183 protein-coding genes and 4 tRNA genes (2 of these 187 cut by a window edge) are annotated in these 230,686 nt (G+C 35.1%); 104 read left to right on the top strand and 83 right to left on the bottom strand.

The window, feature by feature from the left end; translation table 11 throughout:
- Together ACFO5O_RS09760 and ACFO5O_RS09755 are read right to left on the bottom strand one after the other, a co-directional pair.
- A protein-coding gene (locus ACFO5O_RS09760) for a formylglycine-generating enzyme family protein (protein WP_387963262.1) crosses the window boundary here: on the bottom strand, nucleotides 1-641 show its 5' portion. 442 nt of this gene lie to the left of the window's left edge; the window shows 641 of its 1,083 coding nt (coding positions 1-641); its start codon is at nucleotides 639-641; its stop codon lies beyond the left edge, outside the window.
- A 147-nt stretch (nucleotides 642-788) separates the two neighbouring features.
- Nucleotides 789-1,559, bottom strand: coding sequence for an XRE family transcriptional regulator (locus ACFO5O_RS09755; RefSeq protein WP_387963261.1), 771 nt, complete (start codon nucleotides 1,557-1,559; stop codon nucleotides 789-791).
- Between the two features lie 70 nt (nucleotides 1,560-1,629).
- Here ACFO5O_RS09755 and ACFO5O_RS09750 point away from each other — a divergent pair, with 70 nt between their 5' ends.
- The 5 genes from ACFO5O_RS09750 to ACFO5O_RS09730 all read left to right on the top strand — a co-directional run bounded on the left by ACFO5O_RS09750 (nucleotide 1,630) and on the right by ACFO5O_RS09730 (nucleotide 8,607).
- Nucleotides 1,630-4,602, top strand: a complete 2,973-nt coding sequence (locus ACFO5O_RS09750) for a DNA polymerase III subunit alpha (RefSeq protein WP_387963260.1) — start codon at nucleotides 1,630-1,632, stop codon at nucleotides 4,600-4,602.
- The gene (dinB, locus tag ACFO5O_RS09745; RefSeq protein WP_387963258.1) at nucleotides 4,599-5,819 is read left to right on the top strand and encodes a DNA polymerase IV; all 1,221 of its coding nucleotides are present in this window, start codon (nucleotides 4,599-4,601) and stop codon (nucleotides 5,817-5,819) included. Before ACFO5O_RS09750 ends, dinB begins: the two co-directional genes overlap by 4 nt.
- A 61-nt stretch (nucleotides 5,820-5,880) precedes the next feature.
- Nucleotides 5,881-6,471 (top strand): HupE/UreJ family protein, encoded by a 591-nt coding sequence (locus ACFO5O_RS09740; protein WP_387963257.1) that lies wholly within the window; start codon nucleotides 5,881-5,883, stop codon nucleotides 6,469-6,471.
- 103 nt (nucleotides 6,472-6,574) lie between these two features.
- Nucleotides 6,575-7,006, top strand: a complete 432-nt coding sequence (locus ACFO5O_RS09735; protein ID WP_387963255.1) for a deoxycytidylate deaminase — start codon at nucleotides 6,575-6,577, stop codon at nucleotides 7,004-7,006.
- The gene (locus ACFO5O_RS09730) at nucleotides 7,006-8,607 is read left to right on the top strand and encodes a S41 family peptidase (RefSeq protein WP_387963253.1); all 1,602 of its coding nucleotides are present in this window, start codon (nucleotides 7,006-7,008) and stop codon (nucleotides 8,605-8,607) included. Before ACFO5O_RS09735 ends, ACFO5O_RS09730 begins: the two co-directional genes overlap by 1 nt.
- 1 nt (nucleotide 8,608) lies before the next feature.
- On the opposite strand, the gene ACFO5O_RS09725 is transcribed toward ACFO5O_RS09730, so the two are convergent.
- The 3 genes from ACFO5O_RS09725 to ACFO5O_RS09715 are packed head-to-tail and all read right to left on the bottom strand — an operon-like array spanning nucleotide 8,609 to nucleotide 10,004.
- Nucleotides 8,609-9,211: an FAD-dependent oxidoreductase gene (locus ACFO5O_RS09725; protein ID WP_387963251.1), complete on the bottom strand. Its 603-nt coding sequence runs from the start codon at nucleotides 9,209-9,211 to the stop codon at nucleotides 8,609-8,611.
- Nucleotides 9,211-9,414, bottom strand: a complete 204-nt coding sequence (locus ACFO5O_RS09720; RefSeq protein ID WP_387963249.1) for a hypothetical protein — start codon at nucleotides 9,412-9,414, stop codon at nucleotides 9,211-9,213. The genes ACFO5O_RS09725 and ACFO5O_RS09720 overlap by 1 nt, the downstream gene beginning before the upstream one ends.
- Nucleotides 9,415-9,416: 2 nt before the next feature.
- On the bottom strand, nucleotides 9,417-10,004 hold the full coding sequence (locus tag ACFO5O_RS09715; RefSeq protein WP_387963247.1) for a MarC family protein: 588 nt from the start codon (nucleotides 10,002-10,004) through the stop codon (nucleotides 9,417-9,419).
- Nucleotides 10,005-10,128: 124 nt separating this feature from the next.
- On the opposite strand from ACFO5O_RS09715, the gene ACFO5O_RS09710 reads away from it, so the two are divergent.
- Entirely contained in the window at nucleotides 10,129-10,698 is a 570-nt protein-coding gene (locus ACFO5O_RS09710; protein WP_387963245.1) for a DUF3109 family protein, read from the top strand.
- On the opposite strand, the gene ACFO5O_RS09705 is transcribed toward ACFO5O_RS09710, so the two are convergent.
- The gene (locus ACFO5O_RS09705) at nucleotides 10,695-12,674 is read right to left on the bottom strand and encodes a tetratricopeptide repeat-containing sensor histidine kinase (RefSeq protein WP_387963244.1); all 1,980 of its coding nucleotides are present in this window, start codon (nucleotides 12,672-12,674) and stop codon (nucleotides 10,695-10,697) included. The genes ACFO5O_RS09710 and ACFO5O_RS09705 overlap by 4 nt on opposite strands.
- Nucleotide 12,675: 1 nt before the next feature.
- Complete coding sequence (locus ACFO5O_RS09700) at nucleotides 12,676-13,410, bottom strand: LytR/AlgR family response regulator transcription factor (RefSeq protein ID WP_387963242.1); 735 nt, start codon at nucleotides 13,408-13,410, stop codon at nucleotides 12,676-12,678.
- 658 nt (nucleotides 13,411-14,068) lie between these two features.
- Here ACFO5O_RS09700 and ACFO5O_RS09695 point away from each other — a divergent pair.
- On the top strand, nucleotides 14,069-15,049 hold the full coding sequence (locus ACFO5O_RS09695; RefSeq protein WP_387963240.1) for a ribonucleotide-diphosphate reductase subunit beta: 981 nt from the start codon (nucleotides 14,069-14,071) through the stop codon (nucleotides 15,047-15,049).
- Nucleotides 15,050-15,291: 242 nt separating this feature from the next.
- Entirely contained in the window at nucleotides 15,292-17,760 is a 2,469-nt protein-coding gene (locus tag ACFO5O_RS09690; RefSeq protein WP_387963238.1) for a ribonucleoside-diphosphate reductase subunit alpha, read from the top strand.
- Nucleotides 17,761-17,808: 48 nt separating this feature from the next.
- Here the strand turns inward: ACFO5O_RS09690 and ACFO5O_RS09685 are convergent, their stop codons facing one another.
- From ACFO5O_RS09685 to ACFO5O_RS09675, 3 genes are all read right to left on the bottom strand, one after another.
- Nucleotides 17,809-18,528 carry a DUF6503 family protein gene (locus tag ACFO5O_RS09685; protein ID WP_387963236.1) on the bottom strand — a complete coding sequence of 240 codons (720 nt, stop codon included), beginning with the start codon at nucleotides 18,526-18,528 and terminating at the stop codon, nucleotides 17,809-17,811.
- 80 nt (nucleotides 18,529-18,608) lie between these two features.
- The gene (locus tag ACFO5O_RS09680) at nucleotides 18,609-20,906 is read right to left on the bottom strand and encodes an inorganic phosphate transporter (protein WP_387963234.1); all 2,298 of its coding nucleotides are present in this window, start codon (nucleotides 20,904-20,906) and stop codon (nucleotides 18,609-18,611) included.
- A 70-nt stretch (nucleotides 20,907-20,976) separates the two neighbouring features.
- The gene (locus ACFO5O_RS09675) at nucleotides 20,977-22,167 is read right to left on the bottom strand and encodes a porin (protein WP_387963232.1); all 1,191 of its coding nucleotides are present in this window, start codon (nucleotides 22,165-22,167) and stop codon (nucleotides 20,977-20,979) included.
- A 383-nt stretch (nucleotides 22,168-22,550) separates the two neighbouring features.
- Between ACFO5O_RS09675 and ACFO5O_RS09670 the strand changes: the two genes are divergently transcribed.
- Complete coding sequence (locus ACFO5O_RS09670) at nucleotides 22,551-22,883, top strand: toxin-antitoxin system YwqK family antitoxin (protein ID WP_387963230.1); 333 nt, start codon at nucleotides 22,551-22,553, stop codon at nucleotides 22,881-22,883.
- A gap of 78 nt (nucleotides 22,884-22,961) precedes the next feature.
- On the opposite strand, the gene ACFO5O_RS09665 is transcribed toward ACFO5O_RS09670, so the two are convergent.
- The 3 genes from ACFO5O_RS09665 to ACFO5O_RS09655 form a co-directional block, all read right to left on the bottom strand.
- Complete coding sequence (locus tag ACFO5O_RS09665; RefSeq protein WP_387963228.1) at nucleotides 22,962-25,790, bottom strand: TonB-dependent receptor; 2,829 nt, start codon at nucleotides 25,788-25,790, stop codon at nucleotides 22,962-22,964.
- A gap of 82 nt (nucleotides 25,791-25,872) precedes the next feature.
- Nucleotides 25,873-27,144: an autotransporter outer membrane beta-barrel domain-containing protein gene (locus ACFO5O_RS09660; RefSeq protein ID WP_387963226.1), complete on the bottom strand. Its 1,272-nt coding sequence runs from the start codon at nucleotides 27,142-27,144 to the stop codon at nucleotides 25,873-25,875.
- 286 nt (nucleotides 27,145-27,430) lie between these two features.
- Nucleotides 27,431-27,796 carry a carboxypeptidase-like regulatory domain-containing protein gene (locus ACFO5O_RS09655; protein ID WP_387963225.1) on the bottom strand — a complete coding sequence of 122 codons (366 nt, stop codon included), beginning with the start codon at nucleotides 27,794-27,796 and terminating at the stop codon, nucleotides 27,431-27,433.
- Between the two features lie 160 nt (nucleotides 27,797-27,956).
- Here ACFO5O_RS09655 and ACFO5O_RS09650 point away from each other — a divergent pair, with 160 nt between their 5' ends.
- Both ACFO5O_RS09650 and ACFO5O_RS09645 read left to right on the top strand, forming a co-directional pair.
- Nucleotides 27,957-29,300, top strand: coding sequence for a deoxyguanosinetriphosphate triphosphohydrolase (locus ACFO5O_RS09650; RefSeq protein ID WP_387963223.1), 1,344 nt, complete (start codon nucleotides 27,957-27,959; stop codon nucleotides 29,298-29,300).
- 176 nt (nucleotides 29,301-29,476) lie between these two features.
- Complete coding sequence (locus ACFO5O_RS09645; protein ID WP_387963221.1) at nucleotides 29,477-29,644, top strand: hypothetical protein; 168 nt, start codon at nucleotides 29,477-29,479, stop codon at nucleotides 29,642-29,644.
- Here the strand turns inward: ACFO5O_RS09645 and ACFO5O_RS09640 are convergent.
- On the bottom strand, nucleotides 29,625-31,403 hold the full coding sequence (locus ACFO5O_RS09640; protein ID WP_387963219.1) for a 1-deoxy-D-xylulose-5-phosphate synthase: 1,779 nt from the start codon (nucleotides 31,401-31,403) through the stop codon (nucleotides 29,625-29,627). The two genes, ACFO5O_RS09645 and ACFO5O_RS09640, sit on opposite strands and share 20 nt — an antisense overlap.
- A 67-nt stretch (nucleotides 31,404-31,470) precedes the next feature.
- On the opposite strand from ACFO5O_RS09640, the gene ACFO5O_RS09635 reads away from it, so the two are divergent.
- On the top strand, nucleotides 31,471-31,920 hold the full coding sequence (locus ACFO5O_RS09635) for a nucleoside deaminase (protein WP_387963217.1): 450 nt from the start codon (nucleotides 31,471-31,473) through the stop codon (nucleotides 31,918-31,920).
- Nucleotides 31,921-31,974: 54 nt separating this feature from the next.
- Here the strand turns inward: ACFO5O_RS09635 and ACFO5O_RS09630 are convergent, their stop codons facing one another.
- The 4 genes from ACFO5O_RS09630 to aspS form a co-directional block, all read right to left on the bottom strand.
- Nucleotides 31,975-32,166, bottom strand: a complete 192-nt coding sequence (locus ACFO5O_RS09630) for a cold-shock protein (RefSeq protein ID WP_387963215.1) — start codon at nucleotides 32,164-32,166, stop codon at nucleotides 31,975-31,977.
- 87 nt (nucleotides 32,167-32,253) lie between these two features.
- On the bottom strand, nucleotides 32,254-32,484 hold the full coding sequence (locus tag ACFO5O_RS09625) for a hypothetical protein (protein WP_387963213.1): 231 nt from the start codon (nucleotides 32,482-32,484) through the stop codon (nucleotides 32,254-32,256).
- A gap of 10 nt (nucleotides 32,485-32,494) precedes the next feature.
- A complete protein-coding gene (locus ACFO5O_RS09620; RefSeq protein WP_387963211.1) occupies nucleotides 32,495-34,273 on the bottom strand; it encodes a chloride channel protein in 1,779 nt (592 codons plus the stop codon).
- 44 nt (nucleotides 34,274-34,317) lie between these two features.
- Nucleotides 34,318-36,072, bottom strand: a complete 1,755-nt coding sequence (gene aspS, locus ACFO5O_RS09615) for an aspartate--tRNA ligase (protein ID WP_387963209.1) — start codon at nucleotides 36,070-36,072, stop codon at nucleotides 34,318-34,320.
- Nucleotides 36,073-36,293: 221 nt separating this feature from the next.
- Between aspS and ACFO5O_RS09610 the strand changes: the two genes are divergently transcribed.
- Nucleotides 36,294-39,215 (top strand): SusC/RagA family TonB-linked outer membrane protein, encoded by a 2,922-nt coding sequence (locus tag ACFO5O_RS09610; RefSeq protein ID WP_387963207.1) that lies wholly within the window; start codon nucleotides 36,294-36,296, stop codon nucleotides 39,213-39,215.
- Nucleotides 39,216-39,251: 36 nt separating this feature from the next.
- A complete protein-coding gene (locus ACFO5O_RS09605; RefSeq protein WP_387963205.1) occupies nucleotides 39,252-40,559 on the top strand; it encodes a RagB/SusD family nutrient uptake outer membrane protein in 1,308 nt (435 codons plus the stop codon).
- A gap of 118 nt (nucleotides 40,560-40,677) precedes the next feature.
- Here the strand turns inward: ACFO5O_RS09605 and ACFO5O_RS09600 are convergent, their stop codons facing one another.
- From ACFO5O_RS09600 to ACFO5O_RS09575, 6 genes are all read right to left on the bottom strand, one after another.
- Nucleotides 40,678-41,979 carry an aspartate aminotransferase family protein gene (locus tag ACFO5O_RS09600; RefSeq protein ID WP_387963203.1) on the bottom strand — a complete coding sequence of 434 codons (1,302 nt, stop codon included), beginning with the start codon at nucleotides 41,977-41,979 and terminating at the stop codon, nucleotides 40,678-40,680.
- A gap of 56 nt (nucleotides 41,980-42,035) precedes the next feature.
- Complete coding sequence (locus tag ACFO5O_RS09595; RefSeq protein ID WP_387963201.1) at nucleotides 42,036-42,788, bottom strand: helix-turn-helix domain-containing protein; 753 nt, start codon at nucleotides 42,786-42,788, stop codon at nucleotides 42,036-42,038.
- 84 nt (nucleotides 42,789-42,872) lie between these two features.
- Entirely contained in the window at nucleotides 42,873-46,337 is a 3,465-nt protein-coding gene (locus ACFO5O_RS09590; protein WP_387963199.1) for an efflux RND transporter permease subunit, read from the bottom strand.
- 11 nt (nucleotides 46,338-46,348) lie between these two features.
- Nucleotides 46,349-47,518: an efflux RND transporter periplasmic adaptor subunit gene (locus ACFO5O_RS09585; protein WP_387963197.1), complete on the bottom strand. Its 1,170-nt coding sequence runs from the start codon at nucleotides 47,516-47,518 to the stop codon at nucleotides 46,349-46,351.
- A 22-nt stretch (nucleotides 47,519-47,540) separates the two neighbouring features.
- On the bottom strand, nucleotides 47,541-48,887 hold the full coding sequence (locus tag ACFO5O_RS09580) for a TolC family protein (RefSeq protein ID WP_387963195.1): 1,347 nt from the start codon (nucleotides 48,885-48,887) through the stop codon (nucleotides 47,541-47,543).
- Nucleotides 48,884-49,486, bottom strand: a complete 603-nt coding sequence (locus ACFO5O_RS09575) for a TetR/AcrR family transcriptional regulator (RefSeq protein WP_387963193.1) — start codon at nucleotides 49,484-49,486, stop codon at nucleotides 48,884-48,886. The genes ACFO5O_RS09580 and ACFO5O_RS09575 overlap by 4 nt, the downstream gene beginning before the upstream one ends.
- A 120-nt stretch (nucleotides 49,487-49,606) precedes the next feature.
- On the opposite strand from ACFO5O_RS09575, the gene ACFO5O_RS09570 reads away from it, so the two are divergent.
- The gene (locus tag ACFO5O_RS09570; RefSeq protein ID WP_387963191.1) at nucleotides 49,607-50,581 is read left to right on the top strand and encodes a polyprenyl synthetase family protein; all 975 of its coding nucleotides are present in this window, start codon (nucleotides 49,607-49,609) and stop codon (nucleotides 50,579-50,581) included.
- Nucleotides 50,582-50,609: 28 nt separating this feature from the next.
- Complete coding sequence (locus ACFO5O_RS09565; protein WP_387963189.1) at nucleotides 50,610-50,960, top strand: hypothetical protein; 351 nt, start codon at nucleotides 50,610-50,612, stop codon at nucleotides 50,958-50,960.
- On the opposite strand, the gene ACFO5O_RS09560 is transcribed toward ACFO5O_RS09565, so the two are convergent.
- Complete coding sequence (locus ACFO5O_RS09560; RefSeq protein ID WP_387963188.1) at nucleotides 50,957-51,487, bottom strand: alpha-ketoglutarate decarboxylase; 531 nt, start codon at nucleotides 51,485-51,487, stop codon at nucleotides 50,957-50,959. The two genes, ACFO5O_RS09565 and ACFO5O_RS09560, sit on opposite strands and share 4 nt — an antisense overlap.
- A 114-nt stretch (nucleotides 51,488-51,601) precedes the next feature.
- Here ACFO5O_RS09560 and ACFO5O_RS09555 point away from each other — a divergent pair, with 114 nt between their 5' ends.
- Both ACFO5O_RS09555 and odhB read left to right on the top strand, forming a co-directional pair.
- Complete coding sequence (locus ACFO5O_RS09555; protein WP_387963186.1) at nucleotides 51,602-54,340, top strand: 2-oxoglutarate dehydrogenase E1 component; 2,739 nt, start codon at nucleotides 51,602-51,604, stop codon at nucleotides 54,338-54,340.
- A 32-nt stretch (nucleotides 54,341-54,372) separates the two neighbouring features.
- Nucleotides 54,373-55,590: a 2-oxoglutarate dehydrogenase complex dihydrolipoyllysine-residue succinyltransferase gene (gene odhB / locus ACFO5O_RS09550; RefSeq protein ID WP_387963184.1), complete on the top strand. Its 1,218-nt coding sequence runs from the start codon at nucleotides 54,373-54,375 to the stop codon at nucleotides 55,588-55,590.
- Nucleotides 55,591-56,104: 514 nt separating this feature from the next.
- Here odhB and ACFO5O_RS09545 read toward each other — a convergent pair.
- Both ACFO5O_RS09545 and ACFO5O_RS09540 read right to left on the bottom strand, forming a co-directional pair.
- A complete protein-coding gene (locus ACFO5O_RS09545) occupies nucleotides 56,105-56,740 on the bottom strand; it encodes a response regulator (RefSeq protein WP_387963182.1) in 636 nt (211 codons plus the stop codon).
- Between the two features lie 67 nt (nucleotides 56,741-56,807).
- Entirely contained in the window at nucleotides 56,808-57,248 is a 441-nt protein-coding gene (locus ACFO5O_RS09540) for a retropepsin-like aspartic protease (protein ID WP_387963181.1), read from the bottom strand.
- Between the two features lie 128 nt (nucleotides 57,249-57,376).
- Here ACFO5O_RS09540 and ACFO5O_RS09535 point away from each other — a divergent pair, with 128 nt between their 5' ends.
- The 8 genes from ACFO5O_RS09535 to ACFO5O_RS09500 all read left to right on the top strand — a co-directional run bounded on the left by ACFO5O_RS09535 (nucleotide 57,377) and on the right by ACFO5O_RS09500 (nucleotide 62,687).
- Entirely contained in the window at nucleotides 57,377-58,144 is a 768-nt protein-coding gene (locus ACFO5O_RS09535; RefSeq protein ID WP_387963179.1) for a TatD family hydrolase, read from the top strand.
- Between the two features lie 63 nt (nucleotides 58,145-58,207).
- Nucleotides 58,208-59,239, top strand: a complete 1,032-nt coding sequence (locus ACFO5O_RS09530; protein WP_387963177.1) for an asparaginase — start codon at nucleotides 58,208-58,210, stop codon at nucleotides 59,237-59,239.
- A gap of 73 nt (nucleotides 59,240-59,312) precedes the next feature.
- Nucleotides 59,313-59,400, top strand: a tRNA-Ser gene (locus ACFO5O_RS09525).
- Between the two features lie 75 nt (nucleotides 59,401-59,475).
- Nucleotides 59,476-60,246 (top strand): MotA/TolQ/ExbB proton channel family protein, encoded by a 771-nt coding sequence (locus ACFO5O_RS09520; protein WP_387963175.1) that lies wholly within the window; start codon nucleotides 59,476-59,478, stop codon nucleotides 60,244-60,246.
- 21 nt (nucleotides 60,247-60,267) lie between these two features.
- Nucleotides 60,268-60,702 (top strand): hypothetical protein, encoded by a 435-nt coding sequence (locus ACFO5O_RS09515; RefSeq protein ID WP_387963173.1) that lies wholly within the window; start codon nucleotides 60,268-60,270, stop codon nucleotides 60,700-60,702.
- 7 nt (nucleotides 60,703-60,709) lie between these two features.
- Nucleotides 60,710-61,312: an ExbD/TolR family protein gene (locus tag ACFO5O_RS09510; protein ID WP_387963171.1), complete on the top strand. Its 603-nt coding sequence runs from the start codon at nucleotides 60,710-60,712 to the stop codon at nucleotides 61,310-61,312.
- Between the two features lie 18 nt (nucleotides 61,313-61,330).
- Nucleotides 61,331-61,813 (top strand): ExbD/TolR family protein, encoded by a 483-nt coding sequence (locus ACFO5O_RS09505; protein ID WP_387963169.1) that lies wholly within the window; start codon nucleotides 61,331-61,333, stop codon nucleotides 61,811-61,813.
- Nucleotides 61,814-61,940: 127 nt separating this feature from the next.
- Entirely contained in the window at nucleotides 61,941-62,687 is a 747-nt protein-coding gene (locus ACFO5O_RS09500; RefSeq protein WP_387963167.1) for a porin family protein, read from the top strand.
- Here the strand turns inward: ACFO5O_RS09500 and ACFO5O_RS09495 are convergent.
- The 16 genes from ACFO5O_RS09495 to ACFO5O_RS09420 form a co-directional block, all read right to left on the bottom strand.
- Entirely contained in the window at nucleotides 62,682-63,290 is a 609-nt protein-coding gene (locus ACFO5O_RS09495; protein ID WP_387963165.1) for a hypothetical protein, read from the bottom strand. The genes ACFO5O_RS09500 and ACFO5O_RS09495 overlap by 6 nt on opposite strands.
- A complete protein-coding gene (rpoN, locus tag ACFO5O_RS09490) occupies nucleotides 63,287-64,750 on the bottom strand; it encodes an RNA polymerase factor sigma-54 (protein ID WP_387963163.1) in 1,464 nt (487 codons plus the stop codon). The genes ACFO5O_RS09495 and rpoN overlap by 4 nt, the downstream gene beginning before the upstream one ends.
- A 93-nt stretch (nucleotides 64,751-64,843) precedes the next feature.
- Entirely contained in the window at nucleotides 64,844-66,277 is a 1,434-nt protein-coding gene (gene asnS / locus ACFO5O_RS09485) for an asparagine--tRNA ligase (RefSeq protein ID WP_387963161.1), read from the bottom strand.
- Nucleotides 66,278-66,379: 102 nt separating this feature from the next.
- Nucleotides 66,380-68,779 carry an efflux RND transporter permease subunit gene (locus ACFO5O_RS09480; RefSeq protein ID WP_387963159.1) on the bottom strand — a complete coding sequence of 800 codons (2,400 nt, stop codon included), beginning with the start codon at nucleotides 68,777-68,779 and terminating at the stop codon, nucleotides 66,380-66,382.
- Nucleotides 68,780-68,854: 75 nt separating this feature from the next.
- Nucleotides 68,855-70,132, bottom strand: a complete 1,278-nt coding sequence (locus ACFO5O_RS09475; RefSeq protein WP_387963158.1) for a hypothetical protein — start codon at nucleotides 70,130-70,132, stop codon at nucleotides 68,855-68,857.
- Nucleotides 70,133-70,192: 60 nt separating this feature from the next.
- A complete protein-coding gene (gene frr, locus ACFO5O_RS09470; protein ID WP_387963156.1) occupies nucleotides 70,193-70,750 on the bottom strand; it encodes a ribosome recycling factor in 558 nt (185 codons plus the stop codon).
- Nucleotides 70,751-70,805: 55 nt separating this feature from the next.
- Nucleotides 70,806-71,513 carry a UMP kinase gene (gene pyrH, locus ACFO5O_RS09465; RefSeq protein ID WP_387963154.1) on the bottom strand — a complete coding sequence of 236 codons (708 nt, stop codon included), beginning with the start codon at nucleotides 71,511-71,513 and terminating at the stop codon, nucleotides 70,806-70,808.
- Nucleotides 71,514-71,648: 135 nt separating this feature from the next.
- Nucleotides 71,649-72,623 (bottom strand): translation elongation factor Ts, encoded by a 975-nt coding sequence (tsf, locus tag ACFO5O_RS09460; protein WP_387963152.1) that lies wholly within the window; start codon nucleotides 72,621-72,623, stop codon nucleotides 71,649-71,651.
- Between the two features lie 86 nt (nucleotides 72,624-72,709).
- Nucleotides 72,710-73,480 carry a 30S ribosomal protein S2 gene (rpsB, locus tag ACFO5O_RS09455; protein WP_387963150.1) on the bottom strand — a complete coding sequence of 257 codons (771 nt, stop codon included), beginning with the start codon at nucleotides 73,478-73,480 and terminating at the stop codon, nucleotides 72,710-72,712.
- A 190-nt stretch (nucleotides 73,481-73,670) separates the two neighbouring features.
- Nucleotides 73,671-74,057, bottom strand: a complete 387-nt coding sequence (gene rpsI / locus ACFO5O_RS09450) for a 30S ribosomal protein S9 (protein WP_387963148.1) — start codon at nucleotides 74,055-74,057, stop codon at nucleotides 73,671-73,673.
- Nucleotides 74,057-74,512 carry a 50S ribosomal protein L13 gene (gene rplM, locus ACFO5O_RS09445; RefSeq protein ID WP_387963146.1) on the bottom strand — a complete coding sequence of 152 codons (456 nt, stop codon included), beginning with the start codon at nucleotides 74,510-74,512 and terminating at the stop codon, nucleotides 74,057-74,059. Before rplM ends, rpsI begins: the two co-directional genes overlap by 1 nt.
- A gap of 241 nt (nucleotides 74,513-74,753) precedes the next feature.
- Entirely contained in the window at nucleotides 74,754-75,458 is a 705-nt protein-coding gene (locus ACFO5O_RS09440) for a gluconate 2-dehydrogenase subunit 3 family protein (RefSeq protein WP_387963144.1), read from the bottom strand.
- Nucleotides 75,459-77,177, bottom strand: coding sequence for a GMC family oxidoreductase (locus tag ACFO5O_RS09435; RefSeq protein WP_387963142.1), 1,719 nt, complete (start codon nucleotides 77,175-77,177; stop codon nucleotides 75,459-75,461).
- A 276-nt stretch (nucleotides 77,178-77,453) separates the two neighbouring features.
- Nucleotides 77,454-78,677 (bottom strand): sensor histidine kinase, encoded by a 1,224-nt coding sequence (locus ACFO5O_RS09430; RefSeq protein WP_387963140.1) that lies wholly within the window; start codon nucleotides 78,675-78,677, stop codon nucleotides 77,454-77,456.
- A 248-nt stretch (nucleotides 78,678-78,925) separates the two neighbouring features.
- Nucleotides 78,926-81,781, bottom strand: a complete 2,856-nt coding sequence (gene polA, locus ACFO5O_RS09425) for a DNA polymerase I (RefSeq protein ID WP_387963138.1) — start codon at nucleotides 81,779-81,781, stop codon at nucleotides 78,926-78,928.
- Between the two features lie 131 nt (nucleotides 81,782-81,912).
- A complete protein-coding gene (locus ACFO5O_RS09420; RefSeq protein ID WP_387963136.1) occupies nucleotides 81,913-82,176 on the bottom strand; it encodes a hypothetical protein in 264 nt (87 codons plus the stop codon).
- A gap of 173 nt (nucleotides 82,177-82,349) precedes the next feature.
- Here ACFO5O_RS09420 and ACFO5O_RS09415 point away from each other — a divergent pair, with 173 nt between their 5' ends.
- The gene (locus tag ACFO5O_RS09415) at nucleotides 82,350-83,762 is read left to right on the top strand and encodes an aldehyde dehydrogenase family protein (protein WP_387963134.1); all 1,413 of its coding nucleotides are present in this window, start codon (nucleotides 82,350-82,352) and stop codon (nucleotides 83,760-83,762) included.
- Here ACFO5O_RS09415 and ACFO5O_RS09410 read toward each other — a convergent pair.
- Complete coding sequence (locus tag ACFO5O_RS09410) at nucleotides 83,759-84,769, bottom strand: N(4)-(beta-N-acetylglucosaminyl)-L-asparaginase (protein WP_387963132.1); 1,011 nt, start codon at nucleotides 84,767-84,769, stop codon at nucleotides 83,759-83,761. The genes ACFO5O_RS09415 and ACFO5O_RS09410 overlap by 4 nt on opposite strands.
- 138 nt (nucleotides 84,770-84,907) lie before the next feature.
- Here ACFO5O_RS09410 and ACFO5O_RS09405 point away from each other — a divergent pair, with 138 nt between their 5' ends.
- Both ACFO5O_RS09405 and ACFO5O_RS09400 read left to right on the top strand, forming a co-directional pair.
- Entirely contained in the window at nucleotides 84,908-86,137 is a 1,230-nt protein-coding gene (locus ACFO5O_RS09405) for a metallophosphoesterase (protein WP_387963130.1), read from the top strand.
- Between the two features lie 143 nt (nucleotides 86,138-86,280).
- Entirely contained in the window at nucleotides 86,281-86,577 is a 297-nt protein-coding gene (locus ACFO5O_RS09400) for a thioredoxin family protein (protein WP_119030019.1), read from the top strand.
- Here ACFO5O_RS09400 and ACFO5O_RS09395 read toward each other — a convergent pair.
- A complete protein-coding gene (locus tag ACFO5O_RS09395) occupies nucleotides 86,574-87,236 on the bottom strand; it encodes a polysaccharide deacetylase family protein (protein WP_387963128.1) in 663 nt (220 codons plus the stop codon). The genes ACFO5O_RS09400 and ACFO5O_RS09395 overlap by 4 nt on opposite strands.
- A gap of 6 nt (nucleotides 87,237-87,242) precedes the next feature.
- A complete protein-coding gene (locus ACFO5O_RS09390; RefSeq protein ID WP_387963126.1) occupies nucleotides 87,243-90,557 on the bottom strand; it encodes a glycosyltransferase family 117 protein in 3,315 nt (1,104 codons plus the stop codon).
- 152 nt (nucleotides 90,558-90,709) lie between these two features.
- Here ACFO5O_RS09390 and ACFO5O_RS09385 point away from each other — a divergent pair.
- Nucleotides 90,710-90,782: transfer RNA gene (locus ACFO5O_RS09385), tRNA-Gln, on the top strand.
- Nucleotides 90,783-90,879: 97 nt separating this feature from the next.
- Here ACFO5O_RS09385 and ACFO5O_RS09380 read toward each other — a convergent pair.
- On the bottom strand, nucleotides 90,880-91,704 hold the full coding sequence (locus ACFO5O_RS09380; RefSeq protein WP_387963124.1) for a universal stress protein: 825 nt from the start codon (nucleotides 91,702-91,704) through the stop codon (nucleotides 90,880-90,882).
- Nucleotides 91,705-91,857: 153 nt separating this feature from the next.
- Between ACFO5O_RS09380 and rimP the strand changes: the two genes are divergently transcribed.
- Genes rimP through infB form a run of 3 tightly spaced genes read left to right on the top strand, consistent with a single transcriptional unit; the run spans nucleotide 91,858 to nucleotide 96,336 of the window.
- Nucleotides 91,858-92,322, top strand: a complete 465-nt coding sequence (gene rimP, locus ACFO5O_RS09375) for a ribosome assembly cofactor RimP (protein ID WP_387963122.1) — start codon at nucleotides 91,858-91,860, stop codon at nucleotides 92,320-92,322.
- Between the two features lie 12 nt (nucleotides 92,323-92,334).
- The gene (gene nusA, locus ACFO5O_RS09370) at nucleotides 92,335-93,567 is read left to right on the top strand and encodes a transcription termination factor NusA (RefSeq protein WP_387963121.1); all 1,233 of its coding nucleotides are present in this window, start codon (nucleotides 92,335-92,337) and stop codon (nucleotides 93,565-93,567) included.
- Nucleotides 93,568-93,597: 30 nt separating this feature from the next.
- Complete coding sequence (infB, locus tag ACFO5O_RS09365; protein ID WP_387963119.1) at nucleotides 93,598-96,336, top strand: translation initiation factor IF-2; 2,739 nt, start codon at nucleotides 93,598-93,600, stop codon at nucleotides 96,334-96,336.
- An 89-nt stretch (nucleotides 96,337-96,425) separates the two neighbouring features.
- On the opposite strand, the gene ACFO5O_RS09360 is transcribed toward infB, so the two are convergent.
- Nucleotides 96,426-96,815: an SPOR domain-containing protein gene (locus tag ACFO5O_RS09360; RefSeq protein WP_387963117.1), complete on the bottom strand. Its 390-nt coding sequence runs from the start codon at nucleotides 96,813-96,815 to the stop codon at nucleotides 96,426-96,428.
- A gap of 211 nt (nucleotides 96,816-97,026) precedes the next feature.
- Between ACFO5O_RS09360 and ACFO5O_RS09355 the strand changes: the two genes are divergently transcribed.
- From ACFO5O_RS09355 to ACFO5O_RS09255, 21 genes are all read left to right on the top strand, one after another.
- Entirely contained in the window at nucleotides 97,027-98,316 is a 1,290-nt protein-coding gene (locus tag ACFO5O_RS09355) for a cytochrome c3 family protein (RefSeq protein WP_387965105.1), read from the top strand.
- A gap of 29 nt (nucleotides 98,317-98,345) precedes the next feature.
- The gene (locus ACFO5O_RS09350; protein ID WP_387963115.1) at nucleotides 98,346-101,459 is read left to right on the top strand and encodes a TAT-variant-translocated molybdopterin oxidoreductase; all 3,114 of its coding nucleotides are present in this window, start codon (nucleotides 98,346-98,348) and stop codon (nucleotides 101,457-101,459) included.
- A 29-nt stretch (nucleotides 101,460-101,488) separates the two neighbouring features.
- The gene (gene nrfD / locus ACFO5O_RS09345; RefSeq protein WP_387963113.1) at nucleotides 101,489-102,946 is read left to right on the top strand and encodes an NrfD/PsrC family molybdoenzyme membrane anchor subunit; all 1,458 of its coding nucleotides are present in this window, start codon (nucleotides 101,489-101,491) and stop codon (nucleotides 102,944-102,946) included.
- 3 nt (nucleotides 102,947-102,949) lie between these two features.
- Nucleotides 102,950-103,480: a DUF3341 domain-containing protein gene (locus tag ACFO5O_RS09340; protein ID WP_387963111.1), complete on the top strand. Its 531-nt coding sequence runs from the start codon at nucleotides 102,950-102,952 to the stop codon at nucleotides 103,478-103,480.
- A gap of 9 nt (nucleotides 103,481-103,489) precedes the next feature.
- The gene (locus ACFO5O_RS09335) at nucleotides 103,490-104,047 is read left to right on the top strand and encodes a c-type cytochrome (protein ID WP_387963109.1); all 558 of its coding nucleotides are present in this window, start codon (nucleotides 103,490-103,492) and stop codon (nucleotides 104,045-104,047) included.
- A 24-nt stretch (nucleotides 104,048-104,071) separates the two neighbouring features.
- Entirely contained in the window at nucleotides 104,072-105,457 is a 1,386-nt protein-coding gene (locus ACFO5O_RS09330; protein ID WP_387963107.1) for a quinol:cytochrome C oxidoreductase, read from the top strand.
- Nucleotides 105,458-105,485: 28 nt separating this feature from the next.
- Nucleotides 105,486-106,550, top strand: coding sequence for a cytochrome c oxidase subunit II (locus tag ACFO5O_RS09325; RefSeq protein WP_387963105.1), 1,065 nt, complete (start codon nucleotides 105,486-105,488; stop codon nucleotides 106,548-106,550).
- Nucleotides 106,551-106,575: 25 nt separating this feature from the next.
- Complete coding sequence (locus ACFO5O_RS09320) at nucleotides 106,576-108,369, top strand: cytochrome c oxidase subunit I (protein ID WP_387963103.1); 1,794 nt, start codon at nucleotides 106,576-106,578, stop codon at nucleotides 108,367-108,369.
- A 143-nt stretch (nucleotides 108,370-108,512) separates the two neighbouring features.
- Nucleotides 108,513-109,535, top strand: coding sequence for a Holliday junction branch migration DNA helicase RuvB (ruvB, locus tag ACFO5O_RS09315; protein ID WP_387963100.1), 1,023 nt, complete (start codon nucleotides 108,513-108,515; stop codon nucleotides 109,533-109,535).
- Nucleotides 109,536-109,755: 220 nt separating this feature from the next.
- The gene (locus tag ACFO5O_RS09310) at nucleotides 109,756-110,847 is read left to right on the top strand and encodes a nickel-binding protein (protein ID WP_387963098.1); all 1,092 of its coding nucleotides are present in this window, start codon (nucleotides 109,756-109,758) and stop codon (nucleotides 110,845-110,847) included.
- A gap of 98 nt (nucleotides 110,848-110,945) precedes the next feature.
- The gene (gene mddA / locus ACFO5O_RS09305) at nucleotides 110,946-111,707 is read left to right on the top strand and encodes a methanethiol S-methyltransferase (protein ID WP_387963096.1); all 762 of its coding nucleotides are present in this window, start codon (nucleotides 110,946-110,948) and stop codon (nucleotides 111,705-111,707) included.
- A 2-nt stretch (nucleotides 111,708-111,709) separates the two neighbouring features.
- Nucleotides 111,710-112,906 carry an acyl-CoA dehydrogenase family protein gene (locus ACFO5O_RS09300; RefSeq protein ID WP_387963094.1) on the top strand — a complete coding sequence of 399 codons (1,197 nt, stop codon included), beginning with the start codon at nucleotides 111,710-111,712 and terminating at the stop codon, nucleotides 112,904-112,906.
- A gap of 182 nt (nucleotides 112,907-113,088) precedes the next feature.
- Nucleotides 113,089-114,012 (top strand): tRNA epoxyqueuosine(34) reductase QueG, encoded by a 924-nt coding sequence (gene queG / locus ACFO5O_RS09295; RefSeq protein WP_387963092.1) that lies wholly within the window; start codon nucleotides 113,089-113,091, stop codon nucleotides 114,010-114,012.
- A 129-nt stretch (nucleotides 114,013-114,141) separates the two neighbouring features.
- Nucleotides 114,142-116,445, top strand: coding sequence for an NADP-dependent malic enzyme (locus ACFO5O_RS09290; protein WP_387963090.1), 2,304 nt, complete (start codon nucleotides 114,142-114,144; stop codon nucleotides 116,443-116,445).
- 57 nt (nucleotides 116,446-116,502) lie between these two features.
- Nucleotides 116,503-117,084 carry a Holliday junction branch migration protein RuvA gene (ruvA, locus tag ACFO5O_RS09285; protein WP_387963088.1) on the top strand — a complete coding sequence of 194 codons (582 nt, stop codon included), beginning with the start codon at nucleotides 116,503-116,505 and terminating at the stop codon, nucleotides 117,082-117,084.
- Nucleotides 117,085-117,089: 5 nt separating this feature from the next.
- Nucleotides 117,090-124,301, top strand: a complete 7,212-nt coding sequence (gene sov, locus ACFO5O_RS09280; protein ID WP_387963086.1) for a T9SS outer membrane translocon Sov/SprA — start codon at nucleotides 117,090-117,092, stop codon at nucleotides 124,299-124,301.
- A gap of 59 nt (nucleotides 124,302-124,360) precedes the next feature.
- Nucleotides 124,361-124,741, top strand: coding sequence for a glycine cleavage system protein GcvH (gene gcvH, locus ACFO5O_RS09275; protein ID WP_387963084.1), 381 nt, complete (start codon nucleotides 124,361-124,363; stop codon nucleotides 124,739-124,741).
- A complete protein-coding gene (locus tag ACFO5O_RS09270) occupies nucleotides 124,734-125,096 on the top strand; it encodes a VanZ family protein (RefSeq protein WP_387963082.1) in 363 nt (120 codons plus the stop codon). The genes gcvH and ACFO5O_RS09270 overlap by 8 nt, the downstream gene beginning before the upstream one ends.
- A 63-nt stretch (nucleotides 125,097-125,159) precedes the next feature.
- Nucleotides 125,160-125,882: an energy transducer TonB gene (locus tag ACFO5O_RS09265; protein WP_387963080.1), complete on the top strand. Its 723-nt coding sequence runs from the start codon at nucleotides 125,160-125,162 to the stop codon at nucleotides 125,880-125,882.
- 113 nt (nucleotides 125,883-125,995) lie between these two features.
- The gene (locus ACFO5O_RS09260; protein ID WP_387963078.1) at nucleotides 125,996-126,784 is read left to right on the top strand and encodes an energy transducer TonB; all 789 of its coding nucleotides are present in this window, start codon (nucleotides 125,996-125,998) and stop codon (nucleotides 126,782-126,784) included.
- Nucleotides 126,785-126,899: 115 nt separating this feature from the next.
- Nucleotides 126,900-129,005: a gliding motility protein RemB gene (locus ACFO5O_RS09255; protein WP_387963076.1), complete on the top strand. Its 2,106-nt coding sequence runs from the start codon at nucleotides 126,900-126,902 to the stop codon at nucleotides 129,003-129,005.
- Nucleotides 129,006-129,010: 5 nt separating this feature from the next.
- Here ACFO5O_RS09255 and ACFO5O_RS09250 read toward each other — a convergent pair whose 3' ends face one another.
- The gene (locus tag ACFO5O_RS09250) at nucleotides 129,011-129,892 is read right to left on the bottom strand and encodes an MBL fold metallo-hydrolase (protein ID WP_387963074.1); all 882 of its coding nucleotides are present in this window, start codon (nucleotides 129,890-129,892) and stop codon (nucleotides 129,011-129,013) included.
- A 147-nt stretch (nucleotides 129,893-130,039) separates the two neighbouring features.
- Here ACFO5O_RS09250 and cyoE point away from each other — a divergent pair, with 147 nt between their 5' ends.
- From cyoE to tsaB, 11 genes are all read left to right on the top strand, one after another.
- Nucleotides 130,040-130,930, top strand: coding sequence for a heme o synthase (cyoE, locus tag ACFO5O_RS09245; RefSeq protein WP_387963072.1), 891 nt, complete (start codon nucleotides 130,040-130,042; stop codon nucleotides 130,928-130,930).
- 3 nt (nucleotides 130,931-130,933) lie between these two features.
- Nucleotides 130,934-131,515, top strand: coding sequence for a cytochrome c oxidase subunit 3 (locus ACFO5O_RS09240; protein ID WP_387963070.1), 582 nt, complete (start codon nucleotides 130,934-130,936; stop codon nucleotides 131,513-131,515).
- A 46-nt stretch (nucleotides 131,516-131,561) separates the two neighbouring features.
- A complete protein-coding gene (locus tag ACFO5O_RS09235; protein ID WP_387963068.1) occupies nucleotides 131,562-132,539 on the top strand; it encodes a cytochrome c oxidase subunit 3 in 978 nt (325 codons plus the stop codon).
- A 20-nt stretch (nucleotides 132,540-132,559) separates the two neighbouring features.
- A complete protein-coding gene (locus tag ACFO5O_RS09230; protein WP_387963066.1) occupies nucleotides 132,560-132,940 on the top strand; it encodes a cytochrome C oxidase subunit IV family protein in 381 nt (126 codons plus the stop codon).
- Between the two features lie 68 nt (nucleotides 132,941-133,008).
- On the top strand, nucleotides 133,009-133,728 hold the full coding sequence (locus ACFO5O_RS09225; protein ID WP_387963064.1) for a hypothetical protein: 720 nt from the start codon (nucleotides 133,009-133,011) through the stop codon (nucleotides 133,726-133,728).
- Nucleotides 133,718-134,461, top strand: a complete 744-nt coding sequence (locus ACFO5O_RS09220; protein WP_387963063.1) for an SCO family protein — start codon at nucleotides 133,718-133,720, stop codon at nucleotides 134,459-134,461. Before ACFO5O_RS09225 ends, ACFO5O_RS09220 begins: the two co-directional genes overlap by 11 nt.
- Before the next feature lie 8 nt (nucleotides 134,462-134,469).
- Nucleotides 134,470-135,000: a DUF420 domain-containing protein gene (locus ACFO5O_RS09215; protein WP_387963061.1), complete on the top strand. Its 531-nt coding sequence runs from the start codon at nucleotides 134,470-134,472 to the stop codon at nucleotides 134,998-135,000.
- A 2-nt stretch (nucleotides 135,001-135,002) separates the two neighbouring features.
- Nucleotides 135,003-135,227, top strand: a complete 225-nt coding sequence (locus tag ACFO5O_RS09210; protein ID WP_387963059.1) for a hypothetical protein — start codon at nucleotides 135,003-135,005, stop codon at nucleotides 135,225-135,227.
- Between the two features lie 127 nt (nucleotides 135,228-135,354).
- Nucleotides 135,355-136,683: a TolC family protein gene (locus tag ACFO5O_RS09205; RefSeq protein ID WP_387963057.1), complete on the top strand. Its 1,329-nt coding sequence runs from the start codon at nucleotides 135,355-135,357 to the stop codon at nucleotides 136,681-136,683.
- A 4-nt stretch (nucleotides 136,684-136,687) separates the two neighbouring features.
- Nucleotides 136,688-137,995, top strand: a complete 1,308-nt coding sequence (locus tag ACFO5O_RS09200; RefSeq protein WP_387963055.1) for an efflux RND transporter periplasmic adaptor subunit — start codon at nucleotides 136,688-136,690, stop codon at nucleotides 137,993-137,995.
- Between the two features lie 5 nt (nucleotides 137,996-138,000).
- On the top strand, nucleotides 138,001-138,669 hold the full coding sequence (tsaB, locus tag ACFO5O_RS09195; protein WP_387963053.1) for a tRNA (adenosine(37)-N6)-threonylcarbamoyltransferase complex dimerization subunit type 1 TsaB: 669 nt from the start codon (nucleotides 138,001-138,003) through the stop codon (nucleotides 138,667-138,669).
- 28 nt (nucleotides 138,670-138,697) lie between these two features.
- Here tsaB and ACFO5O_RS09190 read toward each other — a convergent pair whose 3' ends face one another.
- Together ACFO5O_RS09190 and ACFO5O_RS09185 are read right to left on the bottom strand one after the other, a co-directional pair.
- Nucleotides 138,698-139,510, bottom strand: a complete 813-nt coding sequence (locus ACFO5O_RS09190) for a mechanosensitive ion channel family protein (RefSeq protein WP_387963051.1) — start codon at nucleotides 139,508-139,510, stop codon at nucleotides 138,698-138,700.
- A gap of 16 nt (nucleotides 139,511-139,526) precedes the next feature.
- Nucleotides 139,527-140,429 (bottom strand): NifU family protein, encoded by a 903-nt coding sequence (locus tag ACFO5O_RS09185; RefSeq protein WP_387963049.1) that lies wholly within the window; start codon nucleotides 140,427-140,429, stop codon nucleotides 139,527-139,529.
- A 445-nt stretch (nucleotides 140,430-140,874) separates the two neighbouring features.
- On the opposite strand from ACFO5O_RS09185, the gene ACFO5O_RS09180 reads away from it, so the two are divergent.
- The gene (locus tag ACFO5O_RS09180) at nucleotides 140,875-141,882 is read left to right on the top strand and encodes a PorP/SprF family type IX secretion system membrane protein (RefSeq protein WP_387963047.1); all 1,008 of its coding nucleotides are present in this window, start codon (nucleotides 140,875-140,877) and stop codon (nucleotides 141,880-141,882) included.
- Nucleotides 141,883-141,915: 33 nt separating this feature from the next.
- Nucleotides 141,916-142,434: a gamma carbonic anhydrase family protein gene (locus ACFO5O_RS09175; protein ID WP_387963045.1), complete on the top strand. Its 519-nt coding sequence runs from the start codon at nucleotides 141,916-141,918 to the stop codon at nucleotides 142,432-142,434.
- Here ACFO5O_RS09175 and murI read toward each other — a convergent pair.
- The 8 genes from murI to ACFO5O_RS09135 all read right to left on the bottom strand — a co-directional run bounded on the left by murI (nucleotide 142,431) and on the right by ACFO5O_RS09135 (nucleotide 150,677).
- On the bottom strand, nucleotides 142,431-143,210 hold the full coding sequence (gene murI, locus ACFO5O_RS09170; protein ID WP_387963043.1) for a glutamate racemase: 780 nt from the start codon (nucleotides 143,208-143,210) through the stop codon (nucleotides 142,431-142,433). The genes ACFO5O_RS09175 and murI overlap by 4 nt on opposite strands.
- A gap of 64 nt (nucleotides 143,211-143,274) precedes the next feature.
- Nucleotides 143,275-143,784: an OmpH/Skp family outer membrane protein gene (locus ACFO5O_RS09165; protein WP_387963041.1), complete on the bottom strand. Its 510-nt coding sequence runs from the start codon at nucleotides 143,782-143,784 to the stop codon at nucleotides 143,275-143,277.
- 39 nt (nucleotides 143,785-143,823) lie between these two features.
- Nucleotides 143,824-144,819: an OmpH/Skp family outer membrane protein gene (locus ACFO5O_RS09160; protein WP_387963039.1), complete on the bottom strand. Its 996-nt coding sequence runs from the start codon at nucleotides 144,817-144,819 to the stop codon at nucleotides 143,824-143,826.
- Nucleotides 144,820-144,996: 177 nt separating this feature from the next.
- The gene (gene bamA / locus ACFO5O_RS09155; RefSeq protein WP_387965103.1) at nucleotides 144,997-147,546 is read right to left on the bottom strand and encodes an outer membrane protein assembly factor BamA; all 2,550 of its coding nucleotides are present in this window, start codon (nucleotides 147,544-147,546) and stop codon (nucleotides 144,997-144,999) included.
- 4 nt (nucleotides 147,547-147,550) lie between these two features.
- Complete coding sequence (locus ACFO5O_RS09150) at nucleotides 147,551-148,291, bottom strand: isoprenyl transferase (RefSeq protein ID WP_387963037.1); 741 nt, start codon at nucleotides 148,289-148,291, stop codon at nucleotides 147,551-147,553.
- Complete coding sequence (gene porG, locus ACFO5O_RS09145) at nucleotides 148,292-148,981, bottom strand: type IX secretion system protein PorG (protein WP_387963035.1); 690 nt, start codon at nucleotides 148,979-148,981, stop codon at nucleotides 148,292-148,294.
- A gap of 99 nt (nucleotides 148,982-149,080) precedes the next feature.
- Nucleotides 149,081-149,965, bottom strand: a complete 885-nt coding sequence (locus ACFO5O_RS09140) for an NAD kinase (protein WP_387963033.1) — start codon at nucleotides 149,963-149,965, stop codon at nucleotides 149,081-149,083.
- 55 nt (nucleotides 149,966-150,020) lie between these two features.
- Nucleotides 150,021-150,677, bottom strand: a complete 657-nt coding sequence (locus tag ACFO5O_RS09135) for a CBS domain-containing protein (protein WP_387963031.1) — start codon at nucleotides 150,675-150,677, stop codon at nucleotides 150,021-150,023.
- An 88-nt stretch (nucleotides 150,678-150,765) separates the two neighbouring features.
- Between ACFO5O_RS09135 and ACFO5O_RS09130 the strand changes: the two genes are divergently transcribed.
- The 6 genes from ACFO5O_RS09130 to clpX all read left to right on the top strand — a co-directional run bounded on the left by ACFO5O_RS09130 (nucleotide 150,766) and on the right by clpX (nucleotide 156,120).
- Nucleotides 150,766-151,479, top strand: coding sequence for a pyridoxine 5'-phosphate synthase (locus ACFO5O_RS09130; RefSeq protein ID WP_387963029.1), 714 nt, complete (start codon nucleotides 150,766-150,768; stop codon nucleotides 151,477-151,479).
- Complete coding sequence (locus tag ACFO5O_RS09125; RefSeq protein ID WP_387963027.1) at nucleotides 151,479-152,243, top strand: alpha/beta fold hydrolase; 765 nt, start codon at nucleotides 151,479-151,481, stop codon at nucleotides 152,241-152,243. Before ACFO5O_RS09130 ends, ACFO5O_RS09125 begins: the two co-directional genes overlap by 1 nt.
- A 33-nt stretch (nucleotides 152,244-152,276) precedes the next feature.
- Entirely contained in the window at nucleotides 152,277-152,624 is a 348-nt protein-coding gene (locus ACFO5O_RS09120; protein WP_387963025.1) for a phage holin family protein, read from the top strand.
- 81 nt (nucleotides 152,625-152,705) lie between these two features.
- Entirely contained in the window at nucleotides 152,706-154,028 is a 1,323-nt protein-coding gene (gene tig, locus ACFO5O_RS09115) for a trigger factor (protein WP_387963023.1), read from the top strand.
- Nucleotides 154,029-154,172: 144 nt separating this feature from the next.
- A complete protein-coding gene (clpP, locus tag ACFO5O_RS09110; RefSeq protein ID WP_387963021.1) occupies nucleotides 154,173-154,847 on the top strand; it encodes an ATP-dependent Clp endopeptidase proteolytic subunit ClpP in 675 nt (224 codons plus the stop codon).
- A 40-nt stretch (nucleotides 154,848-154,887) separates the two neighbouring features.
- On the top strand, nucleotides 154,888-156,120 hold the full coding sequence (clpX, locus tag ACFO5O_RS09105; RefSeq protein ID WP_387963019.1) for an ATP-dependent Clp protease ATP-binding subunit ClpX: 1,233 nt from the start codon (nucleotides 154,888-154,890) through the stop codon (nucleotides 156,118-156,120).
- A 252-nt stretch (nucleotides 156,121-156,372) separates the two neighbouring features.
- On the opposite strand, the gene ACFO5O_RS09100 is transcribed toward clpX, so the two are convergent.
- Nucleotides 156,373-157,887 (bottom strand): GH3 auxin-responsive promoter family protein, encoded by a 1,515-nt coding sequence (locus ACFO5O_RS09100; RefSeq protein WP_387963017.1) that lies wholly within the window; start codon nucleotides 157,885-157,887, stop codon nucleotides 156,373-156,375.
- 42 nt (nucleotides 157,888-157,929) lie between these two features.
- Between ACFO5O_RS09100 and ACFO5O_RS09095 the strand changes: the two genes are divergently transcribed.
- Nucleotides 157,930-158,724 (top strand): DUF2797 domain-containing protein, encoded by a 795-nt coding sequence (locus tag ACFO5O_RS09095; RefSeq protein ID WP_387963016.1) that lies wholly within the window; start codon nucleotides 157,930-157,932, stop codon nucleotides 158,722-158,724.
- Between the two features lie 49 nt (nucleotides 158,725-158,773).
- Here the strand turns inward: ACFO5O_RS09095 and rpsU are convergent, their stop codons facing one another.
- The 4 genes from rpsU to ACFO5O_RS09075 form a co-directional block, all read right to left on the bottom strand.
- Entirely contained in the window at nucleotides 158,774-158,968 is a 195-nt protein-coding gene (gene rpsU, locus ACFO5O_RS09090) for a 30S ribosomal protein S21 (RefSeq protein ID WP_387963015.1), read from the bottom strand.
- Between the two features lie 36 nt (nucleotides 158,969-159,004).
- Nucleotides 159,005-159,868 (bottom strand): sigma-70 family RNA polymerase sigma factor, encoded by an 864-nt coding sequence (locus tag ACFO5O_RS09085; RefSeq protein ID WP_387963013.1) that lies wholly within the window; start codon nucleotides 159,866-159,868, stop codon nucleotides 159,005-159,007.
- A gap of 147 nt (nucleotides 159,869-160,015) precedes the next feature.
- A complete protein-coding gene (locus tag ACFO5O_RS09080) occupies nucleotides 160,016-162,655 on the bottom strand; it encodes an AsmA-like C-terminal region-containing protein (RefSeq protein ID WP_387963011.1) in 2,640 nt (879 codons plus the stop codon).
- Between the two features lie 84 nt (nucleotides 162,656-162,739).
- Nucleotides 162,740-163,444 carry a queuosine precursor transporter gene (locus ACFO5O_RS09075; RefSeq protein WP_387963009.1) on the bottom strand — a complete coding sequence of 235 codons (705 nt, stop codon included), beginning with the start codon at nucleotides 163,442-163,444 and terminating at the stop codon, nucleotides 162,740-162,742.
- Nucleotides 163,445-163,590: 146 nt separating this feature from the next.
- Here ACFO5O_RS09075 and folK point away from each other — a divergent pair, with 146 nt between their 5' ends.
- Nucleotides 163,591-164,721: a 2-amino-4-hydroxy-6-hydroxymethyldihydropteridine diphosphokinase gene (gene folK, locus ACFO5O_RS09070; protein WP_387963008.1), complete on the top strand. Its 1,131-nt coding sequence runs from the start codon at nucleotides 163,591-163,593 to the stop codon at nucleotides 164,719-164,721.
- A 15-nt stretch (nucleotides 164,722-164,736) separates the two neighbouring features.
- Here the strand turns inward: folK and ACFO5O_RS09065 are convergent, their stop codons facing one another.
- Nucleotides 164,737-165,264, bottom strand: coding sequence for an RNA methyltransferase (locus tag ACFO5O_RS09065; protein ID WP_387963006.1), 528 nt, complete (start codon nucleotides 165,262-165,264; stop codon nucleotides 164,737-164,739).
- A 122-nt stretch (nucleotides 165,265-165,386) separates the two neighbouring features.
- Here ACFO5O_RS09065 and mutS point away from each other — a divergent pair, with 122 nt between their 5' ends.
- From mutS to ACFO5O_RS09050, 3 genes are all read left to right on the top strand, one after another.
- Entirely contained in the window at nucleotides 165,387-167,999 is a 2,613-nt protein-coding gene (gene mutS, locus ACFO5O_RS09060; RefSeq protein WP_387963004.1) for a DNA mismatch repair protein MutS, read from the top strand.
- A 103-nt stretch (nucleotides 168,000-168,102) separates the two neighbouring features.
- A tRNA-Gly gene (locus ACFO5O_RS09055) sits at nucleotides 168,103-168,174 on the top strand.
- A gap of 43 nt (nucleotides 168,175-168,217) precedes the next feature.
- Nucleotides 168,218-168,301: transfer RNA gene (locus ACFO5O_RS09050), tRNA-Leu, on the top strand.
- Between the two features lie 116 nt (nucleotides 168,302-168,417).
- On the opposite strand, the gene ACFO5O_RS09045 is transcribed toward ACFO5O_RS09050, so the two are convergent.
- Nucleotides 168,418-170,256, bottom strand: a complete 1,839-nt coding sequence (locus tag ACFO5O_RS09045) for a sodium:solute symporter family protein (RefSeq protein ID WP_387963002.1) — start codon at nucleotides 170,254-170,256, stop codon at nucleotides 168,418-168,420.
- A gap of 49 nt (nucleotides 170,257-170,305) precedes the next feature.
- On the opposite strand from ACFO5O_RS09045, the gene ACFO5O_RS09040 reads away from it, so the two are divergent.
- The 4 genes from ACFO5O_RS09040 to ACFO5O_RS09025 all read left to right on the top strand — a co-directional run bounded on the left by ACFO5O_RS09040 (nucleotide 170,306) and on the right by ACFO5O_RS09025 (nucleotide 174,531).
- Nucleotides 170,306-170,575 (top strand): alpha/beta hydrolase family protein, encoded by a 270-nt coding sequence (locus tag ACFO5O_RS09040; protein ID WP_387965101.1) that lies wholly within the window; start codon nucleotides 170,306-170,308, stop codon nucleotides 170,573-170,575.
- A gap of 123 nt (nucleotides 170,576-170,698) precedes the next feature.
- Nucleotides 170,699-172,048: a sugar porter family MFS transporter gene (locus ACFO5O_RS09035; protein WP_387963000.1), complete on the top strand. Its 1,350-nt coding sequence runs from the start codon at nucleotides 170,699-170,701 to the stop codon at nucleotides 172,046-172,048.
- A complete protein-coding gene (locus tag ACFO5O_RS09030; protein ID WP_387962999.1) occupies nucleotides 172,035-173,645 on the top strand; it encodes a glycoside hydrolase family 32 protein in 1,611 nt (536 codons plus the stop codon). The genes ACFO5O_RS09035 and ACFO5O_RS09030 overlap by 14 nt, the downstream gene beginning before the upstream one ends.
- 10 nt (nucleotides 173,646-173,655) lie before the next feature.
- Nucleotides 173,656-174,531: a carbohydrate kinase family protein gene (locus ACFO5O_RS09025; RefSeq protein ID WP_387962997.1), complete on the top strand. Its 876-nt coding sequence runs from the start codon at nucleotides 173,656-173,658 to the stop codon at nucleotides 174,529-174,531.
- 5 nt (nucleotides 174,532-174,536) lie between these two features.
- On the opposite strand, the gene ACFO5O_RS09020 is transcribed toward ACFO5O_RS09025, so the two are convergent.
- Nucleotides 174,537-175,559, bottom strand: a complete 1,023-nt coding sequence (locus ACFO5O_RS09020; RefSeq protein WP_387962995.1) for a LacI family DNA-binding transcriptional regulator — start codon at nucleotides 175,557-175,559, stop codon at nucleotides 174,537-174,539.
- Nucleotides 175,560-175,796: 237 nt separating this feature from the next.
- Between ACFO5O_RS09020 and ACFO5O_RS09015 the strand changes: the two genes are divergently transcribed.
- The 11 genes from ACFO5O_RS09015 to ACFO5O_RS08965 all read left to right on the top strand — a co-directional run bounded on the left by ACFO5O_RS09015 (nucleotide 175,797) and on the right by ACFO5O_RS08965 (nucleotide 197,119).
- Nucleotides 175,797-178,802, top strand: coding sequence for a SusC/RagA family TonB-linked outer membrane protein (locus ACFO5O_RS09015; RefSeq protein WP_387962992.1), 3,006 nt, complete (start codon nucleotides 175,797-175,799; stop codon nucleotides 178,800-178,802).
- A 10-nt stretch (nucleotides 178,803-178,812) separates the two neighbouring features.
- Entirely contained in the window at nucleotides 178,813-180,420 is a 1,608-nt protein-coding gene (locus ACFO5O_RS09010; protein ID WP_387962990.1) for a RagB/SusD family nutrient uptake outer membrane protein, read from the top strand.
- Between the two features lie 152 nt (nucleotides 180,421-180,572).
- Entirely contained in the window at nucleotides 180,573-183,800 is a 3,228-nt protein-coding gene (locus ACFO5O_RS09005; protein ID WP_387962988.1) for a VCBS repeat-containing protein, read from the top strand.
- A complete protein-coding gene (locus ACFO5O_RS09000; RefSeq protein WP_387962986.1) occupies nucleotides 183,787-184,359 on the top strand; it encodes a hypothetical protein in 573 nt (190 codons plus the stop codon). Before ACFO5O_RS09005 ends, ACFO5O_RS09000 begins: the two co-directional genes overlap by 14 nt.
- Before the next feature lie 2 nt (nucleotides 184,360-184,361).
- Nucleotides 184,362-187,649, top strand: coding sequence for a VCBS repeat-containing protein (locus ACFO5O_RS08995; RefSeq protein ID WP_387962984.1), 3,288 nt, complete (start codon nucleotides 184,362-184,364; stop codon nucleotides 187,647-187,649).
- A 1-nt stretch (nucleotide 187,650) separates the two neighbouring features.
- Nucleotides 187,651-190,890, top strand: a complete 3,240-nt coding sequence (locus ACFO5O_RS08990; protein WP_387962982.1) for a VCBS repeat-containing protein — start codon at nucleotides 187,651-187,653, stop codon at nucleotides 190,888-190,890.
- A gap of 7 nt (nucleotides 190,891-190,897) precedes the next feature.
- Complete coding sequence (locus tag ACFO5O_RS08985) at nucleotides 190,898-192,256, top strand: vanadium-dependent haloperoxidase (RefSeq protein WP_387962981.1); 1,359 nt, start codon at nucleotides 190,898-190,900, stop codon at nucleotides 192,254-192,256.
- Between the two features lie 251 nt (nucleotides 192,257-192,507).
- Nucleotides 192,508-192,714: a hypothetical protein gene (locus ACFO5O_RS08980; RefSeq protein ID WP_387962979.1), complete on the top strand. Its 207-nt coding sequence runs from the start codon at nucleotides 192,508-192,510 to the stop codon at nucleotides 192,712-192,714.
- Between the two features lie 12 nt (nucleotides 192,715-192,726).
- Nucleotides 192,727-194,037, top strand: coding sequence for an MFS transporter (locus ACFO5O_RS08975; RefSeq protein ID WP_387962977.1), 1,311 nt, complete (start codon nucleotides 192,727-192,729; stop codon nucleotides 194,035-194,037).
- Nucleotides 194,034-195,269 (top strand): MFS transporter, encoded by a 1,236-nt coding sequence (locus tag ACFO5O_RS08970; RefSeq protein WP_387962975.1) that lies wholly within the window; start codon nucleotides 194,034-194,036, stop codon nucleotides 195,267-195,269. Before ACFO5O_RS08975 ends, ACFO5O_RS08970 begins: the two co-directional genes overlap by 4 nt.
- Nucleotides 195,266-197,119, top strand: a complete 1,854-nt coding sequence (locus tag ACFO5O_RS08965; RefSeq protein ID WP_387962973.1) for a trehalase family glycosidase — start codon at nucleotides 195,266-195,268, stop codon at nucleotides 197,117-197,119. The genes ACFO5O_RS08970 and ACFO5O_RS08965 overlap by 4 nt, the downstream gene beginning before the upstream one ends.
- A gap of 60 nt (nucleotides 197,120-197,179) precedes the next feature.
- Here the strand turns inward: ACFO5O_RS08965 and ACFO5O_RS08960 are convergent, their stop codons facing one another.
- Nucleotides 197,180-197,395, bottom strand: a complete 216-nt coding sequence (locus tag ACFO5O_RS08960) for a hypothetical protein (RefSeq protein ID WP_387962971.1) — start codon at nucleotides 197,393-197,395, stop codon at nucleotides 197,180-197,182.
- A 31-nt stretch (nucleotides 197,396-197,426) separates the two neighbouring features.
- On the bottom strand, nucleotides 197,427-198,662 hold the full coding sequence (locus ACFO5O_RS08955) for a 3-deoxy-D-manno-octulosonic acid transferase (RefSeq protein WP_387962969.1): 1,236 nt from the start codon (nucleotides 198,660-198,662) through the stop codon (nucleotides 197,427-197,429).
- 125 nt (nucleotides 198,663-198,787) lie between these two features.
- Here ACFO5O_RS08955 and ACFO5O_RS08950 point away from each other — a divergent pair, with 125 nt between their 5' ends.
- The 6 genes from ACFO5O_RS08950 (at nucleotide 198,788) to ACFO5O_RS08925 (ending at nucleotide 208,288) form a co-directional block, all read left to right on the top strand.
- The gene (locus ACFO5O_RS08950) at nucleotides 198,788-199,942 is read left to right on the top strand and encodes a DegT/DnrJ/EryC1/StrS family aminotransferase (protein ID WP_387962967.1); all 1,155 of its coding nucleotides are present in this window, start codon (nucleotides 198,788-198,790) and stop codon (nucleotides 199,940-199,942) included.
- The gene (gene galE, locus ACFO5O_RS08945; RefSeq protein WP_387962965.1) at nucleotides 199,942-200,955 is read left to right on the top strand and encodes a UDP-glucose 4-epimerase GalE; all 1,014 of its coding nucleotides are present in this window, start codon (nucleotides 199,942-199,944) and stop codon (nucleotides 200,953-200,955) included. Before ACFO5O_RS08950 ends, galE begins: the two co-directional genes overlap by 1 nt.
- Nucleotides 200,956-201,192: 237 nt before the next feature.
- The gene (locus ACFO5O_RS08940) at nucleotides 201,193-202,728 is read left to right on the top strand and encodes a helix-turn-helix domain-containing protein (protein ID WP_387962963.1); all 1,536 of its coding nucleotides are present in this window, start codon (nucleotides 201,193-201,195) and stop codon (nucleotides 202,726-202,728) included.
- Nucleotides 202,729-202,965: 237 nt separating this feature from the next.
- Nucleotides 202,966-206,091 carry a SusC/RagA family TonB-linked outer membrane protein gene (locus ACFO5O_RS08935; RefSeq protein ID WP_387962961.1) on the top strand — a complete coding sequence of 1,042 codons (3,126 nt, stop codon included), beginning with the start codon at nucleotides 202,966-202,968 and terminating at the stop codon, nucleotides 206,089-206,091.
- An 11-nt stretch (nucleotides 206,092-206,102) separates the two neighbouring features.
- Nucleotides 206,103-207,743, top strand: coding sequence for a RagB/SusD family nutrient uptake outer membrane protein (locus ACFO5O_RS08930; protein ID WP_387962959.1), 1,641 nt, complete (start codon nucleotides 206,103-206,105; stop codon nucleotides 207,741-207,743).
- Nucleotides 207,744-208,096: 353 nt separating this feature from the next.
- Nucleotides 208,097-208,288 carry a hypothetical protein gene (locus tag ACFO5O_RS08925; RefSeq protein ID WP_387962957.1) on the top strand — a complete coding sequence of 64 codons (192 nt, stop codon included), beginning with the start codon at nucleotides 208,097-208,099 and terminating at the stop codon, nucleotides 208,286-208,288.
- 4 nt (nucleotides 208,289-208,292) lie between these two features.
- Here ACFO5O_RS08925 and lspA read toward each other — a convergent pair whose 3' ends face one another.
- The 5 genes from lspA to ACFO5O_RS08900 all read right to left on the bottom strand — a co-directional run bounded on the left by lspA (nucleotide 208,293) and on the right by ACFO5O_RS08900 (nucleotide 213,374).
- Entirely contained in the window at nucleotides 208,293-208,787 is a 495-nt protein-coding gene (gene lspA, locus ACFO5O_RS08920) for a signal peptidase II (protein WP_387962956.1), read from the bottom strand.
- A 3-nt stretch (nucleotides 208,788-208,790) separates the two neighbouring features.
- Complete coding sequence (gene fabD, locus ACFO5O_RS08915; protein WP_387962954.1) at nucleotides 208,791-209,687, bottom strand: ACP S-malonyltransferase; 897 nt, start codon at nucleotides 209,685-209,687, stop codon at nucleotides 208,791-208,793.
- A 41-nt stretch (nucleotides 209,688-209,728) separates the two neighbouring features.
- On the bottom strand, nucleotides 209,729-211,285 hold the full coding sequence (locus ACFO5O_RS08910; RefSeq protein WP_387962952.1) for an NAD(P)/FAD-dependent oxidoreductase: 1,557 nt from the start codon (nucleotides 211,283-211,285) through the stop codon (nucleotides 209,729-209,731).
- A 73-nt stretch (nucleotides 211,286-211,358) separates the two neighbouring features.
- Nucleotides 211,359-212,336, bottom strand: a complete 978-nt coding sequence (locus ACFO5O_RS08905; protein ID WP_387962950.1) for a DUF6340 family protein — start codon at nucleotides 212,334-212,336, stop codon at nucleotides 211,359-211,361.
- Between the two features lie 129 nt (nucleotides 212,337-212,465).
- Entirely contained in the window at nucleotides 212,466-213,374 is a 909-nt protein-coding gene (locus tag ACFO5O_RS08900; protein ID WP_387962948.1) for a dihydrofolate reductase, read from the bottom strand.
- A 303-nt stretch (nucleotides 213,375-213,677) separates the two neighbouring features.
- On the opposite strand from ACFO5O_RS08900, the gene ACFO5O_RS08895 reads away from it, so the two are divergent.
- Nucleotides 213,678-213,974: an isoamylase early set domain-containing protein gene (locus tag ACFO5O_RS08895; RefSeq protein ID WP_387962946.1), complete on the top strand. Its 297-nt coding sequence runs from the start codon at nucleotides 213,678-213,680 to the stop codon at nucleotides 213,972-213,974.
- Between the two features lie 71 nt (nucleotides 213,975-214,045).
- Here the strand turns inward: ACFO5O_RS08895 and ACFO5O_RS08890 are convergent, their stop codons facing one another.
- The 6 genes from ACFO5O_RS08890 to ACFO5O_RS08865 form a co-directional block, all read right to left on the bottom strand.
- Nucleotides 214,046-216,787 (bottom strand): T9SS type A sorting domain-containing protein, encoded by a 2,742-nt coding sequence (locus ACFO5O_RS08890; protein ID WP_387962944.1) that lies wholly within the window; start codon nucleotides 216,785-216,787, stop codon nucleotides 214,046-214,048.
- Between the two features lie 11 nt (nucleotides 216,788-216,798).
- Nucleotides 216,799-217,623 carry a thymidylate synthase gene (locus tag ACFO5O_RS08885; protein ID WP_387962942.1) on the bottom strand — a complete coding sequence of 275 codons (825 nt, stop codon included), beginning with the start codon at nucleotides 217,621-217,623 and terminating at the stop codon, nucleotides 216,799-216,801.
- 173 nt (nucleotides 217,624-217,796) lie between these two features.
- Nucleotides 217,797-219,551 carry a nucleoside transporter C-terminal domain-containing protein gene (locus tag ACFO5O_RS08880; protein WP_387962940.1) on the bottom strand — a complete coding sequence of 585 codons (1,755 nt, stop codon included), beginning with the start codon at nucleotides 219,549-219,551 and terminating at the stop codon, nucleotides 217,797-217,799.
- Nucleotides 219,552-219,562: 11 nt separating this feature from the next.
- Nucleotides 219,563-220,171, bottom strand: a complete 609-nt coding sequence (locus ACFO5O_RS08875) for a bifunctional nuclease family protein (protein WP_387962938.1) — start codon at nucleotides 220,169-220,171, stop codon at nucleotides 219,563-219,565.
- Between the two features lie 115 nt (nucleotides 220,172-220,286).
- The gene (locus tag ACFO5O_RS08870) at nucleotides 220,287-221,246 is read right to left on the bottom strand and encodes an electron transfer flavoprotein subunit alpha/FixB family protein (protein ID WP_387962936.1); all 960 of its coding nucleotides are present in this window, start codon (nucleotides 221,244-221,246) and stop codon (nucleotides 220,287-220,289) included.
- 76 nt (nucleotides 221,247-221,322) lie between these two features.
- On the bottom strand, nucleotides 221,323-222,069 hold the full coding sequence (locus ACFO5O_RS08865) for an electron transfer flavoprotein subunit beta/FixA family protein (RefSeq protein ID WP_387962934.1): 747 nt from the start codon (nucleotides 222,067-222,069) through the stop codon (nucleotides 221,323-221,325).
- Nucleotides 222,070-222,301: 232 nt separating this feature from the next.
- Between ACFO5O_RS08865 and ACFO5O_RS08860 the strand changes: the two genes are divergently transcribed.
- Together ACFO5O_RS08860 and ACFO5O_RS08855 are read left to right on the top strand one after the other, a co-directional pair.
- Entirely contained in the window at nucleotides 222,302-223,279 is a 978-nt protein-coding gene (locus ACFO5O_RS08860; RefSeq protein WP_387962933.1) for a pyruvate dehydrogenase complex E1 component subunit beta, read from the top strand.
- Between the two features lie 62 nt (nucleotides 223,280-223,341).
- Nucleotides 223,342-225,852 (top strand): DUF5686 and carboxypeptidase-like regulatory domain-containing protein, encoded by a 2,511-nt coding sequence (locus ACFO5O_RS08855; protein ID WP_387962931.1) that lies wholly within the window; start codon nucleotides 223,342-223,344, stop codon nucleotides 225,850-225,852.
- A 117-nt stretch (nucleotides 225,853-225,969) separates the two neighbouring features.
- On the opposite strand, the gene ACFO5O_RS08850 is transcribed toward ACFO5O_RS08855, so the two are convergent.
- The 3 genes from ACFO5O_RS08850 to ACFO5O_RS08840 form a co-directional block, all read right to left on the bottom strand.
- Entirely contained in the window at nucleotides 225,970-226,425 is a 456-nt protein-coding gene (locus ACFO5O_RS08850; protein WP_387962930.1) for a hypothetical protein, read from the bottom strand.
- Nucleotides 226,385-226,819 carry a hypothetical protein gene (locus ACFO5O_RS08845; protein ID WP_387962929.1) on the bottom strand — a complete coding sequence of 145 codons (435 nt, stop codon included), beginning with the start codon at nucleotides 226,817-226,819 and terminating at the stop codon, nucleotides 226,385-226,387. The genes ACFO5O_RS08850 and ACFO5O_RS08845 overlap by 41 nt, the downstream gene beginning before the upstream one ends.
- A gap of 87 nt (nucleotides 226,820-226,906) precedes the next feature.
- Nucleotides 226,907-228,070: a glycoside hydrolase family 130 protein gene (locus ACFO5O_RS08840; protein ID WP_387962927.1), complete on the bottom strand. Its 1,164-nt coding sequence runs from the start codon at nucleotides 228,068-228,070 to the stop codon at nucleotides 226,907-226,909.
- 122 nt (nucleotides 228,071-228,192) lie between these two features.
- On the opposite strand from ACFO5O_RS08840, the gene ACFO5O_RS08835 reads away from it, so the two are divergent.
- Both ACFO5O_RS08835 and ACFO5O_RS08830 read left to right on the top strand, forming a co-directional pair.
- Nucleotides 228,193-228,720, top strand: coding sequence for an inorganic diphosphatase (locus ACFO5O_RS08835; protein WP_387962925.1), 528 nt, complete (start codon nucleotides 228,193-228,195; stop codon nucleotides 228,718-228,720).
- Between the two features lie 111 nt (nucleotides 228,721-228,831).
- Nucleotides 228,832-230,686: the 5' portion of a sodium-translocating pyrophosphatase gene (locus tag ACFO5O_RS08830; protein WP_387962923.1), read on the top strand. The gene runs 650 nt beyond the window's last position; the window shows 1,855 of its 2,505 coding nt (coding positions 1-1,855); its start codon is at nucleotides 228,832-228,834; the stop codon falls past the right edge of the window.

Below are 230,686 nucleotides of genomic sequence, written 5' to 3'. Positions count from 1 at the left end.
TCTGACGAACCTTGAGCAGCAGCCTCCCATTCGGCTTCTGTTGGTAGTCTTCTGTTTGCCCACTTGCAATAAGCTAAAGCATCCTCATAAGCAATATGTACAACGGGATAGTTGTCTTTATTGTCAATTGTGCTATTAGGGCCTTCTGGATGCTTCCAGTTGGCGCCTATTTTCCAAGTCCACCATTGACTGTAATTGCTCATACTGGCAACGGCATTTACATTTTTATTGAAAATTAAGCTACCAGGCTGTAAGACCGAATCGGCTGGTTTTGGAGTGCCTTCAGGCAAGTCCTTTTTCATAATTTCCCAATCAATAGGGCGTTCGGCCACAGTAACGTAGCCTGTTGCATCCGCAAAGGCTTTGAACTGTTTGTTGGTAACCTCAGTGATATCCATAAAAAAACCATCAACTGTCACTTCATGAGCAGGTTTTTCTCTAGGCATGGCATAAGAATCTCCAGATTTAGCACCTTGGATAAAGGTTTTGCCTTCAACCCAAACCATTCCGTTTGGAGTTTCAATAGGGTTTAGTGCTTCTAATTCATCTGTTTTTGAAGTGTTATTGTTTTGCTTACATCCAATTAATGAAATGCCTAAAAAGAAGGTGATTATGGACTTTTGAAAAAAAGGTGCTGTCATCAGTACAGTGTAATTTTTTGGTCTTAAATTCATTTGCTTTATGTAACTATAAGTGAAATGATTTTTAGTTTAACTCTATTTTTATTTTATAAAATTATTTCTTTCGATTTCAAAGATCAATTATATTTTTTAAGTTGAGCGTTATTGTTACGCCATTTTTTTAACAGCTTCAAGTTCTACTTTTAAATCTTGAAACATGCTCATAATACTGCTCAATTTTAATTCTTTTTCATCATATTCTTGAGTATTGATACAGCAGGTAAATTCCCATAGTTCCAAAACATTTTCTGCTTTAACCTCATAGGGTTTATAGGTTTTGTTGTCGCTACTCAACAATAAGGTCCCTTTGTCTTTAATTTGGTTCGTTACCCGCTTATAAACTAACCCATCATCTTTAGTTAAGACAACATAGGTTCGGCCATTTTTTATATCGGCCATGTCTTCTACAAATTTGGCTACCACAAAGGCGCCGTCTTTTACGGGCAACATCGAATCGCCCTTAATGGGGAAGGCGCGGTGTGTTCCTGTTGGTAAAAAGGGAAGCTTGATTTTTTGGAGCTGCTCAATATATTCAGGATCAGCATAGCCTTCTAAATATCCTGCTGATGCTTTTGCGGGAATTATTTCTATAAGGTCTTCATTGCTTTCGTTGACCGTTACCGGAAACAAAACACGTTTATTGCCCACCTCAATAAATGAAGTGTCCTTGGCTAATCGTAAATCGTTTCTAACCAAAATATCGATAGGAATGTTGAAGTAATTAGACAGGTCAATTAAACGGTCTATGGGAGGCTCTGACCGACCTTCTTCATAGGATCCAATCATGGAGCGCGACCAGCCTAATTCGTCCGCAAAACGTTCTTGGGAGAATTTTTTAAGGGTTCGTAAATGCCTAATATTTGCTTGAATGTACTTCATGGTTTTAACATTAATTACTACAAATATAAGCAACAATTACTATAAAATGTAGTTTAATTTTGTAAAAATAATGTATCTCAATTGTCACACATACTACAGTTTGCGTTATGGCACTATAAAGCCAGAGCGATTACTTGCTATTGCTTCAAAAAATGGCTTGCAAACGTTGGCATTGACCGATATCAATACAACTTCGGCCTGTTTGGACGTTGTACGCCTTTCATCTAAATACAAAGTCAAACCAGTGTTGGGGGTCGATTTTAGAAACGGAGCCCAACAGCAATTTATTCTCATTGCAAAAAACAACAATGGCTTTCAAAACATCAATGCCTATTTGTCTCAATTTTTACATGATTCTGAGTTAAAAATTCCAGAACAGGCTCCAGAACTTAACAACACTTTTGTAGTGTACCCCTATGTCCATAATAAACCTTATAGCCTAAAATCAAATGAATTTTTAGGTATCAAGCCTCAAGACCTTAATAAGCTAAAGTTTTCAAAATGGAATGCCTTTAGAGGCAAATTGGTGGTTTTGCAAACGGTTTCTTTTGAAAACAAAAAGGGCTTTAACACCCATCGTTTGTTAAGGGCCATTGACAATAACACTTTATTGAGTAAGCTTTCAAAAAGTGAACAAGGCCAAGAGACTGATATGATGTTACCTTATGATGAGTTATGTAAAACGTATAAAGAATTCCCCGAGCTTTTAAAAAACACAGCATCCCTTTTGGAGCATTGCCATATTGAATTCGATTTTTCACAGGAAACACCAAACAACCAAAAAACATTCACCTTAAGTGAAGATTCCGATTTCCAATTATTGGAAAAACTGACTTACGAAGGCATCCCCTATCGTTATCAAAACCCCGATGACATCATTTATAGTCGAATTGAAAAAGAATTGGACATTATTAAGCAAAAGGGCTTTGTGTCTTATTTTCTTATTAATTGGCGTATTCTGGAATATGCCCGTAGCAAAGGTTATTTTTATGTGGGTCGTGGTAGTGGCGCTAACAGTATTGTTGCTTATTTATTGCGTATTACTGATGTTGATCCCATAGAGTTGGACCTCTATTTTGAACGCTTTATAAACCTGTTTCGAAAAAATCCTCCCGATTTCGACATTGATTTTTCATGGACCGATCGTGACGACATTACGCAATTCATCTTTAAAAATTTCAAAAACACGGCACTGCTTACCGTTTACAATACCTTTAAATTTAGAGCTTCTGTTAGGGAGTTGGGAAAAGTATTTGGCCTGCCAAAATCTGAAATGGACGTACTTGTCAAGGGCAAATACCGTATCAAGGATTTGGACAAATTATCGCAGTTGGTCATCAAATACAGCAGCTATATCCAAGGTTTTCCAAACTATCTAGGCATTCATGCCAGTGGGATTATCATTTCAGAACGGCCCATTCATTATTACACCGCAACATTTATGCCTCCCAAGGGCTTCCCCACCACACAGTTTGACATGGTTGTTGCCGAAGACATTGGCCTTTACAAATTCGATATTTTAAGCCAGCGCGGACTGGGAAAAATAAAGGACACTTTAGAGGTGGTAAAATACAACCACCCCGAAAAGACGCCCATAGACATTCACGATATCAAACGGTTTAAACAGGATGAACGCATCAAATATTTATTGCGAAATGCCAAGGCCATTGGCTGCTTTTATGTGGAGTCCCCTGCCATGCGTATGCTTTTAAAAAAGTTACAGGTCGATAATTACCTGGGTTTGGTGGCGGCCAGTTCCGTTATTCGTCCAGGGGTTGCAAGATCGGGAATGATGCGCGAGTACATCTTGCGGTATCGTTATCCCGAACGCCGAAAGGACGCCCATCCCGTGCTGCTCAATATCATGCCAGAGACTTATGGCGTCATGGTCTATCAAGAAGACGTGATTAAAGTGGCCCATCTTTTTGGGGGCTTAAGTTTGGGTGAGGCCGATAGGCTGCGACGTGGCATGTCGGGAAAATTTCGCTCTAGGGAAGAATTTTTAGCCGTGAAACAGCAATTTTTTGACAACTGTAAACACGCAGGAAAACCCGAAAGTCTCACTGCAGAAATCTGGAGGCAAATTGAAAGTTTTGCGGGTTATGCATTTGCCAAGGGGCATTCGGCTTCTTATGCTGTGGAGAGCTATCAGAGTTTGTTTTTGAAAGCCTATTTCCCTTTAGAATATATGGTAGCCACCATCAATAATTTTGGAGGATTTTACCGCACCGAATTGTATGTACACGAAGCCAGAATGCATGGCGGCACTATTGAGCCTCCTTGCATAAATCACAGTTTTAATGAAGCCATCATACAACACAACACCATTTATTTGGGGTTCATGTTTTTACAGTCGTTGGAAACAAGAACCATAAAGAAACTCGTTGCGGAACGCCAAAAAAAAGGCCTCTATAAAAGTCTGGACGATTTTATTGACCGGGTCCCCATTTCGATGGAACAGATTGCCATACTGATAAAAATAAATGCTTTCCGATTTACGGGAGTCAACAAACGTGAATTGCTTTGGGAAGCTCATCTCAAGATCAGTAAAGTGGTTCTCGAAGAATCCACAATTACATTGTTCAAAATGGATCGCATTAACTACAAAACCCCCCAACTGCCAAGTACGCTTTTGGAAAACGCATTTGATCAAATTGAACTCTTGGGGTTTCCGCTTTGCAATCCTTTTAAATTAGTTTCAAATCCACAAAAAAGTGAATTGAGAGCAAAAAATCTTATCATCTATAAAAACAAAGTTATCACCATTGATGGGTACTTAATCACTACAAAGCACACCGTAACATCAAGTAACAAGCACATGTATTTTGGAACCTTTTTAGATCGCGATGGTGATTTTATTGACACGGTTCATTTTCCACCTGTTGCTGCCAAATTCCCGTTTAGGGGGCCAGGGATCTATAAAATTATGGGCAAGGTTTTGGAAGAATTTGATTGTGTCAATATAGAAGTTATTTCGTTGTTTAAATTGGCGGTTATTGAAGATCCAAGGTACAGTGAGGTCACTAAACCTGTTGAAGCATGATCTTAGAAAATAGAGCTATAGTGCACATGGATTTGGATACGTTTTTTGTGTCCTGCGAACGCCTACTCGACAGCCGGCTTATTGGGAAACCCGTACTTATTGGGGGCACCAGCGATCGGGGTGTGGTCGCGTCATGTAGTTATGAAGCCCGTAAATTTGGCGTGCATTCCGCCATGCCCATGCGCATGGCAAAACTGCTTTGCCCCGAGGCCATTGTGTTGCGGGGAAATTCTGGGATTTACTCCAATTTCTCAAAAAATGTTACTGAAGTAATCAAGGAAAATGTACCCCTTTATGAGAAAACCTCTATTGATGAGTTTTATATCGATCTTACAGGAATGGACAAGTTTTTTGGTTGCCATAAACTCGCTTCCGAACTGCGACAACGCATTATCAAGGAGACGGGTCTGCCTATTTCATTTGGGTTGTCTGTTAATAAAACCGTGTCGAAAATCGCAACAGGCGAAGCTAAACCCAATAATCAAATTCAAATTTTAAAAGGCACTGAAAAACCATTTTTAGCTCCCTTGTCTGTTCGAAAAATTCCCATGGTTGGTGAAGTGACTTATAAATCGCTTTGCGATTTAGGGGTAAAGCGTATTCAAACCGTGCAGGAGATGCCTATGGATTTAATGTATAGGGTGCTTGGAAAAAACGGACTGGTGATTTGGAAAAAAGCCAACGGTATTGACAATAGCCCCGTAATCCAATATCACGAACGTAAATCTATTTCTACGGAGCGCACTTTTAATAAAGATACTACTGATGTGGTTAAGCTAAAAGGCATCATTATTGCCATGGCCGAAAATTTGGCCTATCAATTGCGTCGCGGAAACAAATTAACGGCCTGCGTCACCTTTAAAATCAGGTATTCCGACTTTCAAACCTACACGCAACAACAGCATATTCCTTACAGTGCCATGGACCACAATATCATTCCTGTGGTTATGGAATTGTTTCAAAGGCTTTATAACCGTAGGCTCTTGGTGCGGTTAATAGGCGTGAAGTTTAGTCATTTGGTTGAAGGTGGCCATCAAATCAATTTGTTTGAGGACAATGAGAAACAACTTCATTTAAGTCAGGCCATTGACAAAATGCGTGAACGCTATGGCGATAGGGCCGTTATAGCGGCGGCGGGTATGGAAGCGAAAAGTATTAGTAGGTGGAATCCATTTACAGGGGAGCCACCTCCATTATTGGCAAATAGAAGAGTGTAAAAGGTTTATTTTGTGACTAAATAATCGTAACTTTAGCACGCCCAAATAAACAGATAAACTTATGCTCGACGATTTTTTAGCACATATACAGCATGGTATATATCATGTTGTCAACGTAAATGCTTACGACCATATTCTTTTTTTAATAGTTCTAACACTGCCGTATCTATTTAAAGATTGGAAGCGAGTACTGTATCTTGTAACCATATTTACACTTGGGCATACGGTATCACTGGCTTTGGCTGCTTATAATGTGATTAGTATTAATCTGAAACTAATTGAGTTTCTCATTCCATTAACCATTTTAATCATAGCGCTGTATAATGTATTTACAGCAGGTAAAAAGGCACAAAACGAAAAAATAGGCATCTTGTTTTTTGCAACCTTATTTTTTGGATTGATACATGGACTAGGGTTTGTTAGTGCATTTAAATCTTTAATTCGAGCATCAGAAAATAAGCTTATTGCCATCTTGGAAATTTCATTAGGGATTGAGATAGGTCAACTCATCATTGCATTTATTGTCATCTTTTTAGGGTTTTTATGCCAGACCTTATTTCGGTTTTCAAAACGGGATTGGGTTATGGTTATTTCGGCGGTAGTAGTAGGACTAATTATTCCAATGCTTATTTCAAACCATATCTTTTCATAAATGCCTGTAATTTTTGAAGAAATTTTAACGCTAAATTATACAATTTAAAATACGAACCCCTTATATTCGTTATACTATTCAATCTCATATTATTAAACAGTTAATGCCAAAGGAAAAACAATTACGATACGATAAAGCCTATTTAAGAATAGCAAAAGAATGGGGAAAATTATCTCATTGTAAACGAAAGCAGGTAGGAGCCCTAATAGTAAAAGATCGAATGATTATTTCTGACGGCTATAATGGCACACCAACAGGATTTGAAAATTATTGTGAAGACGAAGAAGGGTACACCAAATGGTATGTTTTACATGCCGAAGCAAATGCAATTTTAAAAGTAGCTTCGTCAACCCAATCCTGTAAAGGCGCCACATTGTATATAACCTTATCGCCTTGTAAAGAGTGTAGTAAGTTAATACACCAGGCGGGTATTGTTAGGGTGGTATATGAAAAAGCTTATAGAGATGATTCGGGATTACAGTTCCTTAAAAAGGCAGGAATTGAATTAAAAATAATTGAAGATTTAAGTGCATAATGGCTTTTAAAAAGAAATATGTTCCGTTAGTTATTGGGCTAGGCGTAGCGGCAGGTGTGTTTATCGGTGGAAAATTAAATTTTTCTGATAATTCAGACCGTTTGTTTTCTTCTAACAGCAAAAAAGATAAACTTAACAGACTTATAGATTATATTGATTATGAGTATGTTGATGATGTGAATACTGATAGCATTGTAGATGTTACAGTAAATGGCATTTTAGATAATCTCGATCCTCATTCAGTGTATATTCCTAAAAGTGAATTGCAGCGTGTTACCGAAAATATGAAAGGTGATTTCATTGGTATTGGGATTAATTTTTATTCGTACAAAGATTCGGTGGCCGTTATTCGTCCGGTCCCTGGTGGACCAAGTGAAAAAGCTGGGATTAAAAGCGGTGATCGTATCATCATGGCTGATGGCGACTCTATTTTTGGAAAGTCATGGAGTAATGAAGCTATCGTTAACAAACTAAAAGGAGAGAAGAATACCAAAGTCAGTTTAAAAGTTTATCGCAGAGGTGAACCAAAACTGCTAGATTTTCAGGTAAGACGTACTGAAATTCCAATAAGTAGTGTTGACGCTTCATACATGTTAACCAAAAATTTAGGCTATATTAAAATTAATCGTTTTGCTGAATCCACTTATAAAGAATTCAAAGTAGCATTAGATGAATTACAATCACAAGGTGCGACACAACTTGCCTTGGATTTAAGAGATAACCCCGGTGGATTTTTGGGGGTAGCAGAACAGATTGTAGATGAATTTTTAGAAGCCAATAAACTTATACTCTTTACCAAGAACAAATCAGGGCGTATTGAGAAAAGTTTTGCTACCAAACGCGGTGATTTTGAAGAAGGCGAAGTTTTTATTCTTATAAATGAAAATTCAGCATCTGCGAGTGAAATTGTAGCAGGGGCTTTACAAGACAATGATAAAGGTATTATTGTTGGCCGTAGGAGTTATGGTAAAGGTCTTGTACAACGCGAAATGGCTTTGGGTGATGGTAGTGCAGTTCGTCTTACCGTCTCTAGATATTACACACCTACGGGGCGCTCCATTCAGCGACCTTACCACAATGGCGATAACGAAACCTATTACAACGATTATTATAAACGATTAAGTAATGGCGAGTTCAGTGACCAAACCAGTATTGAAGTAGCCGATTCCCTAAAATTTAGAACCCCAAAAGGAAAAATAGTTTATGGTGGTGGTGGAATTATTCCAGATATTTTTGTACCTCTAGATACCAGTGTACAGAATGAAACCTTGAATTATATTAACCGAAGAGGATACATTAGTTACTTTGTGTTTGAAGAATTGGACAAAAACAGACATGTTTATGACGGGGTTACTTTTGAGGACTTTAAAACTAATTTTAGAGTCAGTGACGATATCATTGTAAGGTTTCAGGAGTACTTTAATTTAAGAGAACGCTCAAACATTACCTTCGTTGCTTATCATGATGCCATGAAACAATTAATTAAGGCAGCTTTGGCAGAACAGTTATATGGCAATGGGGCTTCTGAACAAATCATCAACGAAAAAGACGTTATGATTGATGAAGTTATTTTATTGAGCCAAGAAATTAATAGAGAATAAGTTAAACCTTATCATGCACTTTGGTGTGCTGTCCTCCGTTCCACAACGTTAAAATATCGGTTGCTACATGAGCACCACTTCCTGACGCAATAGCAAACTGACTACGCCAACCGGCTAAGGTTCCTGCAACATAAAGGCCGTCATCTACCAGATGATTCTTGTTTTTTAACCAAATACGTTCCTTTTCGATAGCAGCTTTTGGATGAGGTTCAACATACGATTTTAAACCTTTAATGGTCAGTAAATTCGTGTATCCAACGGCAATAACTACTAGTTTGGAAATGTAATCCCCTTTATTTGTTAAAACCTTATAGCCACTTTCTGTTTTTTCAATCGCCTTTACTTTTTCATTACTAATTTGCTCAACATGGGGATAAAGCGAACTCAACTGTTGCTTGCCGGAGTCTAAAATGGATTGTCCTAATGTACCATGAGCGATTCCTAATACATTATTGAATAATGCATCTTGAAGGTGGGACGTTTTTTGGTGCATAATAATACCAATTCGTTTACCTTTTGCATAGGCTTTATCTTTGGCAGAGCCCAAAACCAATGCACAAGACATCCCTGCAGCACCGCCACCAACAATTAGTGCATCAAACATTAGTTTTTGTTTTTTAGTTCTTGCTGAACACGTTTAGATAATCTTAATATTTGCAATAAAACAACAGCACATAGTAAAGCAAAAATGGTAATTAGTGCAACGACACTTTGGTCTTCAAAAGGAGCGTTAAAATCAATTTTTGTGGCGTTAAAAATAATTAGTGCGATTGCTACTAGTGTAAAAACAAGTGTAAATATTTTCATAATTATGCCAATTCAAACAAAGCTTTAATATTGTGTGCAAATAACTTCACGGCAATAGCTAACAGGACAACACCAAAAATTTTGCGGATGATGTTAATTCCATTTTGACCTATAGCACGTTCAATTTTTGCAGAGGTTTTAAGGACAATAAATATAATGATAACATTTAAAATTACTGCGATTATAATATTTTCGATACGGTACTCGGCACGAAGTGACAGTAAAGTTGTTAAACTACCGGGTCCGGCAATAAGGGGGAATGCCAAAGGAAAAATAGAGGCAGTCATGGCTGTATGCTCGTCTTGTTTGTAAAGGGTGATACCTAAGATCATTTCTAAAGCAATAAAAAATAGGATAAATGCCCCTGCAACCGCAAATGAATTAACCCCAATACCAATCAAAGATAAAATGGTTTTACCCAAAAATAAAAACAAGATCATAATGACACCTGCAATAATAGAAGCTTTTTCGCTCTGTATATGACCTACTTTCTTTCTTAAATCTATAATAATTGGGATGTTGCCAATAATATCTATTACGGCAAATAAAACCATAAATGCGGTAACAATTTCTTTTAAATTTAACTCCACAAGCTTGTCTTTTAATTTTTTGCAAATTTCGTGAATTGTAAATGATTTATCTCATTAAATTATGGTAAAGTTTATTAGTAGTTTTGGTTAGCAATTCTTTTTGAATTAAGCGTATCTTTGCCGCATGTTTCAGTTAGGAAAAACCATAGTTTCAGAAGATATTATTGAAAAAGACTTTGTATGCAACCTATCAGCATGCAAGGGGGCTTGTTGTATAGACGGTGAAGCCGGAGCGCCATTAGAGCAATCTGAAACCCAAATTCTTAAAGAAATTTACCCTAAAATAAAACCGTTTTTACGTAAAGAAGGTATTGCGGCAATTGAAAAACAGGGTGCTTTTATTACTACTGAATTTGGAGAATTTGAAACACCTTTAATTGATGGCGTAGATTGTGCCTATGTTTTTTTTGATCGAAAAGGGACTGCACTTTGTGCCATTGAAGAAGCTCATAATCAAGGCGAAGTGACTTGGAAAAAGCCTGTGTCATGCCATTTGTATCCAGTTAGGGTTAAGGATTATAGTGAATTTTCTGCGGTGAATTACCACAAATGGGAAATTTGCGATGATGCTTGTACGCTAGGCAAAGAACTTCAGGTTCCTGTCTATAAATTTGTTAAACAAGCATTGATACGAAAGTTTGGTGAAGATTGGTACGCCGAATTAGAAAAAGTTGCAGAAAAGCATAAATCTTAAGCTGTTCTTAAAACTGTTGAACGAATTGGGATATGCACAATAACCTTTGTGCCAATGGGCTCTTTTTGGTCGTTATATAAGTCTTCAATCTTTATTTTGTAATCTTTAGTATAACCTTTTGAGAAATTTGTCAATCGAGCTTTGGTGATAGAAATTCCTACTGATTTTCGCTTTAATATTTTATTCTTATTGATAATTTCAGCACTTTTTCGGCCAATTCCATTGTCGGTAATTTCTATAGTGATAAATTCCTCTGAAGGTTTTGAAACTTGAAGCTGTACCTTTTTATCTTCCTTTTTTGATGATAAGCCATGCCATAGTGCGTTCTCTAAAAAAGGTTGTAAAATAAGCGATGGGACTTTTATACTTGAGGTATTGATTTGATCATCAACGGTAATTTTAAAATCAATTTCATTCGAGAACCTAATGTTTTCAATATTCATGTAAAGTTGCATTGTTTCAAGCTCGTCTTCTAAAGAAATTTCTTTTTCGGTTGAAGAGATTAGAATTTTTCTAATGAGTTTAGAGAATTTATTCAGATAGTAAACAGCGTTTTCCTTTTCATTATTGATGATGTAAAGCTTAATTGAGTTGAGTGAATTGAATATGAAATGAGGGTTCATTTGACTTCTCAAAACATCTTTTTCAAGGGTTAAGATTTGTTTTTCTTGGTGTAAACGTTTGGTTCTGTTGTAAAAAAGAGCAACAATTGTAGCAATTATAAGGCTTAAAAGTGTTATCCAAAAGATTTTTTGGTTGCGTTCTAATTTAGATCTAACAAGTTCATTTTCACTTGATAGTGCTTTTATCTGGTTGTTTTTAGCTTCATTCTCATATTGAATGATAAGGTCACTTACGTACTGTAAATTACGCTCATTATTAATAGTTTTGTCTAGCTCAATATAGTTTTTATAATGGTTAAAGGCTTTTTTAAAATCATCTTGTTTGTTATAAAGTTCTGAAAGATGCATATGTGCATCTATAACCGAAGTTTTAAGATTATATTCTGTAGCAATAAGTAGTGCTTTTTTTAAATTAACTTCAGCTTCGGCATTCAATCCCATTTCATTTTGTACCCAGCCCAAATTAATGTAGGATAAGGTGATATAGAACTGATCATTCATACTTAAGGCTTTTTCTAAACCTTTTTCAATAATTGTTTTTGCATCATCGTACTTTTTTTGCTTAATATAAACTTGTCCAATACTATTATAACATATGGCTTTACCTACATTAGAATTAATTTGCTCATTAAAACTTAAGGAAAGTTTATAATTTATAAGAGCATTGTCTAAATCACCCAAAGCTTCATTGGCATATCCAATGTTTTGATAATTAATTGCAAGGCCAAGTCGGTTTCCAACTTCTTTTTCAAGTTGCAGTGATTTTTGAAATTGTTCAAGTGCTAATTCGTATTGCTTAAGTGTGAGATATAAATTACCCATTCCATTTTCGGAAACGGCGATGCTAAGCTTTATTTGACTACTTGGATTTTCAACACTGCTTGCTATATCATAAGCTTTTTTATGAAAATCAATGGCAGGTTTTATGAGATCCATGCGTCGGTAGACCACGCCTAACATGTTGAGGCTAATAACAGATTGTTCTATGTTTTTGGATGCTTCGGCAAGGGTTAATGCGCTCTGGTGCGTCAGTATTGCTTTATTATATAAACTTAAATTTCTGAAGATGATTCCTAGGGCATTACGTGCATAAATTTCGCCTTCAGGATAATTGAATTCATTAGCTTTTTCAATTAGCACCTTCATTTTCAAACTATCGTTTTTGAATTTACGAAATAGGGAATCGATAGTAGAATAGTATTTAGGTTTTGAAGTTTGGGCTATAATTAATTTTTCCTCAAAAGTTTGTTCAGGAGATTGAGAAAAACTTAGGCTTATTGTAAAAAAGAAAATGAATAAAAAAATGGTTTTCACAGGTCTAAATAAAGTTCTATAACTAATTTTATTGATCATGCTATAGTTTTTCTAAAAAATCTGATTTACGTTGACGGGCAACTGGTATTTTTTTATTGGTTTCCATAATAACGTAACCTTCATTTTTAATAAACTCCTTTATTTTATTGAGGTTAACTATAAAAGAATTATGGATTCTAAAAAAATAATGTTCAGGAAGCATCACATCTACTTCTTTTAGCTTTTTAGTTATGACCATTTTTTGACCATCTGCAAGAACGATAGTACTATAATTGCCGTCAGACTCTACGAATACGATGTCATCTACATTTAAAAAAATGAGCTTACCGTCAGAATTAATGGTTATTTTTTTTCTGTCAAACTTTTCATTGAAGTCGAGGAGAATAGTTTCTATTTTGGAAGAGTTGATAATTCGCGAATTATATTTTTTAATTTTTTTTATTGTCTCTAGCAAATCGTCAGAATCTATAGGTTTTAATAGGTAATCAATCGCCTCATGTTTTAAGGCTTTTATAGCGTATTCATTATAGGCAGTAGTTATAATAACTGCAAAATCTCTATTTGATAACTTTTCTAAAAACTGAAATCCGTCCATTGTTGGCATTTGAATATCCAGAAACAAACAATCTAATAGCTCTGTGTCTAAAAAAGCAATGGCCTCTTCAGGATTTGAAAATGTGGCAACGATTTCAATTTCATCACTAAAGGTTGTTAGCTCCCAAGACAGACTTTGAATCGCTTTTGGTTCATCATCAACAATTACAGCTTTAATCATAATCTCAAAGATACTAAAATACCGATGCAACTCAATTTGGTTGTGTATAAATAGCTTTATTTATTGTGTATTAAGATTAAATATGGGTGTAGTTAAAATTTAAGGTGGAAGGCTAAAGTAGAATTACTAACTATACACTTTTTATAACCAACAATACAAACACACCTGAATAACTAATTAAAATTTAGCAAATTTGATAATAGGGATTATTTTTTTATTGGCTTAAAACATATACATATTGTAATAATTTTTAGGCTATTTAATTCTTAATAGTTTTAGTTAGTTTAGTTAATTATTGGGGAAAAAGAGAGCTGTAACCAGCTCTCTTTTTATTTGGAATTCAATAAACTTCTCCTATTACAAATAATCAAAAAAACAATAAATAAAAATTAAGTAAACATCACTCATAGGAGCTGTTTTTATACGATATTTCCTACTTAAAAAAATGTTAAACATATTTCTTAAATCACTGATAATCAAACAATTAAATAAATAATAAAGAATCAAGCACATTTGTGCTTGATTAAAGACGTTGTTAAAAACTTGTTGACAATGTTTATAAGTTTGCCTTTCATTTTCGATTACATTTTTGAATATTTGTTAGTCCCAAATCACGCCAAATTTTACAACCACATAATCATTAAAAAAACAACAACTAATGTCTCAATTTACAGAACCAATACTGCAAGAAAACAAAGATAGATTTGTCATTTTCCCTATTCAACACCATGATATATGGGAATGGTACAAGAAATCTGAAGCAAGTTTTTGGACTGCCGAAGAAATAGACTTACATCAGGATCTTTCAGATTGGAAAAACAAGTTAAATGATGACGAACGTTATTTTATAAAACACATTTTAGCCTTTTTTGCCGCAAGTGATGGGATTGTGAATGAGAACTTAGCCGAAAATTTTGTTAATGAAGTGCAATACAGTGAAGCGAAATTTTTCTATGGATTTCAAATCATGATGGAAAATATCCATAGTGAAACGTATTCGCTATTAATTGACACCTATGTAAAAGACGAAGTTGAAAAAGACAAGCTTTTCAATGCTCTTGAAAATTTTCCAGCCATCAAGAAAAAAGCCGATTGGGCATTAAAGTGGATTGAATCTCCAAGTTTTGCTGAACGTTTAATTGCATTTGCAGCGGTTGAAGGCATCTTTTTCTCTGGAGCATTTTGTTCTATTTTTTGGCTTAAAAAACGTGGCTTAATGCCTGGATTAACATTCTCTAATGAGTTGATATCAAGAGATGAAGGTGTGCATTGTGACTTTGCCGTGCATTTACACAATAAGCATTTAGTTAACAAGGTGCCAAAAGAGCGCATTAGAGAAATTCTTGTGGATGCTTTAGACATTGAGAGAGAATTTATTACCGAATCTTTGCCTGCAAGTTTAATTGGTATGAATGCTAATTTGATGTCACAATATTTAGAGTTTGTGACCGATAGATTGTTAACCGAATTAGACTGTGAAAAAGAATACAACACAGCAAATCCATTTGATTTTATGGACATGATTTCCTTACAAGGGAAAACTAATTTCTTTGAAAAGCGTGTGTCAGAATATCAAAAAGCAGGTGTTCTTAATAAAGAAGAAGAAAAAGACAAGTTCAGCTTTGATGCTGATTTTTAATAGCAAACATTCTTAAAAAGTTGTTTTAAACAATTATTTTGAATGCAATTTCCATTGTTACTGCTTAATTTTTAAAGTTTCAGTGGAAAATCAAATTAATTAATTCTAAATAGATTTTATAGGTAATCTTGAGCAATTCCGAACTATCGGAAGCAGACAGTTTAATTTTAAAATCAGGATAACTAACTAAATTAACACATTTTCTGAAGGTGGATCAGAAAAACTAAAAACCTAAAATAATTATGTATGTAGTAAAAAGAGACGGTAGAAAAGAACCAATGATGTTCGACAAAATTACCGCAAGAGTAAGAAAACTTTGCTATGGTTTGAATGAACTTGTAGACCCCGTAAAAGTTGCTATGAGGGTTATCGAAGGGTTATATGATGGAGTGACTACTAGTGAATTGGATAATCTTGCAGCTGAAATTGCAGCAACCTTAACTACTGCACATCCTGATTATGCACGCTTGGCGGCTAGAATCTCTGTATCAAATCTACATAAAAACACTAAAAAGACCTTTAGCGAGGTGATGCACGACCTGTATACCTATGTCAACCCTAGAACAGGTAAAAAGGCTCCGCTTATTGCCGATGATGTGTATAAAGTTATTGAAGAACATAAAGAAAAGCTTGACTCTACCATAATTTATAACCGTGATTTTGGCTACGATTATTTCGGTTTTAAAACTTTAGAACGTTCGTATTTACTAAAGATTAACGGCGAAATAGCCGAGCGTCCTCAACATATGCTTATGAGAGTTGCAGTTGGGATACACCTAGATGATTTAGATGCAGCGATTGAAACCTATGAGTTGATGTCTAAAAAATATTTTACGCATGCAACGCCAACACTTTTTAATGCAGGTACACCAAAACCCCAAATGTCTTCTTGCTTTTTGTTAACCATGAAAGACGATAGTATTGACGGGATTTATGACACGCTCAAACAAACAGCCAAAATATCACAGTCTGCAGGTGGAATTGGCTTGTCTATACATAATATTAGAGCAACAGGGAGTTATATTGCTGGTACTAACGGTACTAGTAATGGTATTGTACCCATGCTAAAAGTATTTAATGATACGGCCCGTTATGTAGATCAAGGTGGTGGAAAGCGAAAAGGGAGTTTTGCCATTTATATGGAAACATGGCATGCTGATATTTTTGATTTTCTAGATTTAAAAAAGAATCATGGAAAAGAAGAAATGCGTGCCCGCGACCTGTTCTATGCCATGTGGATTTCAGACCTGTTCATGAAACGTGTTCAAGAAAATGGCGATTGGACCCTGATGTGTCCAAATGAGTGCCCTGATCTTTGTGATGTGCATAGTGAAGAGTTTGAAGCACTTTATACCAAGTATGAAAAAGCCGGAAAAGGTCGTAAAACCATTAAGGCGCGTGAACTTTGGGAGAAAATATTAGAGTCGCAAATTGAAACGGGTACGCCTTATATGCTTTATAAAGATGCTGCAAACCGCAAATCTAATCAGAAGAATTTAGGAACCATTCGCTCTTCAAATCTTTGTACTGAAATATTAGAATATACATCTCCAGATGAAGTTGCTGTGTGTAATCTAGCATCAATTGCGCTTCCAATGTTTATAAAAAATGGAGAGTTTGATCATAAAGAACTATTTAGAATCACAAAACGAGTTACCAAAAACTTAAATAGGGTTATTGATAGAAATTACTATCCAGTAAAAGAAGCTGAAAACTCTAATTTTAGACACAGACCAATTGGTTTAGGAGTTCAAGGTTTGGCAGATACCTTTATTAAATTGCGTATGCCATTTACAAGTGATGAAGCGAAAAAACTAAATCAAGATATTTTTGAAACCCTTTATTTTGCCGCTGTAACCGCAAGTATGGAAGAAGCCCAAAAAGATGGACCTTACCAAAGTTACAAAGGATCACCAATAAGCGAAGGTGAATTTCAGCACAACCTTTGGGGCATAAAAGATGAAGAATTAAGTGGCAATTGGGATTGGGCTAAATTGCGAAAAGATGTCAAAAAACATGGCGTTAGAAACTCATTACTTGTAGCGCCAATGCCAACTGCTAGTACATCTCAAATTTTAGGAAACAACGAATGTTTTGAGCCGTATACCTCTAACATTTATACACGTCGTGTATTATCTGGTGAGTTTATTGTGGTGAACAAACATCTACTTGAAGATTTAGTTGAACTTGGATTATGGAATGAAGGCCTAAAGCAAGATATCATGAGAGCCAATGGCTCAATACAAGGGATTGACAATATTCCAGAAGATATTAAAGAGCTTTACAAAACAGTTTGGGAATTGAGCATGAAAGATATCATTGATATGTCTCGTCATCGTGGTTATTTCATTGATCAATCACAGTCTCTTAATCTGTTTATGGAAGGTGCCACTATGGCTAAACTAACCTCAATGCATTTTTACGCTTGGAAAAGCGGTCTAAAAACAGGAATGTATTATTTAAGAACGAAAAGTGCTGTTGATGCTATTAAGTTCACTTTAGATAATAGCAAGAAAGAAGAGCCTGTAGCTGAAATTGTAGAGGTTGATGAAACTGTAATTGAAAAACAAAAACAGAAAGCGGCTAAAACAGCAGCAAAGTTTGCCCAACAAACTACCGAAGTTGAACCTATGACTGCCGAAGAAATGAAGGCATTAATCGCCCAAGCCAAAGAAGCTGAAGGGGACGATTGTTTAATGTGTGGTTCGTAATTAATTTAAGTGTTACTAAAAAGGCCGTTTCGTTAGAAATGGCCTTTTTTATTTTGTAAGTGTATCTGTTCCTAAATACACATTATCTTTATTATAATACCAAGCTCTAACTTTTGGGATTTTAATATCCTTAATAATTTCAATTTCAGAAAGTAAAATGTATTCACCACTATCAGCTTTTATAAGACCATTTTCGTCAGTTTTATAAAACTGGTACACTTCTAATGCATAGGTTTTAGGATTAAAATAAAAGTACCATACATCAGTCCCAACAGCTTTATCGTAGGTTACTTGTAGTCTTAAGTAAGATGTTCCTTTGAATTTTTTTAGTTCAACTAGTGGATCAACAATTGTTCCCTGGTCTTTAAGTTTCATCGGAAGACCGTATAAGTATGTGTAATAGTTTTTGTACAAATTGGCTCTATCGCAACTTAAATTATGAGTTTTTAAATCTTCGTCGGTTAAATCTGTTTTTCCGTTGAGGCGAATTGTGCACTGTCCTTTGTTGATAATGTATTCTGTAGAAACATCATCTTTCACTGCATTAACTCGAAAATAAGATCGAGGTAAGTTTATAGAAATGGAGCTAACTCTTTTAGAAGTTTTAGGGCTCGTCATAGTTACCGTAAAACTGTCATTGAACTTGGTCCAATTGCCATTTGGGTCGTGATAAGCAATGGCCTTTTTGAGTAGTTCGGGTCCTGTTATTGATTGACCAAACGAAAACAATGTGAATGCTAAACAAAAAAATATTGAGGTAGTTTTCATGGGTTTTAATTTAGTCAAATATACAAAACTAAAAGCCACCTTATTAAGGTGGCTTTTTGCTATATAACAGTTACTTTAAATTATTTAGAATCCGGTATAGCCGCTGGCTTTACAGATGCATCATGCGCATTATGATACTCTTCTAAAAGGTTCATAGTTGCATTTAATAAATCTTTAGTTTCTAAAAGAATTGTAAAGTACAAGGTTGTGTTTTTCGGACTTGATTCTTCAGTACGTGTACGTTCAACTTGTTTTTGAATTTTGTCTGTAACCAAAGAAACGATTTCCTTTTTACGACTTAAAATATTTCCAATTTCTTCAAATGATCTTGAATCAAAAGCTTTTTTCGTGTTCGTAAAGAAAATTTCAAAACGATCATCAACTTCTTTTAATTCTTTTATTTGACTGAATTTAAGTTTTTTATGATTGTTGTTGACATGTTTGTGACTTACTTTAGTAATGTATTCTAAAGACTGTGTCATATCTTGTAAATACCCTAAAATATGGATATAGAAATTACTAGCACCAACACTTGATTCGTCTAAATTCTTAATAAAGTAAAACACATTATCACGTAACTCATCTACCTCTTCAGAAAGCTTTACAATTTGTTTTTTGTTCTTTTTGAGTAGTGGTAAATCTTGTTTTGCCAATCCGTTAATAGCATTGGTGTAAATTTTATTTCCACGCTTAACAACATTAGCAATATTAGCAGCACTTTCATGAATAACGCCTTGAATTGAACTGCTTTCAGCTTTTGTTAAACTATCTTCAGCTTTAATTGCAGAACTTTTCTTTTTATGAGAAATATAATTTCTAACTAACAATAAAATTGCAACTAATAATAAAACGGGTACCATAGCAGTGACATTCCAGTTAATTAGATAAGCAATAGTTGCAGCAGCTAAGAATGCTATAATAGCTGTAAAGAACCAGCCACCAATAACATTAAGTACCCCAGCAACGCGATACACAGCACTTTCACTTCCCCAAGCACGATCTGCTAACGAAGTACCCATGGCCACCATAAAGGTTACATAAGTGGTAGATAAAGGTAGTTTCATTGAAGTTGCTAATGAAATTAATACCGCTGCTACCATTAAGTTTACGGCTGCTCTAACCATATCAAAAGCAGGTAACTCATGAACTTTGTCTTTAGTTAATGCGATTACAGGTTTTTCAAACTGCTTTTCAATTTTTGCCTGCCATGATTCAGGTAAAATGTAAGAGGACATTTGAGACATACCCATTGCTAATCGCACAAACCCTCTTGATAGAAAGTTTGGTTGAAAACGCTCTTTAGCATCTCCTTCTCTAGACAAATTAATTTCGGTTTCAGTTACCGTTTTAGCCTTTTTAGATAACCATAGAGTGGCCACCATAACTAAACCGGCAATGACTAACAAAATAGTTGGTGTAGGTACCTTATCAGCTAAAAAGCCCATACTAAATTCGGTTGCGGCAACACCAGAACCAACCCAAGCTTCATAGGATTGCCATGCTGCAATAGGGACTCCAATAAAGTTGACCAGGTCGTTCCCGGCAAAAGCTAGAGCTAATGCAAATGTTCCTACAATAATAATTAACTTGTAAATATTTGTTTTGAAAAATGATACTAGTAAATAGGATAATAAGGTCCAAAAAACAACACTTATAGACATAATGATTAGAACCTTTTGCTCTAAAAAGTCTTTAATTTTAAGACCGCCAAGCATTCCTAATTTTTCATCGGCAAAGGCGGTTCCTTTAATTCCTTTTAAGAAAATAAAGTAGGTAATTGAAGCCAATGCAAGCCCACCAAATACAGCACCTACCCATTTGGCTTTTTTCTCGAAATTATAGGATAATAATAATCGCGAAACCCATTGTACTAATGCCCCAACAGAAAAGGCCACTACAACCGAGAGCAATATACCCAGTATAATTTCGGTTGCTTTGGAGGTATTAATGTAATTAATCACATCTGAAAAAGTCCCTCCATCATGACCAATTTTAATTAAGGCCATAGCCACAGATGCTCCAAGTAATTCAAATACAATAGAAACCGTGGTTGAGGTTGGCATCCCAACAGTATTGAAGAAATCCAATAATAAAATATCAGTAATCATTACGGCCATAAAAACGACCATGATTTCACTGAACATAAACTCATGAGGATTGAAAATACCTTTTCGGGCAACCTCCATTAAACCACTTGAAAAAATGGCACCGATAGCAACACCTAAACTGGCGACTATCATAATTGTTTTAAATGAAACCGCTTTAGATCCTATAGCAGAATTTAAGAAGTTTACCGCATCATTACTAACCCCAACTACCAAATCGGCAATGGCCAAACCAGCTAGGGCAATAATCATAAATAAATAAATGTTTTCCATAATTTAGTTAAAAATAGTTTGCAAATATCTTAAGTGTTTTTGTTTATTAGGTTATGTAATTGTTATTTTTTTAAAAGTGGATATCAAATTGTAATCTATACATATAGCTAGAATTTCCAAGACCATACTCTAAATAGCTTATATCAGATTGTACTTTTAAGCTATGTCCGACTATATATTTAGAAACACCTAAAGTGTATTGGTTTTCTGGGTTTTTGCCTGTTATGTTTTTATTTAATTCTATATTGGTATACCGTCCAGAAATTTCCCAATTATTTAAAAATAAATAGCCTGCTTGTAAATTTAATCCTTTTCCAACTTGAACAACATCCCCAGTTAAACTATTATCCGAATTTTTAGCGAATGGATCATCAGCATCTCTATCGGCATATTCAGCCATTAAAGAAAACCCATCATACTTAAACATCGCATCAATGAATAAGGTTGTAATATTAGTTTCATAAAATCCAGTATCATTTACCATATAACTACCTTGGTTACTACGGTTTTTTACGGCATTATTATTAAAATCGTAAGAAGCACCTATGGCAAGTTTTGGTGAACTTTCTCGTTTTAAATCGCTTCCTTTATAGTCACCATCGCTTGCAAATTCACCAAAAGGTAAAGCTTCTAATCGTGCAGTATATTGATGACCGCCAAGATTACCTGTGGTAATATTTCTGCCTTCACCTTGTGATATTGATAAAATTTCTTTTACTACAAATTGGTCTGAAAGATTGAAATGATGTCTCAACTGCAAGCCCATATCACGATCAATATTAAATCTACTGTTTAAAAGCGATCGATCAACCATTTGCATGTTTGCCGATGAAATTACACGTTCTCTATTTCCAGGAAGTTTTGTCTGGCCAAACCACAATTCGAAATTTTCGTAAAAATTCCATTTAATAACGGCGTCGAGAATATAGCGTGGTGTGTTGCTGGTAAATTCTGATACCCCGGAGATATCGCGATTCGACAATCCCAGCTCAATTTTATATTGTAATTTGGGACTAAATGCAAAACCATCAAATTTTAAACGAGAACGTCTAATAAGCATATTAGTTTCAGGACTTTTACCGTCTTCAAAAGTTGATGTTCCAAGAAATTGAGCACGCAAGCCAATTTTCATTGTCCAAGAACTGTCTTTACCTACTAGATTAAAAAGCCCTTTCCCAAAAGCTGGAGAAGCAATTTCTTGTGCATGAAGTGATGTAAACGCCATTAAAACTACAGCGCATAGGGATAATTTTAGTTTCATTTTAAATTTTAGTTTTTGTCGCTGCAAAGAACTAAAACCAATGTTAACTAAATGTTTCCTAAACATTATATTTAAATGTTTAAAAAAACAGAAAAACTGCCTTGGCCAAAGGCAGTTATCAGAATTCATAATAATGTAGTTGACAAAAACTAAAAAATTATAATGAAATACTAATGTGTGTGACTTAAATCACGAGCAAATATCAATTATTTAAGTAACCTTATTGTAACCTAAATATTAATTTATCATTAAAATGATATTTAGTTAGGTAACTGTAAAACAGGTTATTATGATTTTAATGTTAATTTAATGTTATGTAAATATTGCTTTAATGTTAACTATTATTTATATTTGAGCGTAGAACCATTAAAACCCCATATGTTATGAAGAAGTTAATCTTAATACTCTTAATGTTTTCAGGGACTTTAGTCTTTGCTCAAAATAAAGTTGAACCACAATTTGAAAAGGATGGGGATTTAACCATGGCCACATATTTTTATGAAAATGGAAATATAGAACAGCAAGGTACATTCAACAGTGAAGGTAAATTACATGGTGAGTGGGTGAGTTATGATGTAAAAGGCAACAAATTATCTGTGGGTCAATATGAGAACGGTTTAAAAATAGGGAAATGGTTGTTCTGGCAAGCAGGAGTAAAAAAGGAAGTTGAATACAAAAATTCAAAAATTACTGGTGTTAAGGATTCTAATCAGTGATGATTTAAAATTATAAATGAAATAAAAAAAGCTCCTTGAACAGGAGCTTTTTTTGTGACTAACTCAAAAATTAAATTATTAGAATTTGTAAGTATATCCTAATGAGATTTCTGTTCCTGGTTCTCTTAAGGAATAGATTTGATCCTGCGCTTTAAACGATTGATAATTGCTTTCTTTTTTACTTCCTAACAAGTTGGAAATTTTGAAATCAATAGCCGATTGCTCTTTTTCTCCAAACGACTTATTCAACGTGAAATTTAAGCTGTGAAAAGGCTGCGTGTAAACATCTGGCACAATACCAGTCCCCACAACTTCTAGCGTTTTCCCTTGTACGTTGTAAAATATACCTGTTTGTAATCCTAAATCGTCATTCGAATAATCCAAACCAGCATTAATTAAATAAGGTGATTGCCCTTGTAAATCTCTTTCTCTATCAATACTTTCTCCAGTTCTAGCTGCAAGAAGCCTACTGTTATATTCAGGGTCAGACATTGTTAGTGCCGATTTAATTACTGAAACGTTAGTGTTAAATTTAAGATTATTCAAACCTTCAGAAATGAACCCTAATTTCTGTCTAAATTCAAATTCTACTCCATAAACTTTCGCGTTTCCTAAATTTGCAGGTGTAACTTGGGTAGGCGCTTGAAGGAAGAACGTTAACTCTATAGGGTCTTTAAAATCTTTATAGAAACCGCTTAATGCTAACATTTGACCTTCGTCACCGAAGTGTTCATATCTTAAGTCGAAGTTATTGATATAAGTAGGCACTAGATTTAGGTTTCCTATAAACAAACGATTTGTAATTGGATCAAAAATTTGAGACGTTGACTGCTCTTTAAACGAAGGTCTTGCTGTCGTTCTAGAGTAAGAGCTTCTTAAATTAGTTTGATCAGAAATAGAATAAATCATATTGGTAGATGGGAACCAATCAAATACGTCAAGAACTTGTAACCCTTTATAGGCTATGTTTCCGTCTTGTCCAGTGTAATAAGACTTGACCAGTTCTGTTCTCAATCCTAAAACGGTTTTAAGATTTGAGCTTAAGTTAAACTCATTTGAAATATAATTGGAGTAAATGAATTGTTCACCTTCATAAGCGTTATCTGGATTAAAAGTATCACCAAAAGTGATGATCGTTCCGTTTTTTGATTCGCGTGTCCAGATGTTCTCTGTCAATAATAAATTATCAACATTTCCGTCAGCGATAAAAGAATCATCACCACTAATTTGAAAGGTAAAAGCGTCAATACTGAAATCTCTAAACTTATAAACGTAACTCGTTCCGAATTTTAATTGAGCCGATGTGTTGAACAACTTGTATTTCTTTTTAAAATCAAATTTTGAAGCCCAGTTTTCTTCTTGGAGCCATCTCCAAATTCTAATTGGGAAAGTAGAAGCACTAGGACTAATAAAAAAGTCTCCATTATCAGCTTGTTGTAAAGGAGTTACTCTATGGTCTTTATCGTATACTTTAGAAAATGTTGGAGATAGTTTCCATTCAAAGTCCCAAGCATTTTCATCTTCGCTTAACCTGTGATCTCCTGTTAACAACAAATTGGTAACGGAGCGTTCTGTATAAGATAAAGAGTTTTTTGACAGAGGTTCTTGAGCACCACCAGTACCGTCTTGGGAAATAATTTGATCAAAAACACCAGCTGATGATTCACCATTTTGAATGTGTAAGAAATTAACCTTGTATTTAGAAAGATCTGTTTTGAAAACTACTCCTGCTAATCCATTAAGGATAATATTGTTAATACCTTCCGAACCTCTCGAATCGAGTACAGTATTCAATTCATTTTCATCAGGGTTACCATTTTCTCGAATCCAACCACCATCAACTCTGTTTTCGTAGAATGAGGTTTGGTTTTTATATGAAAACGATGCTTGATACCCTATTTTATTATCTCCTAAATTATATTGATTGCCTAATGTAAAACCAAAATCAAAGTTCATTGCACTTTGCTCTTCTTTAGCGGCTAATTCTTTAGCAAAGCGATCTGTTAAAGTAGTTAGTAGTGCACGGTTTTCGAAGGTTCCTGGAATTGGCTGATATCTGTTAATTGGAAGGTTTCGGGAGCCATTGTCATAACCCAAAAAATCACTATCACTTCCAGAATAACTCAAGTAGTTATCTTTAAAATGCATATTTGGATTAAAACCAGTTCCTACAGAAATAGAGGCTTCTGCTTTTGATGGAAAATCTTTTGTGACTATATCTACAACACCACCTGTGAAATCTGCAGGATATTCGGCTGCAGCAGATTTAATAACAATTACATTGTCTAAAATACTCGTTGGAAATAAATCCATTTGAATTGTATTTCGGTCAGGATCTAAACCTGGAATATCAACCCCATTTAAAATGGATTTGGTGTAACGGTCACCAAGACCTCTAACATAAACATACTTACCTCCTTGAATAGAAACTCCAGGGACGCTTTTCACAGCACTGGCTAAATCACCCGCCCCAGTTTTTTTAATATTTTGAGCAGAAAGACCATCTAATAAGGTAACAGACCTTTTTTGAAGGTTTAATATTGAGCTTTCGGTATTTCGTTTAACGTTAGTGGTGATAACAACGGTTTCTAACGAGTTCGTGGCCAGTGTTACGTCTATGGTTTGAACCTCATTTGCTGTTATTGTTACGTCACTAATTTCTTGGGTGTTGTAACCAACAAACGAAAATACTAAAGTGTAAACCCCTTCTGCAAGTTCTAGTTCATATTTACCGTCAAAATCAGAAGTTGTTCCTGTTGTTGTTCCTTTTACTAATATGTTAGCAAAGGCCATAGGCTCTACAAATTCGCCATCCATCACTAAACCCGCAACTTTACCTGTTTGTGAAAATGCTGTTATTGACGCAAGAATCAGGAAAAAAAGCAGAGAATAAAATTGTTTTTTCATGTTTTAATATGTGTGAAACTACTGTTTACTTGAATTAATAAACAGTAGTTTTTAAATAGTTAGTTTTAGTATTATTTATGGCTTAAAAACCTAAATTGCCTTTAGTGTTAGCATAGGTCCAGCTTAATCCAGATGTAGAGGCTCCTACAGTTTGAGCTCCTTGTGTAACAGCTGTAGCTGTTGAGCCAAACCCGGAAACGGTAACTGTTTCGGCTTTATTAGCAAAAAGACTTGTGACATTGGTCACTCCTTCTGGTAAAACAATTTCCCAAGCCCCAAAAATTAATAATCCATTATTATAATTTGTTGCAACTCCATCATTATCTAGTTCAATATCTGAAGAGGGTTTAAATCCGTACGCATAAATATTTTTAGTAGTTCCCATAGCCTTACTTCTATAATCAGCATATTCTCCATTTGAAGTAACCATATTTCCAATAATGGTTGTATTCTGTATAGTGAATGATCCTGTTGCGCTTCCTTCAGGGCCATCAACTTCAAACGCATGATCAGAGAAGTCGCCTAAAATCACAACCGAATTATCTATAGTTCCAGAATAGGCTTGATCAATATCTAAAGCATCATCTCCTTGTGCCCAAACTAAAATATTAGACACATTTACAGTACCACCAAAAAACTCAACCCCGTCATCTACATTTGCTACAACTTCTATGTTGTTAATTACCGTTCCTGTGCCTACTCCTCCAAGTGTTAACCCATTAATTTCGTTACCTTCACCAATTAAAGCACCTCCATGTCGAATTGAAACATATTGTAGCACACCTGAATTATCTGCAGGATCTGTACCGCCGTATAATCCAAAGGAATCATCTGCAGGAATACCTTCAATTTGTGTTTCAACAACATCATTTGAAAGCGAACATGGGGCTTTGCCTAAAATGATTAACCCGCCCCATAATCCTCTATCATTTTGATCTAAATTGGTTCCGGCTGTTTGACCGATTTCTATGTTATCACTAGTAGACGTAAATATGATGGGCCTAGAAGCAGTTCCCACTGCATTGATTTTTGCTCCACGAGCTATAATTAGTGCTGAAGCAAGAGATCCTGTACCTGGAGAACCTTTTATAATTGTTCCTTCTTGGATTGTTAGAATAGCCCCATTATCTACTACCACTTTTTGATTAAGGACATAAATTTTATCATTGGTCCATGTGGTGTTTTGAGTAATGGCTCCTGTTACAGCCACAGTATTATTAGTAGAACCCGTATTACCATTGCCATTGTTAATTATGGTTACTTCTTCAATTATTATTGGAGTGTCATCATCTTTAAAGCATCCTGTCAATAAAAGTGATAAAGCAATTAGTACGGATAAAAATACAGTCTTCATAGTATTAATTTTTAGAATAGTTTTTGTGTTTTATTTACTGCTGCAAAGAAACTAGGGCAGTGTAAAGTCAAGGTTAATTAGGAATTAAACCTCTGTAATAAAAAAGTTAAGTAAAGGTTATGAGATACTACTTAATTTAAGGAATAGAAAACCTTAAATTAACATTGACAAATTATAATGTCAATGAAGCAAAGTGGTTTATGAATACAAAAGGATGGTTTATACCGCGAACAAATGCCGTAAATCCTGTGGGTTATTAAAAACGAGATTGATTAATAAAATTAAATTAGTCTTTCCCCTTATTGGTTTTATGAACCGAGGCACTACTTGAGAAGGAAATGGTTCTAGCCGATAAAGAAACACTTACAGATGTTTTTTGGCTTGACGCTACTGTTACCTTAAGTTTTTTAGTTTCATAGCCTGCAAAACTGTAAACCAAGGTGTAGTTACCGTCAGATAAATTTTGAAAATGGAATATGCCATTTTCATCAGATGCTGATTCAAGAGTAGTCCCTTCAATTGAAACATTGGCATACATTAACGGCTCATCATTAATTTCTCCATCCAATATTATGCCTTGGATTGAACCAGAGTTTTGTGCAAAACAAAAGCCTGAAAAAAGAATGAATACTAAAATGGTTAATTGCCTCATGGGACCTAAATTAAATTATACTGCAAATAACTTATTTTAACTTCTCCTTTACGTTAATTAAACATTAAACAACCGTAATTAAAATGTTAGATTAATGTTACCAAATTTCAATTTTATTTTTATCTAATTTAGCTATCTTGCCAACTCTAAAAACAATACTATGAATTGGGAACAATTATTGTCCTTAAAACGCTTTGGAGATACACATAAACGCTTAAGAAAAGAACAAGATGAAACCCGTTTAGGATTTGAAGTAGATTATGACCGAATTATATTTTCATCAGAGTTTAGAAGTCTTCAAGATAAAACTCAAGTTGTTCCATTGTCTCAAACCGATTTTGTTCATACACGTTTGACCCATAGTTTAGAAGTTAGTGTTGTAGGTCGTTCTATTGGGAGAAATGTTGGTCAAAAAGTTCTAGAAAAGCATCCACATTTAAAAAAAGTACATGGTTTTCGAGCTAATGATTTTGGAGCCATTGTGGCCGCCGCTTCTTTAGCGCATGATATTGGTAATCCACCGTTCGGGCATTCAGGTGAAAAAGCAATTGGTGAATTTTTTAAAACAGGATTTGGAAACCAATTTAAGGAACAACTTACAGCAAAACAATACCAAGATTTATGTGATTTTGAAGGGAATGCGAATGGTTTTAAGATATTAACAGAAAGTAGAGCGGGGCGAGAAGGCGGTTTGCGTTTGAGTTATGCAACTCTAGGAGCATTTACCAAATATCCAAAAGAATCTTTACCTAAAAAACCAACCAAACATATTGCCGATAAAAAGTACGGTTTTTTTCAAAGTGAAAAAGAAGCTTTTAAAGATGTAGCCAATGAACTCGGATTGATACCTACTGGAACAAATGAGCATATAAGTTTTTCAAGACATCCATTAGCCTATTTGGTTGAAGCAGCTGATGATATTTGTTATACGATAATCGATTTTGAAGATGGGATTAATTTAGGACTTATTCAGGAAGAGTTTGCTTTAGAGTATCTTATTAATTTAGTTAGGCATACCATTAATACAAAAAAGTACCAATTACTTTCTAATACTCAAGACCGATTGAGCTATTTGCGGGCGTTGGCTATAAATACCTTGATCAACGAGGCAGCTAACAATTTTATGGCTAATGAAGAACTTATTTTACAAGGCAAGTTTTCAAAAGCCATTATGGATGTTAGTACGTATGAAGCTCAAATAAAAGACATTATTAAAGTGAGTGTTGAAAATATTTATCAGTCGAGTGAGGTTATCGAAAAGGAAATTGCGGGTTACGAAGTGATTAATCAGCTATTAAAAAGTTTCACGGTAGCCATAACTAATAGATACCAAGGAAAGCCCTCAAGTTATGACCAACTTATATTAAGATTACTTCCAAATAGTTTTGAAAACCTAGACGATAATTTATATACCAATCTGTTAAACGTTTGTAATCATGTCGCCCAACTCTCTGATAGTAATGCGATTCTCACCTATAAAAAACTTAAAGGAACTTATTTATAATCTAGCTGTTAATAGAACTGTTAATAATTTTTAGTTGGGTATTTGTAGCCAAGGCATATATATGGCATCTTTGCAACTAGAGGGCTATGATTAATTTATTTTATGCATTTTATCGATAAAATTTGCATTTCATCTATAAATGCTTATATTTGTCTTGTGCAATAAAAACTATTCCAATGAAAAAAAATCTCTTAAGTGCTATTGTCATATTTTTTGTTACTGTTGCTTTTCTTTTAATGCTTGATGATATTTCTAAAAGCAAAAACACCCAATTAGAGCAGAGTGTTGATGTTTACAATGCTCCTACACAACAAGATATGGCTACTACAGATGCTGCTGAATAAAGTCTTGTAAAGTTTCGGCAATACCTTTAGCATCTAATTTTAATTCAGTTTGCAATTCATTTACTGATCCATGTTCTACAAAATGGTCAGGAATGCCAATAAGTTTCACTGGGTTTTTATAATCATTTTGAGCAGCAAATTCTAAAATAGCTGAACCAAATCCTCCCTTCATACATCCATCTTCAACAGTGCATATTAATCGATAATTTTTGAAAATTGTATGTAACAACGATTCATCTAAAGGTTTAACAAAGCGCATATCATAATGCCCTATTTTTTGCTTATCAAATTCAACTAAGTCAATAGCTTCTGTAATATTTTGGGCTATGGATCCTACACTTAATATAGATAGTGATGTGCCAGATTTTAAGGTGCTACCTTTGCCCAATTCAATTTTAGTAAAAGGTTGTTTCCAATCTATTATAGAGCCTTTCCCTCGTGGATATCGAATTGCAATAGGATGAGGAAGCCCTAATTGCGCGGTATACATTATGTTGCGAAGTTCAATTTCATTTCGTGCTGCAAAAACAATGAGATTTGGGATACAGCGTAGATAGGCCAAATCAAATGCTCCGTGATGTGTAGCGCCATCTTCTCCCACAATCCCCGCACGGTCTAAACAAAAAATAACTGGTAAATCTTGTAAGGCTACATCATGAATAACTTGGTCGTATGCACGTTGTAAAAACGTAGAGTAAATATTACAATAAACAACTAGCCCTTGAGTAGCCATTCCTGCGGCCAAGGTGACAGCATGCTGTTCAGCAATTCCAACATCAAAAGCACGATCTGGTAGTTCTTCCATCATATACTTTAAGGAACTTCCTGTAGGCATAGCTGGTGTTATCCCAACAATTGAATTGTTTTTATAGGCTAATTCTACAATGGTGTATCCAAATACATCTTGAAATTTGGGAGGCTCGGATAGTTTTTGTTTCGGTAACAAGTCTCCTGTTTTAGCATCAAATTTGCCAGGGGCATGGTATTTTACCTGATCATTTTCAGCCTGTTTTAAACCTTTTCCTTTAGTAGTAATAAGGTGCAAAAATTTAGGGCCCTTAATCGTTTTTAACCGTTTGAGTTCTGTTATAATTGCAAAAATGTCATGACCATCAATAGGTCCTGAATAGTCAAAATTTAGGGCTTCAAAAATATTATCTTGTTTTTGTGTTCCTTTTTTTACGTTGGTTAAATACTGCTTTAAAGCCCCAACACTAGGATCAATTCCTATAGCATTGTCATTTAAAATTACAAGGAGGTCAGCATCTGTAACTCCAGCATGGTTTAAACCTTCAAATGCCATACCACTAGCTATAGAAGCATCGCCAATAATTGCTACATGATGTTTATTTTCGCCCTTAAGTTGTGAAGCAATGGCCATACCTAAGGCTGCAGAAATAGACGTTGATGAGTGTCCTACACCAAAAGTGTCATAAATGCTTTCAGCGCGTTTTGGAAATCCACTGATTCCTCCCAATTGTCTATTGGTATGAAATTGTGCCTTTCTTTCGGTTAAAATTTTATGACCATAGGCCTGATGTCCAACATCCCAAATGAGTAAATCATCAGGAGTATTATACACATAATGTAAGGCAATGGTAAGCTCAATAGCTCCAAGACTTGCACCAAGATGCCCTTCTTTAGTGGCAACAATATTGATGATGAAATCACGTAACTCTTGAGCAAGATGAGGTAAGGCTTCTTTATTTAGTTTGCGAAGCTCCTTTGGACTAGTAATATGGTCGAGTAATCTGGTCATTGGGTACAAATGTACGAGTTGAAAATGATATGATTCATATTAAAATTGAAATCGTATTTTTGAATCTATGGAAAATCCGTTTGACGATATTTATTTTATGAAAAAGGCACTTCAAGAAGCAGAAGCGGCCTTTGATAAGGGTGAAGTGCCAGTAGGTGCAGTGATTGTTATTGACAATAAAATTATAGCTCGCGCCCATAACTTAACAGAGTTGCTCAACGATGTCACCGCCCATGCCGAGATGCAAGCCATAACAGCTGCATCTAATTATTTGGGCGGTAAATATTTACTGAAGTGTACCTTGTATGTGACTTTAGAGCCTTGCCAAATGTGTGCAGGGGCTTTACATTGGAGCCAAATTTCTAAAATTGTATACGGGGCCAGGGACGAAGAACGTGGCTGCATGAATTTAGGCACAAAATTACACCCTAAAACCGAAATGGTTGGCGGCGTTTTAGCAGAGGAATCTTCTCAATTATTAAAACGTTTTTTTATTGAACGCCGAAATTTGAACTAAAAAAACGCCCAACAATTTGTTGGGCGTTGAAACTTGTAATAAAAGATATGTTACTTAGATTACTTGCACATTTGCAGCAACCTTTCCTTTTCTTCCTTCTTCTTCGGTGTACTGTACACTATCGCCTTCACGTAGCTCAACCCCATGTAGGTTAGATACATGAACGAATATGTCTTTTCCTGTTTCGTCGTTGGTAATAAATCCAAATCCCTTTGAATCATTAAAAAATTTAACTGTTCCAGTCATTGTAAAAAATATTGATTAAAACACAAATGTATAATTTAAAATAATGCGATATGTAATGAAAATGTTTTTTTATTAAAAAATTGATAATCAATACTTTTTTTCATGATTTCGCATTTTGTCAAGGTTCTCCTTTGTAATCATGTAATCTTTGAGGTCTTTGTTTTTCCAGCGATAATAAGAAAACAGCGGAAAAACAAGAAAGAAAAGCCCAACAACTCCAAAACCTATCCATTTTTGAGAATGTTCGGACTCCCGAATAAAACCTAAGGCAATCATGCCAATTGATGCCAGAAAAAGAATCCAAATTATATATTTCATAACCAAAAACTTATGATGTAAAGTTAATTAATTCTCGCCGGTATGCTGTAAGTAGTTTAGATTTTGATACAAATCCATAGTAAACACCATTTTTTATCACAGGAAGATTCCATGCTCCAGAATCTTGAAATTTTTGCATCACAATTTTCATGGAATCCGTTTCAAACTGTATGCATGCTGGTGGGTATTGCATAAAGGTTTCAACGGTTGTAGAGTCGTAAAGGGATTGATCAAACATGACATCTCTAATAGTGTCTAGCAGTATAATCCCTACTAAAGAATGGTTTTCAGAAATCACTGGAAATAAATTCCTGTTTGATTTTGCGACACCTTTATGTAACATGTCTCCCAAACTCATGTCTGGATGTAAGGGTATAAAATCAGTTTCGATGACGCTTTCCAATGTCATCAAAGTCAAAACACTTTGATCCTTATTGTGTGTGAGAAGCGCTCCTTTTTCTGCTAATTCTTTTGTATAGATTGTGTGCTCAATGGCATTTTTAGTAATTATAAAAGACATAGATACTGTTATCATTAACGGAACAAATAATTCATAACCTCCAGTAATTTCGGCAATTAAAAATATAGCTGTTAAAGGTGCATGAAGCACTCCAGCAATTAATCCGGCCATACCAATTAGGGTAAAGTTGGCTTCTGATACTTGAAAATTAAAGCCTAAATTATTGATGATTTTAGCAACCACATTCCCTAATGCACTACCCATCACTAATGTTGGAATTATAATCCCTCCGGCCCCACCTGCTGCGAAAGTAGTGGTCATTGCTATGGCTTTAAATATTGTAATACCAATTAACAAAGCGATTACAACCCATATATTATCTAAATGATCATCAAAAGGTGTTTTGCCCAAAGCGTGTAAATAATTATTCTCTAGTAAATCATTAATAAAACCAAAACCTTCACCGTATAAAGGAGGGATGAAATAAAGCATTATTCCAATTGCTAAACCACCTACAATCAGTCGTTGCCCACTGGTTTTAATTCGATTAAAAACGGCATAAACGGCAAAGTATATTTTGTAAAAATAGATAGAACCTATTCCAGTAGCTATGCCTAAAGCGATGTAAAACAAAGTGTCGCTTAAAACAAATTTATCTGAAACATCAAAATTGAAAAGTACGCCATCACCCACCAAAAAATAAGAGGTTAACACTGAAGAAACCGAGGCAATTAATAATGGTAATAAGGAAGCAAATGTTAAGTCTAAACTAAACACCTCAATTGCGAAAATGATTGCCGCAATTGGTGATTGAAAAATAGATGCAATGGCACCTGCAGCTGCACAACCTATGAGCAATGTTTTTGTTTTTCTGTCAATATGAAAAAGTTGACCAATATTTGAGCTAATAGCCGAAGCCGATGCAATGGCTGGACCTAATAACCCGACTGATCCACCAAAACCTGCGGTTAATGGTGCTGTAATCAGTGGCAGATAAATTTTACTTCGTTTTAATAGCCCATTCTTTTTTGAAAGCGAAAATAAAATACTTGGAATTGCATGTTCAATGGGTTGTTTTGAAACGTGCTTAACGAAGAGATAAACCAACCATAAACCTATTATTGGAAGGATAAAATATATACTGTTGTTTGTAAGAATAATAATTTTATCTAAAACCCATTCAATAGCAAATGTTATATTTTTTATAATTACAGAAACTAAACCAGCTAATAAACCAATTAGTATGCTTAATAAAAAAGTGAAATTTTTTTGTGAGATGTGTTTGTATCTCCAAATTAGGATTTTCTTTAAAAGCGTTGTTTCTGCCATAAATTAAATCTACTAAAAAATCCTGCAAAGCGCAGGATTTGATGTTATGATTTTAAATTAAGTTTTAGATGGAGTTCGTCAAGTTGTTTTTCATCTATCTTGGCCGGAGCATCGATCATAACGTCCCTTCCAGAATTATTTTTAGGAAAGGCAATAAAATCTCTTATGGTTTCTTGACCTCCTAAAATTGCGACCAATCGGTCAAGTCCAAATGCCAATCCACCATGTGGAGGAGCTCCATATTCAAAAGCATTCATTAAAAAACCAAACTGTGCTTTAGCTTCTTCTTCTGTAAAACCTAAATAATCAAACATTAGGGCTTGTGTTTTCTTATCATGAATTCTTATAGAACCACCGCCAATTTCATTTCCATTAAGTACAAGATCATAGGCGTTTGCCTTTACAGCGCCAGGATCAGTTTTCAACAATTCTAATTGCCCTGGTTTCGGTGAAGTAAATGGATGATGCATGGCATGATAACGTTCGGTTTCCTCATCCCACTCTAATAACGGAAAATCCATGACCCAAAGTGGTGCAAACTCATTAGGTTTTCTTAAGCCTAAACGTGTAGCTAACTCCATACGTAAAGCACTTAATTGTGCACGTACTTTATGGGTATCTCCAGATAATATGCAAATTAGATCACCTGCCTTAGCGCCAGTAATTTCAGCCCATTTTCCAAAATCGTCTTGATCGTAAAATTTATCAACTGAAGATTTGTAAGTTCCATCGTCATTGCAACGGCAATATACCATGCCTAAAGCTCCTATTTGAGGGCGTTTTACCCAATCTATAAGTTGGTCAATTTCTTTTCTGGTATAACTATTTCCGCTAGGTACTGCGATACCCACAACTAATTCGGCCGAATTGAATACTCCAAAATCTTTATGTTGGGTCACGGCATTCAACTCTCCAAATTGCATTCCAAATCGAATGTCGGGCTTATCATTTCCAAACAGGCGCATAGCATCGTCATATAACATTCTCGGGAACTCTTTTACATCAACACCGTTAATTTCCTTTAGTAAATGTTTAGTTAAGCCTTCAAAAGCATTTAAAATATCCTCTTGTTCCACGAAAGCCATTTCACAATCTATTTGTGTAAATTCGGGTTGTCTGTCAGCTCTTAAATCTTCGTCCCTAAAACATTTAACAATTTGGAAGTACTTATCCATACCACCAACCATAAGCAATTGTTTAAAGGTTTGAGGCGATTGTGGAAGTGCATAAAACTGACCCTCATTCATACGTGAAGGCACTACAAAATCGCGAGCACCTTCGGGAGTTGATTTAATTAAATAAGGTGTTTCAACCTCGATAAATCCTTGACCAGACAAATAATTTCTAACTTCTTGAGTGACTTTATGTCTAAAAATCAAACTGTTTTTTACTGGATTTCGTCGAATATCGAGATACCTATATTTCATTCGTAATTCTTCCCCGCCATCCGTTTCATCTTCAATCGTAAAAGGCGGCAATATAGCCGTATTTAAGATGTTTAGCTCCTTGACTAGTATTTCAATATCTCCAGTAAGAATATTTGGATTTTTAGAGGTGCGTTCAATTACAGTACCTTTAACTTGTATAACAAATTCACGTCCTAATTTTTGTGCTTGTTCAATAATAGATTTAGGGGTGCGTTCTTCATCAAAAATAAGTTGAGTGATACCATAACGATCTCTTAAATCAACCCAAATCATAAAGCCTTTATCTCGTACTTTTTGTACCCATCCTGAAAGCGTTACCTCTAAATTAATATGTGATGCTCTTAATTCACCACAGTGATGACTTCTATACATAATATAACGTGAAATTAAGTTGCAAATTTAACAAGTTATTGTCTTTCTATAATGATTAATAGGGTATAATTTCTGTATTCTAGTAATTGAAGGAGGAATTCTGATTATAATTTTGAATTCGCAATAATAAGGCGCTCTATTACGAATTATTTAATTTTCATAGATTAAAATCGATTTTTTTTTAAGATATTTAGCCTGTCTAATTCAAAAAATGTAAAATTATGAGCAAAACTTTATCTTTAAAGTTGCTGTTATTTTCTATTGTAATTTGTCCATTAATGGCTTTTAGCCAACAAATTACAGGAACAATAACTGATGGAGCAACAGGACTTCCTCTTGGAGGAGCCAACATTATTATTAAAGGAACAACTACTGGAACAACATCAGATTTTGATGGGAATTTCAGCCTCAATGTGGACAGTTTTCCAGTAACGTTGGTAATTTCTTCACTAGGATTTGAAACCCACGAAGAGCTGGTCTCTTCAGCTAGAGCTGTAAATGTGACCTTACAGGAATCTGCAACCGCACTTAATGAGGTTGTCATTACAGGTTTAGGGTCTTCGGTAAAACGAAGTAATCTTGCCAATGCCGTTTCAACAGTAAGCGCAGCAGAATTGGTTGGAAATACTGGGCAAACAACTGTTGATGGTGCCTTATATGGTAAATTAACAGGTGTTAATATAGTGTCCGCATCAGGTGCACCTGGAGGTGGAATTGCAATGAGATTGCGTGGGGTTTCATCCATTAATGGAAATAACCAACCACTTTTTATTGTAGATGGTGTATACATTAACAACGTTGAGATTCCTTCTGGATTGCGAAATGCTTCAGGGGCAAATCGTGGAAACGAAGAAAACTCTGCAAACCGACTTTCAGATATCGATCCAAATGATATTGAAAAAATTGAGGTTCTAAAAGGAGCTTCAGCAGCAGCCATTTATGGTCAGTTAGCCAACGCCGGGGTTGTTATCATTACAACCAAGCGTGGTAAAGATGGAGTGACTAGATTTAACTTTGGTCAGGATCTTGGTTTTGCCGAAATTGCGAACCCATTGGGTATGAGAAACTGGACCGCTGATAATGTATTGTCTACATTTAATGCAGCCGAAGTCGCCTTGTACAATCAAGCTATCGCAAGCGGTGGATTAATTGATTATGAAGATGTAATTTACGGAGAAAAAGGATTAATTACCGAAACTAAAGTTAGCGTTGACGGTGGTAATGAAAAAACTAAATTTTATGTTGGTGCATCTTACAGAGATGAAGAAGGTATTATCAAACACACAGGTTTTGATCGTTTTTCTATAAAAGCAAATATTGATCACAAACTTTCTAATACGTTTGACTTTTCATTAAGTACGAATTACATTAGAAGTACCTCTAGTAGAAGTTTCACAGGTAATGAAAACGAAGGTGGATTAAGCTATGGTTATACACTTGCATTTACAAGGCCATGGATTAACTTATTTCCAGACGAGCAGGGGAATTACCCTAGCAACCCTAATTATACAGGAAACCCTGTTTTTGTTAGAGACAAGGCTCGCAATGAAGATATGAACAACAGGTTTATTCAAGGGTTAACAGTCAATACCAAATTATATAATGACGATAACAATAGAGTGAAGTTTGTAACAAGCTTTGGATTAGACTATTTATCTAATCAAACCAATGTTTACGTACCAGAAACTCATCAAGGAACAATTGCCAGTGGGCAAAATGGATTTATTGGTGTTGGTAAAAATGGATTCACCAATTTTAACAGCCAAGCAATTTTAGTTTGGAACCATGATGCTATGGATGGAGATTTAGGTTTAACAACTCAAGTTGGTACAGCTTATATCGATCAAGTAGCCGATTTGGTTTTAAGCACAACTACCGATTTAATTCCTGGCCAAACTAATTTAGAGCAAGGTAATAATCAGGCAATAACGCAAACAACATCGTCGATTAGAACCTTTGGTTATTTTGCACAAGTTGAAGGAAATTATAAAGATAGATTTATTGCTACTTTAGGATATAGGTTGGATAAATCAACTTTAAATGGAGATCCTAATAAATTTTATGGTTTCCCAAAAGCGTCTATGGCGGTTAACTTGAACAATTTCGATTTCTGGGATTCAGAAACTATTAATCAGTTTAAGTTAAGAGCAGCTTACGGTGAAACAGGAGCGCCAGCAGGATTTGGAGCTTTATTTACTAGTTTAAATGCTACCTCTATTGGTGGTAATGGTGGATCTACAATTAATCCAGCTAAAGGAGATCCTAACATAGAGCCTGAAACATCTACAGAGCTTGAGTTTGGATTTGACACAAGATTTTTTAATCGTGTTAATTTTGAAGCAACCTATTATATAAGAAAAGTTAAAGATCTGATCTTAAGTAGAGGCTTACCAACATCTTCTGGATTTGCAACAGAAACAACAAACTTAGCTGATCTAGAAAATACTGGTTTGGAGTTATCTTTAAATGTAGATGCATTTGATGAAGAAGACTTCAAATGGAATTCTGGTGTTCAATTTTGGTTTAACAATTCTGAAATCACAAGATTAGATGTTCCAGCATTTGCACAACCAGGTGCAGGATTTGGATTAGGTTTAGGAACTTATTATATCCAAAAAGGAAAACCTGTAACACAATTGGCAGGAACAGTTAACGGAGTTCCTACTCAAATTGGAGACTCTGAGCCTGATTTTCAAATGTCATTCAATAACAATTTTACCTTGTTTAAGCAGTTTGACTTATCATTTTTATTACATTGGAAAAAAGGAGGAGATAACATAAATCTTACTAAATTATTAACCGATTTAGGAGGAACTACAACCGATTTAGACACTCAGGCCGGTATGGACAGAGCTGGATCTGGATTTGTAGCTACGCGATTTATTGAACCAGCAGGATACTTAAGACTTAGAGAAGTTGCATTATATTACAGATTTCCAAAAGACATTATTGAGTCATTCGGTAATACAATAAGTAATGTGAAATTAGGTATTTCGGCTAGAAACTTGTTTACTGTAACTGATTATACTGGTTATGACCCAGAAGTTTCAACCAACGGTAGTGCAGGATTATCAAGTGGAATTGATGTAACCCCTTTCCCAAGTACAAGACAATTTTACTTCCACTTAAATGTTAATTTTTAAAAAAAAGGAGATATGAAAATATTTAATATAAAAACAATGAGAGTTCATCTGGTGCTAGTAGTGATGCTTTTAGGAGGGTTAACCTCTTGTACTTTTGATGAGCAAACAGATCCTAATGGACCAAGTGTTGAAGGAGTTCTTACAGGAGCTTCTATTAATCAACTTAATAATTTAGTTGTTGGTGTTGAATCAACCATGAGATTATCTTTAGGAATCCAAACCACAGCAAGTGGAACGGCTGCAAGAGAATTATATCTATTTGATGCAGACCCTAGAAATACAGCTAATGTTTTAGGGAAAAACGGGTCTACTTTAGAGAACAGTGATTTTTATTCAACTGCAGCATGGGCTGGACGCTATAGAGCGATTAAAAATGCCAATTTGCTAATTCAAGCGGTTAATAATACAGACGCTTTAACTGAAGCACAAAAGCAAGGTTATATGGGTTTTGCTAAAACTGTAATAGGTTTTGAGTTAATTGAAGTTCTTAAATCTTATGATAGAGCACGTGTAGATGTGGCTGATGATTTAAATTTAGGGCCAATTTTAGAATTCCCAGAAGCTATTGCTCAAGTTAGAACTATTTTAGATGATGCCCTAACAAATTTAAACGCAGCGGGTTCTACATTTTTGTTTGATTTAGCTGGGTTTGCTGGATTTGATACGCCATCAACATTCGCTAAATTTAATCGTGGTGTAGCTGCAGTAGCTGCTGTTTATGCAGGAGACAAAGCAGCCGCGCGTACGGCCTTGGCAGCATCACATATGAACATGAGTGGCGATTTAAAAATGGGTCCAAAACATGTGTTTAGTACAAGTAGTGGTGATTTAACTAATGGCGTTTATAAAGGCCCTTCAACGGTAGCCGAGCCGAATAATGGTGATCAAATTATTGTACATAATAGTTGGATAAATGATGCAGAGGCAGGAGATGCTAGAGTAGCGGCTAAATCGGCTGTTAGACCTAATCCAACGTCTCAAGATGGTTTGAATGGTACACATGAAACACGTTTATACGCAACTAATATATCACCAATTGATATGCTTAGAAATGAAGAGTTAATTTTAGTGTACGCTGAAGCTCAAATAGGAAACGATAATAATGAAGCTAAAAATGCTTTAGATGTAATTAGAGGTGCAGCTAGCTTGCTTCCTTATACAGGACCATTAGATGACGCTTCACTAGTGACTGAAATGTTAAGACAAAGACGTTATTCTTTATGGTGCGAAAATCATAGAATGTTTGACTTAAGAAGGTATAATTTATCTAATACTTTGCCAACTGATAGAGCAGGAGATGTAGTTTATAACAAATTCCCAGTTCCATTAACAGATACGCAATAGAATTGTATCTAGTATTTAAAAAAAGAGGTTGTTTTCTAACAACCTCTTTTTTTATACCCATAGAAAGCAGTCCTAATGGAAAACTATTTAAATCATTTGATTCATTAGCATAAAATTGTTAAACTGTACAATCAGTAATTGCTTGGTCTAAAATGCTAATTCCTAAATCTATTTCCTCAAAAGAAATCGTTAGTGGGGGCGCAATTCTAAAAACACTTCCATAACCTTTCATTCTTACAATATTCATATTCAAGCCTAACGAAAGGCAGCGATTGCAAATATCAAAACCTAAGTTATCATCTGGTATTTTTGTGTCTCTATCTTTTACAATTTCTACACCTAATAAAAGACCCTTACCTCGAACATCTCCAATGCATTCATGCTTTAGTTGTAGCTCTAGCAGCAGTTGCTTTAAATACGCTCCTTTTTCACCGGCCGCTTCGGCAAGGTTTTCTTCATAAAGAATTTGAAAGGAAGCTAAACCAAAAGAAGCACAAAATGGATCCGAAACGTGAGATGTAATAAACACGAACCCTTTATTATAGCATTCTTCTTCAATAGTGCTTGATGTTATAGTTGCGGCTAAAGGTAGGCCTCCTCCAAGAGTTTTAGACAATGTTAGAAAATCAGGGACAACCTCATAATCTTCAAACGCAAAAGTTTTTCCCAATCTCCCTAATGCTGTTTGGGCCTCATCAAAAATGAGTAATAACCCACGTTCATCACATAATTCTTTTAATCGTTTTATATAACTAGGTTTTAATTCTATCATCCCAGCTGCACTTAGTAAAGGCTCTGCTATTAATGCTGCATAGGCTCCAACAGATTGTTGATCGACCATTTTCATGCCAACTTCCAAACAGGTATTATCACAACTACCTTTACAGTGCGCAATTGGACATCGATACTCGTAAGGTGCAGGAATCATTAAACTTCCAGGAATATTTGGTCCGTAGCCCTTTCTAGTTTTAGAATAGGTGTACGATTGTGCTCCAGCTGTCATACCATGCCAAGAACCAGAAAAACCAATGATTTCATGCCCTCCAGTATAGAGTTTTGCCATACGTATAGCAACTTCATTAGATTCTGAACCTGTATTTAAAAAAATACATTTTGAAAGCGACTCAGGGAGCGCTTTTGTTAATTCTAATGACAGCTCTATAACAGGTGGTGATAATATGGCACTTAGTAGGTGTATCGCTTTATCACCGGCTTGCTTTAATACTTCAACAATTTTAGGGTGATTATGCCCAAAAACCGAACACATTTGTCCTGATGTAAAATCTAAAACTGCCTGACCGTGTTTATCATAGATATAGCTTCCTGAAGCTTTTTCGGCAATAAATGGAGTAAATTCTCCACAGTATCGTATGAGTGAATTTTGTGCCTTCTTAAATTCATCTAATTTTAATTCTTGCATAATAATCTCAATTTTTATGCAAGTACATCAATATTAATTATTTAAAATTGTAAAATTCAATCATTTTTAATAAGCCTTGAGTAATGTTTAGGCGTCATACCAACGTTTATTTTGAAATACTTATTAAAATGGCTTTGATCATAAAACCCAGTATCATAAGCAATATCTGTAAAAGAATCCTTTGTTTTAATATAAGCTTTGGCTTTTTCGATTCTTAAATTTAAGAGGTAACGCATAGGAGAAATACCAACTTTATTTTTAAATAATCGTTGTAAATGGCTATCACTTAAATGGGTTAAATCAGAAAGTTCTTCTACGAGAATGGGTCTATTATAATTGGTTTCAAAATGAATAATTGTTGTTTTTAAAAGCTCTTGCCATCTATTAGAATTTGAAGGACTATTTCTTAAAAACTTTTTAAAGATTTTTGGTACTTCAATAGGTGATCCATTTGAGTCTAACAAATCAATAGGATCTTGTTGGACGGCATCAAACCATGTATCAAAATGTGATTTGTATACCATTCCATTAGGTATAACCATAACTCTTGAATAGTCATCTGACTCTTCTATGAATGAATAAGATTTAGGAACCCGAATGACTTTATAGTAAAAAAAATCATTTATTTGTGTCTGATGAGCCACATAAGGAGGGATGATCACAAAATCATTTTCTTTTAAGGTTATAGAGGTATTTTTTAATATCAAACGCGCACTTCCTCCTAATATATAGGAGAAAGTGATAAGGTCTGGATGTAAATGCATTGGAAAAAAATGCGATCTACTATAACATATGGTAGCACATTCCATAACGTTTCTAGCATTTGATATTCAAGATTTTCTAAAAGTAAAGATACTATTAAAACTTTTAAAAATTCACCACTAAATAGTCGATCAGCTCAATTTAACTCGAAGCCACATTTTAAATTTCATGCTTAAGAAAAATAGTACTGGTACAACTATTAAAGTTAAGAATGTAGCAATGAGTAAACCATAAATCACAGTCCAAGCCAATGGGCCCCAAAAAACTACGTTATCACCGCCAATATAAATATTAGGATTGAAATCTTTGAAAAGCGTGAAAAAGTTGATATTCCACCCAATGGCTAATGGAATTAGACCCAGAATAGTCGTAATTGCGGTTAGTAATACTGGTCTTAAACGTGCTTTACCAGCTTTAACAATGCTTTCAAAAAGATCATTGGTACTTAAATAGTCCGAGGCATCAATATCTAGATCATTTTTCTTACGATCTATTAAAAGTTGCGCATAGTCTAATAATACTACTCCATTATTTACTACAATTCCTGCTAATGATATAATACCCACCATGGTCATCATAATAACAAAAGCGCTGCCAGTTAACACGATACCTCCAAATACGCCAATAAAACTTAATAAAATAGCCAGCATTATGATACCAGGTTTTGAAACCGAATTAAATTGAAAAATGAGTATAAAAAATATGAGTCCCAAGCCGGTGAAAAAGGCGGTCATCAAAAAGGCCATTTGTTTATTTTGCTCTTCAATTTGTCCGGTATAATCAATCTGAACAGTATCGGGCAAGCCGCTGTAGCTTTTCATTTCATTTTGAATTTGAGCTACAATAGCCCCAGCGTCAGTATAACCAGGTGCCAATGCCGAATAAACCGTAACTACACGCTTAGTGTCTTTATGCTTAATGGCGCTAAATCCAGAGGTGTTTTCTTGCTTGGCAATGGCCGAAATAGGAATATCCTTAATTTTTCCAGTATTATCTCTAAATGTTATGTTCTGGTTAAATAGGGCACTCGTGTTATAACGATTTTCTTCATTAAAGCGCACGTAAATATCATAGTCGTCACCATCATGTTTATAAATGCCTGCTTTAGATCCAAATATAGAATTGCGTAGCTGCTGTCCAACCTGTGATGCATTAACGCCCAATTCACCAGCTTTTTCTCGATCAATGGTCACGCGCATCGTTGGTTTGTCCTTGTTCACATCTATTTTGAGTTCATCAATACCGGGAATATTTTTACTGTTGATGAATTCACGCATAGTTTCAGCGGTAGCAATTAGTTCATTATAGTCCTTACCTTGAAGTTCTATATTGATAGGAGCACCTGCCGGAGGACCATCCATATTTTTTTCAACAGAAATTAATACACCAGGATAAATACCCACTAAAGCGGTTTGTACTTTTTGGCGTAATAATTCACTGTCCTCACCACGTCTGTATTTGAACTCTCTCATTGAAGCTGTGATCTTAGCTTTATGAGGCATTTCGGCAGATGATCCACCATCGGTTTGCGGATTTCCGGCCCCTTCACCAACTTGTGAAACAGCACTTTCTACCAAGAAGTTATAATCTCCATCTTTATATTGGCTGTCATCTAAAACCGAGTACACACGTTGCTCGATTTCTTTGGTGATGGCATTGGTTTTTTCAATGGCTGTTCCTTGTGGATATTCTATATAGACAATGATTTGATTTGGTTTATTGTCTGGGAAGAATTCAACTTTAGTTCGTTTTTGGTCTAAGGATATCCCAAATGCCACAAAGGCAAGTATTAATAGACCAAAGATGCCTATTGTTAATTTATAAGGTCTTCTTCCAGTTAATGCACGGCGTAATTGACGTTCGTACCAGTTTTCGAGTTTTACCAGAGTATGCTTTTGAAAATTATTAGCCCATTTTCGTAAAAACAGTCTATAAACCCAAAGCATAATGGAGGTAAACACCATGAGTGTACCAAGCGCTCTATATTCACCTCCAACAACATAAACAAAAATTCCTAGTAGCGCCATAATAATCGTCATTTTGACGATGCGCTTTAAGGGCATGTTTTTGTCTTCAATATTCATGAATTGAGACACCAATACCGAATTAAAAAATATAGCTACAAACAATGAAGATCCTAATACTATAGATAAGGTAATAGGTAAGATTTTCATGAATTCTCCCATAATACCAGGCCAAAGACCAAGAGGGACAAAAGCAGCTACTGTTGTTAATGTTGAAATAATAATCGGAAATGCAATTTCACCAATTCCTTTTTTAGCGGCTTGTATTCGGCTCATACCTTCCTCATCCATAAGTCGGTATACGTTTTCTACAACTACAATTCCGTTATCAACCAACATTCCTAATCCCATAATTAATGCGAACAAAACCATGGTATTTAAACTATAGCCAATAAGGTTTAAAATCATGAGCGACATAAACATGGACATAGGTATTGCGAACCCTACGAATATGGCATTCTTAAATCCTAAAAAGAACATTAAAACCGTAACAACAAGTATAACCCCAAAAATGATATTGTTAACCAAATCATCAACTTGGCCAATTGTTACCGAAGATTGATCGTTAGTAATGGACACTTTTAAATCTGCAGGAAAAACATTGTCTTTAGCATTCTTTACAATTTGTTGAATTTGTTCAGCCGCAGCAACCATGTTTTTTCCAGCTCGTTTTTTAACATCGAGCATCACTACTGGGGCACCATATTCGCGTGCGAAAGTAGTATTATCTTCTTCTTTAAAAGTTATGGTAGCTACATTCTTAAGATAGATGGCATCTCCGTTTTCAGATTTTACAACAAAATTCTCTAATTCTGAAGGTGATTCTATTTCACCTAAAACTCGAATGGTACGTCGCTGACCGCTAGCTTTTAAATTACCGGCAGACATCGTAACGTTTCCTCCATTAATAGCGCTAATGATATCATTAAAAGTAACTTGAGCGGCCATCATTTTGTAAATATCTACAGCTACTTCAACCTCTTTGTCTTGTGCGCCACGGATATCAACCTTTTTGATTTCTAAAAGATTTTCAATTTCATCTTGAAGATATTCGCCAAACGCTTTAAGTTTTTCAACGGGATAGTCACCCGAAATGTTAATATTTAAGATGGGCATTTCTTCAGACATGCTTAATTCGAACACATCGGGTTCTACTTTGGCACCATTAAAGGTCGGCCAATCTTCTCCCGAGGTTTCAGAATCTATCTCATCCTTAACTTTTTGTTTGGCTTGTTCAACGGTGATGTTTTCGTCAAACTCTACGATAAGCATTGAATAGTCTTCTTGTGATGTAGAGGTGATCTCAACCACATTGCTTACTGTTTTTAATTTATCTTCTAAAGGATCACTAATTAATTTTTCGATATCCTCTGCAGTGTTTCCTGGAAAAACCGAACTCACATAAATTTTGGTTTCATTCACTTCAGGGAAGTTTTCTCTAGGCATGCTGAAAAAAGCAGTTATACCTAAATAAAAGATTACCAAAATGAGCACATACATCGTGGTTTTGTTGTTGATAGCCCAGGACGATAAACCAAATTCCTTATCGACCTTTTTTTTCTGTTTAGTCATGGTTGTTTGGTTTAGTAGTTAATCACTTTTACGGTTTGTCCATCTTTCACACTTCGGGCGCCTTCCTGAATGATTTCAGCGCCATTTTCAATGCCCTCAAGAATTTCAATAACATCACCTTGGGTGCGACCGGTTTTTATAATTACTCGGTTGGCGACACCTTCATCTTTGCTGTTTTTGTCTTTAACAACATAAATGTATTGCTCGCCATCAGCATTTTCAGAAATAATACTTTGCGGAACCAATAAGGCTTGTTCATTAGTATAATCATTAATTTTTAGCCTAGCTGTTAAGTTGGGTTTAATGGATTTATCTTGATTTGGAATCGCAACCTCTACCTTAAACGTGCGGTTTGCAGGATTGATAAAGTGACCTGCCTGACGAATTTTTGTGTCGATTGTTTTATCCAATACGGGCAGCTCAACATTTACTGATTTTCCTTCTACCACATCTGCGATATAGCGTTCAGGAACTTCGGTTTCTATATACATGTCCTTCAAATTAACGAGACGTATAAGAGGTGTTTGCCCGGCTGCTACTACATTGCCTTGTTCTGTGATGACATCGTCGATAGTCCCTGAAAATGGAGCTGTAACCGTTGTTTTAGCTAACTGTTTCTTGATTTGGTTCACTGCTCCCAGTTGTGATTCATAATTGGACTTGGCTTGTAAATATTGAATTTCACTACCTATTTGCTGCTGCCATAAACGCTTTTGGCGCTCATATGTGGTTTTGGCCAAATCGGCTTGTATTTGTAATTGTAATAATTGTTGGCTTAATCCACCATCATCAATTTTAGCTAAAACCTGTCCTTTATTAACTTGTTGTCCTTCTTTTACATAGATTTTGGTTAAAATGCCATTGTATTCAGGAGTAATTACAACAAGATCTTTTGTAGTCACGTTTCCTTGAAGTTCTAAAAGATGATTAAAAACTTCTTGTTCAGCCTTAAAGGTGGTTATTAATGGAATATGCTTTGCAGAATCCAAAACCTTTATTTTGTCATCTAAAGATTTAATTTGATCGTTAATGGCTTGAAGCTCATTCACCATTTCACCACGTTTCTCGCGGATTAATTCTAGATTATTGCTCTCTAAAACCTTTTCTACAGAATTTTTCTTTTCACCTGAACAGGCAACCAAAAAAAGAGCGATTAACGGAAGTGTATATATATGTTTCATGTTATAGTGTTTACTAATTTTTCTAGTCTAATATGATGTTATTCAATGTTGTTTCTAAAGCTGCTTTGGAATTTATGACATCAAGCATGGCTTGTAGGTACTCTTGTTGCGCGGTGTACAATTGTAATTGCGCTTGTCTTAAATCGAAACTAGAAGAAACACCCTCAAAAAATTTGGTTTGATTCTTTTTTTCGATGCGTTCAGCAAGCAATAGATTTTCCTTTTTGTTTTCAAAATCTTCAATGGCGAACTGATAATTGCTCTTTGCCGAGGCAATTTCAAACTGCAGTTTCTGTTCTGTTTCAATTAAATCGTCTTCTGCTTTTTCTAGATTTATTTTTGCACGTTGTGTTGCAGCAGTTCGCATTCCGGAACTTAAAATTGGAATTTTTAAACTCACTCCAAATAATGAAGACCCAAACCATTGCTGTTCACTTTTAGCGAAGGTAAAAGAGTCACTAAAGCCAGAATATCCACCATTTATAAAGGCATCCAATGTTGGTAATGCTTTACTTCGTTCCAATTTCAACAGAAGTTCTTTAGCGGTTTTATCGTTCTCTGCTATTTGGTAATCAATAGTGTTTTCTACATCTGTTTCAGATTGTAGTAACTCTAAATTTAGATTTTGTAAGGTTAAAGTCTCTAGATTATCAGTTAAAGCGGTGTCCTGATTTACATCCAAACCCAAGGTGATATTAAACATTTGATAAGCTAATGTTTTCAAGCGTGAGGTATTACTTAAGGCGCTTTTAACCCCAGACAGAGTGATTTTTAATTGCTCAACACTTTCTTCTTCTTCAAAGCCATTATTATAGATGGCAGTAATATCATCAAGATTTTTTTGTAAAGTTTCAACATTACGGTTTAGTATTACAACACTTTCTTCTACTAAAAGCACATTTCCATAAGCATTGATAACAGCTTTTCTTACTTCCAAATCGGTTTTGACTTTAGCATTTTGAGAAATCTCCAAAAATACTTTAGCAGATTGTAGGCCTACTAAATACGAGCCATCAAATAACTTTTGCGTTAAGGTTGCGGTAGCGTTCATATTTTGTTTGGTGCCAAAAGTAACTTCGGCAAACTCGCCTGGATTTCCTCCAAAAAATTCGGCAGGAATCAAGGACACTTGTTGTTTAAGAAAATTTTGGTAGTCTACCGATGCACTTATCTGTGGTAGTCCGGTGGCTGTGGTTTCCCATTTTTGTTGTTTTGCTGCATCAATATCTCGAGCTGCATTTTTGGCCGTTCGATTGTTTTCTAGGGCAAAATCTATGGCCTCTTGAAGACTAAACTGATTTGAAGGGTTTTGTGAAAATCCTATAGCAGTAAGCCAGAAACAGGCTAATAGTATAGTGTAATGTTTCATGATTGATTTGAAATTATTTGATTGAGCATAATAATGCCTTTTTCGGTACAAATGCCTCTTAAATGATACTCCAGATACAGGTCCATAAGTGCATTCATCGAAAAATTATTTAAAGGAAAAAGTTCTTTGTCTTTTAGAGAAACCATACTGTTAAAGTAAATTCTACATGTAAAGTCAACATTAAGTGATGAACGATATAACCCAAGAGCAATCCCGCGTTTAAGATTATCGGTTACACAGCCCTGCATGACTTCAAATTGTTTTTGTTTTAATGACTTGAAAATTTTTGGATAATACTTTTGAAGCTGATATTGCGGTGAAGATTTTTCGTCCTTTAAATGCTCCATGACAAATCGTTTGATGTCATAGATTTCTTCAATTGGGTTTTTCTCTAATGCGCAAATACCATCTATACCTTGTGAAATAATTTCAAACAGATACATGGTAGTAGCTTCAATAAGTTTGGTTTTGTTTTCAAAATGCTGATAGATAGTCTTTTTTGATATGCCCATTTTTTCGGCAATATCATCCATCGTAACGCTTTTAAATCCAAAGTTTAAAAACAGATCAGCAGATTGATGTATAATTTGTTCTCTCATAAGGGCGCAAATTTACGACAGGAAACTTTATAAACACAAAAAGTTTCCAAAGTTTTAATGTTTTTTTAACATTGTGCTAATAAGTTGTATAAATCAAGGCATTTACTTTATTTTTGTGCCATGCGAAACATTCAATTTTATCAAGAAGCTTTTGTAGCCTACTTACATGATTATAAATTTGATAAAGAACCAGCTTCACTATATTCTCCAATCACTTATATTTTAGAATTAGGCGGTAAACGCTTAAGGCCTGTATTGACTTTAATGACTGCCGAAATATTTGAGTGTGATTATAAAAAAGCGTTAAACGCTGCTTTGAGTATTGAAGTATTTCATAATTTTTCATTGATTCATGACGATATAATGGACAATGCGCCGTTGCGAAGAGGCAAAGAAACGGTACACGAAAAGTGGGATCTAAACACTGGCATATTATCGGGAGACGCCATGCTAATTTTGGCTTATCAATTATTTGAAAATTATGATGCTGAAGTATTTCAAAAGTTAGCCCAGCTTTTTAGCAAAACAGCTTTAGAAGTTTGTGAGGGCCAGCAATATGACATCGATTATGCAACTAATGATGAGGTCACAATTGCAGAGTATCTAAAAATGATAGAATTAAAAACCGCGGTGTTAGTTGGTGCCGCAATGCAAATGGGAGCTATTGTAGCTGGAGCTTCCATTGACCAACAACATAAAATTTATGAGTTTGGAAAAAATTTGGGAATAGCATTTCAGTTGCAGGATGATTATCTAGATGCTTTTGGTGATCCAAAAACATTTGGCAAGCAAGTTGGTGGTGATATTATTGAAAACAAAAAAACAATTCTATATTTAAAAGCTTTAGAGTTATCAAGTGGAGATCATAAAATGGAGCTTCAGCATCTTTACAGTATTACCCCGAGTGACTCTAAAGACAAAATAGAAACGGCAAAGCATATATTCATAGCTACTGGAGCTGCTGAAGCTACACAACATGAGATTAAAGCCTTTAGCGATAAAGCGTTTAGAACATTAGATAGTTTAGACGTTGATCCAAATCGTAAAGAAATTTTAAAACAGTTTGGTGAACAGTTGATGAATAGAGTAGTTTGAACATTCATCAAAATACTGAAATGAAGTGATGAATTTACCAACCACATTTGAAGATTTAATTGAAGCTGCACATTCTCAACATTTGTACAAAAGTCTCATTAGGCAATTGAATAAAGATTTTTTGTATGCTAATATTGACCTCGATTTTGACGATGAAATCTTACCAAGTAGCTTGAAATTATTATTGCATGAAACAGTATTCAAGCTCATTCAACACAAATTTGTAGACTACCTTAATTTACTCTATATCATTGATGTTTCAGAAAGTAAAATTAAGGCTCTGGATGGAAGTGATACACTGTATTTATCAGAACAGGTTACATTTTTGATTTTACAGCGGGAATGGCAAAAGGTTTGGTTTAAGAATAAATACACTTAAAAATATACGCGAACAAAAGGCATCCAAGCATTAGCATAAATACTTTTAGCTTCATCATACAAAACATCATATCTAATGCCTATAGCAACATTTTGTGCTCGGTAACCAGCGCCAAGAAATAGTGCCGGATACCAGTAGTTATCATTTTCTAAACCCAAACGGTTGTCCCATTTTCTAGAAACATGAAGTTCTTCAAATTCCGCAGAAAGCTGAATGACATCAATAGGATTGACCAATCCAATTAAACTTCCGCCTAAAATAGTAGACTTATAAATATTCTTTCGTTTGTTATATGTGCCATTTAACCCAACACCTAATGCAAATTGAGGGTTAAATTCATAAATGGCGCTAGGAGCCAAAGTTCCACTAAAAAAACCATCTCCAAAACCTAATCCAATGCCACCTCCAAAACGAACATAATCCCAAAATTGGTTGTCATTTTGTTGAGAATATAGAGCTTTAGGAAAAAGTAGACCAATAAAGGCGATTAGAACTAAAAATGATTTGGGTAACATACTGGAATTCATATCAAGATAAATTCAAAAAGGTTTGTTATAAATATAATAAAAGCATATCTAATTTTAGTAAAAGTTGTATTTTTGGTGAAAATTTATTGAAGCGAGAATTCCTTACATAGTATAATGGATAAATATTCCTTTTTAAACGCAGCACATACAGCATATTTTGCTGATTTATACGACCAATATTTAACCAATCCTGATGCAATAGAGCCTAGTTGGAGAGCCTTTTTTCAAGGCTATGATTTTGGTAGCGAGAGTTATGGAATGAATGGAGAAATCGTTGATGGTGTATCAACCCAAATACCAGAACAACTTCAAAAAGAATTCCAGGTTGTAAGACTTATAGATGGTTATAGAACACGAGGGCATTTGTTTACCAAAACCAATCCTGTTCGTGAACGCAGAAAATATGAGCCCACGTTAGATCTGGAGAATTTTGGGTTATCTGCCAATGATTTAGATACAGTGTTTAATGCTGGAGAAATTTTAGGTATTGGGACACAAACGCTAAGAGAAATCATTACACATTTAGATCGTATTTATTGTAGCTCTATTGGTATTGAGTATATGTATCTTAGAACACCTGAAGTAATTAAGTGGTGGCAGGATAAACTAAACATCAACGATAATCATCCGTCATATTCAGCTGAAACAAAAAAGTATATTCTATCCAAACTTAACCAGGCTGTTACCTTTGAGAATTTTTTACAGACCAAATATGTTGGTCAAAAACGCTTTTCACTTGAAGGAGGAGAATCATTAATTCCTGCAATTAGTAATACGTTGTATAACGCTGTTGAAAAATATGGTGTGAAAGAATGTGTATTAGGAATGGCACATCGCGGGCGTTTAAGTACTTTGGTGAATATTTTCAGGAAGCCAATGAATGAGCTCTTTAGTGAATTTGATGGCAAAGATTTTGAAGACGAAAATATTGATGGGGATGTAAAATACCATTTAGGTTTAACTTTAAACAAAACCTATCAAAACGGGAAGTCCATAAAAATGAATTTAGTTCCAAATCCATCTCATTTGGAAACTGTAGGTCCTGTTGCAGAAGGTATCACAAGAGCAAAAATTGATAACGATTATAATGGTGATGATTCTAAAATCATTCCTATTATTGTTCATGGAGACGCAGCCATTGCAGGTCAGGGCATAGTGTATGAGGTGGCTCAAATGAGTCAACTCAATGGCTATAAAACAGGCGGAACGATTCATATTGTTGTCAATAATCAAATAGGTTTTACTACCAATTATTTAGATGCGCGTTCCAGTACCTACTGTACTGATGTAGCTAAAGTTACCTTGTCTCCTGTGCTACATGTTAATGCCGATGATGCCGAAGCAGTTGTACATGGTCTTGAAATGGCTTTGGAGTATAGAATGCGTTATAAAAAAGACGTTTATATTGATTTATTGGGGTACCGTAAATATGGTCATAATGAAGGTGACGAGCCTCGATTTACACAGCCAAAACTTTACAAAGCTATAGCGAAACATAATAACCCATTCAAAATTTATGCAGACAAACTAATTTCAGAAAACACTATAGATCAGTCTTACGTCAATAAAATTGAAGACGAATTTAAAGCAACTTTAGAACGCGAATACGAAAAATCTAAAGAAGCAGTGTCTTCAAAAGTGAGGGAGTTTATGGAAGAGCGTTGGTCTGGATTTGATCGTAAAGGCCTAGTCGAGATGCTAAAGGAAGTTAATACAGGCTATCCAAAAAATAAATTAGAGCATATTTCAAAAGTAGTTTCAACAGTGCCAGAGGGCGTTAAGTTTTTGCGTAAAGCAGAACGTATTTTAGATGGACGTGCTCAAATGGTCTTTGAAACTAATACTCTTGATTGGGGAATGGCCGAAACATTGGCTTATGGTAGTTTGCTCGAAGAAGGCTTTAATGTTAGAATCTCTGGTCAGGACGTAGAACGAGGTACTTTTAGTCACAGACATGCCATTTTAAGAGATGAAATTTCTGAAGAACGTATCAATCTGCTCAACATCAATCCTAATAATAAGGGCGAAATGTTTATTTACAACTCGTTGCTATCTGAATATGGCGTTCTTGGATTTGACTATGGGTATGCAATGGCCAATCCTAACACCTTAACAATTTGGGAAGCACAGTTTGGCGACTTTAGTAATGGTGCACAAATTATTTTTGATCAGTACATGTCAGCCGCCGAAGATAAATGGAAATCGCAAAATGGTATTGTAGTGTTGTTGCCGCATGGTTACGAAGGTCAGGGATCAGAACATTCATCGGCCCGTATTGAAAGGTATTTACAATTATGTGCAGAGGATAACATGATTGTTGCAGATTGTACAACACCTGCTAATTTTTATCATTTATTGCGTCGACAAATGAAAAGGGAGTTTAGAAAGCCTTTAATTGTGTTTACGCCTAAAAGTTTATTACGTCATCCTAGAGCAGTGTCGTCTCTCGAAGATCTTGCTGGCGGAAAATTTCAAGAGGTAATTGATGATACTATAGCTCCTGAAAACGTGAAAAAAATGGTATTCTGCACCGGGAAGTTTTATTACGATCTTTTGGCAGAACGTGAAACTTTGGAGCGTGATGATGTAGCATTAATACGTATAGAACAATTATTTCCATTGCATTCTGAAAAAATTCAAAACGTTTTAAATAGATACCCAAATGTTGAACGTTATGTTTGGGCGCAAGAAGAACCTAAAAATATGGGTGCATGGAGTTATATGTTACAGCGTTTTGATGCTGTTAAGCTAGAAGTAGCAGCTAGAGATTACAGTGCAGTACCTGCTCCAGGTTCTAGTACTAGAGATAAAAGCAGGCAACGTCGCGTAATAGACAATATATTTAATGAATAGTAACAATAAAATAAAACTAAAATATTAGTAAAATGATTTTAGAAATGAAAGTTCCTTCGCCGGGAGAGTCCATTAAGGAGGTTGAAATTGCAACTTGGTTGGTTGAAGATGGTGATTATGTTGAAAAAGATCAGGCCATAGCAGAAGTTGATAGTGATAAAGCAACCCTAGAACTTCCTGCAGAAGCAAGTGGAACAATAACTTTAAAGGCTGAAGAAGGTGATGCGGTTGCAGTAGGAGCAGTAGTTTGCCTTATTGACACTAGTGCCGAGAAACCTGAAGGTAGTACTTCTCCAAAATCGACTGAAAAAGTTGAAGCGAAGGAGAATACAGTAAGTACATCAGAGAAACCTCAAGGAGAAACTACATATGCAACAGGCAGCGCAAGTCCTGCGGCCAAAAAAATATTATCTGAAAAAGGGATTGACGCTCATCAAGTTAAAGGTTCTGGAAAAGATGGTAGAATCACTAAGGAAGATGCTGTTAAAGCAGTACCATCTATGGGTGTTGAAATTAATACAGACGGAAGGGGTAGTAGTCGTAAAAAAATGTCAATGTTACGCCGAAAAGTTGCAGAGCGTTTGGTGGAAGCAAAAAACACCACTGCCATGTTAACTACCTTTAATGAGGTGGATATGTCTCCTATTTTTGCATTGAGAAATGAATATAAGGAAGTATTTAAAGAAAAGCATGGCGTTGGTCTTGGGTTTATGAGCTTTTTTACGCTTGCAGTAGTTCGCGCTTTACAAGAATATCCAGCTGTAAATTCTATGATTGATGGTCAAGAAATGGTTAGCTATGATTTTTGTGATATTAGTATAGCTGTTTCTGGCCCTAAAGGATTAATGGTTCCTGTTATGCGAAATGCCGAGAAGTTAAGTTTTAGAGGGGTAGAAGCCGAAGTGAAACGTTTGGCCATTAGAGCTCGAGACGGACAAATTACTGTTGATGAGATGACAGGTGGAACCTTTACCATTTCTAATGGAGGAGTGTTTGGAAGCATGTTGTCTACACCCATAATTAACCCACCTCAAAGTGGAATTTTAGGGATGCATAATATTGTTGAGCGACCAGTTGCAATTGATGGTAAAGTTGAAATTAGACCAATCATGTACGTTGCACTTTCATACGACCATCGAATTATTGATGGAAAAGAATCTGTAGGATTTTTAGTTGCAGTTAAAGAAGCTTTAGAAAATCCAGTTGAGTTACTTATGAATAATGATGTTAAAAAGGCGTTGGAACTTTAATCGTCATTAAAAAGGGATAATTAAAAAGCGCAACTATTAAAGTTGCGCTTTTTTTTAATAACTAACTAACTAAAATAATTGCTATAATATTAACAGCAATAATAACAATACTAATACTTATAAGGCTAACAATAAAAAGCCTATTGTTAAGACTGATCTTATATTTCATGACAATTAGTAGTTTTGGGACATCTTAAGGATAATTAATAAACTTTGATAAAAAGCTCTGAATCAATGACAATCCAGAGCTTATATAAAATTCCCCCTAAGAATTAATTAATAGCATTGTAAATTTCGGAAATAAACAAATACCAAACAATACGTAGAACTACGTATTTTTTAGTCTTTTAGGGTTAACATTTTTAAAATCAAAGTAATAAAAATTTGAAATTGGGATGTAATGAAAAAAGCTCTGAATCAATGACAATTCAGAGCTTTCATTCCTCATTATTGAGAAATAAATTAATAGCATAACAAATTTAAACACAAAACCAATACCAAACAATACGTAGTTCTACGTATTTTTATTCAAATATTCTTGGTGTTCTTTAGCATATAGAAATAGACTACTTGCTTTTGATTCTAAATTTAACTTGTTGATAATGTGACTCTTGTGTTTTTCAACAGTCCTGCTCGATATAAACATTTCTTTTCCAATTTCCTTGGCGGTTTTATTTTCAGAAATTAGACGAAGCACTTCTTTTTCGGTGGTGGTTAAAAGGTGAAGAGCTTTTACAGATTCGTCAACCTCTAAAAATTCAATAAGTTCTGGGCTAAAATACGGTACGTTATTTTGGACCGAATTCAAACAGTTTTCAATTTCTTCTAAAGCAAATTCCTTTAAAACGTATCCATATATATTTAACCCTTTTGCTTGCTGGTAAACAATTTCATCTTTTTCAAAAGTGATTAAAATAATTTTAGTGGTAAGTGCTTCGTCTTGACATTTTTTTGCAATCTCTAAACCATCTAAAAAAGGCATTCTGATGTCTAAAATGGCAATATCAGGTTGTTGGTCCTTTATAATTTCATAGGCTTCTTTGCCATCTTTGGCACTCGCCAAAACGTTATATTCTTTTTCAACTAAAAAATCATGTAGACCCTTTAAAATTAAAGGATGGTCGTCTGCAATTAAAATTGTATTATTCATTTAAGGTTATTCTAGAAGGATTAAGCCTTAAAGATACTTAGATTTCAATTTAAAATAAAGATTACAACTACAATTTTAAATAGAGATATTTTTTTTCATAGTCGATAATTCCCTTCGCCTTTTTTAAAATGTCAGCACCTATAATTCCATCAACTGGTTTTGAGTTATGACTAATTAGTGCGGTATTAACATGGGTAAGATTGAACAAAATCAAGGCAACTTTTTCCTTTTTCCATTTCCCTATTTTAAGCTGGTTATTTTTGGACACTTGTGTGAGCATATCCGTAGCTCCTGCACCAGCCGCCTTAATTTCAGAATCTTTAGCTTCTAAATTAAATCTTTCAATGGCTTCAAAACCCACACATGAGTTTGAGGCCCCTGTGTCTAAAATAAAAAGACCTTTAATACCATTTAGAGTTGCTATTATTTCAAAATGATTGGTTTTAGTGAGATGCAATTTAACCTTGGTGTAGCCTTTATTAAGGAGAAATTCTTTTAACTGGGTCATGGATATTAGGAAGGTTAATATTATTGTAAAGATATAATATAATAACAAATGACTATGGTAATTATATAGGGTGATTTTATTGCACTTCTTTAAAAATTAGTTCAAGTAAAAACTCCTATTTTTGTGCCATGTTAATTACCGATACGCATACACATTTATATAGTGAAGCTTTTGATGAGGACAGATCGCTCATGATTAAGCGGGCTTTGGACCTTGGAGTCAAACGATTTTTTATCCCTGCTATTGATGCTTCATATACTCAAGCTATGATGACTTTGGAATCTAATTTTCCTGACCATATATATTTAATGATGGGGCTTCATCCCACTTCTGTAAAGGAAAATTATAGAGAAGAGCTAGAGCATGTTGAAGAACAATTAGCGCAACGACATTTCTATGCCATTGGAGAAATTGGTATAGATTTGTATTGGGACAAGTCTACATTGGCGATTCAAAAAATAGCATTTAAACATCAAATTCAATTAGCAAAGCAATATAAGTTGCCTATTGTGATTCATTGTAGAGATGCATTCGATGAGATATTTGAAGTTTTAGAAGAAGAAAAAAGCGATAATCTTTTTGGAATTTTTCACTGTTTTACTGGAAATTTAGACCAGGCCCAAAAAGCACTTTCATTTAATATGAAATTGGGAATTGGTGGAGTTGTAACATTTAAAAATGGAGGTTTAGATCAGTTCATTAATCAAATTCCTTTAGAACATATAGTCCTAGAAACCGATTCTCCTTATTTAGCTCCAAAGCCGTATAGAGGAAAACGAAATGAAAGTGCATATATAATTAAGGTGTTAGAAAAATTGTCTGAGCTATACCAACTTCCGCAAGAAAAAATTGCCGAAATTACAACTCAAAACTCTAAAGACATATTTGGTGTTTAATACTTTGATAAAATTTTCTAATCCATATAAGTTGAAACATTGTACTTTAGTTTTTAATATAATATGAACCATATTCAGCCCAACATATTATTAATCTATACTGGTGGAACCATCGGGATGATCAAAGACCCAAATACTGGGGTTTTAAAAGCATTCGATTTCAAAAATCTGTTAAATCGTATTCCTGAGTTAAAGCTATTAGATTGTAAAATCACCACTAAATCATTTAAACATCCAATCGATTCCTCTAACATGAATCCAGGGTATTGGTTAGAAATTGCCGAATTAATTGAAGTTAATTACGACACTTTTGATGGTTTTGTTGTACTTCATGGAAGTGATACCATGAGTTATACGGCTTCAGCTTTGAGTTTCATGTTAGAAAACTTGGCTAAACCAGTGATTTTAACTGGATCACAGCTGCCTATCGGAGATTTGCGTACAGACGCCAAAGAGAATTTAATTACTTCAATTCAAATGGCTGCATTACATCAAAATGGAAAACCAGTTATTAAAGAAGTTGGATTATATTTTGAGTACAAACTATACCGTGGCAACAGGACTACAAAAATAAATGCAGAGCATTTTGAAGCTTTCGAATCTTTAAACTACCCACATCTGGCGGAGTCTGGTGTACACTTAAAAGTAAATACCGAATATCTATTTAAGCCAAACACACGAAAAAAACTGGTGGTGCACAAAGTTTTTGACACAAATATTGTCATTATAAAGCTCTTTCCAGGGATTTCCAAAGTAGTATTAGAAACTATTTTGAATGCCAATACTATTAAAGGCGTCATTTTAGAAACCTATGGTGCCGGTAATACAACTACAGAGCCATGGTTTATTGATTTATTGTCTCATACTATTGCTAAAGGGACACCAATTATAAATGTAACTCAATGTTCTGGTGGAAGTGTCATTATGGGTCAGTACGAAACTAGTACAAAACTTAAATCCATTGGTGTAGTTTCAGGAAAAGATATTACATCTGAAGCAGCGGTGGCCAAACTTATGTATATGTTGGGAGAAAAAATTTCGGCTAAAACCTTCAAAACCATTTTCGAAACTTCACTGCGTGGAGAAATGTTTTAAAATTAACGAATAAAATTTTAGGCTCTCAATAATTTTTTGTTATTTGACCCACCATAATTAAAAAACAAGTTACAGAGAGGTGGCCGAGTGGTCGAAGGCGCACGCCTGGAAAGTGTGTATACGCCAAAAGCGTATCGAGGGTTCGAATCCCTTCCTCTCTGCTGTAATTTTTATTTTTTAATTGTAATTTTTTTATATCTTTAACACTTTAACTAATAAAATTAAGATTAAGAACGATGAAAAGACTATTTTCTATCCTAGCCATAGCAGGAATCATGGCTTTCGGAACTGTTAATGCTAACGCATACACAACAACAACAGCAACAACGGTTGCAACAATAACTCAAGACGAAGAGACTCCAGCTCCTGCTGAAGAACTTGGGTTTCACCAAGAATTGAAAAAACGATTTATTGAAGGTGGACCAGGGTTCATGGGAATTGTATTACTATGTCTTATATTAGGACTAGCTATTGCAATTGAAAGAATTATCTTTTTAAACTTGTCAACAACTAATACTAAAAAATTAACACAAAGTGTTGAAGATGCTTTGGCTTCTGGTGGTGTTGAAGCTGCAAAAGAAGTTTGTAGAAACACTAAAGGGCCTGTTGCCTCGATATTTTATCAGGGATTAGATAGAACCGACGAAGGTTTGGATGCTGTTGAAAAAGCGGTTGTAGCCTATGGAGGTGTTCAAATGGGACAATTAGAGAAAAACGTATCATGGATTTCATTATTTATTGCATTGGCACCGATGCTTGGGTTCATGGGTACAGTAATTGGTATGATTCAAGCCTTTGATAAAATTGAAGCTGCAGGAGATATGCAACCGTCATTAGTAGCGGGTGGTATTAAAGTAGCACTTTTAACAACAGTATTTGGTCTTATTGTGGCAATTATACTTCAAATTTTTTACAACTATATTATTGCTAAAATCGATAGCATTGTAAACGATATGGAAGACGCGTCTATTACCTTAATGGACTTATTGATTAGAAACAAAAAATAAACCACAATAATTTAAAAAATTATGCACAAAATATTAAAAATAGTAGCTGCTGTACTTGGGCTAATTGGCATTGTCTTTTTAATTAGAATCATCTCTGTTGGAGATGAGGCTATTAAAGCAGGAGACGACGCTTCAGTAGATCCAATTGCATATGTAGCATATATTATTTTAGGATTAACATTAGTGTTTGTTTTATTTTTTGTTCTTAAAAATTTATTTACAAATACTGGATCTCTAAAAAATACGTTAGTAGGAGTAGGAGCATTTGCTGCTGTATTGGTTATATCATATGTATTATCTAGCGGTTCTGATGCTGGAGATTATTTTTATAACGGAATTGCAGCAACTGAAGGCGAATCTCATATGGTAGGCGCAGGCTTAATAGCATTTTATATTTTAATCTGTGGCGCAGCTGCAGCGATGCTATTGTCTGGCGTTAAAAAAATGATTAAATAAGATAATTATGGCAAAACGATCAGCACCCGAAGTTAATGCAGGCTCTATGGCTGATATTGCATTTTTGCTTCTTATTTTCTTTTTGGTGACAACAACCATTGAAACCGATACAGGTTTAAGTAGAAAATTACCTCCAATAGAGGAGAATGAAGAAGATGTTATCATCAAGCAAAAAAATATTTTTACCGTACTTATTAATGGTAAAGATCAATTATTGGTTGAAGATGAACTGATGGAACTTAAAAATTTACGTAAAGCTGCCATTGAATTTTTAGATAATGGTGGTGGTACAGGCGAAGATGCTTGTAGCTATTGTAAAGGTAAAAAAAGCCCAACGTCATCAGACAATCCAGATAAGGCCATTATTTCCTTAAAGAATGAAAGGGAGACAACATATTCAACGTACATTTCAGTACAGAATGAATTAGTTGCGGCCTATAACGAATTACGTGATAGACGAGCTCAAGAGCTTTATGGTATTACGTTCAAGGAAATGGAGGCTAATTATGATAATGTCAATTGGGTAGGGAATAAAACCAAGCTTAAGGAACAAATCGAAAAGATTAAACTTGAGTACCCTCAAAAATTATCTGAAGTACAACAAAAATAATTTAGGAAAACTTAAAATATGTCTAAATTTAACAAGAAAAAATCGGGAGATTTACCGGCTATTTCAACAGCCTCTCTACCAGATATTGTATTTATGTTGCTATTCTTTTTTATGGTAGCTACGGTTATGCGTGATACAACTTTAAAAATTAAAAACGAGTTGCCAAGTGCGGACCAAATTGAAAAGCTAGATAAAAAAGATTTGATCATGTATATTTATATTGGTCAACCAAGTGAGCGCTTTCAAAGTCAATATGGTAAAGAATCACGTATTCAGTTAAATGATAAGTTTGCTGATGTTAGCGATGTTCAAGCATTTATAGCTGCTGAACGTGCTTCAAAACGTGAGGAATTGATTCCGTTTTTAACCACAGCCCTTAAGGTAGATAAAGATGCCAATATGGGATTAGTAGGTGATGTAAAACAAGAATTAAGAAAGGCAAACGCCTTGAAAATTAATTATACCACCAAGAAAGGTGATATATCTAATAATAGAAAATAGTCTTACTTTTAAAATTAAAAAAAGCATCCCATGGGATGCTTTTTTTATACCATATAAATTCTAGCGTCGTAGCAATTTATAAATTATATTTACGATAAATAGCTATTTGAGCTAGTTACTGTTGCACATGAATTGTAATTTAAACAAATACAAGCATTTAGTAAAAAGGTTAATTTGTACCGCTTTTATGGGTTTAGGTGTCTATGGCGTAGTGATTGGTCAAAACAATGCTCAAGCTAACTTTTTAGATACAACTACGGTAGATGAGAAGTATAGAGAAGATCAATTTTATGTTTCTGTTACTTATAACTTGTTAGGGAGAAAACCGCAAGGCGTATCACAAAATGGATTTTCTGGAGGTTTTCATGTTGGGTTTATTCGTGATATGCCCATTAATAAAGCTCGAAATTTGGCATTTGGTCTTGGATTGGGGATTTCAACTAACTCCTATAACCAGACATTACTTATAAGTAAGGAAACAAGTACTTATCAATATTCTTTATTGAATAATAATGATACACCATTCAATAAGAATAAGTTTAGTGCTTATGCTATTGAACTTCCTTTTGAATTTAGATGGCGAACATCAAATCCAACCGACTATAATTTTTGGCGAATCTATACTGGTTTTAAGGTGAGCTACCGTTTTTATACGGCTTCAAAATTTAAAGGTGAAGCAGGAAACATAGAACTAACTAATATATCAGACTTTAATGACTTTCAATATGGTTTGATGACAAGTATTGGGTATTCTAATATCAATATACACTTCTATTATGCCTTAAATGATATTTTTAAAGAATCGGCAACAGTTAACAATGAGCATATTGCTATGAATGCCATTAAAATAGGACTAATCTACTATATTTTATAGCCAGTAATTCAGCATTATTAGCTGTGGAATTAGGCCAATAAAAAATCCAATCGTGAGCTCTATTCCGGTATGAGCTTTTAAGTGAAGTCTTGATGTGGCAATGGCTCCAATAATAATACTCATCAAAGCAATAGTACCATTAATATTAATTTTATAGTGGATACCTAAAGCCACGGCAAACATAAAAAAACCAGCAGAAGCAATCATATGAATACTTGCTTTAAAATTTAATATAGCCAAAATTAAACAAGCAATGGTTGAGCACAGTATTCCTATAAAAAAATAATACAACTCCACAATCTCATTATGTGTTAGAACTCTATAAATAATGAGTGCTATAATAAGTGTATTTAGGATTAAAGGTAAGATACGCTCTTGAGTAGTTTCTAAATAGAACGAATTAATCTTTTTAAGCGTTTTTAATAGATAGAATAATAAAATTGGAAGAACTATAGTAAGAATACTTATTGAAAAGACCTTGGCCTTAATAATCGGATCTGGAATATACCTCGGTGTCTTTGAAAAATAAAATAACACACCTAATAAAGGCATCATCAAAGGATGAAATATAAACGAGATGCTTTTAAGGATATGGTGTATCATATCTTTTTACGTAAACGGGCTACGGGAATATCAAGTTGCTCTCTATATTTGGCCACAGTACGACGTGCAATTGGGTAACCTTTTTCAAGAAGGATTGAAGCTAATTTTTCATCCGTTAAGGGTTTCCTTTTATTTTCATCTTCAATAACGGTTTCAAGAATCTTTTTAATTTCTCTTGTTGAAACTTCTTCTCCTTGATCGTTTGTCATAGATTCAGAAAAGAATTCCTTAATCAGCTTTGTGCCATAAGGAGTATCGACATATTTACTATTGGCAACACGTGATACCGTTGAGACGTCCATATCGATTTCATCAGCAATATCTTTTAAAATCATTGGTCGTAATTTGCGTTCATCTCCCGTTAGGAAATACTCTTTTTGATAGTGCATTATCGCACTCATAGTTACAAAAAGTGTTTGTTGACGTTGCTTTATGGCCTCTATAAACCATTTAGCAGCATCTAATTTTTGTTTAATAAAGATGACTGCATCTTTCTGTGATTTACTTTTATCTGTGGCTTCTTTGTAACCTTTAAGCATATTGCTGTATTCTCTTGAAACATGCAGTTCTGGTGCATTTCTGCCATTAAGTGTAAGCTCTAATTCACCATCTACAATACGTATTGCAAAATCTGGAACAACATGCTCTACCATCTTATTGTTACCGGCGTATGAGCCCCCAGGTTTTGGGTTAAGCCGTTCAATTTCTTCTATAGCATCTTTGAGTTGTAGTTCTGAAACATCAAACTTTTGAAGCAATTTTTTATAATGTTTTTTTGTGAACTGCTCGAAGGCCTTGTCAATAATTTCTATGGCGAGTTCAATGTCTGGTTGCTTTTCTTTGCGATGAAGCTGAATACTTAAGCATTCTTGTAAGTTACGTGCTCCAACACCTGCGGGGTCTAACTGATGCACTATATGAAGCACTTTTTCAACTTCTTTATCTGAGGTAAATATGTTTTGGGTAAACGCTAAATCGTCGACGATATCGTTCAACGACCGCCTAATATAACCGCTTTCATCAACGCTACCTACTAAAAATTCGGCAATTTCATACTGTTCATCGGTAAGTCTAAAAGTGTTTAGTTGATTGATAAGATGCTGGGTAAAAGAAGTGCCAGCGGCATAAGGCATTTCCTTTTCTTCGTCATCGCTGCTATAGTTATTAGCTTGAGTTCTATAGTCGGGCACGTCGTCATCACTCAAATATTCGTCTACATTAATATCTTCTCCTATGGTTTCAGAATCGTTAAAATCATCTTCAGTATTATCGAATTCATCAAAATTTTCGTCAAATTCATTGTCAGATTCTTTGCCGCCTTCTAAAGCAGGATTTTCTTCCATTTCTTGTTTAAGACGTTGCTCAAAAGCTTGCGTAGGCAACTGAATCAATTTCATTAATTGAATCTGTTGCGGAGACAATTTTTGTGATAACTTAAACTGTAAATACTGCTTGAGCATAGTTAAATTTTCCTAGACTTTAAAATTAAAAAAAACAATCTACAAATATTGAAAATATAGATTGTTTTGTGTTTTATTTAGCTATTGCTTGTTTTAGAATTCAGCGTTCTGCGGAGTTCTAGGGTAAGGGATAACATCTCGTATATTTCCCATACCAGTTACAAACATAACCAAGCGTTCAAATCCAAGACCAAAGCCAGAATGTACTGCCGTACCATATTTACGAAGATCTAAATACCACCAAAGTTCATCTTCATCAATATCTAAAGCTTTCATTTTTTCCCTTAATACCTCCAATCGTTCTTCACGCTGTGAACCACCAACCATTTCACCAATTCCTGGGAACAAAATATCCATAGCTCTAACGGTTTTTCCGTCCTCATTTAAGCGCATGTAAAAAGCCTTAATATTTGCTGGATAATCAAATAAAATAACTGGGCATTTAAAATGCTTTTCAACTAAAAACCGTTCGTGCTCACTTTGTAAGTCGGCGCCCCATTCTTCTATAATGTATTTGAATTTCTTTTTCTTATTGGGTTTAGAATTCTTTAAAATATCTATGGCTTCGGTGTAGCTTACGCGTTTAAAATGGTTATCTGCAACAAATTTAAGCTTCTCAATTAAACTCATCTCACTTCGGTCAGCCTGTGGTTTTACTTTTTCTTCGTCTAATAAACGTGCCTCTAGAAATTCTAAATCATCTTTGTTATGTTCTAAAACGTAATTCAAAATCGATTTTAAAAAATCTTCTGCTAGATCCATATTGCCAGCCAAATCCATAAAGGCTACCTCTGGCTCAATCATCCAAAATTCGGCTAGATGACGCGAGGTATTTGAATTTTCGGCTCTAAAAGTTGGTCCAAATGTATAGACCTTGCCTAGGGACATGGCATAAGTTTCTGCTTCTAATTGTCCAGAAACTGTAAGATTAGTTTCCTTACCAAAAAAGTCCTCTTTATAATTAACGCTACCATCTTCATTCAATGGAGGATTTTTGGAATCAAGTGTACTTACTCTAAACATCTCTCCTGCACCTTCGGCATCGCTTCCGGTTACAATTGGAGTATGCATATAGTAAAACCCATTTTCATTAAAATATTTGTGAATAGCGAATGATAACGATGAACGTAAACGCATTACCGCACTAAATGTGCTTGTTCTTGTTCGCAAATGGGCATTCTCCCTTAAAAATTCAAATGAATGTTTTTTAGGCTGAATGGGATAAGTTTCAGGGTCTGAATCTCCTAAAATAACAATGGATTTTACCTGAATTTCAACTTGCTGACCTTTTCCTTGACTTTCTACTAATTCTCCTTTTATATGTACTGCAGCTCCTGTGGTAATACGTTTAAGTGTTGCCTCTTCGGTTTTTTCAAAATCAACAACACATTGGATATTATGAATCGTTGATCCATCATTTAGTGCAATAAATCTATTGGCTCTAAATGTTCTCACCCAACCTTTTACTTCAATATCATGTAACTTGATGTCCTTTGATAATAATTCTGCAACGGTGCTCGTCTTCATGGTTTTAAAAATTTGATTGCAAAGATAAAAAAGCCGATTGGCTTTATAGCACCAAATAATTAAAAAACAAACTTCAAAACGAACAAAAATTAAATTAGGATTTTAAATTTTGGAATTTTCGCTGTCGTCTTCTTCAGGAATGATATTTATAGATGGCTCTTTTAACACTTCCTTGTTGGCAATACTGCGCTCTAATGACAATAATAGCGAAGGTAAAAGTAATAAGTTTGATAGCATGGCAAATAGTAAGGTTGCAGAAACTAGTGCCCCTAATGCAACGGTTCCTCCAAAGCTTGAAATTATAAATACCGAAAAACCAAAAAACAAAACAATAGAGGTATAAAACATGCTCACTCCGGTTTCTCGTAATGCGCCATAGACTGATTTTCTTATTTTCCAATGATTAGCCTGTAGTTCTTGCCTGTATTTTGCCAAGAAATGTATTGTGTCATCAACTGAAATGCCAAAAGCAATACTAAACACTAAAATGGTTGATGGCTTAATAGGCACACCCAAATACCCCATTAAACCTGCGGTAATAATTAGTGGGAGTAGGTTAGGAATCAATGAAACAATGATCATTCTAAACGACCTAAACATATAGGCCATGAATAATGAAATCAACAAAATTGCCAAGGATAAAGAGATGGCTAGGTTTTTCACTAAATAGGTTGTTCCTTTTTGAAAAACTAAAGCTTTGCCGGTCATGATAACCTCGTATTGTTTTTCTGGAAATACCTTATCTATTTTGTTGAGAAGGTCTTCTTCAATTCCTTCCATTTTATCGGTACCGATATCCTTCATAAACGTGGTAATACGGGCATAGCGACCGGTACTGTCTACAAAATTTTTAAGCAAATCAACATCTGTGGTTGAATTTTTTGCATACGATAAAATAAAACTATTTTCTTGACTTGTAGGAAGTTGGTAATATTTAGGATTGCCATTATAATAGGCTTGTTTCGAATATTTCATTAAGCTAACCACAGAGATTGGCCTTGAGAGTTCAGGAATTTCTGTAATGGCCTCTTCCAACTCGTCCATACGTTTAAGAGTGCTCAATTTCATAACACCTCGTTTGCGCTTGGTATCAACCATGAATTCTAATGGCATAATACCATTAAATTCTTTTTCGAAAAATTTAATGTCATGATAAAACTCTTTCTCCTTGGGCATATCTTCAATTAAACTTCCTGAAATTTTTATTTGATAAATACCAATAATACTCGCTACTAGTAATATCAAAGAGGTTGTGTAGATAGTAATTTTACGATCTTTTACCATACGTTCCATCCAATCCACAAAACCACCAATCCAACGGCGGTTTAAATGCTCTAGATGTCTGTCTTTAGGGTAAGGTAAGAAGGTATAAATAATAGGAATTATTAAAAGGCAAAGTATAAATATGGCCAGAATGCTTAAAGAGGCCACAATACCGAACTCCTTTAAAAGTGTACTTTCAGTTAAGATAAATGTCGCAAAACCAGAAGCCGTTGTAACATTGGTCATTAACGTAGCATTACCAATTTTGGTGATAACACGTTGTAAAGACTTTACTTTATTACCGTGCAACTGAACTTCATGCTGATATTTATTGATTAAAAAAATGCAATTTGGAATTCCAATTACAATAATTAAAGGCGGTATCAAGGCCGTTAAAACTGTTATTTCATACTTTAAGAGCCCAAGTATACCAAAGGTCCACATCACTCCCACACAAACTACAATAAGCGAGATAAAGGTGGCTCTAAAGGATCTAAAGAAGAAAAAGAAGATTAGAGAAGTTACGAGTAATGCAGCCGTAATAAACAATCCTATTTCGTCAACAATATTTTGGGAATTTAGAGTTCTGATATAAGGCATCCCAGAAATTCTAACATCCAAATTTGTTTTACTCTCAAACTTTGTTATTTCAGGAATTAAGATGTCAATGACAAAATCTTTACGAATGGATGTATTAACAATATCTTTTTTGAGATAAATAGCTGTTCTTACTGTTCTGGTGGTTTGATTGAATAGAAAATTATCGTAGAATGGATATTGTTTAAATAATTCATTTTGAAGTATTTCAACCTGCTCAAGAGAGCGAATAGAATCTTTTATGAAAGGTTCTAACTCAAATTGTTCCTTCTCTGTGTTTTTGACCAATTTTTTTAGGTCATGGATAGACACTACGGTTTCAACCTCTGGATAGTTTTTAAAGGTATCTGAAAGTTGATTCCAAGCATTAAGTTTGTCAACTGTAAAAAGTGTAGAATCTTTTACACCTAAAACAATTAAATTACCTTCTTCACCAAAAATTTCTAAAAACTTATTATAAGTAACATTTACTTCATTGTCATCGGGTAATAAATTGGCTTCGGTGTAGGTGAAGCGCATATGTTTCCATTGATAACTAAAGAATAAGGTAGCTAAAATAATAACTGCTAGGATAGCAATTTTATTACGCAAAATAAGTCTTGCGACAACTTCCCAAAAATTAGTCGTCAAAAGTTTAAACATACCTCGTTAAAAGAGCGACAAAGGTAGAAAAAACCTAATGATTAGCTAATTAAATTAATAGCTTATTGTTAATTATTAAAGAGAAACATTAAAGGTGAACTTAAAGGCAATGTTATCTCCTATTTCGGGTAAATGATAAGCGCCATAGCGATATGCAAAACTTAATCCAAAACCAAAAAGCAACTTGTTAATCTCAAATCCTGCTTCTGAATAACCTTTATCGAGAGTCTCAAAGCTCATTTGTTGGTGACGATCCATATTCTGCATACTCCCTATTGCAAATCTTGAAATAAGCACCAATTGAGGTTTAAACCGTTCTGAAATTTTAAAAGGCTGTAAACTGTGTTTTAATTGAAGTGTTGTAAACTGGTCTGAAAAAAATTCATTGAAAAACATAGTCTCAAAACTATTGATACCTGCAACAGAGAAGCGTTGTAAAATAGTTTCTTTATTAATATTGTTGGGGTAGGCGTGATATAGATGCGTTAAGGGTGTTTGGCCAGTAGCAATGCCAGAAGTAAGTACGGCATCAAAAATACTACCAGTCTTAAATTTATATTCATAATGGGTTCTAAAATCGAATTTAAAAAAGTTGAAGTCACCATCTAATAGGTCTTTAAAACTTTTGGTTAATTGCAGAGTAAATTCAGGATAGCCTATTTCAGTTTCAATAACGTTGTCATTTTCTATTTTAAAATTGTTAAAAGGATTCCATTGTAATGAAAGTTTAATGCTGCTAATATCAAAAGTTTCGAAGGTCTTTTCATCGGCCACAAAACTATAGTCATAAGTTGGATCGATCTTGCTTGTAGAGAATTGAGTTTCAGATAATAAATATGGCGATACTTGATGTTCTAAACTTATAGCTTTGGTGATATGTTTATGAAATAAATCAATATTTAATAACCGAGGTTCAAAAAATGAGAAAAAGCGTTTGTCTGTTAAAAAGACAGAACTACCAGTTTCTTGAAGGTCATCGGTGTAAGAGAGGTTAATCCAAGTTTGTGTTTTTTTATTGACCCTAAAACCGCCACCAATGCTATATTTAAAACGATGATCCTTGAATCCATAAACGGTGTACCCATTAATTCGATATTTATCTGAAAAAGAAGAGGTTGTAATGCCTCCTAAACCAGTTCGAAGTCCTTCATACTGATTGTATTTAACAAGATACCTTAAATCAATATTAACAAACTTGGTTGGAAAATAGCCGTTTCCTAATTGCTTAAGAAACTGTTCTTGCTTTATAGTATCGTTTTTAATAAGTGCGGAATCTTGCTTTACAGGAACAGATTGGGAATGCACATTTATTAAACAACATGTAAATAGAATAAATGCGCTGAAGGCTTTCATCAATGTATTGAGCGTTTTATGTCAATGGATAAAAAAAGCGACGTTGTTGTCGCTTTAAATTTATACCGTCATAATTTCTTTTTCTTTGATTTCTAAAATAGAATCAATCTTTTTAACGTAAGTATCGGTCATTTGTTGCACATCGATTTCGGCATTTTTCTGAAGGTCTTCCGAGACGTCATCTAATTTTTTAATTTCGGTGTTGGCATCTTTACGTGCACTTCGCACCCCTATTTTAGCATCTTCAGCTTCTGCTTTTGCCTGTTTTGCTAAATCGCGACGACGCTCTTCTGTTAATGGCGGAACATTAATAATAATAGTATCACCATTGTTCATTGGATTAAAACCAAGATTGGCAATTTGTATCCCTTTTTCAATTTCTTGTAGCATTCCTTTTTCCCATGGCTGCACAGTGATGGTTCTACCATCTGGGGTATTGACATTGGAAACCTGATTTAAAGGTGTTTGAGAACCATAATAATTTACCATTACACTTCCCAACATAGCAGGACTTGCTTTACCAGCTCTAATGTTTACAAACTGCTTTTCTAAATGCTTTACGGCATTATCCATGGCTTCTTTTGCCGTATCTAGAATAAATTGAATGTCTTCGTTCATGGTTAATTTAATTTTTAAGGTTATCTACCAAAAATATGTCAAATCGTTATTTAATCTATAGGTTAACTTTTGTGCCAATATTTTCTCCGGAAACCACTTTAAGTAAATTTCCTTTTTTGTTCATATCAAATACAATAATTGGCAATTCGTTTTCTTGACTTAATGTAAAAGCAGTAGTATCCATAACTTTTAAACCTTTACGTAACACATCATCAAATGAAATATGGTCAAATTTAATTGCTTTTGCATCTTTTTCTGGGTCTACATTATAGATGCCATCAACGCGAGTGCCTTTTAAAATAACGTCAGCTTCAATTTCAATAGCTCTTAAAACAGCAGCCGAATCTGTTGTGAAATAAGGATTTCCGGTACCTCCACCAAAAATGACTACACGTCCTTTTTCTAAATGCCTAATGGCCCGTCTTCTAATAAATGGTTCTGCAACTTCATTTATTTTTATGGCTGATTGTAATCGTGTTTGAATTCCCGAATCTTCTAAAGCACTTTGTAATGCCAATCCATTTATAACGGTTGCTAACATACCCATATGGTCGGCTTGCACTCGATCCATACCATTACTTGCTCCAGCTAATCCTCTAAATATATTTCCACCTCCAATAACTATTGCGATTTCAACGCCTTTATTGCAAATCTCCTTAATGTCTTGGGCATATTCAGCTAATCTCACGGGGTCTATGCCGTATTGGCGCGTTCCCATTAGGGCTTCACCAGACAATTTTAGAAGAATTCTTTTGTATTTCATAAGTTCGAAACTATAGTTTTTTTAAAGGTTTAGCAAATATAATCATTATTGTAATTTACAAAAGCGGAATTTGGGTATAAAAAAAGCTTCTCAATTAGAGAAGCTTTTTTAAAATATATTATTGTAAGATTAAAATTAACCTACTGTAACACGTTTGAAACCAGTAACACTTACATCACCGTAAGATGCCACGTAATCAGCTACATTTTGTTTTTCGTTTTTAATAAAGGTTTGATCTAACAAACATTTTTCTTGGTCTAGAGTTGTGTTATCAGAAATAAAACGCTCCATTTTACCAGGAAGGATTCTGTCCCAAATTTGTTCTGGCTTCCCTTCAGCTTTCAATTCAGCTTTAGCAGCAGATTCAGCTTCAGCTAAAACTTCTGGGGTTAATTGAGCCATAGAGATGTATTTAGGTACATTTTTAAGTGTTTTTCCTAAACGGGCTAATTCTTCGTTATCTTTTTCAATCACAGCAATTCTTGCTTCTGTTTCTGAAGCGATAAAAGCTGGATCAAAATCTTTGTATGACAATGTAGTCGCTCCCATTGAAGCTACTTGCATTGCGACATCTTTAACTAAAGTTTCAGCATTGTTAACTTCAGTTGATAAGCCAACTAAAGCAGCAATTTTATTGATATGAACATAAGAGCCTACATAAGCAGCTTCTAGTTTTTCAAAAGCTGTGATGTCTAGTTTTTCACCTATAACACCTGTTTGCTCTGTTAGTTTATCAGCCACAGTCATGCCACCAAAATCGGCAGCTAAAAATTCTTCTTTAGAGTTGTAGTTGATAGCGATTTCAGCAAGTTCATTTGCTAAAGCAACGAAGTTTTCATTTTTACCAACAAAGTCTGTTTCGCATCCTAAAACAATTGCCACACCAACAGTGTTGTTGTCATTTATTTTAGCAATTGCAGCACCTTCAGATGATTCTCTGTCGGCTCTTTTTTCTGCTACTTTTTGACCTTTTTTACGTAATACTTCAATGGCTTTATCAAAATCTCCACCAGCCTCAACCAATGCTTTTTTGCAATCCATCATTCCTGCACCAGTAGCTTGACGTAATTTGTTTACTTCTGCTGCGCTTATTTTTACCGTATTTTCCATGGGTTTTTAAAATTTAAAAAAGTCGTTCAATTTATTTTCATTAAAGAAAAGAACTAAACGACTTATTTATGTTTTGAAATTGTTATTTATTCTTCTTCTTCAGTAGCTACTACTTTCTTTTTAGCTGCTACTTTCTTTTCTGCTTTAGGCTCTTTTTCAGCTTTGTCAGATTTACGTTCTGCTAAACCATCTGCAACTGCAGAAGTTACAAGTGACAATACTTTGTCAATAGATTTAGAAGCATCATCATTTGAAGGGATAACATAATCAACTTGACGTGGGTCAGAGTTGGTGTCAACCATAGCAAAAATTGGAATGTTTAATTTTTGTGCTTCCTTAATAGCGATATGTTCGCGTTTAATATCTACAACAAATAATGCGCCTGGTAAACGTGTCATGTCAGCAATTGAACCTAAATTCTTTTCTAATTTTGCTCTCAAACGATCTACTTGTAAACGCTCTTTTTTAGACAAGGTGTTAAAGGTTCCGTCTTTCTTCATTCTATCAATTGAAGCCATTTTTTTAACGGCTTTTCTAATAGTAATGAAGTTAGTTAGCATACCACCTGGCCATCTTTCAGTAATGTATGGCATATTAACAGCGCCTGCTTTTTCGGCAACGATATCTTTTGCTTGTTTTTTGGTGGCAACAAATAAGATTTTCTTTCCAGAAGCAGCAATTTTGTGAAGTGCTTCAGAAGTTTCCTTAATTTTTGCCGCTGTTTTGTAAAGATTGATAATATGGATGCCGTTGCGCTCCATATAAATGTAAGGAGCCATATTTGGATCCCATTTGCGTGTCAAGTGTCCAAAATGTACACCTGCTTCTAGTAAGTCTTTTACTTCTACTTTTTCCATGTTTGTAATAGTTTACGTTCTGTTGAATTAGCAATGCTTAAGTGGTCACTTGCGTTTGCCTTAAGCATTTAGATGCTAAACTAAATCCTGCCTTTATTTGACTAGGACAACAATAACTGGGTTTTTAAATAATTTTGTTTTAACAAGATTGGAAACCCTTTTGATAAGATTTCCAATCAAGTTGGAAATCTTAACGTTTAGAGAACTGGAATTTCTTACGCGCTTTCTTCTGTCCGAATTTTTTACGCTCAACCATTCTTGGGTCTCTTGTTAATAAACCTTCTGGCTTTAATATTAGTCTGTTTTCAGCATCTAATTCGCACATAGCGCGAGAGATTGCTAAACGGATAGCTTCAGCTTGACCTGTGATGCCACCACCATAGACGTTTACTGTAATATCAAAGTTGCCATCATTGTTAGTCATGGTTAAAGGTTGGTTTACTTTGTACTGCAATGTTGCAGTAGGAAAATAAACCGCCATGTCTTTTTTGTTCACCGTTATGTTACCTTTACCTTGAGCAACATAAACACGAGCAACAGCCGTCTTTCTACGGCCAATTTTGTGAATTACTTCCATTAATTGAATTCGTTTAAGTTAATTGTTTTAGGTTTTTGAGCTTCATGAGTGTGCTCTGAACCTACAACAACGGTTAGATTACGGAATAAATCTGCACCTAATTTATTTTTAGGGAGCATTCCTTTAACTGATTTTTCTACTAATCTTGCTGGATCTTTTCCAAACATTTCTGTAGCAGATAAACTTCTCTGACCACCTGGGTATCCTGTGTGACGAATGTACGTTTTGTCATTCCACTTGTTTCCAGTTAAGTTGATTTTTTCTGAATTGATAACAATTACGTTATCGCCACAATCAACATGCGGTGTGAAGTTAGGCTTGTGTTTGCCTCTTAAAAGTATTGCAACTTTTGAAGCTAAACGCCCTAGCGTTTGACCTTCAGCGTCAACCAAAACCCACTCTTTATTAACAGTAGCTTTGTTTGCTGAAATCGTTTTGTAGCTTAATGTGTCCACACGTTTTAATTTTCTTATTAAACATTCCTCTCTCAAAAAGAGTTTGCAAATTTACGATAATCTATGTGATTACCAAATAGTACAGCGTGATTTTTGAAAAGATTTATGAGGCCATTAAATACAGCGCAAACAGATCTTATATTCTGTAATAAACTATTGACTTGGAGAAAGCAATAAAACAAGTTTTGTTGAGTACAACTTAAATAGAAAATTAAAAGTTTGTTCTATGGGTAATTATAGTTTAGGTGATTAAATTTCCTTCCTCATCCCATTCTGCGAGTTCCCCACTTTTGGAATGATCAACACATTTAGCAAGCCATTCAGGATCATAACTAAGACCGTGGTCATCTAACACCTCTTGTGGTACTCCGTCCCAAGTATTAGGGGTATTGCCTTTGTAATCTAGCTCTTTAATACCAACTTCAGAAGTGAAATAGCCTGTGAGTACCAGATTGCGCATTAAAGAAAAAAATTGCACTTCTTGTACTTGCTCTGAAGCTTCTGGGTCGGGATAGGCAATTTTATCGAGAATTTCTTTTTGTTGAACTTCAGTACATGAGATAAAAACTGAATTAAATCGAGCATTACACTGGTTATTGAGCCACATCAATCCACCTCTAATTTGCACCTGAAACTCTGGTACATCTTTGACCATGAATTCAATAAAGTCAACTACTCCAGCTTGTTCAATTGTCCCTTGTTCGTTTGGAGGCAGTATTAAATTTGCCAAAGTTTTAATAGTTTCGTTTTCTGCATCTTCGAAAAAACAGTCACTCAATAACGCTTCATCATGAGCAGCTTCTTTAGGAGTACGACCGTATGTATATTGCCAAATTTTGTCATCAATGACTTCGGCTGGTGTTGAGGTCAAACAACTTTGCGTGGTAAGACCAACGGCCATTGAGCCTAACAACATCGATTTTAAACTTTCTCTTCTGTCCATCATTTAAAAGTTTTGTTTTTTGAATTCTTGAATAATATAATCTGAAGTTCGCCATGCTAAAGCCAAAATGGTCCAAGTGGGGTTTTTGTCAGCCTGTGATACAAACGGTCCTGCATCAACTACAAAAACGTTGTCAACATCATGAAGTTGCTCAAATTCATTGACTACTGATGTTTTTGGGTCGCTTCCCATTCTGGTAGTACCTACTTCATGAATAATACGACCTGGATTGTGAAGTCCGTAATTTTGTTCTTTAGTAGGTTTAGAACCCAAAGCAATACCACCCATATTATGACCTATTTCTTCAAAAGTGTCATGCATATGCTTAGCTTGTTTCCGTTCAAAATCTGACCATTTATAATGAAAACGCAATACAGGAATACCAAACTCGTCAACCTTTGTTGGATCAATTTCACAGTAATTATTAATTCGGGCTATAGATTCACCTCTACCCGAAACTCCCATAACCGATCCATAGAATTTTTTAACGTCTTCTCTTAATCCGTTTCCGTAGCCACCAACTTTGAGGCCTAAATGTTCGTTTAAAGAATTAGGATTAAAACCGGTGCCGTACCCTGGCATTCCCATACCACCCCAAACCTCGATGTGGTATCCTCGTGGAAAGTCTAATTTTTTATTGTCTAGCCACCAAGGAGAATAGACATGCAATCCGCCAACGCCATCTTCATTATAACGCTTTCGGTTCATAAGTTCTGGGATAAAAAAGGCACGATCAGACCCTGTAGAATCATGTAAGTATTTACCAATTAAACCGCTGCTATTTCCTAATCCGTTGGGATGTTTTTCACTTTTAGAATTCAATAAAATTCTAGCAGAACTACAGGCTGATGCCGCTAGAACTACAATTTTACTCTTTAAAGCATATTGTTGTCTGTCTTCCTTGTTGATATATTTTACACCATTAGCTTTTCCGTTACTGTCTAGTGTAACTTCACTAACCATGCTGTTTACAAACAAGTCGATTTGACCACCATTTTTTTGAGCGGGAAAAATTAGACAGGAACCCGATGAAAAATCGGCATAAATAGAGCAACTTCTAGCACATTGTCCACAATAAAAGCATACACCTCTGTCGTTGTTTATTTTCTTTGTAACTATAGATAATCGAGAAGGAATTACATCTACATTAGACTTTTTAGCACCTTTAATATAATAAAGTTCGTGCAAACGAGGTTTGGGAGCTGGTAAAAAGAAACCATCAGGGTCATTATATCGTTTTTCATTGCTACCAAATACCCCAATAAGTTTATCTACTTTGTCGTAATAGGGTTTTACATCTTCGTAACCTATAGGCCAATTATCACCTAAGCCATCACGGTCTTTGCTTTTAAAATCGTTTGGTCCAAATCGAAGAGAGATACGTCCCCAGTGATTTGTTCGTCCTCCCAACATTCGGGAACGAAACCAATCAAATTTTGTGTCACCAATGTTGGTGTATGGCTCTCCTTCAATTTCCCAACCGCCATAAGCCATATCGAATTCTCCAAAAGGGCGTTGGGTGCCAGCACCACGCCTTGGAGATTCATAAGGCCATTTAAATTGTGTGCGTTGTTCGGAGTTGGCAGGGTCAAAATAAGGGCCAGCTTCAATGACGGCGACCTTAAGCCCTGCTTCAGATAGTACTTTGGTGGCCATACCACCACCAGCACCAGAACCAACAATGATAACATCATAAATGGTTTGGGATTCTATAATTTGCATGGATAATTAGTTAGTAAGATAATTGGAGTATTTTTTTTCGTTAAAAATACCCAAAAAAATGATTATTACAAGAATTATTATAGTGGACTATGGTCCAAATTATTATAATTTATGACAGCTTAAATGCTTGCCTTCAGATACATTTGAAGTTGACATACCAATTATAAGATTTAAAGCCTGTGAAGTAATTAAGTAGTTTTTTATGGATATGTTTAACAGTTATGGTTTGTGATTGGAAAAAGAAATCAGGTTAATTTTAAGAACATTTAATTAGTACTAATTAATGTTTCCTGCTATGATTTTTGGAAGTCTTAATTGAAATAAAACTCCACTTTTATTTTCACTGCGATGACTAATTGAGATAGAACCGCCTATTCTGTCAACAATAGATTTTACCGTCGCTAGGCCAATTCCTGTGTTAAGTGAATTATAGTCATTTAGAGTTTCAAACATTACGAAAATTTTCTCCCAATATTGCTTTTCAATTCCAGGTCCGTCATCTTCATAAGTTATATGAAAGTGGTCTTGTTCGTCTACTAATGAAATCCAAACAGTGCTTTTGGATTTGTTTTTAAATTTGACTGAATTCACTAATAAGTTTTGAAATATTAGTTTGAAAGCCAATTTTGAATGGGATACTTCTTGGTCACAATGCTTTAAATTTAAATTTAATGCTGGTTCTAGTTCTTCATAGTCAATGATTTTGTGTATGACATCAATTGGTTTAAATTTCACTAATTCTATTTTTTCATTAGTAAGGATAACAAAATCCAAAATACCATTTACTAGAGTCTCCATATGTTCGGTACGGGTAAATATTAAGTTTAAATAGTTTTCAACTTCAGTTCCTTTGACTAGATTCGAATGACCATCTTCTATAAGACCAACTAAAGAACTTATAGCATGGATAGGGGTTTTTAAATCATGCGTAAGTCTATAATTAAAATGCTTTAATTGATTATTTACACGCTTATAGGCTTTATTGGACTGCTTTAGTTTAATGTTTGATTTGCGAAGTTCTAAGAGGGCAACAACATGTTTTGCAAACACTTCTAACGACTTCCTCTTCCTTTTAGACAGCTTTTTTCTTGGTTTGGTATCAATTACACAAAGGGTTCCTAATGCAAAGCCATCGGAGGTTTTTAAAGGAGCTCCAGCATAAAAAATAACATGCGGTTCATCAGTGGTTAATGGGTTGTCATGAAACCTTATATCTTTAGTTGCGTCAGGTACAATAAGAAGTTCATCGGGGTTGTTAATGGCATGAGCACAAAAGGCTACTTCTCTGGGTGTTTCAGTAGCATCTAACCCATGATGAGATTTAAACCACTGCCTACTAGGGTCAATTAGGCTTATGAGTGCAATAGGAGTGTTACAGATTTCAGCAGCAATTTTAGTGATGGCATCATACTCTTCTTCTGGTAATGTGTCTAGAATATTATAATTGCTTAAAGCTTTTAGGCGTTTTGATTCATTACTTGGAATTTCAGGTTTTTTCATATAACGATTTTCAGAGGGATTTGTTTAGACAAGTGCCTAATATAAAACATTTTATGTCTAAAAACAATCTTAAGTGATGCTTTGATTTTTTAAAAATTTTATAAAGGCTTAATGTATTAGTACACTTTAAAAGATTTAAGATAGTGTCTTTATTTAATCATTTCATTTAGAATACATTAGCGGATAGACTAGACAATTTAATTAAGTCAGGATGTATTTAAAAAATAGCGCTGCTAATAAAAAAGAAGTTAATGCGCTTCTAGCCAGTTATCTCCTATGTCTAAATCCACATCTAAAGGAACTCTTAAAGTATAGGCACTCTCCATTTCGGTTTTTACTAAAGATTTAATGGCTTCAAGTTCTGGTTTGTATACATCAAATACTAATTCGTCATGTACTTGAAGTAGCATTTTAGTTTTGAAGCTCCCTTCATTAAGTCTATTGTGGATGTTGATCATAGCTATTTTTATAATATCGGCAGCACTGCCTTGTATTGGCGCATTTACGGCATTCCGTTCGGCTGCTCCACGAACCACGGCATTTCTGGAATTGATATCCTTTAAATACCTTCGCCGACCCAAAACCGTTTGTACATATCCATTGTCTCTAGCAAAATCAACTTGTTCACTTATGAATTTTCGTAGTTTAGGATAGGTGGCATAATAGGTGTCAATGAGTTCTTTGGCTTCACTTCTCGATAGATCAGTCTGATTACTTAAGCCAAAAGCAGAAACACCATAAATAATTCCAAAGTTCACAGTTTTGGCGTTACTTCGCTGCTCTCTGGAAACTTCGTTTAGGGGCACATTAAATACTTTTGAAGCTGTAGAGGCGTGGATGTCTTCACCGTTTTTAAAGGCTTCAATCATGGTCTCTTCTTCACTTAAGGCAGCTATGATACGTAATTCAATTTGCGAATAATCAGCCGCTAACAGCGTATAGTCGTTGTTTCTTGGAATAAATGCCTTACGCACTTGTCGTCCACGTTCGGTGCGAATAGGAATATTTTGAAGGTTAGGATTGTTACTACTTAAACGTCCTGTAGCGGCAACGGTTTGCATATAATCCGTATGCACACGACCTGTTGAAGGCTCAACCTGTAAAGGCAAAGCGTCTACGTAGGTGCTTTTTAACTTGCTTAAACCACGAAAATCTAAAATGTGTCTAATGATGTCATGATCCTTGGCCAAATAGCTTAAAATGTCTTCTGAAGTGGCATACTGGCCTGTTTTTGTTTTCTTTGGCTTATCTACAAGTTTTAATTTATCAAATAAAATATCGCCTAATTGCTTTGGCGAAGCTATATTGAATTCTTCTCCAGCTGCTTCATAGATATTAGTTTCTAAAGTTTTAATGTCAGCATCGAGCTGTTCCGAAAGTGAATTTAAGAAGTCCTTATCTAAATTAATACCCTCCAATTCCATGCTTGCAAGTACACGCAATAAAGGAATTTCAATATCATTAAAAAGGCTTTGGGTGTTGGCTTCTCCAAGTTCGGTTTGAAAATGTTCCTTCAACTGCAAGGTAATATCGGCATCTTCAACAGCGTATTCTGTTTGCTGTTCTAATGGTACATCGCGCATTGATAATTGGTTTTTCCCTTTTTTTCCTATTAAAGATTCTATTGAAATGGGCGTGTAGTTTAAATAGGTTTCTGCCAGGACATCCATATTATGGCGCATATCTGGGTTAATTAGGTAGTGCGCCAACATCGTATCAAACAGTTTCCCCTTGACGTCTATATTGTATTTTGCTAAAACTTTAATGTCATATTTTAAATTCTGCCCGATTTTTTCAATGGATTCATTTTCAAAAAAAGGACGAAGTTGTTCAATTAGACTTTGTGCTTCATCACGATTTTCTGGAAATGGCAAGTAAAATCCTTTGCCAGCTTCCCAAGAAAATGCAATACCAACTAATTCTGTAGTGAGTGGGTTGAGCCCTGTTGTTTCGGTGTCAAAGCATACAGAAGTTTGAGCAATTAAGTTTTTTATAAACAATTTGGTGGCCATGCCAGATGCAACACTTTGATAAAAATGCGAAGTGGTTGATGCTGTTTTTCTAGTAAATGTAGAAGATGCAGTGTTATCATTATCTTCCTCTCCACCAAAAAGCGAAAATTGTCCTGCTCCAGCATCAGTTACTTTCTTATTAGTTGGCTTTGAAGTAGATCCAGTATTAGTAGTAGTTGCATCCGTGCTTGTTGAAGATTTAGCTTCAGCACTAAAAGTTTTTAAAAAGTTTTCGGTTAATCGTCTGAATTCTAGGTCTTGGAAAATGTTACTCACGGCCTCAATATCGGGATCAGACATTTCAAAATCCTTTTCACAAAATTCAACAGGAACATCTAGCATAATCCTTGCAAGTTCCTTCGATAGGAGTCCCAACTCTTTAGAAGCCTCTACCTTTTCTTTCATTTTACCCTTGAGTTCATGTGTGTTGGCCAAAAGATTCTCCATACTACCGTATTCCTGAATAAACTTTTTAGCGGTTTTTTCGCCAACACCAGGCAAACCAGGGATATTATCACTAGAATCTCCCATCATACCTAAAAAGTCAATGACCTGCTCAGGGCGTTCTACTTCAAATTTTTGTTGTACTTCAGGAATTCCCCAGGTTTCATAACCACCGCCAAATGATTTAGGGCGGTACATAAATATGTTTTCTGAAACTAATTGGGCAAAATCTTTATCTGGTGTAACCATAAAAGTTTTATAGCCTTGCAATTCTGCCTGTTTGGAGAGCGTTCCAATGACATCGTCGGCCTCGTAACCTTCTTTCACCATTATAGGAATATGCATGGCTTTTAAAATATCTTTAATATAAGGTACAGCAACTTTAATAGCTTCTGGGGTTTCATCACGATTGGCCTTATACTCGGCATACATCTCAACTCGGTCAGAACTTCCTCCTTGATCAAAACAAACTGCTAAATGATCAGGGCGTTCGCGTTTAATGACATCCAATAACGAATTCATAAATCCTAAAATTGCAGATGTATCGACACCTTTTGAATTCACACGAGGGTTTTTTATAAAGGCATAATAACCTCGAAATATAAGGGCGTAAGCATCAACCAGAAAAAGACGTTTTTGTTCAGACATTGTATTGTTTTTGTAAGAACCTCAAATCTACAAAAACTTATGAGTGAATTGAAACTTGAACTTGAGTTTATGGCATAAAAAAATCCGAAGTACTTAACTTCGGATCCTATATATAGTGTTATTATTGGGTATTAACAAAGTTTAATTTCAGCAACTTTAATTTGAAGACTTTTTCTGTAAGCCTTGATGCTGATAATATCGTTACTCTTTTTGTGGTTCATGTTAACGGCTTCAGCTTTAAATTTAGAAGTAGCTGATTGTTTTGTAGAAGTTTCAGTTTTAGCAGTATCTTTAGCAACAACAGTAATTACTTCTTCATTAACAAGAGTGTTGCTTTGAGCAACAGTTAAGAAAGGAACTGTTAGAAAGGCTACTATGATTAAAACTTTTTTCATGACTAAACTAAATTTGGGGTTTAATTACATGTCAAAGAAACGGACGATTTTCAGTCTAAATGAATAAATTAGTTGAAAACGACCGATAAATGGATAAAATGAAACGCGATACAAAAAACATCGATGAAATGCACAAAATGGGCTCGCAGCCCAATAAATTCGTTATAGATTAAATGACAGATTTTATGGATAACAGGTATTTTGAGCTATTTAATGCCCAAAAAAAACATCAATATAATGTTGGAAACACTAGCTATAATCAGCGTATTAAGAAGTTGAATGCACTTCATCGGGCAATTCAATATACCTATAAACAGGCTATTAGGGAGGCCCTGTTTGCCGATTTTAAGAAACCGCCCATAGAAACTAATCTCACCGAAATCTATCTGGTAGTTCGAGAAATCAAGCACGCAAAGGCCAATTTAAGACACTGGATGAAGCGTCAAAAGGTTCCAACACCTTTGGCCTTACTGGGTACATCTTCCTATTATAAATATGAACCTAAAGGGGTGTGTTTAATAATGTCACCTTGGAATTATCCATTAAATTTAACTTTTTCTCCTTTAGTTTCTGCTATTGCAGCTGGAAACACAATAATTATAAAACCGTCTGAATTAACTCCAAATATATCTAAAGTGATGGCCACCATCGTTAAGGATCTTTTTGAAGAACATGAAGTTGCCTTGATAGAAGGAGGAGTTGAAGTCTCACAAGAACTATTAAAATTGCCTTTTAATCATATCTTTTTCACAGGTTCTCCTGCTGTTGGCAAAATTGTAATGGCTGCTGCTTCTAAACATTTAACATCAGTAACTTTAGAATTGGGAGGAAAATCTCCAACTATAATAGATGAAACAGCCAGTATTAAAGAGGCAATTGATAGCTTGGTTTGGGGCAAGTACCTTAATAATGGCCAAACATGTATCGCTCCTGATTATGTTTTGATTCACAGCTCCAAAAAGGCTGAATTTATAAAAGCCTACAAGGAGAAAGTCCTTTATTATTATTCTAAAGATGCCTCAACCTCTGATTCCTACAGTCGTGTCGTTAATAATAAACATTTTAATAGATTAACAAATTATATTGAAGATGCTAAAACACATGGGGCGAATATAGAATTAGGTGGTAATTTTGATGTAGGTGATAATTTTATCGAACCTACGGTGATTTCCAACCTAAAAGAAGAGGCCAAGCTTCTTAATGAAGAAATATTTGGTCCTATTCTTCCCCTTAAAACATTTGATGAAATTGATGAGGTTATTACATACCTTAATAATAAAGAAAAGCCTTTAGCCCTTTATATTTATAGCCAAAGCAATGAAACAATAGAGAAAATCATTAGCAATACGAGAGCAGGTACAACGTGCATCAATACAAATGCTTTGCAAGTTTCAAACCATAATTTACCTTTTGGAGGGAGTAATGGAAGTGGTATTGGTAAAACTCACGGATTTTTTGGATTTCAAGATTTTTCAAACCAACGCGCCGTATTAAGAAGGCATACCAAGGGGCCATTGAACCTTTTGTTACCGCCTTATACAAAGTTTAAGCAAAAACTGGCAGATTTAACCATTAAGTGGTTTTAAGCTTTGTTGAAGAAATCTGACTGGAGTTGTTCATTCACGCCATCTTGGTATTTGGTCATAGTGAAGCCTTCATGGATGGCAAAATAACCCGTTTCTCCTTTTTTATTTAGTGCAATATAGCCTACTTGAAAATCTTTATAGTTGCTGTTGGGCTTGTTTACTATTCTGCCAATGGCCTCTTCACATGCTTGTTGTGGCGTTTTGCCTTGACGCATAAGTTCGACCACCAAAAAGCTCCCAACCGTTTTAACGACTTCTTCACCTAAACCTGTGGCTACACAAGCTCCGATTTCGTTATCCACATAAAGTCCAGACCCTATTATAGGTGAGTCGCCAACACGTCCAGCCATTTTGTAAGCTAGCCCACTGGTAGTACAAGCTCCTGAAATGTCACCCTTGCTATCGATTGCTAACATCCCTATTGTGTCATGATTTTCAATATTTATAATAGGCTTGTATTTAGCTTCTATTTTCCATTTTTCCCAAGCAGTCTTTGACGCTTCTGTAAGTAAATTTTCTGGTTGAAACCCTTGAGATAGGGCAAATTGTTTAGCCCCATCACCAGCAAGCATTACATGTGGTGTTTCTTCCATCACTTTTCGAGCAACAGAAACCGCATGTGTGATGTCTTTAAGATAAACTACGGCGCCGCAATCACCATGTTGATTCATTACACAAGCATCTAAAGTCACATGACCTTCACGATCGGGTAAACCGCCCTTGCCAACAGATTGCCCTTTTTCGTCAGCTTCTTCTACCCGACAACCTTGTTCCACGGCGTCTAAAGCACTGCCGCCATTTTGAATAGTTTCCCAGGCTTTAGACGTTGATTGTTTTACATTCCAGGTTGCAATCACCACAGGGATGTAGGCACTATTGGATTTGTTTATAGCAACTTCAGATTCATTTTCTTTTTTAGCAGGCTCATTACAACCTGCTAAAGAACTACCAACAGCTATTCCAACACCTGTGAGCGATGCATTTTTAATAAAGTTACGTCTTTTCATACTTTAACTTAAATGATATTATTTAATTTCTAACCTAGAAATCGGGATTTAAAGATAGCAAATCTTAAGGTATCGTTAATTGTAAATTCAAATTCATTAAAGATTTTAAATTACTTTATATTTGAAAAAATTGCATCTATGTCACGCTGGATTATTTTTATAGTCATCTATTTCCTTTTGAGTTTTTACGGTTTTCAAGCCATTAAAACTATCACTAAACATAGTTGGTTGCATTATATGTTTATTGCTATTGCACTATTGGTAATAGGCAATTTTATGTATCAGTTTTTGTCACAGTCTGAAGGACGCGTATTATCTCCTGGGAAGAGCTATGCTCTAGGCTTTTTATTAACGTTCCTCTCCTTAAATCTGGTATTGGTGCCAATTCTTTTTATTGAAGATGTCATTAGGGTTTGTTTAGGCCTATATGATAGTTTAGTTACAACTAAAGACGGCTTTTATTTACCGTCGCGCCGGATATTTGTTAGTCAAATTGCTTTAGGACTGGCCGCTATACCTTTTACCTCGTTGTTGTACGGGATGTACAGGGGTAAATACAATTACAGAGTGCTTAAGTATACGCTTCATTTTGAAGACTTGCCAGATGCTTTTGATGGATATCAAATCACACAAATAAGTGACATACATTCTGGCAGTTTTGACAACCGAGAAAAAATCAATTATGGAGTTGAACTCATTAAATCTCAACAATCGGATTTAATCTTATTTACTGGTGACCTTGTAAATAATAAAGCTTCAGAAATGGAACCATGGAAAGAGCTTTTTGGAAGTTTGTCGGCCAAGGACGGGATTTACTCCATATTTGGAAATCACGATTATGGTGATTACGTGTCTTGGAAATCTGGTGAAGAAAAAAGACAAAACCTAGAAGATTTAAAACAAATACAGCGCGAAATGGGCTATAATTTGCTTTTGAATGAAAGCCGATTTATAGAAAGAAACGGTCAACGACTAGCGTTAATTGGTGTAGAAAATTGGGGCAAGGGTGGATTTAAAAAAGCGGGCGATTTGAAAAAGGCATCAGAGTTGGTTGATCCCAAGGATTTCAAAATTCTTTTGAGCCATGATCCTAGCCATTGGGATGAAGTGGTCACTAAAGATGAACATCATTACCACCTGACACTTAGCGGGCATACTCATGGAATGCAATTTGGTATAGAAATTCCTGGATGGGTTAAGTGGAGCCCTGTAGAATGGCGATATAAACACTGGGCAGGAATTTATGAATCTAATGGAGAATATTTAAATGTGAATAGAGGTTTCGGATATTTGGGATACCCAGGACGAGTTGGAATTTGGCCTGAAATTTCCGTAATAACATTAAAAAAAGGACCAAAGCCAGCTTGATTGTAAGAAATTTTTTAATGTAGTTAAATTTGATTATTTTTATACTACTATCAACGTGAACCTACTAGATGAAGTGACTTAAAGTAAAATATAAAAAAATTACGTAGGTTTGTATTGAAACATTTGACTTAAAACTTTAATGTATGTCAAAATTTGGGGAACTCATAGATGTTGATATTCCGGTGCTGTTGGATTTTTTTACAGAATGGAATGAACAATCTACAGCAATGCATCCAGTGTTAAGAGATGTAGCAGCTGCTCTAGGCGATAAAGCTAAAGTGATTAAAATTGATGTTGACAAAAATAAAGAGCTAGCTGAAGCCCTTCGAGTAAAAGGTCTTCCTACTCTCATTATTTATAAAGATGGCGAAATGAAATGGCGTCATAGTGGCGAACAAGATGCCAATACACTCATAGGGATTATCCAAGAATATATTTAAGCTTCAATAGCATTAAATTGAAATCCTAGTTTTGAATAATGCTCCAATACTTTAGGTAGTGCATAGATCATATTATTTGATGCCTTTACACTGTCGTGAAAAACAATTATACTTCCTGCCTTACTTTTTGAGATAACCTGATTTAAACACGCTTCATTGGTGATTGTTTTATCCCAATCAAAAGATAACACATCCCACATCACAATTTTATAACCTAATGCCATAAGCTTTTTACCTTGTTTAGGTTTGATTTGGCCATAAGGAGGTCTGAAAAGGTTTACGATATTTGGTTTTTGGTGTTTGGTTTTTGGTATTTGGAGAGCTATTGAATTTTGTGCTTCATGTACATTTACTAAATAGTCTTTAGTTTTAGTTTTCCAGCCTTTAATATGGTTATGTGTATGATTACCTATTTGATGACCTTCTTCAATGATCCGCTTAAAAATTTCTGGATGCTTTTCAATATTTGAACCAATACAAAAGAAGGTTGCTTTGGCATTATAGTGTTGCAGCCGATCTAATACCCATGGTGTGATCTCTGGAGTTGGTCCATCATCAAAGGTTAAAAACAACTCCTTTTGTGTAGTGTTTATTTCCCAAACATAATCTGGGAACATTTTTTTAACAACAAAAGGTGTCTTGGTTGGTGTGAGCTTCACAATATGCTATTCTTGAGCCTTTACGATACTGTCAATAGTGTCCCTGGCTATATCTCTATCATTTAAAGGAGTTTCGTCTTCAACTGATTCTCCTGTAAAATGCCTAAAAAGACGTAAATAATCATTGAATTTTTTTGTCTCCTCAAGGGCAAAATCCTTGTCACCATAAACTACAAGTAAATCAACCAGGCCACGGTAACGCTCAATATCGGTTACAATTTCACTGATGTACTTTTCTTGGTTTTTAATAGTCAATCCACTGTAATAAGTAAGACTTTCTTGATACTTTTTAGAAACATCCATATATAATTTTCGGCCTTTTTCTGAAGCACCAACTTCATAATAGGCGCTTATATATGGTTCCAATAGTGTGTAATAACCAAAATAATCAACAGGCATCTTTTCCATAGCCAAATCGGCTATTTGCTCTGCCTTTTCATATTTGTCTTCATTGATTAATTGTTCAATTAATCTTGCTAGATTCCCCCTGTAAGTGATTCCATTTTTACGAGTTTCTACATCATGGTAAATATCTGGACTACCACTATTGCCCCAGTCCCATGACATCACTTTTTCATACATTAACTCGCTGTCAACTCGTCCCATATCAAACGGATTGGCCTTGTTTACAGGAGTTTTAATTGGAACTAATTTATAGCACAATCCATCTAATTGAAGGTAGTCTTTCATCCAGATATAGTCGTCATCACCAAAACTTCCACCAGAAAAATAGATAGGACGTTCCCAATTGTTGTTAGCTATAATATCTAACATTAATAAGCGATTTTTATATACTGAATTTCCAATAGTAAGGTCTAAATAGGGTTCAATTTTATGGGCGTCTTTTGGTTTCACAATTCCATTTTTAATGACGGTTGCCGAATCAACGGGAACTCTAATATGTCGAGTTGGAATATAATTAGAATTTAGAAGGTAATTAGGATAATAACTAATGTCTTCATTTTCACGTTGCAACAGAAATTTAAGTTTATATCTTGGATTGTCATTACTCACAAAATTCATTAAATCTTTAATGTTCATTGTGTCGTTAGTAATCTCCCGTAACATAAGATAATCACGAGTTCCAAATTTATATTGGTCATGTGTAAGTTGTGAAGGAATAGGATCACTCTCGTATGCTTTTCGTTTCATTTGGTCAATATACCAATCGGTTTGGAAAAGACTCGTGTTCACAACACGCACATCAGTACGTACACCTTCAATTTCTTGCAAATACCACAACGGGAAACTGTCATTATCTCCAATAGTAAATAATATAGCATTAGGTGCACAAGATTCTAAATATTTTCTAGCCATTGCGTGAGCAGTATATCTGCCTGATCTGTCATGATCATCCCAATTATTTGCTGCTAATACGCCAGGAACTAATACTAAACATGCTAGAGTTATAGCAGATGGTAATAATTTCGATTTTGAATAAGTCTTCAAAAAGTCATAAATAGCATAAACGCCAAATCCAATCCAAATGGCAAAAACATAAAACGATCCAACTACCGAATAATCTCGTTCTCGAGGTTCAAAAGGCCTAACATTTGTGTAAACCTGGATGGCAACTCCTGTAAACAAGAAAAAAACTAGCATGGTCCAAAATAATTTTGGATTCTTTTTAAACAAAAAGAAAAACCCTAGCAAGCCTAATAATAAAGGAAGGAAGTAATAGGTGTTTCGAGCTTTATTGTTTTTAACGTCACTGGGTAAATTGTCTTGAGACATTCCAAGATGCCATTCATCAATTAGTTTGATGCCGCTAATCCAATTCCCGTTAAGATTATCGTATTTTCCTTGTATATCATTTTGGCGTCCAACAAAATTCCACATAAAATAACGCCAATACATATACCCGAGTTGATATTGGAACATGTACATGACATTATCCATAAATGCAGGCTTTTCAACATCTAAATAGGATTGTCCGTAAGTCTTCAAAAAGGTGTTATAATCTGCATAATCTATTTCACCCCGTGCTACTCTTGATTTGAAATCGTTAACCAAAGAGCGCAGTTCATTTTGCATTTGGTACTCTGGTTTGATTTTAAAATCTATTAAACCAGTAAACATCATATAATTTTCGGCATGTTCAGTACTCCACATACGTGGTAAAATGGAAGCATGTTTGTGATTATAATTTTGTTTGGAGTTTTTATAATCATTAACAATGACATATTTACCTGTTTTTAAATCCTTTTCGTATTTAGGTTTGTCATCTACAAATGGCTGATTTTCGTCAGCACCTGAATAGATTTCTGTAAATTGCGGACCGTAAAACAAATGAGTTTCAGGATACTGTTCAAGATTATAATATGCCAGTAACTCTCTAGCACTGGCTGGATTGTTTTCATTAATAATTACATTGGCATTAGCACGAATAGGTAACATCATCCATGACGAGAAACCTATAAAAATAAACATCAAACATAGCACTAAAGTATTCGCATGTATATAGTTTTTTTGTTTGGTATAGCGCAGACCAAAGTAAAAGGCTAATATAACCAGAAGCCCGGCGATGATGGTCCCAGAGTTAAATGGGAGTCCTATTTCATTCACAAAAAACACTTCTAAATACCCAAATAGTTTTAAGGCCGATGGGAGCAATAATTTAAAAATAAAAAGAAGAACCGATACCGATACTACATTAGCAACTATGAAATTCTTAACTGTTAGTTTTTCGTAATTTTTAAAATAATAAATAAGGCCCAATGCAGGAATCGTCAATAATCCCATAAAGTGAACTCCAAATGAAAGCCCAATAACAAAGGCTATTAAAATGAGCCATTTATTTCCTCTTGGCGTATGCATGTCCTGCTCCCAACGCAGTCCTAACCAAAACATTAAAGCCATGATTAAAGTGGCCATAGCATACACCTCAGTTTCAACCGCGTTAAACCAAAACGAATCGGTAAAAGTAAACGCCAAACTCCCAACAAGGCCGCTGCCTAAAATAGCGACAGCTTCATTTTTAGAAAGGTCTTCTGCCTTTCCTATAAGTTTTCGTAATAATATGGTAACCGTCCAAAACATGAGCAGAATGGTAAATGCACTGGCAACAGCACTCATCATATTGAGCATCATGCCTATTTGTGAAGCTTCTAATGCAAAAAGCGAGAAAAAGGCGCCTAACATTTGAAATAATGGCGCTCCTGGAGGATGACCAACTTGTAATTTTGAGGAGGTTAAAATATACTCTCCAGCATCCCAAAAACTAACTGTTGGTTCAATGGTTAGCCCATAAACAATAAGCGCTACAAGGAAAACAAACCATCCAATTATGGTGTTCCATTTCTTGAAGTTGAAATGTGTCATAAGTTATGTTACATATTAATGCGAGCGAATTTACTAATAAATATATAAACCCCTAATGTTTTTAAGTTAACGTTAAGCTTTTTAGATTATTTTTAGAGAAATAATTTGTGCAAATAAAACTTTGTACTAAATTTGCATCCTCATTTAGAGATTGGCCTATGGTGTAACTGGCAACACGTCTGGTTTTGGTCCAGAAGAGTCTAGGTTCGAGCCCTAGTAGGCCAACAAAATTTGAAGTCCTGATCATTGTTTTGATCGGGATTTTTTTTGTCTTGAAATTTGAGGTGTTATTATTAAAAGGGCAGGTAAAAAGACAGCCAAATCAAATTTTAAAAGTCATCACAGGCCGTTTAGCATGATTTACTAAATCTTCACTAATATTACTGCTAAAGAAATGAGCAAGACCTTGTCGGCCATAGGTGCTAATTCCTATTAAATCAGCATCAATCTCACTTGCAAAATTTAAAATTCCTGCTTCAACACTTTTGTCATTATAAATATTAATACTATAATTTTCAAATCGGGTGTTTTTTACAAATTCAGTAATCCTGGATTTAGCATCTTTTGAGGTTATAAACTTACTAGCCGTATTTACCATTAACAAATGTATTTTGGCATCAAATAATCTAGCAAATTCTATGGCTTGTTTATAGGTGTGTTTACATTCATTTTTGAAATTGGAAGCAAACACAAAATCATAAACATGAAAATCGGCATGTTCTTTTTTAACAACCAGCACAGGGATATCAGAGGTTCTAACTACTTTTTCGGCGTTAGAACCAATAAACAGTTCTTTGAGTCCACTAACACCATGTGATCCCATTACAATAAAATCAATTTTCAACTCATGACATTTGTCTATAATGCCACTAAACGAGTTGTCAGGTTTAATGGTTTCGTGTACTTTAATATCTTTTAAAAAGTCTTTAGACATTAATGCCTCAAATTTTTGATGTGCCAGTTTCATAAAAAACATAGCTTCAGGAAGTTCGCTGTGTGCGTTTAAAGGATCAACTTCTTGTAGAGGAAGCTCTAAAAGGTGTAATAAATAAATCTCAAAATCATAGGTTTTTGCTAATTGCGCAGCTACTTTTAATGCGTGCTCCGCAGTTTTAGAAAAATCAGTAGGAACAAGGATTTTTTTCATGACGGCTGTAGCTTTCTGTGTACATTAAAGTTAAGAATAAAAATCGACAAAGTTCTGATTGTGAAAATAAATTTAAATGTTGTATATTTGCACCCGTTGTATGGAAAAAGAAAATACGAGGGGACATGAAAGTCCCCTCTTTTTATACTAAAAATGTTTAAGAACAAAGTAAAAGAGTTATTGGAAAAAGGGTTAGAAGAACGACCAGATCTGTTTTTAATTGACCTAAAAATTTCTGAAAGCAATGCTATTACTGTTGTTATTGACGGTGATAATGGGGTTTTAGTAGAAGATTGTATGTTTATTAGCAGGGCGATTGAACATAATTTAGATAGAGAAGAAAATGATTTTTCTATTGAAGTCACCTCCGCTGGTGCAACATCTCCCTTCAAGAACCCAAGGCAGTATAAAAAAAATATTGGTAGGATTTTAAATGTTAAAACACAAGATGGGCAACAATTAGAAGCCGTACTAACAAAAACAGATGCCAAAAGCATTGTATTAGAATGGAAAACTAGAGAACCAAAACCCGTAGGCAAAGGAAAAATTACGGTAAAAAAACAAATAGAATTAGCGTATGACGCTATTTTGGAAGCACAAGTGATAATAAAATTTTAATTCTTAACAGAGATGGAAAATATAGCGTTAATCGATTCTTTTTCAGAATTCAAGGACGATAAACTCATTGATCGTGTAACGTTGATGGCGATTTTAGAAGATGTATTAAGAAATGCATTAAAAAAGAAGTATGGTGATGACGATAACTTTGATATCATTATCAATCCTGATAAAGGTGATTTAGAAATTTGGAGAAATAGAGTTGTTGTTGCAGATGATGAAGTAGAAGACCCAAACCAAGAAATTACTTTAACCGAAGCGCGTAAAATTGAACCAGATTTTGAAGTTGGAGAAGATGTTGCAGAAGAGGTGAAATTAATTAATTTAGGACGTCGTTCAATTTTAGCATTACGTCAAAATTTGATTTCTAAAATTCACGAACACGATAATACTAATATTTATAAGCAATTTAAAGAATTAGAAGGCGAAATCTATACCGCCGAAGTACATCACATTCGCCATAGAGCCATCATTTTATTAGATGATGAAGGCAATGAGATTATTTTGCCAAAAGAAAAACAAATCCCTTCAGATTTTTTCAGAAAAGGGGAAAATGTAAGGGGTATTATAGAAAGTGTAGAGCTTAAAGGAAATAAACCAGCCATTATCATGTCTAGAACATCTCCGGTGTTTTTAGAGAAATTATTTGAGCAGGAAATTCCTGAAGTATTTGATGGCTTAATCACTATTAAAAATGTAGTACGTATTCCAGGAGAAAAAGCCAAAGTTGCGGTAGATTCGTATGATGATAGAATTGATCCAGTTGGAGCTTGTGTTGGTATGAAAGGTTCTAGAATTCATGGTATTGTTCGCGAATTGGGGAATGAAAACATTGATGTTATCAATTACACCAATAACTTACAACTCTATGTTACCAGAGCATTAAGTCCTGCAAGAGTTACTACTGTAAAATTAAATGAAGAAACAAAGCGTGCCGAAGTATTACTTAAGCCAGAAGAAGTATCAAAAGCTATAGGTAGAGGTGGGCACAACATTCGTTTAGCAGGACAATTAACAGGTTATGAAATTGACGTATTTAGAGAAGGCGCCGAAGAAGATGTAGAATTAACCGAATTCTCTGATGAAATAGAAGGTTGGATTATTGAAGAATTCAGCAAAGCAGGTTTAGACACTGCTAAAAGTATTCTAGAACAAGACGTTCAAGACCTGGTAAAACGAACAGATTTAGAAGAAGAAACAATTTTAGATGTTATCAGAATTCTTAAAGAAGAATTTGAAGAATAACACATATTTAAGTTATATTACAAGCAATTTATGGCTCAAACAAGATTAAATAAAGTATTAAGAGAACTCAATATTTCTATTGATCGTGCTGTTGATTTTTTAGAATCAAAAGGTGTTGAAATAGAGAAAAGTCCTAATACAAAAATATCCGAAGACGTTTACAAAATTCTTTCCGACGAATTTCAAACCGATGCGCATAAAAAAGTAGCATCCATTGAGGTGAGTGAGGCAAAGCTTAAAGAGAAAGAAGAACTTCGTGAACTCCGTGAGCGTGAATTGGAGGAAAAGACTAAAAAGGAAGAAGAGAGCAAAAGAGTTATTAAAGCCAAAGCAGATTTAAGTGGGCCAAAACAGATTGGCAAAATTGACTTAAATCCTGTTAAAGCTGAAGTAAAAAAGGAGGAGCCTAAAGTCGAAGAAGCACCAAAGGAGGCACCAAAGGAAGCACCAAAGGAAGCACCGAAAGTAAAGGAAGAGGTAAAGCCAGAAGTCAAAGTAGATGAAGTAAAACCGCCTTCCCCAAAACCAGAAGTAAAAGCTCCAGTAGCAAAACAAGAAGTAGAAACATCAGTAGATGATGAGCGGTTAAAAACCAAATACCAAAAGCTTTCTGGACCTACTATTGCAGGAGATAAAATAGATTTATCAAAATTTGATAAACCTAAAAAGAAGAAAGAAGAAAAAAAGGCAGAACCAAACAAAGCTGCAAAGTCAGATGCCAATAAAAAGAAAAGACGTAGAATAAGTAAAACCGATTCTGGATCTGACAATAGACCAGGATATTCAGATAACCGTCAAGGAAATCGTGGAGGTTTTAAAGGTAAACCTGGAGGCAAACGCACAAGTACTATTAAAGAAGAACCAAGTGAAGCTGAAGTTCAAAAACAAGTACGTGAAACACTTGAAAAACTTCAAGGAAAATCCTCTAAAGGAAAAGGAGCTAAATACCGTAGAGAAAAACGAGATCAACATAGAGAGCAATCTGAAAAAGATTTAGAACAACAACAAGCAGAAAGTAAAACACTTAAGGTAACAGAGTTTGTCACCGCAAGTGAAGTAGCAACTATGATGAATGTTTCGGTTACCGAAATTATTTCGGCATGTATGTCTTTAGGAATGATGGTGACTATGAATCAACGTTTGGATGCAGAAACTTTATCGGTTGTTGCAGATGAGTTTGGTTATGAAGTTGAGTTTGTAACCGCAGATATCGAAGAATCACTCGAAGATACTCAAGACGATCCTAAAGACCTGAAACCTCGCGCTCCAATCGTTACCGTTATGGGACACGTTGATCACGGTAAAACTTCATTATTAGATTATATCAGACAGGAAAATGTAATTGCAGGGGAGTCTGGTGGTATAACGCAGCATATTGGAGCTTATGGTGTTATTTTAGACAACGGACAAAAAATCGCCTTTCTAGACACTCCAGGTCACGAAGCTTTTACCGCAATGCGTGCCCGTGGAGCTCAAGTTACAGATTTGGCTATTATTGTAATAGCTGCAGATGATGATATAATGCCACAAACCAAAGAAGCAATCGCTCACGCTCAAGCAGCAAATGTGCCTATCGTCTTCGCTATAAACAAAATTGATAAGCCAAATGCCAATCCTGAAAAAGTAAAAGAAGGATTAGCAAATATGAATTTATTAGTAGAAGATTGGGGAGGTAAAATTCAGTCTCAAGATATTTCTGCAAAAACAGGGCAAGGGGTTAAAGAATTACTTGAAAAAGTTCTTTTAGAAGCCGAATTGCTAGAGTTAAAAGCAAATCCTAATAAAAATGCAAACGGAACTGTGGTTGAAGCCTTCCTTGATAAAGGTAGAGGATATGTTTCCACAATTCTTGTTCAAGCAGGAACACTAAAAATTGGCGATTATGTATTAGCCGGAAAAAATAGTGGTAAGGTGAAAGCCATGCATGATGAGCGTGGTAATGATGTAAAGGTAGCTGGACCATCAACACCAGTTTCCATTTTAGGACTAGATGGTGCACCACAAGCAGGTGATAAATTTAACGTCTTCGAAGACGAACGCGAAGCGAAACAAATTGCGGCTAAACGTACGCAATTACAACGTGAGCAATCAGTGAGAACACAGCGTCATATTACATTAGATGAGATTGGACGCCGTATTGCTCTTGGCGATTTCCAAGAATTGAATATCATCCTTAAAGGTGATGTGGATGGTTCTGTCGAAGCTTTAACAGATTCATTCCAAAAACTTTCTACTGAAGAAATTCAAGTCAATATTATTCATAAAGGAGTAGGAGCTATTACTGAAAGTGATGTGCTCTTAGCAACAGCATCTGATGCTATTATCATTGGATTTAACGTTAGACCTATGGGTAACGCCAGACAGATTGCCGATAAGGAAGAAATAGATATCAGAACCTATTCTATTATTTACGATGCCATAAACGATCTTAAAGATGCAATGGAAGGTATGTTATCTCCAGAAGTAAGAGAAGAAGTTACCGGTACTGCCGAAATTAGAGAAACCTTTAAAGTTTCTAAAGTGGGTACTATTGCTGGTTGTATGGTTACTAGTGGTAAGATATTCAGAAATTCTGGAATAAGACTTATCAGAGATGGTGTAGTTGTTTACACCGGAGAATTGGCCTCGCTTAAACGTTTTAAAGATGATGCCAAAGAAGTAGCTAAAGGCTACGATTGTGGTATGCAAATTAAAAACTATAACGACATTCAAATTGATGATGTTATAGAAGCATTCCAAGAAGTGGAGGTTAAAAAGAAATTGAAATAAATTCTTTTATTAGCATAAAAAAATGCGACCTGTTGGGTTATGTTGAGTAACTACAGGTCGCATTTTTATTTAAATAATTTAAAGACAAATTACGGTGTCTTTTTTTCTTTTTTAGGCTTAAAGATAAAAGCATTCATATAGTTCTTTTTTATTTTGATCAAGGCTTTGTCTGCCTCCAAGCGACTTCTAAAATTACCTACCCAAATCTTGTAATTAGGTGTTTCATATTCCATACTTATTGGCCATTCACCGTATAAGCTAGCAAACTTACTTTTAGCAGCTTCGGCGTTTGATCTATTACCTTGAAAGACCTGAATCTTGTAAAGATCTACTGTGCTTAAATCTTTTTTAAACTCTAAAAGTTTAGCGATGTCCTTGTCCTGTTCAATACGTACTTGAGCCTGCTGCGCATTGGCATAACACGTAAATACAAACAAAATGAGGCAGTTAAAACTAATTTTTTTAAGAGTGAATTTCATATTCTTTTCAATTTAAGACAAAGGTAAATTATATTAACTGATATGTATACTAAATTATTATTTAGAATCTTTATAAATTATGTATTAACACTTCTGTAACATTTCTAAAATCGACTTTAAGTATTACTTTTGCGTGAGATTTTATATCAGTATTTTTCTGTCTTAAATGAAAAAATCGTACCAAAGTTTAGAAGATAATTCAACTAACAATATGAAACAGGTGATATACCGTAAATTAACCTCAAAAATTCTTTATTTAGGGTTTATTGTTTTACTCACGTTTTCAGCTACTCTTAATGCTCAAGAAGGAGATCCTGCAAAAGGAAAAACTATATTTAATACTAACTGTGCTGCTTGTCATCAATTAGATAAAAAAATGACAGGCCCTGCTTTACGTAACATTGAGCAGCGTTTATTAGATGAGCAAGGCTTGGATAGAGCTTGGTTGAGCGCATGGATTAGAAATAGTGCTGGCGTGATAAAGTCTGGTGATGCCTATGGCAATCAGATTTTTAATGAGTACAGCCAAACCGCCATGACTGCGTTTCCAACGCTTTCTGACCAAGACATCAGTGATATTTTAGCTTATACTGCTCAAGAAGTTGTTGCACCACCTCCAACACCACCTACCCCAGATGGTGAAGTAGCCACTTCAGGCGGTAGTTCATCAAATCAATTAATTCTCGGCGCATTAGCTTTATTATTTGCCTTATTAGCCATTGGATTGATTTTGGTGAGACAAACTTTAACGCGTTTTGCACAGGAAAAAGGTATTGAAATTGCTGTAGAAGATAAAACCATTCCTATTTGGAAAGCCTTTGCGCAAAATCAATTTTTAGTATTAGTAACCTCTATTTTCTTTTTACTAGCCAGTGGATATTTTGTATATGGTTATTTAATGCAAATTGGTGTTGATCAAGGCTATCAGCCAGTACAACCTATTCATTTTTCGCATAAAATTCATGCCGGAGATAATGGTATTGATTGTAAATACTGTCACTCTTCAGCTCGAGTTAGTAAAACTTCAGGAATTCCATCATTAAATGTATGTATGAATTGCCATAAATCTATTTATGAATATAATGGTGAAACTACTGCCGAATACGACAAGGCATTTTATGATGGTGAAATCCAGAAATTATATGCTGCTGCAGGATGGAGCGATGCTGACCAAGCTTATACAGGAGATGCACAACCTGTTAAATGGGTAAGAATCCATAATTTACCTGACTTTGCATATTTTAACCACTCACAACACGTGTCTGTAGCTGGTGTGCAATGTCAAACTTGTCATGGGCCTGTGGAGACTATGGAAGAAGTTTACCAGTTTTCGCCACTCACCATGGGATGGTGTATCAATTGTCACAGAGAGACCGAAGTCAATGTTCAAGGTAATGCGTATTATGAAAAAATACATGAGCAGTTATCAAAAAAATATGGTGTAGACAAGCTTACCGCTGCCCAAATGGGAGGTTTAGAGTGTGGTAAATGTCATTATTAATTTATTAAGAAGTAATTCAATTATATAATATGTCATCAAACAAGAAATACTGGAAAAGTGTTGAAGAGCTAAACGAGAATAGCTCTATTGTTGAGACGCTAAAACAAAACGAATTTGTTCAAGAAATCCCTACCGATGAGTTTTTAGGAGATAAAAACACTTTGGGAGCGTCTTCAACAACGCGTCGAGATTTCTTAAAATATGTTGGTTTTAGTACAGCTGCAGCATCATTAGCGGCATGCGAAGGACCAGTCATAAAATCAATTCCTTATGTTGTTCAGCCAACCGAAATCATTCCAGGTGTAGCCAATTATTACGCAACTACAATTGCCGACGGGTTTGATTTCGCTAGTGTTTTAGTAAAAACTAGAGAAGGTCGTCCAATTAAGATTGAAAATAATACACTAGCAGCTACTAAAGGAGGTGCTAATGCAAGAGTTAATGCATCGGTTTTAGGGCTTTACGATAGCTTAAGAGCTAGTGGTCCAATGAAAGGTGAAGACTTTATTTCTTGGAGTGACTTCGACTCTGAAACCAATCAAAAACTTACCGATTTAAAAGTAGCAGGAAAGGAAATTGTGTTATTGACACAAACTCATGCAAGTCCTTCAACATCTAAATTGATTGCTGAATTTAAAGAAGCTTACGGTAACGTGCGTCATGTAATTTATGACGCAGTTTCGGCATCTACAGCTTTAGACGCCTTTGAAGCAAAATACGGTGAGCGAGGATTAGCCAATTATGATTTTGAAAAAGCAAGCACTATAGTTTCTATAGGTGCAGATTTTCTAGGTGACTGGCAAGGTGGCGGATTTGATTCAGGCTACTCTAAAGGACGTGTTCCAAATCAAGGAAAAATGTCTCGTCATATCCAGTTTGAGTCTAATATGAGTTTAACTGGAGCAAACGCCGATAAGCGTATTCCTCTTACACCAAGTGAACAAAAATTGGCCTTGGCTAAATTACATAGTTTGGTTGTTGGGAGTGCATATTCTGGAAAAGCACTTTCTGAAAAAGTGGAAGATGCTTTACAAAAAGCGGCTTCAGAATTAAAAAGAGCTGGCAGCAACGGTGTTGTTGTATCAGGAATAGATGATGTTAATGCACAAACTGTAGTTTTAGAAATCAACGAGAGCTTAAACAGCAAAGCATTTGATACTAAAACGCCTATCAAAACAAGACAAGGTAATGATAAGGCGGTAGCGACTTTAGTTGCTGATATGAAAGCAGGTAAAGTAGGCGCTATCATCATGAGTGGTGTTAACCCATTATATACATTGCCAAATGCTTCAGATTTTGCTGAAGGTTTAGGAAAGACAGAATTATCAATAGCGTTTTCAATGAAGGCCGACGAAACGGCTTCAGCTTGTCAGTATCTTGCTGCAACACCTCATTATTTAGAGTCTTGGGGCGATGTAGAGATCAAGAAAGGGCATTATGCTTTAACGCAACCAACAATTCGTTCGTTGTTTGATACAAGACAATTTCAAGAAGCTTTGTTGAAGTGGACTGGAAATGACAAAACGCTTCACGATTATATAAAAGATACTTGGAATGAAGGCATTTTAGGAGGAAATTCATTCAATCAAGCTTTACATGATGGTATTTATGTAGGAAATATTTCAGCTTCAGAAATTGAAACTACTGAAACTAATGATACTATCCAAGATGTACCTGTTTCTGGAAATGCGGCTAGAGCATTAGCAGCATCAGTATCTGAAGGAAATGGATTAGAGCTTACTTTGTACACTAAAATTGGAATGGGTGATGGACAACAAGCGAATAACCCTTGGCTACAAGAGTTTCCAGATCCAATTACCAGAACTTCATGGGATAACTATTTAACAGTATCAAAATCTGACGCTGCTGAATTGGGATTAACTAATGAGAATGTTGCTAACGGAGCTCTAAATGGAAGTTATGCAGAAGTTACCGTTAATGGTGTTAGTGTAACAGTACCAGTTATCATACAACCAGGACAAGCAAAAGGTTCTGTTGGTTTGGCTTTAGGTTATGGAAGATCTGCTGGATTAAAAGATGAAATGAAAACAGGTGTAAATGCTTATGCATTGTACCAAAATTTTAATAGCACTCAAAATGTAAGTGTTGTTGCTGCTTCGGGAACTCATGAGTTTGCTTGCGTGCAGCTTCAAAATACATTAATGGGTCGTGGTGATATTATAAAAGAAACCACGCTTGAAATATTTAACACCAAGGATAAAGCCTATTGGAATGCAATACCTGTGGTGTCCTTAAATCATGAGGAAACTCCAGTTACTTCACCAGACGTTGATCTTTGGGATGAATTTGATCGATCTATTGGTCATCACTTTAACTTATCTATCGACTTGAATGCCTGTACGGGATGTGGAGCATGTGTTATAGCTTGTCATTCTGAAAACAACGTTCCTGTTGTTGGTAAAACTGAAGTACGTCGTAGCCGCGATATGCATTGGTTGCGAATAGATAGATATTATTCATCTGAAGACACGTTTAAGGAAGACAATACTAAAAAGAAAGAATTCTCTGGTTTAACAGGAGATAAAGGATCTTTAGGTGGATTTGGCGAAATGGAAGATCCGGCTGATAATCCGCAAGTGGCATTTCAGCCAGTTATGTGTCAACATTGTAATCACGCACCTTGTGAAACTGTTTGCCCGGTGGCAGCAACTTCTCATGGTCGTCAGGGTCAAAACCACATGGCGTATAACCGTTGTGTAGGTACCCGTTACTGCGCTAACAACTGTCCTTATAAAGTACGTCGTTTCAATTGGTTCTTGTACGCTCAAAATGATGAGTTTGATTACCATATGAATGATGATCTTGGACGTATGGTGTTAAATCCAGATGTTGTGGTGCGTTCTCGTGGTGTGATGGAAAAATGTTCGATGTGTATTCAAAAAACACAAAAAACTATTTTAGATGCTAAACGTGATGGACGTGAAATTAAGGATGGTGAATTCCAAACAGCGTGTTCAGCAGCTTGTAGTAATGGAGCAATGACGTTTGGAGACATCAATGACAAACAAAGTAAAGTTGCGAAACTTAAAGAAGATAATCGTATGTATCACTTATTAGAAAGTGTTGGAACAAAACCTAACGTGATGTACCAAACTAAAGTGAGAAATACAACCGAAGCATAAAATTAATTAAGAAACAATTATAAAGGATTATGGCGTCTCATTACGAAGCACCTATTAGAAGACCCTTAGTTACAGGAGAAAAATCATACCACGATGTGTCGGTTGATGTAGCAGCTCCGGTAGAAGGAAAAGCAAACAAATCTTGGTGGATTGTATTTTCTATTTCACTTGCAGCGTTTCTTTGGGGTATTGGATGTATAATTTACACCATCTCCACTGGAATTGGAACTTGGGGTTTAAACAAAACCGTTGGTTGGGCTTGGGACATTACTAACTTCGTTTGGTGGGTTGGTATTGGTCATGCTGGAACCTTAATTTCGGCAGTACTTTTATTATTCCGTCAAAAATGGAGAATGGCTATTAACCGTTCGGCAGAGGCAATGACTATTTTCTCTGTTGTTCAAGCAGGTTTATTCCCTATAATTCACATGGGTCGTCCATGGTTAGGATACTGGGTATTACCAATTCCAAACCAGTTTGGATCGCTTTGGGTAAACTTTAACTCACCATTACTTTGGGACGTATTTGCAATTTCGACGTATTTATCAGTGTCATTAGTATTCTGGTGGACAGGTTTATTGCCTGATTTTGCAATGATTCGCGATAGAGCAGTGAAACCTTTCCAAAAGAAAATTTATTCTTTATTAAGCTTTGGCTGGAGTGGACGCGCAAAAGATTGGCAGCGTTTTGAAGAAGTATCTTTAGTATTAGCCGGTTTGGCAACGCCACTTGTACTTTCTGTACATACTATTGTATCGTTTGACTTCGCAACTTCGGTAATCCCAGGTTGGCATACTACTATATTCCCACCGTATTTCGTTGCGGGTGCGATTTTCTCTGGATTTGCCATGGTAAATACTCTGCTTATCATTATGAGAAAAGTGTGTAGTCTCGAGGATTATATCACTGTGCAACATATAGAACTGATGAATATTGTAATTATGATTACAGGTTCTATTGTTGGTGTAGCTTATATTACAGAGTTATTTATTGCTTGGTATTCAGGAGTAGAGTACGAACAATACGCATTCCTAAATAGAGCTACAGGACCTTACTGGTGGGCTTATTGGGCAATGATGAGTTGTAATGTATTCTCACCACAATTCATGTGGTTTAAAAAATTACGAACTAGTATCATGTTCTCATTTGCTATTTCAATTGTAGTTAATATTGGGATGTGGTTTGAACGTTTTGTGATTATCGTTACCTCTTTGCATAGAGATTATTTACCATCGTCATGGACCATGTTCTCACCTACCTTTGTAGATATTGGGATATTTATTGGAACAATTGGGTTCTTCTTCGTGTTGTTTTTATTATACGCAAGAACCTTCCCAGTAATTGCACAAGCAGAGGTGAAAACGATTTTGAAATCATCTGGCGAACGCTATAAAAAAATTCGTGAACGAGGCGATAGCCTAGTAGGTACTGGAGCTGATGAAAGAACATCAGGCAGTAAAGTTAAAAATACAAAAAACAAAAAGTAGCATATGGAAGCTTCAAAAGTAATTCACGCTATTTACACCGATGATGATGTTTTAATGGCAGCCGTAAAAAAGGTTAAAGCAGAAAAACATCATATTGAAGAGATATATACGCCATTTCCGGTTCATGGTCTAGATAAGGCAATGGGATTGGCTCCAACTAGAATTGCCATAACATCGTTTATGTATGGCTGTGTTGGACTTACAGTTGCTATTGTTATGATGAACTTCATCATGATACAAGATTGGCCGCAAAACATTGGTGGTAAACCAAGTTTTAGCTATTTAGAAAATATGCCGGCTTTTGTTCCTATTATGTTTGAGTTAACGGTATTTTTTGCTGCTCACTTAATGGTGATTACCTTTTATTTACGCAGTAGAATGTGGCCATTTAAAAAAGCTGAAAATCCTGATGTGAGAACAACAGATGATCACTTTTTAATGGAGATAGCGGTTCATGGTAATGAAAAAGAATTAACCTCATTATTGGAAGAGACAGGAGCAGTTGAGGTAAATATAATTGATAAAGCGCATTAATATATAGAGATGAAGAGCTTAATTAAAATCACAATTTTAGTAATGATGTTTGGCAGTATTGTGGCTTGTAAAAAAGACACTAGACCAAATTATCAGTTTATGCCTAATATGTATGAACCTGTAGGTTATGAAACTTATGCAGAATCTGAAATGTTTCCTAATGATGCTGTAGCTTTATTACCAGCAGAAGGTTCAATTCCAAGAGGATTTACACCCTTTGAAATAGCAAATGACATAGAAGGTTTTGATCTGGCTAAAGCAACTTTAAAGAATCCTTTGGATTCAACACAAATCGATACACCAAGAGCTAAAGAGCTATACGATATTTATTGTGGTATCTGTCATGGAAATTTAGGAAATGGCCAAGGTAATTTGGTGAAAAGAGAAAAGATTTTGGGAGTTCCTAGTTATGATGATGCAGGAAGAGCGATTACCGAAGGAAGTATTTACCATACCATTTATTATGGTAAAAATACAATGGGTTCTTATGCCAATCAGCTTAATGAAGAAGAGCGCTGGCAAGTTGTTGCTTATGTGTTAAAGTTGAAATCAGATTTAGAAAAATAAGATAGATAAAGATTATATATAGATATGTACACATTTTCAAATAAATTAAAGACATTTTCTATCATTCTGATGGTTTTAGGACTATTAGGTGTAGGCTATGGTTTTATGACATCTCATAAATCTTTTGAAGAGGTTGAAACCATACTTGCTGAAGAGGCATCATCTCATGGTGGTGGTCATGGTGAAGTAGCTGAAAGTCATGCTGCTGTTGCTCATGATGACCATGCAGCAGAAGCGTCGAATGATACAGATGCTCATGCTACATCGGCTGAAACTCATGTTGATGAGCACACCAAGCACGTTAAACATGTTCAACACCAAATTGCGAACAGACCGTGGTCGGCGTTGTATGTGGCGGCATTCTTTTTTATGATGATTGCACTTGGAGTTTTAGCTTTTTATGCTATACAATGGGCCGCACAAGCTGGTTGGTCACCAGTATTGTTCAGAGTTATGGAAGGTATTACAGCTTACCTACTTCCGGGAGCATTGATTGTATTGGCAATTGCTGTGGCTTCTGGAACTTCTTGGCTAGGTGGGCATTACAATTTATTTGTTTGGATGGATCCTGAAGTCGTTGCTCATGATGAGTTAATACAGGGTAAATCAGGATTTTTAAATATGACTGGTTTTATCATTCGAGGCTTAATCTTTATTGCAGGCTGGAGTTTGTATAGACACTATGCGCGTAAATTTTCTATTGCTCAAGATTCGGCAGATAATATTCAAAATTTCAAGAAAACATTTCGTATTTCAGCAGCATTTTTAGTATTCTATATTTATACAGAATCTATGATGTCTTGGGATTGGATTATGAGCGTCGATCCACACTGGTTTAGTACATTATTTGGCTGGTATGTGTTTGCAAGTATGTTTGTAAGCGGTATTACGGTAATAGCTATGGTAACTATGTATTTGAAGTCTAGAGGCTATTTAGAGTTTGTTAATGATAGTCATTTACATGATTTAGCTAAATTCATGTTTGCAATTAGTATTTTCTGGACTTATTTGTGGTTCTCACAGTTTATGCTCATTTGGTATTCAAACATTCCAGAAGAGGTTACGTATTTTGTAACACGATTTGCAGATTATAAATTACCATTCTTAGGTATGGTTGTAATGAATTTTGTTTTCCCATTATTAGTGTTAATGAATAGCGATTACAAACGTATTCCTTGGTTTGTTGTTATGGCCGGAATCGTAATTTTAGCTGGTCATTATATAGATGTATTTAATATGATTATGCCAGCTACAGTTGGAGATAGATGGTTTATAGGTATTCCAGAATTAAGTTCGATATGTTTATTTGCCGGACTGTTCATTTTTATAACATTTACAGCTTTAACCAAAGCTCCATTGCTAGCAAAAGGAAATCCATTTATTAAAGAAAGTGAACATTTCCATTATTAAAATAATTAAATAACGAAGAGAAACGACAATGACTGCTTTTTTAACAATTATAATTCTACTTTTTATAGCTGTTGCGATTTGGCAAATGGTAAAAATATTTGATTTAGCTCAAGTATCAAGTACTACAAATCCAGGTGTTGCAACCGATAAGGATAACACATTTAATGGCTATATGATGATTGGGTTCTTGATCTTCATTTATGCCATTACTATTGCTAGTTTCTGGTATCTTGGTGATCTACCGTTAATGTCTAATGCAGCCTCTGAGCATGGTCCAGGACTGGATAATTTAATGATTATCTCTATGGTAATTATTTTTATCGTACAGACCATTACTCAATTTTTATTACATTATTTTGCATTTAAGTATAAAGGCGAGAAAGGTAAAAAAGCTCTTTTTTATGCTGATAATAATACATTAGAAGCTATCTGGACCATTATCCCGGTAATCGTGTTGGCAGGATTAATTATTTATGGTTTATTCACGTGGTCTAGCATTATGAATGTTGACGAAAGTGATGATCCAATGATAGTTGAACTCTATGCACAACAATTTAACTGGAAAGCTAGATATGCTGGAGAAGATAATGTACTTGGATTATCAAACGTAAGATTGATAGATAACGACCGTGCTAATATTCTTGGTTTGGATGAATCTGACCCTAATGCGCAGGATGATATAATTACAACCGAATTACATTTAGTTGTTGGAAGACCAGTACTATTTAAAATGCGATCACAAGACGTATTGCATTCAGCTTACATGCCACATTTTAGAGCGCAAATGAACTGTGTTCCTGGTATGATTACGCAATTTGGGTTTACACCAACAATTACTACAGCAGAAATGCGTCAAAATCCTGATATTATTGAAAAAGTAGCTAACATTAATAAAATTAGAGTTGAGAATAAGGAAGCTATAGAGGATAGAGGCCAAGAACTGCGCTATGAATTCGATTATTTGTTACTGTGTAATAAAATATGTGGTAAATCACATTACAACATGCAAATGAAGATTATTGTGGAGACGCAAGAAGAATATGATGCTTGGATCAAAGAACAAAAAACATTCAAGAATTCTTTAATTAACTAAAAAAGATTAAAAACGATATAAGATTATGTCAGCACACGCAGATACTCACGCACACGACGACGATCACGGACATCATCACAAAGAAACCTTTGTAACCAAATACATTTTTAGTCAAGATCACAAAATGATTGCTAAGCAGTACCTCATTACAGGTACTATTATGGGAATCATTGGGGTAATGATGTCATTAATGATGCGTATGCAAATTGCATGGCCCGAAGAACCTAATGCGCTTTTTGAAGCTTTATTAGGTAAATGGGCACCAGGAGGTGTTATGGATGCCGATATTTATTTGGCATTGGTAACTATTCACGGTACCATTATGGTATTCTTTGTACTTACTGCAGGATTGAGTGGTACATTTAGTAACCTCCTAATTCCATTGCAAATTGGTGCACGAGATATGGCCTCTGGGTTTTTGAATATGGTGTCGTACTGGTTATTCTTTTTATCGAGTGTGATTATGGTATTGTCATTTTTCGTTGAAGCTGGGCCAGCTGCGGCAGGATGGACCATTTATCCGCCGCTAAGTGCATTACCTATGGCACAAGGTGGCTCTGGTGCAGGAATGACATTATGGTTAGTGTCAATGGCGATTTTCATTGCCTCATCACTTTTAGGCTCACTTAATTATATTGTTACGGTTATCAATTTACGTACTAAAGGAATGTCTATGACAAGACTTCCATTAACAATTTGGGCATTTTTTGTGACTGCCGTTATAGGTGTAATTTCGTTTCCTGTATTATTATCAGCAGCATTATTATTAATAATGGATAGAAGCTTTGGTACTTCGTTCTTCTTATCTGATATATTTATTCAAGGCGAAGTGTTACATTATCAAGGTGGATCTCCGGTGTTATTCGAGCATTTATTTTGGTTTTTAGGACACCCTGAAGTTTATATTGTATTACTACCTGCACTAGGAATAACCTCCGAAATTATTGCAACCAATTCTCGTAAACCTATTTTTGGATACCGAGCCATGGTGGCGTCAATTTTAGCCATCGCATTCTTATCAACTATAGTTTGGGGGCATCATATGTTTATCTCCGGAATGAATCCATTTTTAGGATCGGTATTTACTTTTACTACCTTATTGATTGCAATTCCATCGGCCGTAAAAGCCTTCAACTATATTACTACTTTATGGAAGGGGAATTTACAATTAAACCCTGCCATGTTATTTTCAATTGGTTTAGTGTCAACGTTTATTACAGGTGGATTAACAGGAATTATTCTTGGAGATAGTGCTTTAGATATTAATGTTCACGATACGTATTTTGTGGTTGCTCACTTCCACTTGGTAATGGGTATATCGGCACTTTACGGGATGTTTGCAGGAATCTATCACTGGTTCCCAAAAATGTTTGGACGTATGCTGAATAAAAATTTAGGTTACCTCCACTTTTGGGTCACCGCGATTTGTGCTTACGGGGTATTTTTCCCAATGCACTTTATAGGAATGGCTGGTTTACCACGTCGTTATTATACCAATTCTAATTTCCCATTATTTGATGATACGCATGATGCAAATGTGATCATTTCAATGTTTGCAATTGTAGGAGGAATATTCCAATTGGTGTTTATTTATAACTTTGTGCATAGTATTTTCTACGGAAAGAAGACCGTTCAAAATCCTTGGAGATCAAACACCTTGGAGTGGACAGCACCTATTAAGCACATTCATGGAAACTGGGAAGGTGAGATACCTCATGTACATCGTTGGGCTTATGATTACAGTAAGCCAGGACATGATGATGATTTCGTGCCACAACATATTCCTTTGAAGGAAGGAGAAGAAGAATTACAACACTAATTCCCATGAAGGTGGGAATCTCATAAAGTGAATCTGAAAATTTATTCAATACTCAAGATGCCTTTCTAATTTAGAAAGGCATTTTGTTTATATTTGCTTATGCCGAACAGGTTTCGGTATCTTTTTAATGCAGACACGATTTCATGAATCAAAACCTAGATCCTACAAACGAAAATTTTTCTCCAGAAGAACTTGATGTCGAAAAAAAGTTGAGGCCTTTGTCTTTTGACGATTTTACAGGTCAGGATCAGGTTTTAGAAAATTTACAGGTGTTTGTACAAGCGGCTAATCAACGACAAGAAGCATTAGATCACACTTTGTTTCATGGCCCTCCCGGATTAGGAAAAACTACACTTGCCCATATTTTAGCGAGTGAGTTGGACGTGAATATTAAAGTCACTTCTGGACCCGTTTTGGATAAGCCTGGAGACCTTGCTGGATTGCTTACCAATTTAGAAGATAGAGATGTCCTTTTTATTGATGAAATTCACAGGTTAAGCCCTATTGTTGAGGAGTATTTGTATTCAGCCATGGAAGATTATAAGATAGATATCATGATCGAGTCTGGACCAAATGCACGTACCGTTCAAATCAATTTAAATCCATTCACTTTAGTTGGAGCGACCACAAGATCGGGCTTGCTTACAGCACCTATGCGGGCGCGGTTTGGGATTCAAAGCCGACTTCAATATTATAATACAGAATTGTTAACTACCATTGTACAACGCAGTGCTTCTATTTTAAATGTTCCTATATCAATGGAAGCTGCTGTAGAAATTGCAGGACGAAGTAGAGGTACACCGCGAATTGCAAATGCCCTTTTACGCCGCGTTAGAGATTTTGCTCAAATTAAAGGCAATGGTAAAATAGATATTAAGATTGCCAAATTTGGACTCGAAGCATTGCATGTAGACGCTCATGGGTTAGATGAAATGGACAACAAAATATTAGCTACCATTATTGACAAGTTTAAAGGAGGCCCAGTTGGACTTACAACTATAGCTACTGCGGTAAGTGAAAGTGCAGAAACCATTGAAGAAGTCTATGAGCCATTTTTAATTCAACAAGGGTTTTTAATGCGAACACCAAGAGGTCGAGAAGTCACTGAACTGGCCTATAAACATTTGGGTAAAATTAAAGGCAATATTCAGGGAGGTTTGTTTTAATTCCAAAAACAAGTATTATATAAGTTTTCATTTTCCTAGTTCATAAATATACCTTTCTATATTTCCAAAATTCCACTTCGTTTTAAGGTCAAATTGAACCATTAGAACAACAATTTGAACCAAATGTTTTAGTAACTATGACTATATTAGCATAGCATTCTCTGTAACAATTAGAGAATGAGCTAAATATTGTATACTTTAAACATTTAAAAAACTCACTATGCCAATTTATATGGATAGACATATCGTCCCAGGTATCGAAGCCAAAGATGCTGCTGCTGCCCATAGAAATGATCTTAAAATTCAAGATCAGCATGGTGTAAGGTGTATGACGTATTGGGTTGATGAAGAACGTGGTAATGCTTTTTGTTTAATTGATGCGCCAAATATTGAAGCTGTAAAAAAAATGCACGACCAAGCACATGGTTTAGTCCCTAATGAAATTATTCAAGTTAATAGTAATGTGGTTGAAGCTTTTTTAGGAAGAATTCAAGATCCTGATGGCTGCTATTACCATACAGACGATGATGATCTAAAAATATTCAATGATCCAGCTTTTAGAATTTTATTGGTGACACAAATTAAGAATCCCATCCTGTTAAAAAGTACTTTAGGGAAAGATAAAACCAAACAGTTGCTCAATCTTTACAACAAGATAATGCATGAGCAGATTCAAAAACACGAAGGTAGAGAAGTGGAAAGTGAAGGCGGTGAATTTATTACCTCGTTTATATCTGTCAATCAAGCGGTAGATTGTGCTGTATCTATTATGAACAGCTTACATATAGCTACAGAATTATTAGAATTAAAGATTGGAGTCAATGCAGGGATGCCTGTAACAAAAAGTGATATTTTGTTCGGCGATACTATAAAATTGGCAAAGTATCTTTGCAATATTGGGAGTAATCAAGAGATTATGATGTCATCTATCATTAATGAAATTTATAAAGGAACTAGCAGTAAAAATAATTTTAAATGTTTGAATTCTAAAGATGAAATGTTTTTAGTTCAGTTATTTGATACACTTCTTGTAAATTATCAAAACCCTTTATTTGATGTTACTCAATTCAATGATGAAATGTCCATGAGTAAGTCAAAACTCTTTAGAAAGTGTACTGCCTTAATGGGAATGTCCCCCAACGCTTTACTTCGAGAATATCGATTATTAAAATCACTTGAGCTGTTAAAAACAGGCCGAAACATATCACAAACCATGTTCGATTGTGGTTTTAACAGTCCTTCTTATTTCGCAAAATGTTTTCAGGCAAGATTTGGAATGCCACCTATTTCCTATTTGAGGGAACATTCCTAGTATGGTCTTTACCTGTTATTTAAAGGTCTTTTAGTGACATAAGAGCCTTGATGGAACCTATAATTTTGAAGGGTCTAACCTTTTAAAATTTCACTGATATGAAAAAGCTATTAATTTTTATTTACGGAACTATAGCCTACCTAGTGTTTCTTATTACGTTTTTATATGCCATAGGTTTTGTGGGAAATATTCTGGTTCCAAAAACAATAAATTCTGGAGTTGAATCTCCATTTTGGGAAGCTATAGTGATAAATGCCATTTTGTTGAGTGTATTTGCAATTCAACACAGTGTAATGGCTCGTCCGGCTTTTAAGGAACAATGGACACGTTTCATACCAAAAGCTATGGAACGAAGTACTTATGTGTTCTTCTCCAGTTTCGCCTTACTATTGTTGTATTGGCAATGGCGACCAATAAAGACTATTATTTGGGATGTTCAAAATCCTACTTTAGCGACTATTATTCTTGGTGTTTTTGGCATAGGTTGGCTAATCGTACTACTTTCAACCTTTATGATCAATCATTTTGAACTATTCGGATTACAACAGATATATAACAATCTGAAAAACAAATCGAATAAGCCAATAGCGTTCAAAGCAAATTTTTTCTATGGCCTGGTAAGACATCCAATTATGTTGGGGTTTTTGATAGCCTTTTGGGCTACTCCAGTAATGACGGCAGGTCATTTATTGTTCGCAGTAATGACAACACTATACATTTATGTGGCAGTTAAATTTTTGGAAGAAAAGGATTTAAGAAAATTTATTGGACCCAAATACGAATTGTATCAAAAGGAAGTGCCGATGTTTATTCCTTTTACCAAAAAGAAAGTTAAAAAATCAATAACCAACACTATATAATTATGGGAACTCTAAAGGGAAACAAATTAACTGCACTCACCGAAGGACTACAACAAATTTTTGAAAATTGCGAAAAGAGGGCAGCGCATTACGACGCTAATAACCTATTTTTTCAAGAAGATTTTGATGAACTCAAAGATGCAGGTTATTTAGTAATGGCTGTCCCCGAAGAATTTGGTGGCTATGGACTGCAAATGGATCAATGCCAAGTCTTAACTCGTAAACTTGCCTATCATGCAGCGCCAACAGCCTTGGCACTGAACATGCATGTGTATTGGACGGGTTTAGTTGCCGATTTGTGGAGAAGCGGAGACAAATCAATGCAATGGATATTAGAAGAGGCAGGTAAGGGTAAAGTGTTTGCGGCTGGTCATGGTGAGTCGGGAAATGATATTCCTGTTTTATATTCAACATGTAAGGCTGAAAAAGTGGAAGGAGGCTACAAGTTTACGGGGCATAAGATGTTTGGAAGCTTAACACCCGTTTGGGACTATCTCGGAATTCATGGACAAGATAATTCAGATCCAGAAAACCCAAAAGTTATTCATGGGTTTATGAAAAGGGATTCTAAAAATTATGAAATAAAAAATAGCTGGGACGATGTAATGGGCATGCGCGCAACCCGCTCGGATGATACTGTGTTAAATGGTGTTTTTGTATCAGATGAATTTATAGTTAGAAAAGTGCCGGCGGGATTCAAAGGTATTGATGCTTATATTCTTGGCATATTTGCTTGGGCACTGATAGGGTTTTCAAATATTTATTACGGATTAGGACAACGAGTTCTAGATATTGTTCTCTCATCCGTTCCAAAAAAGAAATCCCTTTCGTTAGATAGGCCTTCAATGGCCTATCATCCAGGAATACAAAGAGACGTCGCTGATATGTTTTTGGAACTTGAAAGTATAGGGCCACATTTAGATAGCATTGCCAAAGACTGGACTGAAGGGAAAGCGTATGGAGCCGCTTGGGGAGTTAAAATATTTGCAGCTAAATGTAATGCTGTTGAAAGTGTTTGGCGAATGGTTGACAAAGCCATGGACGTTATGGGAGGTGGAGGAATTATTCGAAAATCGGGTTTTGAACGGTTTTTTAGGGATGCGCGATTAGGCAAAATTCACCCTTCCAACACCTATATTACACGAGAGGTCATTGCCAAGGGTCTATTGGGGCTGGATTTAGATTATCAGCCAAGATAGTTTAACAACATAATTAATTTTAACTCCAAAACGACTTCTATAATTAGAAGTTTTTCAATTCACGCCTCGTCGTTATACCACGTGGTTTTTGATTTGTGCGTTCAATTATTTTTTCCTTAAAAAGGAAATTTAAAATTTCAATTTCCTTTTTAATCGTAATTTAGCATTCAGTAATAAAAACATTGAGCGCCAAAACACAATATACCCAACTCATTAAAACCGAAGCCAAACGCCTCGGTTTTTTGTCATGTGGAATTAGCGAAGCACAATTTTTAGAAGAAGAAGCGCCACGTTTAGAGAAATGGCTAAACAACAATATGCATGGCCAAATGCAATACATGGAAAACCATTTTGATAAGCGGCTTAATCCAACACTTTTAGTAGAAGATTCAAAAAGTGTGATATCATTACTTTTAAATTATTACCCGAATCACGAGCAAACAACAGAAAGCTTTAAGCTATCAAAATACGCTTACGGAACCGATTATCATTTTGTGATTAAAGACAAGTTAAAGCAATTGTTACATTTTATTCAGGATGAAATTGGAGAAGTCCATGGGCGTGCTTTTGTAGATTCAGCTCCCGTTTTAGATAAAGCTTGGGCAGCAAAAAGCGGATTAGGTTGGATTGGCAAACACACCAATTTACTAACGCAGCAAGTAGGCTCCTTTTATTTCATTGCAGAACTTATAGTTGATTTAGAATTAGATTACGATTTGCCAACTACCGACCATTGTGGAACTTGTACAGCATGTATTGATGCCTGCCCAACACAAGCGATCACGGAACCATATGTGGTTGATGGTAGTAAATGTATTTCGTATTTTACCATTGAGTTAAAAGAAAATATTCCTTCAGAATTTAAAGGACAATTTGATGATTGGATGTTTGGCTGTGATGTGTGTCAAGATGTATGTCCTTGGAACCGTTTTTCTAAATCGCATAGTGAGCCTTTATTCCATCCACACCCTGAATTATTATCTATGACCAAAAAGGACTGGGAAGAGATTACCAAAGACACTTTTAATAAAGTTTTTAAGAATTCAGCAGTAAAACGCACCAAATTTGAAGGTTTAAAGCGTAATATTGAGTTTTTAAAAGATTGAATCAATCCCATCAAAATCAAATGGAGGTATCTTTTTTCTTTCATCTGCCTTCTATTTTCGGGTAAATTTTTCTGCCTTCTATTCTCTTAAATCCATTACCTTTGTTAATTCAGATTAATCCTTATTTATATGAGCAAGCAGAGCAAACGTCGCGAAGCCTTAATATATCACGCTAAACCAACGCCTGGAAAAATTCAGGTAGTTCCCACCAAAAAGTATGCAACCCAAAGAGATTTGTCATTGGCCTATTCACCGGGTGTTGCAGAACCTTGTTTAGAAATTGAAAAAGATAAAAACAACGTTTATAAATACACCACCAAAGGTAATTTGGTTGCAGTAATTTCAAATGGAACAGCGGTATTAGGCCTTGGTAATATTGGTCCTGAAGCTTCTAAACCAGTGATGGAAGGTAAAGGTTTGCTTTTTAAAATTTTTGCTGATATTGATGTTTTTGATATTGAGGTAGACACCGAAAATGTTGAAGAATTTATCCAAACGGTCAAAAATATTGCGCCAACATTTGGAGGGATTAATTTAGAAGATATCAAAGCTCCTGAAGCTTTTGAAATTGAACGTCGATTAAAAGAAGAATTAGATATTCCTGTAATGCATGATGATCAGCATGGCACTGCTATTATTTCAGCAGCAGCTTTAATCAATGCTTTGGAATTGGCTAAAAAGAAAATTGAAAAAGTTAAAATAGTGATTAGTGGTGCCGGAGCAGCAGCCATTTCATGTTCACGACTCTACCAATCTTGTGGTGCAAAACGTGAAAACATGGTAATGTTAGATAGTAAAGGCGTGATTAGAAAGGATCGTGAAAACCTGTCAACTGAAAAAGCCGAATTCGCTACGCATCGTAAAATAGACACTTTAGATGAAGCCATGAAAGATGCCGATGTTTTTATTGGTCTTTCAATGGCAGACATAGTGACTCCCGAAATGTTGCTAAGCATGGCAAAAAATCCAATTGTGTTTGCTATGGCCAATCCAAACCCCGAAATACCTTATGATGTAGCTGTAGCAACTCGTAAAGATATTATTATGGCTACTGGGCGTAGCGACCACCCTAATCAGGTCAATAATGTCCTTGGATTTCCATTTATTTTTAGAGGTGCTCTTGATGTGAGAGCAACCAAAATTAACGAAGAGATGAAAATGGCTGCCGTCATGGCTTTGGCCAAATTAGCTAAAGAACCAGTGCCAGAGCAGGTAAATATTGCTTATGGAGAAACCAGACTAACCTTTGGTCGGGATTATATTATTCCAAAACCTTTTGACCCTCGATTAATAGGAGAAGTTCCACCAGCCGTAGCTAAAGCTGCCATGGAAAGTGGCGTAGCTAAAGAACCAATTGAAAATTGGGAGCGCTATAAAGATTCATTGTTAGAACGTTTAGGTGCTGATAACAAAATGATTCGATTGCTCACCAATAGAGCACGAATGGATCCTAAACGCGTGGTCTACGCAGAGGCCGATCATTTAGACGTATTAAAAGCAGCTCAAATTGCATACGAAGAAGGTATAGCTATTCCTATTCTTTTGGGAAGGCGAGATGCAATCGAAGACCTTATGAAAGAATTGGATTTTGACGCTGATTTGGAAATTATTGACCCTAAATCAGATGAAGAGCTTTCTAGAAAAAATAAATACGCCAAAGTGTATTGGGAACAACGAAAACGTAAAGGAGTTACCTTGTATTCAGCTCAACGCATTATGAGAGAGCGTAACTATTTTGCAGCTATGATGGTGAATGAAGGCGATGCAGATGCTTTAATTTCGGGATATTCTAGAAGTTATCCTTCGGTTGTAAAACCAATGTTAGAACTAATAGGTTTGGCAACTAGAGCAACTCGTGCAGCCACAACCAATTTAATGATGACCCAACGAGGCCCAATGTTTTTGAGTGATACGTCAATAAATATTGATCCATCTGCTGAAGACTTAGCCAAAATTGCCCAAATGACTGCCCGAACAGTACGTATGTTTGGAATGGAACCAGTAATTGCGATGATTTCATTTGCGAATTTTGGCTCTTCAACAAGCCCAAGAACAACAAAAGTGAGAGATGCAGTAGCTTTACTTCACCAATCGCATCCAGAGCTGATTGTTGATGGAGAATTACAAACTGATTTTGCACTTAATGGGGAAATGCTGCAAGATGTATTCCCGTTTTCAAAATTGGCTGGTCGAAAAGTAAATACATTAATTTTTCCAAATTTGGAAGCTGCAAATATCACTTATAAATTGCTCAAGGAACTCAATAAAGCAGAGTCGATTGGTCCTATCATGATGGGTATGAGAAAACCAGTTCACATCCTTCAATTAGATGCTAGTGTTGATGAAATTGTAAATATGACTGCCATTGCAGTTATTGATGCCCAACAAAAGGAGAAAAAGGAGCAAGAACTTAAAGCTGCATCAATGAAGTAATCATCTTTGTAATGCAAATAATTTTATTACATTTGAGACTATAACCAAAGTTACTAGATGATTACACATATTGAGGGGAAATTAGTGGAAAAAAATCTAACGGATGTTGTTATAGACTGCAATGGTGTTGGATACTTACTTCATATTTCATTACATACATATTCTCAAATACTTGATCAAGAACATATTAGACTGTACTCTTATTTGTTAGTAAAAGAAGATTCACACACATTATATGGTTTTTCTTCTATCGCCGAACGTGATATTTTTAAACTCTTAATTTCAGTTAGTGGGGTAGGTGCAAGCACAGCTAGAACGATGTTGTCTTCTCTAACACCAAAACAAGTACGAGAAGGCATTGCTGTTGGAGACGTTGCCTTAATTCAATCTATAAAAGGGATAGGAGCTAAAACAGCACAGCGTGTTATTCTAGATTTAAAAGACAAAATTTTAAAAGTCTATGATTTGGATGAAGTTTCACTTCGACAGAACAATACCAGTAAAGATGAAGCGTTATCTGCATTAGAAGTGCTTGGATTTGTTAGAAAACAATCCGAACGTGTTATAGATAAAATTATATCCAATAAGCCAGATGCTAATGTAGAGACCATTATAAAGGAAGCTTTAAAAAACTTATAAACGATTTGAGTACCACTAACTATACTTTATCAACATCTTTAAACCGTTTTCTATTAATCAATGCACTATTGTTGATTAGTGGTTTAGCTTATTCTCAACAAACTCCAGTACCTCAAGATACTACAAAAACAGGATTTTCTCTTGGGAGAATTAATATGCCTAACCCTGATAGTATAATATCAAAATATACTTACGACCCTATTTCAGACCGCTATATTTATACCGAAACAGTAGGGAAATTTAATATAAATTATCCAATAATTTTAACCCCTGCCGAGTATCAACGACTGGTGATTCTAGAAAGTCAAAAATCGTATTATAAGCAAAAAATTGATGCGGCAGACGGTAAGAAGGCAGGCAGTGAAGACATACAGAAAAATTTACTTCCAGAGTTTTATGTGAATTCTGGTTTTTTTGAAAGCGTTTTTGGTAGTAATACTATAGAAGTTATTCCTCAAGGTTCTGTCGAAATGGATTTAGGCGTACTTTTCACAAAACAAGATAACCCTACATTTTCACCAAGAAATCGAAGTAATTTTACCTTTGATTTTGATCAGCGCATTAGTCTAAGTTTATTGGGTAAAGTTGGTACTCGGTTACAGGTTACTGCCAACTACGATACACAATCAACCTTTGACTTTCAAAACCTCGTAAAGCTGGAATATACACCAGATGAAGACGACATTGTTAGAAAAATTGAAGTAGGTAACGTAAGCATGCCACTTAACAGTTCCTTAATTACGGGAGCACAAAGTTTATTTGGGGTAAAAACAGAATTGCAATTTGGTAAAACTCGAGTGACTGCTGTGTTTTCTGAACAAAAATCCCAATCGCGTTCGGTTATTGCACAAGGTGGTGGTACTTTAGAAGAGTTTCAGTTTTTTGCAAGAGATTATGATGAGAATAGACACTTCTTTTTAGCACAATACTTTAGGAATAATTATGATGCTTCAATGCGTCGTTATCCATTCATAGATAACAATATTCAAATTACCAGAATAGAGGTTTGGGTAACCAACCGTAGTAACCAAACCGATAACGTGAGAAACGTTGTTGCTTTTCAGGATTTAGGAGAATCAGATGTGATAGGTTTAGATAGTCCTCCAGCAGGATTTGTTAATGTTGGAGCTAATCAACCGCCAAACAACCCTAATAACGACTTCGATCCAAAAAACATTGGAGGCGCTGGGTCTCAATTAACACAAGCAGTTAGAGACATTACCACAGTTGAACAAGGGATTTTACCAACCGCAAATGAAGGCTTCGATTTTGGAAAACTAGAAAACGCAAAAAAATTAATACAAGGTCAAGATTATACACTTAATACCAGACTTGGTTATATTTCTTTAAACCAACGGTTATTAAATGATGAGGTTTTAGCCGTTGCTTTTCAGTATACCATTGGTGGTACCGTTTACCAAGTAGGAGAATTTGCTAATGATGGGGTGAATGCTACTGACGTAAGTACAGATCAAGGAACAGGAAATCAGATTGTGAATAACAACAACTTGGTTTTGAAAATGCTAAAAAGTGCACTTACAAACGTTGATGAACCTATTTGGGATTTAATGATGAAAAATATCTACGATACGGGTTCTTTTCAATTAAGCAAGGAGGATTTCAAACTTAATATTTTTTATACTGAAGCTTCACCGTTAAATTATATTTCTCCGGTTGAAGGCACTGTGTTCCCGAGATTTGATAACAATACCCCATTCGACCCAAATGACGATAGTGAAATTATTGATACACCTTTAATTCGATTGTTCCATTTGGATCGACTTAATTACAATAACGATCCGCAAGAAGGGGGTGATGGCTTTTTCGATTTTGTACCGGGACTAACCGTTTTAACACAAAACGGTAAAATTATTTTCACGAAAGTAGAACCCTTTGGGAAGTATTTATTTGATGTATTAAGTGACCCAAAGGTGCCTACAGATTATGAAGATGATGTCTATGCTAACCCCAATCAAGAAAAATATGTATACGACATTCTATATAAAAAGACAAAAACTGCTGCCTTAAATGAAGCCGAAAAAAATAAATTCCAATTAAAAGGGCGCTATAAATCTTCTGGTGGTGATGGAATTTCTGTTGGCGCATTTAACGTGCCTAGGGGGTCGGTTAAAGTAACTGCTGGAGGACGCGTTTTGGTAGAAGGAATTGATTATACAGTTAACTATCAGCTAGGGCGTGTACAAATTTTAGATGAAGCTTTAAAAGCATCAAATACGCCAATTAATGTGTCTGTAGAAAATAATGCTGTATTTGGTCAGCAAACTAGACGTTTTACAGGTGTGAATATTGAGCACCAATTCAATGAGAATTTCGTTTTAGGAACTACTTTATTGAATTTAAATGAACGACCTATTACTCAAAAAGCTAATTACAATTCAGAGCCAATTAACAATACCATTTTTGGACTCAATGGTAATTACTCAACTGAAGTCCCTTTTTTAACACGTTTAGTTAATAAACTACCGAATATTGATACAGATGTGCCTTCTAATTTATCTATTAGAGGCGAGTTTGCTTATTTGGCTCCAGGAGCGCCTAAAGGCACTAATTTTAATAATGAGGCAACCGTATATGTAGATGATTTTGAAGGAACGCAAGGGGCTATAGAGTTATTGAGCCCACTTTCTTGGGTCCTTTCTAGTAGGCCAAGAACGGTTAATAATGTCAATGAAGATGACCCTGTCAACAATCCGGGTATTCAAAATGGTTATGATCGAGCCTTATTAAATTGGTATACCGTTGACCCTATTTTCTATAGTAGCCAACGCCCAAGTGGTGTCACTGAAGAAGACGTTTCTAGTCTTTACACCAGAAGGGTTTTTATTGATGAGATTTTTCCAGAGCGGGATATAGTTCAGGGGCAACCTACAGTGATTAATACCTTAGATCTTGTGTTTTATCCAAATGAAAGAGGGCCATATAATTTTGATCCAACAGCTGCTGATGATATTATCGATAACCCAACTCGAGCGTGGGCAGGAATTACGCGACAAATTACCTCTACCGATTTCGAACAAGCTAATGTGGAGTATATTGAGTTTTGGCTTCAGGACCCGTTTTTAGATAATCCTACAAATCCCGGGGGAACCTTAAGTATCAACCTTGGTAATATTTCTGAAGATATTTTAAAGGATGGTAAAAAAATGTATGAGAATGGGCTTCCGGAAAATGGCGATATTTCTTCCTTAACTCCAGTTACTGCTTATCAAACAGTTGTGCCACGAAATCAATCACTCATATATACCTTTTCAACATTAGGTGCCGAACGTGACAATCAAGATGTTGGATTAGATGGTTATGACGATGCGGAAGAAATCGCGCAGTTTGGAGCAAATTTTGGAGAAGACCCTTCCAAGGATAATTACACTTATTTTTTAAATGCCGAAGGAAACATTTTTCAACGCTATAAAAAGTATAATGGTTTACAAGGCAATTCGCCAGACACCTTTACTCAAACCAATAGAGGTGCTGCACCTCAACCTGATGTTGAAGATATTAATAGAGATAATACCATGAATACTATAGATAGTTACTATGAGTATTCAGTTAATATTACACCATCAACATTGAACGAAAGCAATCTTCGAATTAATGATATTAAAACCCGTAATGTTACACTTCCTAATGGGCAGACCAGAGAGGTGAAATGGTATCAATTTAGAATTCCAATATCTGAACCTACTAAAGCTATTGGAGGAATTACCGATATTAGGTCGGTACGTTTTGCAAGATTATACCTAAATGGATTTTCCCAAACAACAGTCATGCGTTTTGCAACATTAGATCTTGTGCGAAGTGATTGGAGACGTTACACTTTAGATTTAGATCAAGATCCAAATAACAATAGCTCTAATGCCGAATTCAATGTAGGGATTGTTGGACTTCAAGAAAACGAAGGGAATTATGTATTGCCTCCGGGAGTAGAGTTGGAGCAACTCAATAACAACAACAATATTATTCGTCAAAATGAACAATCGCTAGTACTTGAAGTATGCGAGTTAGAGCCTCGCGATTCAAGAGGGGTGTTCAAGAATATAAGCGTAGATATGCGCCAATATAAAAAGCTGCGTATGTTTATGCATGCCGAAGATGGTGAAACTGGAAGCTTAGGGCCTGGTGATTTGGTTGGGTTTATCAGAATGGGGAATGACTTATCTCAAAATTTTTATCAAATAGAATTACCTCTAGATGTCAAAAGTGGATCATCACGTGAAGATGTATGGCCTAATGAAATTAATTTAGATTTAGAAGTGCTTCAACAAATAAAATCATTAGGAATCATTAATGGTACTTTGGCGAATCCTAACCCTACATTTTATGATGTAACTCCAGATGGTCCTGTGGTTGTGAATGAATTTGACCCACATATTTTAGGACAGCAACGTGTTGCTATTAGGGGTAATCCTAATTTTGGTGACGTTAGAGTCCTTATGGTTGGAGTTAAGAATCCAGGTGCTGGTAACATCCCAATGAATCAGTGTGGTGAAGTTTGGTTTAATGAATTACGCCTTTCAGACCTAGACAACGAAGGCGGTTGGGCAGCTATTGCGAGTGTGGATACCAACCTCGCAGATTTTGCAAATATCAGTGCCACAGGTCGACAAAGCACTACTGGTTTTGGGTCTATTGAGCAACGTCCTAATGAGCGCAGCCGTGAAGATGTAAAGCAATATGATGTTGTGACAAACGTAAATCTAGGGCAGCTTCTTCCTAAAAAATGGGGTATTCAAGTGCCATTTAATTATGCGCAGAGCGAAGAAATTATTACGCCGGAATATGATGAGTTTTATAGAGACATTAAACTTCAAACCCAATTAGATAATTCACCAAATAAAGATTCAATATTAACCGTAAATGAGAATTATACCAAGCGTAAAAGCATCAATTTTATAGGTGTTAAAAAACAACGTATGGGTGAATCTAAACCTCGATTTTACGATGTAGAGAATTTCACATTTAATTATTCATATAATAAAGTAGAACATAGAGATTTTGAAATTGAGAATTCTTTGGATCAGAATATAAGAGCGGGTGTAAATTATAATTACAGCTTTAATCCAATAGTGATTGAACCTTTCCTTAAAAATGATTCTATTTTCAATGGTAAATATTGGAAAATCCTCAAAGATTTTAACTTTAATTTACTGCCTACAAGTTTCTCCGCCACCAGTGATATTATTAGGCAATTTAGCAAGCAAAAATTTAGAGAAGTTGACTTAACGGGTAACAATATTGGGTTAGAAGAATTGTTCAGAAGAAACTACAATTTCAATACCCAGTATGCTATTAATTATAATATTACCAAGGCATTGAGTTTAAGCTTTAATGCAGCGAATACCAATATTGTCCGAAATTATTTCATCGATGACCGCCTCAATGGGCGACAGGACCCAAATCTCGATGTGTGGGATGGGTTTTTCGATTTTGGAGACCCCAACATTCAAAACCAGCAATTGCAGTTAAATTATGAAATTCCCTTATATAAAATACCAACTTTTAATTTCTTGAGGGCGACCTATTCCTATACAGGAGATTTTCAGTGGCAAAAAGGATCTGATTTAAATAATAATCTTCCGTTTACTGAAAAAGACGGTTCTGTAACGACGTACAATCTAGGTAACTCCATTCAAAATGCAAATACACACAATATAAATTCGACATTGAATATGGAAAATTTATATAGGTATTTGGGATTGGTTAAAAAGCCAGCAGGACGTAATGCAGTTGCTAATCGTCAACGGGTAGCTGCACCGGCACTGGATAGAAATGGGAATCCAACATCTAATCAGCCTCAAGGTCCTGCAAAATCTGGTGCGGGCACCAAAATCTGGAATACTACTATTGATATCTTAACCAGTGTTAAGCGTATTCAGGTTAATTATACCGAAAATAATGGAACCTTTTTACCAGGGTATTTACGAACCCCAGGTTTTATAGGAACCTTAAAACCAACTTTTGGATACACCTTTGGAAGTCAAAGCGATATTAGAGACCTTGTTGCTCGCAATGGATGGCTAACAGTTTTTCCTAACTTTAACGAACAATACACCGAAGTCACCAATCGAGTTTTAGATGTTTCTGCAAATTTAGAACCTGTAAAGGATTTAAAAATTGATTTAAATGGAAGTAGGACGTATTCAGAAAACCTTTCAGAAAGTTTCAATTCTACAGATATTGATGGAGACGGATTTAGTGACACCTATAATTCATTAATTAGAAATTCATTCGGAAATTTCAATATTTCAACTGTTTTAATAAAAACTGCTTTTAGTAAAAGTGACGAATTACAATCGGATCCTTTTAATGAATTTAGGGCCAATAGATTGATTATTGCAAATCGTTTAGCACAACAGCGTGGTATTGATATTTCCAATCCAGCTAATTTAGATGCCGAAGGTTATCCAATTGGTTATGGTAAAAATAGTCAGGCCGTACTGTTGCCTGCATTTTTATCTGCGTACACTGGACAAAGTGCCGATAAAGTTAAGTTAACTGCGTTTAGGGAAGTGCCAATTCCTAATTGGCAACTAAAATATACGGGTTTCATGAAGTATAAATGGTTTAAAGATAAGTTTAGGCGTTTTTCATTAACCCATGGTTATAGATCGAGTTATACTATAAATCAGTTCAGAACCAATTTGGATTATGACCCTGAAAATCCTGACGATTTAAACCAAGGTGGCAATTTTAAAAACCCAGTATTATTTAGTAATATTAATTTAGAAGAACAATTTAGCCCCTTGGTACGTATTGATTTTGAGATGAAGAATTCGGTAAAGGTCCTTGCCGAAATTAAAAAAGACCGTATTTTATCTTTAAGCTTCGACAATAATTTAATGACCGAAATTCAAGGAAAAGAATATATTCTAGGGCTTGGTTACCGTATAAAAGATGTTAGGATTCGATCTAAACTTGCGGGTCCTGGACAGATCATTAAAAGTGATTTGAATATGAAAGCTGATGTTTCGGTTAGAGATAATAAAACTATTATTAGATACTTGGATTTAGAAAATAATCAAGTGACATCGGGTCAAACCATCTGGGGAATAAAATACTCTGCCGATTACGCCTTCAGTAAAAACCTAACAGGAATATTCTATTTTGATTATTCGTTCTCTGAATATGCAATATCAACGGCGTTTCCACAAACCACCATTCGTTCTGGCTTAACATTACGATACAATTTTGGAAATTAAGTGTTGATATTCCGTTATTAAAAAATTACATTTGTCACATAAATAATTTTATCATTAAAATGAATATACCATCTAACTTAAAATACACCAAAGATCACGAATGGGTCAAGGTTGAAGGAGATACTGTAACTGTTGGAATCACAGATTTTGCACAAGGCGAATTAGGCGATATTGTTTATGTTGAAGTTGAAACTGTTGACGAAACATTAGACGCTGAAGAAATTTTTGGAACCGTTGAAGCAGTAAAAACTGTTTCAGATTTATTCCTACCAGTATCAGGAGAAATAATTGAATTCAACACGATTTTAGAAGATGAGCCAGAAAAGGTAAATTCTGACCCTTATGGTGAAGGCTGGATGATAAAAATAAAATATTCAGACGCTTCTCAATTAGAAAACCTATTATCTGCAGATGATTATAAAGCGTTAATTGGTGGCTAAACATTTAGCATTAACTGTATTAGTACTCTATGTTGCTTTATTAACCTTTTTTAGCCTAAAAAGTATAGGGGAACTACCACCAATAGGCTTTGCCTTTGACGACAAAATTTATCATTTTTTATCGTATATGCTGCTTACAAGTTTGTGTTATAATTATTTTAGAAACACAAACAGGAGTTTTCCCATTTTGATTTCCATAATGATTTCAATTATTTATGGTGTTCTAATAGAATGGCTTCAAGGGATTACCTCAAATTTAAGAATTTCAGATGCTTATGATGTAGTAGCAAATATTTTAGGTACAATTTTTGCTGCCATAGTATTAAGCCAACTAAAAAATGTAAAGTTAAAATAAAACAAACCCTTGCTTTTTTAACAATTTATTGGTTAATTTAGCAATCCTTAAAACGTTTAAGACATGGAACCGAAAAAAAGTATAAAAGCAGATGTAGGAAGAAACAGTTCAATTTATTTCGCTGTTGGTCTTGCATTGATGTTAGCGGTAACTTATTTAACGATTAATTACAAGACTTACGATAAGTCTAATATTGATATTGGTCAGTTAAATTTAGATGAAGAGCTAGAAGAAGAAATCCCAATTACTGAACAAATTCAAACACCACCACCTCCACCACCTCCACCAGCGGCTCCAGAGGTTATTGAAATTGTTGAGGATGAAGAAGAGGTAGAAGAGACAGTAATTGAGTCAACTGAAACCGATCAGGAAGAAGAGATTGTTAAAGTTGAGGAAATACAAGTTGAAGAGGTTGAAGAAGATATTGAGGTTCCATTCGCGGTTATTGAAAATGTACCAGTATTCCCAGGTTGTGAGAACGAAAGTGGAAACAATGCTAAAAAAGCCTGTATGTCTGAAAAAATCGCTGAATTTGTCAATAAAAAATTCAACACAGATTTAGCTGGAGATTTAGGTCTATCCGGAAGACAACGTATCAACGTCATCTTCAAAATTGATAAAAACGGAAACGTAACGGGTGTTAGATCAAGAGCACCGCATCCAGCATTGGAAAAAGAGGCTGCAAGAGTAATTAATTTACTTCCTAAAATGAAGCCTGGAAAACAAAGAGGTAAAGCAGTAATTGTGCCTTATTCGCTTCCAATCGTGTTCCAAGTTCAAGATTAAATTATAGTATTTTATAATATTCAAAATCCCGTCTAATTAATTAGACGGGATTTTTACTTTTGGTATGCTTATTGCGATTTTATCATAATATTAACATTTTAATTTTAAGTATTATGAAAAATTTTAAAGAAGCGCGACATATTGCTGGTCAGAGCAATACAAACGTGCGAAAAACGCAAAAGCACGAAGTAAATTTACAAAAAAACTCCACGCTTTACTTTCAGGTAGGTTTAATTATATGCTTACTTGTTGTTTATGGTTTATTTGAAATGCGGTTTGAAACTAAATTCGCAACCGTTGATCAAGTCTTGAAATATGATGATTTAGAAGAAATCGATATCAAAAATTTTAAAGTCTTTCAGGAAGAACAAAAAGTCGAACCACGAAAAGAGGTTCAAACCATTGGGAGTAAAGATTTTGATATTAAGGAAGATGATTTTATTCCTTCTGAATCACTAAAAACATTAATAGCAGATCCAGTTACTCCCACAGCACCAATCGATCCAGGAAGTATTGAGGTGCCAAAGATTTTCGATGAACCCGAAATCTTTAATATCATTGGAGTAGAGCAAGTGCCCATTTACCCAGGTTGTGAATCAGCCAACACTAACAAAGCCAGAATTAAATGCATGAACGAAAAATTAGCCACATTAGTTCAAAGAAAATTCAATACAGATTTGGCGTCTGGTTTAGGACTTGAAGGCACACAACGTATTAACGTGCAGTTTAAGATTGACGCAAAAGGAAATATCATAGACATTCAAACCAGAGCACCACATCACGAATTGGAACAGGAAGCCTTGCGTTTGGCAAGTAAAATACCAACCATGAAACCAGGGATGCAACGTGATAAGCCGGTAACGGTTATGTATAATTTACCCATAATTTTTAAAGTGCATTAAATAATTACACCGATATTGTAAAATGACCGTTATCAATCATTTGATGACGGTTTTTTTATGATGGTGTTTTGAAAAAAATAGTATCTTTCAGCAATCAAATGCTCGCATCGACCTTATGAAGAAAGTCTTCCTCATTTTAATTCTATTTTCCTGCATAAAAATTAATTCACAGTCTGTAGAAACCTATGAAAAACCACCAGTGTTTCCAGAATGTGAGTCGCAACCCATAAATAATTTAAAAGCTTGCTTCAATTCAAAGCTCAATCAACATATCTATTCCAATTTTAAAGTACCACAGATTGTACATGACGACAATTATAAGGGAGATGTAAAAGTGCTGTTTGAAGTAACCACTGAAGGTGAAATTAAAGTAATATATATTGATGCCACCTATGAGGCTTTAAAAGTTGAAACTAAAAGGGTTTTTGAAGAATTGCCCAAAATTACTCCCGGAACTTATAATGGAAGGCCTATATATTTTCAATACTCTTTGGCAATAAAAATACCATTGGTAAACCCCGAGATAGTTGCACAAGAGCAACAAGAGCTCAAATCAAAAGGAGTAACCGATTTAAATGAAGTGGTTTCTCAAGAATACGATAGCATAAAAACCAATATCGTAGACTATGAAAACTTGGAGTATAAAAGTCAGTTAAATATTCCATTTACCCATACGTATTATGCACGATTTGATGCTAACATGAATGCCTTGGGAACCAATAGCCATACGGCTGCGAAGCCCTATTTATTTGATGAGGTTGCTCGTTATTATGATTTCGAAGCAGAAAAAAAAGCAGTTGCCAAAACTTCCAATACTTGGGCTGGTCGCAAGTTATGGAATGAGCATTTGGTTCAGGTTCAAGGTAAAGACTATTGGTTTACCATAGACCCTATTTTTGACTTACAAGTTGGTAAAGACACTGATGCAGATTTCAACACAACCTTTAATAATACACGAGGCATTTATGTGCAAGGTGGACTTGGTAAACGTTTTAGTTTTTCTACTTCGGTGTATGAGAGTCAGGGACGGTTTGCGCAATATTATAATGAGTATGCTGAAAGTTTAAAGGCATTTGGTCCTGATCCAGCCATTATTCCTGGTCGTGGAATTGCAAAACGGTTTAAAGAGGATGCTTATGATTATCCTGTAGCCGAGGCCTATTTATCCTATTCCCCTGCAAATTTTATCAATATACAATTTGGTCATGGCAAAAATTTTATAGGTGATGGTTATAGGTCACTTCTGCAAAGTGATGTTGCAAGCCCATATCCGTTTTTAAAGTTGAATACTAAATTCTGGAAAATAAAATATACGAATACTTGGATGTGGTTAAGAGATGTTCGTCCTGAAGTGACTGAAGATGGCGCGTTTTTAACCAAATATATGGCCAATCATTATTTGAGTTGGAATGTTTCAAAACGTTTGAATATTGGATTGTTTGAATCGGTTATTTGGACCAACTCCAATGATAGAGGCTTCGATTTTAATTATCTCAACCCATTAATTTTTTATCGCGCCATTGAGTTTGAAACCGGTCAAGGTGCAGGTAATGCCATTGTTGGGGCTTCAGTAAAATATAAATGGAACAATAAAGTAAATTTATACGGCCAGTTTATTTTGGACGAGTTTTCATTAAACGATATCAAGGGCGGTGATAAAAGTTGGAAAAACAAATACGGCTATCAGATAGGCGCTAAATATTACGATGCCTTTAAGGTGGATAATCTGTTGTTACAAATAGAGTATAATCGAGTTCGTCCGTACACCTATTCGCATAATACCATTGTTCTTAATTATGGACATAATAACCAACCTATGGCCCATTTATGGGGTGCAAATTTTAGTGAAGCCATTGTAATTGGCCGTTATAATTACCAAAGATGGTTTGCCGATGCTAAATTGGTTTTTGGAAAGCGTGGATTTGATTTTAACGAAAGTGGCAACAATTTTAGTTATGGTGGTGATATCTACCGAAATTATAACGATAGACCTGCTGATACTGGTATAAAGGTTGGACAAGGCATAACTACGAATACATTCAATGCCGAATTACAGGCAGGCTATATTGTAAATCCGGTAAGTAATTTAAAATTGTTTACCAATATTAGTTTTAGAAATTTTAATCCAGATGCGACCACGGCAACTACCTTTAAATCAAACACCACATGGTTTAATATTGGCTTGCGAACCGATTTGTTTAACTGGTATTACGATTTTTAAAAAGATTATTCCTTCAAACTTTTATAAAAGGTACGTTTAATTTTCTCTGAATTTATAAAATTCCAGCCATAGCCTAAATCGTCATAAGTTTTGGTTAAACTCTGGTCGGCAGCAACTTCATCTTCGGTTTTCCCTTTATTGATTTCTGCCATGATGATGGATTTAAGGTCTTCGAGCATATTCAAAAACGCTTGGTACTCCGCTTTATTGGACAGATTACCATGGCCGGGAATAATTTTGGTGTCGTCATTAATAGCGTTTAACCCCATCTTCACGGCTTCAATATAACCATTAACACTTCCTCCAGAGCCCAAATCGATGTAAGGATACCTTCCGTTAAAGTAAACATCACCTGTATGCAGCACATTACTTTCATTAAAATATAAAAAGGAATCGCCATCAGTATGGGCGTGATGCGCATGAAAAATGGACACCTTTTCACCATTTATATATAAACTTAACCTATCATTAAACGTAATGATGGGCAACCCTTGCTTAGAAGTTTCATCAGCTTCGGAATTTGAATTTTCTAATCGATGCCTAACGTTATCATGAGCTATAATGGTTGCACCAAGCTCTTGCATATTAGCATTGCCACCGGTATGATCATGGTGGTAATGTGTATTCGCCAAAAATTTAATGGGCTTGTCACTAATACGCCTTATAGCTGCTTCAATTTTGGGAGTTAAAGGCGCAAATTGGTCGTCAATGACGAACACGCCATCATCACCTGCAGAAACCCCAATATTACCTCCAGCACCAACTAACATATACACATGATCTGAAAGTTTGGTGGTTTCTATGGTGACGTTATCAAAGTTTTGGCTAAAAGCCAGATTTGAATAAATAAAAACCACAGAGATGGTGAGTAGAAATAATGATTTCATTTTGAAAATGTTTTTTTGAAAAGTCTACTAAAGATACTAAAACTTGTAATGACTTAAAAAATATTAATTTACTTATGTGAAGGATTGCTCAAGACCAATTTTACAAGTATCTTTGCCAACGCAAACAAAGCATCAAAATTACAAGTATTGAGTACTAAAAATTCTGCAATTTCAGTAACCTCTATAATTTCTGATTTCAAGGAAATTACTAAAATAAGACTTTCAGTTAGTGTTGTTTTTTCTTCCATTGCCGGGTATTTATTAGGAGCACAAACCGTCGATTTTTATACCTTATTGCTTTTGGCGTTTGGAGGTTATTTTATGGTTGGAGCTTCCAATGCTTTTAACCAGATCATAGAAAAGGATTTGGATGCCTTAATGGATCGCACCAAAAACAGGCCCATTCCAGCTGGAAGAATGTCGGTTAATACAGCCTTTATTATTGCTAGTGTATTTACCATTCTTGGAATTATAACATTGTATATTATTAACCCAAGAACAGCAATGTATGGGGCAATATCTATATTTTTGTATACCTGTGTGTATACACCATTAAAAACAAAGACACCTTTAGCAGTATTTGTTGGGGCTATTCCAGGAGCTATTCCATTTATGTTAGGATGGGTAGCGGCGCGTAACGATTTTGGAATTGAACCTGGGACGCTATTCGCCATTCAGTTTTTGTGGCAGTTCCCACATTTTTGGGCTATTGGTTGGTTTTTATTCGAAGACTATAAAAAAGGAGGGTTTTTTATGCTCCCAACGGGGAAGCAGGATAAAGGCACGGCTGTTCAAGTCATCATGTACACTATTTGGACCATTCTAGTTTCTATTATTCCAGTGTTTGGGGTGACTGGTGACTTATCGCTTTCAATAGTTGGTGCAATATTGGTTTTCGCTCTTGGGTTGTTTATGTTGTATTACGCTTTCGAATTATTTAAAAAACGAACTGTTAAAGCTGCTAGACAATTAATGCTGGCAAGTGTAACCTACATAACGCTTTTGCAAATTGTTTACGTTTTAGATAAGTTTATATAAATTATGGATTTAACAGAAGGAACTTTAGAAGAAAAAAATAACAGAGCAAAGAAGATGATGCTTTGGTTTGGCATTGGATCATTGTTTATGTCCTTTGCGGGCTTAACAAGCGCAGTAATAGTAAGTAGTAAACGACCAGATTGGCTTAAGAATTTTGAACTTCCAGAAGCCTTTATTATAAGTACAATTATTATTATTTTGAGCAGTATAAGTTTTATACTTGCTAAACGCGCTTTAAAAAAGGAAAAAAGGCAGCAAACTACAATTTGGTTGTTTGTTACTTTAACGCTGGGAATTGCTTTTATATATAGTCAAATAACAGGGTTTAAACAGATCATTGAGGCAGGTTATAATTTCACAGGACCAACCAGTAATGTGACCATGAGTTTCATTTATGTGATTGCTGTGTTTCATATTTTACATGTATTGGCAGGCTTAATCTCTCTAATTGTAGTAATTTATAATCATTTTAAACAAAAGTACAACGCTTTAAAAATGCTAGGTTTGGAACTGTCAGCTACGTTTTGGCACTTTGTAGACCTATTATGGCTGTTTCTCTTTTTGTTTTTATATTTCTTTAGATAAATAAAATCATTATTTTTGTGCAACTTTTACAAACTAATCACTTAATATGGATACGACAGTTGTAAACACTGAAACAGAAGCAAAAACTTGGGGTGGTGGAAATCAACCACTTAATGCCAGTTATGGTAAAATGATGATGTGGTTTTTTATCGTTTCAGATGCTTTAACATTTTCTGGATTTTTAGCCGCGTACGGGTTTTCGAGGTTCAAGTTTATTGAATCTTGGCCTATTGCCGATGAGGTATTTACACACATTCCTTTTTATCATGAGCCTGCTCCAATGATATATGTGGCATTCATGACCTTTATCTTAATTATGTCTTCTGTAACCATGGTGTTGGCAGTAGACGCAGGTCATCACATGAACAAGGCCAAAGTAACATTTTACATGTTCTTGACCATTATTGGCGGTTTAATATTTGTTGGATCTCAAGCTTGGGAATGGGCTACATTTATAAAAGGTGATTATGGTGCCGTACAAACTAAAGGTGGAAACATTTTACAATTTGTAGATACCGATGGTCATCGTGTAGCCTTGAGTGATTTTGCTATTTCAAGTTCAAATGACCGCGTACAGCATGAACGAAAAGATGGTATTTGGTTTTTATCTGAAGGAACTTTGCCTTCATATACTGTTGATGAGGTCTACAAAGGACTTGAAGCCAATCCAAATATTTTAGTTAGAACCCAATTGCTGGATGAGAATGGACACAAAACGGTGTTGAGTAGAGAAGAATCAATTGAGCAGTTAAAAAATAATGGAAAGATCGTAGTTGAAGGTGCAAATCTTCATGTTAATGAATATGGAACTTCACTATTTGCTAATTTCTTTTTCTTTATCACAGGGTTTCACGGATTTCACGTATTTTCTGGAGTTGTTATTAATATCATTATTTTCTTTAATGTTATTTTAGGAACTTATGAAAAACGAAAAAACTATGAAATGGTCGAAAAAGTAGGACTGTATTGGCACTTTGTAGATTTAGTTTGGGTATTTGTATTTACGTTCTTCTACCTAGTTTAATTTTATATCAGTAAGCAAAAATGGCACACGCACATAAATTAGAAATATTAAGAGGATTAATTAAGTTCAAATCAAACACCCAAAAAATTTGGGGAGTGTTAATCTTATTGTCAATTATCACTGCGGTTGAAGTAGTTCTCGGTATCTATAAGCCAGAATCATTGATGGCTAAATTTATAGGGATGAAAATCCTAAACTGGATATTTATCATATTAACTATAGTAAAAGCCTATTATATTACCTGGGATTTTATGCATATGAGAGATGAAACAGCAAGTTTGAGACGCATGGTGGTGTGGACTGCTGTATTTTTAATTTGCTACCTTATTTTTATCTTATTACAAGAAGGCGGCTATATTGAAGGCATCTACTCTTCTGGGTATGTTAAAAGAGATTTCTAAACTGTTTTTGTTTAGTAAAACATAGATTAAAGGTAGTTTTTTAAACTGCCTTTTTTTATTTTTGCATCGTGAAAAAACAACGATTTAAACGAAATGCAGTTTTAGGAATATTATTCTTTCTTCCTGTACTGTTTTTGTTGTTCTTATACCCTTCTTCACATAATTACGAGCCGTTGAATATCGTTAATGAAAATGTCAAAGAGTTAAATAATTTTGATTCTTATACTGACAATAACATTCAACTTAAAGATCATATAACTGTGCTGGGGTTTTTTGGACACCAACCCAAAGATCACACAATAGCAGCCTTAAATTTAAAAGAGTTAGTCTATGATAAATTTAAAGGCTTTAAAAAATTCCAAGTGGTTATTGTTATGCCTATAGGCACAGAAGCTGAAGTTAAAACACTTAAAACTAAAGTGAATAATTATGAAGAGGTTAAATTCTGGCATTACGTTTTTGGAACACCAACCCAAATTAAAGGTCTTTATGAGAGTTTAAAAACCAACTCAAATCTATCTGAAAACCTTTCAACTGAAGATATCTTTATTGTTGATAAAGATTTAAACCAGAGAGGGAGAATAGATGATCGAACAAAGCGAGAACTTGAATCCAACAAACCATACTATTCATTATTCTCATATAATTGTATCGATATAGACGCTATTAAGAATAAAATGAGTGAAGATATGAGGATTCTGTTTACAGAATATAGACAAAAACGAAAAGGTGATTTTGATTCATCTCAACGAAGAGCTAACGATTTAAATAAAAACGATGAACAATAAAACCAATTATTCATACATAGGAATTGCATTTGTGATTCTTGTTTTTGGGATACTTTTTGTTCCAAAAATTGTAGACAGAATAGCCAATGATGACGTTACTAGAAAAGAAAGCAGAAGTGATCAAGTAACAGACAAAACACATAATTCTGATTTAGAATATTTGATAATTAATGGTAAGCCAAAAAAAGTACCACCATTTAGTTTTACCAATCAACACGGTAAAACCATAACCAATGAAGATTATTTGGGTAAAGTTTATGTAGTTGAATTTTTCTTTACTACCTGTCCTACTATTTGCCCTAGAATGAATAAAAACTTAGTGCAAATTCAAAATACTTTTGAAGGTATTGAGAATTTTGGTGTAGCATCATTTACCATCAACCCTACCACAGATACGCCTGAAGTTTTAAAAGCCTATGCTGATCATTATGGAATTACCAACCCCAATTGGAATTTACTCACTGGTGATCAGGATGAAATTTATGCCTTGGCAAACGAAGGTTTTCCGTTATATGTAGCACAAGATGCAGAGGTTGAAGGTGGGTTTGAACACTCTGGCCATTTTGCTTTAATTGATAAAGAAGGTTTTATTCGTTCAAGAATAACTAATGGAAATCCATTGATTTTCTATAATGGAATTATTTCAGAAGAAGAGCAAATGGACGACGAAGGCCAAACTGAACAAATTAGCATGTTAAAAGAAGACATCGCCATACTATTAAAAGAAAATTAAAATTAAACATGAAAACAGAACAACAATACAATAAATGGATTATCGCAGTATCTATAATTATACCTTTAGTAGTTGCCTTATTATTTGGTATTAATTTAAGAGAATTAGGGTTTGACGTAGAGCCTTTAAGCTTTTTGCCGCCAATTTACGCCGCTATAAATGGATTTACTGCAGTGTTGTTAATTGCGGCTTTTATAGCCATCAAACAAAAGAATATTAGTCTTCACAAAAGATTAATGATAACAGCTATAGCATGTTCTGTTTTGTTTTTAGTCATGTACGTTGCTTACCATATGACAAGTGATTCTACTAAATTTGGGGGAGAGGGATTGGTTAAATACATTTATTATTTTGTTTTAATTACGCATGTATTATTGTCAATTGTAATTATTCCTTTCGTTTTAATTACCTATGTAAGGGCGATTACAAATAATATTGAGCGCCATAAAAAAATAGCAAAGATTACATTCCCAATGTGGTTGTATGTTGCTATTACAGGCGTCATAGTTTACGTTATGATTTGCCCATATTACAGTTAAAAATGAACCGTAAAGCTGTCCTTATCCTATGTTTCTTATTCTTTGCCATTAAGGCGAGTGCCCAATGCGCCATGTGTCGGGCAGTTTTAGAAAGTGAGGAAGGTCAAACTACAGCAGAAGGCGTCAATAATGGTATTATGTATTTAATGACCATCCCATACATCTTAGTTGCGGGAATGGGATTTATTATATATTGGAAATTTTTTAGAAAAAAATCTGAAAAATAAAGTTTTATAATTTTACTGTAACAAATTTTATCCTTAAAAGTCTAACTGTACCAAGCACTATCTGGAGGATTAGATTTTTTGGCCTTATTGTAACAATTTTAATCCTATATAGACTTATCAATTAATTATGAAAAAAACCATCACTGTAATTTTAGTCTTAATTTCTGTGAATGCATTTTCACAAGTCAAAAAATGGACCTTGAGAGAATGTGTAGATTATGCTTTAGAAAATAATATTTCAATAAAACAGAGAGAACTAGACCTACAACTTTCAGAAATAAATAAAAAAGATGCTATAGGTAATTTTTTACCTTCATTAAGTGCTTCGTCTTCACACTCCTGGAATATTGGGTTGAGACAACGTCCTGATACTTTTGAACCCGTTACAGCTACTACTAGAAACCTTTCTCTTGGCGTTGGTTCAGGTATCAATATTTATAACGGGTTGAGAGATATTAATGAGCTACATCGCTCTAATTTGCAGATATTAGCATCGCAGTATCAATTAGATGATATGAAAGATGATATTGCCCTTTTTGTGGCAAATTCTTTCCTTCAAATTTTGTTCAATAAAGAACGACTTAAAGTTTTGCAAGCGCAGCAACAAGTTTCAAGAGAAGAATTTCAGCGCACAAAAGATTTGGTAGATGCAGGGGCCTTGCCGAAAGGAGATTTATTAGAAATTCAAGCCACAATTGCTAATCAAGATCAGCAATTGGTGAATGCAGAAAACACTCTATTAATTTCAAAAATTCAGCTGGCTCAATTATTATTATTACAAGATTATAAAACATTTGATATTGTAGATGTTGATTATGAAGTGCCGCTATCTACAATTATGGATGAATCACCAGAAACTATAATTGCTAAAGCGAAAGAAACCCGATACGATATCAAATTGGCTGAAACTAATAATCAAATTGCTGAAGATAATTTGAAAATAGCTAAAGGTGGTTTGCAACCTACATTAAGAGGTTCATATAGTTTTGGTTCGAATTATTTCACGTCACAATTGTTTGATACAGAAGATTTTGAAACTCAAATTACCGATAATAAGAGTCATAATTTTTCGATAAACTTAAATATCCCAATTTTTAATGGCTTTGGTGCAAGAAACAATGTTAAAAGAAATCAGGTTAATCTAGAACGTTCAAAAAATCAATTAGAGCAAGCTCATTTGGACATGGAAACAGCTGTTTATCAGGCTTATAATGACACTAAAGGCGCATTAAAAGCCTATGAAGCTGCACAAAAAACACTTTTAGCAAGAGAAGAAGCTTTTAACTATTCGAGAGAACGTTATAATGTTGGACTCTTAAATGCTTTTGATTATAGCCAATCACAAAATAGGTATGAGGCAGCGCAAAGTGATGTTATTCGTACCAAATACGATTATATTTTTAAACTAAAAGTTTTGGAGTTCTATTTTGGGATTCCAATAACCGACATAAACTAGTCAAATGAAAAGAAAAACATTAATCATTATTGTTTCAACAGTTGTTGTGCTTTTAATCGTCCTAATAGGAGGAAAAAAAGCGGGATGGTTTGGGAAGCAAGGAAACTTTAAGGAAGTTGAGGTTAAGAAAGTTACCCTGATGGATCTTGTAGAAACGGTTTCGGCAACGGGTAAAATTCAACCTGAAGTCGAAGTGAAGTTGTCAAGTGAAGTGTCTGGTGAAATCATTGAGCTTCCAATTGTTGAAGGCCAACAGGTAGAAAAAGGGGATCTTCTAGTTCGTGTGAATCCAGATATATATCAATCTAGTTTAAATCGATCACAGGCAACACTTCAAAACGTAAAAGCTGGTTTAGAGCAAGCTGAAGCTTCATTAAAAGAAGCGAAAGCAAACTATGAGCGTAATAAAGGTTTGTTTGAAAAAGGGGTTATATCAAAAGCCGATTGGGATAGATCCATTGCGGCTTATGAAACTGCACAAGCTTCTAGAAGTTCAGCCTATTACAGCGTACAAAGTGCTGGGGCAACGGTAAAAGAAGCTACCGATAATTTAAATAGAACTACTATTTATGCGCCTATGAGTGGCACCATTTCTTTACTAAATGTGGAGATTGGTGAGCGTGTGGTAGGAACACAACAAATGGCAGGAACCGAGATTTTACGTGTAGCTAACTTAAATAATATGGAGGTTGAGGTAGATGTCAATGAGAATGATATTGTGAAAGTACAAATTGGCGATTCAACTAAAGTTGAAGTTGATGCTTATTTAAAGAAAGAGTTTAAAGGCGTTGTGACTGAAATTGCCAATTCGGCTGCAAGCGCTTTAACAGCAGATCAAGTAACTAATTTTAGAGTTAAAGTTCGAATTTTGGAGGAATCTTATAAAGATTTAATGGAAGGTAAACCAGAATTTTATTCTCCTTTTAGACCCGGAATGACAGCCACAGTAGATATTATTACAAACAAACGCGCTAAAACAGTAGCAGTGCCTATTAGTGCTATCGTAATTAAAACAGATACCAGTTCAGCTAAAAAACCTATAAGTGATAAATCAGAAGATCTTAGTAAGGTATTGGTGGAAAACGAAGAAAAATTTGAATGTGTTTTTGTTCGAAGTGGTGATGAAGCGAAGTTAAGAATTGTCAAAACAGGAATTCAAGATGATGCCAATATTGAAATTATTTCTGGACTAAACGAAGGTGATGAAATTATTACCGGTCCCTATAATGTGGTATCTAAAACCTTAAAACCTGGAGATAAAATTGAAATTAAAGGCGCTGATAAAAAGAAAAAGAACTCAACTGAAAACTAAACAATTTGGCATTAATATTAAATATAGAAACCACATCCACAAATTGTTCGGTCTCTCTTTCTCAAGAAGGGGAGATTTTGGTTTTGAAAGAGGATTATAACAACCAATATTCACATGCTGAATCGTTGCATGTATTTATAGATGAGTTGTTTAAAGCAGCCAATATAAGCCCTGAAACAATTGATGCAGTGGCAGTAAGTAAAGGCCCTGGATCTTATACTGGATTGCGGATTGGTGTTTCTGCCGCTAAAGGACTATGTTTTGCACTCGATAAGCCATTGTTAGCAGTATCTACTCTTGAAGCTTTATCACATCAGGTTAACAACATTGAAGGCAAAATTGTTGCAATGCTTGATGCCCGACGCATGGAAGTATATTCTGCGGTTTTTGATTCCAGCCACCATCAAATTAGAGATATTAAAGCCGAAGTTATAGATGAAAATTCGTTTTCAGAATATTTACAAGCAGGGAATGTTTACTTTATAGGCTCGGGTGTTGATAAGGCAAAGACAATAATAACACATCCAAAGGCCGTCTTTATAGAGAATAAATTACCCTCTGCAAAGCAAATGGCTAAATTAGCTCAAAGCAAATTTATAAAGAATGACTTTGAAGACGTTGCTTATTTTGAGCCGTATTACCTTAAGGATTTTATATTAAATCGGGGGGTATAATCTTACTCTTTAAATAAAATCATTGCACTTAACCCTGTTTTCTAATCTCTACCTGATGTGGGTAAGGAATTTCAATACCAGCAGCATCTAAAGCTTGTTTGGTACTTTCCATAAGTTCATAATATACAGGCCAGTAATCTTCGGTTTTAACCCAAGGGCGCACATTAAAATTAATTGAACTGTCAGCTAATTGGCTTAAAGCCACCAATGGTGCCGGCTCTTTTAATACTTTAGGGTGAGATTCTAATTGATTCATTAATACCTCTTTGGTTGCTTTAATATCAGAATCGTAGCCTACACCAAAGACCAAATCAATTCTACGAGTATCATGACTTGTAAAGTTGGTAATATTACCGTTTGATAAAACACCATTAGGTAAAATTATTTCTTTGTTATCTGGTGATTTAAGTTTGGTAGTAAAGATCTCTATTTCTTTTACTGTCCCTAATTCGCCTTGTGCTTGAATCAAGTCTCCTACTTTGAATGGCTTAAAAAGCATAATCAATACCCCGCCTGCAAAATTTGCCAATGAGCCTTGCAAGGCCAAACCAATCGCCAATCCAGCAGCTGCCAAAATAGCGGCAAATGAGGTAGTTTCAACACCAACAGTGCCTAAAACAACAACTATTAAAACAATTTTTAGAGCCCAGCTAATTAGGTTGAGTAGGAATTTTTTGAGACTTACATCATATTCCCCCTTTTCTAAAGTTTTTCGTATCCCTCTTAAAATGATCTTAATGATCCATGAGCCAATAAACCATATTATAATAGCCATTATTAATTTTGGCCCATAGTCAATCATTAGCTCATACCCTTTGTCAATCCAAGCTTGTAAATTCATGTTTTAATTTTATTTTTTAGCCATTAATTGCTTCAACATAATGCACTTTATCTTTCAGCATTTCTTTGAGCATATTCTCAATACCATTTTTTAAAGTGAAGGTAGAGGATGGACATCCACTACAAGCTCCCTGTAAAATTACTTGTACTGTTTTGCTTTCAGGGTCATAGGACTTAAATTGTATGTTTCCACCATCACTGGCTACAGCAGGTTTAACATATTCTTCTAGAATGTTGACAACTTCTTTTGAAATATCATCTAATGCCTCAAACTGTTGATCTTGTTGTTCAGTAGTTTTTTGCAAAACAACTGCTGCATCTTCATTAATAATGCTCTTGCCTTGTTCAACATAACTGCGAATAAATTCGCGTAACTCAAGTGTAATATCATTCCAATCGGCCATTTCATATTTTGTGATCGACACAAAATTTTCATCAAAAAATACATTTTTAACAAATGGGAAATGGAACAATTCTGAAGCTAGTGGTGAGTGTTTTGCGTCGTCAATAGAGGTGAACTCATAGGCTGCAGTAACCAATTTTTTGTTGGCGACAAATTTCATCGCTGATGGATTTGGTGTACTTTCGGCATAAACGGTTACAGGAACCTTTTTTGTTGCCGAAGTTTCTTCAACCACGGGACCACCATCATTTAAATAAGTTTGAATTTCCTCGCAAACTTCGTCTTGAACATCACTCCATTCTACAATATTATAGCGTTCAATTGCTATAAAATTACTTGCTATATAAACCTTTTTCACAAAAGGCAAATAGAATAATTGTTGAGCCAAAGGAGAGGCTTTCGCTTCATCTATATTGTTAAACTCAAAGCTTTGATGATTGGTTAAAAAATGATTGGCTTCAAATTTTAATATCGTGGGTTGATTAGTTTCCTTAATTGTAAGGGTATATGTTTTCATTTTTCTCTCAAATTTTCTAAAAGGACAAACAGGAATGCTGATATAATATCGGCGTTACAAAAGTAATAAAACCAAAACGGAATTCAGGTGAATAAAGCGTTATACATTTAATAAAATCGGTTTTAAATCAGTTTAATACCTACAGAATTACTTTGGGCTTCACTTATTAGAAATAGTAGGATCTTATTCATAAAAAATGAAGGATTCTTAAAATGAATTCTAGCGTGTCATTTTCAGGTGGTTTAGTTAAATTCTTAAGCATAATTGGCTAAATGATTTTAAATTATCTAAAAAAACGATAACATTGTAATCCTTATCGGTCAATCGAGTTTAAAAATTTATATATTTGGCAGATACGTTTTATAATATAGAGCAGAGGAAAACATTGATTATATATTGAAATAAAAGCCTTTACAGGGCGTTTATCTTGAAAGGTTTAGATCGGATGAATTTAAAAATATACTATTTATTGGCAATTTTAGGAGTATTTTCTGCTAATAATTACGCCCAGGAAGGCTTACCAATTTATTCAGATTACTTAACAGATAACTACTACTTAATCCATCCATCCATGGCTGGTGTAGCCAATTGTGCCAAAGTAAGATTAACATCTCGAAAACAGTGGTTTGGGCAAGATGAAGCTCCAAGTTTACAAACCTTAAGTTTAAATAGTCGCATTGGTGAATCTCAATCTGCAATTGGAGGTATTGTTTATGCTGATAAAAACGGGTATCATTCACAAACAGGTGCTTATATGACTTATGCGCATCACTTATTATTTTCTAGAAATGAAATTGACCTGAATATGTTGTCCTTTGGGTTGAGTTTCGGATTCATACAGTATAAATTAGATGAGACCAGTTTTTTAGCCGAAGGCTTTGACCCCATCATTGGAGGTATTGAACAAAGTGCCACTAACTTTAATGTCGACTTTGGATTTTCATATCATTTACTAGATTTTTACGCTCATGCAACCGTTAAAAATCTTTTAAAAAATGATGGGATAAATTTTAACGAACAAGGTTTAAGCTATGACAACTTAAGAACCTATTTGATTTCTGTTGGAAATGTTTTTGGTAAAGCCGGAAGTGAATGGAGTTATGAGCCATCCTTAATGTATATGTACAGAGACGCAACCAAGGAATCTTCGTTTGATATTAATGCTAAAGTTTATAAAGAAATGGACTTTGGAAAACTCTGGGGAGGCCTCTCATATCGACGAAGTTTAGATGGTGCCGAATTTTTGGACGGGTCAGGGGTTAGTAGTCAAAAACTACAATATTTCACACCTTTCATAGGAGTAGATTACAACAACTTTACTTTTGCTTATACGTATTCGTATCAGGCCAATTCAGTTGTGTTTAATAATGGTGGATTTCATCAACTAACTTTAGGTTATAACTTTAATTGTAGAAGAGAGAAGTACGATTGTAATTGTCCAGCAATTAACTAATTTTACACAAACCAAAGTTTCTAATTACTTAATATGCCAATTATAAAACCCGTTAACGGAACTTCACCATGCATCCCTGATAGTTGTTTTATTGCAGAAAATGCTACTATAGTTGGAGATGTTGTCATGGGAGAGGAATGCAGTGTATGGTTTAATGCTGTTGTTCGTGGAGATGTGCATTTTATAAAAATGGGGAATAAGGTAAATATTCAGGATGGAGCAGTCATTCATGCCACCTACCAAAAATCTCCAACCACTATTGGCAATAACGTTTCAATTGGCCATAATGCCATTGTACATGGTTGTACCATACATGATAATGTTTTAATAGGAATGGGTAGTATAGTTATGGACGATTGTATTGTTGAAAGCAATAGTATTATTGCAGCAGGAGCCGTAGTAACACAAAATACTAAGGTTGAGGCAGGAAGCATTTACGCCGGAGTTCCAGCTAAAAAGGTAAAAGATATAAGCAAGGATTTAATTTCGGGTGAGATTGATAGAATTGCCAATAACTACGTTAAGTATTCATCTTGGTTTAAAGACCATTAAAACTCTAAATATTCTGCTTTAAAACCATTGCCTAATAAATTGGTCATTATATTAGGGTTAGCATTGGTGTAAAATTCATTTTTTGATAATGAAAGTGCCTCATTCAACATTCCATGTTGTTCAAGAATTGTTTTCGTTTGTTTAGCTACTGCTAGGCCTGAATCAATAATTTTAATGTGTTTAGGAAGCAGTTCTAATAAGAGAGGTGTCAAATAGGGGTAATGCGTGCAACCAAGCACTAAATAGTCTATGTTGGTCTCTATCATGGGTTGTAAATAACTCTTCAATAAAGATTTTAATGTGTCTGAACTAATATCTCCAGACTCAATCAATTCCACAAGCCCGTCACCAACTTGTTCAATGACCCTAATTCCACTACCATACAAATCTGTGGTTTGATGGAATAACTCACTCGAAAGCGTTCCTTTTGTTGCCAAAATACCAACAGCTTTGGTTTGAGTATGTAATGCAGCGGGTTTTATTGCGGGCTCAATGCCAATAAATGGTATAGGAAAGGTTGCTCTTAAGGTTTTGATGGCATTGGTTGTTGCGGTATTACAGGCAACAACAATAATTTTACAGCCCTTTTGTATGAGCAATTCGGTGTTCTTTATACTTAAATCAGTAATCTCTTGCTTTGAGCGGTAGCCATAAGGAGCATTTTTGCTATCGGCTAAATAGATGGTGTGTTCATGAGGTAAAAGTAAATGTATTTCTTTCCAAATAGAAGTGCCTCCAACGCCCGAATCGAAAATACCAATAGGTTGTTTACTCATAGTACAAAAATAAAAAAGCCGCTTTATGCAAGCGGCTTTTTATACATTTTTTATTTAGGAAAAATTAAATTCCTAATTCCTTCTTAACATCGGCTAAAAGATCTTTTCCTGAAGCAACTAATACTCCTGAACCTTCAACAGAGTTCAAAACGTATTCAAATCCTTGTGCTTTAGCAACTTTATTAATAGCTGCTTTAGCTTTATCAAAAATTGGCTTTAATAAGTCTGCTTCTTTAGTTTGAAGATCTTGCTGTGCTTGACCTTGATACTGACGAATACTTTGCTCCATAGATTGAACCTCTTGAGCTCTACCAGCGTTTTCTTCTTCAGTTTTAGTATCTACTTCAGCTTGGTACTGTTTGATTTTTTTATCAAGCTCAGTAGCCATAGTTCTAATTTCAGCTTCGTATGTTTTAGTCAGCTTTTCAATTTCTGCTTGTGCAGCTTTCATCTCCGGCATGGCTTCAATCAACTGATTTGTGTTAATATGTGCAATTTTACTTTGTGCTCCTGCAAAACTTGTAGCTCCGACGAATAGTAGTGTTGCAAATAATAAGGTTTTAAATTGTTTCATTTTTAAAAATAGTATTACGTGTTTAATTATTAATTGTTTTTAGTTATTATTGTTTGGTATAGTATCTGATTTTTTATTCTGTTCTTCGCGTTCTTTTTTTGCTTTTTCGCGTTCTTCTAATATTTTTTTACGTCTTTCTTCTAATTCTTTTTTACGGGCTTCACGGTCTTTAAGCGTTTGTTGTCTTTTTTCTTCTGCAATTTGAGCTGGAGTTTTTCCGGCATCTGATTTTACACTTGTAGAATCATTTTCAATTGTGCTGCCTTCTCGCTCTGCTTTTGCTTTCGCTCTATCGTCCAATATTTTCTGACGCCTTGCCTCTGCAGCAGATTTTAATGAGTCACGTTTGGCTTGTTGCAAAGCTTTACGGTCTTCAATAGCTTTCTCTTTTTCAGCTTTTTTCTCGTCTAAAGCTTTTTGACGTGCTTCTAGCTCTTCGTTAATCTCTGGTACAACTTCTTCATCTTCAGCAGCTCGTCGTTCAGCTTTGTTCTGTGCTTGGGTGCGTTTTGCAGTTCTGGAAATTGCGCGAATCACTTCATCACTAATATCAAATCGCTCTGCTGAATACAACATGACTACATCTGCCGATTTATCAAATACAAAGTCATAGTTTCTACTTTTAGCCATATCCTGTACGGCTTGAAATATTTGATCTTGAATAGGTTGAATGAGTTGCTTTTTCTGCATCATTAAATCACCATTTGGACCAAAACGCTTTTGCTGATAATCTAAAATTTCGGCTTCTTCAAAATTGATGTCTTCTAGCCGCTCTTCATATAACTCTTTAGTAAGTAGTACGCTTTCGCTATTTAACTGTTTCTTTTTAGTATCTACTTCATTCAAGCGCTGCTCTATTTCGGTTTTCCATTGCTGTACTTTCACTTCTAATTGCGAAGTAGCTTCTTGATATTCAGGAACGTTTTGTAAGATATATTCTGTATCTATATAGCCAATTCTAACACCTCTTTGTGCGTTAGTAACATAGCTCATAAGACCCATTGTTGCCAATAAAAAAAGAACTTTGTACTTCATCTGTATATTATTTTTTAAGGTATCGAAACTAATCTCTAAACGTTAAAAATGACAGACATTGCTTACGATTCCGTCACTTATGTTATAATTCTTCTTCAAATTAACGAAATATATTCTGAAAAATTTTAACACTAGACTTAAATCGTTATGGTCTCTATAGAAAATATCGTGCCAAAATTAAAATTGTTGACCAATAATAAAATGTGTTTCCCACCCATTTTTCTGTGTTTCGCCAGGTAATGCATCAAATCCATGACCAAAATCTATACCTAATAAACCAAAGGCAGGCATAAATATTCTAATTCCAAAACCTGCTGAACGGCTTAATGTAAACGGATTATAATCTCTAAATTCATCATAAGATGCACCACCTTCAATAAAGGTTAATCCATAAATTTTTGCTTGAGCTCCCAATGTTATTGGATAACGCAATTCCAAAGAGAATTTATTGTAAATGGTTCCACCATCTTGAGAAGATAGCGATTGGTTTGGATAACCACGCAATTGAATAACTTCTCTACCATCAAGTGAGTAATTTCCTAATCCATCACCACCAAGGAAGAATCGTTCAAATGGAATCACACCTCGGTCATTATTATATGCTCCAAGAAATCCGAATTCTAAACCTGATTTTAAAATTAGCTTATCCACGATTCTGGTGTACCAATCTCCTTTAAACTTAACCTTATAAAACTCTAACCACTTATAACGTTCCTGATCGATTTCTCCAATTCGAGCAAAATCAGCAGCAACTGTAGGATCTAAACTATCACGTTCATCTTTTAAAGCCTTATAATCTGTGTCGTTGAATACCGAATAAGGCAATGATAATTTAGCAGAAACCGAAAAACTTGAACCTCCTTCAGGGAAAATTGGGTCTGTATAAAGGTTGTTTCTACTTAAACCAACTGTGTATGACAAGTTATTTGAAAATCCGTTACCAAAAGTAAATAGACCCGTGTTATAGTTTTTTAAATTATAATGCTGAAAACTCACTGCTTGTGATAGTGTAAAATAGTCGTCAGGCTCTCTTAAGCGTTTAGCTAATCCAAAAGAAATTCCAGTAATATTAAATCGTCTGCTTTTATCGGCATTTCTAGTTTGAGGATTGTATAAAAATTGTTTTGTGTGAGAAATTGAGGTAGATAATTGAGTTGGACGTTTGCCACCTAACCAAGGCTCAGCAAACGAAAAACTATAAGTTTGAAAAAATCTACTTGCTTGTAAGCGCAACGCCAAATTTTGCCCGTCACCCATAGGAATAGGTTTGTAAGCTTCTTTTTTAAAGAGATCCTTAATCGCGAAATTGCTAAATGAAAGCCCTAGCGTTCCAATAAAACCGCCGCCACCGTAACCACCTTGAAGTTCAATTTGGCTAGAACCACGTTCTACAACTTGATATTCGATATCAACTGTACCTTCATTTGGGTTTGGGTTTTTAATGTTTGGTGTAAGTTGCTGAGCGTCGAAAAAGCCTAACTGTCCCAACTCTCTAATCGTTCTAATCACATTGCTCTTGCTGTAAAGCTGACCTGGTTTTGTTCTTAGCTCTCTATAGATTACATGGTCATTAGTTTTATCATTTCCAGTTACTGATACTGTGTTGAAATAGGCCGGTTTCCCTTCAGAAATCCTAATTTCCATATCAATTACATTGCCATCAGCACTAACTTCTACAGGATTGATGGTTGAAAACAAATAACCGTTATTTTGATAGAGATTGGTAAGATCAATAGCGTCTGGTTTGGTGTCGTCGGCAATACGTTTTCTTAATTCAACACCATTATAGGTTGCACCTTCTTTTATTCTTAAAATACTATGTAAATATTGGTCTGTATAAACACTATTTCCAACAAAGGTTATTTTGCCAAACTTGTATTGTTCACCTTCTTCTAATTTAATATCGAGATTAATAGTCCCAATATCATTTATAATAATAGTATCAGTAATAATTCTGGCGTCACGATAGCCATTTTCTTTATACTTGTCAATAACACTCACAAGATCTTCCTTGAAATCAGCTCGTATAAATTTAGAACGTTTTAAAATTCGAATCGGATTTTTCTGCTTTGTGTTTTTCATAGCTTTCCTCAATTTTTTATCGGAAAGTTTATCGTTGCCTATAAAATTAATCTCATCAATTTTAACCTTATCTCCCTTGTCTATATACACAAGCATGTTCACACGACTTTTTTGAATTGAATCAGTCACAGCCGTGGTATTTACAGTAACCTTAGTGTTTAAATAGCCTTCTTTTTTATATTTATTAGTAAGATAATTTCGAGTAGTTGTAATCAAGTTCTCTGTGACCTTTGCACCTTTATCAAGTTTGTTTTCCTTTTTGATGGCATCTATTTTAGACTTTTTGACACCTTGAATTTTTACATCATTAAGTTCAGGCAAGTCTATAAGGTTGATTTCTAAATAGGCACTATCCTGAACAACCTTTGTAAGGTAAATATCTATGCTACTAAACAAGTTAGTATTCCATAACTTTTTAATGGCATTACTTATTTCTTCTCCAGGAATAATAATAGTTTCACCTTTGGTTAATCCCGAATAGGCCACAACGGTTTGTGGGCTAAAATTGGTATCGCCTGTAACTACGATATCACCAATAGTATATTTTTTTCCGTTATTGAAATCAATGTTTTGGGCAGTTAGTACACTCGAAAATATGAGGGTAATAACGATAAGCAATGAATTAATATAATTTCTCAAAAGTATTTTTTTAGCTAAGTTGTTCACTTGTTTTTCCAAATCGTCGTTCTCTATTTTGATAATTTATCAAGGCTTCATATAAATCCTGCTTCTTAAAATCGGGCCACAATATATCTGTAAAATATAATTCGGCATAAGCAATTTGCCACAAAAGAAAATTACTTATGCGTTGTTCTCCACTGGTTCTAATTAACAGGTCAACGTCTGGTAAATTTTGCGTGTAAAGATGCTTATTTATAATTGATTCGTCAATTTTTTCAGCAGAAATTATATTATTTTTAACTTTAAGAGCCAATTTTTTTACTGCCGAAATGAGTTCTTCACGAGACCCATAACTTAAAGCTAGAGTTAAGGTCATTCTTGTGTTATCTTTGGTTTTTTCAATCACTTCCTTTAATTCGGCATGGGCTTTTTTCGGCAAATCGTTTAGACTACCAATGGCCGAAAGTTTTATATTGTTGTCTTGAAGGGTTTTGATTTCCTTTTTTAAGGATCGCACAAGGAGATTCATTAAGGTTTGTACTTCTAATTGTGGTCGGTTCCAATTTTCAGTTGAAAAAGCATAAAGTGTGAGGTGCTTAATACCTATTTCAGCACTGGCTTCAACAACTTCCCTAACCGATTTTGTTCCATTTTCATGACCAATGACTCTTAACAACCCTTTTTGTTTGGCCCATCTTCCGTTGCCATCCATTATTATGGCAAGATGATTTGGAAGTTTTTCTATGTCAATTTGTTCTTTCAAATTCATTTAAAAATTACAATAACATGGTCGTTCACCAAAGGTAAAGGTTAGTGTAAATCCTGAAAACACATACCAATCATTACTGTTAGTATTTCCGAAGCTCAAGCTTTGACGCTCTGGAGCATCTGGAACACTTCCATCAAGTTCATCTGTAAATGTATATCTCGCACCTATTTCCATTCCTAAAATAAAGCTGCTAGATATAGAAGTTTTAAATCCCAAAACCATAGGGATTCCAAAGGTCCAACTAGAAGTGTCTTCTGAAGTATAAACCCCTGAAGGGCTAAAATAATAATTATCGTATTTGCCGGCACTCAAACCCGTATATAAATATGGCGTTGATTTTTTAACACCGTCATGAAGATTGAAATCTAGAAACGTAAACTCCATACCAGCCGATAATTCTAATAAGCTGTTATCAAATGCATATCCACGCTGTATGCGTCTGGGGTCATCAGATTTTATGTCTTGGCCTTCTAAATTTGTATACATAAGTGATGCTCTAAGCGAATGTCTTGCACTCCGATTCCATTTAAAAATTGCTCCAAAAGCTGTTTGGTTCGGTGAAATATAATTTGTTGCACCAACATCTCCAATAAAATTACTACCTCCAACAAACACGCCAATTTCATAAATTTGGGACTGACTTGTTTGGGTAAAAACTATACTCAATAAAAATGGGATTAAGAACCTCATAAATTTTTAAAAGTTTGCAAATATAATAAATAAGATTAGGCTATAATAATTTGTAACAAATTGTATTACAGATAAACACTATTTATGAGGTTTTATTGCCTAGTTGCGCTTATCTTCTCCCCAAAGTAATTTTTTTCGAAGTGTGTCGAGAAAGCTTTCATGAGTTAGTTCAACCATTTTAATTTTAAAATGTGCTTTTTTAATGGTTACGATGGCTTTATTGGGTAGAGTTGCGATTCGTGAGTCCAACGAAATTAAGTAATACTCTTCACGGCCATCAACTTTAAGTTTAATTTGTGTATCATTTGGGATGACTAATGGTCTCGCACTTAAATTGTGGGGCGCTATTGGAGTTAATACAAAACTGTCGGTATCTGGAGTAATTACAGGCCCGCCACAACTTAACGAGTAGCCTGTAGACCCTGTTGGAGTGGCAATAATGAGTCCGTCAGCCCAATACGAGGTGAGATATTCATTATTTAAATGCGTTTCAACTGTTATCATTGAGGTTGTATTTTTTCTACTAACAGCGATTTCATTTAAAGCGAAATTAATTTCAATTAAATCAGAGTTTTCAGGTTGAGTTTCTACACACAAAAGTGTTCGTTCAGATATTTTATAATTCCCATTTAATATATTGCTAACAGCTTCTTCTATTTCGTTGGTTTGAATTGTGGCTAAAAACCCAAGTCGCCCTGTATTAATCCCAACTATAGGGATTGACAAATCTCTTACAAATGTAATTGCTCTTAAAATTGTACCGTCACCGCCAATACTTATCAATACATCAAATGAATTGTCTAGAGTTTTAAAAACCTTGAAACTTTTATAATCTGATTGGGCTTCATTCTGGCTCGAAATCATGCCATAAAACTCTTGTTCAATAAAGACTTCAACCGGATTCTTTGCTAAAAAATGCAGTAATGTTTGAACACTTTTTTGAGTGTTACTTTGATATGATTGACCGTAAATGGCTATTTTCATTGGTACGTTTAGTTAAAGTGCTAGTTCATGGTTGTTTTGAATGCCAGAACGATGGCTATATGTTTAGATATCGTTTTAAGTATTCTGATCGTTCTTTGAGGCTTTCAATATAAGTGTCTTCTTCATGGCCATAAATAATATTGTAGCCATATCGTCTAAAAGTTTGAATCACTTCATTTAACCCAGAATGCCCAATTTTAATGGTGATTTGTACAAGATCACTTTCAATTTTTGAAACAAATGCCCCAAGTATTTTAGCGTTATTAGACTCTACAATTTGACTTACTTCACTAAATGAATAATCTTGAATTCCTTTTTCTATAATAAGAATTCCTCCAGTTTCAGCAAAAAATGGTGTTTCATTAAATAAGCCTATTATGTCGTTAAGCTCATAATAGCCTAAATAGGTGTTTTGTTCATTTAATACTGGCATAATATTGCATGAGTTTTGCGCGAAAGCTTCTAAAACATCTAACCAACTGGTATGTGATCTAACATAAAAGCCCTCAATTGCATAGTTGCATTCTTGAATAGTTTTTGCACTTTCGAAACAATGAGCATCATTTTCAGAAATACACCCAATATAAATACCCTCATTCTCAATTGGAACATGTGAATAGGTAAGCTCATTGAAAAGCATTTTCAAGTCACTTATCTTGTCTTTGATATTGACAGGTTTAATATCGTTTATAATGTACTGTTCTAACTGCATGTAGGCTTGATTCTACTGCAAATTAATTAAAAATAACTACAAAAAGGATGTTCTACTTTGTATTTTTGTCTTTTAAAATTAAGGAAGTATGACAAAGTTAAGTGTAAATATTAATAAGATAGCAACACTTCGTAATTCTAGAGGAGGGAATACCCCTAATGTGGTTAGGTTTGCTGAAGATGTTCAGCGATTTGGAGCAGAAGGTGTTACAATTCACCCAAGACCAGACGAACGCCATATTACCTATCAAGATATTTATGACCTCAAACCTGTTGTTTATACCGAATATAATATTGAAGGAAATCCAATCAAGAAGTTTATGGATATTGTGTTGGAAATTAAACCAACCCAGGTCACTTTAGTGCCTGATGCAGAAGATGCAATTACTTCCAACGCAGGTTGGGATACGATTAAACACAAAGATTTTTTGATAGATATTATTAAGGAATTTCAAGCAAAGGGCATACGAACTTCTATTTTTGTTGACCCTGATTTGCGCCAAATAGAAGGGGCGAAAGCAACAGGGACAGATAGGATTGAGCTATATACAGAGTCTTTTGCACATGAGTATAGTTTAGGAAATGAATCTGCTATTTTACCATATAGTAAATGTGCCGAATTAGCTAATTCTATTGGTCTGGGAGTTAACGCCGGGCATGATTTATCACTAGACAACATTAAGTTTTTTAAGGATAACATCCCAGGATTATTAGAAGTCTCCATAGGTCATGCTTTAATCTCTGAAAGCCTTTATCTAGGCATTGAAAACGTTGTACAAATGTATTTACACAAATTAAGCTAATGCAATTATATTCTAATATTTTGGGCGAAGGCCAACCATTTGTAATTCTTCATGGGTTTTTAGGAATGAGCGACAATTGGAAAACACTGGGAACAAAATTTAGTGAGCAGGGTTTTGAAGTGCATTTGGTCGATCAGCGAAATCATGGAAGGAGTTTTTGGGATGATGTTTTCAATTATGAAGTTTTAGTTGACGACCTAAAAACATATTGTGACGAGCATGAGCTTACTGATGTTGTTCTTCTCGGGCATTCTATGGGAGGAAAAACTGCCATGCTGTTCGCTGCCAAATATCCCGAGTTAGTATCAAAATTATTGGTTGCAGATATTGCTCCGAGATTTTATCCCGTACATCATGACGCCATTTTAAATGGTTTGAGTGCTTTAGATTTCTCCAAAATTCAAAGCCGTGGTGAGGCTGATGATATTTTGAGTTCCTATGTTTCCGATTTTGGTACACGACAGTTTTTGCTTAAAAACTTATATTGGAAAGAAAAAGGACAATTGGCTTTACGCATGAATCTTGAAGTTTTGAAAGAACAAGTTTCTGAAGTAGGAGAAGCACTGCCTTCTCATTTAAGTTTTAACAAAGAGACTTTGTTTCTTCGTGGTGATCGTTCAGAATATATTGCATTAAGTGATGAATCTCAAATAAAAACCCAGTTTCCAAAATCCAAATTAGTTACCATTTCTAATGCCGGGCACTGGTTGCATGCCGAGAATCCTTCAGACTTTTTTGATGAGGTCATGGCATTTATTCAATAAAACAGTATATTTAGAAATCTAATATCCAGATTTATGAATCTAATTCTTCGTATTTTATTAACCGCAGTGGCTGTTGTCGTATTGGCAAAGTTACTGCCTGGCGTAGTGGTAGACAGCTTTTTATCAGCTGTAATTGTGGCTATAGTTTTAGGATTGTTAAATGCCATTTTAAAACCCGTTTTAATCATCCTTACACTGCCAATTACCATTGTTACCCTCGGATTGTTTTTGTTGGTAATCAATGCCTGCATCATATTGGTGGCCGATGAATTTATAAATGGTTTTGGGGTCAGGAATTTTTGGATAGCACTCTTGTTTAGTATACTTTTGTCCATTCTCCAATCTATACTTTATTCTATTTTAAAAGACGATAAAAAATAGACTGAATTTCAGAAGGTTAAAAACTTTGTTGGGATGTAAAAAATATGTACTTTTGCATCCCAATTTTTATATGATTCAATAATGAATATTACAAGAGAAAACATTGACGCTTTAAATGCAGTTGTAAAAGTAGATATCGCTAAAGAAGACTATAGTGATAAGGTGGAGAAAATTCTTTCAGATTATCGTAAATCTGCGAACATACCAGGATTTAGAAAAGGTCATGTACCAATGACTTTAGTAAAAAAGCAATATGGTAAAGCGGTATTAGTTGACGAAGTAAACAAGCTATTACAAGACGCTTTAAACAAGTATTTAACTGAAGAAAAACTTGATGTGCTTGGTAACCCATTACCAAAACCACAAGATAATTTAGATTGGGATGCCGATCAGTTTACTTTTGAATTTGAATTGGGCCTTGCTCCAGAATTTGACGTTAACTTGAAAAGTAAAAAAGCCATTACGCACTACCAGATAGTTGCCGATGAAAAAATGCTAAACAGCCAAGTTGAACATATTAGAAAACAGTACGGTAAATTAGTTTCTCAAGATACTGTTGCAAAGGATTCTGAAATTACTGGGGTTTTTGTAAACGAAGAGAAAGGTATTAATAACTCTGCCACATTGACTTTAGATAAGTTCAAAGGAAAAGCTACTGAAAAGCAATTTATTGGTGCTAAAGTAGGTGACACCATCGCCTTAAAGACAAAAGGCTTGTTTAATGACGATCATGATTTGATGCACTTTTTAAAAGTACCTCATGATGACGCACATGGTTTAGATATTGAAGTGATCTTTACCATTAACGAAATCAATAAACGTGAATTGGCTGATTTAGACCAGGACTTGTTTGATAAATTATTTGGCAAAGGCGTCGTGACTTCGGTAACAGAACTTAAAAATAAAATCAAAGAAGATTCAGAAAAGCAATTTGCACAACAAGGAGATCAAAAATTATTGAATGACGTTACTGAATATCTAGTAGAAAACACAAAGTTTGATTTACCAGCATCGTTTTTACAAAAATGGATGCAAACTGCAGGGGAAGAAGAAATGGACGCAGATCAGGCTAAAGAAGAGTATGAGAAATCAGAAAAAAGTATGCGTTACCAGTTAATTGAAGGAAAATTAATTGAGGAACATAAACTACAAGTAACTTTTGATGATTTAAAGGAGCAGGCTAAACAGATGATTAAAGTGCAAATGGCTCAATTCGGCCAAATGGATCCTTCTGATAAAGAATTGGAAGACATTGCAGCCCGTATATTATCTAATAAAGAAGAGGGAAAACGTTTGTCTGAACAATTAATGAGTCAAAAACTATTAACCTTATACAAGTCAGAGGCAAATCTTAAAGTTAAAGAGATCACCTATGACGATTTTGTAAAAGAATTCTATAGTTAATTGTTTACAGAATAAATCATTATATTTGAGCGTAAAACTGTGAAGTTTTACGCTTTTTTTTGAAGTTGATATATAGGAAAATCCTGTATTAAAGTCATATAGAATACATTGCAAGATTTCAGCAGTTAATTATTTTAAAAATTTATGGATTACGGAAAAGAATTTGAAAAATTTGCTATAAAAGATCAAGGCATCAGCAGTACTTATTACAACAAAATTATTAGTAGTATGTACCCTGTTGGGCTAACGCCAAATATTATTGAAGAACGTCAAATGAACATCGCTATTTTTGATGTGTTTTCACGATTAATGATGGATCGTATCATTTTTATGGGAACGGCGATCAATGATCAGGTGGCTAATATTATTCAAGCACAACTACTGTTTTTAGAAAGCACAGATTCATCAAAAGATATTCAAATCTATATCAATTCTCCGGGAGGAAGTGTTTATGCAGGTTTAGGAATCTATGATACGATGCAGTTAATAAAACCAGACGTTGCAACTATTTGTACAGGTATGGCTGCTTCTATGGGTGCGGTGTTGTTGTGCGCTGGTGAAAAAGGAAAACGAAGCGGTTTAACCCATTCACGTGTCATGATTCACCAACCATTAGGAGGTGCACAGGGTCAAGCAAGTGATATTGAGATTACGGCTCGTGAAATAATTACACTAAAAGAAGAGTTATATAAAATTATTAGTAAACATTCTGGGCAGAGTTACGACAAAGTTTATGAAGATAGTGATCGTGATTACTGGATGAAAGCTGATAAGGCATTAGAATACGGAATGATAGATGAAGTACTATCTAGAAATTAAATTAATTTAAAATCTAGAATACTAAATATTAAATAAATACATGGCAAAGGAAGAATTAGAATGTTCATTTTGTGGTAGGAAAAAGCCAGAAACCAATTTATTAATTGCAGGGCTCGATGCACATATTTGTGATCGTTGTATTGAGCAGGCACATGGCATTGTTTTGGAAGAATCCAAGCAAAGTGATAGTTCTGAATTGTCTTCAGAGCTTATGCTGCGTAAGCCACAGCAAATCAAAGGCTTTTTAGACGAATACATCATAGGACAAGAGTATAGTAAAAAAGTATTGTCAGTAGCAGTTTATAACCACTATAAGCGTTTATTGCAGCCAGTGAGCGATGATGATATAGAAATACAAAAGAGTAATATTATAATGGTAGGTCAAACTGGTACAGGAAAGACCTTATTGGCAAAAACCATTGCCAAAATGCTTAATGTACCATTAGCCATTGTAGATGCTACGGTACTTACAGAGGCTGGATATGTTGGTGAAGATGTTGAGAGTATTTTAACGCGACTTCTTCAAGCTGCAGATTATAATCTTGAAAAAGCTGAAAAGGGAATTGTTTTTATTGACGAGATTGATAAAATTGCCCGCAAAAGTGACAATCCTTCAATTACCAGAGATGTGTCAGGCGAAGGTGTGCAACAAGCTTTACTTAAGTTATTAGAAGGCACAACAGTTAATGTGCCACCTAAAGGCGGACGAAAACATCCAGATCAAAAGTTTATTGAAGTTAATACGGAGCACATTTTATTTATTGCAGGTGGGGCATTTGACGGTATTGAGCGTGTGATTTCCAAACGCCTTAATATGGCAGCCATAGGTTATAAGGCGGCTCAAGAAGACGAAATAGTCGATGTTGATAATATGCTGCAATATATCATCCCAAAGGATTTAAAGGATTTTGGTTTGATTCCGGAAATAATAGGACGTTTGCCAGTATTAACGTATATGGATCCCCTTGATGCTGATACCTTACGAGCTATTTTAACCGAACCTAAAAATGCCATCATCAAGCAATACAAAAAATTGTTTGCGATGGATGAAATTGAATTTAGCATCACTGAAGGCGCATTGGAGTTTATTGTTCAAAAGGCGATTGATTATAAATTAGGAGCAAGAGGTTTGCGTTCGTTATGCGAAGAAATATTAACCGACGCCATGTTTGAACTTCCTAGTACAAAGGAAAAGAAATTGAACGTGACTAAATCTTACGCTGAAGATAAGCTTACCAAAACTACTTTAAAGAAGTTAAAAGCAGTTTCTTAACAGTTTTAGAACCTATATAAAAAATAAGAACCACTCTTTTGGAGTGGTTTTTTATTTTGGATTTAAAAACTAATATTGCAGATAAAATCTATATATACTTGATTGTATTTTTTATCATTACTTTGTAAATATAAGTGCAATTGTTTTAAGATTCAAACGAGCAACAACCTTTTTAGATAAAGACTAAAGTAAATTCGTTATATGAAAAGTTGAGGTCAATTTTACCGTTAAAAAACATAAAGAGGTATACATTTAGCAATTTAACCTCAAAAGTTCATCCATATATTCACGGTTGTTAGAAAGTCTTGGGATCTTATGTTGCCCTCCCAATTTATTGTGATGTTTTAACCAATCATAAAATAATTGCTTACGAGCAACATGTATTTTTGGCATATTGAGTGTCATATTATTATAGCGCTTCGCTTCATAGTCACTGTTTAACGACTTTAACGCATCATCTAATAGTTGGTTAAAATCGTCAATATTTTTTGGTGGACTCTTAAATTCTATAAGCCATTCGTGTGCGCCTTTTTCTTTTCCTTTCATGAAAATGGGAGCCGCAGTATAGTCAACAATTTTAGCATTGGTAGTTTTACATACTTTTTTAAGGGCTTCCTCGGCGTTTTCAATAATTAATTCTTCTCCAAATACATTGATATGGTGCTTGGTCCTACCAGAAACTTTTATTCGGTAAGGATTTGTTGAGGTAAACCTTACCGTATCACCAATTTTGTAACGCCACAAACCTGCATTGGTGGTAATAATTACTGCATAATTCACGCCAATTTCTACCTCACTTAATGGAATTACTTTTTGTTGGGACGTGCCATAAACATCCATGGGGATGAATTCATAAAATATACCATAGTCTAACATTAATAAAAGTTCAGAAGAATTGTTTTGATCTTGAATAGCAAAAAAACCTTCCGAGGCATTGTAGATTTCATAGTATTTAAAATCCTTTTTTGGCAATATGGCTTTGTACTGATCAGCATAAGGTGTAAAACTTACACCACCATGAAAGTAAACTTCTAAATTTGGCCAGATATCAAAAAGGTTTTCCTTGCCAGTTTTATCCAAAACGTTGTTAAGCAATACCAACATCCATGAAGGTACGCCGGCTAGACTAGTAACATTTTCATTTATGGTTTCTTCAACAATGGCTTGCATCTTGTGTTCCCAATCGCTCATTAATGACACACGATTGCTTGGTGTGCTGCTAAACTCGGCCCAAAAGGGCATATTGTCAATTAATATTGCGGATAAATCGCCAAATACAGTACCATTTTCGCGATATAACTCTTTACTTCCACCAAGGCGTAAACTCTTACCTGTAAACAATTGAGAGTCTTCATTATTGTTGAGGTACATACACAGCAAATCTTTGCTAGCCGCATAATGGCAATCTTCTAGTGATTCTATACTTACAGGGATAAATTTACTTTTGGCATTGGTTGTTCCGCTTGACTTTGCAAACCATTTAATGGGTTGTGGCCAAAAAATATTGTGTTCACCTTTTCTTGATCGTTCAATAACTTCTTGATAATCCTCATAAGCCGAAATAGGAATACGTTCTGCAAAAGTAGTATAGTCCTTAATGGACTCAAAATCATACTGCTTGCCAATTTCAGTGTCTTTAGCAATACTAATTAGTTCTATCAGCAATTCATTTTGAACTTCATTGGGGTATTTCAAAAACAATTCTATTTGGTGAAACCGCTTTTTCAAAAACCATGAAGCTATAGAATTCACTAAAGGGATTGGCATATTTATAGTATCTTTAAGTTTTTAAAAATAAGACTTTTTTTGATGAACTACCAAGGCGTTTTAACAAAAATGGAAAGTGAGTTTTTACAACCCATTCAATACTATTTAATGTTTGAAAATGACTTTATAAACATGAACCAGTTATTGGATAAACCTGTAACATTAACGTTTATTAAATATCAATGTTTAAATTGTGGTTTGAACAAACCTATTTACAGGCAAGGATTCTGTAGAGATTGTTTTTTCGATATTCCTCAAGCAGCAGATTGGATCATGCGACCAGAATTAAGTACCGCACATTTAGATAAGGAAGATCGTGATTTAGAATATGAAAAGAAAGTACAACTACAGCCACATGTGGTGTATTTGGCTAATTCTAGTAATGTAAAAGTTGGCGTGACCAGAAAAAGTCAAGTGCCAACACGTTGGATTGACCAAGGCGCCCATGAAGCCATAGAAATTGTAGAAGTCCCTAATCGTTATTTAGCAGGTATCACCGAAGTGGCCTTAAAGGAGCATGTGAGTGACAAAACCAACTGGCGTAGTATGTTAAAAAATGATATTAAAGATGAAAATTTGGTTGAGTGGCGTGAACGCTTAAAGTCCTTTATTCCTGATGAAGCCAAAGACTATTTTATTGAAAGTAATACTGAAACCAACCTTGAGTTCCCGGTACACCAATATCCCGAAAAACCCAAAAGTCTGAATCTTGAAAAACAAACTACTTATTCAGGAATACTTAAAGGTATAAAAGGGCAGTATCTTATTTTTGAAGATGATACGGTTTTTAATGTAAGATCAAATGAAGGCTTGGTCGTAGATATTTCTATTACATAAAAAAAGCGCACTTTTTAAAGTGCGCTTTAATTTTAAATTTTACAATCACCTAGTTGAACTCTTGATCTCTAAGCTCTTGAATATATGATGCCTTTTGTATTTCGCGACGACGTTTTACTGATTTTTTGGTAAAAAATTGATTTTCTCTTATGTTTTGCATCACTTTAATATTGCGATGCTTACGCTTATAGCGTTTAAGAGCTCTTTCAATATTTTCACCTTCTTTTATTTCTATTTTAATCATGTATGGTTTTTTATGTATGATGGTTTGTACAAAGGACTATCCTAAATACGTTTTTAATATTCTACTTTTTGAAGTTTGACGTAATCGTCTAATCCCTTTTTCGCGTATTTGCCTAACACGCTCACGAGTTAGGTCGAAGGTTTCACTAATTTCTACTAAACTCATTGGAGCTTCATCTCCTATGCCGTAATACAATTTTAGAACATCACTTTCTCTTGGTGACAAGGTATCTAAAGCCCTATTAATCTCAACACTTAATGATTCTTTCATCAAGTTATTATCAGGATTTGGTGATTCACCAGATTTTACAACATCATACAAACTAGATGTTTCACCTTCTTTTAATGGTGCATCCATTGATAAATGACGTCCAGAATTTTTCATAGACTGCTTAACTTCGGTGAGTGTCATGTCTAATTCTAAGGAAATTTCCTCCGCACTTGGAGGGCGTTGATGTGCTTGTTCTAAAAACGAATAAGCTTTGTTTATTTTGTTTATGGAACCAATTTTGTTCAAAGGTAATCTAACTATTCTAGATTGTTCGGCTAAAGCTTGCAAAATTGCTTGCCTTATCCACCATACTGCATATGAAATAAATTTGAAACCTCGTGTTTCATCAAAGCGTTTTGCGGCTTTTACCAATCCTGCATTACCTTCATTAATTAAATCGGGTAAGGTTAAACCTTGATTTTGATATTGTTTTGCAACCGAAACTACAAATCGCAAGTTGGCTGTTGTTAGTTTGTCTAGTGCTACCTGGTCCCCTTTCTTAATGCGTTGTGCTAATTCAACTTCTTCATCAGCTGTTATTAAAGGTAATTTACTTATGTCCTGTAAATATTTGTCAAGTGATTTAGATTCCCTGTTAGTAACTTGTTTCGTAATTTTTAATTGCCTCATATATTATAATGTTATTGTTTATGACATTATAACCTTTTAATTGACAAAAACAAGAAAATGGTCATTTCTTTCAAAAAATGAATAAAAAAAGGTCAAAATCTGTTAAAAATTCTTAAAAAATTGTTGTTTTTACCTATTTTTTAAAAATTAGTTATTTTGATTTATTGTGTCTTTTTTCTTTCGGTTTTTAATCAACCCTCCTAAAATGTCTTTAACTCCTTCTTTAATTTGAGTTTTAGGAAGTGTTGCACTACTATCGGTCTTTATAGGATTTGTTGAAGTTGCTGTGGAATCGGTTACAGTGGTTTTCTTGGTTCCAGTCAATCCGCCGATGAGGTCTTTAATTTTATCTTTGCCTTGATTTAGTAATTTTTGCTTTTCGATTTCAATCAATTGTTTAGTGAGATTGGCAACACCACTAGTCAAATCGGTTGAAACTTGCGGGCTTGTATATGAACCTGTTATTTTCGCGGTAATTGGAATGGATATTTTGTTGACTTCGTTATCATTAATTTTACCAATTAAACGATTGACATCACTTCCCAAATATTTAGCGGGTACATTAAACACCGCATTATAAGCTAGTGATTTATCAAAGCCATGTGATCCAGAAACTTCAATAGCAATATCCTTATACTGTAACTGAAATGGCTTAACATTCACTTTACCATTAGCAAACTCTAGATGAGTTTTCAAATCTTTAAGATCGAGTTTTTTAAAATCTATAAAATTAAGGGCGTCACCTAAACTATTAAGGAGTTTTGTTTGATCAGTATTGACCGAAGCTGTTAAAATTTGTGCAATGGCATTACCATTTATCGAATTTAGATTAGGAGTGAGTTCTTCATTTAAGGTTCCTGAAAGATTAATTGTGGTATTGAGTTTTCCTTGGAATACTTTTGCAATAGGGGCTAAACTTTTAAGTAAATCCAGTTTGTCAAATGACTGTCCAATGTCAAAACTATCAGCGCCAATACTCAAATCGAATACAGGAAGGTCTGTTTTAGTTGAAACATTTCCAGTTAAAGCCAAAATACCATTAAACAATGTTGAACTCAATCCCTTTAAAGAGGCTTGTTGGTCTTTGATGGAAAGAGTTCCTTTTACATCTTTTAAATTCAAATTGTCATAAACAACCGTTTTAGCATTGGCATCAATAGTACAATCTAAAAATTGCGGTATTTTGAAGGCTTCATTTTTACTGCCAGTTGTGCTCTGGTTTTCAGTTTCTGATGTCATGAAATCATTCAATACAAACGTATTTGAAGTCACGCTAAAATTTCCTTGTAGATCATTTTTGCCCATTAAAAAACCAATAAGATTTCTAATTGTTCCTTTGGCGTTAAGATCACTTTGTCCTGTTTTAGCTTCAAATGTATTGAGACTTACACTGTCTGGATTGAATGTGATATCTGCTTTGGAAATTTCAATGGGATGCGCCATTTCTTTTGATGAATAAGTAAATCCTGAAATACTTGCCGAGCCGTTATTCTTTATACGTTCGTAAGCATTGGTTTCAATGGCATTCATATCGAAGGCTGTATTGAGCTTTGCCTTTAAAATACCCGTTAATGGCGTGTCTAATTTTACAGGATAGGCTTTTGAAATATTAGCAAGATTTAAAGTGCCATCAATATTGGCATTGACCAGCATGTTGGTGGTGAGTTGTTTTAAAGTTGCTGAAGACTTAAACACATCATTATCGATCTTAAAATTTAGGGTGTTAATATCAACAAAAGTGTCCTCAGCATTTCCAGTGGTGTTTTTTATAGAGGTGTTTATTGAAATGTTTTCCACGCGTTTCGGTAAGTCAGGATATTTAAATGAAGCATTGTCTGAAACAATACTAATATCCATGGTTGGAATCGTGGTCTCCGAGATCAGTCCTTTAAGTTCGCCTTTGACCTTAAAATCCCCGGTTGTTTCAACATTTTCAATGTTTTTGGAATAACTTTCAGGAATTACGGCTAAAAAATCCTTAAATGATGATTCAGGATTTTCAAAACTAATATCAATCTCTTGGCCATTTTCTAATTGTTTCACAAATCCTTTAAATTGAATTGGAAGCTGATTGATAAATCCTTTATTTTCTTTAAAGGTATAGGTGCTGTTTTCCAAATCTATGCCTATCAGGGCGTCAAGCTTTATTTTATTATTGTTTAAATAATTGGTATTCTCAACATTCATGCTCACATTGGCTTCACTGTAGGTGTCCAATTCAGACTGTTCTGCTGAAAAATTTCCTTTACCTTGGTGATTAAGTTCTGTAATAAAAATAGAAACGTTGGCTGCTTCATCAATATAGCTTAAGGCACTATTTTGAATACGATAATCTTCAATGTCAAATGAAAAAGCTGAATCATTTGAAGATGAAGCTTCTTTTTCTTTTACAATATCATAATTGGTGTTGCCTTGTGAATCTGTTTTTAAGGTTAATAAGGTTTCATCAATAGCTATGGAATTTATGACAATCGCTTCTTCGTCAGCGTTTTTGAACAATTCCTTTACCGACATAGTAAAGGCAATGGATTTTGAAGTTGCCAAAGTCTCTCCTTCAAAAGGCTTAAAATTTGTAATCACTAAATCATGAACACTGACATGGGCTTGCGGAAAGCTTCTCAATAAACTTAAATTAACATCGCTGAACTCAACATGCGCATTCAGATTTTGGTTTATGAATCGCTTAACCATGTCTTTAATCTGTGATTGAAATGCAAAAGGAACGGCTAAAAGAAGTACGAAAATAATGAGTAACGAAATTCCAATTATTTTTAAAGCTTTCTTCATGGGGAATGGTATGGTTTAATATAAATACGTATAAAATAAAGGATTAGTCCAAGCAACGCAAAAAGTTTAATAAAACTTTAGTGTTTAAATTAGTGCTATTTCTTCATTGATTTTGAGTTTGAATCGTCTTCTGAATAAATACACACCCAAATATAGAAAAGGGGTATCAATCATTGCAATCAAAACCTTGAATAAAAATCCGGCAGCTAAAAGCCCGCTAAATTTTTCCCAAGCAATGATTTCAAACGAACATAACAGCAACAAAATTGTAAAGGTATCTACAAATTGAGATAAAAACGTGGAGCAATTATTTCTTAACCACAAATGCTTTCCTTTAGTGAGCCGTTTCCAAAAATGATAGATCTGTATGTCAATAAATTGCGCAAATAAATAGGCCATCATACTTGCTGTAACCGCAATGGCTGTGCTGCCAAACACCGTTTTAAACATTTCATCTCCCACAGGAGACCATGAAGTAGCAGGAACGGCATTAGAAACCAAAACAATTCCTAATGAAAATAATGATGCAAAAATACCGGTAACTACAACCTGATTGGCTCGCTTTTTACCATAAATTTCACTAATAAGGTCAGTGATTAAAAAGGTTATGGGGTAGGGTAAAATACCCACTGAAATCTCGAATAGTTTACTCCCAAACAGTTCAATGTCTAACGGATACCAATAAAAAAACTTTTGAAAAATTAAGTTGGAGACCACCAAAGAGGTTATAAATAAAGAAGCTAAAAGCAAATAGATACGATGTGCGGCGAGTTTATCTTTTAGAGTCATTGAGTTGTTTTATGAGCGTTAGGTATTGTTAAAACAATCCTTTTAAATTTTTCGTGATTTGGGCATATTAAAACACAAAATTGTGAATAAATACGTCTTGTAAATATAAAGTATTAAATTTTCTTTTCCTTAATTTGTTTTCGCATATGAAACAAATTCATAAAGTATATCTCGCTCTGGGAAGTAATGTTGGTGATCGCCTAAAACATCTTCAAGATGCCGTAAATTTAGTTTTTGAACGTTTAGGTAAGATTATTATCATATCTAATGTTTACAATACACCTGCACACGGATTTGAAGGCGATGACTTTTTAAACACCTGTGTTTTTTTAGAAACGGATTTGAAGCCTAAACAACTCATGAAAGCTTTAAAGACTATCGAAAAACATATGGGAAGGGAGCAAGCTAAGAAAAAAGGCTATCAATCGAGAATTATTGATTTAGACATTTTGTTTTATGATGATTGGGTTGAGGATTCGAAAACTTTACAAATCCCGCACAAAGCTTTGCACCAGCGTAAGTTTGTGCTACAACCTTTATTTGATATTGCTCCTAATTTAGAACATCCCATTTTGAAACAAACGATTTCGCAATTACTCTCTACTTGTGAGGATCAAAGTGAAGTGCAGTCTATTAAAATTTGGTTGAAAAATCCGAGTAAGCAGTTTCAGTTTTCAGACTATAATTATATTGCCATTGAAGGAAACATTGGTGCAGGAAAAACCAGTTTGGCGCATAAAATTGCAAATGACTTTAATGCAAAATTAGTTTTAGAGCGCTTTGCAGATAATGCATTTTTACCGAAATTTTATAAAGAGCCACAGCGTTACGCCTTCACATTAGAGATGTCGTTTTTGGCCGATAGATATCAGCAAATTAGTGATGACCTTTCACAGTTGGACCTATTTAAAGACTTTATAGTTAGTGATTATGATATTTATAAATCGCTCATATTTTCAAAAATCACCTTGCCAGAAGACGAGTTTAAGTTGTATAGAAAGCTTTTCTATCTCATGTATAAAGATATATCCAAACCCGAACTGTATGTATATCTTTATCAAAATACGCAGCGCTTACAGGAGAATATTAAAAAACGCGGACGTGATTATGAACAAAACATCCAAGACGATTATCTCGAAAAAATTAATTCAGGGTATTTAGAATTTCTTAAAAACCAATCTGAACTTAAGGTTAAAATCATTGATATTTCCGACAGGGATTTTGTTGAAAATAGAGAAGATTATTTATGGATATTGAGTGAGATTAGTAAAGCCTAAAAGGAGTTTTAGTTATTACTTTAACTTTGAAAATATATCCCAAACCACAACCCCTACACTAACCGAAATGTTGAGCGAGTGTTTGGTGCCAAATTGAGGTATTTCCAAAACCAGATCACTGGCACTTACCACTTCTTGTTTAACACCTTTGACTTCGTTCCCAAACACCAAAGCGTATGTTGTTTGTTGTTGAGCTGTAAATTCGTTGAGCATGGTCGCGTTTACAGCTTGTTCAATGGAAATTACTTTTATGTTTTCAGATTTTAGACGCTCAATTAATTCCAAGATGTTTTCAACATATTCCCAAGTTACGGTTTCAGTACTCCCTAGAGCAGTTTTATGAATGTCTTTGTGTGGAGGCGTTGCCGTTATTCCGCAGAGATAAATTTTTTCAACCAAAAAAGCATCACAGGTTCTAAAGACAGAGCCAATATTATTTAAGCTCCTAATATTATCCAAAACTACAATTATGGGTGTTTTTTTAGAGGCTTTAAAACCTTCTACACTTAATCGGTCTAATTCGCTATTCTTTAATTTACGCATGTTAAAATCTCTTGAGAATTGTAGATAACTTATAAGAATAAGATTTTATGAAACCTCAAAATATAAGTACATTAGCATTCTTACAATTAAGGCAAAAATAAGATTTAAAAACTACTCTACCATTGGCAAAGAAAGCAAAAAAAGAAACACCTTTAATGAAGCAATACAATGCCATAAAGGCAAAGTATCCTGATGCCTTGTTGTTATTTAGAGTAGGGGATTTTTATGAAACCTTTGGAACTGATGCGGTTAAGGCTGCTAAAATTCTAGATATCATTTTAACCAAACGTGGTGCTGGCAGCGAAACCGAAACTGAATTGGCAGGTTTCCCGCACCATTCACTAAACACCTATTTGCCTAAATTAGTGAAGGCGGGATGCCGCGTTGCTATTTGTGACCAATTAGAAGATCCAAAACTAACTAAAACTATTGTAAAGCGCGGTGTTACCGAATTGGTTACTCCCGGGGTGGCTTTTAATGATGATATTCTTCAGTCTAAAACCAATAATTTTTTAGCTGCTATTTGTTTTGGTCGGGAATTAATAGGCGTCTCTTTTTTGGATATTTCAACAGGTGAATTTTTAATGTCACAAGGCAATGCCGAATATATTGATAAACTTCTGCAAAATTTTAGGCCTAGTGAAGTGTTGGTTGCAAAACCCAAAAAACAAGCTTATAAAGAGGCTTTTGGTAACGATTTTCATGCCTTTTTTATGGAAGATTGGGTGTTTCAGGATGATTATGCCAATGAAACACTTCTAAAGCATTTTCAAACCAAATCTCTAAAAGGATTTGGAATTGATGATTTATATGAAGGGATTGTTGCGGCGGGTGCTATCTTACACTATTTGGGAGAAACCCAACACCATAAATTGGAGCATATCACCTCCATACAACGCATTGCAAAAAATGAACACGTTTGGATGGACCGTTTTACGATTAAAAACCTTGAACTGTACCAATCAACCAATCAAAATGCGGTTACTTTAATTGATGTTATTGATAAAACTGTTTCCCCAATGGGTGGGAGATTGTTAAAGCGCTGGATGGCTTTGCCTTTGGTAAGCATCGATAAAATTCGTCAAAGGCATGAAGTGGTTCAATACTTACTTGATGACGAAGTTATTTCAAAGAAAATCCAGAATCATCTCAAGCAAATGGGAGATATGGAGCGGCTCATTTCAAAAGTGGCTACTGGTAAAATTAGCCCTAGAGAAGTGGTTCAATTAAAAAATGCTTTAGAGGCCATCGTTCCTGTAAAAGCCTTAACACTTCATAGTAACAATAAGGCATTAAACGCAATTGGTGATGCTTTGGATTTGTGTGAAGCCTTACGTTCGCGAATTAAGGAGACCTTGAATGAGGAAGCTCCCGTCAATATATTAAAAGGTAATACAATAAGTTCTGATTTTTCTGAAGAATTAAAAGAGTTGCGAAATCTATCTTCATCAGGGAAAGCTTATTTAGATAATATGCTTGAACGCGAAAGTGAGCGTACAGGTATAAGCTCCCTTAAAATAGCGTCCAACAACGTATTTGGTTACTATATTGAGGTTAGAAATACACATAAAGATAAAGTTCCTGAAGATTGGATTAGAAAACAAACTTTGGTTAATGCAGAGCGTTACATCACTGAAGAGTTAAAAGAATATGAATCTAAAATTCTTGGTGCTGAAGAACGAATTTTGGCTATAGAGCAGCAATTATTTGCCGAGCTCGTGAGTTGGATGGGGCTTTATATTCAAGCCGTTCAAAAAAATTCAGCATTAATTGCTCAACTGGATTGCCTTTCAGGTTTTGCACAGTTAGCATTTGAAAGCAATTATGTTCGACCAGAAATTAATGACAGTTTCAGTTTAGACATCAAAAATGGGAGGCATCCTGTTATTGAGAAGCAGCTGCCTCTAGGTGAACCTTACATCGCTAATGACGTGTATTTGGATAGAGAGGCTCAACAAATTATCATGATTACTGGGCCCAACATGTCGGGTAAATCTGCCATATTAAGACAGACGGCCTTGATCGTTTTATTGTCTCAAATGGGAAGTTTTGTCCCAGCAGAATCGGTCAAAATTGGGCTAATAGACAAAATTTTTACTAGAGTAGGTGCAAGTGATAATATTTCAATGGGTGAATCAACGTTTATGGTTGAAATGAATGAAACGGCATCTATTCTAAATAATATTTCAGAACGGAGTTTAGTATTACTTGATGAGATAGGTCGTGGTACAAGTACCTATGATGGTATTTCAATTGCTTGGGCCATTAGCGAATATTTGCATGAACACCCCAGTAAAGCAAAAACATTATTCGCAACCCATTATCATGAATTAAATGAAATGACCGAAACCTTTGAGCGTATTAAAAACTTTAATGTTTCAGTTAAAGAGCTTAAGGATAATGTGTTGTTTTTGCGAAAATTGGTTGAGGGAGGGAGTGAGCATAGTTTTGGAATACATGTTGCTAAAATGGCAGGCATGCCCCAACAGGTGATTCACAGAGCCAACAAAATCTTAAAACAATTAGAAAAATCACATTCAAGTGATGAATTAACTAATAAGGTTAAAACCTTAAACAATGAGATGCAATTAAGCTTTTTTAATCTTGATGATCCTCTATTAGAACAGATTAAAGATGAAATTGTAAATATTGATATAGATACGCTTACTCCGGTTGAAGCCCTGATGAAACTTAATGAGATTAAGCGAATGTTGTTAAAAAAGAAACAAGCCTAAAAAAACTCACACTTTTTTATTAAAAAGCCTTTGGTTTTATAAGAAATGTATTAAATTTGCCCTCGCAATTACAACAAACGTTCATTTAAATAATTGCTATAACGCGAAAGTAGCTCAGGGGTAGAGCATCACCTTGCCAAGGTGAGGGTCGCGGGTTCAAATCCCGTCTTTCGCTCTATACCAAAAATATACCAAGAACTACAGCGGTAGTTCATCATGCTCAAGTGGTGGAATTGGTAGACACGCCGGACTTAAAATCCTGTGACCATTAGGTCGTGCGGGTTCAAGTCCCGCCTTGAGTACTAAAGCCTTTATCTTTTTGATAAAGGCTTTTTTTATTTCTTTTAAATAGACCATTTAGACGATTAATTATCATCTAGTATTCATGTTAGCTAGGCTAATTAACTAACATAAAATATCAAAACACAATCGCTTTAATTTTCTTCCATAACCCTTTAAGCATAAATGAAAAAACAACAAAAACAGTTGTAACAATACATGCTTTAAAGTATTCGCCATAAATCCAATATCCAGTAGCAAATAAAGCGCTATAGATCACAATACAACCTACTATTGTGGCTAAAATGCCTGAAGGAACGTTCCATGATTGATTTTCATTTTGTTCAATGGAGATACCTTCCTTTTTGCTTTGATTAACAATTTTGTACCATCCAGGACCTCCGGGCTGGATTTTTGTATAAAAATTGTATAAAGTTTCTTTAGTATCAGAAGCTGTGAGATAGGTTATCAATATCCAAATTAAAGTAGTAACCAAAACTACAAATGGATAGGTCATCCAACCTGGCATTACTCCTGTAATGGTGAGGCCTTCACTATCAGTACCACCAAACATATATGCGCCAAATGCAGTAAAATTAATAAGGATGGAAATTACACCAGAAACTAACATGGCAGAAATTTCACTCCAGGCATTTATTCGCCACCAGAACCATCTCAAAATGAATATAAGTCCTGTTCCTGCCCCAAACATTAAAATAATATTAAATAGTTGCAAAGCGTTTGTTAAAACAAGAGCTAATGCCGCAGATACTACCATTAATATTACGGTTGAAATTCTACCAACATTAACCAGTTCCTTTTGAGAAGCTTTTTGATTGATATGTTGCACATAAAAGTCATTTACTACGTAGGATGACCCCCAATTAAGATGTGTAGAAATGGTAGACATATAAGCCGCAACTAAAGAGGTGAGAACAACGCCCAAAAGCCCATTGGGAAGTTTGGTCAGCATTGCTGAATAAGCTAAATCATGCCCTAATTTATCTTCGGCAATATTGGGGAATGCTTGTTGAATACTAGCAACATCGGGATATAGAACCAATGATGCCAAAGCTACCAATATCCAAGGCCATGGTCTAAAAGCATAATGCAAAATATTAAAGAAAAACGTAGCTCCTATGGCATGATTTTCATCTTTAGCAGCAAGCATACGTTGTGCAATATAGCCGCCACCTCCAGGTTCGGCTCCGGGATACCATGCACTCCACCATTGTACCGCTAATGGTATTATTAATAAGGTAATCAATGTTTCCTTGTCATCAAATGAAGGAAAAATATTTAATTTCTCTGCAACCAGTTCATTTTGTAGTAAAGCGTTCAAACCACCAACCTCTGGTAGATTCACACAATAATAGGCTGCTGCTACTCCTCCAAAAAGTGCCACAAAAAACAATAGGAAATCAGTGTAAACAACTCCCTTGAAACCACCCACGGCACTAAATATCACAGTGACTAGGCCTGCAATACCTACGGTTTGTAATGGGCTTAAACCCAACATAATTTGACCAATCTTTATGGCTGCCAACGTTACAGCCGCCATAGCCAAAACATTAAAAATTACGCCTAAATAAATCGCTCTAAATGCTCTTAAAAACTTGGCAGGTTTGCCACTATATCGAAGCTCGTAAAATTCTATATCTGTATTGACTCCCGATTTACGCCATAATTTAGCATAGACGAATACCGTCAATAATCCAGTAATTAAAAAGGCCCACCAGACCCAATTTCCGCTAACACCTTGGTTTCTTACAATATCTGTAACTAAATTTGGAGTATCGGTTGAAAATGTGGTGGCAACCATAGAAACTCCCAAAAGCCACCATGGCATTGTTCGTCCTGAAAGAAAATATTCTGAAGAACTTTTACCTGATTTTTTTGAAACTACAAACCCAATAGTAAGGGTAATTAGGAAGAAACCAATTATAAAAGCATAGTCATAGGCATTCAATGAAATCATAAGATAATAGATTAAGGTATGTATTATTTTAAATTGTAATATTAAATGAATTTTTTTTAATCTTTCATATTATTCTAACGAAAAACAAATAGATTCGTTAGTATCTCCTACATTTTTAGTGCATGCCATAGATGACAAATCTGTACCAGTTGAAAACAGTATTACCTATTTTCATGAACTTAGAAACAAGAATGTAAAGGCGGAAATACACCTTTACCAAAAAGGAGGTCATGGATTTGGTTTGGGGGAGAATGAAAGCAGCCCAATGTGGGCGCAACAATGCACACAATGGCTGAAACTAAATCACTTTATAGATTAATGATTTAATTTTTTTCGTATTCAGCGAAAACGTTTTCGTGTTGAATTTAAACGGGTTTTGGAATAAAGTTTCAATACTTTAATAGCTAATGTTTTATTTTACAGCGTCTAACCAACCTAGTAAATGAAAAACAAAACACTTTTCTGGTCCATTACCGTTGCTGTAGCTGGATTTTTATTTGGATTCGATACGGTTGTAATTTCAGGAGCCAATGAACCCATAAAAGCATTATGGAACACATCCCCCTTATTTCACGGAACATTTATAATGTCTATGGCACTTTGGGGAACTGTAATTGGCGCCCTATTAGGTGGCATACCGGCAGACAAATTTGGTCGTAAAAAAACATTGTTTTGGATTGGTGTATTGTTTTTAATCTCTGCACTTGGTTCTGCAATGGCTGCAGATAAATACTCGTTTTCACTATTTAGGTTTATTGGTGGTTTAGCCGTCGGTGCTTCTTCAGTAGTAGCTCCAATGTATATTTCCGAAATTTCAAGTGCAAAAAATAGAGGTAAATTAGTAGCCTTATACCAGTTTAATATAGTTTTTGGTATACTAGTGGCTTACTTTTCAAATCTTTGGTTAAAAGGCTTTGACGGTGCTAATGATTGGCGATGGATGTTAGGTGTAGAAGCAATTCCTGCTTTAGTGTATTGTGTGATGATTTTAGGAGTGCCCAGAAGTCCACGTTGGTTAGTTCTAAAAAAAGGGAATGAAGATGAGGCCTTATCGGTATTAAAAATTACCCATGACGATACAACTGCTACTACTAAACTTTTAGAAATTAAGGAAGAGCTAAACATAGTAGAAAAGGGCTCTACGAGTGTGTTTGCAAAAATGTATAGTTTCCCTTTACTATTAGCTTTTTTAGTAGCCTTTTTTAATCAACTCTCGGGTATAAATTTTTTACTCTACTACGCCCCCGAAATTTTTGGTAGAGCAGGTGTTGAAAATCCTTTTTTGGCTTCAGTCTATGTTGGGCTCGCCAATTTAATCTTTACCATTATTGGTATGAGCTTGATTGATAAATTTGGTCGAAGGCAATTATTAATCATAGGTTCCATTGGATATATCATAAGTTTATCGGTTGTAGCATGGGCATTTAAAACTGATGCGGGAGCCGGAATTCTTCTCACGTTTATTGTAACTTTTGTGGCTGCTCATGCCATAGGTCAGGGTGCCATTATATGGGTGTTTATTTCTGAAATATTCCCGAATAAAGTTCGAGCTATGGGTAATTCTTTTGGATGTGGAACACATTGGGTATTCGCTGCGATAATTACCTTATTAACTCCTGTGTTTTTAGATGAGAAATCTGGAATTTTGAAAGATGCTCCTTGGATGATATTTGCCTTTTTTGCCGGTATGATGGTGCTTCAATTACTTTTTGCACTTTTTGTGATGCCAGAAACCAAAGGACTGTCATTAGAAGAGTTAAGTAAAAAATTAGTAAAAAATGAAAATAAGTAACAACAGTTTAAAGTTAGAATGGACACTGTTAAGCCTACTAATTATTATGATTTATGCCTGTAACGATTCAAATAAAAACAAAACTGTAGAAATGTCGTTAAATACCATTGAAGAACAATTATACAGACCCAATTTTCATTTCACACCAAAAGCTAATTGGATGAACGACCCTAACGGTATGTTTTATTTAAATGGCAAGTACCACTTGTATTTTCAATATTATCCAGAAGACAATGTGTGGGGACCTATGCATTGGGGACATGCAATTAGTGAAGACCTTATTAAATGGAAAGAGCAGCCTATTGCTTTATATCCAGATAGCCTTGGCTACATTTTTTCTGGAAGTGCTGTGGTTGACAAAAATAATACTTCAGGTTTTGGTGACGATGGGAAAACTCCTGTTGTGGCAATTTTTACTTATCATGATATTGATGGAGAGCGAGCTGGAGCAATCGATTTTCAAAGTCAAGCAATTGCTTACTCATTAGATGAAGGGCAAACTTGGACCAAATATGAAGGCAATCCTGTTATACCTAACCCAGGGATAAAAGATTTTAGAGATCCCAAGGTGTATTGGGATGAAATACGTGGGCACTGGTTAATGGTTTTAGCCACTTATGAAAAGTCATTTTTTTATAGTTCACCTAATTTAAAAGATTGGGAATTATTGTCAGACTTTGGTGAAACGGTTGGTGAACATGGAGGTGTTTGGGAATGTCCAGATATTTTTCCTATGAATGTTGAAGGAACCAATGAAACCAAGTGGGTGTTAATACAAAGTTTAAACCCTGGACATATCAATGGAGGGTCAGGGACTCAATATTTTGTTGGTGATTTTGATGGCAAGAACTTTGTTTTAGATCCTTCATTCGCAAAAGATTTAGACCAGGTAGAAACAAAATGGCTTGACTTTGGACGAGACAATTATGCTGGAGTTACTTGGTCAAATATTCCTAAAAGTGATGGAAGAACCTTATTTATAGGCTGGATGTCTAATTGGGACTATGCCAGAGATGTGCCTACAACAACTTGGCGGAGTGCAATGACCATAGCTAGAGAGTTAAGTCTTAAAAAAGTAAATGGAAGCTATATGCTTTTTTCTGAACCAGTAAGCGAATTAGATGCTTACAAGAACCTAGTTAGAGAAGAAACTAATATTAATTTCAATAAAGAATTCACTATAATAGCTAATAAAACCAAAGCAATTGATAAAACAATTATAGAAATAGAACTTTCAAATTTACAAAAGGACAGATATAGATTTAGTTTAGAAAATGATGAAGGAGAGGTGGTTGATTTTGGAATTGATAATATAAAAAACTACTATTTTATTGATCGAACTGCATCAGGTGATTTGTCGTTTTCCGAAAAATTTGCCGATAAAATTTCAATTGCTCCGTTTGATGATTTGCAAGACACTATTCAACTTCAAATTCTCATTGACAAAACGTCTATTGAAGTGTTTTATAATCAAGGACAAACGGTATTGACTGAAATATTCTTCCCAAGTTCTCCTTTAAAGACATTGAAATTAACCCCAGCAAATAATTTAAAAGCTGTTATAAAAAAGCTTGTGGTAAGTGAGTTAGAATTATAAAACTATAGAAATGTATACGTTTACTTGTTTTGGCGAAGTGCTTTGGGATGTATTTCCAGATCGGGAAAAAATTGGAGGTGCACCTTTAAACGTTTCTATGAGATTAAATGCTTTTGGCAATGACGTTGCCATTATAAGTGCCGTTGGAAATGATGATTTAGGAGAAAAGCTGATCACTTATTTAAAAGAACAGGGTTTAACAACGCAATACATTCAAATTAAAAATGATTATGAAACCGGGAAGGTGAATGTTTCTTTGGATGCTAGTGGCTCTGCAAGTTACGATATCAAATTTCCAGTTGCTTGGGATTTCATAGAACTTGACAGTACTATTCAATTAGTTAAAAGAAGTAGGGTTTTTATATTTGGAAGTTTAGCGTGTAGAAATTCGAATTCAAGAAATACCCTTTTTGAGTTGTTAGAGCACGCCAACTTTAAAGTTTTTGATGTTAATTTAAGAGCACCGCATTACAATTTTGAGTTGTTAAGTAGGTTAATGAATAAGGCTAATTTCATCAAATTCAATGATGATGAATTAGAGCTCATTGTAAAATCTTTTGGGCAAGAATGTGAAACTTTAGAAGACCAAATTAAGTTTATTTATAAGAAATTCAGTACCAGCCACATTTGTGTGACTCGAGGTGGTAAAGGGGCGGTTTTATTTATTAATGACAAATTTTACTTTAATGAAGGTTTTGAAGTTAAAGTTAAGGATACCGTAGGAGCAGGTGATTCATTTCTAGGCACATTGTTGCACAAACTAAATGCCAATTTTAGTCCACAAAAGGCCTTAAATTATGCCTGTGCTGTAGGAGCGTTAGTTGCTAGTGCAGAAGGAGCGAATCCAGTAATTCACGAAACAGATATTGTAAAATTAATGCAGTAATGCCCTTATTTTGTGGAATCTCTTATAATTAGTTCTGTTGGAACTTCAATAGTTTTATAAGGTGCCTTGATTCCTTTTTTAGTGTTATTGATTTCTTCAAGAAGTATTTTAAATGCGACCTCTCCCATTTTATAGCCAGGCTGATCAACAGTTGATAATTTAGGCGTAGTGATTCTAGTTAAAAACCAATTGCTAAATCCCATTATCGAGATGTCCTTGGGAATCTTCACGTTAAGTTCCTTCAGTCTAACTAAAACTCCCGTTGCCAAAAGATCGGTCATTGCAAAAATCCCATCCACATCTTTGTGATTTAAAAAGATTTCGTCAGCAGCATTTTTACCATCTTCAAATGAGGCAATATTTTTGGCTTCAAATACTATGGACTTGTCAAACTCCATTCCATGTACTTTTAGTGCTTCTTTGTAACCTTTAAATCTGTCTATAGTGGTTTGAGGTTTTAATTTCCCCCTTACATGAGCAATTCGTTTACATCCAATATCTATTAAATATTTAGTAGCATTAAATGCAGCCTTTTTATCATCGATAACTACCTTATTGCATTCAATGGACTTTGATATTTTATCATAAAGTACAACTGGCGTACCATTATTTATAATATTACTTATATGTTTAAATCTAATAGTGTTGTCTGCTAAAGACAGGAGAATCCCATCAACATCTTTATCCACAAGAAGATCGAGTTGTTGTTTTTCAACTTCAAAGGAATCATCAGACTGTAATGTAATAACCAAGTAACCTTCTTTTTCTGCACTTTTTATAACACCTAAAATAATATTGGCAAAAAAATGATGAACGATTTCAGGCATGATTAAACCAATAATTTTAGACTCTTGAGTCCTTAAGCTTTGAGCGTAGGAGTTGGGCTTAAAATTGAGCTTTTCTGCAAGCGCTTTAACTTTACTTTTTGTAGATGCACTGACATCATCATAATCTTTCAGCGCTTTTGAAACTGTGGCCGTAGAAATACCTAAAGTTTCTGCAATTCTTTTTAACGTGACCTTAGACATATATTAATTAATTGAGGAGGTAAAATAAAATTTTTAATCTTGATAAACATTCATTTGTTTAAAATGCAAGCCTTAAATTTTTGGTTAAATTAAAAAATCGAAAACGTTTTCGACAATAATTAGAGGGATTTTTTATCAAATTCTTTTTTTCTGGTAAAAAAAATATAAAATTAGTGTCTTGTTAAGATTTTTTTAACATAAGTGTTATTCACTAAATATTAATTAACTAACTCAAATATGAAAAACAAATTACTCAAAAAAGTAATGCTGCCTTGTCTATTCCTTCTAGGAAGCATTGTTTATGCACAAACTGTTTCTGGGGTTGTATCTGATGCTTCAGGACCAATTCCGGGAGTTAACGTTTTAGTAAAAGGAACTACTACGGGAACTCAAACAGATTTTGATGGTAACTACTCTTTAAATGTTAGTTCTGCAGACGCAGTACTAGTGTTTAGCTTTTTAGGTTACGCCACTCAAGAGATTCCAGTAAATGGTCAAACGACTATTAATGTAACACTTTTAGAAGATGCAGCACAATTATCAGAGGTTGTGGTTGTAGGTTATGGTAGTACCACCAAAAAGGAAATTACATCTGCTGTAACTAAAGTGGATGAAGAGGCCTTTAACAAAGGTACGATTAATAACCCTTCTGAATTACTTCAAGGTAAGGTTGCAGGTTTAAGTATTTACAATAAAGGAGGGAATCCTAATGAAGATGCCGTGATTAGATTAAGAGGTATATCTACTGTGGGTTCAAACTCATCTCCTTTAATTGTTATTGATGGTGTAATTGGAGCATCATTAAACAATATTGATCCTAGTGATATTGAAAGTATGACTGTATTAAAAGACGGTTCTGCTGCTGCAATCTATGGATCGCGAGGTTCTAGTGGTGTAATCATTGTAACTACTAAACGCGGTAGAGCTGGTGACACTCAAGTGTCTTATAATGGTTCTGTAGCGACAGCTTCAATCTCCAATACTATAGATAGAATGTCAGGCGATGAATTTGCTGCCGCTGGTGGAACTGATTTAGAAAGTAGAACAGATTGGTTAGATTTAGTAACTAGAAACGCTGTTTCTAATGTTCATAATGTGGCTATTTCTGGAGGATATGATAATACAGATTTTCGTGTTTCTACCAATTTTAGAGATGCTCAAGGTATTTTGGACAGATCAGGTTTCAAACAATTCAATACACGTTTCCAAGCATCAACAAGAATTTTAAATGATAAATTAAAGATTACCTTTAATGGTTCTTACACAAAAAGAGATTCAGATTTTGGATTTAATGAAGCGTTACGTTATGCGATTCTTTACAATCCAACGGCTCCAGTTTTTGGTGCTGATTCTCCTTATCCTTTTAATGCCGATCCATATGGTGGTTATTTTGAAACCTTAGGTTTATTTGATAGTTTCAACCCTGTTTCAATAATTAATCAAAACACCAATCAAGGTAAAAGAAACGAATTTACTTATAGTGCTAATTTTAAGTATGACTTAACAGACGATATTTCCTTAAATGCATTATATTCAGAACAAGAGTCGAAATACACTAACAAAGAGTATTACAGAACAACATCTTTATTTAGGGGTTCTGCAACGAGTCCATTCCGTAAAGGTTTAGCGCGATTAAATACTGGGGACAACAAATTTAAATTATTTGAATTGTATGGAGATTATGAAATAGATGCTTCAGATAGATTAAATTTAAAATTCACTGGAGGATATTCGTGGCAAGAAGATACGTCTAGCAATTATTTCTTGTCTTTAGGCGATTTTCCTAATGATGACTTAGAATATATAGATGCTTTAGAGTGGTCACAGGATCAAAAAACTGCTGGTCAATTTTCAGTTGACAGTAACAGATCTCCAGAGAATAGAATCATAGCGTTTTTTGGAAGAGTGAATGCTACTTTCGATGATGCTATTTATTTTAATGCTTCCTTAAGAAGAGAGGGTTCAACTAAATTAGGAGCCAATAACCAATGGGGTACGTTCCCTGCATTTGGTTTAGGTGTTGATCTTAACAAATATCTAACGTTGGATAATGTAGATTTATTCAAAGTGCGTTTAGGATATGGTGTTACAGGATCTTTACCAGCGGAGAGTGGATTGTCACAACCAGGTTATGGTCCATCAGGTGATTTATTGTCATCCGTAGCATTAAGACAACCAAACCCAGATTTACAATGGGAAGAAAAAGCTGAAACTAACCTAGGTATAGAATATACTGCAGGACGTTTTTCTGCAACTTTAGATCTATATACTCGTAAAGTTTCTGATTTCATCTTGGGTCAAACCATTACACCAGACGACTTACCAGACGGTACAATTTTGATAAGTAATTTTCAAATTAGAAATAGTGGAGAATTATCTACAGATGGTTTAGAGTTAGGTGTAAACTACGACATCATTAAAAATGAAGATTTAAAATATAACTCTGGAATTGTGTTCTCTACTTATAAAACAGTGTTAGATAAATTTGATACTCGAACATTAAGAGGAAATTTAGGTGCTCCAGGACAGAATGATACTAATGTTATTTTAGTTTCTGAAGGAGAAGCAATTGGTGAAATTTGGGGTCCTGTATTCACTGGAGAAGTGGTTAATGGAAGCCAAGTTTTGAAAGATGTAAATGGAGATGGAACCCTACAAACAGAACAAGTGATAGGAAATGCTATTGATGCCGATGAAGATGGCGTAAGAGATGGTGATTTAACCAAGCTAGGAAAAGGTATTCCTGATTTTGAGTTGGGTTGGTCACATACACTTACCTACAAGAATTGGGATGTCAATGCATTCTTTAGAGGTGCTTTTGGTCACAGTTTAGTAAACAACTTTAGAGTATTTTACGAACCTAGAGTAGGAAGCCAGGGATCTTACAATTTTGTGAATACAAAACACGCGGACCCAGCAATCACGAATGCAAAATTTAGCTCATTGTATGTTGAGAAAGCAGATTTTTTCAAATTAGATAACGTTTCAGTAGGTTATACATTTGATATTGCGGAAGATAATAAGTATGTTAAGGACATTAGATTGTCATTAAGTGCACAAAACTTATTTACGATTACAGGTTATACTGGTGCTGATCCAGAACCAGCTCTACAGGATAGAGGTTCTGTTGACAATGGTGGCTTCTTAGGAGGAGCTGCAGATCCTTTAACTCCGGGTATAGATAGAAGATATAATTATTTTGCATCCAGAACGGTGACTTTTGGAGTAAATATTAACTTTTAAAAAAATGACTATGAAAAATATATTTAAATTATTTTTAATGTGTGGTGCACTTGTAACTGTTGGTGCCTGCACAGATTTGGAAGAGGTTCTGGTAGACCAAGTACCAGAACAGTTCAACGGATCAGAACCTAGCTTCGCTACTTTTGATGGTGGTGGTGCTGGACCAGCAGATGCAATGGCATCAGCCTTTAACCAATTAAGAGAATCAGGATCTGCCAACCATGGAGGCTATTGGTCAATTCAGTCTGTATCAACAGATGAGATGGCTGTAACTCAAAAAGGAGGTGACTGGTATGATGGTGGAATATGGATAGATATGCACAGACATACTTTTGGTGCTACTAACGGCCCAATAAATGGGGCTTGGGGTCAACAATATTCCGCAATTGGTGCTTGTAATACGTCTTTGGCTTCTGGAAATCTTGATGCTAATCAAACAGCACAAGTTAGAGCCTTAAGAGCATTCTTTTACTATCGTTTATTAGACTTATATGGTAGAGTAAAGATTTTAACCGAGGCTGGAGGAAATCCTCCTCAATCAACTCGAGTTCAAGTATTCAATTTTGTTGAGAGCGAATTGTTAGCAGCTTTAGGGATTAGTAATGTAATTGGAATGGATCTATCTTCTAGTCCACTAGGGACTGGGCAAACACGATACAGAATTAACCAATACGCTGCTTTAGGTTTATTGGCTAAATTGTATTTGAATGCTGAAGTATATACTGGTACTCCAAGATATGCTGAAGCTTCAGCGGCGGCAAGTTATGTGATAGACAATGGAGGCTATGTGCTATGTGGATCTGGATGCTCTGTTCCAAATGCAGCTAAACGACCAAGTGTTGCTTCAGACCCAGACGAATTAACTGGATATGCGGCGGTATTTGCACCCAATAACCAAACAAATCCTGAAATAATTTGGGCTATTGCTTATGATAATGTTTCTGGTCCAAATATGCACTTTGCTCAAATGACCTTGCATTACTCAAGTCAATTTACTTGGAATTTACAAAATCAACCTTGGAATGGGTATTCAGCTTTAGAAGATTTTTATAACTCTTATGATAATGCTGATAAGCGAAAAGATGCCAACTTTATTGTGGGTGCTCAATTGGATTACGAAGGTTCTGCGATTTTAGATTATGCTGCTACTGGTGGAGATTTAGAATTAAACTATAGTACAGATATTAATGAACTTGAACCAAATGCTTCCAGAAAAGGTGGCGCACGTTTAGGTAAGTTTAGCTTTAGACAAGGTCAAAGAGATAATATGGATAACGATTACCCAATTATTAGACTTGGCGACATGTATTTAATTAGAGCTGAAGCTGATGCTAGGGTTGCTGGTAACTGGAATTTAGCATTGAATGATGTCAACACGATTAGAGCCAGAGCCGGAGTTTCTGCTTTAGGGTCGTTAACAGCAGATACCTTTTTAGCAGAACGAGGTAGAGAAATGTTTATGGAGGTAACTCGTAGACAAGACTTAATACGTTTTGGTAAATTTAATCAAGCATGGTGGGAAAAACCAGCGTCGCAAGCGTTTAGAAATGTTTTCCCAATTCCACAAGAGCAAATTGATGCTAGTGGCGGAACATTAACACAAAATCCAGGTTATTAAAGATTAATGAAAGTTTAATTTTATTAATGAATATTTAATAATAAAGCTTATTAATATGAAACGGGTTATCTTTGGTAACCCGTTTTATTATTTATATATCTAGCTAAAATATCTTGAAAATACCGGTTTACATTAGTTTAATTTTGTTGTGTTTGTCATGTTCAAAAGACAAGAAAACGCAAGACACTTTAGACAAAACACTGTTTCAACTGCACGTAGACTCCGATATTAAATTCGCCAACACACTTATCGAAACCGAAGCCCTAAATCCTTATACCTATAGAAATTTCTATAACGGCGGTGGTGTTGCAATTGGTGACATAAACAATGACGGATTACTCGATATTTATTTTACAGGAAACATAGTTGATAATAAATTATATCTCAATAAGGGGAATTGGAAGTTCGAAGATATTACTGAAACAGCTGGAGTAGCTTGTAAAGATTCGTGGTCTTCGGGTGTAACATTTGTGGATATAAATTACGATGGATTATTAGATATTTATGTATGTAAAGCTGGTCCGCCAAGTGATAAGAGCTCAAGACATAACGAGCTTTTTATAAACAATGGGGATTTAACTTTTACAGAGCAATCCAAAGTTTATGGTTTGGACATTATTGGCCTGGCAGTACAAGCTAATTTTTTCGACTTTGATAAGGATGGTGATCTAGATTGTTATTTGTTAAGTAATTCTATAAGGTCTGTAGGTAACTATGACTTTATAAAAAATCAAAGAGATATACCAACCGAAACGGGTAATAAATTATTAAGAAATGACAATGGCTATTTTGTGGATGTTACGCAAAAAGCCAACATCTATTCTAGTGCTATAGGTTTTGGATTAGGAATTACTGTAAGTGATTATAATGGTGACGCTTGGCCAGATATATTTATTTCCAACGATTTTTTTGAAAGAGATTATCTATACATGAATCAACAAGATGGCACTTTTAAAGAAGATTTAGAGCATCAATTTGAATCTATTTCTATGGGTTCAATGGGTGCAGATGCTGCCGATTTAAACAATGATTCAAAACCTGATATTATGGTTACTGAAATGTTACCTAGAAATATTCAACGACAACGAACTAAAACCTTGTTTGAATCTTGGAATAAATATGATATGGAAGTTAAAAATGGCTATCATTATCAGTTCTCACGTAACGCTCTTCATATAAATACAGGCGACGATGTGTTTTTAGAATTAAGTAGATTTTCAGATGTTGCAGCTTCAGAATGGAGTTGGGCATCCTTGTTATTTGACGTAGATAACGATGGCTTAAAGGATATATTTATTAGCAATGGCATCTATAAAGATTTATTAGACAGGGACTATCTTACCTATATGGCTAATGAAGATCAAATACGAGATATGATCAAAAATGACCAGCAAGTCATGAAAAAATTAATTGATCTCATGCCATCTCAACCTGTGCCTAATGTGGCGTTTAAAAATAATGGTGTCTTTAAATTTAGTGACCAATCAATAGCTTGGGGTTTAAATCAGCCAAGCTTTAGTAATGGAAGCGCATATGGCGATCTCGATAATGATGGTGATTTAGATTTGGTGATTAATAATGTCAATATGCCGGCCTTTGTATATGAAAATAAGCTAGATACTTCAAAACATAGAAGTATGACCATAAAATTAAAAAGTGACGATAAAAACACATTTGCCATAGGCGCAAAAGCCGAAATTTATTACGATAATGGAAGCTATAGTGTATTAGAAAACTTTCCATCAAGAGGCTTTCAAAGTTCGGTGTCACCCGATTTTCTTTTTGGGGTTAATACTGCTCAAACTATTGATAGTGTGAAGATATTTTGGCCTAATGGATTTACCACAAAAGAAGAAAATTTAAAAACTAACAAGGTTTATTCACTTACTCAACCTAAAGAATCAAACACCTCTAGTATTACGAAACCTATAAACATTAAAAATCCATTAAAGGAAATTAATTCACTATTTAATTTTAAACATAAAGAGAACAATGCTGTAGATTTTAACAGAGAACAGTTGCTTCCAGAGATGTTCAATAACGAAGGTCCTAATATTACAAGTGCAGACATCAACAATGATGGCCAACCCGATTTTTATATTGGTGGTGCGAAAGGGCAATCTGGAAAACTTTTTGTGTCACAAAAGGACTATTCATACATTGAAATTTCAAAACCATTTGAGATGAATGCCAAATCAGAAGATACCGATGCCGTGTTTTTTGATAGTGACAAGGATGGCGATTTGGATTTGTATGTCGCAAGTGGCGGAAAATCATTCTCTAAATTCGATTTTTCATTAAATGATCGCTTATACATTAACCAAGGAAATCTCAATTTTGTTTTAGACCAGTCGGCACTTCCCTTTAAAGAACCCATGAGTACATCTACCGTATCGATTTATGATTTTGATCAGGATGGGGACAATGATATTTTTATTGGAGAGCGCTTTAAAGTAGAAACCTATGGAATTCCAACAAGTGGCTATATATTAGAGAATAAAGGCAATAATATTTTTGAATTTTCAGATCAAGAATCACTTAAGTCTATTGGGTTAATTACCGATTCAGCATGGGAAGATTTTAATAATGATGGTATTAAGGATTTAATCGTGGTAGGAGAATGGATGCCCATTTCTATATTTATTAACCAGAATGGAATATTAGAAAATAAAACCAAAAGTTTTGGTTTGGAACAAACCTCAGGATTTTGGAAAACGTTTGAATTAGCAGATGTTGATGGAGACGGTGATTTAGATATTGTTGCTGGGAATAAAGGCGAAAATACGTTCTTTAAAGATGGAACAAGGGCTTACGTTTCAGATTTTGATAATAACGGGACTATTGAGCAAATCATATGTCATAAAATAGATGGAAAATATTATCCAATAGCAGATAGAGATGAGTTGGTTGCACAGATAGCAAGCTTAAAGCAAAAGCTATTGTTCTATAAGGATTATGAAAATGCAACTATTGACGCTATTTTTAATAAAGAACAACTTGCAAAAGCTATAGTTTTAGATGTAAATACAGTAAAAACATCGCTCTTCATTAATAATGGCAATGCCTTTTCAATCCAAGTGTTGCCTCATGAAATTCAGTATTCTAACGTTGAAGCAATTATAGTTTCAGACATAAACTTAGATGGAAACACAGATATTATTTTTGGAGGCAACCAATATTTAGTAAAACCGCAGTTTGGTCGACAAGACGCTTCAAGAGGTTGGTTGGTTTATGGAGATAATCAAGGTCAATTTAAAAAAGTAATAAGGCTTAATATTAAAGGACAGATAAGAGATTTTAGTATGCCTAAAATTAATGCGAAGAGATTTTTATTAACCACGTTAAATAATGATAGTTTAAAATTTTATGAAGTTGAATAGTTTTAATAAAATAGCGATTTTAGTATTAATATTCTCAATTAGTGCCTGTCAATCAGATTACACCAAATTGGTAAAAAGTGAGTTGTCTAGTGGTCAACAACATAATCATGTATTTCACAATTTAGAATTTGGCCAAACGCGAAGTGATTTCTATGAAATTTGTTGGGGATTAAATAAAAGAGGTGTGGCAACGCATGGTCCTTCAAATAGCTATGTGCAAATGTTTTTAGAGCCTCAAGACACTTCGCAAGCTTTAAAAAGAATACGTATGCTGTTTTATGCGAAATTTAATGAGAAGGATATTATTACAGCAATGGATGTGAAGTTTTCATACTCTGCATGGGCACCCTGGAATGAAGCTTTGAAGGCCAATAAGCTATTACCTGTAATACAAGACACCTTAATGAAATGGTATCCAGGAAATCCATTCATGAAAGTAAAAAACAGTTTGGTAAAAGTGGATGGTAATCGTCAAATAAAAATGTTTCAAGAGTCTGATAGAGATGTTTCAGTTCTTATTGAAGATTTGGAGTATAAGTATAAAACACTAGTAAAATAAGCATGAAGTATTATAAATATATAAGCATCATTTCATTAATAGTAGTGATGTCATGTGATAAAAAGGAAGAAAAAGTTGAAGAAAATACATTACCACAGTTTGAGTTATTATCGGCCGAACAAACTGGAATTCAGTTTAGTAATGATTTAGAGTCAACTGATGAATTTAATGTTTATCGATACCGCAATTTTTATAATGGCGGTGGTGTAGCTATAGGAGATATTAATAATGACGGCTTACAGGATATTTACCTAACCTCAAATCTTAACAAGAATAAACTGTATTTAAACAAAGGGAATTTCACATTTGAGGATATCACAGAAACTTCAGGGGTTGGTGGCACAAAGGCATGGTCAACAGGTGTCTCCATGGTCGATATTAATGGTGATGGTTTATTAGATATATATGTGTGTAATTCTGGAGATGTAAAAGGAGATAATAAGCAAAATGAATTCTTCATTAATAATGGGGATTTAACCTTTACAGAGCGTGCCGCCGAGTTTGGATTAGATGACATGGGCTATTCAACACATGCTTCTTTCTTTGATTATGATAATGATGGGGATTTAGATGTGTATTTGCTCAATAACTCATATCAGGCTATTGGCAGCTTTAATTTAACTAAAAACGAACGTCCAATCAGGGATACATTAGGAGGTGACAAACTTTTTGAAAATCGAGATGGCAAATTTATAGATGTTAGTGAACAAGCAGGTATTTATGGGAGTATTATAGGCTTTGGGTTAGGTGTTACGGTTGGGGATTTTAATAACGACAATTGGCAGGACATTTATGTGTCTAACGATTTTTTTGAACGGGATTACCTCTATATCAATCAAGCTAACGGCACATTTAAGGAACAATTAACCAAATCCATCAATTCTATTAGCGGGGCTTCGATGGGAGCAGATGCTGCTGATATTAATAATGATGGCTATAATGACATATTTGTTACTGAAATGCTTCCAAGTGAATACGAACGCTTAAAAACCGTAACCACTTTTGAAGATTGGAACAAGTACCAATACAATGTAAAAAACGATTATTACCATCAATTCACGAGGAACATGTTGCAACTCAATAATAGCAACTTAACGTTTAGTGAAGTGGGACGTTTTAGCGGTGTTGAAGCTTCAGATTGGAGTTGGGGCGCACTGTTTTTTGATATGGATAATGACGGATTAAAGGATTTGTTCATTGCTAATGGCATCTATAAAGACCTCACCAATCAGGATTATCTTCAATATGTTTCAAATGAAGAAGTTATTCAATCTATAGTTCAAAACAACAAAGTAAACTATAAAAAATTGATTGATATCATTCCTTCAAATAAAGTCAAAAATCATGCGTATATCAATAAAGGAGATTTAAAGTTTGAGCGTGTTGCTAATGGCTTGGATACTGAAGGATTTTCCAATGGGGCAGCCTATGGCGATTTAGATAATGACGGTGATTTAGATGTTGTGGTCAACAATGTTAATATGCCTCTTTTTGTTTATAGGAATAATATCAAGCAAGAAGACCATAATTATTTAAAAGTGGTCTTAAAAGGCGAAGGGTTGAATAGCAACGGTATTGGAGCCAAATTGAAACTTTCCAATCAGTCGGAAACCTATTTTTTAGAACAGCAACCTGTACGAGGCTTTCAATCATCAATGGATGACAGACCAAATTTTGGATTTAAAAATAAAGACAACCTAACGTTAACTGTCAATTGGCCTTCAGGAAAAATATCACAAATAGATAATATAGAAGCCAATACTACAATTACAGTATTTGAAAAAGAAGCCGTATTTATAGAGCATCAAACCAGTACTAGCAATGCTGAAGCATTATTATTTAGTAAAGTTGAAGGCATTATTGATTTTGTCCACACAGAAAACAACTATATCGATTTTAATGTTGAACGCTTATTGCCCTTCATGCGAAGTGCAGAAGGACCAAAAATTGCGTTAGGAGACATTAATAATGATGGTGAAGATGACCTATTCATAGGTGGCTCCAAAAATAATATGTCCAAAATATTCCTTCAGAAAAACAATAAATTTAGTGAGATGAAAACTTCAGCATTCGATTTGCAAAAAGGAGCTGAAGATGCCGAAAGTGTTCTATTTGATGCTGATGGAGATGGCGATTTAGACCTTTATGTTTGTAGCGGTGGTGTTGAAACTTCCAAATTTAGCCCTATATATTTAGATCGATTATATATCAATGACGGGCAAGACGGATTTCATCTATCTGAACAAAAATTACCAACATTAAACGGGTTTCATAGTAGCAGTACGGTAACAGTGGCAGATATCGACAAGGATGGTGATTTAGATCTTTTTGTTGGAGAGCGTACAATTCCAGATGCCTATGGTCAACCTGGGTCTGGGTTTTTGTTGGTTAACGACGGCAAAGGAAAATTTAGTGAACAGACGGCACAGCGAGCGCCGGAGTTTAAAAATTTAGGAATGATTACCGATGCGACTTTTGTTGATCTAGATAAAGATGGATATGATGATTTGGTGGTTGTAGGAGAATTTATGGGTATTAGAGTTTTTAAAAATACAAAAGGTTCGTTTAAGGAAATGAGCAATCAATTATCACAACTGAAAGGTTGGTGGAATACTATAGTTGCAGCCGATTTAGATAATGACGGTGATATAGATTTTGTAGTGGGCAATCACGGGTTAAACAGTAGATTTAAAGCTAGTGATATACAGCCTATTAAATTATTTGTCAATGATTATGATGGTAATGGTTATTTAGATCCGGTGCTCTCATTTACAGCTACAAACGGTAAGCAATATCCATATGCTTTGCGACATAATTTAACTGAACAACTAAAATATTTGAACAAGAAGTTTCCAGATTACGATTCGTTTAAAAATGCCAGCATAGAAGACATATTTACGTCCGAGCAATTACAATCAAGTTTGATTTTAGAAGCAACAACATTAAATTCAGTTATTTTATTGAATAAAGGAGATTTTAAATTTGATGTGCAGGAGCTACCCTTTGAGACACAATTCTCACCAATTTATGCCATTTCTGTTGCTGATTTTGATCGAGACGGCGATCAGGATATTATTTTAGGAGGTAACTTAAGTGGAGTAAAACCTGAATTTGGAAGGTATGATGCTTCTTATGGGAGTTATTTAGAAAATCTTGGGGGAGCTAAATTTAAATACCATGTTACAGGAAAAGGTCTAAAAGTTAATGGTCAAATTAGGGACATAAAACTCCTGAAAAATGAAATCTTAATTGCAAAAAATAATGATTCATTACAAGTTTATAAATATTAATATGATAAAAAACATAGGCTTTGTTTTTCTTTTAGCTTTAGGTGTTAACTGTTCTAAAGATAAAAAAGCAGAAGTTATAACAGAGCCTTCAGTATTTAATGAAGTGCCATCAAATCAGTCTGGAATTGAGTTTTCAAATGATCTTATTGACAATGGCGAGCTTAATATTATTGAATATTTATATTACTACAACGGAGGTGGAGTCGCGCTAGGCGATATCAATAATGATGGGTTAGATGATATTTATCTTTCTGCCAACCAAAAACCAGATAAACTTTACCTCAATCTTGGGGGACTTAAATTCAAGGATATCTCTAGTTCTGCTGGAATAAGTCAAAATAATACCTGGTCTACAGGTGTAACTATGGTAGATATTAATAATGATGGATTATTAGATATTTATGTATGTAAGGTTGGTAACTATAAAGGCTTAAAAGCTAAAAATGAGCTGTACATCAACCAAGGAAATGAAACGTTCAAGGAAGAAGCACATACTTATGGCCTTGATTTTTCTGGCTTTTCAACCCAAGCTGCTTTTTTTGACTATGATCAGGATGGTGATATGGATATGTATTTGCTTAACCATTCTGTTCATTCACCATATTCTTATGGAAATGCAGAGTTAAGATTAAAAACAGATTCTTTAGCAGGAGATATTTTATTTGAAAACAAGATTGTAACGGGTGAAACAAAATTTGTAGATGTTACAAAGCAAGCTGGGATTTATAACAGTGCATTGGGGTATGGATTGGCAATAGCCGTGTCAGATATCAACAATGATGGCTTTATGGATATTTATGTGGGTAATGATTTTCATGAGAATGATTATCTGTACATCAATAACGGTAACAAGACCTTTACAGAATCGAGTGCCGACTATTTTAACCACACCTCCAGATTTACCATGGGTGTTGATGTGGCCGATATTAACAATAATAGCAAACTAGATTTGGTTACTTTAGACATGATGCCCAATCAGTCAGCTATATTTTTAAAATCTGGTGGAGAGGATAGTGATAAAGTGAACGAAATAAAAAAGGCCTTTGGTTACCAGCAGCAATATGCTAGAAACCATCTGCAGATAAATAATGGAAACTATTTTAGCGATGCCGCTTTAATTTCTGAAACTCATGCCACAGATTGGAGCTGGGCACCATTAATTTTTGATTATAACAATGACGGGCTTAATGACATCTATATCACAAATGGAATTTATAAACGACCTAATGATCTAGATTATATTAATTATTTAAGCAATCTAGATTTTGCAAAATATACCAAAACCTATCAAGATTCATTGGAAGCAAAACTCATCAATACCATGCCCACATTGAGTATTCCAAATGTCTTGTTTGAAAATGAAGGTGATTTAAAATTTAATTCAATTAAAGTTACTCAAAACACTAAGGGTACCTATTCCAACGGTGCGGCCTATTCCGATTTAGATAACGATGGAGATTTGGATCTTGTGGTCAATAATATAAATGAAAAGGTATCCATTTTAGAGAATAAAACGCCAAAGCATAATTACATGACTTTGGATTTATTTGGAGACAATAATAGTTTAAACACAACTGGGGCGAAAGTGTATTTGTATGCTGCTAATAAAGTATTCTACAAAGAGCAAACTACTGTTAGGGGCTTTTTATCGAGTAGCACCAGAAAAGTGCATTTTGGTTTAGGAGATATAGCACGTATTGATTCGCTAACGGTGGTTTGGAATGATGCCACACAAACAACAAAAAGGGATATAATTATCAATTCTCAATTACAAATCTCAAAGGAGAATACTTCAAAAGTTCTATATAAACCTCAATCAAAGAAAGAATTCTCATTATTTGACTATGAACATAAGGAGGATACCTATTTAGATTACGAAAGAGATGCTTTAATGCCCGAAAATTTATCAACTGAAGGGCCTTCAATGGTGCAAGCAGATTTCAACAATGATGGTTTGTTAGATCTCTTTATTGGAGGCGCAAGAAATCAAGCACCCGTACTTTATATTCAAGATAAGCAAGGTCAATTTAAAATAAAATCTACCGCTATTTTTGAACAAGATAAAATTTATGAAGATGTTGACGCCATAGCGTTTGATATTGATAATGATGGTGATCTAGATATTTATGCTTTAAGTGGTGGAAATGATTATAAAGAAGGAGACCCAATGTTAGAAGATCGAGTTTATATCAATGATGGTAAAGCAAATTTTATTAAACTCGATGCAAAATTGCTAATGACAAATGGTGGTTCGGTGTCATCCTATGACTTTAATGCCGATGGATTTGATGATTTGTTCATTGGAAATCGATCAATTCCTGGGGCTTATGGTTTGTCGCCTTATAGTTTTATTTTAAAAAACACAGGGAATAACAATTTTGAAATTGTTGAACGTAAACGCTACGGGATGATTACCGACAGCAAATGGGTGGATTTTGAAAATGATGGAAAGATTGAGTTGGTTTTAGCTGGTGACTGGATGCCAATAACTATTTTGTCTTATAACCTAAGTGGAAAATTTGAAAATAAAACAGAGCAATACGGGCTAGATAAAACAAACGGAATGTGGAATGTTATACACGTTTCAGACATCAATGGTGACGGCCAGTTAGACATTATAGGGGGAAATACGGGTTTAAATTTTAAATGGAAAGCTTCAGTCAATAAGCCTGTAATAATGTATTTGGATGATTTTGATGCCAATGAAAAATTGGATCAGCTTATTTTCTACGATTTTTTCGGAACATACGTACCTTTTGCTTCAAAAGATAAACTTGTTCAGCAAATACCTTCATTAAAAAAGAAATTTTTAAGCTATAATACATTTTCTAATGTTGAGAAAATTTCGGACCTCGTTATCAAAAACGAAAATGACATTTTGGAAACCAAATATATTTATGAATTGAGGTCAATGTCATATATAAACAACCATGGTAAATTCACCCCAAAAGCTTTGCCAAAACAAGTGCAAATGAGTACTATTGAAGATGTTTATTACGAAAATAATATGCTTGTTTATACCGGAAATTATTATGGTTTTGTAACCGAGCTTGGAGAAAGCTCCTCTAATTCTGGAGGCATTATTTCACCTCTCGATAACCAGTCTTTTAATAGCTTTAACGTTTTAAATTTGCCCAAAGACATTTCTGGGCGTAAGCTTGTTAAGTTAAATGAAAACACTTTTTTAGTAATAACCAATAATGGGAAATCTTTACTTGTAAACCCAAAAAATATAGAATAATAGCAAAATGAAATTTTTAGATTTTAATCCAAACGTGATAAAAAAAGTAGGTTTAATCTTATTGACTGCAACTATTTTTAACTGCGGAAAACCTGCAGAGTCAATTGAAATTACACCTGAACATTTTCATCAATCAGTAGATAAGGTTGTGGAAATCATGATTCACGATATTTTTTCACCCCCAGTGGCTAGCAGGATTTTTGTATATCCAAATATTGCTGCATATGAAATATTAGCTCAAAAGAGCTCTGAATTCAGTTCAATTTCAGATAAGCTTAACGAGTTTGTACCTATACCAAAAGCAGATGTAAATCAAAAAATCAATATAGATTTAGCAGCTTTAATGGCGCATATGGAATTGAGTAAGGCATTAATTTTTTCGGAAGAACGATTTAAAACCCTTCAAGATAGTTTGTATATGCAATGGGAAAAAACTAACACCGAAGAATTTGAGCAAACCAAGACTTATGCGATGAATGTTGTTGATCACATAAAAGTGTGGATGAGTAAGGATAATTATAACCAGACCAGAACCATGGCTAAATTTACGGTAGATACTGATGATCCTTCACGTTGGCAGCCAACACCTCCATCGTATATTGATGGAATTGAACCGCATTGGAATAAAATTAGACCCTTTACATTAGACTCTGCACAGCAATTTAAACCAGCTCCTCCTCCTGCGTTTTCAATGGATAAAGATTCAGAATTTTATAAAGAATTAATGGAAGTATATAATGTGAGCAAGGCGATTACTGAAAAAGGAGATGATTCTGAAGAAATAGAAATAGCAAGGTTTTGGGATTGTAACCCCTATGTTTCTGTAACACGGGGTCATTTTATGTTCGCAACCAAAAAGATTTCTCCCGGTGCACATTGGATTGGTATCACGAAAATTGCAACGAGAAAAACTAATTCAAATATTGAAGAAACAGTAAATGCTTATACCAAAACATCAATAGCCATTGCCGATGGTTTTATTAGTTGTTGGGACGAAAAATATAGAAGTAATTTGGTAAGACCCGAAACAGTGATCAATCAAAACATCGATCCAGATTGGTTGCCAATTTTACAAACACCGCCTTTTCCTGAATATTCTAGTGGACATTCGGTGGTTTCAGGAGCTGCTTCGGCCGTTTTAACAGCCATTTTTGGAGATGATTTTGCATTTGACGATGATACCGAGTTACCTTTTGGATTGCCAATTCGCTCGTTTAACTCATTTAACCAAGCTTCAAGCGAAGCGGCATTAAGCCGCTTATATGGCGGAATTCATTATAGAGCAGCAATTGATTTAGGGCTTAAACAAGGGCGTGATCTAGGAAAGCATGTGGTTGAGCATTTTAATCTTAAAGCTCCTAATTAAAATGGTTTACCTTAAAGGTTCTACTTCCTGTTAATGAGATTAAGTATGGAATTGCCCAAAAGTAAATAAAGTTTAAATTTTTCAAAAAATCCAGTTTTAAGGATTATCGGCTTCTTAAGCATCAATTAAATCTGATTTTACTCCGCATCGAAAACGATTTCGTGCATATCAAACCTTATTTGAAGATTTAAACACTCTAATTCATTGAAAAAATGGTGAAATTAGCAATACCACGTTCAATATTAAAGCTAATGATGAAAACTATAACGACGTTCCTATTAACGCTTTACCTTGTTATGAGCGGTAAAAATGATAAGACAACAGCTTCAGTTAAACGTGAGATCTCAAAATCTTGGTGGAAAGAAGATATTCTGTATCAAATTTATTCTCAAAGTTTCAAAGATTATGATGGTAATAGATTTGGAGAATTTAAAGGCGTTATTTTATCGTTAAACTAATATTAGCTATATATGAAAGCAATTAAACCAAGATTATCATTTTGGCAAATTCTAAACATGAATGTTGGCTTTTTAGGAATCCAATATAGTTTTGGGTTACAACAAACAGCAATCAATCCCATATTTTTGTATTTAGGAGCGCCAGAAGACATGCTCCCCATATTAAATATTGCAGGTCCAGTAACTGGTTTGCTAGTTCAACCAATAATTGGTGCTATGTCAGATAAGACCTGGTCTAATCGTTGGGGAAGGCGCAAGCCCTATTTTCTAATAGGTGCTTTACTAGGTAGTTTATGTTTATTCGCCTTTCCTTACAGTCCGGTACTATGGTTTGCCGTGGGTTTGTTGTGGATTTTAGATGTTGGTAATAACATGGCTATGGAGCCTTATAGAGCTTTTGTGGGTGATAAATTGCCAGAAAAACAATTAAGTCTTGGATTTCAAATGCAAAGCCTTTTTGTGGGTGCGGGGATTTTATTAGCTAATGGTTCTATTGTGTTATTTCAATATTTGTTTGGAGGAGAATCTGTAGAAGAAGCAGGAACAATTCCTCAATGGTTGTATTATTCATTTTTTATAGGCGCTTTTCTTTCTTTAACAACCATATTATGGTCGGTTTTAAAAACCCCTGAAATTCCACCTTCAGATGAAGAAATGGCTGAAATAAATAGAATAAAAGCATTAAAATTAGGGCAACGTATTACTGAACCTTTTTTAGAAATAATAGAAGCCATAAAACACATGCCAAAATTTATGTGGAAAATAAGTGCAGTATATTTATTTCAGTGGTATGCACTGTTTATCTATTGGCAATTTACAACACCTTTATTTAAACTTACCATGGGTTATACCACATCAGAAGCAGCGTCACAAGCTGCTAAAATGAGTTTAACTTACAATACGGTTACAATGATTGTTGCACTTGCGTTAGTACCTCTAACACTTCGGTTTGGGGGTAAAAAAGTGTATGCCTTAAGTTTAGTAGGTACAGCTATTGCCTTATTCTCTATTACCTATATTTCTGATCCAACTCTCGTTTTAATACCAATGGTTTTATTTGGTATAGGTTGGGCCGCTATGATGGGAATTCCTTATACCATGGTTTCTAAAATAGTGCCTCAAAGCAAACGCGGCGTATATATGGGTATTTTAAATATGATGATTGTCATCCCTATGGGAATTGAAACCCTTACGTTTGGACCTATATTTAAGTACCTATTAGGTGGAAATGCGATTAATGCCATGCTATTTGCAGGAGTGTTTTTTGTAATTGCAGCTATTTTGGCAATGCGACTCAAAGAATCTAATAATCAAATGATATGAAAAAACTAGGTATAAAATTTTCGCTATTTCTCAATTATTTTGTCTTTGCTTTTTTACTCAATAGTGTCGGGACAGTAATTCTACAAGTACAGCGAACCTTTGATGTAAGTAAGTCTAGTGCCAGTGTTTTGGAAGGGTTTAAAGATTTTCCAATTGCGATTGCCTCATTTATTTTGGCTTCTTTTTTACCCAAAATCGGGTTGAAACGCTCCATGCTAATTGGTTTGCTAATTGTAACGCTGTTTTGTTGGTTAACCCCATTTTCGAGTGAGTTTTGGTATTTTAAATTGCTTTTTGCTTCAATTGGTGTATCGTTTGCTCTTATAAAAGTTTCTGTATTTGCCACTATTGGATTAATCACAAAAAACGAAAAAGAGCATGGCAGTTTTATGGGAATTTTGGAAGGCATATTTATGGCTGGCATTTTATTAGGTAATATTATATTTAGTTTATTTATCGATGACCACAATCCTAAATCCCAGTCATGGTTAAATATGTACTGGTTAATGGGCGGGATATCTTTACTTGCTTTTTTTGTATTGCTAGTGTCTCCTTTAGATGAAAGTGCAGCTAAAATTGAGAAACGAACTTTTTCAGAAGATTTTAAAGAAATGCTGTTAATAGCTTTTAAGCCATTGATTCTCATTTTTATTGCCAGCATTTTTTTATACGTGTTGATTGAACAAAGTTTTCAAACATGGTTTCCAACATTTTATGAAGGCATTTTAAATGCGCCAGCAAGTATGGCTATACAAGCAGGCGCAGTATTGGCGGGGGCTTTTATGATTGGACGCTTTTCAGCAGGGATCGTCTTAAGCCGCATTAAATGGATTTATGTATTGAGTGTGTGTTTAATTATTGTTGCCATTATTGTGTTAATTGCGCTTCCTTTAGCCAATAATGTGGTTTTAGGTGATAAAATATCATGGCTAAAAGCACCTATGGTGGTGTACTTAATGCCGCTCATGGGATTGTTTTTAGCACCAATTTATCCAACATTAAATTCGACCATACTATCAGCACTACCAAAGCATATGCATAGTTCAATGTCAGGGTTGATTGTGGTTTTTTCTGCCCTTGGAGGAACTACTGGATCGATAATTACAGGCCATGTTTTTGAAGCCTATAGTGGTACCACAGCATTTTACTTTTCCTTAATACCAATAACGGCTATTTTTATTATAATTTGGATTTTACACATGACTATCATCAAGACTAAAGTTGAATCATGATATTTTGTTTAGATATTGCACATACATTAAAACTTCTTTTGGATCAGGAAGACACCGATGGTGATAAAAAAATAACCATCGAGGACAAGGGCCCGAAAGTTTTCACTATCAAATCAATTTCCAATGAAGACTATAAAGTTGAAGGTACTTATCACCTTTCTAATTTATTGCAGGAATTGGTTATTGCTAAAAATAATGGCCACGAAGTCGCTGAAATTCCAATACAGCATATAGAAGAATTGCCAGCAACTCGCGTGTCGAGAATGATCAAGGATTATTTTTGGGAAGGTCTCACTCGCACTATGGATTTAGAAGGAATTGAAAAACTAATCCATGACACCAAAAATGAAACACTTGCATCAAGTAAGTTAAGAGTTTATGTTCCTTTTAGAGATGAAGTAGCACTTCAATATTATAAAAAATTAGAACGCATATTACCCGTTGAAACCATTCAGCTTCCTCAAGAAGTTACGCCGCAATATGTCAAATCCATAAACGATAAGCCAGGTATTTTGTCTTTAAAACTTGAAAAGACAGATCAAGGTCTAAAAGGTGTGCCCTTTGTGGTTCCTGGAGGAAGGTTCAATGAAATGTATGGTTGGGACAGCTATTTTGAATCTGTTGGATTGTTGATTGATGGCAAGGTCGACTTGGCAAAAGCTATGGCCGATAATTTTCAGTATGAAATTGAATATTACGGAAAAATCCTCAATGCCAATCGATCGTATTATTTAACCCGAACACAGCCGCCTTTTTATTCAAGCTTAATCAGAGAAATTTATGAGGTAAGTAAGGATAAAAATTGGCTAAAAAGTCATTTAAAAACGGCAATAAAAGAATATGAAACCGTCTGGATGGTTGAAGGAAAAAGGTTGACAGAAAATGGTTTGAATCGTTATTTAGCTCAAGGTATTGGGATGCCTCCTGAATGTGAAAAAGGACATTTTGATGCCATATTAAAACCCTTTGCTGATGCACTAAAGCTTTCAGTTGAAGACTATATAATTAAATATGATTCTGGGGAGATTAAAAATCCAGAACTCGATCAGTATTTTATTCATGACCGTACGGTTCGCGAATCAGGTCATGATACGTCATATCGCATTGAAGGCAATTGCGCTGATTTAAATTTAGTAGAACTCAATGCCATGCTTTATAAGTATGAAACTGATTTTTACGAACTTATTGAAAACGAGTTTGATGGTCAATTTGAATCGTTTACTACTGATTATTGGCAACAAAAGGCAGAAGCAAGACAAAAGGCAGTTGATATCTATTTGTGGAATGAATCTAAAGGACTTTATTTTGATTACAATGTCGTTACGCAGTCACAATCTAGTTTTGTGGCAGCTTCAACTTTGGCATCACTTTGGGCAAACTTGTGTTCGGAAAAACAAGCAAAACTTTTAATACAAAATGCGATTCCGCTTTTAAAAGAGAAAGGAGGTATTGCAGGTTGTGATAAAGAAAGTCGTGGTGATATTTCTCCAGATCGACCTGCTCGTCAATGGGATTATCCTAATGGTTGGGCACCGCATCAAATGATGATTTGGAAAGGATTGTTTAATTACGGTTATGAAGATGTGGCTCAGGAGTTAATTTACAGATGGTTATATATGATTACCCAAAATGCGGTTGATTATAATGGTACTATTCCAGAAAAGTACGATGTGGTTGCTGCAACTCACAAAGTCTTCGCGGAGTATGGTAATGTGGGCACTGATTTTGAATATATTACGCAAGAAGGCTTTGGATGGATGAATGCATCCTATCAATATGGACTATCCTTACTAAAACCAAAGTTTATTTCCGATCTCAACGTTTTAAAAGATCCAGATGAAATCTTTTAATTCATAGTATAAAAAAAGCTCTGTTATAACAGAGCTTTTTTTATTTAATATGCTAGGCGATTAGTTGTCATCACCAATCTCTTCTGCAGCTTTTTCAATAGCTTCACCAGCTTCTTTGGTTTCTTCAACAGCTTCATCAACAGCTTTACCAGCTCTTTCTAAAGCCCCTTCAGTTTTGTCTTCTACGATAATAGTTTTTTCTTTAGTTTCTCTACACGATGTAAAAGAAATCGCCAGAGCACATAATAAAGCTAAACTTAATAGTAATTTTTTCATTGTAATAGTTTTAGTGTTAATAAACAATACTTTATATACGGATGTAATCTGTGATTTGGATGACTGCGCCTTTATTCTTATTAATGAAATTGCGATTAAAGACGCCTAACTGTTTTGCTAATGTCTTATCGTTAAGGAGTTGATCAAGTGTGTTTTCTAGTTCGTTGTAAGTACTAATACTTCTCACACCAGCTTCTTCGATCATTTGGTTGGCTTCAGGAAATTTGTTGTAATGCTTTCCTATAATTATTGGTGTTCCAAAAACTGCTGGCTCTAAAATATTATGAAGGCCTGTAGTTCCCATAGCCCCTCCAACGTATGCTATATCAGCATAACTATAAATTTTACTTAATAGTCCGATGGTGTTAATAATGAAAACAGAACAATTTTTTAACACTACGTTCGATTTTTCCGAAAATAGAGCTGTGTCAACATTCAGCGATTGTTTTAAAGTTTCAATTTGACCTGCTTTGATATTATGTGGAGCAATAATATATTTTACACGTTCATCAGAACGATTGTTAATGTATTTAACTAACAGCTTTTCATCTTCAGGCCATGAACTTCCAATAACAACACAGGTTTTATTTTGTTTGAATTCATCAATAAAGTCAAGGGTATTGTTTTGCTCAAGTTGTTGGTAAACCCTATCGTATCTAGTATCTCCTGAAAGAGTTACATTGTGAATATTAATATCTTTCAATAAGTTTTTTGAATTCTTGTTTTGTACAAAAATATGCTCAAAAGCGGACAGCGCTCTACGCATTCTTGAGCCATAAAACTTAAAATAGGATTGATTGGGCCTAAACGCTGCCGAAATTAATATGGCTCTTAAATTCCGTCTTTTTAGTTCTAGCAAATAATTAGGCCAAATATCATACTTCACAAAAACGCTGAAGTTAGGATGTGTTATATCCAAAAATCGTCTTGCATTTTTTTTGGTATCCAAAGGAAGGTATACCACAACATCAGCAATTGGAGTATTTTTCCTGACTTCATAGCCAGACGGTGAAAAAAAGGATAAAACAATTTTGAAATCAGAGTAGCGCTCACGTAACACTTTAAACACTGGGAGCCCTTGCTCATATTCGCCAAGTGATGCACAATGAAACCACATTACTTTATCATCATCTTTTATGATGGCACTTAATTTATTGAAGGCTTCAGATCGACCAACAACCCCCAATTTTAATTTTGGATTAAATTGAGCAATGATTTTCAAATGAAAACGGGCAATGTAAACGGCGATATTGTAAATAAAGTCCAATGAAATTTAGTTTGTGCTAAAATACAGTTCTTTGCCATATTTTCATTGGTTGCCACTATTGAATTTTGTAATTTCGCTTCTTATTTGTAACCGTTATATATTCAACTAACGCCTAATGTAATCCAATGAAAAAAATTCAAATGGTCGACCTTAAAGGTCAATATAGTAAAATTAAACAAGAAGTTGACCGTTCCATATTAGACGTTCTTGATACTACGGCATTTATCAATGGCCCTAAAGTACACGAATTTCAAAAAAATCTTGAGAATTATTTAGGGGTCAAGCATGTGATTCCTTGCGCTAATGGTACTGATGCTCTGCAGATTGCCATGATGGGTCTTGGACTTAAGCCGGGAGATGAAGTTATCACTGCTGATTTTACCTTTGCTGCAACGGTTGAGGTTATTGCGTTGTTACAATTAACGCCGGTATTGGTGGATGTAGACCCAATAAGTTTCAATATTGATGTGGATGCTATTAAAAGGGCAATCACTCCTAAAACGAAAGCAATTGTTCCTGTGCATTTATTTGGACAATGTGCCAATATGGAGGCTATAATGGAAATCGCTAAAGACAATAACTTGTATGTGATTGAAGATAATGCTCAAGCTATTGGAGCTGATTATACTTATAGCGATGGTACAAAAGCCAAAGCAGGGACTATCGGTCATGTGGCTTCAACCTCGTTTTTTCCATCTAAAAATCTTGGCTGCTACGGTGACGGTGGAGCTATATTTACTAACGACGATGATTTGGCACATACCATTCGAGGAATTGTAAACCATGGAATGTATGTGAGATATCATCATGATGTAGTTGGGGTTAATTCAAGGTTAGATTCTATTCAAGCGGCCATTTTAGATATTAAACTTAAGTATTTAGACACTTACAATAAATTAAGACGCCAAGCTGCAATAAAATATACCAAAGCTCTTGAAGGACAAGATAAAATTATCACACCTTCTGGTTGCTCAAGTTGTAATGAACTTTGTGAAACATGTGATTGTCACGTGTTCCATCAATATACTTTAAAACTAGTAAATAGTGACAGAGATGCACTTGTAAGTCATTTAAATGAGAAGGGTATACCTTGCGGAGTCTATTACCCAATTCCGCTTCACTTGCAAAAGGCTTATAAAGATGAGAGGTACAAGGAAGAAGATTTTGTCGTAACCAATCAACTTGTTAAAGAAGTTATTTCCTTACCAATGCACACAGAGCTTGATGATGACCAAATTGAATATATCTCGTCAACTATAATCAATTTTATAAATAGATAATGAAAGTATTAGTTACGGGAGGTTTGGGCTTTATAGGATCACATACTGTGGTTGAATTGCAAAATGTGGGATATGATGTGGTAATAATTGATGACCTGTCCAATTCTAGTATTAAAGTTTTAGAAGGCATAACCTCAATTACAGGGAAATCCCCCGAGTTTGAAAAACTAGATTTAAAGGAAAAGCAAGACGTCAAGACTTTTTTTAATAAGCATAAGGATATTGTTGGCGTTATTCATTTTGCAGCGAGTAAAGCTGTTGGTGAAAGTGTAGAAAAGCCATTAATGTATTATGAGAATAATCTTAATACATTGATTTATATGCTTAAAGAAGTTGTGAATTTAGATGTTTCCAATTTCATTTTTAGTTCGTCTTGCACCGTCTACGGACAAGCAGATGAATTGCCAATTCTTGAGAGCGCGCCTGTTAAAGAAGCAGAATCACCTTACGGAAATACTAAACAAATAGGAGAAGAGATTATTAGAGATGTAGCCAAGGTAGAGCCCAAATTAAAAGCAATTTCCCTACGTTACTTTAACCCAGTTGGAGCACATGAAAGTGCAAAGATTGGAGAATTACCACTTGGAGTACCGCAAAATTTGGTCCCATTTATCACTCAAACTGCCGCAGGATTAAGGAAAGAATTGTCTGTTTTTGGGGATGATTATCCAACACCAGATGGCACATGTATAAGAGACTATATTCATGTTGTTGATCTCGCAAAAGCCCATGTAGTTGCCCTTCAAAGATTAATTGAAGCTAGAAATGAGACCAATTATGAAGTCTTTAATATTGGTACAGGCAAAGGAAGTTCTGTGTTGGAAGTCATTAAAGCATTCGAAAAGGCAAGTGGTGAGAAACTCAACTTTAAAATAGCACCTCGACGCATGGGTGATGTTGTACAAGCTTTTGCTGATACTTCAAAGTCAAATAGAGAATTAGGATGGAAGGCAGAATTGACCATGGAAGATGCTATGAGATCTGCCTGGCTTTGGCAAACGACACTCGATTAAGTTTAACATTTCTTTTTTATCAATTCTTTTTAGTTTTTTGCTAATTTCACTAAAATATTTCGTGGTTACCCAGGAATATTTAGAGCAGATTCTGGATTTATATAAGGTAAACTATTGTCGGGAAGTGCTATTTTAAGAAATCCTTATGAATTTATTAAGACATTGTTAAGGTTTTTATCTCTAATTTGCTTTTAGAATCTAGTCAATTCTTAATTTAAAGACTAATTCATTCAAAGAATGCAAGGCTTAATAAAAATCATACTTGTTGTTTATGCAATCTTGTTGCCCGCTAATGTAACGGCTTCTGTTGACCCTGTTTTAACAATGTTTGATATAGAAAATGTTATTCCTCAGCAGGAATCTTTACGTTTGAATACGCTATTAAAAGCTTTTGAGAATTATGAAGTCAAACTTAAGGCCAATCCAAAAGATTCTGTAGAGATTTTTAAAAATCTAGGATTAATTAGTGCAGAACTTAAAAGATCAGAAAGTGCGTTAAAGTATACTGAAAAGTATATTGCCAATTCAGCAGATGTTGAAATACTTAATAAAGATTCCTATAATCAAATTATAGAAACGTCAGAGTATCAGATTTTAAAGAATAAATATTTGGTTAAATGGAATCCACTATTATTTATTTACTTCTATATTGTTTTTATTGGCGTTTTCTTCGCGGTCATAATAAATTTAAAAAAGAGTACAGATAGAGTTTCCAATTTATTGATTGGAGGTTTTGTTTTGGTGCATACTCTATTTATTTTGGAGTGGTCATTGTACTGCTCTAATATTAGATATTTATATCCACATACGTATATAATGTCGTCATCAATAGCGTTGTTTTATGGACCGCTGTTGTATTTTTATTTTAGACGAATAACGGGGTGTCATAAGTTTAAACTCCATGATGTTCTCCATTTATTGGCACCGGCAATATTGCTTTCAATACTCTTGCCATTTTATGCACTGTCAGGAGAGGAAAAACTTAAAGTCATGTTTAATTTAAGTGACTTATATTCTAAACAGAACTTTTTCTATATAGTATTTATTCCAAAAATATCATCTTATATAATTTATGGTTATTTTATTGGCAAGCTGTACTTTAAAAATAGATATGAAATTAGCGATAATACTAGGGAGGATGAATTAAACAAATGGAAACGGAGCCTTTATTTCTTACATATAATTTATATGGTTTCTTATGGTCTCTATGGTTTTTCTGTAGGAGGAATTATTCCAGTAGGATCTGAATTTGTCTATCATTCTCAGATGTTAGCCATGTCGTTTATGGTTTTATATATTGCTCAAATGGCTTATTTGAAGCCACAAATATTCAGCTATAATCATTTCTTTGCCGTAAACAATGACAAATTAGTTCCAAAGTATGTCAAATCTGGATTAACAGAGTCTTTATCTACCGAATTAAAGGAAGAATTAATAAGATTATTTTCTGAGGAGAAAATATACAGAGATAGTAATCTAAATCTTGAAGTACTATCGGAAAAATTAAACACAACTCGACATAACACTTCTCAAATTATTAATGAACATTTCAACATGAATTTCTTCGAACTTGTTAATAAGTTTAGAATAGAAGAAGCGGTCGGTTTACTTGTTGAAAATACTCATGGGAGTTTAACTATCATTGATGTTGCATATGAGGTTGGCTTTAATAATAAGGTAACTTTTAATAAGGCCTTCAAAAAATCTAAAGCGTTAACACCTACGCAGTATATTGAATCTTTCAAAAGCCACGGTTTGGTCAATCCGAAGTAAATTTAGGTCGGGATAAGTAAATAATTATCGGGTTTTACTGCTTTACTTTCTTTATTTGTCAACTTCGTACTACAATTGCAAAAAGGTAAGGTGGACAATGCGCTTTACACTTCACTAAAGTTTCGCTAAACTTTGGTTTCATATTTAGTTAGCAATCTTTTGAATTAGTCTTTAAAAAATTAATTGCTGCCTTCCTTTTTTGTATATTGTATAGATTAACTCAAATACTAATTATTTATGAAATTAAAAATTACATGGTTAACAACGCTTGCACTGGCGTTTGTTATGCAGTTTTCTTTTGCACAACAGAAAACTGTATCAGGAACAGTTACTTCTGCTGTTGACGGTTTGCCGTTGCCAGGGGTAAATGTTATTGTTAAAGGAACCTCGAGAGGGGTTCAGTCCGATTTTGATGGAAATTATTCCATTAGTGTTAATGTTGGTGAAACACTTGTGTTTTCCTATGTTGGCACAAGGAACGCCGAAATTGTAGTTGGGGCTTCAAGTACAGTAAATGTTGCTTTGGAGACTGACAATACTTTGGATGAAGTTGTAGTTGTTGCCTATGGAACAACTACCAGAGAAGCCTTCACTGGTTCAGCTAGTGTCGTGGGGTCAGAGGATTTGGAGTTAAGGAATGTAACTTCGGCCATTGCTGCTATCGAAGGTAGAGCTACTGGTGTGCAATTTACTTCTACAAATGGGCAACCAGGTTCTTCTCCCAGCATAGTAATTCGTGGTGTAGGTACACTTAACGGTGACACAGACCCTTTATTCATAGTTGATGGTATTCAATATGAAGGTTCACTAAACGCCATAAACCAAGAAGATATCGCTTCATTTACTATTCTTAAAGATGCAGCCTCCACATCCTTATACGGATCAAGGGCGGCTAACGGAGTTGTTATAATAACAACTAAAAGTGGAACAAAAGGAGCGATCAAGGCAAGTGCCTCGGTTCAAACAGGTTTTGTTTCAAGAGGAATTCCAGTTTATGATAGGGTGACTCCTGGTCAATATTATGAAACATTTTGGGAAGCATTGAGAAATACTACTGCAGCAGGTGGTGATCCTGCTTATGCCTCTGCCAATATTTACAGTCAACTAGCATATAATCCTTTTAATGTACCAAACAACCAAATTGTTGGCCTAGATGGTAGATTAAACCCCAATGCTCAAGTTGTATATCAAACATTAGATTGGTTTGATTTTATGGAGCAAACTGGCATAAGAACAAATTATAATGTTAATGTATCTGGTGGTGGTGATAATCACAAAGTGTTCTTTTCTGCTTCTTATTTAGACGAGGAAGGATTTGTCGTTACATCCGATTTTAATCGTTTAACCACGCGTTTAAATGCAGATTTTGATATCAGTGAGTCAATTAAATTTGGAGGTAGTGCAAACATTACGCTTACTGAGGCTAGAGGCCCTAGCTCTGCAGGTACTGGTAGTATTGTTAACCCATTTGGCTTTGCACAGGCAATAGGTCAAATATATCCTGTTTATGTTAATGACCAGCAAGGAAACATTGTACGAGATGATTTTGGAAATCCAGTGTTCGATAACGGTTTTGGTTATCCTCAATATAACATTGGAACAAGACCTCGTAATCAAGGACGTCATGCACTGCAAGAGCTTCTTCTAAATAAAGAAAGTGATTTGGACAATACCTATGGGTTTAGGTTCTATACAGATGTAAAAATTTTAGAAGGTCTTAATTTAAGGGTAACTTATGGTAGAGATATCCAAGATGGACTTGAAAAAGAATATGAAAATGCCATCATTGGTGACGCTCAACCTGATGGTAGGTTTAGTGAAACTCGATTTAGAAGGCAAGTTGAAAACTTCAACCAAATCTTTACTTACAATAAAAGCTTTGGCTTACACAACGTTGAAATCTTGGCAGGGCATGAAAGTTTTGATCGAAATTTTTCAAATTTCAACGCTTTGGCAACTATTGAAACAGTACCCGGTTTAGAAGTATTTGACAACTTTTCAAATCCGGTTCGTATTGGTGGTGTAATAACTGACAAGCGTATTGAAAGTTATTTGTCTAGAATAAATTATAACTACGATGGTAAATATTATTTAAGTGGTTCAGTTAGACGAGATGGTACTTCTGTTTTTAGTTCAGATTCAAGATGGGGCACATTTTACTCTGTAGGTGCGTCATGGAATATACATAAAGAGAGTTTTATGGATAATGTGTCCTTTATAGATCGATTAAAATTAAGAGGGTCTTATGGTGAGGTTGGAAATGACGATTTAGGTGATTTCTATTTGTATCAAGCAAGGTTTGGGATAACTTCTAACGCTACCGCTCCTGCATATCTTTTGTCAGATTTAGGTAATGACCTATTAGTTTGGGAGACCATTGAAAATTTTGATGTTGCTTTAGAATTCAGTTTGTTTGATAACTTGTTTGATGGCTCTGTAGAGTACTATAAAAGAAACTCATCCGATTTATTATATGATCTTCCAATTGCTCCCAGTGTGGGTATCAATGTACAACCAAACAATATTGGGGATATGTATAATTCAGGATGGGAATTTAGTTTAACAACTCATGCTGTTAATAATAATGATTTTAAATGGGATATTATATTACAGGCTTCCACGCTTAAAAATGAGATTACTTTTATTCCGGAGCCTTTTATAAATGGTTCTAAGCGTTGGGCAGAAGGACATTCCCGCTTTGATTTCTTCTTGTACCATACCGCTGGTGTAGATCCTGCTACAGGTGACCAGCTTTACTATGTTTTTGAGGATGACGAAAATGGTGAAAGCGTACCCGTTTTAGATGGTAGTGGCAATCAGGAAACCACCAATGATTGGCAAGATACTCAAAGGGCCTACACAGGAGACTCATCGATACCAGACCTGTTGGGTTCTGTTGCGAACAGCATTAAATACAAGGGCTTTTCTTTAGACGTTTTAGTTACTTATGGCATCGGCGGCAAGATTTTGGATAATGGCTATTCAGGCATGATGTCAAGCCGCAGTATTGGCGGTTCTCTACATCCCGATATCCTAAATGCTTGGAGACAACCTGGTGATATCACAGATGTTCCAAGACTTGAAGTTGGGGACCAAGCGCTAGTTCAATCTCAGTCTACGAGATTCTTGACCGACGCTACATTTTGGTCTTTAAGAAACGTTAGCCTTGGCTATTCATTAGATAAAAATATTACCGAAAAGCTTGGTCTTGATAATTTAAGGCTATCTTTAACTGGTGAGAATTTATACTTGAACAGTAAAAGGAAAGGGCTTGACCCGCAATTCAATTTGGCGGGTACACCAGCGGGTAATGATTTTAGCCCAGCCAGAATTTATTCTTTGGGTATTAATGTTGGATTTTAAAAAAAAAAAATATGTTAAGTAAAATAAAAAAATTGTCATTAGTAATACTCATTATTACTATGACGTCTTGTCAAGACGACTTTTTAGAAACAGCTCCCACAGACTCCGTTGGGCCTGCTGTAGCATTAGCTGACGAAGCAAGCATGCAAAATGTTCTGAACGGAATCCACCGTGGAATGTATTCACAATCTCAAACTATTTTTCCAGGTGGAAATACAGCAAGAGCTAATGATCATTGGTGGGTGCCACAAGGTGATAACCTAACAGGTGGTATAATCCATTCTGCTGATGCCAATAATTTAGGATGGAGAGATAATATGCAATGGAACGACCATATTATAGAAACCTCATTAACCAATGAGATCTTATGGTATCATCGCTATAATATCATTCTTCATGCTAACTTAATAATTAAAAGAATTGATGAAGGTAATTTGATAGACACTCCCACTTTACGTGCCATTAAGGGGCAAGCTTTAACTTACAGGGCCTTTGCATTACTTTCATTGGTTCAACACTACAGTAAAGGATATTTAATAGGTAATCCTTCTACAGATCCAGGTGTTCCAGTGATTTTAGAACCACAAACTACCGGGCCTAGAGGAACTGTGCAACAAGTTTATGACCAGATAGGTAAAGATTTGGATGCAGCTATAACCGCTTTCCAAAATGCAGCTCCAAGGTCAACAGGAGGTCCAGAAACTAAATCTCAACTGAACATTAATGTAGCTCATGGGATTAAAGCACGTTGGGCATTATCCAAAGGAGATTGGCAAACTGCTGCAACTTCGGCTATTGCTGCTCGGCAAGGTTTTCCTATTATGGGTGAAGCAGATTGGAAATCTGGATTCAATTCTAACAGTTTACCTGAAGTAATTTGGGGTAGTAATGTGATTGGAACTGAAACTACATTTTTCCGCTCTTATTTCTACTTGATGTGTAACACGTTTAATGGTAGCCAAAATAGATCAAACCCTAAAATCGCTGATAGACGATTGGTGGATGCTATTCCTAGTACAGATTATAGAAAAGATGTATTCTTAAAGGACGCACCAAACTCTAATGCATCTGCCGCTAATGGTCAAGGTGGTTGGGCCAATAACACCAACCCGCTATATACCACTCAAGCGCAGTGGACTGCAGCAAGAAATGCTATCAGATCCCAATATGGGATGACATCTGGTCATAACACTCATCCTTATATGCATGTTAAAATGTTGCAAAAAAACCCAGGAACCATAGATCCGGATGATATTATTTATATGCGTACATCTGAAATGTATTTAATTGAAGCCGAAGCTAAAGCAATGATGAATGATATACCTGGAGCTCAAGCGGCACTTCAAGCATTAGGTGGAGCACGTGATACTGCATTTAATGCAACTACATTTGCTACCCAAGCTGCATTGATGGCCCAGATTAAGTTTCAGCGACGAGTAGAATTGTGGGGTGAAGGATTTGGTTATACAGATCATATCCGTTGGGATGAAGGAATTGATCATGGTGCCAATGGAGGTTCTGGAGCATCTATTATTCTCTACCAAGATGCATTTGTGATAGCTAAGCCTTCTGTCAATAATAAATGGATATTTAAGATTCCTCAAGCTGAAATTAATGCGAATCCTGATATAGGTCCTGGTGATCAAAATTAATCCATGGCTTTATAAAATAGATAAAGATTTTAATAATCGTGTAAATCCCCAAGAATTAAGTTCTTGGGGATTTTTATTTTGATTAATTGAGCAATTAGAATTGATGCACTATGTTAATAACTAACATAGACTCTAAATAATAAAATAATTACATCAATTCATCAAATTGAATAATAAACAATAAGTTTCTATTAAATTATAAAAAGTCTCTGTTAGCAAGTTTAAGATTTATTTAATTAGAAGAAAATAGTTTTTATAACTCAAACCAAATAGCTTAACAAGGATTTAACCTGATTTTTTTGGGATTGGTCTATATCCTTTGTTTCTTTGCACTTAATGATAAATGATTTAAAATGAAATTGATAAGTATTAAACGACAAACAAGACCCGAAGAACGCTTCACTCCAAAAATGGGCTTGTTACAAACCAAAGTCACTTATATTAAAAAGCAGTTTTTAAATATTCCATTTAAAACATTGCATAAATATAGAGAAACCTATTACGGTGAAATCAAAGATTGCGAAGAATGTAATCTGGCTAGATAAGCCTTTATTCGTTTTGTTTTTTCCTATTCATAAAACTTCCAAAAAGTAGAATGAACATACCAGTGGTAACTGATAGGTCGGCCAAGTTGAAAATGCCCGTTCTAAAAATTCCACCTAGATCAATATGCAAGAAATCGGTTACTGATCCGTAAGCTATTCTATCAAAAACATTGGCAATTCCACCACCGGCAATACAGCATAATGCTATAAAGCTGTAGTTGTCCATTTGCTTATTTTTATAGATATAGTAGATGAGATAACTTAAAACGAGAACAGGTAAAATCCATAAAAAGATAATCTTAATAGTTGGATTGAGGTCACTTCCCATACCTAAAAATGCCCCTGTATTTTCTACATTATTAAGTGTTAAATAGGAGCCAAGAATCTCACTTTCCTGATAAGGAGTAACATTAGCCCTAACAATAAATTTTGAAATTTGATCAACAACAATATTACTTGCGATAAGCAAAATAATGCTTAAGTTTCTAGATAGATGCATAGCTTATAATGAATTTCCTTCAAAGGAGGCAGAAGCTGTTTGAGCTTCCCTGTCAATTTTTTTAACTAGACCTTGAAGTACATTTCCTGGTCCTACTTCTGTAAATAAGCTGGCACCATCAGCAATCATTTGTTGTACAGATTGTGTCCATCTAACCGGTGCGGTTAATTGAGAAATTAAGTTAGCTTTGATTGATGTTTCATCACTTACAGCACTAGCTGTTACATTTTGATAAATAGGACAACTAGGCTTATTGAATGTGGTGTTTTCAATAGCAGCAGCTAGTTCTTCCCGAGCAGGCTCCATCATAGGCGAATGAAATGCTCCACCTACTGGTAGAACAAGAGCACGTCGTGCTCCAGCTTCTTTTAAAGTTTCACAAGCTCTATTTATGGCATCAATTTCACCCGAAATCACCAATTGACCAGGGCAATTGTAATTTGCGGCCACAACTACGCCTTCGGTTGACTTACATATCCTTTCTACAACATCGTCATCAAGCCCTAAAACAGCGGCCATAGTACTAGGTTTGATTTCACAGGCTTTTTGCATGGCTAAGGCACGTTGTGACACCAGTTTTAATCCGTTTTCAAACGTTAAGGCGCCATTAGCCACCAATGCTGAAAACTCACCTAAAGAGTGTCCAGCCACCATATCTGGTTTAAAACTGTTTCCCAGTGTTTTCGCTAAAATAACAGAGTGCAAAAAAATTGCAGGTTGGGTGACTTTAGTCTCCTTAAGATCTTCAGCAGAACCTTCAAACATAATATCTGTGATGGAAAATCCTAAAATGTGATTGGCTTGTTCAAATAGTTCTTGAGCTAATTTGGACTGCTCATAAAGATCAAGGCCCATACCTGTAAATTGTGCGCCTTGCCCTGGAAAAATATATGCGTTCATCTGTGCTAGTTTAGGTTGCAAAAATAAGAATATTATTAAACTTACAATCCATTTGCTGCGGCTTCTGCACAACGTTCGCCATCCATTGCTGCCGATACGATGCCTCCAGCATATCCGCCGCCTTCACCACATGGAAATAAATTTGATAGTTCAGGGTGTGCCAAATGATTATTTCTAGGGATGTTTACAGGTGATGAGGTTCTGGATTCAACACCAACAATATTAGCTTCAACAGTGTAGTAGCCCTTCATTTTTTCACCAAAAGCTTTGAATCCTTTACGTAATCGTCCACCAATATGCTTGGGTAATAAAGAGTGTAATGGTGCTGTTTGTAATCCAGGCTGATAAGAAGTACTATTCAAACTTTCTGAAAGTTTGCCTTCAACAAAATCTGTTAAACGTTGTGCAGGTGCTACTTGGCTACGTCCACCTGCGGTAAACGCCAATCGTTCCAAATCTTTTTGAAACTCCAAACCTTTGAATGGTCCAAACTTTTCATATTTATAGAGGTCTTTGTCTGCATTGATTTCAACGACAACACCTGAATTGGCAAACAGATTATTGCGTTTTGAAGGTGACATTCCGTTGACTACAACTTCGCCATTGGCGGTTGCAGCTGGAACAATAAACCCGCCGGGACACATGCAAAATGAATATACCCCGCGGTCATTGACCTGTTCTACTAAACTATAAGCGGCGGCAGGTAATAATTGATCACGAGTTCCAGAACAATGATATTGAATGCGATCTATAATATGTTGAGGGTGTTCTACGCGTACACCCATTGCAAAGGATTTCGCTTCAAGAGAAATGCCTTTATCGTTAAGCAAGTAAAATATATCCCTGGCCGAATGCCCAGTAGCCAAAATGACTCGGTTTACTGGTAATTCTTCACCACTGTTGAGCTGAATGGCTTCAATTTTATCATTCTTAATTTTGAAATCCGTTACACGTGATTCAAAATGAATTTCACCACCATATTTTAAAATAGTTTCCCTTATGTTTTGAACAACTTTAGGTAATTTATTAGTGCCGATATGAGGATGTGCATCAACCAAAATTTGGTCTGTAGCTCCATGAAACACTAAATTTTCAAAGATTTTTCTAACATCTCCACGCTTTAAACTGCGGGTGTATAATTTGCCATCACTATAAGTGCCAGCGCCGCCTTCACCAAAACAATAGTTAGAATCCTCATTCACAAAATGGTCCTGGTTAATGGCTTTTAAGTCTCTTCTACGATCTTGAACATTTTTGCCACGCTCTAATACAACAGGCTTAAACCCTAGCTCTATGCACCGCAATGCTGCATACATTCCTGCCGGGCCAAAACCGATAATATGAATGGGTTTTGCTTTTGAAACATCTTTATAGTCAAAAACATAAGATACATTTTCAGGTACTTCTTCATTAATAAAGACGGAAACTTTATAGTTCAGAATGATAAGAGGTTTCCGGGCGTCAATAGACTTTCTGGACACCTTAATTCCGCTAATTTCAGAAGTAGGAATATTAAGTGCATCAGCAGATTTCCTCAAAAGAATATCGGATTGCTTTTCTTCTTCCAAAGTAATACGAAGCTGGAGCTCTTTTATCATGAGGCGAAATTAGGCAATTTTCGCTTGTGATTTGAAACCACTTCGTAATTGATTCGATGTTTTACAAAGAAAATTAATTGGATTGTTGCGCCAATAGGGCATTTTTTGCCATTCGGTGCTTTAAAATGTTTAAGTATCGCAACGCATTTTTGTCTCTAAAATCGGTATAAGCTCTTGAAGCCCAATCTGCGGCAGCATTCAGGTCTCCATTAATTTCATTGATAATGGCCATATTATAGTAAGCTCGCCCCGCAATTTTCGATTTTGGGTTGTTGGTTTCGATTTCCCACAATTGCGCAGCACCATCCCAATCTCCTGTTTGGGCCCTACGCTTGGCAATTTCAAAATTATCGGTGCCTTTTACATAATATTCTCTGGTAACACGAATTTTGAAAGGATAGGTTCTCAAGGCATAACTATGCCCAATGTTATTACTTATTTGGAGAACGGCATCTTTGCGGCCAGTAATGGCTTCGGCAGCTTTTACAGGATTAATGCCCCTGCCAACAGATAAAGATCCATCAGTAAAGGCAATTTCATCAAGGAGTTCTTTATTAAAATTATCATAAATTCGAAATCCTGTTTGAATGCTTGTATTTACTGATGCGGTGTGCTCTAAAACTGGTATTTTTAGACCAAGTGCATTTACTTTTTGAATGGTTTGTACATCATATTTAATGGCTGCATCAGTATCATAAAATGAAAGTACAATTAAGGCATCAATATTATTTTCAGTACAAATAGAATCTATAGTATTCCAAGGTAACATTTTTGGAAAAATGCCCAATCCTGGATTTTCAATTTTATCTGATGAAACCAGAATAACTTCTTCAAAGGTTTGGTTTTTTTCGAATTCATCTTTAATTCCTTGAATCACTTGTTCGGCGCCTTCTTTATCTAGATTTTGACCTTCAGCAGAGAAGATTTTATCGATTTTATCAAGGGTTTTATTGGAGGTTGATTCGCTACGATTCAAAATCCCCACTTTCTTGATTTGTTTCGGGACGTACACCGGAGCGGGTTCAATAACACTCATAGTAAGGTTATTCATTGAGCTACAACTCATTATCAGTGTGCAACAAAAAATGAGAATAACTTTTGACTTAAGCAGTGTAGGTTTCATTTTACTAGATGAATTGATTTAGAGAACTAATCTAATAAAATATATTTAAATTAGCTTCTAATGCCTTGTATATGTGATGAATGAAAATGAAAAATCATGATTATCGTCTTTAGGGTGAAACTCATTAGACGTCTCTTTCCATTGGGTTTTATTAATCAGAGGAAAGAAAGTATCGGCTTCGAAGCTAGCATGCACTCGAGTTAGTTCAATTTTAGCCGCCATTGGCATTGCTTGTTTGTAAATTTCACCTCCTCCAATAATAAAGGCCTGTTTATCATTTCTTGCGACATCTAAAGCATCATCCAAATTATTAACTACAATAACACCATCGGGTACTTTGTAATTTACCTGTCGCGTGATAACAATATGTGTACGATTTGGCAAAGGCTTTGGGAAGCTTTCAAAAGTTTTTCGTCCCATAATAATGTGATGGCCATTGGTAAGTTGTTTAAACCGCTTCAGGTCGTCACTTAAATGCCAAATTAACTGGTTATTTTGACCAATGGCATCATTATCTCCAGCTGCGACAATAATGGTTAAACCTTTAATTATTTGAGTTTTTTTTTCAGCCTCAATATTGGGATTTAAAGGTAAGGGGTGTGTGATTTCAACTTTTTTTTGTAGCTCTTCAATACGTGATTTTTGTTTGGCTACTAATTTATCAAGTTGTTTTTGCTCCCATTGAGCTCCCAAAAATTTTTGAGTAATGAATACATTAAAAACATGATATATAAAAAGGGCTAGCCAAATAAAAATGGCATAAACAAACCATTCCTTTCCAAAAAGAGTAACATTTTTACCAACTCCAATAACAGTGTTTAATAGTATTAAAAAAACAGCGCCAATTAAAAAAATGACAAAATGTATGTATAAGCGTTTTTTCTGTTTTACACGCTTTTGTGCAGTTGTGATAAGCTCAAGTTGATCTTTATCTATAGCTGGGTGTGATTTCTTTTTTCCGAACATGTATTTTGTAAAAAGTTTTGTAAAGTTACTATTTTTTAACGCAAACGTTATATTAAATGCTTGAATAAAAAAGGAAACTCTTTTCGCAAACGATGTAGTGTTAAACTATCTGAAAATCAGCTCTAAAGCAAATTGTTTTTAATTGATGATATGCTAATTTATAACAGTCTTTTTTTGAGAGTTCAAATTAAAGTTATGCTAATCTTATCAAATTCATAAATCGTTCTTGTTGAGGCATGAAAATTAGTATCGCATTCAATTTCTTTTCTAAATTTGCGACGAAATTAATTAACACATTTAATTATGGCTATTACAAAACAATACTTGAAAAGCAAACCAGTTTGTAAAGTAACTTTTACAGTTCCTGCAGAGGAATCTAATAAAGTTGCTGTGCTAGGAAGTTTTAATGAGTGGAACGCTAAAAAAGCTGTTGCATTGAAGAAATTAAAAAACGGAACTTTTAAAGGTACCGTAGATTTAGAAAAGGACAACTCATATGAGTTTAAATATTTAGTGGATGGAACATATGTTAACGATGAACAAGCTGATGCTTATGTTTGGAATAATGTTGGTTCTGAAAACGGTGTTTTAAACTTGTAATAGGCCTTTAACCGATTAAAAAAAGCGCTTTCAATAATATGAAAGCGCTTTTTTATTGGAGTTTTTTACAACTATTTCTTTATGAATGATTTAATGCCTTCAGCACCATCAGAGGTTTTGAGTTTGAGTAAATACATTCCAGACGTTAATCGTGATGTATTTAAACGGTCATTTTCAAGTACTCCAGAAGACATAGTTTGTCCTAAAAGATTATAAACTTCATATGAAACTTTAGAGCCGTTAGCCCGTGCTAATTTAACATTTAAATACGCTTGGGCAGGATTTGGATATAATTTAATGGATTTGCTAAAACTATTGTCGCTAAGCCCTAAAGTTGAATTAATTGTAGCTTCATACATACCGTTACCATGAGTCCCAATTAGTAATTTGTGATCTGAAGGACGATATTTCAATGAACTTACAACCGCCATACCTATTTGAGTTGGTGCTTCTCTAACCCAATCTACATTTATAGGATCTGTAGAACTGTATAATCCTCTGGCCGTACCAACCATATAGGTGGTTTCTCCAGCATTCTCCACAATGGCCGCAGATCTAATAGAGTGCGCAAATAAATTTCGCTCAACCAAAGTCCAAGTTGGTGAAGCAGCTGTTGCATTGGTTGTTAAAAAAATACTTTGTGTTCCGTAGTTAGAATAGGTTGCTAATACTATGTTATTATTTGTTGGATGAATTGCTAATCCAGTAACTATAGAGGGGTTTGCAATTGTCGCTCCTGGAGGAGTAATGTTATTAGCTGAAGCTATGCTTGCTGCATTTTTTGGATCGTTTAATCTATAAATATGACCATTATTTCCTCCCATCAATAAGTAACTAGTTGCTGGGTTATAGGTGCCCCAACTGGTTGAGAAGGTTTGAAACCAATCAGAATGCCCCAATAAAGTGGTAGTGCCTAAATCAGTCCAAGTATTGGGTGTTACTGTTGTGGCATCATTGGTTCGTAAAAGTCTATTTTGTGCAGCATAATACAAAATATTATTATTGTCAGGATCTAAATGATATAAGGTTACGAATTGACTGTCATAAGGCTCAGGAGGGACGAGTGATTGATCGTTTGGTGTTATTTCAGTAACAGGAGAAGGGCAGTCTCTATATATTGGACCGTTTTGAAATCCAATAAAAAATGGGACGCAGGCATCGTCTCGAGAAATTGCCACTGAAACACCATCGCCGCCTGCATAGTCAAAATGTGTTGTTAAATCGGGCATTCCAAAATTTACTCCACCAACTGAAGTGCCATTGTCTTGAGCCCCTCCAATTACAATGTCAGACCCAGGAAAAGGATCGATTCCTACATGATAATATTGATATGTTTGGAAGTTGTTATTCAAATTCGTCCAACTAACCGTGCTAGCATTTATATTAGTTGTTTTATGAACACCACCATCGCTGCCAGTAAAAAGTACATTAGTATTAAACGGATTGAATACAAGTGCGTGAATATCTGGGTGATGATTTGTATATTTAGCGTATCCATTTGGATTGGCATAGCCACCAATTCTAACAAAGGTGCCAACTCCGGTGATGTCAGCCATTTTGTATGCATTAGTACCACCAATGACCACAAAGTTTTCATTATCAGGTTTTACATTCACAACCAGATCGTATCCGCCTTGAATGGCGAAGGGGTCGTTCCCATCGGAGCAGCCAGATTCATCAGGAAGCTTACCAGAGTAATTAGTAAAAGTTGAGTTAGATTGATTCCACATCCATAAATCAGCTTCAATACCAGGGGTGGTACTACAGCTAGACGCAATGCCATTCGCAAACAATACATATAATTTATTTTGATTAGAAGGTGCTAAAGCTAAAACGACTCGTCCAGAAGGGGTGAAGCTTGAAGTATTAATTCTAGACCATCCACTAATACCATCAGCAGAAGTCCATACCCCTTCTATTGGTGCAATGTTGGTTCCTGAAAACCCGGCATAAACTCGTCCCCCTGTAGTGATAACGATATCGGTATGCCGATTCCTTGACGTAGAATTATTAGAAATTTGATCCGTCCAATTTACTCCATCAAAACGTTTTAATTTTCCGGCAACCGCAGCAAATAAGTAACCTGTTGTTGGTTGAACTTCCAGCTTATAGATGTGATCAAAATCTGAATCATCTATGGTTTGATCAGAAGCAGTACTAGGCATTTGTGCCCAAGTTAATCCGCCATCAGTAGACTTCCAAATACCTTGTCCATAATACAATGAGCCGCTTAAACTGGCTGAATTACCAACACCTTCCCCTGTTCCATAGTACCAGGTGCTTTCAAAACCGGATCTAGGATCTTGTACAATAGTAGTGACATTATGAATTTCATCATTGGAGGAAACTTTGGTCCAACTTGTTCCTCCATTGGTAGTTCTAAATACACCGCTACTTACCCCTCCAGCAATCATAGTATTACCAGTAACATCACTCCTGTCTACAACAAGGGATCTTGTTCGACCTCCATAATTTGTAGGTCCCCTGTTAACATAGGTGGTTTGAATAGCACGAGCATTATTGCTAGACTTTAGTTTTGCTTTTTTAGTTTGATTAAATTCTTTTTGCTTTTCTACTAAAGGGATTTCTCCTGTCAATGGATTCACCTGCATATTAAATTCATAAAGCGCTCTTTCTTCGGTAAACAGTGCCCTTTCCTCAAGAGTTTTTTTGTGTTTTGGGATAGAAATTGCAGATTTTTTCTCAACTAATTGCCCATCATATGGAGCACTTGTTGTTCTTGGAGCTGTATAAACAACAATTCCAACAATTGATAAGCTTAAGCATAAAAGAAATAGTAATAGTTTTTTCATAGGGGTATTTATTAAATGGCTACCACACCTTTAATATGTGGATGTGGGTCGTAATCTTGTAAAGTAAAGTCTTCAAAAGTAAAATCAAATATATTTTTGATTTCTGGGTTTAGGATCATCTTTGGCAAAGGTCTAGGATCACGGGATAATTGTAGCTCTAATTGCTCTAAATGATTAGAGTAAATGTGTGCATCTCCAAAAGTATGAATAAACTCACCGGCTTCATAGCCACAAACTTGAGCCATCATCATGGTGAATAATGCGTAAGATGCTATGTTAAAAGGTACTCCTAAAAAAATGTCGGCACTACGTTGGTATAGTTGACATGATAGTTTGCCATTAGCAACATAAAATTGAAAAAAGGCATGACATGGTGGTAAAGCTGCTTTACCATTGGCCACATTTTCACTAAACGTTTTTGAAGTATCGGGTAACACAGAAGGGTTCCAGGCTGAAACTAACATACGACGGCTATCAGGGTTGCTTTTTAAAGTTTCGATAACTTCCTTAATCTGATCGATACCATCACTATTCCAATTTCGCCATTGATGGCCATAAACAGGACCTAAATCACCATTCTCATCTGCCCATTCATTCCAAATACGTACACCATTTTGGGTTAAATAGTCAATATTAGTGTCGCCTTTTAAAAACCATAAAAGTTCATAAACAATGGACTTTAAATGCAATTTTTTAGTGGTCACCATTGGAAAGCCTTCACTTAAGTCAAAACGCATTTGATATCCAAAAACGCTTTTGGTGCCAGTTCCAGTGCGATCACTTTTTTCGTTACCATGTTCTAATACATGTTTGACGAGGTCTAAATATTGCTTCATATTTTAGTTTGGTCTATTATGTTGGGATACCCTTTCAAATTTAAGAGATAAAAATAGAAAAATACTCTACTTTGAAAATAAAGTTGGTTTAAATTCTATAAAAAGTTATCAACGAATATTAATTAAAATTTAAACTCAAATTTTAATTGTTGGAAGATTCGTTTTTTAAAAAATCAACCTATTATCATACCAGCTATTGTTGCTGATATTAAAGATGCTATAGTTCCTCCTATTAGAGCTTTCATTCCAAATTCAGAAAGCAACTTACGTTGTCCTGGAGCTAATGATCCAATACCTCCAATTTGTATTCCTATTGAAGCAAAATTAGCAAAGCCACAAAGCATATAGGTTGCCATAATAATAGACTTTTCATAGTTGAGATGAATAGCACTGGCGGCATCTTTCAATTCTCTTAATTGTATATAGCCAATAAATTCACTAGCGGCAAGTTTTATTCCCAAAAGTTGGCCCATTAAAGCCATATCTTCTTTGGCTACCCCAATAAGCCACATTAAAGGAGCAAAGATGTATCCTAGAATAAATTCGAGAGAAAGACTGTTATAAGGTGTATGTTGGGCAATAATCTCATTTAATGAGGTAAAGCGCCAGTCGATGTTTAAGAATTCAATAGTAAATCCGTTAAAACCAGCAATACCTCCTAAGATACCATTGAGCATTGCAATAAAGGCTACGAAAACCAATAACATTGCGCCAACGTTTACGGCAAGTTTAAGGCCTTCAGTAGTTCCATTAGCAATGGCATCTAATAAATTGGATCCAATTTTTTCTTGAGAAACTTCAACATCTGTGTTGATCTTTTCGGTTTGAGGATATAAAATTTTAGAAACAACAATAGCGCCTGGAGCGGCCATAACGGAGGCCGCCAAAAGGTGTTTGGCGTATACTAATCGCAGTTCTGGGTCGTCACCACCTAAAAACCCAATATAGGCTGCAAGAACTGCACCGGCAACGGTTGCCATCCCCCCAATCATAACAAGTAAGATTTCAGACTTATTCATTTTTTCCAAATAGGCCTTGATGAGCAGCGGTGCTTCAGTTTGTCCTAGAAAAATATTGCCAGCAACACTTAAGCTTTCGGCTCCAGAAATCTTTAAAAGTTTGGTTAATAACCACGCCATGGCTTTGACAACTTTTTGAATAATCCCTAAATAAAATAAGACCGAAGTTAAAGCTGAAAAGAATAAAATGGTTGGCAATACCTGAAATGCAAATATAAATCCAAAAGTATCCATATCAACCACCAAGCCTTCAAATAGAAATTTACTTCCTTCTCGAGTAAAATCTAAAACACTAATAAATAATTTTCCAACGAATTCAAAGGTCCCTTTAATAGCGTCTACTTTTAAAACGCCAAGGGCAATAATAAGTTGAAATGCTAAACCAATACCTACTATTTTCCAATCAATTGCTTTTCTGTTTTTACTAAACAAAAAGGCAATGAAAACTAACGAAATCATTCCTAATATACCTCGCCATAAACTACCCATTGAAAAGCCTTGACTTGGAATAATGCTATTTTCGTCAATTACAACTAATTTGGAATTGTCAATTGAAGGAACTGCTTTCAGCTTATAGTTTATTTCTTTCTCATTGAATACTAAAGTAGAATCTGTTAATTCAGTTATTTTATAACGTCTAATAGTGTCATTAGGCTGATTGTAATAAAACACCAATAAGTTGTTTTGATAGATATAGTCGCCAGATGCTTTAATACTGTCGGTCTTTAACGTGAGATGAAATTCGCCAGCGTTTAATTCTAAATGGTCGGTTTCTGAATTTATATTATAAACAGGAGTACCATTAGAATTTTGAATGGTTTCAAACTGCCATTTTTTTTCTAATTCTTGTGCTGTTGAAAAGGTAAGTCCAAAAAAAATAGCTGCAATAGCCAGTAAGAAGTGTTTCATTAAAACGTGATTTAGCGTTTGGAAATTTCGTCTCTTATTTTCGCGGCCTTTTCATAATCTTCATTAGCAACGGCCTCATCCAAAAGGGTGTGTAATTCTTGTAGGGATTTACTTTTAAAGGATTCTTGAGATTGGGATTCAATTTCTTCGGCAACCAAATCGTCTACCAAAATACTATCTTGATCTTCGTCGTCCTTTTTAGGATTTACTTTTAAATAGATACCTGCTTTGTCGAGAATATTTTTATAGGTAAAAATTGGAGCCTGAAATCGTAATGCCAAGGCAATGGCGTCACTGGTTCTGGCATCAATGATTTCCTCAATTTTATCACGTTCACAAATTAGGCTGGAATAAAAAACACCATCTACCAACTTATGAATAATAACCTGCTTGACTACAATATCGAACCGGTCTGCAAAATTTTTAAAAAGGTCGTGGGTTAGGGGGCGAGGTGGACGAATTTCCTTTTCCAAAGCTATTGCAATGGATTGGGCTTCAAAAGCCCCAATAACTATAGGAAGTTTTCTGTCGCCATCTACTTCGTTTAAAATCAAGGCATAAGCGCCATTTTGGGTTTGGCTATATGAAATTCCTTTTATATTTAGACGAACTAGACTCATAATTTTGAAAACGCAAAGAACTGTTTAAATTAGGACTTTAGCAACTGCCAAAGGCAGATTAAGCATATTTTCTTAATTTAAACAGTCCTTTAAAGATACAAGTTATAAAAAATATTTATTGTTGTGCCTTAAATGCTTTTAATTTTTCGGTCAATTTAGGGACAATTTCGAAAGCATCTCCTACCACACCGTAATCGGCTGCTTTAAAGAATGGTGCTTCTGGGTCTGTATTAATAACCACTTTAACTTTTGAAGCATTAATCCCAGCTAAATGCTGAATTGCTCCAGAAATTCCAATAGCAATATATAAATTAGATGCAACAGGTTTACCTGTTTGTCCAACGTGCTCACTGTGTGGTCTCCAGCCTAAATCGGAAACAGGTTTTGAACAGGCTGTTGCTGCTCCAAGTACTTGGGCTAATTCTTCAACCAACCCCCAATTTTCTGGGCCTTTTAATCCCCGTCCTCCTGAAACTACTATCTCTGCGTCGGCGATCGTAACTTTTCCAGTTACTTTATCAACGGCATCAACATGCACGCCATTTTCGGGTATCGAAGGTGAAAATTCTTCCACCGTAGCACTTGAAGAATGTTCTTTTAATCCAAACGCATTTTTTGATAAGCCTATCAACTTAACATCAGTGTTGATAGAGGTCATGTTGAAGGCTTTGTTGGTAAACGCTGTTCGTTTTACAGTAAACGGAGAAGTGCTCGACGGGGCGTCAACTACATTTGAAGCAAATCCTGCATTTAAAGCCACGGCTAACAAAGGTGCCATATATTTGCTATCGGCACTTGAACTTACAATAATGACTTTAGCACCTTCTTGTTCTGCGGCCTGTTTAATAACTTCAGCATAAGCATTAGCGTTAAATGTTTCTAATTTTGAATTTGTAACACTCAAAACTTTATCAACTCCATGGTTACCTAAAACTGATGTGTCTTGGGCATTAATGGTAACGGCTGTTACTGTTGTTCCTAATTGGTCGGCAACGGCTTTTCCATAAGAAGCAACTTCTAAAGCTACTTTTTTAAAAGTTCCGTTATCTGATTCTGTATATACTAAAACTGACATAATTTTTTAAAATTTCAAATTAAAAATCCCAAATCCCAATGTTTTCTTTTGGGTTTTGGTGCTTGAATGTTGATGGTTAAATAACTTTAGCTTCGTTGTGAAGTAAGTTTACTAACTCGTCTAGATTGTCTGGAGATACGAGTGTCACCGCGCCTTTTGGTGCTGGTTTTTCGAACTTTACTGAAGATGTTTCTTCAGTTGCTCCATGTGGTTCTAACACGGTTAATGGTTTTTGACGAGCCATCATGATGCCTCTCATATTTGGAATACGAAGATCACTTTCTTCAACCAAACCTTTTTGACCAGCAATAACTAGGGGTAAGGTAGTAGATACAGTTTCTTTTCCACCATCTATCTCTCGTACAGCTTTTGCAGCTGTACCATCAACGTCTAATCCAATACAATTAGCAACAAAATTAGCATTAGTTAACGCCGCTAGCATACCTGGTACCATTCCACCGTTGTAATCAATTGATTCACGCCCTGCAATTACAAGATCATAACCGCCTTCTTTAACAACTTGTGCCAATTCATTTGCAACCTGAAAACCATCATTTGCTGTAGTGTTTATACGTATAGCAGCATCAGCACCAATAGCTAAAGCTTTGCGAAGTGTTGGTTCAGTTTCTGCTCCACCAACATTAACCACGGTCACATTAGCTCCTTGCTTTTCCTTAAACCACATAGCACGGGTCAAACCAAATTCGTCATTAGGATTAATTACAAATTGAACACCGTTGGTGTCAAATTTTGTGTCACCATCGGTGAAATTAATTTTTGAAGTCGTATCAGGTACGTGACTAATACATACAAGTATTTTCATTTTATAGTATTTAATTGAATATTCTTAAATTTTTGGAGAGAACGTCCAACGTTTTTTTAGAAACAAAACTGCACATTGCAATTGAAAACTGCTCACTCTTTAAAATAGGTTACGAAGTTAATTATTTTATTCTGAATAAATACTATGCATGCATAATAAATTTTTAAATAATTCTATACTGAATAGTTTTTGTTTTATTGTTATTTTTGCGTCACCATAAAAAACAATAGTAATGAAGACTATTCAATTCAGAGAAGCTATATGTGAAGCCATGAGTGAAGAAATGCGTCGTGATGAAAGCATTTATTTAATGGGTGAGGAAGTAGCTGAATACAACGGAGCCTACAAAGCTTCAAAAGGAATGTTAGATGAGTTTGGCCCTAAGCGTGTAATCGATACGCCCATTGCTGAACTAGGTTTTGCAGGAATCGCTATAGGCTCTACCATGACGGGTAACCGACCTATTGTAGAGTATATGACTTTTAACTTTTCGTTGGTTGGGATTGATCAAATAATAAACAACGCTGCAAAAATCAGACAAATGTCTGGCGGGCAATTTAAGTGTCCAATTGTTTTTAGAGGTCCAACGGCTTCGGCAGGGCAATTAGCTGCAACACATTCACAAGCATTTGAAAGTTGGTTTGCTAATACACCTGGTCTTAAAGTAGTGGTGCCTTCAAATCCTTATGATGCGAAAGGGCTTTTAAAATCGGCAATTCGTGATGACGATCCTGTTATTTTTATGGAAAGCGAACAAATGTATGGTGATAAAGGCGAAGTGCCTGAAGGAGAGTATACTATTCCTTTAGGAGTTGCTGAAATTAAAAGAGAAGGAACCGATGTTACCATTGTATCTTTTGGAAAAATCATCAAAGAGGCTTATAAAGCTGCAGATGAATTAGAAAAAGAAGGTATTTCTTGTGAAATCATTGACTTACGTACCGTTCGTCCATTAGATAAACAAGCTATTTTAGATTCAGTTAAAAAAACAAACCGTTTGGTTGTTTTGGAAGAAGCCTGGCCATTTGGTAATGTCTCAACCGAAATTACTTATATTGTACAATCTGAAGCATTTGATTATTTAGATGCTCCAGTTGTTAAAATCAATACTGCCGATACACCTGCACCTTATTCTCCAGTTTTATTAGAAGAATGGTTGCCTAATAGTGATGAGGTTGTGAAAGCAGTAAAAAAAGTTATGTATAAATAAATCACGTTTTTTTACGTTATATAAACTTCATTGGCAGTAGAGTTGATGAAGTTTTTTTGCTTATGAACCTAAAGCTACTTTATTTGTTTTTTTTCTTTGGGACTATCGGGGTATGGTCACAAACCAAAGTTAGTGGATATGTTTTTGATGAAAGCAATGCGCCAGTCGCATATGCTAATGTGCTATTTAAAGGCACCACCGAAGGCACAATTACTAATGAAGAGGGTAGATTTTATCTTGAATCTACCAATACACAGCAGACATTAGTAGTGTCATTTCTTGGCTACGAAACATTAGAAATAACTTTAGAAAAACGAGTTAATTACGATCTCAACTTTATTTTAAAAGAAGAAGCATCTTCATTAAACGAAGTATTCATAATTACTGGGAAGCAATCCAAAAAGGCGTCAGAAAATCCTGCTATTGCCATTTTGCAGAAAATATGGGAACGTAAAAGAAAAAATGGGGTAAAGCAATTCAAACAGTACCAATACGATAAATACGAAAAAGTAGAGTTTGATCTCAACACCATCGATAGTGCCTTAATAAAGAGTAAACTTTTTAGAGGAATGGAGTTTGTTTTTCAAGAAGTGGATACTTCTCGAATAACGGGTAAAACCTATCTTCCAATCTTTATAAATGAAGCTGTAAGCAAAGTTTATGGCGATAATATCCTTAAAAGAGAGAAAGAAGATTTAAAAGGGAACAAGAATTCTGGGTTTAGCAATAATCAGGTGATTATTGATTTTGTTGGCGATTTGTATTCCGATTTTAATATTTATGACAACTACCTCAAGTTTTTTGATAAGAGCTTTGTAAGCCCATTGTCAAGAACAGGTGTCAGTACTTATAATTATGTACTAAAAGACAGTGCTTTTATTGGTAACAAATGGTGCTACAATATTATCTATTACCCAAGACGAAAAAACGAGTTAACATTTAAAGGTGATTTTTGGGTAAATGACTCTACTTACGCCATTAAGGAAATTAATCTTCAGGCTTCAAAAAGTGCTAATATCAACTGGGTTAAAGAAATTTACATAGAGCAAGAATTTGAGGTTTTAAATGATTCGCTTTTCCTCATAAAGCGTGATTATATGCTCTCTGATTTCGCTTTAAATAAAAAGGAAAAATCACGAGGTGTTTACGGAAAGCGAACCACACTTTATAATAATTATGTGTTCGATGTTACCAAACCTGATAAATTTTACAGCGAGGAAGTTTATAGCTATAATGAAGACATCTATAACCAAGATGATGAATTTTGGGAGCAGAATAGGATGGAAAGCTTAAATAAAGATGAAAAAGGCGTTTACAAAATGCTCGATACACTTAAAACCGTTAAAAAGTTTAAGCGTCTTTACAATTTAGGAAGTATTCTAGCTTCGGGTTATGTTGAGTTTACCAGTATCAACTTCGACTATGGCCCTATTTTTTCAACCTTTGGATTTAATGAAGTTGAAGGTCTTCGTCTGCGTACTGGAGGACGTACCTATTTTGGACCTAACGACCTTTGGCGTTTAGAAGGGTTTGTAGCTTATGGTTTTAGGGATGATAAATTTAAATATGGAATCTCTGGAAAATGGTTAGTCGATAAGAAAAATCGAGTCATTATTTCTGGCGGAAATAGGCGAGATGTTGAACAAATTGGTGCAAATTTAACTTCATCAACAGATGTACTTGGGCGTAGTTTAGCATCTTCATCAGTGGTGGGTACAAGTGCTAATGATAAACTTACTAGTATAAGTCTAACCACATTAGCTGTAGAAACTGAGCCTGTTAAGAATCTTATTTTTAGGTTAAGTGGCACCTATCGAACGTTAGAGTCGGCTTCTGAAACCTTTAGTCTCGATTATAATGATTCTGAAGCACCAACAGGTGTTTCTTCAGAAATAAAACAATACGAAACGGCATTGTCTGTTTCCTATTTTCCTGGACGTAAAAAAACAGGTTTTGGTGTAGAGCGCCACGATGCCAATGATGGTTATGCGAGTTTATTTGCGCAGGTTACACGAGGTGATAAGGCGATATTGGATAGTGATTTTGATTATACCAAAGTGCAATTGTCCTACATACAACCGTGGCAGGTTGGAGGCTTTGGGCGTTTAACAACAACGCTCGAATCTGGTAAAACCTTTGGGGAAGTGCCTTTGGGTTTGTTAAGTGTAGTGCCGGGTAACCAATCGTATTTTTCAATTTACAATACCTTTTCGCAGTTAGATTTTTATGAGTTTGTAACCGATACTTATACCTCATTACATTTAGAACATAATTTTAACGGCCGCATTTTCTCCCGCATCCCATTTCTTAAAAAGTATAATTTAAGGGCCATTGTAGGCTTGCGAGGCGTTTGGGGCGAATTGTCACAAGATAATATCGATTTAAGTACGACAGGAAATCCCATGGAAATCCCCCTAGTAGCCCCTAACAATAAAGTGTATTACGAATACAGTTTTGGGGTTGGTAACATTTTTAAGATTCTACGTATCGACTTTAATTTTAGAGGAAATTACTTAAGCAACCCTGATGCCCGTAGGTTTGGTGTTACGGGTAGTTTTGGGTTTTATTTTTAGGGGGGTAAAAGGTTTGGTCACTAATTTGGCAAATAAGATCTGGCTATAGTTCAATGCGAAGATTTTCAGCAAGGAATTGTAGAAAAAATGACCTGTAGACTGTTATAAGTCTAACATTTATTCAAGACTATCTTTAACATAAATTTTCTTTTCAAAGTAAGTTTTGTACCCTATAACACTATCTATCTTATTTCCATTTTCCATTTTTTTGAATGGTCCATAGGAATACTGTTGATAATAACCTCTAATGGTTTTATCTCCAATAGAATCAAAATATTGACCAATAACCACCAAACTTTCAGGTTCAACTCCCTTAAACCACTTTTTATTAATAGTATCAATAGACAAATCATAAAATGTATCAAGCTCCACTTTTTTCTCATTAGAGAAATCATAGTTATAATTTTTTTCTTGTCTTGCAATAAATGCTCTTAAACGGATAGGATATTCTTTGGAAGGTTTTGACCTCAATTCCACATAACCTCTAATAGGTTCATTTAATTTAATCGTATCTCTATTGAAATAGATTACATCATAAACCGTAAACCGTAAACCTAATTGAAGTAGTGTCATTAATAAATTCTGGTTGTTGATAAATTGAATCTTGATATCTCCAAGCAAGTGTGTCGCCTTTTTTATTCAGGTGCCACACTCTGTTTATTTGTGACTCCCCATAAATAGTAAACCATTCACGGATTTCCCGTAAATCAGAGTCTTTATCATATAATTTCCAAATTCCAAATTTTTGGTTTTCTTCAAATTGTTTTCCTTTTTTAAATAGAAGTCCATTGTCATAAAAATAGTAAACACTATCAAAGTCGACATAGTGAATAGTTTTTTTGAAAACTACTTTTGGTTGATTTAGGTAATATTCTATTGATTCGTCCAGTTTTGTTTCGGATGAACTTTCTTTACAAGCTATTATTGTAAAAGTTAGAATGAATATTATAAGCGAGTTTTTTATCATTGTGTACAATACCTAGATATGTATTGGTTTATATAATTTTACATGCGGTTATTCGAATTTCAACTTTTTTAATAACAAATTCAAATGCTAGTTTTTGGCAACAGCCACAGCAATTTTTGAATCTGCCGTACCATAATATAAAAACCATTGATTTTTAAAAAACACCAAACCTTCAACAAAACAGACCTCATTAACTTCACCTACTTTTTCATAATCCTTATCAGGGTAAATAAAGTAGTCATCAGTTCTTGCAATAAGTTTATAGGGTTCGTTTTTATCAAACAAAGCCTGTGCAGCAGCGTAGGTGAATTTGGGCAAGTTGGGATCATTAAAATTAGCGGCATTACTACCATTATAAATTAGTACAATACCTTCGTCCTTAAATAAGGCATAAGGTCCTGGCTCCACCAAACGGCTATCAAAATAACCCATTCTGGGATGTAGTACGCTAATGGGTTTACCCGATTCGGCATTTTCAGCAACTTCCCAATGAATCAAATCTGTTGAGGTGGCCATAAATAAATTAGTATCGCCATAATACATCCAGTATTTCCCGTTAATTTGCTTGGCAACCATTTTGTTGCCTTGCAATTCACTAACTATGGCTCCAGATTTAGACCAGAGATCTTTGTACTTGCTATTTTTTAAAACCAAACCGTGCTTGGTCCATGTCAATAAATCTTTTGAGGACGCAATGCTTAATCGAGCGGTTTTGCCGTCATAGGAGGTATAGGTCATGATATAATCGCCAGAAGCGCTTTCAACAATTCTAGGATCTTCGGCACCATCAAAGTAATCTTCGTTTGGGTTTAAAGTTTGCGAATTCACTTTTTTGTAATTCCATTCGTATACCTTCATGGAGTCATTATCTGGATAAAACACCGGAGCCTGCATTTTTTCAAAATGTAGTCCGTCATCACTAACCGCCATGCCAATACGCGATGTTCCAAGGCTATCTTGAGCCCTATACATTAAATATACTTTGTCATCCTTTACCACTGCGGTAGGATTAAGGACGTTACGAGCTTCCCACTTTACAGAATTCCCAGTAATGGGATCGGTGAATTCCAATTGATCGGAAGGATTTAAAATAGGATTTAAGCTATCTACTTTTATAAATTCTGGAAATGTCCAATCGGATTCTGTATTTGTTAAGGGTTTTTGACTTTGTTCTTTACAACTCAAAATTATAAATGCACCAACTAAAGCAATTAAAATTCGTTTTTTAATGAAAGAGGTTTTGGTATACATATGCTGTTGAATGTTGGTTTAAAAATTATGTTGAAGTTCGTCTATTTTATTGAGAAAGACAAGTTATAATATGTTGTCCATAGTTAAACACTTATGTATCTTTGCAGTCCTAAAAATAGAATATGACAGCAGCAGGAAAATTAACCTTTGACGTATTAATAGAAATTCCAAAAGGAAGCCGTAATAAATACGAGTATGATTTTGAATTGAAGAAAATTCGTTTTGATCGTTTATTATTTTCATCTATGATGTACCCAGCCGATTACGGATTTATCCCAGAGACCTTGGCTTTAGATGGTGATCCGTTGGATGTATTGGTTTTGGGCACAGAGCCAACATTTCCAATGTGTGTTATGGAAGTAAAGCCTATAGGTGTATTCCATATGGCAGATGAAAAAGGTAATGACGAAAAACTAATTTGTGTACCTGTATCTGACCCTATTTGGAACAGTTTGAATGATTTAACCGATTTGAATCCTCACCAAATCAAGGAAATTGAGCACTTTTTTAAGGTGTATAAAGACCTTGAAAAAAAGAAAGTAGATGTTGAAGGTTGGGGTAACGCCGATGAGGCTTATGATATCCTAAACAAGTGTATTAATCGCTACGAAACCAGCGATTATAAAGCCAAAGGAGGATTTACTATTTAATTAAAGTTAAGACTCCTAATACAAGCAACCCTTTTAACAATGCGTTATAAGGGTTTTTTAATTCGCTTTGTTTTACTACTTTTGCCCAGCAAAATAACAAAACCAATTAAAATGGAATCAAACATGATTTTTGTGCCAATCACTTTGGCAATCGTCGGACTACTTTTTATGTTCGTGAAAATGGCTTGGGTAAAAAAGCAACCAGCTGGAAATGAAAAAATGCAAGGTATTTCTAAAGCCATAAAAGAAGGTGCTTTAGCCTTTTTAAATGCTGAATATCGTTTATTATTAATCTTTGTTGGTATAGCCTCATTGGCATTGTTTGGTATTTCACAAATAGTTGATACAACAAGTTGGATGATTGTTCCAGCCTTTATTTTTGGAGCGGTATTTTCTGCCTTGGCAGGTAATATTGGGATGCGTATAGCAACTGAAGCTAATGCGCGTACTGCCGAAGCTGCAAAAACAAGTTTGCCTCAAGCACTTAAAGTGTCGTTTGGTGGTGGAACTGTAATGGGACTTGGTGTTGCCAGTTTAGCGGTTTTGGGATTAAGTTTATTCTTTATGTTTTTTGTAGGTCAGTTTATGGGCGTAGATGGAAACTTCTATAACAACATGACTGTAGTATTAGAAACGCTTGCCGGGTTTTCTCTTGGTGCAGAATCGATTGCCTTATTTGCTCGTGTAGGAGGAGGTATTTATACCAAAGCTGCCGATGTTGGAGCTGATTTAGTTGGTAAAGTTGAAGCTGGTATTCCAGAAGATGACCCTCGTAATCCTGCAACTATTGCCGATAACGTAGGTGATAATGTTGGAGATGTTGCCGGTATGGGAGCAGATTTATTTGGTAGTTATGTAGCAACGGTTCTTGCCGCTATGGTACTTGGAAATTATTTAATCAAAGACATGTCTATTGATGCACCTTTTACAGATGCATACAATAATATGGGACCAATTTTATTACCGATTGTAATTGCTGGTGTTGGTATTTTAGCTTCAATCATAGGAACATTTTTAGTTAAGATTTCTAATAATAATGCAAAAGAGGCTCAAGTTCAAAAAGCTTTAGATACAGGAAACTGGGTTGCTATCATTTTAACTTTAATAGCGAGCTGGTTCTTAATAGATATGATGTTGCCAGAAACCATGAACATGAAGTTTTTTGGCGAAGGTTATAAAGCGATTCCATCGATAAATGTGTTCTGGTCTGCCTGTATTGGTTTGGCTGTGGGCGCTTTAATTTCGGTTGTAACAGCCTACTATACAAGTTTAGGCAAAAAACCAGTATTAGATATTGTAAAAAACAGTTCTACTGGAGCCGCTACAAATATTATTGCTGGTTTAGCAGTAGGTATGAAATCAACTTTCTTATCAGTTATTCTTTTTGCTGCTGCTATCTATGGGTCGTATGAATTGGCTGGATTCTATGGAGTAGCATTAGCTGCATCTGCAATGATGGCTACTACAGCTATGCAGTTGGCTATTGATGCCTTTGGACCAATTGCCGATAATGCTGGAGGTGTTGCTGAAATGAGTGAATTAGATCCTGAAGTTCGTGAGCGTACTGATATTTTAGATTCTGTTGGTAATACAACAGCAGCTGTTGGTAAAGGTTTTGCCATTGCTTCAGCGGCTTTAACGGCATTAGCTTTATTTGCTGCTTACGTAACCTTTACAGGAATTGATGGAATTAATATTTTTAAAGCTGATGTATTGGCTATGTTATTTGTTGGAGGAATGATACCTGTTATTTTTTCGGCATTGGCTATGCAATCTGTAGGTAAAGCGGCTATGGAAATGGTTCAGGAAGTACGTCGTCAGTTTAGAGAAATTCCAGGAATTATGGAAGGAACGGGCACTCCAGAATACGCAAAATGTGTTGATATTTCTACCAAGGCTGCATTAAAAGAAATGATCTTACCAGGTTTAATTACGATCATTACTCCTATTATTATAGGATTGTTAT

This window comes from Geojedonia litorea, from assembly GCF_042654525.1.
Classification (GTDB): domain Bacteria; phylum Bacteroidota; class Bacteroidia; order Flavobacteriales; family Flavobacteriaceae; genus Geojedonia; species Geojedonia litorea.
The sequence above is the reverse complement of the archived record's forward strand: the minus strand, read 5'-3'. Positions and strand labels throughout refer to the sequence as shown.

Coding starts and splice junctions, on each gene's coding strand:
- ACFO5O_RS09475 (WP_387963158.1), bottom strand. CDS start 70,132: ATGAAAGCCTTCAGCGCATTTATTCTATTTACATGTTGTTTAATAAAT.
- ACFO5O_RS09540 (WP_387963181.1), bottom strand. CDS start 57,248: ATGACCCAGTTAAAAGAATTTCTCCTTAATAAAGGCTACACCAAGGTT.
- ACFO5O_RS09265 (WP_387963080.1), top strand. CDS start 125,160: ATGGAACCGAAAAAAAGTATAAAAGCAGATGTAGGAAGAAACAGTTCA.
- rpsI (WP_387963148.1), bottom strand. CDS start 74,057: ATGGAAGTAATTCACAAAATTGGCCGTAGAAAGACGGCTGTTGCTCGT.
- ACFO5O_RS09625 (WP_387963213.1), bottom strand. CDS start 32,484: ATGAAATATATAATTTGGATTCTTTTTCTGGCATCAATTGGCATGATT.
- gcvH (WP_387963084.1), top strand. CDS start 124,361: ATGAATATACCATCTAACTTAAAATACACCAAAGATCACGAATGGGTC.
- ACFO5O_RS09030 (WP_387962999.1), top strand. CDS start 172,035: ATGAAAATAAGTAACAACAGTTTAAAGTTAGAATGGACACTGTTAAGC.
- ACFO5O_RS09655 (WP_387963225.1), bottom strand. CDS start 27,796: ATGAGGCAATTAACCATTTTAGTATTCATTCTTTTTTCAGGCTTTTGT.
- ACFO5O_RS09010 (WP_387962990.1), top strand. CDS start 178,813: ATGAAAAATATATTTAAATTATTTTTAATGTGTGGTGCACTTGTAACT.
- ACFO5O_RS09700 (WP_387963242.1), bottom strand. CDS start 13,410: ATGATTAAAGCTGTAATTGTTGATGATGAACCAAAAGCGATTCAAAGT.
- ACFO5O_RS09320 (WP_387963103.1), top strand. CDS start 106,576: ATGTCAGCACACGCAGATACTCACGCACACGACGACGATCACGGACAT.
- ACFO5O_RS09325 (WP_387963105.1), top strand. CDS start 105,486: ATGACTGCTTTTTTAACAATTATAATTCTACTTTTTATAGCTGTTGCG.
- ACFO5O_RS09150 (WP_387963037.1), bottom strand. CDS start 148,291: ATGAATTTGAAAGAACAAATTGACATAGAAAAACTTCCAAATCATCTT.
- ACFO5O_RS08935 (WP_387962961.1), top strand. CDS start 202,966: ATGAAATTAAAAATTACATGGTTAACAACGCTTGCACTGGCGTTTGTT.
- ACFO5O_RS09620 (WP_387963211.1), bottom strand. CDS start 34,273: ATGGCAGAAACAACGCTTTTAAAGAAAATCCTAATTTGGAGATACAAA.
- clpP (WP_387963021.1), top strand. CDS start 154,173: ATGGATTACGGAAAAGAATTTGAAAAATTTGCTATAAAAGATCAAGGC.
- ACFO5O_RS09330 (WP_387963107.1), top strand. CDS start 104,072: ATGTACACATTTTCAAATAAATTAAAGACATTTTCTATCATTCTGATG.
- ACFO5O_RS08980 (WP_387962979.1), top strand. CDS start 192,508: ATGATGAAAACTATAACGACGTTCCTATTAACGCTTTACCTTGTTATG.
- ACFO5O_RS09630 (WP_387963215.1), bottom strand. CDS start 32,166: ATGACTGGAACAGTTAAATTTTTTAATGATTCAAAGGGATTTGGATTT.
- rpsU (WP_387963015.1), bottom strand. CDS start 158,968: ATGATTAAAATAGAAATAAAAGAAGGTGAAAATATTGAAAGAGCTCTT.
- ACFO5O_RS09310 (WP_387963098.1), top strand. CDS start 109,756: ATGCCAATTTATATGGATAGACATATCGTCCCAGGTATCGAAGCCAAA.
- ACFO5O_RS09755 (WP_387963261.1), bottom strand. CDS start 1,559: ATGAAGTACATTCAAGCAAATATTAGGCATTTACGAACCCTTAAAAAA.
- ACFO5O_RS09440 (WP_387963144.1), bottom strand. CDS start 75,458: ATGATGGACAGAAGAGAAAGTTTAAAATCGATGTTGTTAGGCTCAATG.
- ACFO5O_RS08850 (WP_387962930.1), bottom strand. CDS start 226,425: ATGACACTACTTCAATTAGGTTTACGGTTTACGGTTTATGATGTAATC.
- ACFO5O_RS09565 (WP_387963189.1), top strand. CDS start 50,610: ATGAATTTACCAACCACATTTGAAGATTTAATTGAAGCTGCACATTCT.
- ACFO5O_RS09290 (WP_387963090.1), top strand. CDS start 114,142: ATGAGCAAGCAGAGCAAACGTCGCGAAGCCTTAATATATCACGCTAAA.
- ACFO5O_RS09635 (WP_387963217.1), top strand. CDS start 31,471: ATGGAAAATCCGTTTGACGATATTTATTTTATGAAAAAGGCACTTCAA.
- ACFO5O_RS09220 (WP_387963063.1), top strand. CDS start 133,718: ATGAACAATAAAACCAATTATTCATACATAGGAATTGCATTTGTGATT.
- fabD (WP_387962954.1), bottom strand. CDS start 209,687: ATGAACGCATATATTTTTCCAGGGCAAGGCGCACAATTTACAGGTATG.
- ACFO5O_RS08855 (WP_387962931.1), top strand. CDS start 223,342: ATGAACCTAAAGCTACTTTATTTGTTTTTTTTCTTTGGGACTATCGGG.
- ACFO5O_RS09025 (WP_387962997.1), top strand. CDS start 173,656: ATGTATACGTTTACTTGTTTTGGCGAAGTGCTTTGGGATGTATTTCCA.
- ACFO5O_RS08890 (WP_387962944.1), bottom strand. CDS start 216,787: ATGAAAAAACTATTACTATTTCTTTTATGCTTAAGCTTATCAATTGTT.
- ACFO5O_RS09190 (WP_387963051.1), bottom strand. CDS start 139,510: ATGAATTTACAAGCTTGGATTGACAAAGGGTATGAGCTAATGATTGAC.
- tig (WP_387963023.1), top strand. CDS start 152,706: ATGAATATTACAAGAGAAAACATTGACGCTTTAAATGCAGTTGTAAAA.
- rpsB (WP_387963150.1), bottom strand. CDS start 73,480: ATGGAAAAAGTAGAAGTAAAAGACTTACTAGAAGCAGGTGTACATTTT.
- ACFO5O_RS09210 (WP_387963059.1), top strand. CDS start 135,003: ATGAACCGTAAAGCTGTCCTTATCCTATGTTTCTTATTCTTTGCCATT.
- ACFO5O_RS08930 (WP_387962959.1), top strand. CDS start 206,103: ATGTTAAGTAAAATAAAAAAATTGTCATTAGTAATACTCATTATTACT.
- ACFO5O_RS09580 (WP_387963195.1), bottom strand. CDS start 48,887: ATGAAACATTACACTATACTATTAGCCTGTTTCTGGCTTACTGCTATA.
- ACFO5O_RS08925 (WP_387962957.1), top strand. CDS start 208,097: ATGAAATTGATAAGTATTAAACGACAAACAAGACCCGAAGAACGCTTC.
- ACFO5O_RS09200 (WP_387963055.1), top strand. CDS start 136,688: ATGAAAAGAAAAACATTAATCATTATTGTTTCAACAGTTGTTGTGCTT.
- tsf (WP_387963152.1), bottom strand. CDS start 72,623: ATGGAAAATACGGTAAAAATAAGCGCAGCAGAAGTAAACAAATTACGT.
- ACFO5O_RS09300 (WP_387963094.1), top strand. CDS start 111,710: ATGGGAACTCTAAAGGGAAACAAATTAACTGCACTCACCGAAGGACTA.
- ACFO5O_RS09120 (WP_387963025.1), top strand. CDS start 152,277: ATGAATCTAATTCTTCGTATTTTATTAACCGCAGTGGCTGTTGTCGTA.
- ACFO5O_RS08845 (WP_387962929.1), bottom strand. CDS start 226,819: ATGATAAAAAACTCGCTTATAATATTCATTCTAACTTTTACAATAATA.
- ACFO5O_RS09165 (WP_387963041.1), bottom strand. CDS start 143,784: ATGAAACAATTTAAAACCTTATTATTTGCAACACTACTATTCGTCGGA.
- mddA (WP_387963096.1), top strand. CDS start 110,946: ATGAAAAAGCTATTAATTTTTATTTACGGAACTATAGCCTACCTAGTG.
- ACFO5O_RS08895 (WP_387962946.1), top strand. CDS start 213,678: ATGGCTATTACAAAACAATACTTGAAAAGCAAACCAGTTTGTAAAGTA.
- ACFO5O_RS08905 (WP_387962950.1), bottom strand. CDS start 212,336: ATGAATAACCTTACTATGAGTGTTATTGAACCCGCTCCGGTGTACGTC.
- porG (WP_387963035.1), bottom strand. CDS start 148,981: ATGAGGTTCTTAATCCCATTTTTATTGAGTATAGTTTTTACCCAAACA.
- ACFO5O_RS09535 (WP_387963179.1), top strand. CDS start 57,377: ATGTTAATTACCGATACGCATACACATTTATATAGTGAAGCTTTTGAT.
- ACFO5O_RS09240 (WP_387963070.1), top strand. CDS start 130,934: ATGGATTTAACAGAAGGAACTTTAGAAGAAAAAAATAACAGAGCAAAG.
- rpoN (WP_387963163.1), bottom strand. CDS start 64,750: ATGCTCAAGCAGTATTTACAGTTTAAGTTATCACAAAAATTGTCTCCG.
- ACFO5O_RS09675 (WP_387963232.1), bottom strand. CDS start 22,167: ATGAAACTAAAATTATCCCTATGCGCTGTAGTTTTAATGGCGTTTACA.
- ACFO5O_RS08995 (WP_387962984.1), top strand. CDS start 184,362: ATGAAGTATTATAAATATATAAGCATCATTTCATTAATAGTAGTGATG.
- ACFO5O_RS09685 (WP_387963236.1), bottom strand. CDS start 18,528: ATGAAAACTACCTCAATATTTTTTTGTTTAGCATTCACATTGTTTTCG.
- ACFO5O_RS09255 (WP_387963076.1), top strand. CDS start 126,900: ATGAAGAAAGTCTTCCTCATTTTAATTCTATTTTCCTGCATAAAAATT.
- rimP (WP_387963122.1), top strand. CDS start 91,858: ATGTTTAAGAACAAAGTAAAAGAGTTATTGGAAAAAGGGTTAGAAGAA.
- ACFO5O_RS09140 (WP_387963033.1), bottom strand. CDS start 149,965: ATGAAAATAGCCATTTACGGTCAATCATATCAAAGTAACACTCAAAAA.
- ACFO5O_RS08860 (WP_387962933.1), top strand. CDS start 222,302: ATGAAGACTATTCAATTCAGAGAAGCTATATGTGAAGCCATGAGTGAA.
- ACFO5O_RS09695 (WP_387963240.1), top strand. CDS start 14,069: ATGTCTCAATTTACAGAACCAATACTGCAAGAAAACAAAGATAGATTT.
- ACFO5O_RS09570 (WP_387963191.1), top strand. CDS start 49,607: ATGCGAAACATTCAATTTTATCAAGAAGCTTTTGTAGCCTACTTACAT.
- nrfD (WP_387963113.1), top strand. CDS start 101,489: ATGGCGTCTCATTACGAAGCACCTATTAGAAGACCCTTAGTTACAGGA.
- ACFO5O_RS09075 (WP_387963009.1), bottom strand. CDS start 163,444: ATGACTCTAAAAGATAAACTCGCCGCACATCGTATCTATTTGCTTTTA.
- ACFO5O_RS09505 (WP_387963169.1), top strand. CDS start 61,331: ATGTCTAAATTTAACAAGAAAAAATCGGGAGATTTACCGGCTATTTCA.
- ACFO5O_RS09420 (WP_387963136.1), bottom strand. CDS start 82,176: ATGAAAAAAGTTTTAATCATAGTAGCCTTTCTAACAGTTCCTTTCTTA.
- ACFO5O_RS09730 (WP_387963253.1), top strand. CDS start 7,006: ATGGCTTTTAAAAAGAAATATGTTCCGTTAGTTATTGGGCTAGGCGTA.
- ACFO5O_RS09260 (WP_387963078.1), top strand. CDS start 125,996: ATGAAAAATTTTAAAGAAGCGCGACATATTGCTGGTCAGAGCAATACA.
- ACFO5O_RS09335 (WP_387963109.1), top strand. CDS start 103,490: ATGAAGAGCTTAATTAAAATCACAATTTTAGTAATGATGTTTGGCAGT.
- ACFO5O_RS08870 (WP_387962936.1), bottom strand. CDS start 221,246: ATGTCAGTTTTAGTATATACAGAATCAGATAACGGAACTTTTAAAAAA.
- ACFO5O_RS08840 (WP_387962927.1), bottom strand. CDS start 228,070: ATGTATACCAAAACCTCTTTCATTAAAAAACGAATTTTAATTGCTTTA.
- clpX (WP_387963019.1), top strand. CDS start 154,888: ATGGCAAAGGAAGAATTAGAATGTTCATTTTGTGGTAGGAAAAAGCCA.
- ACFO5O_RS09435 (WP_387963142.1), bottom strand. CDS start 77,177: ATGCAAATTATAGAATCCCAAACCATTTATGATGTTATCATTGTTGGT.
- ACFO5O_RS09740 (WP_387963257.1), top strand. CDS start 5,881: ATGCTCGACGATTTTTTAGCACATATACAGCATGGTATATATCATGTT.
- ACFO5O_RS08965 (WP_387962973.1), top strand. CDS start 195,266: ATGATATTTTGTTTAGATATTGCACATACATTAAAACTTCTTTTGGAT.
- ACFO5O_RS09355 (WP_387965105.1), top strand. CDS start 97,027: ATGAAACAGGTGATATACCGTAAATTAACCTCAAAAATTCTTTATTTA.
- ACFO5O_RS09575 (WP_387963193.1), bottom strand. CDS start 49,486: ATGAGAGAACAAATTATACATCAATCTGCTGATCTGTTTTTAAACTTT.
- ACFO5O_RS09510 (WP_387963171.1), top strand. CDS start 60,710: ATGGCAAAACGATCAGCACCCGAAGTTAATGCAGGCTCTATGGCTGAT.
- ACFO5O_RS09135 (WP_387963031.1), bottom strand. CDS start 150,677: ATGCAGTTAGAACAGTACATTATAAACGATATTAAACCTGTCAATATC.
- ACFO5O_RS09015 (WP_387962992.1), top strand. CDS start 175,797: ATGAAAAACAAATTACTCAAAAAAGTAATGCTGCCTTGTCTATTCCTT.
- ACFO5O_RS09390 (WP_387963126.1), bottom strand. CDS start 90,557: ATGACACATTTCAACTTCAAGAAATGGAACACCATAATTGGATGGTTT.
- murI (WP_387963043.1), bottom strand. CDS start 143,210: ATGAGTAAACAACCTATTGGTATTTTCGATTCGGGCGTTGGAGGCACT.
- ACFO5O_RS09360 (WP_387963117.1), bottom strand. CDS start 96,815: ATGAAATTCACTCTTAAAAAAATTAGTTTTAACTGCCTCATTTTGTTT.
- ACFO5O_RS09000 (WP_387962986.1), top strand. CDS start 183,787: ATGAAGTTGAATAGTTTTAATAAAATAGCGATTTTAGTATTAATATTC.
- ACFO5O_RS08990 (WP_387962982.1), top strand. CDS start 187,651: ATGATAAAAAACATAGGCTTTGTTTTTCTTTTAGCTTTAGGTGTTAAC.
- ACFO5O_RS09130 (WP_387963029.1), top strand. CDS start 150,766: ATGACAAAGTTAAGTGTAAATATTAATAAGATAGCAACACTTCGTAAT.
- odhB (WP_387963184.1), top strand. CDS start 54,373: ATGATTTTAGAAATGAAAGTTCCTTCGCCGGGAGAGTCCATTAAGGAG.
- ACFO5O_RS09235 (WP_387963068.1), top strand. CDS start 131,562: ATGGATACGACAGTTGTAAACACTGAAACAGAAGCAAAAACTTGGGGT.
- ACFO5O_RS09045 (WP_387963002.1), bottom strand. CDS start 170,256: ATGATTTCATTGAATGCCTATGACTATGCTTTTATAATTGGTTTCTTC.
- ACFO5O_RS09095 (WP_387963016.1), top strand. CDS start 157,930: ATGAACTACCAAGGCGTTTTAACAAAAATGGAAAGTGAGTTTTTACAA.
- ACFO5O_RS09415 (WP_387963134.1), top strand. CDS start 82,350: ATGACAGATTTTATGGATAACAGGTATTTTGAGCTATTTAATGCCCAA.
- ACFO5O_RS09530 (WP_387963177.1), top strand. CDS start 58,208: ATGAACCATATTCAGCCCAACATATTATTAATCTATACTGGTGGAACC.
- ACFO5O_RS09185 (WP_387963049.1), bottom strand. CDS start 140,429: ATGAAAACATATACCCTTACAATTAAGGAAACTAATCAACCCACGATA.
- ACFO5O_RS09735 (WP_387963255.1), top strand. CDS start 6,575: ATGCCAAAGGAAAAACAATTACGATACGATAAAGCCTATTTAAGAATA.
- ACFO5O_RS09520 (WP_387963175.1), top strand. CDS start 59,476: ATGAAAAGACTATTTTCTATCCTAGCCATAGCAGGAATCATGGCTTTC.
- ACFO5O_RS08910 (WP_387962952.1), bottom strand. CDS start 211,285: ATGATAAAAGAGCTCCAGCTTCGTATTACTTTGGAAGAAGAAAAGCAA.
- ACFO5O_RS09500 (WP_387963167.1), top strand. CDS start 61,941: ATGAATTGTAATTTAAACAAATACAAGCATTTAGTAAAAAGGTTAATT.
- ACFO5O_RS08940 (WP_387962963.1), top strand. CDS start 201,193: ATGCAAGGCTTAATAAAAATCATACTTGTTGTTTATGCAATCTTGTTG.
- ACFO5O_RS09065 (WP_387963006.1), bottom strand. CDS start 165,264: ATGCGTAAATTAAAGAATAGCGAATTAGACCGATTAAGTGTAGAAGGT.
- ACFO5O_RS09215 (WP_387963061.1), top strand. CDS start 134,470: ATGAAAACAGAACAACAATACAATAAATGGATTATCGCAGTATCTATA.
- ACFO5O_RS09680 (WP_387963234.1), bottom strand. CDS start 20,906: ATGGAAAACATTTATTTATTTATGATTATTGCCCTAGCTGGTTTGGCC.
- ACFO5O_RS09230 (WP_387963066.1), top strand. CDS start 132,560: ATGGCACACGCACATAAATTAGAAATATTAAGAGGATTAATTAAGTTC.
- ACFO5O_RS09710 (WP_387963245.1), top strand. CDS start 10,129: ATGTTTCAGTTAGGAAAAACCATAGTTTCAGAAGATATTATTGAAAAA.
- ACFO5O_RS09180 (WP_387963047.1), top strand. CDS start 140,875: ATGAATTTAAAAATATACTATTTATTGGCAATTTTAGGAGTATTTTCT.
- ACFO5O_RS09410 (WP_387963132.1), bottom strand. CDS start 84,769: ATGAAAAGACGTAACTTTATTAAAAATGCATCGCTCACAGGTGTTGGA.
- ACFO5O_RS09725 (WP_387963251.1), bottom strand. CDS start 9,211: ATGTTTGATGCACTAATTGTTGGTGGCGGTGCTGCAGGGATGTCTTGT.
- ACFO5O_RS09405 (WP_387963130.1), top strand. CDS start 84,908: ATGTCACGCTGGATTATTTTTATAGTCATCTATTTCCTTTTGAGTTTT.
- ACFO5O_RS08985 (WP_387962981.1), top strand. CDS start 190,898: ATGAAATTTTTAGATTTTAATCCAAACGTGATAAAAAAAGTAGGTTTA.
- ACFO5O_RS09160 (WP_387963039.1), bottom strand. CDS start 144,819: ATGAAGTACAAAGTTCTTTTTTTATTGGCAACAATGGGTCTTATGAGC.
- ACFO5O_RS09690 (WP_387963238.1), top strand. CDS start 15,292: ATGTATGTAGTAAAAAGAGACGGTAGAAAAGAACCAATGATGTTCGAC.
- ACFO5O_RS09125 (WP_387963027.1), top strand. CDS start 151,479: ATGCAATTATATTCTAATATTTTGGGCGAAGGCCAACCATTTGTAATT.
- ACFO5O_RS08880 (WP_387962940.1), bottom strand. CDS start 219,551: ATGAAACACTTCTTACTGGCTATTGCAGCTATTTTTTTTGGACTTACC.
- nusA (WP_387963121.1), top strand. CDS start 92,335: ATGGAAAATATAGCGTTAATCGATTCTTTTTCAGAATTCAAGGACGAT.
- ACFO5O_RS09555 (WP_387963186.1), top strand. CDS start 51,602: ATGGATAAATATTCCTTTTTAAACGCAGCACATACAGCATATTTTGCT.
- ruvA (WP_387963088.1), top strand. CDS start 116,503: ATGATTACACATATTGAGGGGAAATTAGTGGAAAAAAATCTAACGGAT.
- polA (WP_387963138.1), bottom strand. CDS start 81,781: ATGTCTGAACAAAAACGTCTTTTTCTGGTTGATGCTTACGCCCTTATA.
- ACFO5O_RS09585 (WP_387963197.1), bottom strand. CDS start 47,518: ATGAAACATATATATACACTTCCGTTAATCGCTCTTTTTTTGGTTGCC.
- ACFO5O_RS09480 (WP_387963159.1), bottom strand. CDS start 68,779: ATGTTTAAACTTTTGACGACTAATTTTTGGGAAGTTGTCGCAAGACTT.
- ACFO5O_RS09175 (WP_387963045.1), top strand. CDS start 141,916: ATGCCAATTATAAAACCCGTTAACGGAACTTCACCATGCATCCCTGAT.
- ACFO5O_RS08835 (WP_387962925.1), top strand. CDS start 228,193: ATGACAGCAGCAGGAAAATTAACCTTTGACGTATTAATAGAAATTCCA.
- ACFO5O_RS09545 (WP_387963182.1), bottom strand. CDS start 56,740: ATGAATAATACAATTTTAATTGCAGACGACCATCCTTTAATTTTAAAG.
- ACFO5O_RS09660 (WP_387963226.1), bottom strand. CDS start 27,144: ATGAAGACTGTATTTTTATCCGTACTAATTGCTTTATCACTTTTATTG.
- ACFO5O_RS09515 (WP_387963173.1), top strand. CDS start 60,268: ATGCACAAAATATTAAAAATAGTAGCTGCTGTACTTGGGCTAATTGGC.
- ruvB (WP_387963100.1), top strand. CDS start 108,513: ATGAATCAAAACCTAGATCCTACAAACGAAAATTTTTCTCCAGAAGAA.
- ACFO5O_RS09085 (WP_387963013.1), bottom strand. CDS start 159,868: ATGAGGCAATTAAAAATTACGAAACAAGTTACTAACAGGGAATCTAAA.
- galE (WP_387962965.1), top strand. CDS start 199,942: ATGAAAGTATTAGTTACGGGAGGTTTGGGCTTTATAGGATCACATACT.
- lspA (WP_387962956.1), bottom strand. CDS start 208,787: ATGCATCTATCTAGAAACTTAAGCATTATTTTGCTTATCGCAAGTAAT.
- folK (WP_387963008.1), top strand. CDS start 163,591: ATGAAACAAATTCATAAAGTATATCTCGCTCTGGGAAGTAATGTTGGT.
- ACFO5O_RS08970 (WP_387962975.1), top strand. CDS start 194,034: ATGAAAAAACTAGGTATAAAATTTTCGCTATTTCTCAATTATTTTGTC.
- ACFO5O_RS09100 (WP_387963017.1), bottom strand. CDS start 157,887: ATGCCAATCCCTTTAGTGAATTCTATAGCTTCATGGTTTTTGAAAAAG.
- ACFO5O_RS09670 (WP_387963230.1), top strand. CDS start 22,551: ATGAAGAAGTTAATCTTAATACTCTTAATGTTTTCAGGGACTTTAGTC.
- ACFO5O_RS08875 (WP_387962938.1), bottom strand. CDS start 220,171: ATGAGTCTAGTTCGTCTAAATATAAAAGGAATTTCATATAGCCAAACC.
- ACFO5O_RS08865 (WP_387962934.1), bottom strand. CDS start 222,069: ATGAAAATACTTGTATGTATTAGTCACGTACCTGATACGACTTCAAAA.
- ACFO5O_RS09205 (WP_387963057.1), top strand. CDS start 135,355: ATGAAAAAAACCATCACTGTAATTTTAGTCTTAATTTCTGTGAATGCA.
- ACFO5O_RS09080 (WP_387963011.1), bottom strand. CDS start 162,655: ATGAAGAAAGCTTTAAAAATAATTGGAATTTCGTTACTCATTATTTTC.
- ACFO5O_RS09650 (WP_387963223.1), top strand. CDS start 27,957: ATGAATTGGGAACAATTATTGTCCTTAAAACGCTTTGGAGATACACAT.
- ACFO5O_RS08950 (WP_387962967.1), top strand. CDS start 198,788: ATGAAAAAAATTCAAATGGTCGACCTTAAAGGTCAATATAGTAAAATT.
- ACFO5O_RS09640 (WP_387963219.1), bottom strand. CDS start 31,403: ATGACCAGATTACTCGACCATATTACTAGTCCAAAGGAGCTTCGCAAA.
- ACFO5O_RS09560 (WP_387963188.1), bottom strand. CDS start 51,487: ATGAATTCCAGTATGTTACCCAAATCATTTTTAGTTCTAATCGCCTTT.
- ACFO5O_RS09400 (WP_119030019.1), top strand. CDS start 86,281: ATGTCAAAATTTGGGGAACTCATAGATGTTGATATTCCGGTGCTGTTG.
- ACFO5O_RS09610 (WP_387963207.1), top strand. CDS start 36,294: ATGAGCAAAACTTTATCTTTAAAGTTGCTGTTATTTTCTATTGTAATT.
- ACFO5O_RS09380 (WP_387963124.1), bottom strand. CDS start 91,704: ATGAAAAAAATCCTTGTTCCTACTGATTTTTCTAAAACTGCGGAGCAC.
- ACFO5O_RS08900 (WP_387962948.1), bottom strand. CDS start 213,374: ATGTTCGGAAAAAAGAAATCACACCCAGCTATAGATAAAGATCAACTT.
- ACFO5O_RS09495 (WP_387963165.1), bottom strand. CDS start 63,290: ATGATACACCATATCCTTAAAAGCATCTCGTTTATATTTCATCCTTTG.
- ACFO5O_RS09430 (WP_387963140.1), bottom strand. CDS start 78,677: ATGAAAAAACCTGAAATTCCAAGTAATGAATCAAAACGCCTAAAAGCT.
- ACFO5O_RS09665 (WP_387963228.1), bottom strand. CDS start 25,790: ATGAAAAAACAATTTTATTCTCTGCTTTTTTTCCTGATTCTTGCGTCA.
- aspS (WP_387963209.1), bottom strand. CDS start 36,072: ATGTATAGAAGTCATCACTGTGGTGAATTAAGAGCATCACATATTAAT.
- pyrH (WP_387963154.1), bottom strand. CDS start 71,513: ATGAAATACAAAAGAATTCTTCTAAAATTGTCTGGTGAAGCCCTAATG.
- ACFO5O_RS09605 (WP_387963205.1), top strand. CDS start 39,252: ATGAGAGTTCATCTGGTGCTAGTAGTGATGCTTTTAGGAGGGTTAACC.
- ACFO5O_RS09035 (WP_387963000.1), top strand. CDS start 170,699: ATGAAAAACAAAACACTTTTCTGGTCCATTACCGTTGCTGTAGCTGGA.
- ACFO5O_RS08960 (WP_387962971.1), bottom strand. CDS start 197,395: ATGAAAAAATTACTATTAAGTTTAGCTTTATTATGTGCTCTGGCGATT.
- infB (WP_387963119.1), top strand. CDS start 93,598: ATGGCTCAAACAAGATTAAATAAAGTATTAAGAGAACTCAATATTTCT.
- ACFO5O_RS09590 (WP_387963199.1), bottom strand. CDS start 46,337: ATGACTAAACAGAAAAAAAAGGTCGATAAGGAATTTGGTTTATCGTCC.
- ACFO5O_RS09340 (WP_387963111.1), top strand. CDS start 102,950: ATGGAAGCTTCAAAAGTAATTCACGCTATTTACACCGATGATGATGTT.
- dinB (WP_387963258.1), top strand. CDS start 4,599: ATGATCTTAGAAAATAGAGCTATAGTGCACATGGATTTGGATACGTTT.
- asnS (WP_387963161.1), bottom strand. CDS start 66,277: ATGAAGACGAGCACCGTTGCAGAATTATTATCAAAGGACATCAAGTTA.
- ACFO5O_RS09705 (WP_387963244.1), bottom strand. CDS start 12,674: ATGATCAATAAAATTAGTTATAGAACTTTATTTAGACCTGTGAAAACC.
- ACFO5O_RS09595 (WP_387963201.1), bottom strand. CDS start 42,788: ATGGAATGTGCTACCATATGTTATAGTAGATCGCATTTTTTTCCAATG.
- ACFO5O_RS09750 (WP_387963260.1), top strand. CDS start 1,630: ATGTATCTCAATTGTCACACATACTACAGTTTGCGTTATGGCACTATA.
- ACFO5O_RS09350 (WP_387963115.1), top strand. CDS start 98,346: ATGTCATCAAACAAGAAATACTGGAAAAGTGTTGAAGAGCTAAACGAG.
- ACFO5O_RS08885 (WP_387962942.1), bottom strand. CDS start 217,623: ATGAAGCAATATTTAGACCTCGTCAAACATGTATTAGAACATGGTAAC.
- ACFO5O_RS09720 (WP_387963249.1), bottom strand. CDS start 9,414: ATGAAAATATTTACACTTGTTTTTACACTAGTAGCAATCGCACTAATT.
- ACFO5O_RS09250 (WP_387963074.1), bottom strand. CDS start 129,892: ATGAAATCATTATTTCTACTCACCATCTCTGTGGTTTTTATTTATTCA.
- ACFO5O_RS09600 (WP_387963203.1), bottom strand. CDS start 41,979: ATGCAAGAATTAAAATTAGATGAATTTAAGAAGGCACAAAATTCACTC.
- frr (WP_387963156.1), bottom strand. CDS start 70,750: ATGAACGAAGACATTCAATTTATTCTAGATACGGCAAAAGAAGCCATG.
- ACFO5O_RS08975 (WP_387962977.1), top strand. CDS start 192,727: ATGAAAGCAATTAAACCAAGATTATCATTTTGGCAAATTCTAAACATG.
- ACFO5O_RS09645 (WP_387963221.1), top strand. CDS start 29,477: ATGAAAAAAAATCTCTTAAGTGCTATTGTCATATTTTTTGTTACTGTT.
- ACFO5O_RS09020 (WP_387962995.1), bottom strand. CDS start 175,559: ATGTCTAAGGTCACGTTAAAAAGAATTGCAGAAACTTTAGGTATTTCT.